This window comes from Pseudomonas sp. JL3, from assembly GCF_031570575.1.
In the GTDB taxonomy this organism is placed as follows: Bacteria; Pseudomonadota; Gammaproteobacteria; order Pseudomonadales; family Pseudomonadaceae; genus Aquipseudomonas; species Aquipseudomonas cucumis.
The window spans coordinates 225,867-456,552 of sequence record NZ_JAKWJK010000003.1 but is presented as its reverse complement, the minus strand read 5'-3'; the positions used below and the strand labels follow the sequence as shown (position 1 = coordinate 456,552).

At 57.9% G+C, this 230,686-nt stretch carries 200 protein-coding genes, 12 tRNA genes, 1 other RNA gene and 2 pseudogenes (2 of these 215 only partly in view); 117 read left to right on the top strand and 98 right to left on the bottom strand.

The features are described 5' to 3' along the window. Window positions 1-233: the beginning of a CmpA/NrtA family ABC transporter substrate-binding protein gene (locus MMG91_RS08445; protein WP_310659324.1), read on the bottom strand. 979 nt of this gene lie to the left of the window's left edge; the window shows 233 of its 1,212 coding nt (coding positions 1-233); its start codon is at window positions 231-233; its stop codon lies beyond the left edge, outside the window. Window positions 234-461: 228 nt separating this feature from the next. Here MMG91_RS08445 and MMG91_RS08440 point away from each other — a divergent pair, with 228 nt between their 5' ends. Continuing rightward, the gene (locus MMG91_RS08440) at window positions 462-1,481 is read left to right on the top strand and encodes a quinone-dependent dihydroorotate dehydrogenase (protein WP_305448933.1); all 1,020 of its coding nucleotides are present in this window, start codon (window positions 462-464) and stop codon (window positions 1,479-1,481) included. 283 nt (window positions 1,482-1,764) lie between these two features. Here MMG91_RS08440 and rmf read toward each other — a convergent pair whose 3' ends face one another. Continuing rightward, window positions 1,765-1,980, bottom strand: coding sequence for a ribosome modulation factor (gene rmf / locus MMG91_RS08435; protein WP_003223300.1), 216 nt, complete (start codon window positions 1,978-1,980; stop codon window positions 1,765-1,767). A gap of 530 nt (window positions 1,981-2,510) precedes the next feature. On the opposite strand from rmf, the gene rlmKL reads away from it, so the two are divergent. Together rlmKL and MMG91_RS08425 are read left to right on the top strand one after the other, a co-directional pair. After that, window positions 2,511-4,781, top strand: coding sequence for a bifunctional 23S rRNA (guanine(2069)-N(7))-methyltransferase RlmK/23S rRNA (guanine(2445)-N(2))-methyltransferase RlmL (rlmKL, locus tag MMG91_RS08430; RefSeq protein ID WP_310659323.1), 2,271 nt, complete (start codon window positions 2,511-2,513; stop codon window positions 4,779-4,781). 144 nt (window positions 4,782-4,925) lie between these two features. Next, window positions 4,926-7,316: a diguanylate cyclase gene (locus MMG91_RS08425; protein ID WP_310659322.1), complete on the top strand. Its 2,391-nt coding sequence runs from the start codon at window positions 4,926-4,928 to the stop codon at window positions 7,314-7,316. 77 nt (window positions 7,317-7,393) lie between these two features. Here MMG91_RS08425 and dacB read toward each other — a convergent pair whose 3' ends face one another. Next, window positions 7,394-8,854, bottom strand: a complete 1,461-nt coding sequence (gene dacB / locus MMG91_RS08420; protein ID WP_310659321.1) for a D-alanyl-D-alanine carboxypeptidase/D-alanyl-D-alanine-endopeptidase — start codon at window positions 8,852-8,854, stop codon at window positions 7,394-7,396. A gap of 234 nt (window positions 8,855-9,088) precedes the next feature. On the opposite strand from dacB, the gene MMG91_RS08415 reads away from it, so the two are divergent. Further along, a complete protein-coding gene (locus MMG91_RS08415; protein ID WP_007896965.1) occupies window positions 9,089-9,433 on the top strand; it encodes a YggL family protein in 345 nt (114 codons plus the stop codon). A gap of 87 nt (window positions 9,434-9,520) precedes the next feature. On the opposite strand, the gene MMG91_RS08410 is transcribed toward MMG91_RS08415, so the two are convergent. Then, window positions 9,521-10,711: a benzoate/H(+) symporter BenE family transporter gene (locus tag MMG91_RS08410; protein WP_310659320.1), complete on the bottom strand. Its 1,191-nt coding sequence runs from the start codon at window positions 10,709-10,711 to the stop codon at window positions 9,521-9,523. Window positions 10,712-10,955: 244 nt separating this feature from the next. Between MMG91_RS08410 and MMG91_RS08405 the strand changes: the two genes are divergently transcribed. Continuing rightward, complete coding sequence (locus MMG91_RS08405) at window positions 10,956-11,720, top strand: GntR family transcriptional regulator (protein WP_305426131.1); 765 nt, start codon at window positions 10,956-10,958, stop codon at window positions 11,718-11,720. A 137-nt stretch (window positions 11,721-11,857) separates the two neighbouring features. Here the strand turns inward: MMG91_RS08405 and guaD are convergent, their stop codons facing one another. The 4 genes from guaD to xdhA form a co-directional block, all read right to left on the bottom strand. Next, the gene (gene guaD / locus MMG91_RS08400) at window positions 11,858-13,162 is read right to left on the bottom strand and encodes a guanine deaminase (protein ID WP_310659319.1); all 1,305 of its coding nucleotides are present in this window, start codon (window positions 13,160-13,162) and stop codon (window positions 11,858-11,860) included. 27 nt (window positions 13,163-13,189) lie between these two features. After that, window positions 13,190-14,035, bottom strand: coding sequence for a xanthine dehydrogenase accessory protein XdhC (gene xdhC, locus MMG91_RS08395; protein WP_123360034.1), 846 nt, complete (start codon window positions 14,033-14,035; stop codon window positions 13,190-13,192). A gap of 125 nt (window positions 14,036-14,160) precedes the next feature. Beyond that, window positions 14,161-16,557 (bottom strand): xanthine dehydrogenase molybdopterin binding subunit, encoded by a 2,397-nt coding sequence (gene xdhB, locus MMG91_RS08390; protein ID WP_310659318.1) that lies wholly within the window; start codon window positions 16,555-16,557, stop codon window positions 14,161-14,163. Beyond that, window positions 16,550-18,004, bottom strand: coding sequence for a xanthine dehydrogenase small subunit (gene xdhA / locus MMG91_RS08385; RefSeq protein ID WP_310659317.1), 1,455 nt, complete (start codon window positions 18,002-18,004; stop codon window positions 16,550-16,552). The genes xdhB and xdhA overlap by 8 nt, the downstream gene beginning before the upstream one ends. A 266-nt stretch (window positions 18,005-18,270) precedes the next feature. Between xdhA and MMG91_RS08380 the strand changes: the two genes are divergently transcribed. From MMG91_RS08380 to ffs, 6 genes are all read left to right on the top strand, one after another. Further along, on the top strand, window positions 18,271-18,930 hold the full coding sequence (locus tag MMG91_RS08380; RefSeq protein WP_052965425.1) for a GntR family transcriptional regulator: 660 nt from the start codon (window positions 18,271-18,273) through the stop codon (window positions 18,928-18,930). Window positions 18,931-18,932: 2 nt separating this feature from the next. After that, on the top strand, window positions 18,933-22,421 hold the full coding sequence (gene smc, locus MMG91_RS08375; protein WP_310659316.1) for a chromosome segregation protein SMC: 3,489 nt from the start codon (window positions 18,933-18,935) through the stop codon (window positions 22,419-22,421). Window positions 22,422-22,680: 259 nt separating this feature from the next. Next, window positions 22,681-23,529, top strand: coding sequence for a cell division protein ZipA (gene zipA / locus MMG91_RS08370; RefSeq protein WP_105339596.1), 849 nt, complete (start codon window positions 22,681-22,683; stop codon window positions 23,527-23,529). A 105-nt stretch (window positions 23,530-23,634) separates the two neighbouring features. Further along, on the top strand, window positions 23,635-25,992 hold the full coding sequence (ligA, locus tag MMG91_RS08365) for an NAD-dependent DNA ligase LigA (RefSeq protein ID WP_310659315.1): 2,358 nt from the start codon (window positions 23,635-23,637) through the stop codon (window positions 25,990-25,992). Between the two features lie 193 nt (window positions 25,993-26,185). Further along, window positions 26,186-27,349 (top strand): putative zinc-binding metallopeptidase, encoded by a 1,164-nt coding sequence (locus MMG91_RS08360; protein ID WP_310659314.1) that lies wholly within the window; start codon window positions 26,186-26,188, stop codon window positions 27,347-27,349. Window positions 27,350-27,635: 286 nt separating this feature from the next. Next, window positions 27,636-27,732: signal recognition particle sRNA small type (ffs, locus tag MMG91_RS08355), an RNA gene on the top strand. 173 nt (window positions 27,733-27,905) lie between these two features. On the opposite strand, the gene MMG91_RS08350 is transcribed toward ffs, so the two are convergent. Continuing rightward, on the bottom strand, window positions 27,906-28,232 hold the full coding sequence (locus tag MMG91_RS08350; protein ID WP_305448945.1) for a helix-turn-helix domain-containing protein: 327 nt from the start codon (window positions 28,230-28,232) through the stop codon (window positions 27,906-27,908). A 399-nt stretch (window positions 28,233-28,631) separates the two neighbouring features. Here MMG91_RS08350 and MMG91_RS08345 point away from each other — a divergent pair, with 399 nt between their 5' ends. Then, the gene (locus MMG91_RS08345) at window positions 28,632-30,332 is read left to right on the top strand and encodes an EAL domain-containing protein (protein WP_310659313.1); all 1,701 of its coding nucleotides are present in this window, start codon (window positions 28,632-28,634) and stop codon (window positions 30,330-30,332) included. A gap of 15 nt (window positions 30,333-30,347) precedes the next feature. Here the strand turns inward: MMG91_RS08345 and MMG91_RS08340 are convergent, their stop codons facing one another. Next, the gene (locus MMG91_RS08340; RefSeq protein ID WP_305448947.1) at window positions 30,348-31,097 is read right to left on the bottom strand and encodes an ABC transporter substrate-binding protein; all 750 of its coding nucleotides are present in this window, start codon (window positions 31,095-31,097) and stop codon (window positions 30,348-30,350) included. Window positions 31,098-31,240: 143 nt separating this feature from the next. On the opposite strand from MMG91_RS08340, the gene dnaX reads away from it, so the two are divergent. The 5 genes from dnaX to MMG91_RS08315 all read left to right on the top strand — a co-directional run bounded on the left by dnaX (window position 31,241) and on the right by MMG91_RS08315 (window position 36,984). Further along, window positions 31,241-33,340 carry a DNA polymerase III subunit gamma/tau gene (gene dnaX, locus MMG91_RS08335; RefSeq protein ID WP_310659312.1) on the top strand — a complete coding sequence of 700 codons (2,100 nt, stop codon included), beginning with the start codon at window positions 31,241-31,243 and terminating at the stop codon, window positions 33,338-33,340. Window positions 33,341-33,407: 67 nt separating this feature from the next. Further along, window positions 33,408-33,746, top strand: a complete 339-nt coding sequence (locus MMG91_RS08330; protein ID WP_007905413.1) for a YbaB/EbfC family nucleoid-associated protein — start codon at window positions 33,408-33,410, stop codon at window positions 33,744-33,746. Between the two features lie 262 nt (window positions 33,747-34,008). Continuing rightward, window positions 34,009-35,046, top strand: coding sequence for an NADP-dependent oxidoreductase (locus MMG91_RS08325; RefSeq protein ID WP_310659311.1), 1,038 nt, complete (start codon window positions 34,009-34,011; stop codon window positions 35,044-35,046). A 73-nt stretch (window positions 35,047-35,119) separates the two neighbouring features. Next, complete coding sequence (gene recR, locus MMG91_RS08320) at window positions 35,120-35,722, top strand: recombination mediator RecR (protein WP_305505567.1); 603 nt, start codon at window positions 35,120-35,122, stop codon at window positions 35,720-35,722. Between the two features lie 113 nt (window positions 35,723-35,835). Next, the gene (locus MMG91_RS08315) at window positions 35,836-36,984 is read left to right on the top strand and encodes an acyl-CoA dehydrogenase family protein (RefSeq protein WP_310659310.1); all 1,149 of its coding nucleotides are present in this window, start codon (window positions 35,836-35,838) and stop codon (window positions 36,982-36,984) included. Between the two features lie 66 nt (window positions 36,985-37,050). Here the strand turns inward: MMG91_RS08315 and MMG91_RS08310 are convergent, their stop codons facing one another. The 8 genes from MMG91_RS08310 to ccoG all read right to left on the bottom strand — a co-directional run bounded on the left by MMG91_RS08310 (window position 37,051) and on the right by ccoG (window position 45,566). Continuing rightward, window positions 37,051-37,599: an adenine phosphoribosyltransferase gene (locus tag MMG91_RS08310; protein WP_310659309.1), complete on the bottom strand. Its 549-nt coding sequence runs from the start codon at window positions 37,597-37,599 to the stop codon at window positions 37,051-37,053. Window positions 37,600-37,678: 79 nt separating this feature from the next. Beyond that, entirely contained in the window at window positions 37,679-38,413 is a 735-nt protein-coding gene (gene fnr / locus MMG91_RS08305) for a fumarate/nitrate reduction transcriptional regulator Fnr (RefSeq protein ID WP_052965436.1), read from the bottom strand. A 128-nt stretch (window positions 38,414-38,541) separates the two neighbouring features. Next, entirely contained in the window at window positions 38,542-39,924 is a 1,383-nt protein-coding gene (gene hemN / locus MMG91_RS08300) for an oxygen-independent coproporphyrinogen III oxidase (protein ID WP_310659308.1), read from the bottom strand. A 172-nt stretch (window positions 39,925-40,096) separates the two neighbouring features. After that, the gene (locus tag MMG91_RS08295; protein WP_305448954.1) at window positions 40,097-40,780 is read right to left on the bottom strand and encodes a sulfite exporter TauE/SafE family protein; all 684 of its coding nucleotides are present in this window, start codon (window positions 40,778-40,780) and stop codon (window positions 40,097-40,099) included. Next, window positions 40,773-40,991, bottom strand: a complete 219-nt coding sequence (gene ccoS, locus MMG91_RS08290; RefSeq protein WP_102616084.1) for a cbb3-type cytochrome oxidase assembly protein CcoS — start codon at window positions 40,989-40,991, stop codon at window positions 40,773-40,775. The genes MMG91_RS08295 and ccoS overlap by 8 nt, the downstream gene beginning before the upstream one ends. 22 nt (window positions 40,992-41,013) lie before the next feature. Next, window positions 41,014-43,464, bottom strand: coding sequence for a heavy metal translocating P-type ATPase (locus MMG91_RS08285; RefSeq protein WP_310659307.1), 2,451 nt, complete (start codon window positions 43,462-43,464; stop codon window positions 41,014-41,016). A gap of 135 nt (window positions 43,465-43,599) precedes the next feature. After that, window positions 43,600-44,139: a FixH family protein gene (locus tag MMG91_RS08280; protein WP_310659306.1), complete on the bottom strand. Its 540-nt coding sequence runs from the start codon at window positions 44,137-44,139 to the stop codon at window positions 43,600-43,602. Window positions 44,140-44,150: 11 nt separating this feature from the next. Then, complete coding sequence (gene ccoG, locus MMG91_RS08275) at window positions 44,151-45,566, bottom strand: cytochrome c oxidase accessory protein CcoG (protein WP_305505575.1); 1,416 nt, start codon at window positions 45,564-45,566, stop codon at window positions 44,151-44,153. 531 nt (window positions 45,567-46,097) lie between these two features. Between ccoG and MMG91_RS08270 the strand changes: the two genes are divergently transcribed. Further along, window positions 46,098-47,099 carry a metallophosphoesterase gene (locus tag MMG91_RS08270; RefSeq protein WP_310659305.1) on the top strand — a complete coding sequence of 334 codons (1,002 nt, stop codon included), beginning with the start codon at window positions 46,098-46,100 and terminating at the stop codon, window positions 47,097-47,099. 55 nt (window positions 47,100-47,154) lie between these two features. On the opposite strand, the gene ccoP (MMG91_RS08265) is transcribed toward MMG91_RS08270, so the two are convergent. The 8 genes from ccoP (MMG91_RS08265) to ccoN (MMG91_RS08230) all read right to left on the bottom strand — a co-directional run bounded on the left by ccoP (MMG91_RS08265) (window position 47,155) and on the right by ccoN (MMG91_RS08230) (window position 54,078). Beyond that, window positions 47,155-48,138, bottom strand: coding sequence for a cytochrome-c oxidase, cbb3-type subunit III (gene ccoP, locus MMG91_RS08265; RefSeq protein ID WP_305448958.1), 984 nt, complete (start codon window positions 48,136-48,138; stop codon window positions 47,155-47,157). Then, window positions 48,135-48,320 carry a CcoQ/FixQ family Cbb3-type cytochrome c oxidase assembly chaperone gene (locus MMG91_RS08260; RefSeq protein WP_003175465.1) on the bottom strand — a complete coding sequence of 62 codons (186 nt, stop codon included), beginning with the start codon at window positions 48,318-48,320 and terminating at the stop codon, window positions 48,135-48,137. Before MMG91_RS08260 ends, ccoP (MMG91_RS08265) begins: the two co-directional genes overlap by 4 nt. 5 nt (window positions 48,321-48,325) lie before the next feature. Next, on the bottom strand, window positions 48,326-48,934 hold the full coding sequence (ccoO, locus tag MMG91_RS08255) for a cytochrome-c oxidase, cbb3-type subunit II (RefSeq protein WP_007905434.1): 609 nt from the start codon (window positions 48,932-48,934) through the stop codon (window positions 48,326-48,328). Continuing rightward, complete coding sequence (ccoN, locus tag MMG91_RS08250; RefSeq protein ID WP_305505581.1) at window positions 48,934-50,376, bottom strand: cytochrome-c oxidase, cbb3-type subunit I; 1,443 nt, start codon at window positions 50,374-50,376, stop codon at window positions 48,934-48,936. Before ccoN (MMG91_RS08250) ends, ccoO (MMG91_RS08255) begins: the two co-directional genes overlap by 1 nt. Window positions 50,377-50,859: 483 nt before the next feature. Then, the gene (gene ccoP / locus MMG91_RS08245) at window positions 50,860-51,813 is read right to left on the bottom strand and encodes a cytochrome-c oxidase, cbb3-type subunit III (RefSeq protein WP_310659304.1); all 954 of its coding nucleotides are present in this window, start codon (window positions 51,811-51,813) and stop codon (window positions 50,860-50,862) included. Beyond that, window positions 51,810-52,013 carry a CcoQ/FixQ family Cbb3-type cytochrome c oxidase assembly chaperone gene (locus MMG91_RS08240; RefSeq protein WP_305449769.1) on the bottom strand — a complete coding sequence of 68 codons (204 nt, stop codon included), beginning with the start codon at window positions 52,011-52,013 and terminating at the stop codon, window positions 51,810-51,812. Before MMG91_RS08240 ends, ccoP (MMG91_RS08245) begins: the two co-directional genes overlap by 4 nt. A gap of 21 nt (window positions 52,014-52,034) precedes the next feature. Beyond that, on the bottom strand, window positions 52,035-52,643 hold the full coding sequence (gene ccoO / locus MMG91_RS08235; RefSeq protein WP_305505585.1) for a cytochrome-c oxidase, cbb3-type subunit II: 609 nt from the start codon (window positions 52,641-52,643) through the stop codon (window positions 52,035-52,037). A gap of 10 nt (window positions 52,644-52,653) precedes the next feature. Then, complete coding sequence (ccoN, locus tag MMG91_RS08230) at window positions 52,654-54,078, bottom strand: cytochrome-c oxidase, cbb3-type subunit I (RefSeq protein WP_305448961.1); 1,425 nt, start codon at window positions 54,076-54,078, stop codon at window positions 52,654-52,656. A 109-nt stretch (window positions 54,079-54,187) separates the two neighbouring features. Here ccoN (MMG91_RS08230) and MMG91_RS08225 point away from each other — a divergent pair, with 109 nt between their 5' ends. After that, window positions 54,188-54,868: an alpha/beta family hydrolase gene (locus MMG91_RS08225; RefSeq protein ID WP_310659303.1), complete on the top strand. Its 681-nt coding sequence runs from the start codon at window positions 54,188-54,190 to the stop codon at window positions 54,866-54,868. 45 nt (window positions 54,869-54,913) lie between these two features. On the opposite strand, the gene MMG91_RS08220 is transcribed toward MMG91_RS08225, so the two are convergent. The 3 genes from MMG91_RS08220 to acnA form a co-directional block, all read right to left on the bottom strand. Continuing rightward, window positions 54,914-56,479 carry a PAS domain-containing methyl-accepting chemotaxis protein gene (locus MMG91_RS08220; RefSeq protein WP_310659302.1) on the bottom strand — a complete coding sequence of 522 codons (1,566 nt, stop codon included), beginning with the start codon at window positions 56,477-56,479 and terminating at the stop codon, window positions 54,914-54,916. A gap of 107 nt (window positions 56,480-56,586) precedes the next feature. Continuing rightward, window positions 56,587-57,378 (bottom strand): CPBP family intramembrane glutamic endopeptidase, encoded by a 792-nt coding sequence (locus MMG91_RS08215; RefSeq protein ID WP_310659301.1) that lies wholly within the window; start codon window positions 57,376-57,378, stop codon window positions 56,587-56,589. Between the two features lie 162 nt (window positions 57,379-57,540). Next, window positions 57,541-60,282, bottom strand: coding sequence for an aconitate hydratase AcnA (gene acnA / locus MMG91_RS08210; protein WP_310659300.1), 2,742 nt, complete (start codon window positions 60,280-60,282; stop codon window positions 57,541-57,543). Window positions 60,283-60,504: 222 nt separating this feature from the next. Between acnA and rlmM the strand changes: the two genes are divergently transcribed. Further along, window positions 60,505-61,578 (top strand): 23S rRNA (cytidine(2498)-2'-O)-methyltransferase RlmM, encoded by a 1,074-nt coding sequence (rlmM, locus tag MMG91_RS08205; RefSeq protein WP_305505595.1) that lies wholly within the window; start codon window positions 60,505-60,507, stop codon window positions 61,576-61,578. Window positions 61,579-61,763: 185 nt separating this feature from the next. After that, on the top strand, window positions 61,764-62,015 hold the full coding sequence (tusA, locus tag MMG91_RS08200; RefSeq protein WP_007907805.1) for a sulfurtransferase TusA: 252 nt from the start codon (window positions 61,764-61,766) through the stop codon (window positions 62,013-62,015). On the opposite strand, the gene MMG91_RS08195 is transcribed toward tusA, so the two are convergent. After that, entirely contained in the window at window positions 62,012-63,421 is a 1,410-nt protein-coding gene (locus tag MMG91_RS08195; RefSeq protein ID WP_310659299.1) for an MATE family efflux transporter, read from the bottom strand. The genes tusA and MMG91_RS08195 overlap by 4 nt on opposite strands. Before the next feature lie 180 nt (window positions 63,422-63,601). Here MMG91_RS08195 and pdxB point away from each other — a divergent pair, with 180 nt between their 5' ends. Beyond that, window positions 63,602-64,744: a 4-phosphoerythronate dehydrogenase PdxB gene (gene pdxB / locus MMG91_RS08190; RefSeq protein ID WP_310659298.1), complete on the top strand. Its 1,143-nt coding sequence runs from the start codon at window positions 63,602-63,604 to the stop codon at window positions 64,742-64,744. 189 nt (window positions 64,745-64,933) lie between these two features. Here the strand turns inward: pdxB and MMG91_RS08185 are convergent, their stop codons facing one another. Further along, the gene (locus tag MMG91_RS08185; protein WP_305505601.1) at window positions 64,934-65,113 is read right to left on the bottom strand and encodes a PA1571 family protein; all 180 of its coding nucleotides are present in this window, start codon (window positions 65,111-65,113) and stop codon (window positions 64,934-64,936) included. A 258-nt stretch (window positions 65,114-65,371) separates the two neighbouring features. Between MMG91_RS08185 and MMG91_RS08180 the strand changes: the two genes are divergently transcribed. Then, entirely contained in the window at window positions 65,372-67,165 is a 1,794-nt protein-coding gene (locus MMG91_RS08180; protein WP_310659297.1) for an ABC transporter transmembrane domain-containing protein, read from the top strand. A 79-nt stretch (window positions 67,166-67,244) separates the two neighbouring features. Here MMG91_RS08180 and MMG91_RS08175 read toward each other — a convergent pair whose 3' ends face one another. Next, entirely contained in the window at window positions 67,245-69,173 is a 1,929-nt protein-coding gene (locus tag MMG91_RS08175; RefSeq protein WP_310659296.1) for a transglycosylase SLT domain-containing protein, read from the bottom strand. 212 nt (window positions 69,174-69,385) lie between these two features. Between MMG91_RS08175 and MMG91_RS08170 the strand changes: the two genes are divergently transcribed. Beyond that, window positions 69,386-71,305: an ATP-binding cassette domain-containing protein gene (locus MMG91_RS08170; protein ID WP_305448971.1), complete on the top strand. Its 1,920-nt coding sequence runs from the start codon at window positions 69,386-69,388 to the stop codon at window positions 71,303-71,305. A gap of 190 nt (window positions 71,306-71,495) precedes the next feature. Here MMG91_RS08170 and MMG91_RS08165 read toward each other — a convergent pair whose 3' ends face one another. Beyond that, window positions 71,496-71,933, bottom strand: coding sequence for a universal stress protein (locus MMG91_RS08165; RefSeq protein WP_310659295.1), 438 nt, complete (start codon window positions 71,931-71,933; stop codon window positions 71,496-71,498). A 104-nt stretch (window positions 71,934-72,037) separates the two neighbouring features. Here MMG91_RS08165 and MMG91_RS08160 point away from each other — a divergent pair, with 104 nt between their 5' ends. The 7 genes from MMG91_RS08160 (at window position 72,038) to MMG91_RS08130 (ending at window position 80,483) form a co-directional block, all read left to right on the top strand. Further along, window positions 72,038-72,475, top strand: a complete 438-nt coding sequence (locus MMG91_RS08160) for a hypothetical protein (protein WP_305448972.1) — start codon at window positions 72,038-72,040, stop codon at window positions 72,473-72,475. Window positions 72,476-73,014: 539 nt separating this feature from the next. Next, entirely contained in the window at window positions 73,015-75,162 is a 2,148-nt protein-coding gene (fadB, locus tag MMG91_RS08155; protein WP_305505606.1) for a fatty acid oxidation complex subunit alpha FadB, read from the top strand. A gap of 30 nt (window positions 75,163-75,192) precedes the next feature. Then, window positions 75,193-76,368 carry an acetyl-CoA C-acyltransferase FadA gene (gene fadA / locus MMG91_RS08150; protein WP_305448974.1) on the top strand — a complete coding sequence of 392 codons (1,176 nt, stop codon included), beginning with the start codon at window positions 75,193-75,195 and terminating at the stop codon, window positions 76,366-76,368. A 98-nt stretch (window positions 76,369-76,466) separates the two neighbouring features. Further along, window positions 76,467-76,703 carry a DUF1653 domain-containing protein gene (locus MMG91_RS08145; protein ID WP_007907781.1) on the top strand — a complete coding sequence of 79 codons (237 nt, stop codon included), beginning with the start codon at window positions 76,467-76,469 and terminating at the stop codon, window positions 76,701-76,703. Between the two features lie 114 nt (window positions 76,704-76,817). Next, window positions 76,818-79,445, top strand: a complete 2,628-nt coding sequence (gene topA, locus MMG91_RS08140; RefSeq protein ID WP_305505608.1) for a type I DNA topoisomerase — start codon at window positions 76,818-76,820, stop codon at window positions 79,443-79,445. A 138-nt stretch (window positions 79,446-79,583) separates the two neighbouring features. Continuing rightward, entirely contained in the window at window positions 79,584-80,108 is a 525-nt protein-coding gene (locus MMG91_RS08135; RefSeq protein ID WP_310659294.1) for a DUF6586 family protein, read from the top strand. Window positions 80,109-80,249: 141 nt separating this feature from the next. Beyond that, window positions 80,250-80,483, top strand: a complete 234-nt coding sequence (locus MMG91_RS08130) for a hypothetical protein (protein ID WP_007907774.1) — start codon at window positions 80,250-80,252, stop codon at window positions 80,481-80,483. A 93-nt stretch (window positions 80,484-80,576) separates the two neighbouring features. Here MMG91_RS08130 and sulA read toward each other — a convergent pair whose 3' ends face one another. Beyond that, window positions 80,577-81,050, bottom strand: a complete 474-nt coding sequence (gene sulA / locus MMG91_RS08125; RefSeq protein WP_310659293.1) for an SOS-induced cell division inhibitor SulA — start codon at window positions 81,048-81,050, stop codon at window positions 80,577-80,579. Between the two features lie 10 nt (window positions 81,051-81,060). Continuing rightward, complete coding sequence (gene lexA / locus MMG91_RS08120) at window positions 81,061-81,669, bottom strand: transcriptional repressor LexA (protein WP_007907770.1); 609 nt, start codon at window positions 81,667-81,669, stop codon at window positions 81,061-81,063. 229 nt (window positions 81,670-81,898) lie between these two features. Between lexA and MMG91_RS08115 the strand changes: the two genes are divergently transcribed. The 3 genes from MMG91_RS08115 to MMG91_RS08105 all read left to right on the top strand — a co-directional run bounded on the left by MMG91_RS08115 (window position 81,899) and on the right by MMG91_RS08105 (window position 84,525). Further along, a complete protein-coding gene (locus MMG91_RS08115; protein ID WP_095052051.1) occupies window positions 81,899-82,606 on the top strand; it encodes a TetR/AcrR family transcriptional regulator in 708 nt (235 codons plus the stop codon). 170 nt (window positions 82,607-82,776) lie between these two features. Beyond that, complete coding sequence (gene nagZ, locus MMG91_RS08110; RefSeq protein WP_310659408.1) at window positions 82,777-83,775, top strand: beta-N-acetylhexosaminidase; 999 nt, start codon at window positions 82,777-82,779, stop codon at window positions 83,773-83,775. A gap of 12 nt (window positions 83,776-83,787) precedes the next feature. Further along, a complete protein-coding gene (locus MMG91_RS08105; protein ID WP_310659292.1) occupies window positions 83,788-84,525 on the top strand; it encodes an S-methyl-5'-thioinosine phosphorylase in 738 nt (245 codons plus the stop codon). 116 nt (window positions 84,526-84,641) lie between these two features. Here MMG91_RS08105 and MMG91_RS08100 read toward each other — a convergent pair whose 3' ends face one another. The 3 genes from MMG91_RS08100 to mfd are packed head-to-tail and all read right to left on the bottom strand — an operon-like array spanning window position 84,642 to window position 91,385. Continuing rightward, window positions 84,642-87,335, bottom strand: coding sequence for a DEAD/DEAH box helicase (locus tag MMG91_RS08100; protein ID WP_310659291.1), 2,694 nt, complete (start codon window positions 87,333-87,335; stop codon window positions 84,642-84,644). An 11-nt stretch (window positions 87,336-87,346) separates the two neighbouring features. Beyond that, window positions 87,347-87,925, bottom strand: a complete 579-nt coding sequence (locus tag MMG91_RS08095; RefSeq protein WP_305448978.1) for a CsiV family protein — start codon at window positions 87,923-87,925, stop codon at window positions 87,347-87,349. Window positions 87,926-87,935: 10 nt separating this feature from the next. Beyond that, window positions 87,936-91,385, bottom strand: a complete 3,450-nt coding sequence (gene mfd / locus MMG91_RS08090; RefSeq protein ID WP_310659290.1) for a transcription-repair coupling factor — start codon at window positions 91,383-91,385, stop codon at window positions 87,936-87,938. Window positions 91,386-91,739: 354 nt separating this feature from the next. On the opposite strand from mfd, the gene MMG91_RS08085 reads away from it, so the two are divergent. After that, window positions 91,740-93,203 carry a glyceraldehyde-3-phosphate dehydrogenase gene (locus MMG91_RS08085; protein WP_310659289.1) on the top strand — a complete coding sequence of 488 codons (1,464 nt, stop codon included), beginning with the start codon at window positions 91,740-91,742 and terminating at the stop codon, window positions 93,201-93,203. Between the two features lie 130 nt (window positions 93,204-93,333). Here the strand turns inward: MMG91_RS08085 and MMG91_RS08080 are convergent, their stop codons facing one another. Beyond that, window positions 93,334-94,632, bottom strand: a complete 1,299-nt coding sequence (locus MMG91_RS08080) for an MFS transporter (protein ID WP_310659288.1) — start codon at window positions 94,630-94,632, stop codon at window positions 93,334-93,336. Between the two features lie 159 nt (window positions 94,633-94,791). Between MMG91_RS08080 and MMG91_RS08075 the strand changes: the two genes are divergently transcribed. Together MMG91_RS08075 and sthA are read left to right on the top strand one after the other, a co-directional pair. Beyond that, window positions 94,792-95,841, top strand: a complete 1,050-nt coding sequence (locus tag MMG91_RS08075; RefSeq protein ID WP_405046522.1) for an FAD:protein FMN transferase — start codon at window positions 94,792-94,794, stop codon at window positions 95,839-95,841. Window positions 95,842-96,048: 207 nt separating this feature from the next. Beyond that, window positions 96,049-97,443 carry a Si-specific NAD(P)(+) transhydrogenase gene (gene sthA / locus MMG91_RS08070; protein WP_008073074.1) on the top strand — a complete coding sequence of 465 codons (1,395 nt, stop codon included), beginning with the start codon at window positions 96,049-96,051 and terminating at the stop codon, window positions 97,441-97,443. 42 nt (window positions 97,444-97,485) lie between these two features. Here sthA and MMG91_RS08065 read toward each other — a convergent pair whose 3' ends face one another. After that, window positions 97,486-98,208, bottom strand: a complete 723-nt coding sequence (locus MMG91_RS08065; RefSeq protein ID WP_305448983.1) for a glycerophosphodiester phosphodiesterase — start codon at window positions 98,206-98,208, stop codon at window positions 97,486-97,488. Window positions 98,209-98,222: 14 nt separating this feature from the next. Next, window positions 98,223-98,804, bottom strand: coding sequence for a PilZ domain-containing protein (locus tag MMG91_RS08060; protein ID WP_305505620.1), 582 nt, complete (start codon window positions 98,802-98,804; stop codon window positions 98,223-98,225). A gap of 94 nt (window positions 98,805-98,898) precedes the next feature. Between MMG91_RS08060 and MMG91_RS08055 the strand changes: the two genes are divergently transcribed. The 3 genes from MMG91_RS08055 to MMG91_RS08045 all read left to right on the top strand — a co-directional run bounded on the left by MMG91_RS08055 (window position 98,899) and on the right by MMG91_RS08045 (window position 102,150). Continuing rightward, complete coding sequence (locus tag MMG91_RS08055) at window positions 98,899-100,149, top strand: lipoprotein-releasing ABC transporter permease subunit (RefSeq protein ID WP_305448985.1); 1,251 nt, start codon at window positions 98,899-98,901, stop codon at window positions 100,147-100,149. A gap of 7 nt (window positions 100,150-100,156) precedes the next feature. Beyond that, window positions 100,157-100,840 (top strand): lipoprotein-releasing ABC transporter ATP-binding protein LolD, encoded by a 684-nt coding sequence (gene lolD, locus MMG91_RS08050; RefSeq protein ID WP_020700644.1) that lies wholly within the window; start codon window positions 100,157-100,159, stop codon window positions 100,838-100,840. A 65-nt stretch (window positions 100,841-100,905) separates the two neighbouring features. Further along, a complete protein-coding gene (locus MMG91_RS08045; RefSeq protein WP_305448986.1) occupies window positions 100,906-102,150 on the top strand; it encodes a lipoprotein-releasing ABC transporter permease subunit in 1,245 nt (414 codons plus the stop codon). Window positions 102,151-102,268: 118 nt separating this feature from the next. On the opposite strand, the gene MMG91_RS08040 is transcribed toward MMG91_RS08045, so the two are convergent. Next, a complete protein-coding gene (locus MMG91_RS08040; protein WP_310659286.1) occupies window positions 102,269-103,615 on the bottom strand; it encodes a heavy metal sensor histidine kinase in 1,347 nt (448 codons plus the stop codon). Then, window positions 103,615-104,295: a heavy metal response regulator transcription factor gene (locus MMG91_RS08035; RefSeq protein ID WP_030128399.1), complete on the bottom strand. Its 681-nt coding sequence runs from the start codon at window positions 104,293-104,295 to the stop codon at window positions 103,615-103,617. The genes MMG91_RS08040 and MMG91_RS08035 overlap by 1 nt, the downstream gene beginning before the upstream one ends. Before the next feature lie 154 nt (window positions 104,296-104,449). On the opposite strand from MMG91_RS08035, the gene MMG91_RS08030 reads away from it, so the two are divergent. Further along, the gene (locus tag MMG91_RS08030) at window positions 104,450-104,977 is read left to right on the top strand and encodes a cupredoxin family protein (RefSeq protein ID WP_310659285.1); all 528 of its coding nucleotides are present in this window, start codon (window positions 104,450-104,452) and stop codon (window positions 104,975-104,977) included. Window positions 104,978-105,038: 61 nt separating this feature from the next. Continuing rightward, window positions 105,039-105,869, top strand: coding sequence for an NADPH-dependent 7-cyano-7-deazaguanine reductase QueF (gene queF, locus MMG91_RS08025; protein WP_310659284.1), 831 nt, complete (start codon window positions 105,039-105,041; stop codon window positions 105,867-105,869). Window positions 105,870-105,952: 83 nt separating this feature from the next. Here queF and MMG91_RS08020 read toward each other — a convergent pair whose 3' ends face one another. Then, complete coding sequence (locus MMG91_RS08020; RefSeq protein WP_310659283.1) at window positions 105,953-106,216, bottom strand: DUF4404 family protein; 264 nt, start codon at window positions 106,214-106,216, stop codon at window positions 105,953-105,955. A 109-nt stretch (window positions 106,217-106,325) separates the two neighbouring features. Then, on the bottom strand, window positions 106,326-106,946 hold the full coding sequence (locus tag MMG91_RS08015; protein ID WP_310659282.1) for an HAD family phosphatase: 621 nt from the start codon (window positions 106,944-106,946) through the stop codon (window positions 106,326-106,328). A gap of 200 nt (window positions 106,947-107,146) precedes the next feature. Between MMG91_RS08015 and MMG91_RS08010 the strand changes: the two genes are divergently transcribed. Further along, window positions 107,147-107,836, top strand: coding sequence for a VacJ family lipoprotein (locus MMG91_RS08010; RefSeq protein ID WP_305505633.1), 690 nt, complete (start codon window positions 107,147-107,149; stop codon window positions 107,834-107,836). Between the two features lie 71 nt (window positions 107,837-107,907). Here MMG91_RS08010 and MMG91_RS08005 read toward each other — a convergent pair whose 3' ends face one another. Then, on the bottom strand, window positions 107,908-108,207 hold the full coding sequence (locus MMG91_RS08005; RefSeq protein ID WP_305448992.1) for a PilZ domain-containing protein: 300 nt from the start codon (window positions 108,205-108,207) through the stop codon (window positions 107,908-107,910). 277 nt (window positions 108,208-108,484) lie between these two features. Here MMG91_RS08005 and rssB point away from each other — a divergent pair, with 277 nt between their 5' ends. Next, window positions 108,485-109,666 carry a two-component system response regulator RssB gene (rssB, locus tag MMG91_RS08000; RefSeq protein ID WP_305448993.1) on the top strand — a complete coding sequence of 394 codons (1,182 nt, stop codon included), beginning with the start codon at window positions 108,485-108,487 and terminating at the stop codon, window positions 109,664-109,666. Beyond that, window positions 109,666-110,148: an anti-sigma factor antagonist RssC gene (gene rssC, locus MMG91_RS07995; RefSeq protein ID WP_305448994.1), complete on the top strand. Its 483-nt coding sequence runs from the start codon at window positions 109,666-109,668 to the stop codon at window positions 110,146-110,148. Before rssB ends, rssC begins: the two co-directional genes overlap by 1 nt. A gap of 179 nt (window positions 110,149-110,327) precedes the next feature. Here rssC and tal read toward each other — a convergent pair whose 3' ends face one another. Beyond that, window positions 110,328-111,254 (bottom strand): transaldolase, encoded by a 927-nt coding sequence (tal, locus tag MMG91_RS07990; RefSeq protein WP_310659281.1) that lies wholly within the window; start codon window positions 111,252-111,254, stop codon window positions 110,328-110,330. A 178-nt stretch (window positions 111,255-111,432) separates the two neighbouring features. Then, window positions 111,433-112,452: a tRNA dihydrouridine(20/20a) synthase DusA gene (gene dusA / locus MMG91_RS07985; RefSeq protein ID WP_310659280.1), complete on the bottom strand. Its 1,020-nt coding sequence runs from the start codon at window positions 112,450-112,452 to the stop codon at window positions 111,433-111,435. Window positions 112,453-112,554: 102 nt separating this feature from the next. Here dusA and MMG91_RS07980 point away from each other — a divergent pair. The 3 genes and pseudogenes from MMG91_RS07980 to MMG91_RS07970 form a co-directional block, all read left to right on the top strand. Further along, window positions 112,555-112,757: pseudogene (locus MMG91_RS07980) on the top strand (site-specific integrase); the annotation flags it as partial. A 322-nt stretch (window positions 112,758-113,079) separates the two neighbouring features. Beyond that, window positions 113,080-113,631: a hypothetical protein gene (locus MMG91_RS07975; protein WP_310659279.1), complete on the top strand. Its 552-nt coding sequence runs from the start codon at window positions 113,080-113,082 to the stop codon at window positions 113,629-113,631. Window positions 113,632-113,946: 315 nt separating this feature from the next. Beyond that, window positions 113,947-114,504 carry a hypothetical protein gene (locus MMG91_RS07970; protein WP_310659278.1) on the top strand — a complete coding sequence of 186 codons (558 nt, stop codon included), beginning with the start codon at window positions 113,947-113,949 and terminating at the stop codon, window positions 114,502-114,504. An 836-nt stretch (window positions 114,505-115,340) separates the two neighbouring features. Here the strand turns inward: MMG91_RS07970 and MMG91_RS07965 are convergent. Continuing rightward, on the bottom strand, window positions 115,341-115,799 hold the full coding sequence (locus MMG91_RS07965) for a hemerythrin domain-containing protein (protein WP_305448997.1): 459 nt from the start codon (window positions 115,797-115,799) through the stop codon (window positions 115,341-115,343). 999 nt (window positions 115,800-116,798) lie between these two features. Here MMG91_RS07965 and MMG91_RS07955 point away from each other — a divergent pair. After that, window positions 116,799-116,996: a hypothetical protein gene (locus tag MMG91_RS07955; protein WP_019582096.1), complete on the top strand. Its 198-nt coding sequence runs from the start codon at window positions 116,799-116,801 to the stop codon at window positions 116,994-116,996. Between the two features lie 131 nt (window positions 116,997-117,127). Here the strand turns inward: MMG91_RS07955 and MMG91_RS07950 are convergent, their stop codons facing one another. The 9 genes from MMG91_RS07950 to MMG91_RS07910 all read right to left on the bottom strand — a co-directional run bounded on the left by MMG91_RS07950 (window position 117,128) and on the right by MMG91_RS07910 (window position 124,469). Continuing rightward, window positions 117,128-117,919, bottom strand: a complete 792-nt coding sequence (locus MMG91_RS07950) for a transporter substrate-binding domain-containing protein (RefSeq protein WP_310659277.1) — start codon at window positions 117,917-117,919, stop codon at window positions 117,128-117,130. Window positions 117,920-118,007: 88 nt separating this feature from the next. After that, the gene (locus MMG91_RS07945) at window positions 118,008-118,214 is read right to left on the bottom strand and encodes a DUF2933 domain-containing protein (RefSeq protein ID WP_310659276.1); all 207 of its coding nucleotides are present in this window, start codon (window positions 118,212-118,214) and stop codon (window positions 118,008-118,010) included. 83 nt (window positions 118,215-118,297) lie between these two features. Beyond that, window positions 118,298-118,714: a hypothetical protein gene (locus MMG91_RS07940; protein ID WP_052965488.1), complete on the bottom strand. Its 417-nt coding sequence runs from the start codon at window positions 118,712-118,714 to the stop codon at window positions 118,298-118,300. 367 nt (window positions 118,715-119,081) lie between these two features. Next, entirely contained in the window at window positions 119,082-119,423 is a 342-nt protein-coding gene (locus MMG91_RS07935; RefSeq protein WP_018928125.1) for a hypothetical protein, read from the bottom strand. Between the two features lie 153 nt (window positions 119,424-119,576). Beyond that, window positions 119,577-120,500: a copper homeostasis membrane protein CopD gene (gene copD, locus MMG91_RS07930; RefSeq protein WP_310659275.1), complete on the bottom strand. Its 924-nt coding sequence runs from the start codon at window positions 120,498-120,500 to the stop codon at window positions 119,577-119,579. Window positions 120,501-120,503: 3 nt separating this feature from the next. After that, window positions 120,504-120,887, bottom strand: a complete 384-nt coding sequence (gene copC, locus MMG91_RS07925; protein WP_052965491.1) for a copper homeostasis periplasmic binding protein CopC — start codon at window positions 120,885-120,887, stop codon at window positions 120,504-120,506. Between the two features lie 54 nt (window positions 120,888-120,941). Then, window positions 120,942-121,829, bottom strand: a complete 888-nt coding sequence (locus tag MMG91_RS07920) for a copper resistance protein B (RefSeq protein ID WP_310659274.1) — start codon at window positions 121,827-121,829, stop codon at window positions 120,942-120,944. A 10-nt stretch (window positions 121,830-121,839) separates the two neighbouring features. After that, window positions 121,840-123,618, bottom strand: coding sequence for a copper resistance system multicopper oxidase (locus tag MMG91_RS07915; protein ID WP_310659273.1), 1,779 nt, complete (start codon window positions 123,616-123,618; stop codon window positions 121,840-121,842). A 134-nt stretch (window positions 123,619-123,752) separates the two neighbouring features. Continuing rightward, window positions 123,753-124,469, bottom strand: coding sequence for a murein L,D-transpeptidase catalytic domain family protein (locus tag MMG91_RS07910; protein ID WP_305449009.1), 717 nt, complete (start codon window positions 124,467-124,469; stop codon window positions 123,753-123,755). A gap of 81 nt (window positions 124,470-124,550) precedes the next feature. Here MMG91_RS07910 and MMG91_RS07905 point away from each other — a divergent pair, with 81 nt between their 5' ends. Next, window positions 124,551-126,302, top strand: coding sequence for a L,D-transpeptidase family protein (locus tag MMG91_RS07905; protein ID WP_310659272.1), 1,752 nt, complete (start codon window positions 124,551-124,553; stop codon window positions 126,300-126,302). A 3-nt stretch (window positions 126,303-126,305) separates the two neighbouring features. Here MMG91_RS07905 and MMG91_RS07900 read toward each other — a convergent pair whose 3' ends face one another. Next, the gene (locus MMG91_RS07900; protein WP_310659271.1) at window positions 126,306-126,788 is read right to left on the bottom strand and encodes a hypothetical protein; all 483 of its coding nucleotides are present in this window, start codon (window positions 126,786-126,788) and stop codon (window positions 126,306-126,308) included. Window positions 126,789-127,352: 564 nt separating this feature from the next. Between MMG91_RS07900 and MMG91_RS07895 the strand changes: the two genes are divergently transcribed. The 5 genes from MMG91_RS07895 (at window position 127,353) to MMG91_RS07875 (ending at window position 135,185) form a co-directional block, all read left to right on the top strand. Beyond that, window positions 127,353-128,924, top strand: a complete 1,572-nt coding sequence (locus MMG91_RS07895) for a sensor domain-containing diguanylate cyclase (protein WP_310659270.1) — start codon at window positions 127,353-127,355, stop codon at window positions 128,922-128,924. Between the two features lie 137 nt (window positions 128,925-129,061). Next, window positions 129,062-131,632 carry an EAL domain-containing protein gene (locus MMG91_RS07890; protein WP_310659269.1) on the top strand — a complete coding sequence of 857 codons (2,571 nt, stop codon included), beginning with the start codon at window positions 129,062-129,064 and terminating at the stop codon, window positions 131,630-131,632. A gap of 99 nt (window positions 131,633-131,731) precedes the next feature. Further along, on the top strand, window positions 131,732-132,526 hold the full coding sequence (xth, locus tag MMG91_RS07885) for an exodeoxyribonuclease III (protein ID WP_052965500.1): 795 nt from the start codon (window positions 131,732-131,734) through the stop codon (window positions 132,524-132,526). Between the two features lie 113 nt (window positions 132,527-132,639). Beyond that, window positions 132,640-133,479 carry an arylamine N-acetyltransferase gene (locus MMG91_RS07880; protein ID WP_310659268.1) on the top strand — a complete coding sequence of 280 codons (840 nt, stop codon included), beginning with the start codon at window positions 132,640-132,642 and terminating at the stop codon, window positions 133,477-133,479. 188 nt (window positions 133,480-133,667) lie between these two features. Then, window positions 133,668-135,185, top strand: a complete 1,518-nt coding sequence (locus MMG91_RS07875; protein ID WP_310659267.1) for a nucleobase:cation symporter-2 family protein — start codon at window positions 133,668-133,670, stop codon at window positions 135,183-135,185. 217 nt (window positions 135,186-135,402) lie between these two features. On the opposite strand, the gene MMG91_RS07870 is transcribed toward MMG91_RS07875, so the two are convergent. Next, window positions 135,403-135,478 (bottom strand) — tRNA-Asn (locus MMG91_RS07870). A 225-nt stretch (window positions 135,479-135,703) separates the two neighbouring features. Here MMG91_RS07870 and MMG91_RS07865 point away from each other — a divergent pair. Next, entirely contained in the window at window positions 135,704-135,934 is a 231-nt protein-coding gene (locus MMG91_RS07865; protein WP_008007186.1) for a hypothetical protein, read from the top strand. Here MMG91_RS07865 and MMG91_RS07860 read toward each other — a convergent pair. Beyond that, window positions 135,931-136,131: a hypothetical protein gene (locus MMG91_RS07860; RefSeq protein WP_310659266.1), complete on the bottom strand. Its 201-nt coding sequence runs from the start codon at window positions 136,129-136,131 to the stop codon at window positions 135,931-135,933. The genes MMG91_RS07865 and MMG91_RS07860 overlap by 4 nt on opposite strands. Before the next feature lie 154 nt (window positions 136,132-136,285). Further along, complete coding sequence (locus tag MMG91_RS07855; protein ID WP_310659265.1) at window positions 136,286-137,482, bottom strand: amino acid aminotransferase; 1,197 nt, start codon at window positions 137,480-137,482, stop codon at window positions 136,286-136,288. Between the two features lie 336 nt (window positions 137,483-137,818). On the opposite strand from MMG91_RS07855, the gene uvrB reads away from it, so the two are divergent. The 13 genes from uvrB to MMG91_RS07790 all read left to right on the top strand — a co-directional run bounded on the left by uvrB (window position 137,819) and on the right by MMG91_RS07790 (window position 149,696). Continuing rightward, window positions 137,819-139,834, top strand: a complete 2,016-nt coding sequence (uvrB, locus tag MMG91_RS07850) for an excinuclease ABC subunit UvrB (RefSeq protein WP_008007189.1) — start codon at window positions 137,819-137,821, stop codon at window positions 139,832-139,834. Between the two features lie 324 nt (window positions 139,835-140,158). Beyond that, on the top strand, window positions 140,159-141,640 hold the full coding sequence (gene gltX / locus MMG91_RS07845) for a glutamate--tRNA ligase (RefSeq protein WP_310659264.1): 1,482 nt from the start codon (window positions 140,159-140,161) through the stop codon (window positions 141,638-141,640). Window positions 141,641-141,829: 189 nt separating this feature from the next. After that, a tRNA-Ala gene (locus MMG91_RS07840) sits at window positions 141,830-141,905 on the top strand. A gap of 79 nt (window positions 141,906-141,984) precedes the next feature. Beyond that, a tRNA-Glu gene (locus tag MMG91_RS07835) sits at window positions 141,985-142,060 on the top strand. A gap of 53 nt (window positions 142,061-142,113) precedes the next feature. Continuing rightward, window positions 142,114-142,189: transfer RNA gene (locus MMG91_RS07830), tRNA-Ala, on the top strand. 80 nt (window positions 142,190-142,269) lie between these two features. Then, a tRNA-Glu gene (locus MMG91_RS07825) sits at window positions 142,270-142,345 on the top strand. Between the two features lie 182 nt (window positions 142,346-142,527). Continuing rightward, window positions 142,528-143,067, top strand: a complete 540-nt coding sequence (locus MMG91_RS07820; RefSeq protein ID WP_038980068.1) for a TetR/AcrR family transcriptional regulator — start codon at window positions 142,528-142,530, stop codon at window positions 143,065-143,067. 30 nt (window positions 143,068-143,097) lie between these two features. Next, window positions 143,098-143,931, top strand: a complete 834-nt coding sequence (locus MMG91_RS07815; RefSeq protein WP_305426219.1) for an alpha/beta fold hydrolase — start codon at window positions 143,098-143,100, stop codon at window positions 143,929-143,931. Window positions 143,932-143,979: 48 nt separating this feature from the next. After that, on the top strand, window positions 143,980-144,429 hold the full coding sequence (locus MMG91_RS07810; protein WP_310659263.1) for a thioesterase family protein: 450 nt from the start codon (window positions 143,980-143,982) through the stop codon (window positions 144,427-144,429). Between the two features lie 164 nt (window positions 144,430-144,593). Next, the gene (locus MMG91_RS07805) at window positions 144,594-145,553 is read left to right on the top strand and encodes a tRNA-dihydrouridine synthase (RefSeq protein WP_310659262.1); all 960 of its coding nucleotides are present in this window, start codon (window positions 144,594-144,596) and stop codon (window positions 145,551-145,553) included. A gap of 131 nt (window positions 145,554-145,684) precedes the next feature. After that, the gene (locus MMG91_RS07800; RefSeq protein ID WP_305449023.1) at window positions 145,685-146,131 is read left to right on the top strand and encodes an Hsp20 family protein; all 447 of its coding nucleotides are present in this window, start codon (window positions 145,685-145,687) and stop codon (window positions 146,129-146,131) included. A gap of 188 nt (window positions 146,132-146,319) precedes the next feature. After that, window positions 146,320-147,018, top strand: coding sequence for a DUF1266 domain-containing protein (locus MMG91_RS07795; RefSeq protein ID WP_305449024.1), 699 nt, complete (start codon window positions 146,320-146,322; stop codon window positions 147,016-147,018). Further along, window positions 147,015-149,696 (top strand): DUF805 domain-containing protein, encoded by a 2,682-nt coding sequence (locus MMG91_RS07790; protein WP_310659261.1) that lies wholly within the window; start codon window positions 147,015-147,017, stop codon window positions 149,694-149,696. Before MMG91_RS07795 ends, MMG91_RS07790 begins: the two co-directional genes overlap by 4 nt. Here the strand turns inward: MMG91_RS07790 and MMG91_RS07785 are convergent. The 3 genes from MMG91_RS07785 to MMG91_RS07775 form a co-directional block, all read right to left on the bottom strand. Next, window positions 149,693-151,384 (bottom strand): molecular chaperone HscC, encoded by a 1,692-nt coding sequence (locus tag MMG91_RS07785; RefSeq protein ID WP_310659260.1) that lies wholly within the window; start codon window positions 151,382-151,384, stop codon window positions 149,693-149,695. The genes MMG91_RS07790 and MMG91_RS07785 overlap by 4 nt on opposite strands. Window positions 151,385-151,498: 114 nt before the next feature. Next, a complete protein-coding gene (locus MMG91_RS07780) occupies window positions 151,499-154,777 on the bottom strand; it encodes a PAS domain S-box protein (protein ID WP_310659259.1) in 3,279 nt (1,092 codons plus the stop codon). An 84-nt stretch (window positions 154,778-154,861) separates the two neighbouring features. Beyond that, the gene (locus MMG91_RS07775; RefSeq protein WP_310659258.1) at window positions 154,862-155,752 is read right to left on the bottom strand and encodes a LysR family transcriptional regulator; all 891 of its coding nucleotides are present in this window, start codon (window positions 155,750-155,752) and stop codon (window positions 154,862-154,864) included. Between the two features lie 160 nt (window positions 155,753-155,912). Here MMG91_RS07775 and leuC point away from each other — a divergent pair, with 160 nt between their 5' ends. The 25 genes from leuC (at window position 155,913) to MMG91_RS07650 (ending at window position 180,001) form a co-directional block, all read left to right on the top strand. Further along, window positions 155,913-157,331, top strand: coding sequence for a 3-isopropylmalate dehydratase large subunit (gene leuC / locus MMG91_RS07770; RefSeq protein WP_305505690.1), 1,419 nt, complete (start codon window positions 155,913-155,915; stop codon window positions 157,329-157,331). Window positions 157,332-157,342: 11 nt separating this feature from the next. Then, entirely contained in the window at window positions 157,343-157,987 is a 645-nt protein-coding gene (gene leuD, locus MMG91_RS07765; protein WP_253554045.1) for a 3-isopropylmalate dehydratase small subunit, read from the top strand. A gap of 154 nt (window positions 157,988-158,141) precedes the next feature. Further along, window positions 158,142-158,909, top strand: coding sequence for a class I SAM-dependent methyltransferase (locus MMG91_RS07760; RefSeq protein ID WP_310659257.1), 768 nt, complete (start codon window positions 158,142-158,144; stop codon window positions 158,907-158,909). 67 nt (window positions 158,910-158,976) lie between these two features. Beyond that, complete coding sequence (leuB, locus tag MMG91_RS07755; protein ID WP_008007203.1) at window positions 158,977-160,059, top strand: 3-isopropylmalate dehydrogenase; 1,083 nt, start codon at window positions 158,977-158,979, stop codon at window positions 160,057-160,059. Between the two features lie 67 nt (window positions 160,060-160,126). After that, the gene (asd, locus tag MMG91_RS07750) at window positions 160,127-161,239 is read left to right on the top strand and encodes an aspartate-semialdehyde dehydrogenase (protein ID WP_038980075.1); all 1,113 of its coding nucleotides are present in this window, start codon (window positions 160,127-160,129) and stop codon (window positions 161,237-161,239) included. 248 nt (window positions 161,240-161,487) lie between these two features. After that, window positions 161,488-162,498 (top strand): aspartate-semialdehyde dehydrogenase, encoded by a 1,011-nt coding sequence (locus MMG91_RS07745; RefSeq protein ID WP_305449030.1) that lies wholly within the window; start codon window positions 161,488-161,490, stop codon window positions 162,496-162,498. 208 nt (window positions 162,499-162,706) lie between these two features. Continuing rightward, a complete protein-coding gene (locus MMG91_RS07740) occupies window positions 162,707-165,361 on the top strand; it encodes a FimV/HubP family polar landmark protein (protein ID WP_310659256.1) in 2,655 nt (884 codons plus the stop codon). A 356-nt stretch (window positions 165,362-165,717) separates the two neighbouring features. Beyond that, complete coding sequence (gene truA / locus MMG91_RS07735) at window positions 165,718-166,542, top strand: tRNA pseudouridine(38-40) synthase TruA (RefSeq protein WP_305506799.1); 825 nt, start codon at window positions 165,718-165,720, stop codon at window positions 166,540-166,542. A gap of 63 nt (window positions 166,543-166,605) precedes the next feature. After that, a complete protein-coding gene (locus tag MMG91_RS07730; protein ID WP_305449032.1) occupies window positions 166,606-167,229 on the top strand; it encodes a phosphoribosylanthranilate isomerase in 624 nt (207 codons plus the stop codon). Between the two features lie 282 nt (window positions 167,230-167,511). Continuing rightward, window positions 167,512-168,432 carry an acetyl-CoA carboxylase, carboxyltransferase subunit beta gene (gene accD, locus MMG91_RS07725; RefSeq protein ID WP_007905946.1) on the top strand — a complete coding sequence of 307 codons (921 nt, stop codon included), beginning with the start codon at window positions 167,512-167,514 and terminating at the stop codon, window positions 168,430-168,432. Continuing rightward, a complete protein-coding gene (gene folC / locus MMG91_RS07720; protein WP_310659255.1) occupies window positions 168,429-169,736 on the top strand; it encodes a bifunctional tetrahydrofolate synthase/dihydrofolate synthase in 1,308 nt (435 codons plus the stop codon). The genes accD and folC overlap by 4 nt, the downstream gene beginning before the upstream one ends. Next, window positions 169,720-170,391, top strand: a complete 672-nt coding sequence (locus tag MMG91_RS07715; protein ID WP_305449034.1) for an SPOR domain-containing protein — start codon at window positions 169,720-169,722, stop codon at window positions 170,389-170,391. Before folC ends, MMG91_RS07715 begins: the two co-directional genes overlap by 17 nt. 98 nt (window positions 170,392-170,489) lie before the next feature. Further along, complete coding sequence (locus MMG91_RS07710; RefSeq protein ID WP_052965529.1) at window positions 170,490-171,050, top strand: CvpA family protein; 561 nt, start codon at window positions 170,490-170,492, stop codon at window positions 171,048-171,050. Between the two features lie 41 nt (window positions 171,051-171,091). Then, window positions 171,092-172,597 carry an amidophosphoribosyltransferase gene (gene purF, locus MMG91_RS07705; RefSeq protein WP_007905939.1) on the top strand — a complete coding sequence of 502 codons (1,506 nt, stop codon included), beginning with the start codon at window positions 171,092-171,094 and terminating at the stop codon, window positions 172,595-172,597. 73 nt (window positions 172,598-172,670) lie between these two features. Continuing rightward, window positions 172,671-173,882 carry an O-succinylhomoserine sulfhydrylase gene (locus tag MMG91_RS07700; RefSeq protein WP_048395135.1) on the top strand — a complete coding sequence of 404 codons (1,212 nt, stop codon included), beginning with the start codon at window positions 172,671-172,673 and terminating at the stop codon, window positions 173,880-173,882. Next, window positions 173,879-174,655 carry an SDR family oxidoreductase gene (locus MMG91_RS07695; protein ID WP_007905933.1) on the top strand — a complete coding sequence of 259 codons (777 nt, stop codon included), beginning with the start codon at window positions 173,879-173,881 and terminating at the stop codon, window positions 174,653-174,655. Before MMG91_RS07700 ends, MMG91_RS07695 begins: the two co-directional genes overlap by 4 nt. A gap of 258 nt (window positions 174,656-174,913) precedes the next feature. Then, window positions 174,914-174,989, top strand: a tRNA-Val gene (locus MMG91_RS07690). A gap of 55 nt (window positions 174,990-175,044) precedes the next feature. Next, window positions 175,045-175,121, top strand: a tRNA-Asp gene (locus MMG91_RS07685). 93 nt (window positions 175,122-175,214) lie between these two features. Beyond that, window positions 175,215-175,291: transfer RNA gene (locus MMG91_RS07680), tRNA-Asp, on the top strand. A 93-nt stretch (window positions 175,292-175,384) separates the two neighbouring features. Then, window positions 175,385-175,461 (top strand) — tRNA-Asp (locus MMG91_RS07675). Between the two features lie 93 nt (window positions 175,462-175,554). Then, window positions 175,555-175,631 (top strand) — tRNA-Asp (locus MMG91_RS07670). Between the two features lie 93 nt (window positions 175,632-175,724). Then, a tRNA-Asp gene (locus MMG91_RS07665) sits at window positions 175,725-175,801 on the top strand. A 258-nt stretch (window positions 175,802-176,059) separates the two neighbouring features. Beyond that, a complete protein-coding gene (locus tag MMG91_RS07660; RefSeq protein WP_305449035.1) occupies window positions 176,060-176,569 on the top strand; it encodes a sigma-70 family RNA polymerase sigma factor in 510 nt (169 codons plus the stop codon). Next, complete coding sequence (locus MMG91_RS07655) at window positions 176,566-177,510, top strand: FecR domain-containing protein (RefSeq protein WP_310659254.1); 945 nt, start codon at window positions 176,566-176,568, stop codon at window positions 177,508-177,510. The genes MMG91_RS07660 and MMG91_RS07655 overlap by 4 nt, the downstream gene beginning before the upstream one ends. 67 nt (window positions 177,511-177,577) lie before the next feature. Continuing rightward, on the top strand, window positions 177,578-180,001 hold the full coding sequence (locus tag MMG91_RS07650) for a TonB-dependent receptor (protein WP_310659253.1): 2,424 nt from the start codon (window positions 177,578-177,580) through the stop codon (window positions 179,999-180,001). A 109-nt stretch (window positions 180,002-180,110) separates the two neighbouring features. On the opposite strand, the gene MMG91_RS07645 is transcribed toward MMG91_RS07650, so the two are convergent. Next, window positions 180,111-181,394 (bottom strand): FAD-binding oxidoreductase, encoded by a 1,284-nt coding sequence (locus tag MMG91_RS07645; RefSeq protein ID WP_310659252.1) that lies wholly within the window; start codon window positions 181,392-181,394, stop codon window positions 180,111-180,113. Window positions 181,395-181,577: 183 nt separating this feature from the next. Between MMG91_RS07645 and MMG91_RS07640 the strand changes: the two genes are divergently transcribed. The 5 genes from MMG91_RS07640 (at window position 181,578) to MMG91_RS07620 (ending at window position 184,139) form a co-directional block, all read left to right on the top strand. Continuing rightward, a tRNA-Val gene (locus MMG91_RS07640) sits at window positions 181,578-181,654 on the top strand. Between the two features lie 167 nt (window positions 181,655-181,821). Continuing rightward, window positions 181,822-182,166, top strand: coding sequence for a hypothetical protein (locus MMG91_RS07635; protein WP_310659251.1), 345 nt, complete (start codon window positions 181,822-181,824; stop codon window positions 182,164-182,166). 185 nt (window positions 182,167-182,351) lie between these two features. Next, a complete protein-coding gene (locus MMG91_RS07630) occupies window positions 182,352-182,819 on the top strand; it encodes an anti-virulence regulator CigR family protein (RefSeq protein WP_310659250.1) in 468 nt (155 codons plus the stop codon). 179 nt (window positions 182,820-182,998) lie between these two features. Then, window positions 182,999-183,475 carry a hypothetical protein gene (locus tag MMG91_RS07625; RefSeq protein WP_310659249.1) on the top strand — a complete coding sequence of 159 codons (477 nt, stop codon included), beginning with the start codon at window positions 182,999-183,001 and terminating at the stop codon, window positions 183,473-183,475. 208 nt (window positions 183,476-183,683) lie between these two features. Further along, entirely contained in the window at window positions 183,684-184,139 is a 456-nt protein-coding gene (locus MMG91_RS07620) for a DUF2214 family protein (protein WP_310659248.1), read from the top strand. A gap of 194 nt (window positions 184,140-184,333) precedes the next feature. Here MMG91_RS07620 and csrA read toward each other — a convergent pair whose 3' ends face one another. Then, on the bottom strand, window positions 184,334-184,528 hold the full coding sequence (gene csrA / locus MMG91_RS07615) for a carbon storage regulator CsrA (protein WP_007905913.1): 195 nt from the start codon (window positions 184,526-184,528) through the stop codon (window positions 184,334-184,336). Window positions 184,529-184,777: 249 nt separating this feature from the next. On the opposite strand from csrA, the gene MMG91_RS07610 reads away from it, so the two are divergent. Next, a complete protein-coding gene (locus tag MMG91_RS07610; protein ID WP_310659247.1) occupies window positions 184,778-185,143 on the top strand; it encodes an SPOR domain-containing protein in 366 nt (121 codons plus the stop codon). A gap of 72 nt (window positions 185,144-185,215) precedes the next feature. Here the strand turns inward: MMG91_RS07610 and MMG91_RS07605 are convergent. Next, window positions 185,216-185,539: pseudogene (locus MMG91_RS07605) on the bottom strand (endonuclease); the annotation flags it as partial. 246 nt (window positions 185,540-185,785) lie between these two features. After that, a complete protein-coding gene (locus tag MMG91_RS07600) occupies window positions 185,786-186,253 on the bottom strand; it encodes a helix-turn-helix domain-containing protein (RefSeq protein WP_310659246.1) in 468 nt (155 codons plus the stop codon). A gap of 157 nt (window positions 186,254-186,410) precedes the next feature. On the opposite strand from MMG91_RS07600, the gene MMG91_RS07595 reads away from it, so the two are divergent. From MMG91_RS07595 to MMG91_RS07580, 4 genes are all read left to right on the top strand, one after another. Then, on the top strand, window positions 186,411-186,809 hold the full coding sequence (locus MMG91_RS07595) for a DUF6957 family protein (RefSeq protein ID WP_310659245.1): 399 nt from the start codon (window positions 186,411-186,413) through the stop codon (window positions 186,807-186,809). Between the two features lie 173 nt (window positions 186,810-186,982). Beyond that, complete coding sequence (locus MMG91_RS07590) at window positions 186,983-187,543, top strand: hypothetical protein (protein WP_310659244.1); 561 nt, start codon at window positions 186,983-186,985, stop codon at window positions 187,541-187,543. A gap of 73 nt (window positions 187,544-187,616) precedes the next feature. Further along, window positions 187,617-188,039 (top strand): hypothetical protein, encoded by a 423-nt coding sequence (locus MMG91_RS07585; RefSeq protein WP_305505727.1) that lies wholly within the window; start codon window positions 187,617-187,619, stop codon window positions 188,037-188,039. Between the two features lie 114 nt (window positions 188,040-188,153). Beyond that, window positions 188,154-188,537: a hypothetical protein gene (locus tag MMG91_RS07580; RefSeq protein ID WP_310659243.1), complete on the top strand. Its 384-nt coding sequence runs from the start codon at window positions 188,154-188,156 to the stop codon at window positions 188,535-188,537. 994 nt (window positions 188,538-189,531) lie between these two features. On the opposite strand, the gene MMG91_RS07575 is transcribed toward MMG91_RS07580, so the two are convergent. The 3 genes from MMG91_RS07575 to MMG91_RS07565 all read right to left on the bottom strand — a co-directional run bounded on the left by MMG91_RS07575 (window position 189,532) and on the right by MMG91_RS07565 (window position 191,437). After that, on the bottom strand, window positions 189,532-190,158 hold the full coding sequence (locus tag MMG91_RS07575; protein ID WP_310659242.1) for a pentapeptide repeat-containing protein: 627 nt from the start codon (window positions 190,156-190,158) through the stop codon (window positions 189,532-189,534). Continuing rightward, window positions 190,089-190,607, bottom strand: coding sequence for a hypothetical protein (locus tag MMG91_RS07570; RefSeq protein WP_310659241.1), 519 nt, complete (start codon window positions 190,605-190,607; stop codon window positions 190,089-190,091). Before MMG91_RS07570 ends, MMG91_RS07575 begins: the two co-directional genes overlap by 70 nt. Window positions 190,608-190,723: 116 nt before the next feature. Continuing rightward, window positions 190,724-191,437: a hypothetical protein gene (locus MMG91_RS07565; protein WP_310659240.1), complete on the bottom strand. Its 714-nt coding sequence runs from the start codon at window positions 191,435-191,437 to the stop codon at window positions 190,724-190,726. A gap of 195 nt (window positions 191,438-191,632) precedes the next feature. Between MMG91_RS07565 and MMG91_RS07560 the strand changes: the two genes are divergently transcribed. After that, on the top strand, window positions 191,633-192,403 hold the full coding sequence (locus MMG91_RS07560) for a hypothetical protein (RefSeq protein ID WP_310659239.1): 771 nt from the start codon (window positions 191,633-191,635) through the stop codon (window positions 192,401-192,403). 94 nt (window positions 192,404-192,497) lie between these two features. On the opposite strand, the gene MMG91_RS07555 is transcribed toward MMG91_RS07560, so the two are convergent. Next, window positions 192,498-192,920, bottom strand: coding sequence for a hypothetical protein (locus MMG91_RS07555; protein WP_310659238.1), 423 nt, complete (start codon window positions 192,918-192,920; stop codon window positions 192,498-192,500). 628 nt (window positions 192,921-193,548) lie between these two features. Between MMG91_RS07555 and MMG91_RS07550 the strand changes: the two genes are divergently transcribed. The 3 genes from MMG91_RS07550 to MMG91_RS07540 are packed head-to-tail and all read left to right on the top strand — an operon-like array spanning window position 193,549 to window position 197,230. Then, entirely contained in the window at window positions 193,549-194,769 is a 1,221-nt protein-coding gene (locus MMG91_RS07550; protein ID WP_310659237.1) for a hypothetical protein, read from the top strand. After that, window positions 194,769-195,230 (top strand): three component ABC system middle component, encoded by a 462-nt coding sequence (locus MMG91_RS07545; protein WP_310659236.1) that lies wholly within the window; start codon window positions 194,769-194,771, stop codon window positions 195,228-195,230. The genes MMG91_RS07550 and MMG91_RS07545 overlap by 1 nt, the downstream gene beginning before the upstream one ends. After that, the gene (locus MMG91_RS07540; RefSeq protein ID WP_288112074.1) at window positions 195,227-197,230 is read left to right on the top strand and encodes a DUF3732 domain-containing protein; all 2,004 of its coding nucleotides are present in this window, start codon (window positions 195,227-195,229) and stop codon (window positions 197,228-197,230) included. Before MMG91_RS07545 ends, MMG91_RS07540 begins: the two co-directional genes overlap by 4 nt. 67 nt (window positions 197,231-197,297) lie before the next feature. Here MMG91_RS07540 and MMG91_RS07535 read toward each other — a convergent pair whose 3' ends face one another. Next, a complete protein-coding gene (locus tag MMG91_RS07535) occupies window positions 197,298-197,630 on the bottom strand; it encodes a hypothetical protein (protein ID WP_310659235.1) in 333 nt (110 codons plus the stop codon). Between the two features lie 558 nt (window positions 197,631-198,188). On the opposite strand from MMG91_RS07535, the gene MMG91_RS07530 reads away from it, so the two are divergent. Next, complete coding sequence (locus tag MMG91_RS07530) at window positions 198,189-198,404, top strand: hypothetical protein (RefSeq protein WP_105348965.1); 216 nt, start codon at window positions 198,189-198,191, stop codon at window positions 198,402-198,404. Window positions 198,405-198,578: 174 nt separating this feature from the next. Here the strand turns inward: MMG91_RS07530 and ycaC are convergent, their stop codons facing one another. Then, window positions 198,579-199,211: an isochorismate family cysteine hydrolase YcaC gene (gene ycaC, locus MMG91_RS07525; protein WP_310659234.1), complete on the bottom strand. Its 633-nt coding sequence runs from the start codon at window positions 199,209-199,211 to the stop codon at window positions 198,579-198,581. 833 nt (window positions 199,212-200,044) lie between these two features. Here ycaC and MMG91_RS07520 point away from each other — a divergent pair. The 3 genes from MMG91_RS07520 (at window position 200,045) to MMG91_RS07510 (ending at window position 202,131) form a co-directional block, all read left to right on the top strand. Then, on the top strand, window positions 200,045-200,410 hold the full coding sequence (locus MMG91_RS07520) for a histone-like nucleoid-structuring protein, MvaT/MvaU family (protein WP_105348958.1): 366 nt from the start codon (window positions 200,045-200,047) through the stop codon (window positions 200,408-200,410). Window positions 200,411-200,802: 392 nt separating this feature from the next. After that, entirely contained in the window at window positions 200,803-201,090 is a 288-nt protein-coding gene (locus tag MMG91_RS07515) for a hypothetical protein (protein WP_105348956.1), read from the top strand. Window positions 201,091-201,153: 63 nt separating this feature from the next. Beyond that, window positions 201,154-202,131 (top strand): hypothetical protein, encoded by a 978-nt coding sequence (locus MMG91_RS07510; protein WP_105348953.1) that lies wholly within the window; start codon window positions 201,154-201,156, stop codon window positions 202,129-202,131. Window positions 202,132-202,481: 350 nt separating this feature from the next. Here the strand turns inward: MMG91_RS07510 and MMG91_RS07505 are convergent, their stop codons facing one another. The 15 genes from MMG91_RS07505 to MMG91_RS07435 all read right to left on the bottom strand — a co-directional run bounded on the left by MMG91_RS07505 (window position 202,482) and on the right by MMG91_RS07435 (window position 217,733). Continuing rightward, entirely contained in the window at window positions 202,482-203,096 is a 615-nt protein-coding gene (locus MMG91_RS07505) for a transcriptional regulator (RefSeq protein ID WP_105348951.1), read from the bottom strand. Between the two features lie 219 nt (window positions 203,097-203,315). After that, entirely contained in the window at window positions 203,316-204,434 is a 1,119-nt protein-coding gene (locus MMG91_RS07500) for an aminotransferase (protein ID WP_310659233.1), read from the bottom strand. 51 nt (window positions 204,435-204,485) lie between these two features. Next, a complete protein-coding gene (locus tag MMG91_RS07495) occupies window positions 204,486-205,232 on the bottom strand; it encodes an ABC transporter substrate-binding protein (RefSeq protein ID WP_244914278.1) in 747 nt (248 codons plus the stop codon). Window positions 205,233-205,383: 151 nt separating this feature from the next. Then, window positions 205,384-206,523 carry a succinylglutamate desuccinylase/aspartoacylase family protein gene (locus tag MMG91_RS07490; protein WP_105348943.1) on the bottom strand — a complete coding sequence of 380 codons (1,140 nt, stop codon included), beginning with the start codon at window positions 206,521-206,523 and terminating at the stop codon, window positions 205,384-205,386. Window positions 206,524-206,761: 238 nt separating this feature from the next. Beyond that, complete coding sequence (locus MMG91_RS07485) at window positions 206,762-207,103, bottom strand: XRE family transcriptional regulator (protein ID WP_310659232.1); 342 nt, start codon at window positions 207,101-207,103, stop codon at window positions 206,762-206,764. 136 nt (window positions 207,104-207,239) lie between these two features. Continuing rightward, complete coding sequence (nudC, locus tag MMG91_RS07480) at window positions 207,240-208,070, bottom strand: NAD(+) diphosphatase (RefSeq protein ID WP_310659231.1); 831 nt, start codon at window positions 208,068-208,070, stop codon at window positions 207,240-207,242. Between the two features lie 65 nt (window positions 208,071-208,135). Beyond that, window positions 208,136-208,528 (bottom strand): ACT domain-containing protein, encoded by a 393-nt coding sequence (locus tag MMG91_RS07475; RefSeq protein WP_105348936.1) that lies wholly within the window; start codon window positions 208,526-208,528, stop codon window positions 208,136-208,138. A gap of 32 nt (window positions 208,529-208,560) precedes the next feature. Beyond that, the gene (locus MMG91_RS07470) at window positions 208,561-209,793 is read right to left on the bottom strand and encodes a M20 aminoacylase family protein (RefSeq protein ID WP_310659230.1); all 1,233 of its coding nucleotides are present in this window, start codon (window positions 209,791-209,793) and stop codon (window positions 208,561-208,563) included. Continuing rightward, window positions 209,793-210,551 carry an ATP-binding cassette domain-containing protein gene (locus tag MMG91_RS07465; protein ID WP_105348931.1) on the bottom strand — a complete coding sequence of 253 codons (759 nt, stop codon included), beginning with the start codon at window positions 210,549-210,551 and terminating at the stop codon, window positions 209,793-209,795. Before MMG91_RS07465 ends, MMG91_RS07470 begins: the two co-directional genes overlap by 1 nt. Beyond that, window positions 210,548-211,312: a histidine ABC transporter permease HisM gene (gene hisM / locus MMG91_RS07460; protein WP_105348929.1), complete on the bottom strand. Its 765-nt coding sequence runs from the start codon at window positions 211,310-211,312 to the stop codon at window positions 210,548-210,550. Before hisM ends, MMG91_RS07465 begins: the two co-directional genes overlap by 4 nt. After that, window positions 211,309-211,998 carry an ABC transporter permease gene (locus MMG91_RS07455; RefSeq protein ID WP_105348926.1) on the bottom strand — a complete coding sequence of 230 codons (690 nt, stop codon included), beginning with the start codon at window positions 211,996-211,998 and terminating at the stop codon, window positions 211,309-211,311. The genes hisM and MMG91_RS07455 overlap by 4 nt, the downstream gene beginning before the upstream one ends. An 80-nt stretch (window positions 211,999-212,078) precedes the next feature. Further along, window positions 212,079-212,864: an ABC transporter substrate-binding protein gene (locus MMG91_RS07450; protein WP_105348924.1), complete on the bottom strand. Its 786-nt coding sequence runs from the start codon at window positions 212,862-212,864 to the stop codon at window positions 212,079-212,081. Between the two features lie 83 nt (window positions 212,865-212,947). Next, window positions 212,948-214,474 (bottom strand): histidine ammonia-lyase, encoded by a 1,527-nt coding sequence (hutH, locus tag MMG91_RS07445; protein ID WP_105348921.1) that lies wholly within the window; start codon window positions 214,472-214,474, stop codon window positions 212,948-212,950. Window positions 214,475-214,509: 35 nt separating this feature from the next. Next, window positions 214,510-216,030 carry an amidohydrolase family protein gene (locus MMG91_RS07440; protein WP_105348919.1) on the bottom strand — a complete coding sequence of 507 codons (1,521 nt, stop codon included), beginning with the start codon at window positions 216,028-216,030 and terminating at the stop codon, window positions 214,510-214,512. A gap of 11 nt (window positions 216,031-216,041) precedes the next feature. Further along, on the bottom strand, window positions 216,042-217,733 hold the full coding sequence (locus MMG91_RS07435; RefSeq protein WP_105348917.1) for a urocanate hydratase: 1,692 nt from the start codon (window positions 217,731-217,733) through the stop codon (window positions 216,042-216,044). Window positions 217,734-217,926: 193 nt separating this feature from the next. On the opposite strand from MMG91_RS07435, the gene MMG91_RS07430 reads away from it, so the two are divergent. The 4 genes from MMG91_RS07430 (at window position 217,927) to MMG91_RS07415 (ending at window position 222,541) form a co-directional block, all read left to right on the top strand. After that, complete coding sequence (locus tag MMG91_RS07430; protein WP_310659229.1) at window positions 217,927-219,306, top strand: amidohydrolase family protein; 1,380 nt, start codon at window positions 217,927-217,929, stop codon at window positions 219,304-219,306. Next, window positions 219,299-220,564 carry a Zn-dependent hydrolase gene (locus tag MMG91_RS07425; RefSeq protein ID WP_105348912.1) on the top strand — a complete coding sequence of 422 codons (1,266 nt, stop codon included), beginning with the start codon at window positions 219,299-219,301 and terminating at the stop codon, window positions 220,562-220,564. Before MMG91_RS07430 ends, MMG91_RS07425 begins: the two co-directional genes overlap by 8 nt. Window positions 220,565-220,650: 86 nt before the next feature. Beyond that, entirely contained in the window at window positions 220,651-221,580 is a 930-nt protein-coding gene (locus tag MMG91_RS07420) for a LysR family transcriptional regulator (RefSeq protein WP_181150742.1), read from the top strand. A gap of 331 nt (window positions 221,581-221,911) precedes the next feature. Then, window positions 221,912-222,541 carry a TetR/AcrR family transcriptional regulator gene (locus tag MMG91_RS07415; protein WP_105348907.1) on the top strand — a complete coding sequence of 210 codons (630 nt, stop codon included), beginning with the start codon at window positions 221,912-221,914 and terminating at the stop codon, window positions 222,539-222,541. A 93-nt stretch (window positions 222,542-222,634) separates the two neighbouring features. On the opposite strand, the gene MMG91_RS07410 is transcribed toward MMG91_RS07415, so the two are convergent. The 6 genes from MMG91_RS07410 to MMG91_RS07385 form a co-directional block, all read right to left on the bottom strand. Beyond that, complete coding sequence (locus MMG91_RS07410; protein WP_105348905.1) at window positions 222,635-223,201, bottom strand: c-type cytochrome; 567 nt, start codon at window positions 223,199-223,201, stop codon at window positions 222,635-222,637. Beyond that, window positions 223,188-224,489, bottom strand: coding sequence for a sulfite dehydrogenase (soxC, locus tag MMG91_RS07405; protein WP_310659228.1), 1,302 nt, complete (start codon window positions 224,487-224,489; stop codon window positions 223,188-223,190). The genes MMG91_RS07410 and soxC overlap by 14 nt, the downstream gene beginning before the upstream one ends. 130 nt (window positions 224,490-224,619) lie before the next feature. Next, window positions 224,620-225,327, bottom strand: a complete 708-nt coding sequence (locus tag MMG91_RS07400) for a DMT family transporter (protein WP_310659407.1) — start codon at window positions 225,325-225,327, stop codon at window positions 224,620-224,622. Window positions 225,328-225,803: 476 nt separating this feature from the next. Continuing rightward, complete coding sequence (locus MMG91_RS07395; RefSeq protein WP_310659227.1) at window positions 225,804-226,643, bottom strand: AraC family transcriptional regulator; 840 nt, start codon at window positions 226,641-226,643, stop codon at window positions 225,804-225,806. Then, a complete protein-coding gene (locus MMG91_RS07390; RefSeq protein ID WP_310659226.1) occupies window positions 226,643-227,191 on the bottom strand; it encodes a YbhB/YbcL family Raf kinase inhibitor-like protein in 549 nt (182 codons plus the stop codon). The genes MMG91_RS07395 and MMG91_RS07390 overlap by 1 nt, the downstream gene beginning before the upstream one ends. Window positions 227,192-227,331: 140 nt before the next feature. Further along, on the bottom strand, window positions 227,332-228,018 hold the full coding sequence (locus tag MMG91_RS07385) for an FCD domain-containing protein (protein WP_310659225.1): 687 nt from the start codon (window positions 228,016-228,018) through the stop codon (window positions 227,332-227,334). Between the two features lie 245 nt (window positions 228,019-228,263). On the opposite strand from MMG91_RS07385, the gene MMG91_RS07380 reads away from it, so the two are divergent. Then, a complete protein-coding gene (locus MMG91_RS07380; protein ID WP_310659224.1) occupies window positions 228,264-229,109 on the top strand; it encodes a fumarylacetoacetate hydrolase family protein in 846 nt (281 codons plus the stop codon). A 67-nt stretch (window positions 229,110-229,176) separates the two neighbouring features. Here MMG91_RS07380 and MMG91_RS07375 read toward each other — a convergent pair whose 3' ends face one another. Together MMG91_RS07375 and MMG91_RS07370 are read right to left on the bottom strand one after the other, a co-directional pair. Then, a complete protein-coding gene (locus tag MMG91_RS07375; protein WP_154909218.1) occupies window positions 229,177-230,007 on the bottom strand; it encodes a sulfite exporter TauE/SafE family protein in 831 nt (276 codons plus the stop codon). A 3-nt stretch (window positions 230,008-230,010) separates the two neighbouring features. Next, window positions 230,011-230,686 carry the 3' portion of a TIGR01244 family sulfur transferase gene (locus tag MMG91_RS07370; RefSeq protein ID WP_310659223.1) on the bottom strand. The gene runs 1,001 nt beyond the window's last position, so only the last 676 of its 1,677 coding nucleotides appear in the window; its start codon lies beyond the right edge, outside the window — the gene reads right to left on this strand; the stop codon is at window positions 230,011-230,013.

Here is a 230,686-nt window from a genome sequence, read left to right as displayed (position 1 = left end):
AGGCTGTGGGCGGCGTCGAGTTCGCCGCTAACCAGTTTGTCTCGCAGGTTGGCCCAGGAGGATTGGCGCTTGAGGTTCAGGGTCAGGCCGTAGGGTTGGGCAAAGCCCTGAGTGGCCGCGACCACCACTGAGGCGCAGTCGCTCAGGGCCATGAAGCCGAGGTTGATTACGGTTTTTTCCGGGGCATCGCTGCCATTGACCCAGGCCAATGGGCCGGCTGATGGTTCGTTCATCGATTTCGCACCTTCCAAAAAAAAGCGTCGCCCCAGGCCTTTGCGTGGGCAAAGCCGGGTGACGACGCCATTGTCCTTCCACTCATCCCGCCGTTGGCATGAGTGCTGATGCCTGTGACGGTGCAAGGCATATGCCATCGCTGGATGATTTTGTCGTGCGCCTCGCCTGTGGACTCGATGCGCGGCTATAATCGCCGCCTCTCATCGCCAACCGAGTCAAGCCTGCCCATGTACACCCTGGCCCGTCAGCTGTTGTTCAAACTTTCCCCGGAAACCTCCCACGATCTGTCCCTGGACCTGATCGGCGCGGGCGGGCGTTTGGGCCTTAACGGCTTGCTGTGCAAGGCACCGGCGAAATTGCCGGTGACGGTCATGGGCCTGGAGTTCCCGAACCCGGTGGGTTTGGCGGCCGGTCTGGACAAAAACGGCGCGGCGATCGATGGGTTTGCCCAATTGGGTTTCGGTTTTGTCGAGATCGGCACCATCACTCCGCGTCCGCAACCGGGCAACCCGAAACCACGGATTTTCCGCTTGCCGGACGCCGAGGCGATCATCAACCGCATGGGCTTCAACAACCTTGGCGTCGATCACTTGCTCGCTCGCGTGGCGGCGGCCAAGTACAAGGGCGTGCTGGGCATCAACATCGGCAAGAATTTCGATACGCCGGTTGAGCGCGCGGTTGACGATTACCTGATCTGCCTGGACAAGGTTTATGCCCACGCCAGCTACGTGACGGTCAACGTCAGTTCGCCGAACACCCCGGGCCTGCGCAGCCTGCAATTCGGCGATTCGCTCAAGCAATTGCTCGCCGACCTGGCCACCCGCCGGGCGGAACTGGCCCTGCGTCATGGCAAGCATGTTCCGCTGGCGATCAAGATCGCGCCAGACATGACAGACGAAGAAACCGCTCAAGTCGCCCAAGCGTTGATCGAAACCGGGATGGATGCGGTCATCGCCACCAACACCACCCTGAGTCGCGTTGGCGTCGAAGGCCTGGAACATGGCGACGAGGCGGGCGGTTTGTCCGGCGCACCGGTTCGCGACAAGAGCACCCACACGGTGAAGGTGCTGGCGGCGGAACTGGCCGGTCGCTTGCCGATCATTGCCGTGGGCGGCATCACCGAAGGCAAGCACGCGGCTGAGAAAATCGCCGCGGGTGCGAGTTTGGTGCAGATCTATTCGGGCTTTATCTATAAAGGCCCGGCGCTGATTCGTGAATCGGTAGATGCCATCGCCGCCCTACGCTGATTTGTAGCAGCTGCCGAGCACCGCGAGGCAGCGTTCGGCGGCGGAGCCGTCGTGAAACCTGAAAGCACGGTGTACCAGTAAGACCGCGGTGTCTGATTCTACGACTGCTGCGCAGCCGAACGCAGCCTCGCAGGCTCGGCAGCTGCTACAGGGGAATGTGTGGGTAGTTGGCATAAAAGGGCTCCTCGAAGGAGCCCCTGGGCCGAAGCCCGCCGTCCGGATGGGACGTGCGTGGTTAAGTCGTTGCGTAATCAGATTGTCGTGTCGGAGTGTGTGCCCTGTATTAGCCGACGGCGTGAAGTTCGTTGAGTCTGTGGATTCCCGCAGTGCCGGTCATACCGTCCCAGTTGTCGCCGCGTCCTTCTCGCCAGCCATTGATCCAGGCTTGGCGTACCGACGGTAGAGTAAAAGGGCAAAGCTCACGGGATTTACCACCAACGCCATATTGATATCCGCGCAAAAATGCTCTTTCCAACGGATCACGCTTAAGTCTTCTCATAGGGTGTTGCCCTCACTTGTTGACTGTATTTATCGCGTCGACCTCAATCGAGGTCAGGCAGAAAAATCCTGCCGTTGGCGGCTCGCTGCCGGCGTCGCGAGCCAAGGTGTTGACGCCGTTGCGACGTCAACCTGAGTTGAGTTCTAACCAATGCGTCACATCGAGGGAATGATCGTTTTGTCATAAGAACGTAACCATAAAGATGCTATGGCCATAAGTAACACGATATTTGTCCCGTGTTTATTGGCCAAAGCCCGGTATGATCGGCCCTGCGCGGGATGAGAGAGGTGAGGCCTTTAACGAGAATGACACCCGTTCACCTGGGGACTATTCGACGAAGGGTCGACTTATGACATTTTGTTGCATCAACTTTTTTATCTGCCCTGGCATCTAAGCTCTTTTAATCCGAGCAGTCAGGGTGGGACGGCACACCTTCGTGCCACGCGGGCGTTCTGTTAGAAAAACGCCTGATTGAAAACCGGATCGGCAATGCGTTGCCGGTTCACTTAGCTAAAGGCTCTGGAATTACCATGTCCGATCGTTTCGAACTCTTCCTCACTTGCCCAAAAGGCCTTGAAGGCCTGCTCATCGAGGAAGCCGTCGGGCTTGGCCTTGAGGAAGCACGTGAGCACACCTCGGCTGTGCGCGGCATGGCCACCATGGAAACCGCTTATCGCCTGTGCCTGTGGTCGCGTCTGGCGAACCGGGTGCTGCTGGTGCTCAAGCGTTTCCCGATGAAAGACGCCGAAGACCTGTACCACGGCGTGCTCGACATCGAGTGGCAAGACCACATGCTCAATGACGGCACCCTGGCGGTCGAATTCAGCGGTCACGGTTCGGGCATCGACAACACCCACTTCGGCGCCTTGAAAGTCAAAGACGCCATCGTCGATAAACTGCGCACCCCGCAGGGCGATCGTCCGTCCATCGACAAGCTCAACCCGGACCTGCGCATTCACCTGCGTCTGGACCGTGGCGAAGCGATTTTGTCCCTCGACCTGTCCGGTCACAGCCTGCACCAGCGCGGTTACCGCTTGCAGCAGGGCGCGGCGCCGCTGAAGGAAAACCTCGCGGCGGCGATTCTGATCCGTGCCGGCTGGCCACGGATTGCCGCCGATGGCGGCGCGCTGGCTGACCCGATGTGCGGTGTCGGTACGTTCCTGGTCGAAGCTGCGATGATCGCTGCCGACATGGCGCCAAACCTGCGTCGCGAGCAATGGGGCTTCACCGCCTGGCTCGGTCATGTGCCGGCGCTGTGGAAAAAGCTCCACGAAGAAGCCACCGAACGCGCCGCAGCCGGCCTGGCCAAGCCACCGCTGTGGATTCGCGGTTACGAAGCTGACCCGCGCCTGATTCAACCGGGCCGCAATAACGTCGAACGTGCCGGCCTGAGCGAGTGGATCAAGATCTACCAGGGCGAAGTCGCGACGTTCGAGCCGCGCCCGGACCAGAACCAGAAAGGCCTGGTGATCTGCAACCCTCCCTATGGCGAGCGTCTGGGCGATGAGGCGAGCCTGCTCTACCTCTACCAGAATCTCGGCGAACGTCTGCGTCAGGCGTGCCTGAACTGGGAAGCGGCGGTGTTTACCGGCGCCCCGGACCTGGGCAAGCGCATGGGCATCCGCAGCCACAAGCAGTATTCGTTCTGGAACGGCGCCTTGCCGTGCAAATTGCTGCTGATCAAGGTCACGCCAGACCAGTTCGTCACCGGCGAGCGTCGGACTCCGGAACAGCGCCAGATCGAGCGTGAACAGGCCGAATCCGATGCTCCGTCGAACATCGAAGCGCCGGGCAAGTACGAGAAGTACAACAAGAACGGCAACCCGATCAAACCGGCCCCGGTGGTGATCGAGCAACCGCGCTTGAGCGAAGGCGGGCAGATGTTTGCCAACCGCCTGCAAAAGAACCTCAAGGCGCTGGGCAAGTGGGTCAAGCGTGAAGGCATCGACTGCTACCGCGTCTACGATGCCGATATGCCGGAATATTCCATGGCCATCGACTTGTACCACGACTGGGTCCACGTTCAGGAATACGCCGCACCAAAATCCATCGACCCGGAAAAAGCCTCGGCGCGGATGTTCGATGCCCTGGCGGCGATCCCGCAGGCGTTGAACATCGACAAGAACCGCGTGGTGGTCAAGCGTCGCGAGCGTCAGAGCGGCACCAAACAGTACGAACGCCAGAGCGCACAGGGCAAGTTCAATGAGGTCAACGAAGGCGGCGTGAAGCTGCTGGTGAACCTCACCGACTACCTCGACACCGGGCTGTTCCTCGACCACCGACCGATGCGCATGCGAATTCAGAAAGAGGCGACCGGCAAGCGCTTCCTCAACCTGTATTGCTATACCGCGACGGCCAGCGTTCATGCGGCCAAGGGTGGCGCGCGCAGCACCACCAGCGTCGACCTGTCGAAAACTTATCTGGATTGGGCACGTCGCAACCTGTCGCTGAACGGTTTTTCCGACAAGAACCGTCTGGAGCAGGGCGATGTAATGGCTTGGCTCGATGCCTGCCGTGACGAGTACGACTTGATCTTCATCGACCCGCCGACCTTCTCCAACTCCAAGCGCATGGAAGGGATCTTCGACGTGCAGCGTGATCAGGTGCAGTTGATCGACCTGGCCATGGCGCGTCTGGCACCGGGCGGGGTGTTGTACTTCTCCAACAACTTCCGCAAGTTCCAGCTCGAGGAAAATCTCACCGAGCGTTATGCCGTTGAAGAAATCACCGCCCAGACCATTGATCCGGATTTCGCCCGTAATGGCAAGATCCACCGTGCCTGGAAGATCACTGCTCGCTGACACTTGAGCCTGATTGGATCCACAGGGCCTTGATTTTTAAAGGCTCTTGGGTTCTTTCAGTGCTGGTCAAATTAGTGGCTAATAGCTATAACTCAACCCATGGCCAATGGGCTTTTCCGGCACCTGGCGTTTTGAGTTGTATCTATGTCGCTGCACGCCGTGCGCCCCAAGATCCTGGGTTTTATCCGCGAAGATGTTTCGGCCTGGCTGGTCGCGCTGCTGGTATTGCTCGTCGGCGGGATTCTCACGGGATTGCTGGCCTGGGCGACGTTCAATCAATTTCATCAGCAATTGCGGCAACGTTTCCAGCTGCTCGCCAGTGAACGTTACAGCCGTATCGAAGAACGTTTCGAAGATCAGGAGCAGCGCCTCGACGGCTTGCGCCGGTTCTTCGTCAATTCCGAATCGGTGTCCCGCGAGGAATTCGACGGTTACGCCAAACCTCTCTTGCGTCGCACCCAGGCCTACTCCTGGGCTCCCCGGGTTTCCCGCGTCGAACGGCCTCTACTTGAGCGCGCGGTGCTTGAACAAGGTTTGAGCAGTTTCATCTTTCGAGAACTCAACGCCGATGGTCAGTTGCAACCAGCCGGCTTGCGAGATGAATACGTACCCGTGCTCTACACCCAAACCCAGAGCCGACTGCCCACGCCGCTGGGTTATGACCTACTGGCCCAGCCCCTGCGTCGCTCGACTCTGGAGCGGGCCGATCGCAATGGTCGCATGGCCGTGTCGCAACCCTTGCATCTGGTAGGCATCGAGCCCGCCTATTCGCGGGGCGTGTTGCTGGTAGCACCCGTCATCCGTCAGAACCTCCCGAACGCCGCGCCCGCCGGGTATGTCATGGCGGTGATCAGCATGCGCCAACTACTGGCGGACGGACTGCCGGAAGAAAATCATGACTCTCTCTCGGTGCGGATCCTCGACTTGTCCACCGATGAGCAGCATGAAGTGTTGTACGAGTCGACCAACACGGCGGGGGCCAGTGACTTGTCCTTCACACGTTTGCTACAACTGGCCGACCATGATTATCAAGTGGATATGCATCCCAGCGCCGCGTTCCTGAAAGCCAACCATTCCTCGGTGACCAGCCTGGTGGTGCTCGGTAGTCTGCTCAGCCTGCTGCTCAGTGTGTTTCTGTATGTATTGGTCAGTCAGCGCCAACGGGCGTTGAAACTGGTCGAACAACAGACCCAGGAACTTCACGACCGTGAGCAAGAGTTGCGCGGCACCCATGGGCAGTTGCGTGGTGTGCTGGATGCTGCGACTCAGGTAGCGATCATCGCCACCGACCTGCGCGGCGTCATCAGCACCTTCAACGCTGGCGCGGAGCAAATGCTCGGTTATGCCAGTGCGCAGGTCATAGGCCATATGACCCTGGAAAGTCTGCACCTGCCCCGGGAGCTCCAAGCGCGCTCGGCCGAGTTGAGCGCGCGCTATGGCAAACCTATCCCGACGTGTCAGGCGATGTTGGTCGAAGGCGGGGAAGAGGGCGGTCACGAAGCCCGGGAGTGGACGCTGCTCCGCTGCGACGGCAGCCATTTGACGGTGAACATGCTGGCCACCCCGGTCCTCGACGAGCAAGGCTTGTGGGTCGGGCACCTGGCGATCTGTATCGACATCACCGAGCGCAAGCGCGTCCACGAAGCCCTGGCGGCACGGGACCTGTTGTTGAAGAAACTCAGCGCCCATGTGCCTGGCGGGATTTATCAGTTCAAGATGGAATTCGATGGGCGCTTCAGCGTGATCTACGCCAGTGACGGTATGCGCGATATCTACGAACTCGAGCCGGACGTGCTGTTGCTCAACGCCGAAGCGGTGTTTGCGCGGATTCATCCTCAGGACACGCGTCGGGTCCGCGCTTCGATCCTGGCCTCGGCGGACACCCTCAGCCCCTGGCGCGAGGAATACCGCGTGCAATTGCCCGAGCGTGGTCTGCGCTGGGTCCGCGGCGAAGCGACGCCGGAGGAACTGCCCGGTGGCGGTGTTCTGTGGCATGGCTACATTTCGGACATCTCCGACCTCAAACGGGTGGAAGAGGAATTACGCGCACTGTCGGTGACCGACTCCCTGACGGGGATCCATAACCGTCGCTACTTCCAGGAGCGCCTGACCACCGAAATGGCCCGGGTCGAGCGCGGCGGTGGCGAGTTGTCGGTGATCATGCTCGATATCGATCATTTCAAGCGCATCAATGATCAGCACGGTCATGCCGTGGGTGATCGGGTATTGCAGGCTGTGTGCGAGCGCATTGGCGGTCGCCTGCGGTGCACCGATGTGTTCTGTCGCCTGGGCGGCGAAGAATTCATGGTGCTCTGTCCGGATATCGACGGCAAACAGGCTCATGTGCTGGCCGTTGAGTTGTGGCAAGGATTGCGCAGCGCGCCGATCGACGAGGTCGGGATCGTCACCGCGAGTTTCGGGATTGCCAGCTGGAAGGTCGGAGAGGGCGCGGATGCGCTGCTGTTGCGGGCTGACTCAGGGGTGTATGCGGCGAAGCAGGCGGGAAGGGATCGGGTTGAGGGGCAGATGAGTTAACCCAGCCAAGATAATCGTTCCCACGCTCTGCGTGGGAACGCCTCAATGGACGCTCCGCGTCCGCTTCAGGTTGGGAGTTACAACACCGAAGCCGTTTCTGGCAGTTTCGGCTGGCGGTACAGATCCAGCAGCACCTGATCCAGCACCGAGGAAGCGCCAAACGGTGCCTTGTCGTTGAGGATCGCCACGACCGCCCAGGTATTGCCATTGACGTCGCGGCTGTAGCCGGAAATGGCGCGCACGGTGTTCAGGGTGCCGGTCTTGACGTGGGCTTCACCGCGCATCGCGGTGGTCTTCAGGCGTTTGCGCATGGTGCCGTCGGTGCCGGCGATTGGCATCGAGCTGATGAACTCGGCGGAATACGGACTGCGCCAGGCGGCTTGCAGCATCGCGGCCATTTCACGAGCACTCACTCGTTCGGCGCGGGACAGACCGGAGCCGTTCTCCATCACCAGGTGCGGCGCGGTAATGCCTTTCCTCGCCAGCCACTGACGCACCACCCGCTGGGCGGCCTTGGCGTCGTCACCGTCGGCGTCGGTGCGGAACTTCTGGCCCAGGCTCAGGAACAACTGCTGAGCCATGGTGTTGTTACTGTATTTGTTGATGTCGCGAATGATCTCCGCCAGGTCTGGCGAGTAGGCCCGGGCCAGCACCTTGGCGTTGCTCGGCGTCGGTGCCAGACGATCCCGGCCCTGGATGCTGCCGCCCAGCTCCTTCCAGATCGCCCGCACAGCGCCGGCGGTATAGGTTGCATGGTCGAGCAGCGACAGATAGGTCTGGGAACTGCAACCTTCGCCCAACTGGCCGCCGACGGTCACGGTGACACTGCCATCAGCCTGGGGCACCGGGTTGTAGCGCACGCCACCGGTGCATTGCTTGGAGTTGAGCGCCTTGACCTGATTGTCGATGCGGATGCTGGCAATCGGCGGCTCGACCGACACCAGGACCTTGCCCGAGTCGTTGCGAGCCACGAAGCGCAGGGCCTTGAGGTTGACCAGCAGCGCGTCGGGTTTGACCAGGAATGGTTTGTTCTCGTCATTGCCGTCGTCGTTGAACTCGGGCAGTTGCGGCTGCACGAAGAAGCCACGGTCCAGCACCAGATCGCCGGTGATTTGCGTCACGCCGTTGGCGCGCAAGTCGCGCATCAGCAGCCAGAGTTTTTCCATGTTCAGCTTCGGATCGCCGCCACCCTTGAGGTAGAGGTTGCCATTGAGGATGCCGCCGCTGAGGGTGCCGTCGGTGTAGAACTCGGTTTTCCACTGGTGGTTCGGGCCAAGCATTTCCAGCGCGGCATAAGTGGTCACCAGCTTCATGGTCGAGGCCGGGTTAACCGAAACGTCAGCGTTATGAATGGTTGGGGTGCCTGGGCCGTTGAGCGGAATCATCACCAGCGACAGGGCACTGTCCTGCAGTTTGCTGGCCTTGAGGGCCTTTTCGACGTTGGGCGACAGGGCGGTGTTGATCGTCGCGGCGGAAACAGGAAGGGCCAGGGGCAGAAGAAGACTGGCCAGCAGCAATGGACGCAAAGATTTGATCATTTGAAATAAAACCCTACAGCCGAGGGGGAAAAAGACGAGGGCATGGAGATAAATTCCCTCGGCGGTCATGAAAGTGTCGGCATTATGCCCCAAGGTGTAGCGGCTTGTGCCGTACCCTGGTCCGCTAAACCGCTATTTTTTTACCGGCGGTAGGTGTGGCGCTGTTCTGAGGCGGGCAATCGGCGCCTTAAACTGCTAAAGTGCGGCCCGTTATTACTTATGAGGATTGTTCCAATGGCGACTAACCGTTCCCAGCGTCTGCGCAAAAAACTGTGCGTCGATGAATTTCAAGAGCTGGGTTTCGAACTGAACCTGGATTTCAAAGAAGATTTGGCTGATGAAGCCATTGATGCTTTCCTCGACGCGTTCCTGAAAGAAGCCATGGAAGCCAACGGTCTGGGCTATGTTGGCGGCGACGACTTCGGTCTGGTGTGCCTGCAGAAGCGTGGCTCGGTTTCCGAAGAGCAGCGTGCCGCTGTTGAAGCCTGGCTCAAAGGCCGCAGCGAACTGACCGAAGCAACCGTCAGCCCGCTGATCGACGTCTGGTACCCGGAAAAGCCGATCAATCCGGTAGCTTGATGTTCTAAAAAAAAACGGCGACCCGAGGGTCGCCGTTTTTTTATGCCTGCTTTTTGTAGGCGTATGGCTTGGCCCGCGAAGGGGCCCTCAGGCCTTGCGCCAGTTCAGAATCACCAGCGTCAACACCCCCGCCACAATCCCCCAGAACGCCGAACCGATGGAAAACAGCGTCAACCCCGACGCCGTCACCATAAAGGTAATCAGCGCCGCTTCCCGTTCCTGCACTTGCGCCATGGCAATGTGCAACCCATTGATGATCGAGCCGAACAGCGCCAGCGCGGCAATCGACAGCACCAGCTCTTTAGGCAGTGCGGCGAACAACGCTGCCAGCGTCGCGCCGAACACCCCGGCAATCCCGTAGAAAATCCCGCACCAGACGGCCGCGGTGTAGCGCTTGTTGCGATCTTCATGGGCGTGCGGCCCGGTGCAGATCGCTGCGCTGATGGCGGCCAGGTTGATCCCATGGGAGCCGAACGGCGCCAACAACAACGAGGCAATGCCGGTGGAGGTGATCAGCGGTGAGGCCGGCACGTTGTAGCCGTCGGCGCGCAATACGGCGATGCCCGGCATGTTCTGCGACGTCATCGCCACCACGAATAGCGGAATGCCGATGCTGATGGTCGCAGCCAGGGAGAAATGCGGCGTGGTCCAGACCGGTGTCGCGACTTCCAGATGGAAGCCACTGAAATCCAGCAACCCCATAAACCCCGACAGTGCAGTGCCAATCAACAGCGCGGCGAGCACGGCGTAGCGCGGCGACAGGCGCTTGACCAGCAGATACGTGAAGAACATCCCCAGGACCAGCGCAGTGCGGTGCTGGGCGGCGACGAAAATCTCGCTGCCGATCTTGAACAGAATCCCCGCCAGCAACGCCGCCGCCAATGAGGGCGGAATCTTTTTCACCAGCCGTTCGAAACTGCCGGTCAGGCCGCAAATGGTCACCAGCACTGCGCAAGTGATGTAGGCGCCGATGGCCTCGCCATAGCTGACCCCGCCCAGGCTGGTGATCAGCAGCGCCGCGCCGGGGGTCGACCAGGCGATGGTGATCGGAGTGCGGTAGCGCAAGGACAAGCCGATCGAGCACACCGCCATGCCGATAGAGATCGCCCAGATCCACGACGAAATCTGCCCGCTCGTCAGCCCCGCTGCTTGCCCGGCCTGGAACATCAGCACCAGTGAGCTGGTGTAGCCGGTCATCATCGCGATGAACCCGGCGACGATGGCCGAGGGTGACGTGTCAGTCAGGGGGCGAAGCTGCGTGTGCGTGGCGTCGGTCATGACAGCGGTGTTCCTTGTTCTGATAAAGATGTCCGTAGCGACGTCTTCCAATTCTGCGTTCAAGCCTAAACTGAAAAGTAACCGGTCGTTGCAATACAGCGAGGGCGTCAAACAGCCGTACAGTCGTGTTGCCACCTTCCATTGTGTACAATCGCGGTGTTTTTTACGCGATACTTGCCAGCGACCCACTGTGCCGTATTACAGTCACGGTCAATTCGCCGCAGTTCTCCCGACTCGAGTGCCCATGAACGAACAGTTGCAACCCCTCAAGAAACAACCGCGAGCAGGCAAAGCCGGCCGTAGCGGTACCCAGGACGATATTGTCTATGCGCATATCTTCGAGGCCATCCTCGAACAGCGTCTGGCGCCCGGCACCAAGTTGAGCGAAGAAGCGCTGGGGGAAATTTTCGGGGTCAGCCGCACCATCATTCGCCGTGCGCTGTCGCGTCTGGCCCATGAAGGCGTGGTATTACTGCGACCGAATCGCGGCGCTGTCGTCGCCAGCCCGAGTGTCGAAGAGGCCCGCCAGGTGTTTCTGGCGCGGCGTCTGGTGGAGCGAGCGATCACTGAATTGGCGGTTCAGCACGCCACCGCCGAACAACTTCTCGAGCTGCGGCAGATGGTCAACGACGAGCGCGACAGTTTTTCCCGTGGCGATCGCGGTGCCGGGATCCGTCTGTCCGGCGAGTTCCATTTGAAACTGGCCGAAGCGGCGAAAAATGCCCCGCTGATCAGCTTTCAGCGCAGCCTGGTGTCCCAGACTTCGTTGATCATCGCCCAGTACGAGAGCGGCAACCGTTCCCACTGTTCGTATGATGAACACACCCAGTTGATCGACGCGATCGAAGCGCGGGACGCGACGCTGGCGGTGGACCTGATGATGCATCACATGGACCACATCGACAGCAAACTCAACCTCGACGAAGAAAGCGCGTCGGATGATTTGCATGCGGTGTTTTCGCATTTGTTGCAGACCAAGAAGCCTGGGCGCTCGACTGCCAAGCTGTAAGTCAGACCGGGATTGATCGTTCCCACGCTCTGCGTGGGAATGCCTCAATGGACGCTCTGCGTCCGCTTCGGCTGGGACGCGGAGCGTCCCGGGCTGCATTCCCACGCGGAGCGTGGGAACGATCAGCCCGAAAGATCTTAGCGCTGATGCACCAGATTCCCCGCCGCATACGTCTGCAACACCGTCCGGTCATCCCCCAGCGTCATCAATACAAACAACGTCTCGGCAATGTTATTGGCCTGTTTCAGGCGATAGCCGAGCAGTGGCGTGGCGTTGTAGTCCAGCACCAGGAAGTCCGCGTCGCTGCCCGGTTGCAAGGTACCGATCTTGTCTTCCAGGCGCAGTGCGCGGGCGCCGCCGAGGGTGGCCAGGTACAGCGACTTGAACGGGCTCAACCGAGCGCCTTGCAGTTGCATGACTTTGTAGGCTTCGTTCAGGGTTTGCAGCAGCGAGAAACTGGTGCCGCCGCCAACGTCGGTACCGAGGCCGACATTGAGTTTGTGCTTCTCGGCCATGGGCAGATTGAACAGGCCGCTGCCGAGGAACAGGTTCGAGGTCGGGCAGAAGGCAATCGCTGAACCCGTCTGCGCCAGTCGCGCACATTCGTCATCGCACAGGTGCACGCCGTGGGCGAACACCGAGCGCTCACCGAGCAGTTGGTAGTGATCGTAGACGTCCAGGTAGCCCTTGCGCTCCGGGAACAGCGCCTTGACCCACTCGACTTCCTTGAGGTTTTCGCTGATGTGGGTCTGCATGTACAGATCCGGGTATTCACTCAGCAATTGGCCGGCGAGGGTCAGTTGTTCCGGGGTGCTGGTCGGGGCGAAGCGTGGGGTGACCGCGTAGTGCAAGCGGCCCTTGCCGTGCCAGCGTTCGATCAGCGCCTTGCTTTCGACATAGCTCGATTCGGCGGTGTCGGTCAGGTAGTCCGGCGCGTTGCGGTCCATCATTACCTTGCCGGCGATCATCCGCAGGTCCAACTGTTCGGCAGCCTCGAAGAACGAGTTCACCGACTGTGGATGCACGCTGCCGAACACCAGCGCCGTGGTGGTGCCGTTGCGCAGCAGTTCCTTGATGAAAATATCCGCGACTTCGTCAGCGTGGCCCTTGTCGGCGAACTGGCTTTCGCACGGGAAGGTGTAGGTATTCAACCAGTCCAGCAGCTGTTCGCCATAGGCACCGACCATGCCGGTTTGCGGCAAGTGGATGTGGGTGTCGATGAAGCCCGGGGTGATCAGGGCGTCCTGATAATGGGTGATCTCGATGTCGGCCGGCAGGGTCGGCAGCAATTCGCTGGCGTGGCCGATGGCGCTGATCTGGCTGTTATCGACCACCAGCAGGCCGTCTTCAAAATACTCGTACGAGGCTTCGATGCCCACTTCGGCGGGGTCGGCGATGCTGTGCAGGAGGGCGGCGCGATAGGCTTTGCGAGTCAGAGGCATGTGAGTTCTCAATTGGTTCGAAGCTTTTCAGTTCAAAGCTTGGCTGCGGCGTGAAGCAGGCAGCAGTTTGGCGATCGATGATCCGGCGCTGGCGGTGTGCTGGCCGAAATTCGCGTTATAGGTGGCGATGATTTCGCCGGCGATGGAGATGGCGATTTCCACAGGCAACTTGCCTTTGACTTCGCCGATGCCCATTGGGCAGCGCATGCGTTGCAGCACGCTGCTGTCGAAGCCGCGGTCACGCAGACGGTGTTCGAACTTCACCCGTTTGGTCTTCGAACCGATCAGGCCGAAATAGGCGAAGTCGTTGCGCTTGAGGATCGCGGCGGTGAGTTCGAGATCGAGCTGGTGGTTGTGGGTCATGACGATGCAGTAGCTGCCAGCGGGCAGGTCGTCGACTTCATCCACCGGTTCTTCGGTGACGATCTTGCGCACGCCGTGGGGGATCTGTTCAGGAAATTCCGCTTCCCGCGAGTCGATCCAGCGCACCCGGCAGGGCAGGCTGGCGAGCAGCGGCACCAGCGCCCGACCGACGTGGCCGGCGCCGAACACCGCAATCTGCGCCTGGACCTGGCCCATCGGTTCGAACAGCAACACGGTCACGCCACCGCAGCACTGGCCCAGGCTGGCGCCGAGGCTGAAGCGCTCCAGATGGGTGTCCTGTCGGCCGCTGGCCAGCATCTCGCGGCCGATCTGCATGGCTTTGTATTCCAGATGCCCGCCACCGATGGTGTCGAACGTTTGCGTGGCGCTGATGACCATTTTCGAGCCGGCATTACGCGGCGTCGAGCCGAGCTCTTCGATGATGGTCACCAATACACAGGGTTCACCCCGGGTTTGCAGGTCGGCGAGGGCGTCGATCCAGTTGTACATGTTTCACCTCTCAAGATCATTCCCACGCTCTGCGTGGGAATGCATCTCTGGACGCTCCGCGTCCGCTGTTCACAATGCGACGCAGAGCGTCGCGGGCTGCATTCCCACGCAGAGCGTGGGAATGATCAAACCACTACCTCGGATTCGGCTTCCACGGTCTTCGCCGCCTTCAACTGGCGCATCTGCTCGCAGCCCCACAACACCCGCTCCGGGGTCGCCGGTGCGTCGATTTTCGGTTGATGCTGGTAGTCGCCCAAACTGGCCACGGCGTCCTTGATCGCACACCACGCGGCGATCCCGAGCATGAACGGCGGCTCACCCACAGCTTTGGAATGGAACACCGTGTCTTCCGGATTCTTGCGGTTTTCCACCAGCTTCACCCGCAGGTCCAATGGCATGTCGGCCACTGCCGGGATCTTGTAGCTGGCCGGGCCGTTGGTCATCAGTTTGCCTTTGTCGTTCCACACCAGTTCTTCCATGGTCAGCCAACCCATGCCCTGGATGAACCCCCCCTCGACCTGGCCGATGTCGATCGCCGGGTTCAGCGAGTCGCCGACGTCGTGAAGAATGTCGGTGCGCAGCATCTTGTACTCGCCGGTCAGCGTGTCGACGATCACCTCGGCGCAGGCCGCACCAAAGGCGTAGTAGTAGAACGGCCGACCACGGGCCTGGCTGCGGTCGTAGTAGATTTTCGGGGTCTTGTAGAAGCCGGTGCTCGACAGCGACACCTGAGCGAAATACGCCTGCTGGATCAGCGATTCGAAGGTGAGGATGTGATCGCGAACCCGCACGTGACCGTTGTGGAATTCCACGTCTTCTTCGCTGACCTTGTATTGTCGCGCCGCGAATTCCACCAGGCGTTTCTTGATGGTTTCAGCCGCGTTTTGCGCCGCTTTACCATTGAGGTCGGCGCCGCTCGAAGCAGCGGTTGGCGAAGTGTTCGGAACCTTGTCGGTGTTGGTCGCGGTGATCTGTACGCGGTCCATTTCCACCTGGAACACTTCAGCCACGACTTGCGCAACCTTGGTGTTCAGGCCCTGGCCCATTTCAGTGCCGCCGTGGTTCAGGTGGATGCTGCCGTCGGTGTAAATGTGGATCAGTGCACCGGCCTGGTTGAGGAAACTGGCGGTGAAGGAAATACCGAATTTCACCGGGGTCAGCGCCAGGCCTTTTTTCAGGATCGGGCTGTTGGCGTTGTAGCGACGGATCGCTTCGCGACGCTCGGCGTACTGGCTGCTTTCCTCCAGTTCGGCGGTCATTTCCTCGAGCATGTTGTGCTCGACGGTCTGGTAGTAATGGGTGATGTTGCGCTCGGTCTTGCCGTAGTAGTTGGCCTTACGCACCGCCAGCGGATCGAGGCCCAAATGCCGGGCAATCGCGTCCATCACTTCTTCGATGGCGACCATGCCTTGCGGGCCGCCGAATCCACGGTAAGCGGTGTTCGACGCAGTGTTGGTCTTGCAGCGATGACCGTTGATGGTCGCGTCGCCCAGGTAGTACGAGTTGTCGGCATGGAACATCGCGCGGTCGACAATCGATGCCGACAAATCCGGTGAGCAACCGCAGTTACCGGCCAGTTCCAGCGCAATGCCATGCAGGCGGCCAGTGCTGTCGAAGCCGACGTCGTACTCGACGTAGAACGGGTGACGCTTGCCAGTCATCAGCATGTCTTCGACACGCGGCAGGCGCATTTTGGTCGGCTGGCCGGTCAGGTGCGCAATCACCGCGCACAGGCACGCCGGGCTCGCGGCCTGGGTTTCCTTGCCGCCGAAACCACCGCCCATGCGGCGCATGTCGACAACGATTTTGTTCATCGACACGTCCAGCACCTCCGCCACCAGCTTCTGCACTTCGGTGGGGTTCTGGGTCGAGCAGTAAACGATCATGCCGCCGTCTTCAGTCGGCATCACCGAAGAGATCTGGGTTTCCAGATAAAAGTGTTCCTGGCCGCCGATGTGCAGCGTGCCTTGGATGCGATGTTCTGCAGTAGAAAGCGCAGTGGCCGAATCGCCGCGCTGATGGGTATGACTGTCGAGCACAAAGTGGCGTTTGCGCAGGGCTTCGACCACGTCCAGGACCGGTTCCAAATCTTCGTATTCGATGATCGCGGCCATGGCCGCTTTGCGCGCGGTTTCCAGGTCTTTCGCCGCCACGGCCAGTACCGGTTGACCGACGAATTGCACGTCATCGATGGCCAGCAATGGGTCGCCCGGCAACAGTGGGCCGATGTCTTTCAGACCCGGCACATCTTCGTGGGTGATGGCGATGCGTACGCCTTCGAAGGCGTAACAAGGCTTGGTGTCGATGCTGATGATTTTCGCGTGGGCGCGGTCCGACAGCCGTGCGTAAACGTGCAGCTGATTCGGGAATTCCAGCCGATCGTCGATGTACTGCGCTTCACCGGACACGTGCTTGTCGGCGCTGTCGTGCTTGACGCTGCGACCGACTCCGGTAGTCAGGTCCTTGGCGAACAATTCAGCCAGTTCAGCTTGGGTCTTCTCTACAGTGTGATGATTAGACATAAGCGGTCACCCGAGTCTCGATGTGCGGTGTTTGCAGTTCGATGAAGTATTTGCGCAGCAGGTTCTGCGCGCTGAGCAGGCGGTATTCCTTGCTGGCGCGGAAGTCCGAGAGCGGTGTGAAATCTTCGGCCAGTGCGGCGCAGGCGCGTTCAATGGTGGCGTTGTTGAACGGTGCGCCAACCAGCGCGGCTTCGCAGTTCTTCGCACGTTTCGGGATCGCCGCCATGCCGCCGAAAGCAACGCGGGCGTCGGCGACTACGCCATGGTCGATGCGCAGGTTGAACGCTGCACAAACGGCGGAAATGTCATCGTCCAGACGCTTGGATACCTTGTAGGCGCGGAACAGTTGTTCAACGCTGGCGCGCGGCACGATGATCTTTTCGATGAACTCGCTTTCCTGACGCGCGGTGACCCGGTAATCGATGAAGTAATCTTCCAGCGCCATGGTGCGGCGGGTTTCGCCTTTGCACAGGACGATCTGCGCGCCGAGGGCGATCAGCAGGGGTGGCGAGTCACCAATCGGCGAGGCGTTGCCGATGTTGCCGCCCAAAGTGCCCTGGTTGCGGATCTGCAAGGAGGCAAAGCGCTGCAGCAATTCACCGAAATCCGGGTATTCGGCCTTCAAGGCGTCGTAGCAGTCGGAGAGGGCAGTGGCGGCGCCGATTTCCAGGCGATCGTCGAAGCGTTCGATGCGTTTCATTTCGGCAACGTTGCCGACGTAGATCATCACCGGCAAGGTGCGGTGGAACTGGGTGACTTCGAGCGCCAGGTCGGTGCCACCGGCCAGCAGGCGAGCCTGTGGATAAGCGTCGTAGAGGTCGGCCAGATCGGCCACGGTCAACGGCACCAGGCAGCGTTTGTCGCCACTGTTGAGTTCGCCGATGTCGGTGGGGGCGATGGCTTTCAGGCGAGCGATGGTATCCGCTTCTCGCGCATCGAACTGGTCCGGTTGTTTGCCGCAGCACGATTGCTCCGCGGCGGCCAGGATCGGCCGATAGCCGGTGCAGCGGCAGAGGTTGCCGGCTAGCGCTTCGTGGGCTTTATGGGCGTCGGGCTCGTCGCTGTTCTTTTGCAGCGCGAACAGCGACATCACGAAGCCCGGCGTGCAGAAGCCGCACTGCGAACCGTGGCACTCGACCATGGCTTTTTGCACGTTGTGCAGTTCGCCTTGGTGCTTGAGGTCTTCGACGCTGATCAGTTGCTTGCCGTGCAGCGACGAAACAAAGGTCAGGCACGAGTTGAGGCTGCGATAGCGGATGTGTTCGCGGCCATCGTCGTCCGTCTGCAACTCGCCGACCACCACGGTGCAGGCGCCACAGTCGCCGCTGGCGCAGCCTTCTTTGGTGCCGGGTTTGCCCACATGTTCGCGCAGGTAATTGAGCACGGTCAGGTTCGGGTCCAGGGCGTGCTCGCTACGGAGTTCCTGGTTTAGTAAAAACTGGATCACGGAAGGCCTCGCAAACTCATTATTGTTGTTAACCGACATGAGCCGAATTTATCAGGTCTGACTTTTCGGTCAATGATTTTCTGACTTAAAGGTCAGGAAATGGCGTTTTGTCGATCAACGACTCGTTCCTTCATTATTGACCCTCACGGGATAGCTTGCCTTTTGCGTGAATCGTGCCAAAAACCGCTGGGTGGGCACTCCGCCATGACCCATCAATTGCGCTACACTGCGCCGCTTGTGCAGATCGAAGAGTTTGAAGGACAACCATGACGTTCAAGGCGCCGGACAGCCTCGCCGAGCAAATTGCTCACCACCTCGCCGAACGTATCATTCGCGGCGAAATGAAGCCGGGGGAGCGCATTCAGGAACAGAAGGTCACGCTGGCGCTCAATGTCAGCCGCGGTTCAGTCCGTGAGGCCTTGCTGATTCTCGAGCGCCGCCACCTGATCGCGATTTTGCCGCGACGAGGCGCCCATGTGACCGAACTCACGGCGCACAAGGTACAGAGCCTGTGCACGCTGATGAGCGAGTTGTACATTCTGCTCGGCAACGCCGTGGCCAGCGGCTGGCAAGTGCAGGCCGACATGGCGCCGTTCGTGCAGATCCAGCAGCGCCTGACCGACAGCTACGAGCGTCAGGACATCCGCACATTCGTCGACGACAGCTTCAGTGTGATGCGCGCTGCTTATCCGTTCGCCAATAACCCGTACTTGCAGGAAACCGTCGAGAATTTGCAGCCGGCCATGAGCCGCGCGTATTTCCTCGCACTGGATCAGCGCAAGGCCTCGATGAGCGAGTTTTTGGAGCTGTTCGAACGCCTGCTCGCTGCCGTGCTGGCCCGTGACTTTGCGCAGATCCGCGTGGTGCTGACGGCGTATGCCCAGCGCAGTTGCGATCTGGTGATTTCTGCCCTGACGGTCGCTTAAGCGTGCGGCTCAAGTGCATCAAACTGGCGGGGTTCAAATCCTTCGTCGATCCGACCACGGTAAACTTCCCCAGTAACATGGCGGCGGTGGTCGGCCCCAATGGTTGCGGCAAGTCGAACATCATCGACGCCGTGCGCTGGGTGATGGGCGAGAGCTCGGCCAAGAACTTGCGCGGTGAGTCGATGACCGACGTCATCTTCAATGGCTCGACCAGCCGTAAACCGGTGAGTCAGGCCAGCATTGAGCTGGTGTTCGATAACTCCGACGGCACCCTGCTCGGCGAATGGGCCGCCTATGCGGAAATTTCCATTCGCCGCAAAGTGACCCGCGACAGTCAGACCACCTACTACCTCAACGGCGCCAAATGCCGTCGCCGCGACATCACCGACATCTTTCTGGGCACCGGCCTCGGCCCGCGCAGCTATTCGATTATCGAGCAGGGGATGATCTCCAAGCTGATCGAGTCCAAGCCCGAAGACCTGCGCAATTTCATCGAAGAAGCGGCCGGTATTTCCAAGTACAAGGAGCGTCGGCGCGAGACTGAAAACCGTATCCGTCGCACCCACGAAAACCTTGCCCGCCTGACCGACCTGCGCGAAGAGCTCGAGCGTCAGCTTGAACGCTTGCACCGCCAGGCCGAGGCCGCCAAGAAGTATCAGGAATACAAAGGCGAAGAGCGTCAGCTCAAGGCCCAGCTGTCGGCCCTGCGCTGGCAGGCGTTGAACGAACAGGTCGGCCAGCGCGAGTCGATCATCGGTACGCAGGAAGTCACCTTCGAAGCCCTGGTGGCCGAGCAACGCAATGCTGACGCGGCCATCGAACGCCTGCGCGACGGTCATCACGATCTGTCCGAACGCTTCAATTTGGTGCAAGGGCGTTTCTATTCGGTCGGCGGTGATATAGCCCGGGTCGAACAGAGCATCCAGCACGGTCAGCAGCGTTTGCGTCAGTTGCAGGACGACCTGAAGGAAGCCGAACGCGCCCGGCTGGAAACCGAGTCGCACTTGGGCCACGACCGCACCTTGCTGCTGACCTTGAGCGAAGAGCTGGACATGCTCACGCCAGAACAGGAAGTCACCAGCGCCGCCGCCGAAGAAGCCGCTGCCGCGCTCGAAGAATCCGAAGCCACCATGCATGCCTGGCAGGAGCAGTGGGACACCTTCAACCTCACCGCCGCCGAGCCACGCCGTCAGTCTGAAGTTCAACAATCACGGATCCAGCAGCTGGAAACCAGCATGGAGCGTTTGGCCGATCGCCAAAAGCGTCTTGGCGAAGAACGTGCGTTGCTGTCGGCGGATCCCGAAGACGCGGCGATCAGAGAGCTCAGCGAGCAGTTGGCCGCGTCCGAGGCCACGCTCGAAGACTTGCAGGCCAGTGAAGAAGCACAAGTCGAACGCCTCGAGCAACTGCGTCAGGAGTTGCAGCAAGCGCTTTCGGCCCAGCAGCAAGCCCAAGGTGATTTGCAGCGGCTCAACGGTCGACTGGCGTCGTTGGAAGCCTTGCAGCAAGCCGCGCTCGATCCCGGTACCGGCACTGCCGAATGGCTGCGCGAACAGCATCTGGCGGATCGCCCGCGTCTGGCCGAAGGCCTGAAGGTCGAGGCCGGTTGGGAACTGGCGGTGGAAACCGTGCTCGGCGCCGACCTGCAAGCGGTGCTGGTGGATGACTTCGGTGATTTCGATCTGGCCGGGTTTGCCCAAGGCGATTTGCGCCTGCTCAGCCCGGCCGCCGATGGCGTGCGCATGCCTGGCAGTTTGCTCGACAAGGTCGAGGCGCAGATTGATTTGTCGCCATGGCTGGGGCAGGTCAAACCGGTCGACAGCCTTGAGCAAGCCTTGGTCTTGCGTGGGCAATTGGCCGCCGGGCAAAGCCTGATCAGTCGCGACGGTTACTGGGTCGGTCGACACTTTTTGCGTGTGCGCCGGGCCAGCGAAGCGGAAAGCGGTGTACTCGCCCGTGGCCAGGAAATCCAGCGTTTGGGCCTTGAGCGCGAAGAGCGCGAAGCCACGGTCGAAACCCTGGAAACCCAACTTCAGAATCTCAGGGCGCAACAGCGCCAGCAGGAAAACGGCCGCGAACATTTGCGCCGTTTGCTGCAAGACGAAGCGCGTCAGCAAGGCGAATTGAAAGCCCAGCTGTCCGCCGGCAAAGCCAAGGTCGAGCAGTTGACTCTGCGCCGTACCCGTCTCGATGAAGAACTTACCGAGTTGACCGAACAGCGCGCCCTGGAACACGAAAACATCGGCGAAGCGCGCCTGCAATTGCAGGAGGCCCTCGACAGCATGGCGCTGGACACCGAGCAGCGCGAGCTGCTGCTGGCCCAGCGCGACAGCTTGCGCGAACGTCTCGATCGGGTGCGTCAGGAAGCCCGACAGCACAAGGATCATGCGCATCAATTGGCGGTGCGCCTCGGTTCGCTGAAGGCGCAACACGATTCCACTCGTCAGGCCCTTGAGCGTTTGGAAATGCAGTCCGAGCGCCTGACCGAAAAGCGCGAACAACTCAGTCTCAATTTGGAAGAGGGCGAGGCACCGCTGGAAGAACTGCGGCTGAAGCTCGAAGAGCTGCTCGACAAGCGCATGACGGTTGACGAAGAACTCAAGACCGCGCAAATCGCCATGGAAGACGCCGACCGCGAACTGCGCGATGCCGAAAAACGCCGGACCCAGGCCGAGCAGCAATCCCACTTGATTCGCAGCCAGCTCGAGCAGCAGCGCATGGAATGGCAAGCGTTGACGGTGCGACGCAAGACCCTGCAGGATCAATTGCTCGAGGACGGCTACGATCTCAACGGCGTGCTCGCCACGCTGCTGGCCGGCGCCAACGAGAAAGACGCCGAAGAAGAACTCGAGCGCATTGCCGCGCGGATTCAGCGCCTCGGCGCGATCAACCTCGCGGCCATCGATGAATACCAGCAACAATCGGAGCGTAAACGTTATCTGGACGCTCAGAATGACGATCTGGTGGAAGCGCTGGATACGCTCGAGAACGTGATTCGCAAGATCGACAAGGAAACCCGAAACCGCTTCAAAGATACCTTTGATCAGATCAATGGCGGTTTACAGGCCCTTTTCCCAAAAGTTTTCGGCGGAGGACGCGCGTATTTGGAACTGACGGGCGAAGATCTACTCGATACAGGGGTAACGATCATGGCGCAGCCGCCAGGAAAGAAGAACAGCACCATCCATTTGCTCTCCGGTGGCGAAAAAGCCCTGACCGCATTGGCCCTGGTATTTGCCATCTTCAAGTTGAACCCGGCGCCGTTCTGCATGCTCGATGAGGTTGACGCGCCATTGGATGACGCTAACGTTGGACGCTACGCACGGCTGGTCAAAGAAATGTCGCAGTCGGTGCAGTTCATCTACATCACCCACAACAAGATCGCCATGGAAATGGCCGATCAATTGATGGGGGTGACGATGCACGAACCCGGTTGCTCGCGTCTGGTGGCAGTGGATGTGGAGGAGGCGATGGCCATGGTGGACGCCTGAGTCATTGCGTGTAGGGCAAGTAATTTTTGAGCTGTAGGGCTTTTTACCTGTCTTGACTTGCTGGCCAATCGACACAATTCGCGCAAGCCACTGTGACAGACGGTGTAAAGTTGCCTTTGGTCGTGCTAGTTTAATGTCAATTTTTCGTATACGTGGGCAAAACGCCTGTCAGAACATAGAGTTGGCGCCACGTTTTAAAGCGGTTTGCACAATGTAAACCCCTTATTTTTCAGCATTTTTTATAGAGGCACGGGATTACATGGAAATCGGTCTGCGCGAGTGGCTGATCGTCATCGGCATTATTGTCATTGCCGGTATTCTTTTCGATGGCTGGCGTCGCATGCGCGGCGGCAAGGGAAAACTGAAATTCCGTCTTGACCGAAGTTTGTCCAATCTGCCGGACGAGGACACCAGCGCCGAGCTGTTGGGCCCGCCCCGCGTGCTGGACACCCAGAAAGAACCGCAATTGGACGAGCACGACCTGCCGTCGGTGAGCATGCCTGCCCGAGAGCCTCGCGAGTCGGGTTCCAAGCGCGGCAAGCGTGGCCATGGCGAGCCGTCGCAAGGCGATATGAACCTCAGCCTGGACCTGGACGGCGGCCCGAGCTTCAGCAGCCGTGACGATTTCCCGGATGACACCAAGTCCGCCAGCCCTGCCGACAAAGAGCAGCCACAAGCCGAAGAAGTGCTGGTAATCAGCGTGATCTGCCGCGACCCGGCCGGCTTCAAGGGCCCGGCGCTGTTGCAGAACATTCTGGAAAGCGGTCTGCGTTTCGGCGAGATGGACATTTTCCACCGCCACGAAAGCATGGCTGGTAACGGCGAAGTGCTGTTCTCGATGGCCAACGCGGTCAAGCCGGGCGTCTTCGATCTGGACGATATCGATCATTTCAGCACTCCGGCGGTGAGCTTCTTCCTCGGTCTGCCAGGCCCGCGTCATCCGAAGCAAGCCTTCGACGTGATGGTGGCGGCGGCGCGTAAACTGTCCCAGGAGCTGAACGGCGAGCTGAAAGACGACCAGCGCAGCGTGCTGACCGCCCAGACGATTGAGCACTACCGTCAGCGTATCGTCGAGTTTGAACGCCGCGCATTGACCCAGAAGCGTTGATCTGTAGGAGCCAGGTTTGCCGTACCGCTGGCTCCTACAATGATTTGTATAGCATCAACAGATTGAGCAGCCTCGGCTGCTCTTTTGCTTTATGAGAGAACACCCATGACTGCCGCCGAAACCCGCATTCTAGAGCTGCGCGCCGAGCTCGATCAGCACAACTATCGCTACCACGTGCTGGATGAACCGAGCATTCCGGACGCCGAATACGATCGCTTGTTCCATGAGCTCAAGGCGCTCGAAGCAGCCCATCCCGAACTGATCACCAGTGACTCGCCGACCCAGCGTGTCGGTAGTGCGGCGCTGTCGGCGTTCACCCAGGTGCGTCATGAAGTGCCGATGCTCAGCCTTGGCAACGCTTTCGAAGAAACCGACATGCGCGAGTTCGATCGCCGGGTGACGGAAGGTCTGGACCTGCCGGTCGGCGACCTGTTCGGCGCCGGCGCAGCGGTGGAATACAGCTGCGAACCCAAGCTCGATGGCCTGGCGGTCAGCCTGCTGTATCAGGACGGTATGCTGGTGCGCGGCGCCACTCGCGGCGATGGCACTACGGGCGAAGACATCAGCGTCAACGTGCGCACCGTGCGCAATATCCCGCTCAAGCTGCATGGAAGCGGCTGGCCGGCGACCCTGGAGGTGCGCGGCGAAGTGTTCATGTCCAAGGCCGGTTTCGAGCGGCTCAACGCCACGCAACTGGAAATGGGCGGCAAGACCTTCGCCAACCCGCGTAACGCAGCGGCAGGTAGCTTGCGGCAGCTGGATTCAAAGATCACCGCCAACCGTCCGCTGGAATTCTGCTGCTACGGCATCGGCCAGGTTTCCGACGATATCGCCGACACGCACATTGGCAATCTGCAGCAACTCAAAGCCTGGGGTATGCCGATCAGTCATGAGTTGAAATCGGCTCGTGGCATCGATGAGTGCCTGGATTACTACCGCGACATCGGCGAACGCCGCAATGCGCTGCCCTATGAAATCGACGGCGTGGTGTTCAAGGTCAACAGCATTGCCTCCCAGCGCGAGTTGGGTTTCCGTGCCCGCGAACCGCGTTGGGCCATCGCGCATAAATTCCCGGCGATGGAAGAACTCACCGAGTTGCTCGATGTGGAGTTTCAGGTCGGTCGCACCGGTGCCGTGACGCCGGTGGCACGCTTGAAACCGGTCAGGGTTGCGGGCGTCACCGTGGCCAATGCGACCTTGCACAACATGGATGAAGTGGCGCGGCTGGGTCTGATGATTGGCGACACTGTGATCATTCGTCGCGCCGGTGACGTGATTCCGCAAGTGGTGCAAGTGGTCACCGAGCGCCGTCCGGAGAATGCCCGGGCGGTGCAGATTCCCCAGCAGTGCCCGGTATGTGGCTCCCATGTCGAGCGCACGCAACTGGTCAAGCGCAGCAAGGGTCGTGAGACCATCAGCGAAGGCGCGGTGTATCGCTGCGTCGGCCGTCTGGCCTGTGGCGCGCAACTCAAGCAAGCAATCATTCACTTCGTATCGCGCCGCGCCATGGACATCGAAGGGCTGGGCGAGAAGAGCGTCGAGCAATTGGTGGATGAAGGCCTGGTGAGTTCGCCGGCCGATCTCTATGCCCTGACGTTCGAGCAGATCGTCGATCTGGAAGGCTTTGCCGAACTGTCGAGCAAGAACCTGCTCGGCGCTATCGAAGACAGCAAGCAGCCGAGCCTGGCGCGGTTCATCTACGCCTTGGGCATTCCCGATGTCGGCGAAGAGACGGCCAAGGTCCTCGCGCGTTCTCTCGGCTCGCTGGAGCGGGTTCAGCAAGCATTGCCGCACGTACTCACGTACTTGCCGGATGTCGGGCTGGAAGTGGCCCATGAGATTCACAGCTTCTTTGAAGATTCGCATAACCGGCAGGTGATCAAGGATCTGCTCAAGCATGGCTTGCAGATTCAGGATCAGGGCGAGCTGGGTGCCGAATTTTCCGCCAGTACCACGCTGGGCGGCTTCCTCGACAAGTTGCACATTCCATCGGTCGGGCCGGGCGGGGCGCAGAAGCTCGCCGACAAATTCGGCTCGCTTGAAGCTGTGATGAATGCAGATTGGCTGGACATGCGTCAGGCGTTGCCGGAGAAACAGGCGACCTCGGTTCGGGAATTCTTTGCAGTGACGCAAAACCGTCAACTCGCCGAGGCGGCCGAAAAGCAGCTGAGCGATTTCGGCATGCATTGGCAGAGCGAGAAGAAAGTCGTCGAAGGATTGCCGCTGGCCGGGCAGACCTGGGTGTTGACCGGATCGCTGGAACTAATGAGTCGCGATATCGCCAAGGACAAGCTTGAAAGCCTCGGGGCCAAGGTGGCCGGTTCGGTGTCGGCCAAGACCCATTGCGTGGTCGCGGGACCGGGTGCGGGTTCGAAGTTGACCAAGGCCAATGAGCTGGGGTTGAAGGTGTTGGATGAAGAGGCGTTTGTCGAGTTTCTGAAGAAGCACGGTATCGACGTTTAAAATCGCCAAGATCGCAGCCTTCAGCAGCGCCTACACCTGTTGATCGTTCCCACGCTCTGCGTGGTAACGCATCCCGTGACGCTCTGCGTCACAACGGACGCGGAGCGTCCGGGGCGGCATTCCCACGCAGAGCGTGGGAACGATCACGGTACAAGAATGATCTAGTCTTCGCAGGCCCCAGGGAGAGATCGCCATGTACCGCTTTTTCGAACAGCTCAGTTCACGCATCGCCGCGCCCTTCATGGGTGAGCGTTCGCGCAACAGCAAGGTCTGGCATTGCCGCTGCGGGCAGTCGCTGTTCTTTCGCAACAGTCAGTGCCTGGCCTGTTCGGCGGCGCTGGGCTATCAGCCGCAGCAGAGTCGCTTGTCTTCGCTGCAACCCGGCCCGCAAGCGGATACCTGGTTGCTCGATGCCGATCCTGACGCCGGTGTGTTCCGCCGCTGCGCCAATCTCGACTCTCCGGCCGCATGCAACTGGCTGCTGCCAGCCAATGATCACGATGCGTTGTGCATCGCCTGTAGCCTGAATCGCACCATCCCCGACCTGTCGATCCCCGAGAACCATGAGCGCTGGCGCAAAGTGGAAACCGCCAAGCGTCGTCTGGTGGGGCAGCTGATCAGTCTGGGCTTGCCAGTCATTCCGAAATCCATGGGCGAAGACATCGGTCTGGCCTTCGATTTCATCGGTATCGACCTCGAAGGCAAGCCGCCGACCACCGGGCATGCCAACGGTCTGATCACCCTCGATATCAAGGAGGCCGACGACGCCCATCGCGAACAGGTTCGCGTGCAGATGCACGAACCTTATCGCACGCTGCTCGGGCATTTTCGTCACGAAGTAGGGCATTACTACTGGGACCGTTTGGTCGCCAACAGTCATTGGCTGGAACCGTTCCGCGGCCTGTTTGGCGACGAGCGTGAAAGTTACGCCGAGGCGCTAGAGCGGCATTATCAGCAAGGCGCTCCGCTCGACTGGCAACAACATTACGTCAGCGCCTACGCCACCATGCACCCTTGGGAGGACTGGGCCGAAACCTGGGCTCACTACCTACATATGATGGATGCGGTGGACACTGCCCTGGGGTTCGGCATGAGTGCCCGGGAAATGGACTTCGATTACCAGCCGTTTCCACCCAGCACGCTATTCGACCCGCAGCACCCCGGCGGCCCGGCGTTCCTGTCGTTCGTCAACGCATGGATCGAACTGGCCGGCATGCTCAACGAATTGTCACGCAGCATGGGCCAGCCGGATTTCTATCCATTCGTCCTGCCGCCGACGGTGATTGCCAAGCTGCACTTCATTCACCTGGTGATCCAGCAGGAAGGCGGAAGGGCGGATGAGGTGTTGGCGCAATAGGATCAAAAAATCGCAGCCTTGTAGCAGCTGGCGCAGCCTGCGTTCGGCTGCGAAGCGGTCGTAAACCGGTGTTCGCGGCTTATGTGAAAACCGGGTTGCCCTGATTTCACGACTGCTGCGCAGCCGAATGCAGCCTTCGGCAGCTGCTACAGGTCGCGGTGTTTCAGGGTCAGCGCATGTCCTTGACCGGGCTCATATTTTTTAATCCGCTCGAACGGTTGTAACTTCGTCTCAGATAGGTACAATGGCGCGGCTCGCCGTCAGGTGAGCGTCGTTATGGTGACCCCATCGGTCCCCCCGCAACGATCAGCCGTGAACCCGGTCAGGCCTGGAAGGGAGCAGCCGCAGCGGTGACATTGTGTGCCGGGGTGTGGCTGGTGGGGTTGCCTCCATAACGCAGCACGAACCCTCTTTCGTGTTTTCTTCTTAAAAATACTGTTTTTGTTTTCCCTGCCATGGAGCTCATCCAGGGCGGTGTTTCGTCGTTTCCGAATTAAAGAACGGGATATAAAAAAGGAGGCCGATCTGTCGCATTCGACAGATCGGCCTCTTTTTTTCATTTACTGGCACTAGGCTTGGACAAGGCCTGGTCAACCGCTGCGATCAGCTTTCCCAGATCCTTCGGGGTGGCTTTGTATACGACGCTGAACAGGTACGCGCGCTGTTCATCTTCGTCTTCCAGATCTGCGAAAAAGGCTTTCAGCTTCACGCCCAGCACGTCGGCAAGCAAAAACAATGCTTCCACGCTGGGGGTATAGGTGCCGGTTTCGAAGCGACTGATGGTTTTGGGGTCAAAACCGGTTTTTTCGCCGAGTTCAGCCTGAGTAAGCCCTGCGACCTTACGGTAGCGTCGGATGGCCGGACCCAAACTTGAAATTTGCATCGCTCAATTCCCATTTAGAATCAAGAACTTAACGATAGATTTTTGCATTAGGCAACTGCATGATCCATCACCTTGCTTTGCAAAATGTGATGCATTTCGTAGAATCGCCGCTTCGAAGGGGTTTTGGATGATCTGCTTTCTGAAGTTTAGGCGATATGAAACAGCCAGCATTGCGTTCCCTGCCGGGTATACGCAAAGGCCGCTGGCGGTCTGAAGCCTTGCGAAATATTACCAGAGTCGGTGTTGTTACTTTGCCCTGGATCTTAGGCGGTCCGGGGGGCCATCAAATGCTGTTCATGGAGTGATAACGTGTCTCTGCACAGTACGTCTCAAAACACCTCTTCCGGGCATCCTGCGCTGGTCGAGCGGTACCACCGCTAGCGACAATGAGCCTGACTCATGGATGAGAAATACCGCAGGGCCGTGGATGCCGCCGCGATTTTTTCCGAGACCGATCTCGACGGCCGGATTACCTACGTCAACGATCAATTCTGCGCCGTGTCCGGCTATAGGCGCGAAGAGCTGTTGGGGCAGAATCATCGCGTGCTGAACTCCGGCTTGCACTCCGCCGATTTTTTCGCCGCCATGTGGCGCACCATCGCCCTGGGCAATATCTGGAAGGGCGAGATCTGTAATCGCGCCAAAGATGGCAGCCTGTATTGGGTCGACAGCACCATGGTGCCGGTGCTCGATGATGCCACCGGGCGCGTTCACCGATACTTGTCGATTCGTTTCGACATCAGCGAAAAACGCCAACTGCTGCAATCCTTGCAATGGCGGGTCGGGCATGACGTGCTGACCGGGCTGCCCAATCGCACGTTCCTCTCGGAGTTGCTGGATCAGGCGCTGGAATTCTCTCGGCATGAAAACATTCCGTTGGCGGTGTGCATGCTTGACCTCGACGGCTTCAAGGCGGTCAACGACGGTTACGGTCACGCCAGTGGCGATATGTTGCTGGTGGAAGTGGCCAAGCGTTTGCGCGACATTGTGCGCGGCGAAGATGTGGTGGCGCGACTGGCCGGTGACGAGTTCGTGCTGGTGCTGCGTTATGTGCGTGATCTGCAGGAGTTGCGCGCGGCGCTGAATCGCGTGCTGGGGGCGATTTCGGCGCCTTACACGCTGCACGGCAAGGACATCAATGTGTTTGCCAGTATCGGCGTCACCCTGTTTCCCCATGACAACGAAGATGCCGAGACCCTGCTGCGTCATGCCGATCAGGCGATGTACGTGGCCAAGCAGAGCGGGAGAAATCGCTTTCATCTATTCGATGTCTCTCGGGATCAGGAGGTCAAGGCCACTCACCAGACCGTCGAACGGGTGCGTCAGGCGCTGGTCGCCGGTGAGTTGCGCCTGCATTTTCAGCCCAAGGTGAACATGCGCCGTGGCGTGGTCGTCGGTTTCGAGGCGTTGTTGCGTTGGGAGCACCCGCAGAATGGCATGGTGCCACCCCGGGAGTTTTTGCCGCTGGTGGAGGATACCGACCTGATCATCGATATTGGTGAATGGGTGATGGACCAGGTTCTGTCGCAGTTGCACCGTTGGCAGCAAGCGGGGCAGGGCTGGCCGGTCAGTATCAACATCGCGGCGCGACATTTTCAGCGCGCTGATTTCGTCGACCGGCTCAGGCATGTACTCGCTCGACATGCCCAGGTCGCCCCCCAGATGCTCGATCTGGAAATCGTCGAGTCGGTGGCGATCGAGAATATCCAGCATGTCAGTGCCTGTTTGCAGGCCTGTCAGGCGTTGGGGGTGCAGTTTTCGCTGGGTGACTTTGGCACCGGTTACTCGTCCCTGAGTTACCTCAAGCGTTTGCGAACCCAAACCATCAAGATCGATAAGTCGTTCGTGCGTGACATTCTGAATGATCGTGACGACCTGGCCCTGACCACGGCGGTGATTGGCCTGGCCCGGGCGTTCGGTCGGCAGGTGATAGCCGAGGGGCTGGAAAGCCTTGAGCACGGCGAATTGCTGTTGAGGCTGGGATGCGAAGTCGCTCAAGGCTACTTCATCGCTCGCCCGATGCCGCCCGGAGAGGTGCCAGACTGGGTGGCGGGTTTTGTCGCCCCGTCGCAATGGCAGATGCTCGGCCAGACAGCCTGAGCCATCATGCAGCTGCTACTGGTTGGCAGCAGGGTTGCCGGTGTAGAGCCGGATAATGTCATCGATCTCCCCGGACATTTTCATTTGCAGCAATGTGTCCAGAATGCGTTGCACAGGCACCTTGGGGTCGTTGCGCATATAGCAACCGACGGTTTGTTCGTGTACCAGCGCTACGCTTTGCAGTTGTCGGTCGGGCAGCAGGCGCTGGTTGAACCAGTCCAGGGTCCATTGGCTGCTTACGGCATAGCGGTAGCGTCCGGCCAGGAGTTTATCCAGCACCTGTTCCTGATTGCGCGCGTCATCGCGGTGCAGGCGGTCGGCGTCGAACAGCGGTTGCAGGGTCGGGTAGCTATAGCCGAATACCGTGCCGATCGACTGTTGCGGCAGCTCTGCCGGGTTGACCGTGTCGGGTGAGTCTCCCCGGCCAATCAGCAAGTCGCGCTGAACCAGCAGCGGAGCGCTCCAGATATAGTTGCCGGACAGATTCGGCAGCCAGGATTTTGAGACATAACAGCGCACATCGACTTCGCCGTGTTCCATGGCGTTTTGCACCCGTGCCCGAGGCAAGACATGAAATTGCGCCGGCACGCCGACCTGTGTCGCCAGGCTGAGCATGATGTCGTGCAGAATGCCCTGGGTCGGTCGACCGCGCTCCATCTGCACCATGGGCATGGCCCAGCTGTCAGATACGACAAAGCGCAACGGCGCCTCGGCGGCTGCGACACTCAGGCTGACCAACAGCAGTGCCCCCAAGGCAAAACGCATAAACGCTCCGGTACGGCTCAAACCTGAGCCAATAAAAGCCCTTAAAGTGCAGCTTAGCCAGAATAGACGAGCGCACCGGATGCAATTTTGGCCTTGCTCCGCTAGCATTAGCCGCTTCTGTTCCTTCGTTGCGACGGTTTTCGATGAGTTATCAGGTTCTTGCACGTAAATGGCGTCCGCGCTCGTTCGGCGAAATGGTCGGCCAGACCCATGTGCTCAAGGCTCTGATCAATGCCTTGGACAGCCAACGGCTGCACCACGCGTACCTGTTTACCGGTACCCGCGGGGTCGGCAAGACCACCATCGCGCGGATCATCGCCAAATGCCTGAACTGTGAAACAGGTATCACTTCGACCCCCTGCGGCGAGTGCTCGGTGTGCCGCGAAATCGATGAAGGCCGCTTCGTCGACCTGATCGAGATCGACGCCGCGAGCCGGACCAAGGTCGAAGATACTCGCGAACTGCTCGACAACGTGCAGTACGCGCCGAGCCGCGGGCGCTTCAAGGTCTACCTGATCGACGAAGTGCACATGCTCTCCAGCCATTCCTTTAATGCGCTGTTGAAAACCCTCGAAGAGCCGCCGCCCTACGTCAAGTTCATCCTGGCGACCACCGATCCGCAGAAACTTCCTGCAACGATTTTGTCGCGGTGCCTGCAGTTCTCCCTGAAGAACATGACCCCGGAACGGGTGGTCGAGCATTTGACCCACGTGTTGAGCGTCGAGAACGTGCCGTTCGAAGACGACGCGCTGTGGCTGCTGGGCCGCGCCGCTGACGGTTCGATGCGCGACGCCATGAGCCTGACCGATCAGGCCATCGCGTTCGGTGAAGGCAAGGTCATGGCCGCCGACGTGCGGGCCATGCTCGGTACTTTGGATCATGGTCAGGTCTACGACGTTTTGCATGCGCTGATTGAAGGCGACGCCAAGGCGTTGCTCGAAGCCGTGCGTCATCTGGCCGAACAAGGCCCGGACTGGAACGGCGTGCTCTCGGAAATTCTCAATGTGCTGCACCGTGTTGCCATCGCCCAGGCCCTGCCTGAAGGCGTCGATAACGGCCATGGCGACCGTGACCGCGTATTGGCCCTGGCCCAGGCATTGCCGGCCGAAGACGTGCAGTTCTATTACCAGATGGGCCTGATCGGGCGCCGGGACTTGCCGCTGGCGCCGGACCCGCGCGGCGGTTTCGAAATGGTCCTGCTGCGAATGCTCGCGTTCCGGCCGGCAGACACCGAGGACGCGCCGAGGCAACCGCTAAAGACAGTGGGGATCAGCCAGGCCACAGTTGATTCCGCAAATTCAGTGGCTGCCGCGCGAGTTATTGCGCCGGTAGTCGCTACGGCCGTTACACCGGCTCCGGTTGCGCCCGTAGTGGCACCGCCCCCTGTTCCGGTAGCTGCGCCTGAGCCGGTCGCGTCTGTGGCTGTGCCCATCGTCGCGCCTGAGCCCGAGCCTGTTGTCGAGCCCGTAGCGGTCGAAGAAGTCGTCGATCTGCCGTGGAACGACCCGGTAGAGCCTGAAGTTGTCCAGCAACCCGCCGTCGAGCCGGTGCTGGAAACGGCTGGCGAACAACCCGAATTACCACCGATGCCTATCCCGACCCCGGACAGTGTGGTGCCGGACGCGCCGGAATGGGCTGCTGCGCCGATCCCGGAACCGTCCGTGGCCGAAGTCGATGCCGCCACGCCCGACATGGACCAGGACGACGAGCCGCCGCTGGACGAGGACTACATCGAGCCGGACATGGATTCGGCCTACAGCTACCTCGACGACCTGGCCAGCGAGCACACCGCCGAACCTGCGCCGGAACCCGAACCTGAACCGGCCGCGATGCCGGCCACCGGCCTGGCCCTGCAATGGCTGGAGTTGTTCCCGAAACTGCCGGTGTCCGGCATGACCGCCAGCATCGCCGCCAACTGCACGCTGATCGCCGTCGATGGCGACAATTGGTTGTTGCACCTGGACCCGGCCCACAGTGCCTTGTTCAACGCGACACAACAACGTCGCCTCAACGATGCACTGAACCAGCTCCACGGGCGCACGTTGACCCTGAGCATGGAGCTGATCAAGCCCGAGCAGGAAACCCCGGCTCAGGCCTCATCCCGCCGTCGTGCCAACCGTCAGCGTGAGGCCGAGGAATCGATCCACGGCGATCCGTTCATCCAGCAAATGATGCAGCAGTTCGGGGCGGTGGTCCGTCACGATACTATTGAACCTGTCGAGGCCCTGGTCAGTCAGGACTAATAACTGAAGGCGCTTGGCCGCATTCGCCGGGCGCTGTTTTTATCCAAGTACTTTTGAGGTGATTCCCATGATGAAAGGTGGCATGGCCGGCCTGATGAAGCAGGCGCAGCAGATGCAGGAAAAAATGGCCAAGATGCAGGAAGAGCTGGCCAACGCCGAAGTCACCGGTAAAGCCGGCGGCGATATGGTCACCGTGGTGATGACCGGTCGTCACGACGTCAAGCGTGTGACTATCGACCCAAGCCTGGTCGAAGGCCTGAGCGAAGATGACAAGGAAATGCTGGAGGCGGTATTCGCCGCAGCCGTTAACGACGCCGTACGCAAGATCGAAGCCAACAGCCAGGACAAAATGTCCGGCGTGACCGCTGGCATGCAATTGCCACCGGGTATGAAACTGCCATTCTGATTCGCCAACGCGCGTTGGATGGGAACAAAAAAATGCCAGGCATCGCGCCTGGCATTTTTGTTTCTGTCTGTTGGAAGTGTGATGCCTGTGAGGCAGCCTTCGCGGGCAAGCCCGCTCCCACAGGGATCACCTGAATCCTGTGGGAGCGTGGCTTGCCCGCGATGAAGTCACCTCGGTACAACTGACGAAACTTCGAACCCGGCAGCGCCACAAAGGTCTGCTGCCTATACCGCTGAAATTTATCGATCAAGGAGACGCTCACATGCCACAAGCATTGACCCTCAACCAGCGTATCGTCCTGGTGTCCCGCCCGGTGGGCGCGCCGACACCGGAGAATTTCCGCCTGGAACGGGTAGCGCTGCCAGACCTGGCCGACGGTCAGGTGTTGCTCAAAACGCTTTATCTGTCGCTCGATCCCTACATGCGCGGTCGTATGAGTGACGCGCCGTCCTACGCTGCGCCGGTAGAAATCGACGAGGTGATGACTGGTGGGGCTGTCAGTCGTGTCGAACGCTCGCTGCATCCGAAATTCCATGAGGGTGATCTGGTGGTCGGCGTCACGGGATGGCAAAGCCACAGCATCAGCGACGGGCGCAACATCATTCCGATCCCGTCCGGGCTGCAGAGTCCGTCGATGGCCCTGGGTGTACTGGGCATGCCCGGCATGACCGCCTACATGGGGTTGATGGACATCGGTCAGCCCAAGGAAGGCGAAACCCTGGTGGTAGCGGCTGCGTCCGGCGCGGTGGGTTCGGTGGTCGGCCAAGTGGCGAAGATCAAGGGCCTGCGAGTGGTCGGTGTGGCCGGTGGCGCGGAAAAGTGTCGCTATGTGGTTGAGGAGCTGGGCTTCGATGCCTGCATCGACCACAAGCGCCCGGACTTCGCCGAAGAGTTGGCGCTGGCCTGCTTCAGAGGCGTCGATATCTACTTTGAAAACGTCGGTGGCAAGGTGTTCGATGCGGTGCTGCCGCTGCTCAACCCCAAGGCGCGGATTCCTCTTTGCGGTCTGATTGCGTCCTACAACACCCATGAAGCGCCGAGCGGGCCGGATCGCTTGCCCCAATTGCAGCGTACGCTGCTGACCAAGCGCATACGGATTCAGGGCTTCATTGTGTTTGACGACTACGGTGACCGTCAGCCGGAGTTCATCAGCGCCATGGCGCCGTGGGTGCGTGATGGCAAGGTGAAATTCCGTGAAGACGTGGTCGATGGCCTGGAGAACGCGCCTCAGGCGTTCATCGGTCTGCTGGAGGGGCGCAACTTCGGCAAACTGGTGGTGCGGGTTGCGCCAACTGAGTAATTGACGGTGCTATTTGACGCTAAACAGAGGCGCGGGTATAAACCGCGTCTCGTTGTTATGTCGGACTTTTCCCATGAGCTTCAGCCCTTTGATCCGCCAACTGATCGATGCCCTGCGAATTTTGCCGGGTGTGGGTCAGAAAACTGCCCAGCGCATGGCGTTGCAACTGCTTGAGCGTGATCGCAGCGGCGGTTCGCGACTGGCCCAGGCGCTGAGCCAGGCCATGGAAGGGGTGGGCCACTGCCGCTTGTGCCGCACGCTGACCGAAGACGATCTGTGCCCGCAATGCGCCGATCCGCGCCGCGACGATACCTTGCTGTGTGTGGTGGAAGGTCCGATGGACGTTTATGCGGTGGAGCAGACCGGTTTCCGTGGTCGCTACTTCGTGCTCAAAGGCCACCTGTCGCCTCTCGACGGGTTGGGTCCGGACGCCATCGGCATTCCACAATTGATGTCGCGGATAGAAGAAGCGGGTACGTTTGCCGAAGTCATCCTCGCCACCAACCCGACGGTGGAAGGTGAAGCCACCGCGCATTACATCGCCCAGTTGCTCAGCAACAAAGGCCTGATCGCCTCACGCATCGCCCATGGCGTGCCGTTGGGTGGCGAGCTGGAACTGGTGGATGGCGGGACGTTGGCGCATTCGTTTGCCGGGCGTAAGCCGATTGCCTTGTAGTGTCTGAACAGGCCCCTTCGCGGGCAAGCCTCGGTCTATCTGATTCACACAACTCTATTGAAAACCAAGCAAGCGCTCGGTTAACTTCGCTGAACCTTCAGTGGAGTTCGCCGATGCCTGCCTTCCAGGAATACTTCGACCCCAGCCACCAATTGGTCCGCGACAGCGTCAGACGTTTCGTCGAGCGCGAGATTCTTCCGGACATCGACCAGTGGGAAGAAGCCGAAAGCTTCCCCCGTGAGCTTTACCTCAAGGCCGGCGAGGCGGGGATTCTGGGCATTGGTTATCCCGAAGCCTTTGGCGGCAGCCATGAAGGCGATGTGTTCGCCAAGATCGCTGCCAGTGAAGAGCTGATGCGCTGCGGTTCCGGTGGTCTGGTCGCGGGGCTGGGCTCGCTGGACATCGGTCTGCCGCCGATCCTCAAATGGGCCAGGCCCGAAGTCCGCGATCGCGTTGTGCCTCAGGTGCTGGCGGGCGAGAAGATCAGTGCCTTGGCCGTCACTGAGCCCAGCGGCGGCTCCGACGTCGCCAACCTGCAAACCCGCGCCGTACGTGACGGCGACTGTTACCGGGTCAGCGGCAGCAAAACCTTCATTACCAGCGGCGTTCGCGCGGATTTCTACACCGTCGCGGTGCGCACCGGCGAGCCGGGTTTTGGTGGCATCAGTTTGCTGCTGATCGAGAAGGGCACACCCGGTTTCACTGTCGGTCGTCAGTTGAAGAAAATGGGCTGGTGGGCGTCGGACACCGCCGAGCTGTTTTTCGATGATTGCCGCGTGCCGGTGAGCCATCTGATCGGTGCCGAGAACATGGGCTTCGCCTGCATCATGGGCAACTTCCAGAGCGAGCGTCTGGCCTTGGCACTGATGGCCAACATGACCGCGCAGTTGGCGCTGGAGGAGAGCCTGAAGTGGGCTCGTCAGCGTGAAGCCTTCGGCAAACCCATCGGCAAGTTCCAGGTGCTCAAGCACCGTCTAGCGGAAATGGCCACGGCGCTGGAGGTATCACGGGAATTCACCTACCGGCAGGCAGCGAAAATGGCCGCCGGGCAGAGCGTGATCAAGGAGATTTCCATGGCCAAGAATTTCGCTACCGACACGGCTGATCGCATTACGAGCGATGCGGTGCAGATTTTGGGTGGTTTGGGTTATATGCGCGAGAGCCTGGTAGAGAGGCTGTATCGGGATAACCGGATTCTGTCGATTGGTGGGGGGACGCGGGAAGTGATGAATGAGATCATCAGCAAGCAAATGGGGCTTTGAGTTTTTGCGGTGTTGCGGCTGACGCCATCGCGGGCTTGCCCGCGATGGCGTCAGCACAGCCGCTGCTTATTTATCAGTAAGGGCAAACTGAGTCAGGCAGAAAGTAGGAATCCCCATGTCTTCCAGCCGCTGCGAGCCACCCAGCTCCGGCAAATCAATGATCGCCGCCGCTTCATGCACCCGCGCGCCCATGCGCCGAATCAGGTTCGCCGCTGCGATCAGCGTGCCGCCAGTGGCGATCAGGTCATCGAACATCACCACCGTATCACCCTCACACAGGCTGTCGGCATGGACTTCGAGAAAGGCTTCGCCGTACTCGGTCTGATAACCCTCGGCCAGCACGTCGGCCGGCAATTTGCCCTGCTTGCGGAACAGCACCAGCGGTTTGTTCAATTGATACGCCAGGATCGAACCGATCAGGAAGCCACGGGCATCCATGGCGCCGATGTGAGTGAAGTCGGCCTCGACGTAACGATGGGCAAAGCTGTCCATCACCAGGCGCAGGGCAGTGGGTGACTGGAACAAGGGGGTGATGTCGCGAAAGATCACGCCCGGCTTGGGGAAGTCGATCACGGGGCGGATCAGGGATTTGATGTCGAAGGAGTCGAAGACCATCGTCGAAGTGTCCTGGCGGGCTGCAAACGTCGCAGTATAGCGGCGGCTGAACCGTTTCGCTCAGCCGCCGTCGCCACGATCAGCCGTCGAGCGAGCCGCCGGCCAGGGCGCAGAGCTGGATCGGGTCGAGGATATGTATTTCCTTTCCCTCGGCGGCAATCAGTTCGTTTTGCTGGAAGCGGGTGAACACCCGGGACACGGTCTCCACCGCCAGGCCCAGGTAATTGCCGATTTCGTTGCGCGACATGCTCAAGCGGAACTGGTTGGCCGAGAAGCCCCGGGCCCGGAAACGTGCTGACAGGTTGACCAGGAAAGTGGCGATGCGCTCGTCGGCGGTTTTCTTCGACAGCAGCAACATCATTTGCTGATCGTCGCGAATCTCGCGGCTCATCACCCGCATCAACTGACGGCGCAGTTGTGGCAGTTGCAGGGCCAGTTCGTCGAGGCGATCGAAAGGAATTTCGCACACCGAGGTAGTTTCCAGGGCTTGCGCCGAGACCGGGTGCTTTTCGGTGTCCATGCCCGACAGGCCGACCAGTTCACTCGGCAAATGGAAGCCGGTGAGCTGCTCTTCGCCGCCATCGCTCAGGCTGAAAGTCTTCAGGGCGCCGGAGCGTACTGCATAAACGGAATCGAACGTGTCGCCCTGGCGAAACAGGAACTCGCCTTTTTTCAGCGGGCGACCACGTTTGACGATATCGTCCAGCGCATCCATGTCTTCCAGATTCAAAGAAAGTGGCAGGCAGAGAGGGGCCAGGCTGCAATCCTTGCAATGGGCCTGGCTATGAGCGCGCAGCTTTACTGGCTCGGACATTTCTTCAATCCTTGTGGGAAAACACACATAAGACGTAAGGGTAACCCACGGGAGGACATTCAGGCACGCGGCGATTTTGTCGCAGGGTCATAAAATCAGCGTTTCGCAGACTGGCCATGGGCTGATGGCTAGATAACCCGTGAAAACCGCTGGCGATTTTGTTGTTCCAGGTACGCGTCGAACACCATGCACACCGAGCGCACCAGCAATCGTCCGGCGGGCAGTACGGTAATCCGTTCGTTATCAAGTTTGATCAGTCCGTCGTCGGCCATTCCCTGCAATTGTGGCCAGAGTTTGCCGAAGTAACCCTGAAAGTCGATGTTGAAGGTTTGTTCGATCTGGGCGAATTCCAGGTTGAAATGGCAGATCAGTTGCTGGATGACCGCACGTCGCAGGTGGTCATCGGTATTGCACAGCAGACCACGACTGGTGGCCAGCTGTGCGCTGGCCAGCGCGTTCTGGTACTGGTTCAGGTCGCTGCTGTTCTGGCAGTACAAATCGCCGATCTGGCTGATGGCCGATACCCCCAAGCCAATCAAATCGCAATGGCCGTGGGTGGTGTAGCCCTGGAAGTTACGTTGCAGGGTCGATTCTTCCTGAGCAATCGCCAATTCATCATCGGGCAGGGCGAAATGGTCCATGCCGATGTAGCGGTAACCGGCGGCCGTCAGTTGTTCGATGGTGCGCTGGAGCATTTCCAGCTTCTGTGCCGGTGCCGGTAAATCATTGCCGTTGATCCGCCGTTGCGGCATGAAGCGTTCCGGCAGATGGGCGTAGTTGAACACCGAGAGCCGGTCCGGTTGCAGGCTGATGACTTCGTCGACGGTGCGGGCGAAGCTTTCGGGTGTCTGTTTCGGCAGGCCGTAGATCAGATCGATGTTGATCGAGCGAAATTGCAGGGTTCGGGCCGCATCGATCACCGCACGGGTTTCTTCCAGGCTTTGCAGGCGGTTGACCGCCCGTTGTACCGCCGGATCGAGGTCTTGAACGCCAATGCTGACCCGGTTGAAGCCCAACTCCCGAAGCAGGCCCATGGTCGACCAGTCGGCCTCGCGAGGGTCTATCTCGATGCCGTAGTCGCCGGAGTCGTCGTCCAGCAGATTGAAATGTTTGCGCAACTGAGCCATCAACTGGCGCAATTCGTCGTGGCTGAGAAAGGTCGGTGTGCCGCCGCCGAAATGCAGTTGCTCGACTTTTTGCGTCGGGTCGAGGTGACAGGCAATCAGCTGGATTTCCTGTTCCAGGCGCTGCAAATAGGGCAGGGCGCGGCCACGGTCCTTGGTGATGACTTTGTTGCAGGCGCAGTAGTAGCAAATGTTCGCGCAGAATGGCACGTGCACATACAGCGACAGCGGCCGCAGGGCCTTGCGGCTGTCGCGAAGGGCATGAAACAGGTCGAAGGTGCTGACCTGGCTGTCGAATTGCACGGCGGTCGGGTACGAGGTATAGCGCGGTCCCGCCAGGTCATAACGGCGGATCAGATCTGTGTCCCAACGAATGGCGTCGAGCATGCGGGCATTCCCCCGGATAAGGCTGGCAGTGTGGGCGAGTCTAGGGAGAAGTGCGCAAAGGCATCTTGATTTGCATCAAGGGTCGGGATTTGTATTGTCAGTGGGGGCCTCTTCGCGGGCAAGCCTCGCCCCAGCAGGAGCGAGGCTTGCCCGCGAAGGCCGCACCACCGATCTAATGCCCCATGAGCCAATGCTGATGCGGCCCCGGCAAGGTCCAGATGCCGAACACCATCACCAGCAAACCACCCGTCATGCGCACACTGCGTTTGCGCAACAACGCGGTAACGCGCTCGGCCGCCAGCCCTGTGGCGAGCAGCACCGGCCAGGTGCCTAGCCCGAATGCCAGCATCAGCAACGCACTGTCCAGCGCATTGCCCTGGCTCGCCGACCACAGCAATGTGCTGTAAACCAGCCCGCACGGCAGCCAGCCCCATAATGCGCCCAGCAGCAGGGCGCGGGGCAGGTTCGATACTGGCAATAGTTTGTTGGCCACCGGCTGGATATGCCGCCACAGGCCACGGCCGAGGCTTTCGATTCGGGTCAAGCCGCTCCACCAGCCGGCCAGGTACAGGCCCATGGCGATCAGCAGCAGTCCGGCGAGGATGCGCATGAACATCGCCGCCGGGCTATTGGCCACGGCCCAGCCGGCCAGGCCGATCAGCAGGCCGGCCGCGGCGTAGCTGAGAATTCGCCCCAGGTTGTAGGCCAGCAATAGTCGAAAGCGTCGGCTGCGTTGTTCCTTGGGGATCGCCAAGGTCAACGCACCCATCAAGCCGCCGCACATGCCCAGGCAATGCCCGCCACCGAGCAGGCCGAGGATCACCGCAGACACCAACAGTGGCGCCAACTCAAGCATGGGGCGGCGCCTTGTCGTCCGGTTTGGCCGGCTGGCCGCTGGCCTCGTCGACCGCTGCCTTGTGGTTCGGGTCCTGATCGTCGAACAGGATGCTGTGGGCCGGGCCGTCGAGGTCATCGTACTGACCGCTGTCGACTGCCCAGAAGAAGATATAGATAGCGATGGCCACGATCAGCAGCGCGGCCGGGATCATCACGTAGAGAGCTGGCATCTGGACTCCATGCCCGCGCGGCTCAGGCCGGCAGCGGGCGGGTTTCTGGCGTGGTGCCGACAGCCGGCGCGCTCGGCAGGCGAGTCAGGCGCAGGGCATTCAGCACCACGGTCAACGAACTGATCGACATGCCGACCGCGGCCCATACCGGAGTGATCCAGCCGAGGGCAGCGAACGGCAACATGAGGCCATTGTACAGCGCCGCCCACAGCAAGTTCTCGATGATGACCCGACGGGTGCGACGGGCCAGGCTGAAGGCTTGCACCAGCGCGTCGAGACGATTCGACAGCAGCACCGCATCGGCACTGGTTTTCGCCAGATCGGTGGCCGACCCCATCGCCACGCTGATGTCAGCGGCGGCCAGCACCGGCACGTCATTGACCCCGTCACCGAGCATCAACACCTTGCGGCCTTCGTTGTGCAGCTGTTGCAGCACCTGCAATTTATCATCCGGGCGCAAACCGCCGCGGGCCTCGTCGATGCCCAATTCGGCAGCGACGCTGGCAACCATGGGCGAGCTGTCGCCGGACAGCAGCAACGTGCGCCAGCCACGAGCCTTGCACGCTGCCAGCAGGGCGGGCGCGTCGGCGCGCAAACGGTCGTCGAGCACGAACCACGCCAGCGGCCCTTGGCTGTCGCCGAGCAGTAGCCATTGGCCGGGCTCATCGGGCATTACTGGCATTTGAGCGCCGCTGAGTTCGCAGACGAACCCCGGCTGACCAATGCGCAGGCGTTGTGCGCCGACCAACCCCTCCAGACCCAGCCCTGGCGTACTGTTAACTTCCTCGGCGGCCAGTGGCGCGCGACCAAAAGCCCGGGCAATCGGGTGCTCGGAGCGGTTTTCCAAAGCGGCGGCGAGACTTAGGCATTGATCGCTGGTCAGTGCCCCAAGCGGCCGGATCGAACGCAAGGCCAGGCGACCTTCAGTGAGGGTTCCAGTCTTGTCGAAAATCACCGTATCGATCTGGTTCAGGCCTTCCAGCACATGGCCGCGCGTCAGCAAAAGCCCCAGTTTGTGCAACGTGCCGGTGGCGGCGGTAAGGGCGGTCGGCGTGGCCAGGGACAAGGCGCACGGGCAGGTGGCAACCAGCATCGCCAAGACAATCCAGAACGCTCGCGATGAATCCAGCTCCCACCAGAGCAGGCCGATGGCAGCCACTGCGATAAGCGTCAGCAGTAAAAACCACTGCGCGGCGCGGTCGGCGATTTCCGCCAGCCGAGGCTTTTCGGCCTGGGCGCGATCCAGCAGGCGGACGATGGCCGACAGGCGCGTGTCCTGACCCAACGCCAGGACTTTCACGGTCAACGCACCCTCGACGTTCAAGGTGCCGGCGGTGACGGTATCGCCCGGGGTTCGTGGTTGGGGCAGGTATTCGCCGGTGAGCAGGGATTCGTCGATGCTCGACTGACCGTCGAGGATCTTGCCGTCGGCCGGCAGGATCGCTCCGGGGTGCACCAGCACCTGATCACCCACGCGCAACTCGCTGAGCAGAATCCGCTCGCTCTGACCGTCAGCGCTCAGCCGCAGGCAGGAGGCGGGCAACAGATTGACCAACTGTGCGGTCGCGGCGGCGGTGCGTTCCCGGGCACGACGCTCCAGATAACGCCCGGCCAGCAGGAACAGTGCAAACATCCCCACCGCATCGAAATAAAGCTCTCCAACCCCGGTGATCGAGGTCCAGATCCCGGCGATATAGGCACTGCCGATCGCCAGCGACACCGAGACGTCCATGGTCAGGTGACGTGTGCGCAGATCGCGCATCGCGCCCTTGAAGAACGGCGCGCAGCTGTAAAACACGATCGGGGTGGTGAGAAACAGCGCGACCCAGCGCAGGATGGTGTGCAGCTCGGGGCTGAGGTCGATGTTGAATTCCGGCCAGGTAGCCATCGTTGCCATCATCGCCTGGAACCACAGCAGCCCGGCAACGCCGAGTTGACGCAGCGCCAGACGGTTTTCGCTGGCCAGTTGTTCGCTGGCGCGGTCGGCCTGATAAGGATGGGCGGCGTAACCGATGTGGCGTAATTCGCTGAGCACTTGGCTCAGCGGCAATTGTGCATCGGCCCAGCGCACATGCAGGCGATGGTTGGACAGGTTCAGGCGTGCTTCGGCCACCGCGGGCAAGGCACGCAGGTGTTTCTCGATCAACCAGCCGCAGGCGGCGCAACTGATGCCTTCCATCAGCAGCGTGGTTTCGGCGAGTTCGCCTTCGTGGCGGACAAAGGGCTGCTGCACGTCGGCGCGATCATACAGCGCCAGCTCATCCACCAACTGCACCGGCAAGGCTTCGGGGTTGGCCGAGGCTTCGCTGCGATGCTGGTAATAACTTTCCAGCCCTCCGGCCACAATGGCCTCGGCCACCGCCTGGCAACCCGGGCAGCAGAACTCGCGGGTATCCCCGAGGACGGCGGCCGTAAAGCGGCTGCCGGCGGGGACGGGCAGTGCGCAGTGGTAGCAGGGGGTTGGACTGGTCATGGGCGTGTTCCGATAATCATTCCCACGCTCTGTGTGGGAATGCCTTCCCGGACGCTCCGCGTCCGCTTCGGCTGGGACGCGGAGCGTCCCTGGCTGCGTTCCCACGCAGAGCGTGGGAAACGATCAGGGTAAGGCTTATTTTTTCAGGTCTTCCGCACCCTGCAGCGGTTCATCACCGAGCAGCAGATCCTTGGCGTGGCTGACCTGTTCTTCTTCGAACATGCGCCAGGTCTTGTCATCCTGCACGCCCAGCAATTCGACAAAGCGACGACCTTCAATCTTGTCGCTCAACTGGCCAATGTAGCGGCCCTGTTCGGTTTCGCTGCGGGCCAGGGTGATCTTGCGATCCTTCTCCGGTTGAGTTGGCGAAATCAGATTCAGTTCAAGGGTTGCAGGCGTGCTGTTGCCGCTCAGGCGCAGGTCGACTTCACCGGTCACGTCATCGAGGTGCACGCTGGCACGCAGTTGCAGGCTCTGGGCCAGCAGTTCGCGGTCCAGCGAACGGTTGATGCCCTTGCCGGCCTCGTAATAGTTGTCGTTGACCAGGTTGTCCGGGTTGTTCACCGCGATGGTCACCATCGACAGGGTCAAGGTCACCGAGCAGGCCAGGATGGCGATGATGATCCACGGCCAAAGGTGCTTGTACCAGGGACTTGCGGCAGTTGCTGCGGACATGTTCACTTCTCTCAACGAATTTGTGGGCCGATGAATCGGCTCTTGGCTTCAACGTGGACGTTGGCGTCATCGGCATCCTTGAGGATGAATGTCACCTCGTTGGTGCTCGACGGCAGTTGTTCCGGTGCGCTGGACAGTTCGACCGGCTGGCTGAAGATCTCCCCTGCAGCGACTTTGATCTCGCGCTTGCCTTGCAGCTTGAGATCCGGCAGGCCGGTGGCTTCGAGCACGTAGGTGTGGTCGCGCTGATCCTTGTTCATGATCTTCAGGCTGTAGACGTTTTCGATCCGGCCTTCGGCGTTCTCGCGGTACAACACGCGGTCTTTACTGACATCGAAGCCGACCAGCGAACGCATGAAGAACGCAGTCATCAGCAACGCGATCATTGTCAGCAACACCAAGGCATAACCGATCAGGCGTGGGCGCAGTTTATGGGTTTTTTGCCCCGACAGGTTGTGCTCGGTGGTGTAGCTGATCAGGCCGCGGGGGTAATCCATCTTGTCCATGATGCTGTCGCAGGCGTCGATGCACGCCGCGCAGCCGATGCATTCGATTTGCAGGCCATCGCGGATGTCGATACCGGTGGGGCAGACCTGGACGCACATGGTGCAGTCGATGCAATCGCCCAGGCCCTGGGCCTTGTAGTCGATACCTTTCTTGCGCGGGCCACGGCTTTCGCCACGGCGCGGATCATAGGAGACGATCAGCGTGTCCTTGTCGAACATTACGCTCTGGAAGCGGGCGTACGGGCACATGTAAATGCACACTTGCTCACGCAACCAGCCAGCGTTGCCGTAAGTGGCGAGGGTGAAGAAGCCGACCCAGAAATACGACCAGCCATCGGCCTGGCCGGTGAAGAAATCGATCACCAGTTCGCGAATCGGCGAGAAGTAACCGACGAAGGTCATGCCGGTCACGAAACCGATCAGCAGCCACATCGTGTGCTTGCTGAATTTGCGCAGGAATTTGTTTGCGCTCATCGGCGCCTTGTCGAGCTTGATGCGCTGGTTGCGGTCGCCTTCGGTGACTTTTTCGCACCACATGAAGATCCAGGTCCAGACGCTCTGTGGGCAGGTGTAGCCGCACCAGACCCGACCGGCATACACGGTGATGAAGAACAGGCCGAAAGCGCTGACGATCAGGATTCCCGAGAGCAGGATGAAGTCCTGAGGCCAGAAGGTCGCGCCGAAAATAAAGAATTTACGTTCCGGCAGGTTCCACCAGACGGCTTGATGGCCGCCCCAGTTCAGCCACACCGTGCCGAAATACAGTAGAAACAGCCCGGCACCGCCGATCATCCGCAGATTGCGGAACAGGCCGGTGAAGGCGCGGGTGTAGATTTTTTCTCGAGAGGCGTAGAGGTCGACGCTGTTGTTCTCGTTCTTGGCAGGTGGAGTGACGTCGTGTACCGGAATCTGATTGCTCATCATTGCATCCCACGGCAGTGGAAAAATGCCCCGGTCAGTACGTGCCGACCGCGGTCAAAAAGAGGTGTTGCAGTGGCGCAATGATACGCCTGTAGCTCTGGTACAAGGGTGCGACCTTTGGTCGCGTTGGGCAAAATCAATTGATGGTGTAGTGACTTGAATCAATTGACTTGTGGATTATGGACGGTTTTTCACGGTGCAGAATCAGAGGTGCTGCAATTCATAGGCGTTGCGTGGCCGAAGAGGCGGAGGCGGCGGGCAGGCCTCAGCCGGCATGCCGATCACGATAGTGCAGGCCATGGCAGCGGCTTCATAGTTTGGCGCACTGCAGTCGGAAACAATCAAAACTCAAAGCAGGCAAAGTTGAAGTCGGGGGTAAGTTGTTTGTCGGCTTTAATCGTGCGCGGAGGAAATATATTTATTTAATTGGTTTTAGTTAGTTGTTTGAGGTTTTTACTCGTTTCGAATAAGTTGGTCGGGCGCGGCCTTCAAGTACGCGCTTGTATTTAATGTTATTGGAAATGGAATTCTATGATTACTAAGAAAGTTAAACGATTCATGCTGGGCTTGTGTCTGCTGTCCGCAGTACCTTTGGCCAATTCAACCGAGGGCACTCCGCGTCATATGGTCTTCGTGTCGGATACACAATACCCCTGGACGGACAAACTCGACCGCAGAGAGCCTGAATCAGATGCGGATTTCAAGGCGCGCTCCAAATGGCTGGTGGAAACCCAGTTTGCGAGTATTGCCGACTTCCGCAAAAATCATCCGCAATCGCAGGTGCCGCTGATGATCAACGGTGACGTCACCGCTTTCGGTCACGGCTGGCAACGTTCCTATATGAATTCAACATTGAAAAAATACTTCGGGAGCGATTATTTATATGGCCTGGGCAATCACGATTATGAGAATAATGTGGACGATTGCTTTAGCAATAATTGTGCGGCCGGTAGTATCGTGGAATTTAAAGAGCATCACATTGGAAAGGTCGACAGTTTTGATTTGAACATTACTGGCGGATTTTTTAATAAGCTGTATTCGGGCAGTCTCGCCTATTCCGTAAACATAGGTGAAGTCCATATGGTGCAACTCAATAATGAGCCGACCTATACGACCAGAATTTCTCATGCGCTAAACCCGACGACGTTCGACATCACCAGTACGCTGGATTGGCTTGAAACCGATTTGAGGCTCGCTCGGACTCAGGGTTACGCCATCATTATCAACATGCACAAACCCGAGGAAATGATGGGTAACATTGAGCAAGCGAGGCGCTTCTACCAAATGATCAGGAAGTATGAGGTCACTGCCATTTTTGCCGGTCATTACCATCAAAGAGGCGGCGCTGCCTTTAAAGATAGTGACGTGCCAATGTACCTCAGCGGCGCCACTTCTCAGCAGACCTACCTGATTGCCAGTTTTACCGAGGATCGCAAGCAGTTGCAGGTCTATCTGGTGGAGAACAATCAATGGCAAAACCGGAGGCTGATCGATACGACTCCTGTGAAATCAATTTTCGCTAATCGTCCATGAAAAAGGCCCCGCCAAATCACTGGCGGGGCCTTTTGTGTTGCATCAAGCGTTTGCCTTACTGGGCGTCCGCCACGGGCGCTTTCTCACCGTGAGACAGGCTGTAAACGTAAGCAGCCAGCAGGTGAACCTTGTCGTTGCCTTGCAGCTGTTCCTGCGCAGGCATCTGGCCCTGACGGCCGTAACGGATGGTCTGCTGCAGTTGAGCGAAGCTCGAACCGTAGATGAACCCGGCAGGGTGGGTCAGGTCAGGGGCGCCCATCGCTGGGGTGCCTTTACCTTGCGGGCCATGGCACGCCACGCAGTTGGCGGCGAACAGTTTCTGGCCGGCAACCGGGTCAGCCTTGGTGCCTTCCGGCAGCTTGCGGCCATCCAGGTTAGTCACCACGAACGCGGCAACGTCAGCAACGCCCTGCTCGCCGATCACTTCAGCCCAGGCCGGCATCACGGCGTGACGACCGCCCATGATGGTGGTCTTGATGGTTTCTGCCTCGCCACCCCAGCGCCAGTCGGCGTCGGTCAGGTTAGGGAAGCCATAGGCGCCTTTGGCGTCGGAACCGTGGCAGACCGAGCAGTTGGAGGCGAACAGGCGGCCACCCATCTTCAGGGCTTGCGGGTCTTTGGCGACTTCTTCGATCGGCATGGAAGCGAACTTGGCGAAGATCGGGCCGAACTTGGCATCCGACCTGAGCATTTCCTTTTCCCACTCGTGAACGCCGGTCCAGCCAGTCTGGCCGTTGGCGAACGCGGTCTGCTTCTCGTTATCGAGGTAGTTGTAACCCGGCAGCAGGCCTTTCCAGTTACCCAGGCCCGGGTACAGCACCAGATAGCCGAGGGCGAAGATGATGGTGCCCACGAACAGCATGAACCACCATTTCGGCAGCGGGTTGTCATACTCCTCGATCCCGTCGAAGGAGTGGCCGACCGTTTCATCGGTGGATTCGCTGCGCTGGCCCTTGCGGGTGGACAGCAGCAGCCAGGTCAGGGCGAAGATGGTGCCGAGACTGAGGACTGTGACGTACAGACTCCAGAACGTAGTCATTCTTTGTTACTCCTAGAAGCTTGCTCGACGTGCTTGATGGCTTCGGGATCATCCGCGAAAGGCAGCAAGGTCGCGTCTTCAAACTCCGACTTGCGCTTGGGGCTGAACACCCACAGCGCCAGACCGATGAAGGCCACCATCACAACAACGGTGCCCAGGCCACGAATCATCCCGATATCCATCTAAATCACCGTTTGCTTTTGATGATGGTGCCCAGGCCTTGCAGATAGGCCACCAGCGCGTCCATTTCGGTTTTGCCCTTCACAGCATCCTTGGCACCGGCGATGTCTTCGTCGGTGTAAGGGACGCCGAGCGTGCGCAAGACTTCCATTTTCTTGGCGGTGTCTTTGCCGTCGAGCTTGTTTTCCACGAGGAACGGGTACGCCGGCATTTTCGACTCAGGCACTACGTTGCGCGGGTTGTACAAGTGCGCACGCTGCCAGTCATCGGAGTAACGACCGCCGACACGGGCCAGGTCCGGACCGGTACGCTTGGAACCCCACAGGAACGGGTGGTCCCAAACGCTTTCACCGGCGACCGAGTAGTGGCCGTAACGTTCGGTTTCAGCACGGAACGGGCGGATCATCTGCGAGTGGCAGCCGACACAACCGTTGGCGATGTATACGTCACGGCCTTCCAGTTCAAGGGCGGTACGCGGCTTCATGCCCTCGACCGGCTTGTTGGTGACGTCCTGGAAAAACAGCGGAACGATTTGAGTCAGGCCGCCGACGCTGACGGCGATAACCATGAAGAAGGCCAGCAGGCCAATATTCTTCTCGACTGCTTCATGCTTCATCAGTGAGCTCCAACTACAGCAATCTGTTCAGCAGCTTTGGCTTCAGCCGGGTTCGAGGCACGTACGGTACGCCATACGTTGTAGGCCATGAACAGCATGCCGCTGGCGAAGAACGCACCGCCCAGGGCGCGAACGATGAAACCAGGATGGCTGGCTTGCAGCGCTTCGACGAACGAGTAGGTGAGGGTGCCGTCGTCGTTGATTGCACGCCACATCAGGCCCTGGGTGATGCCGTTGACCCACATCGATGCGATGTACAGAACGGTACCGATGGTCGCGAGCCAGAAGTGCGTGTTGATCAGGCCGATGCTGTGCATCTGCGTACGACCGAACAGTTTCGGGATCATGTGGTAGATGGCGCCGATCGAAATCATCGCTACCCAGCCAAGAGCGCCGGCGTGTACGTGGCCGATGGTCCAGTCGGTGTAGTGCGACAGCGAGTTGACGGTCTTGATGGCCATCATCGGGCCTTCGAAGGTCGACATGCCGTAGAACGCCAGCGATACCACGAGGAAGCGCAGGATCGGGTCGGTGCGCAGCTTATGCCAGGCGCCCGACAGGGTCATCATCCCGTTGATCATGCCGCCCCAGCTTGGCGCCAGCAGGATGATCGACATCGCCATGCCCAGGGACTGAGCCCAGTCCGGCAGTGCGGTGTAGTGCAGGTGGTGCGGACCGGCCCAGATGTACAGGGTGATCAGCGCCCAGAAGTGCACGATCGACAGACGATAGGAGTAGATCGGACGCTCGGCCTGCTTCGGAACGAAGTAGTACATCATCCCCAGGAAGCCGGTGGTCAGGAAGAAACCGACCGCGTTGTGGCCGTACCACCACTGGATCATCGCGTCAGTCGCACCCGAATAAGCCGAGTAGGACTTGAAGAAACTGACCGGCAGAGAGGCGTGGTTGACGATGTGCAGCATCGCGGTCACGACGATGAAGGCACCGTAGAACCAGTTACCCACATAGATGTGCTTGGTCTTGCGCTTGGTGATGGTGCCGAAGAACACCAGACCGTAGGTGACCCAGACGATGGCCAGCAGAATAGCCAGGGGCCATTCCAGTTCCGCGTATTCCTTGGTGGTGGTGAAACCCATCGGCAAGGTCACGATCGCGCCGACGATCACCGCTTGCCAACCCCAGAAGGTGAAGGCCGCGAGGCTGTCGGAAATCAGTCGCGTTTGGCAGGTTCGCTGCACGACGTAATAGGAAGTGGCAAACAGAGCACAACCACCGAAGGCGAAAATCACCAGGTTGGTGTGCAGCGGGCGCAGGCGTCCAAAGCTCGTCCATGCCAGACCGAAGTTCAACTCCGGCCAGACCAGTTGCGAGGCGATGAAGACACCGAGCCCCATGCCAAGGATCCCCCAGACCACCGTCATGATGGCGAACTGGCGGACTACCTTATAGTTATAAGCAGTCGGACTGATTGCTGTGCTCATTCTAAGGTTCCACGGTTTGGGTGTTTTATTAGGAGTAAAAATCGGCCGCAAGTATGTAGAAAGCGGGGGGTCATTGCAACGCGCCATGACGTGGGTCAATGCTTTCAAAAGCTGATTCTGCGGCCTTTCCATGCGCCGCGTAAGGACAAAATTGCCCCCGGGCAAAATGTCGCGACGAATGAACGAGGCAAGGGGTTCAGGTCAGTTGTAACGGGGTATGTTCAAACACGACGATCGGGTAACAGAGGGCAACGGGGACGATAGCCGGTGTCTACCAGCCTTTGCGGCCTGTCATCGAGCAAATTCGTCGAACACATCGGGTTGAATCGACCTGGAACCGGCGCTGGCCAGTCCGCATCGCTGGGAAGCTTAGACCCGAATCCGGTGAACCGAAAGGAAGACCAAGGGAGGGTGCGACAATGCGTCGCAAAGGGACAGGGAACTGCCGCATCCGGGTGAATGCGGCAGCAGAGCGGACGAGATTTATTTGCCTTTGCCTTCAGCCTGTAAACGCTCGGTGCTCAGCCCGTGAGACAGGCTGTACACGTAAGCGGCCAGCAATTGCACCTTGTCGTTGCCGAGCAGTTCGTTCTGCGCCGGCATATGGCCCTGGCGGCCATGACGGATGGTTTGTTGCAGTTGCGCCAGGCTTGTACCGTAGATAAATCCGGCTGGTTGCGTCAGATTCGGCGCCCCCATGGCTTCAGTGCCCTGGCCGTTTGCCCCATGACAGGCTACGCACATGGCGCTGAACGCTTGCTGTCCGGCGTGCAGATCGGCTGTGCTGTCGGCGGGCAAGGGCAGGCCGGCCAATTCATGACGCACATAGGCGGCGACGTTCTTCACGCCGGCGTCGCCGAGGATTTCACCCCAGGCCGGCATCGCGGCCATGCGACCACCCATGATGGTTGTTTTGATCATGTCGGCATCGCCGCCCCAACGCCAGTTGCTGTCGGCCAGGTTAGGGAAGCCGAACGCGCCCTTGGCATCCGAGCCGTGACACACCGAGCAATTGGACGCAAACAGACGACCGCCCATTTTCAGCGCTAGCGGGTCCTTGGCCACTTCTTCGATGGGCATGGCAGCAAATTTGGCGAAGATCGGTCCGAACTTCGCGTCAGCCTTGTTCATCTCCTTTTCCCATTCATGGACGCCGGTCCAGCCGTCCTCATAGCCGGGCAATAGGCCTTTCCAGTTGCCCAGGCCCGGGTAAAGCACCAGATAACCGACGGCAAACACCAAGGTGGCGGCGAACAGCATGAACCACCACTGCGGCAGCGGGTTGTCGTACTCCTCGATGCCGTCGAAGCTGTGGCCCATGGTCTGGTCGGTGCTGCCCTTGGTTTCCCCTCGGCGCGTACCGATCAGCAGCCAGGTCAGGCCGATCAGGCTGCCGATGGTCAGTACGCAGATCCACGTACTCCAGAAGGTGGTCATGGCCGGGTACTCCTTGCGGCGGATTCTTGTTGGGTGCTGTTTTCGGATGGCGGCTCATCGGCGAACGGCAGCAAGCGCGCTTCGGCGAATTCCGGATTACGCTTGCTGTTGAACACCCACAGCGTCAGGCCGACGAAGGCCACGAATACCACGACCGTGCCCAGTCCGCGGATCATTCCACTGCTCATTTCGCTTAGTATTTCAAAGGGCATGGACATGGCTCACCTCTTGCTCTTGATGGCAGTGCCGAGCACTTGCAGGTAGGCGACCAGCGCGTCCATTTCGGTTTTGCCCTGGAGCGAGGCGACGCTACCGGCGATGTCGTCGTCGGTGTACGGCACGCCGAGGGCGCGCATGGTCTTGAGTTTGGTTTCGGTGTGGCTGTTGTCGACCGCTTGTGTGACCAGCCACGGGTAGGCCGGCATCTTCGACTCCGGCACCACGTTGCGCGGGTTGTACAAGTGCGCGCGGTGCCAGTCATCCGAGTAACGCGCGCCGACCCGGGCCAGATCCGGACCGGTACGCTTGGAGCCCCAAAGGAACGGGTGGTCCCAAACGCTTTCCCCAGCCACCGAGTAGTGGCCATAGCGCTCGGTCTCTGCGCGGAACGGGCGGATCATCTGCGAGTGGCAACCGACGCAGCCTTCGCGGATGTAGATGTCGCGACCTTCCAGTTGCAGTGCGGTGTAGGGCTTCATGCCTTCTACCGGTTTATTGGTCACGTCCTGAAAAAACAGCGGGACGATCTGGGTCAGGCCGCCGATGCTCACGGCGAACACCATCAGCAACATCAGCAGGCCGACGTTTTTTTCGATTGTTTCGTGTTTCATGGCGGACTCCTCAGGCTATCTGCGCGGCAGCGGCGGCTTCGGCAGGCTGCGAGGCCCGCACGGTGCGCCAAGTGTTGTAAGCCATCAGGAACATGCCACTGAGGAAGATCGCACCGCCCACCAGTCGCACGACGAAGCCAGGATGGCTGGCCACCAGGGTTTCGACGAAGGAATAGGTCAGCGTGCCGTCCTCGTTGACTGCGCGCCACATCAGGCCCTGGGCGATGCCGTTGACCCACATGGACGCGATGTACAGCACGGTGCCGATGGTCGCGAGCCAGAAGTGCGCGTTGATCAGGCCGATGCTGTGCATCTGCGTGCGGCCGAAGATTTTCGGAATCATGTGGTACAGCGCCCCGATGGAAATCATCGCCACCCAGCCGAGCGCGCCGGCGTGAACGTGGCCAATGGTCCAGTCGGTGTAGTGAGAGAGGGCGTTGACCGTCTTGATCGCCATCATCGGCCCTTCGAAGGTCGACATGCCGTAGAACGCCAGCGACACCACGAGGAAGCGCAGGATCGGGTCGCTGCGCAACTTATGCCAGGCGCCCGAGAGCGTCATCATGCCGTTGATCATCCCGCCCCAGCTTGGCGCCAGCAGGATCAGTGACATCACCATGCCCAACGACTGTGCCCAGTCCGGCAGCGCGGTGTAGTGCAAGTGGTGAGGACCGGCCCAGATGTACAGGGTGATCAGCGCCCAGAAGTGCACGATCGACAAGCGATAGGAATACACCGGACGCTCGGCCTGTTTCGGCACGAAGTAGTACATCATCCCGAGGAAACCGGCGGTGAGGAAAAAGCCTACGGCGTTGTGTCCATACCACCACTGCACCATGGCATCGGTCGCACCGGCGTACACCGAGTAGGACTTGGTGAAACTCACCGGCAGCTCAAGGTTGTTGACGATGTGCAGGATCGCCACGGTGATGATGAATCCACCGAAGAACCAGTTACCGACATAGATGTGTTTGGTCTTGCGCTGCATGATTGTGCCGAAGAACACGACGGCATAGGCCACCCAGACGATGGTGATCAGGATGTCGATCGGCCATTCCAGTTCGGCGTATTCCTTGGAGCTGGTGTAACCCAGTGGCAGGCTGATGGCCGCCAAGAGAATCACAAGCTGCCAGCCCCAGAAGCAGAACGCGGCGATTTTTGGCGCAAACAGGCGGGTCTGGCAGGTGCGTTGTACCGAGTAGAACGAACTGGCGAACAGGGCGCAACCGCCGAAAGCGAAGATCACCGCGTTAGTATGCAGCGGGCGCAGACGGCCGAAGCTGGTCCACGGCAGGTTGAAGTTGAGTTCAGGCCAGACCAATTGGGCGGCGAGAAAAACCCCGAGCCCCATGCCGACGATGCCCCACACCACCGTCATAATGGCGAATTGGCGGACCACCTTGTAGTTGTAGGCGGTACTGATAGAAGTGTTCATGGTTCCCCATCCACGGTTCAGCCGAAGTGAGGGCCTGTCTTTGCGAGTAAGCCGCAAGGCAGACGCTCCCTTCGCCTGGAGTTATAGGCAGACTAAAAGCGAGGCAAGCATGGACAAAGAGCACAAGGCCAGTATTGACGGGGATCAATGGGCGCAGTGTGTGCGGGATCATGGATGGTTGTGGAATGCCGCCTCAGCGCCGGCCTCGGCCACGCTGATTCTCGCCCACGGTGCCGGTGCGCCGATGGACAGCGGCTGGATGAACGACATGGCTGCGCGTCTTGCTGCGCATGGGGTCAACGTGCTGCGCTTCGAGTTTCCCTACATGGCGCAGCGGCGTATCGATGGCGGTAAACGTCCCCCGAACCCGGCGCCCAGATTGCTGGAGTGCTGGCGTGAGGTGTATGCCGTGGTGCGACGCCATGTCGCTGGGCGCCTGGCCATTGGCGGCAAGTCCATGGGCGGGCGGATGGCGAGTTTGTTGGCTGATGAATTGGGCGCGGATGTGCTGGTGTGCCTGGGATATCCGTTTTATGCGGTGGGCAAACCGGAGAAGCCACGGGTCGAACATTTGGCGGCGCTGAAGACTCGCACGTTGATCGTGCAGGGTGAGCGGGATGCGTTGGGTAATCGGGCGGCGGTCGAGGCTTACACGATGGCGCCGAGTATCGAGGTGTTCTGGCTGGCGGCAGGGGATCATGATTTGAAGCCGTTGAAGGCTTCGGGGTTTACCCATGAGCAGCATTTGGCGGCTGCGGCAGGCAGGGTGGCTACGTTTCTAGGTCAGTGATCTTTCCCACGCGGAGCGTGGGAAAGATCAGGAGGGGCGCAACAATCAGCGATTAAACCGCTCCACCAACGAGTACTGGGTATTCGCTGTCTTCGTCAGTTCTTCACTCAGCAACGCCGAGTGCTGTGCCTGTTCCGAGGTCTGGTCAGCCAGTTGCGAGATGTTGCTGATGTTGCGGCTGATTTCTTCGGCGACGGCGCTTTGCTCTTCCGTGGCGGCAGCGATCTGGGTGGTCATGTCGGTGATGTTGGCCACCGCTTCGCTGATGCCCACCAGCGCCTGATCCGCTTCCAAGACCCGCGCCACGCCCTCTTCGGCCTGGCGATGCCCGGCTTCCATGGTTTGCACCGCGGTGCTGGCGGTTTGCTGCAGCTTGGCGATCAGGGCGTGAATCTGCCCGGTGGATTCGCTGGTGCGTTGCGCCAGTTGGCGCACTTCGTCGGCCACCACCGCAAAACCACGGCCCATCTCACCGGCGCGCGCTGCTTCAATCGCGGCGTTCAAGGCCAGCAGGTTGGTCTGGTCAGCGATGCCTTTGATCACGTCGACCACGCCGCCGATTTCGTCGCTGTCCTTGGCCAGTTGCGTGACCGTCAGGCCGGTTTCACCGACCACCACCGACAGACGCTGAATGGCTTCGCGGGTTTCCCCGGCGATGTCGCGACCGCGACCGGTCAGGCGATTGGCTTCCTGAGTGGCGTCAGCAGTGCGCTGCACGTGGCTGGCGACTTCCTGAGTGGTGGCGGCCATCTGATTCACAGCGGTTGCCACTTGCTCGGTTTCGACGCGTTGACGTTCCAGGCCGGTGGAGCTGTTGTGGGCCAAGGTGTCGGACTGTTTCGCTTGCTCGGTCAGGTGCTCGGCGGTGTCCTGCAGACGGGTCAGGCAGGTTTTCAGACGGGCTTCCTGACTGAGGATCGACATCTCCAGGCGTGCCTGGGCGCCGCGGCTGTCGGTGTACATCTGCGCGATCAGCGGGTCGGACGTGGTCTGTTCGGCCAGGCGCAGCAAACGCTTGATACCGCGCTGTTGCCAGCTCAAACCCATCAAGCCCAACGGCACCGAAAGGCCGGCCGCGAGTGCGAAGCCCCATTGGGACGTCAGGGTGGCGCCGATCATGAAGCTCAACTGGCTGACCAGAATGAACGGCAGCCAGTCCTGAAGCACCGGCAGCCATTTGTCTGTAGAGGGAACCGCAGACTTGCCCTGGTTGATGCGTTGGTAGAGCGCTTCGGCGCGGCGGATCTGTTCGGCGGTGGGTTTGACCCGCACCGATTCGTAACCGATCACCTGATTGGCGTCGAACACCGGTGTGACATAGGCGTTAACCCAGTAGTGGTCACCGGTTTTGCAGCGATTCTTGACAATGCCCATCCATGGCAAGCCTTGTTTCAGTGTGCCCCACATGTGCGCGAACACTGCAGCCGGGACGTCGGGGTGACGGACCAGGTTATGCGGTGCACGGATCAGTTCCTCACGAGTAAACCCGCTGATTTCAACGAAAGCGTCGTTGCAGTAGGTGATCACGCCCTTGGCATCGGTGGTGGAAATCAACCGTTGCTGAGCCGGGAAGGTCCGTTCGCGTTGTGTAATGGGCTGGTTGTTACGCATGGCTTTTTCAATCCGCAAGGCTTTGAAGGGGTATCGGCATCGTCAGGCATTTATTGAAGTTTTTTTTCAATAAATCAGTAACGCGTCGCAAAACGACTGCTGCGTCATCATCCCGCGAGCATCGGATACGTGAACAAGCCGAAATGCAGCAGATTCAAACCAAAGTGGGTGGCGATGGCCGCGCCCAACCCGCCAAAACGATAGGCCAGGCCATAACCGACCCCCGCCAGGCCCGCCAGCAACATCCATTGCCAGCCAGCGCCCAGATGAACGAGGCCGAACAGCATGGAGGCGAGCAACAACGCGAGATTTTCGCCATAAGGCAGGTGTTTGAACTGTCGGCTCAGGCCACCCTGGATGTAGCCGCGAAACAACGCTTCTTCCACCAACGTCACCAGCAACAGATTGTTCAGCACCCACAACCAGGCCTGATCCGGCCACTTCGGTGCCCAACTGATCACGCCCAGCAACAGCGCGCCACCCAAGGCCAGTACGGCGCTTATGGCCAGGGCGAGGGCGGTGGCATAAACAGACAGTCGCAATGAGCGCCGGCCGACAATCCAGGGGCAAACCAACAACAGCCAGAACCCGATCAGCGGTTTGTCCTGATTCAGGTACATGGCAAACGGCACGGCATCGTCGGTGAAGCGCTGGGGATTGATGCCACGACCGTTATAGAAACCGGGAAGCCAGTGCATCGCCAGCGCTACCGCCAGGAAGATGAACAAGCCGTGGCCGAGGTAGCGGCCGATGGGAATCTGTTGTTGGCGAACGGCGAAACCGGCGAACAGCAGCAACGCGAAAGAGATCGCGGCCAGCCAGCCGAGCTGGCCGTAGATCAACGCCAGGCCATAGCCCATGGAGAGGAGCGCCAGATAAGTCCATGGCAGAGCAAGCATGTGAAGTCCTTGTGTCGGTAATTTTTACAGTGTGACACGGTCCCTTGTGGGAGCGGCGGTGCGGCGATCCCACAGTGGATCGGTGGTGCGCAGGGTATTTTTGTTAGGTCCAGGACACAAACAAAAACACCGCCCGAAGGCGGTGTCGTTGTCAGCAGGCTGTTACGAGGCAATCAATTGCCTCAACACATAATGCAAAATCCCGCCGGCCTTGAAGTATTCCACCTCGTTGAGGGTATCGATCCGGCACAACACCTCAATCTTTTCCTTGCTGCTGTCTTCACGGGTGATGACCAGTGTCAGGTTCATCCGCGGAGTCAGTTCGACGCCAGTGAGGCCAAGAATATCAAGGGTCTCCTTGCCGGTGAGGTTCAGGCTCTTGCGGTTCTGATCCAGCTTGAACTGCAACGGCAATACGCCCATGCCCACCAGGTTGGAACGGTGAATCCGCTCGAAGCTTTCGGCGATGACCGCTTTGACCCCCAGCAGATTGGTGCCCTTGGCCGCCCAGTCGCGGCTCGAGCCGGTGCCGTATTCTTGCCCGGCGATCACCACCAGCGGCGTGCCCGATGCCTGGTAACGCATGGCCGCGTCGTAGATCGGCAGCTTTTCTCCGGTCGGAATATAAATCGTGTTGCCGCCTTCTTCGCCGCCGAGCATCTCGTTGCGGATCCGGATGTTGGCGAAGGTGCCGCGCATCATCACTTGATGGTTGCCGCGACGGGAGCCGTAGGAATTGAAGTCCCGCGGTTCCACCCCTTGCTCGCGCAGGTAACGGCCGGCAGGGCTGTCAGCCTTGATGTTGCCGGCCGGGGAAATGTGGTCGGTGGTCACCGAGTCACCGAGCAGCGCGAGGACTTTCGCCCCTTCGACGTCCTTGACCACCGGCGCAGGGCCGCCGATGTCATCGAAGAAGGGCGGATGCTGGATATACGTCGAATCGTTGTTCCAGACATAAGTCGCCGCCTGCGGCACTTCGATCGCCTGCCATTGCTCGTCGCCGGCAAACACTTCGGCGTACTCCTTGTGGAACATGGCGGTGTTCACCTGAGTCACCGCGTCGGCGATTTCTTTGGTGCTCGGCCAAATGTCTCGCAGATAAACCGGCTGGCCGTCCTTGTCGTTACCCAATGACTCGCTGCTGATGTCGATGCGCACCGTGCCAGCCAATGCATAGGCGACGACCAGAGGCGGGGAGGCCAGCCAGTTGGTTTTCACCAGCGGATGCACGCGACCTTCAAAGTTGCGGTTGCCCGAGAGCACCGAGGCGACGGTCAGGTCGGCTTGCTGAATGGCTTTTTCGATCGGCTCCGGCAACGGCCCGGAGTTACCGATGCAGGTGGTGCAGCCATAACCGACTAGCGCAAAACCGAGTTCATCAAGGTAGTGGGTCAGGCCCGCTGCCTTGTAGTAGTCGGTGACCACTTTCGAACCGGGAGCCAGCGAGCTCTTGACCCACGGTTTGCGCTTCAGGCCTTTCTCCACGGCTTTTTTCGCCACCAGCCCGGCCGCCATCATCACGCTGGGGTTGGAAGTGTTGGTGCAGGAAGTGATCGCGGCAATCACCACCGCGCCGTTTTTCAGCCGATATGTGCGGCCTTCGTGATGGTAGTCCGTTTCGCCGACCAGATCGGCGTTGCCCACCGCGACGCCACCGCCACCCTCACTTTCCAGACGACTTTCTTCCTTGCTGGAGGGTTTGAATTGCAGGCCGAGAAAGTCAGTGAACGCTTGCGCGACATTCGGCAACGAGACGCGGTCCTGTGGGCGTTTCGGTCCGGCGAGGCTGGCCTCGACGCTGCCCATGTCCAGGGCCAGGCTGTCAGTGAACACCGGCTCCTTGCCGGGCAGGCGCCACAGCCCCTGGATCTTGCTGTAGGCCTCCACCAGTTTCACGGTTTCCGGTGTACGGCCGGACAGGCGCAAGTACTCCAGTGTCACCTCGTCCACCGGGAAGAAACCGCAGGTGGCGCCATATTCCGGGGCCATGTTGGCGATGGTCGCGCGGTCAGCCAGCGGCAGGTCGGCGAGGCCGTCGCCGTAGAACTCGACGAATTTGCCGACCACACCTTTCTTGCGCAGCATCTGGGTCACCGTCAGCACCAGATCGGTGGCGGTGATGCCTTCCCTGAGCTTGCCGGTGAGCTTGAAACCGATCACTTCGGGAATCAGCATCGACACCGGTTGGCCGAGCATCGCCGCTTCCGCTTCGATCCCGCCCACGCCCCAGCCGAGCACGCCGAGGCCGTTGATCATGGTGGTGTGAGAGTCGGTGCCAACCAAGGTGTCCGGGAAAGCATACGTGCGACCGTCCTCGTCCTTGGTCCAGACCGTGCGGCCCAAGTACTCAAGATTGACCTGGTGGCAGATGCCGGTGCCCGGTGGCACCACGCTGAAATTGGCGAAGGCGCTCTGGCCCCAGCGCAGGAAGGCATAACGCTCGTGGTTGCGCTGCATTTCAATATCGACGTTCTGTTCGAAGGCGCTTGAGCTGGCGTACTTGTCGACCATTACCGAGTGGTCGATCACCAGGTCCACCGGCGACAGGGGATTGATGCGCTGCGGGTCGCCACCGGCCTTGGCCATGGCGGCGCGCATGGCGGCCAGGTCGACCACGGCCGGGACGCCGGTAAAGTCCTGCATCAATACCCGCGCGGGGCGGTATTGGATTTCGCGATCGGAGCGACGCTCCTTGAGCCAGGCGGCAATCGCCTTGAGGTCGGCGCCGGTAACGGTTTTCTCGTCTTCCCAGCGCAGCAGGTTTTCCAGCAACACTTTCAACGACATCGGCAGCTTGTCGAGATCACCCAGGCTTTTGGCGGCTTCGGGCAGGCTGAAATAGTGATAAGTCTTGTCGTCGACTTGTAAGGTTTTAAGGGTTTTCAGGCTATCTAGGGACGGCATTGAAATGACTCCTTTAAATCCGCACGGCTACGGATTGAGGGAACGAACTGAGGCTTAAACCTAGTCCTGTTTGATGCTTAAGGCTAATTACTGGACTCTATGGAGAAGTCCAAGGTTCCGAACTCGGCTATCATGCGCCGGTTTTCGTGACAGGCTTTGCTTCAACGCAAGTCTGGGCATCGCGCAGTGGCTGAATTCTTCGCCAACTGCCCAGGAGTAAGAATGAACACCCTCTTTATGCATTGCCGGCCGGGCTTCGAAAGCGAAGTCTGTTCCGAGATTTCCGAACATGCCGCGCGGCTGAACGTGGCCGGTTATGCCAAGGCCAAGACCGCCAGCGCCTGCGCCGAATTTATCTGCACCGAAGAAGACGGCGCCGAGCGCCTGATGCGTGGTCAGCGTTTTGCTGACCTGATCTTCCCTCGCCAGTGGGCTCGCGGGATCTTCATCGATCTGCCGGAAACCGACCGCATCAGCGTGATCCTCGCGCACATGGCGGACTTCCCGCTGTGCGGCAGCCTGTGGCTGGAAATGGTCGACACCAACGATGGCAAAGAGCTGTCGAACTTCTGCAAGAAATTCGAAGGCCACCTGCGCAAGGCGCTGATGGCGGCCGGCAAACTGGTAGACGACGCCCACAAGCCGCGGCTGTTGCTGACCTTCAAGAGTGGCCGTGAAGTGTTCATGGGCCTGGCGGAATCGAACAATTCGGCGATGTGGCCGATGGGCATTCCGCGCCTGAAATTCCCGCGTGAAGCACCGAGCCGTTCGACCCTCAAGCTGGAAGAAGCCTGGCACCATTTCATCCCCCGCGACCAGTGGGATGAGCGCCTGCACAGCGACATGACAGGTGTCGACCTCGGCGCTGCACCCGGTGGCTGGACCTGGCAACTGGTCAACCGCGGCATGCTGGTGACCGCTATCGACAACGGCCCGATGGCCGAAAGCCTGATGGACACCGGTTTGGTGCAGCACTTGATGGCCGACGGTTTCACCTTCAAACCCAAGCAACCGGTGGACTGGATGGTCTGCGACATCGTCGAGAAACCGGCGCGCAACGCGGCAATGCTGGAAGAATGGATTGGCGAGGGGCACTGCCGGGAAGCGGTGGTTAACCTCAAGCTGCCGATGAAACAGCGTTATGCCGAAGTGAAGCGCTTGCTGGAACGTATTGCCGACGGGTTCAAGGCGCGGGGCATTCGGGTCGAGATCGGCTGCAAGCAGCTGTATCACGACCGTGAGGAAGTGACCTGCCACCTTCGCCGGCTTGACGTAAAGAAACCCAAGTCCCGCTGACTTTGTGTACCGATCATTCCCACGCTCCGCGTGGGAATGCCGCCGGGGATGCTCCGCGCTCCGCCTTTGGATGTGACGCAGAGCGTCACGGGATGCCTTCCCACGCAGAGCGAGGGAACGATCAGCTGCCAGTGACTAGACACCCGGCAATGCGCGACAATGCCGGCAAGTTTCAGGAGTAAATCATGAGTGAAATGATCGATACGCCGGTAGACGGCACCCTCGACGCCACCGGCCTCAATTGCCCGGAACCGGTGATGATGCTGCACCAGCACATCCGTGACCTGGTGCCTGGCGGCCTGCTGAAGGTGATCGCCACCGACCCGTCGACCCGTCGCGACATCCCCAAGTTTTGCGTGTTTCTCGACCACGAACTGGTCGCGCAGCATGAAGAGGCAGGCACCTACCTCTACTGGATCCGCAAAAAACTCGCTTAACCCGCCGAACGACTGATGTGGATCCGCTTGCGTGCACTGCGCGTCAGGCGGATCGACAGCATCAGTGCCGCGCAACTCAAGCCCACGATCAAACCCTGCCACAGCCCGCTCGGGCCGCTCGGCGCGCCGAACCAGTCGGTCAGGCCCAAGGCGTAACCCACCGGCAAACCAATCCCCCAGTACGCGAACAGCGTCAGGATCATCGTCACCCGCGTGTCCTGATAGCCGCGCAGTGCACCCGCCGCCGTTACCTGTATCGCATCGGAAAACTGGAACAGCGCCGAATACACGATCAGCATCGCGGCCACCTGAATCACCGTCGGGTCGGCGGTGTAAATCGCAGCGATAGGTTCACGCAGCAACAGCATCATGCTCGCCGACAGGCACGCATAAGCCAGGGCGGTGCCCATGCCGACACCGGCGGCGAAGCGGGCTTCGCGCGGTTCCTCTCGACCGAGAGCCTGGCCGACTCGCACGGTCACGGCCATGCCGAGGGAGTAGGGGATCATGAACACCAGCGAGCTGAAGTTCAGCGCGATCTGATGCCCGGCGACCACGGTGGCGCCGAGGCTGCCGATCAGCAGGGCAATCACGGCGAAGATGCTCGATTCGGCAAACACCGCAATACCGATCGGCAGGCCGATGCCCAGCAAGCGCTTGATCACCGACCACTGTGGCCAGTCGAAACGGCTGAACAACTCACTCGACTGATAGGCCGGCGCCCAGCGCTCCCAGCCGGCCATGCCCAACGCCATCACCCACATCACAATCGCCGTGGCCCAGCCGCAGCCGACCCCGCCCATGGCCGGCACACCAAAGTGGCCATAGATGAAGATGTAATTGAGCGGAATATTCAGCGCCAACCCACACAGGCCAAGGACCATGGCCGGGCGGGTGCGACCCAGGCCATCACTGAAGCAGCGCAACACGTGATAGAACGCGACGGCAGGCAGGCCGCTGGCGATGCCGTGCAGATACTGCATGCACGGGCCGATCAGCTCGGGATCGACTTTCATGATGTGCAGGATCGGTTCGGCGCTGAACAGCATGCCGGTCGCCATCAAGCCCACCACCAGCGCCAGCCACAAGGCCTGACGCACGATCGGGCCAATCTCGCTGTACGTGCCGGCGCCGAAACGCTGGGCGACTTTCGGGGTGGTGGCCAGCAGTGTGCCGGTCATTAGCAGAAACACCGGCACCCAGATCGAGTTGCCCAGCGCGACGGCCGCCAGATCTCGAGGCCCGACACGACCGGCCATCACCGCATCGACGAAGCCCATGGCGGTGGTCGCCAGTTGCGCGATCATGATCGGCAACGCAAGGCCGAGCAGGTTTTTCAGCTCCAGGCGAACCCGGGCCGGGCGGTTGAGGGAAATAGCGGTGGGGCGGTCTGTCACGGAATCCAAGGCGAAACGTCCAAAAGGGTTTTGATGCGCAGGCGGCGCATTCTACGCCTTGACGCAGTGGTCAGGAAAAATCCTGTGTTACCGATTTGTAATCCCTCAACCCGGCAGCTCACAGAAGATGTGTGCTAGGCGCAGAGTGTCATCTGCGCCTAAACTGCCGGTCCGCCAAAGGAGCCTGCCATGCTGATTGTTGCCGACGAAAATATCCCGCTGCTCGATGCCTTCTTCGCAGGTTTCGGTGAAATCCGCCGGGTGGCGGGACGTGCCATTGACCGCGCCACTGTCGAGCAGGCCGATGTGCTGTTGGTGCGCTCGGTGACCAACGTCAACCGTGCATTGCTCGAAGGCAGCAAGGTGCGCTTTGTCGGCACGTGCACCATCGGCACCGATCACCTGGATCTGGATTACTTTCAACAGGCCGGCATCACCTGGTCCAGCGCGCCAGGCTGCAATGCCCGGGGTGTGGTCGATTACGTGCTGGGCAGCCTGTTGACCCTGGCCGAAATCGAAGGTGCCGACCTGACTCAACGCACCTACGGCGTGGTCGGCGCCGGTGAAGTGGGTGGGCGGCTGGTCAAGGCTCTGCAAGGTCTGGGCTGGAACGTGCTGGTCTGCGACCCACCACGGCAAGCCGCTGAAGGGGGCGATTACGTCAGTCTTGAGCAGATCATCGAGCAATGCGACGTCATCAGTCTGCACACCCCGCTGGACAAACAAGGCCCTCAGGCGACCTGGCATCTGTTCGATAAAACCCGCTTGAACCAGCTCAAGCCTGGCACTTGGCTGATCAACGCCAGTCGTGGCCCGGTCATCGACAACACCGCCCTGCGCCAGGTGCTGTTGCAGCGTGAAGACCTGCAAGCGGTGCTGGATGTCTGGGAGGCTGAGCCCGAGGTCGATGTGGTACTGGCCGAGTTGTGTGTGCTGGCGACGCCGCACATTGCCGGTTACAGCCTGGACGGCAAACAGCGCGGGACGGCGCAGATCTATCAGGCGTTTTGCGAGTTCCTCGGGCAATCGGAACAGGTCCACCTGAGCGACTTGCTGCCAGCACCCTGGTTGTCGGCAGTGACGTTGAACGCCGACAGCGATCCGGCCTGGGCGCTGGCGATGTTGTGCCGTGGCGTGTACGACCCGCGCCGTGACGACGCGGATTTCCGTCGCAGCCTTGTCGGCAACGTGAGCGAGCAGCGTGCGGCGTTCGATGCGCTGCGCAAGCATTACCCGCTACGGCGGGAGATTGATGGGTTGAAGGTGCGGATCGAGGGGGATTCGCCGGCGTTGCAGCAGATTGTGGCGGCGTTGGGTGCTTTGGCTGTCTGAGTACCGCGTTGGCCTTATCGCGGGCAAGCCACGCTCCCACAGGTCATGCGTCAATTTCGAAATCGCGGTAATCCTGTGGGAGCGGCGGTGCGGCGATCCGACTTGCCCGCGATAGCGTGCGCAACACTTTCAAAAGGCACCCATAAAAAACCCGGCTAAAAGAGCCGGGTCAAGAAGACGGTGGCTATATCACTCTTGTTCGGCAGGCTTGACCAATCGCTTCTCCAGTTCGCGGCAAGCGTCCTGGATCATGTTTTCAGTGATCGGTATTTCGCTCCCATCCTTATCAATAATCGAGCAACCCAGAGACTGGTCTGGCTGCGTGCGGATCACTGGAATCTTGTCATCGCTGCTGTTTTGCAAGGACATGGCCTGTCTCCTCATCAGGTTGTGTGCTTACTGTAAAACCGCCAAGTGACCGGGCTGTGACAACTCCCTGCGATCTTTCAGGTCGGCATCCTCAGTCCATCAGAAATACCCGGATGTTTCCACCCGGACTTTAGACCAATAATCTCTAGTCACTAGTCTTCGCGGTCATAATTAACCTGACTCATTATGATTTACAGGGTTCAATTCCGTTGACCGGTGTAGGCTTGGACGGGTCAAAACCATTGGTTGCACCTTCGGATGATCCTCATGCTCTCTTCCCGTCACCGCCGCGCCATTCGTCTGGCCAGCCGTTTCCTCGCACCTTATCGCTGGCCGGCCTTGGGCGCTTTGCTGGCGTTGATTGTTACTGCCGGCATCACCTTGTCCATGGGGCAGGGGATTCGCCTGCTGGTGGATGAGGGTTTCATGACCCGGTCGCCGCATTTGCTCAACCGATCCATCGGCGTGTTTATGCTGTTGGTGGTCGGTCTGGCGATTGGCACCTTTGCACGCTTTTACCTGGTGTCGTGGATCGGCGAGCGCGTTGTCGCCGACATCCGCCGTCGGGTGTTCAACCATCTGGTCTACCTGCATCCGGGGTTCTATGAAGACAACCGCAGCTCCGAAATCCAGTCGCGGCTGACCGCCGACACCACGCTGCTCCAATCGGTGATCGGCTCTTCGCTGTCGCTGTTTCTGCGTAATGGGCTGATGGTGATCGGCGGGATTGTCTTGCTGTTTATCACCAACCCCAAACTCACCAGTATCGTGGTGATCGCGTTGCCGCTGGTGGTCGCGCCGATCCTGATTTTTGGTCGCCGGGTGCGCACCCTGTCGCGTCTTAGCCAGGACCGGATTGCCGATATCGGCAGCTATGTCTCCGAAACCCTGAGTCAGATCAAAACCGTGCAGGCCTACAACCATCAGGTTCAGGACGAGCAGCGTTTTGCCACGACCGTGGAAGAGGCTTTCAACACTGCCCGCAAGCGCATCTTCCAACGGGCCTGGTTGATTACCCTGGTGATCCTGCTGGTGTTGGGCGCGGTCGGGGTGATGCTCTGGGTCGGCGGCATGGATGTCATCGCCGGGCGGATTTCCGCGGGTGAGCTGGCAGCGTTTGTCTTTTACAGCCTGATCGTTGGCGGTGCCTTCGGCACGTTGAGTGAAGTGATTGGCGAACTGCAGCGAGCGGCGGGGGCGGCGGAACGGATTGCCGAGTTGTTGCGTTCGGAAAACATCATTCAGCCACCGACCCATGGTCTGGTGACTTTGCCTGAACGGGTGAAGGGCGATCTGGTGCTACAAGATGTGCGCTTTTCCTACCCGTCGCGTCCGCAAAGCTATGCCGTCGATGGTCTGAATCTGACGATCAATGCCGGCGAAACCCTGGCATTGGTGGGACCATCCGGTGCCGGCAAGTCGACGGTGTATGACCTGTTGTTGCGCTTTTACGACCCCATCGAAGGACGCATCCTGCTAGACGGTGTGCCGCTGACCCAACTCGATCCTCTGGACCTGCGCCGCTGCTTCGCCCTGGTCTCGCAAACCCCGGCGCTGTTCTTCGGCAGCATCGAAGAGAACATTCGCTACGGTCACCCGACCGCGACTTTGGCCCAAGTCCAGGAAGCCGCGAAAATCGCCTACGCCCACGACTTCATCGAGCAACTGCCCAACGGCTACCAGACTCACCTCGGCGACGCTGGTCTCGGTTTGTCCGGCGGGCAACGCCAGCGCCTGGCCATCGCCCGGGCGCTGCTGGTGGACGCGCCGATCCTGCTGCTGGACGAAGCCACCAGCGCCCTCGACGCCCAGAGTGAGCATCTGATCCAGCAAGCCCTGCCCAGCCTGATGAAAAATCGCACCACGCTGGTCATCGCCCACCGATTGGCCACGGTGAAAAACGCCGACAGGATTGCAGTGATGGACCAAGGAAAACTGGTAGCAGTGGGGACGCATCAGGAGTTGATTGCGAGTAATGCACTGTATGCCCGGCTGGCGGCGTTGCAGTTTAGTGATGGGCGCCATGCTCCAACCGACCAAGTAACCGACTAAGTAACCGACCAAGTAGAGCACCCTAAAAAATGCCCGCATCAATCGATGCGGGCATTTTTGTCAGCATTTCAAAGCAGGCTCATTGATCGTCAAAGTAGCGTTCATGCCAATCCACCAACGGTTGTGGTGAGTTGAGCTTCTGGCCGTAGATCACCGAATACGATAGTACGTTCTGCACGTACTGGCGGGTTTCGTCGAACGGGATGCTTTCCACCCACACATCGAAGCTCAGGTGATCGGCGCCACGCAGCCATTGACGTACGCGGCCGGGGCCGGCGTTATAGGCGGCGGAGGCGAGGACGCGGTTGCCGTTGAACTGGCTGTGGACCTGGCTCAGGTAAGCGGCACCTAGCTGAATGTTCTTGTCCGGATCGAACACTTGCTGCGGGGAAGCGAGGGGAATGCTGAACTTGCGCGCGGTTTCCTTGGCGGTGCCGGGCATCAGTTGCATCAGGCCGCTGGCACCGACGCCGGAGCGTGCATCGGCCATGAAGGCGCTTTCCTGACGGGTGATGGCGAATACCCAGCTCGAATGCAGCCCTCGGACCTTGGCTTCACGGACCAGGGTTTTGCGGTGGGCCATCGGGAAGCGGATATCCAGGTCGTCCCAGTACTTCGCCTGACTGATGGTGCGGATCGCCGGGAAATACCATTTCAGGTCGTAAGCCAGTTTCGCCTGGGCGACCATTTCGTCACGGTTGAAGTGCCGGCTGACGTGGTACCACTCGCGACGACCGTCGACGATCTGCCCGCGGGCATGGAACTCCAGGGCTCTTCGTATGCCGGGGGTATTGCGCACTTTGTTGATCAGCGCCTGGCTGAGCACCAGCGGTTTGTTGTTCAGCGAATAGGATGATTGCGAGCGATCGGCTGCCAGGAAACCGTAGAAATCGCGCTCGCGAGCCAGGTTCTTGTAAAGCGTCTGCGCTTCCGGATTTTGCGGCTGCGCCAATTCCAGGCTGCGAGCCTGCCAGTAACGCCAGCGGTTGGTGGTGGCCAGATCCTGAGGTAAACGGCGGGTCAACTGATAGGCATCGTCCCAGCGGGCCAGACGCAATAGCAGGCGCAAGCGCCATTCGGAAACGGTGTTGTCGCGCAGTTCCGGGTCGTATTTGGTCATCACATCCAGCGCGCGACTGTCGAAACGCCGAGCGAGGGTCAGGCCGATTTCCCGGGCAATCGCGACTTTTTCGTCACGTGAGAAGTGCATGCTGTTGGCGTAACCGTCGAGCAGGGCGATGGCCCTGTCCGGATCCTGACGGGCCAGGCGGCGCAGGCCGAGGCTGACGATATCGGACATGGGTTCGTCGGCGGGGATGAAACGCGACGGCTGATTGAGCAGCTCGGGTTTCTGCGCCACATCCACCAGCAGGCGACCGCGTGGGGCGAGGGTCGTCAAGCCATTGATCAGGCTGTTGGCCAGCGCATAGTTGCGCGCCTGGGCGGCGAGCTTGGTGCGCTCCCAGCGTTTCTGTTCAGTCAGTTGACCCTCGGCGGCCCACATGCCGAACAAACCATCGCAAGCTTCGGGCTGGTTTTTGCCGCTCAGCCAAAGCTTGTCGGCGTTGGCATAGCCCTCGACCTTGCGGTTATGGCTGATCTGATATTGCGCGTTAAGGCAGTCAAGTTCGGTGAAATTGAGCTTGGGGTCGTAATACTTGACGAAAGTCGCCCAATCGCCGCGTTCGGCCAGCCAGCGCAACCAGCGCAATTTCATCCAGTTGGCTTGGGGCAGGTCACCGTGTTCGGCGAGGAATTTCTCGATTTCGGCGTTGCTCGCGGTTTTCAGGCGCGCGGTCAGTTCGTCATAGGCCAGGTAGGGTTCCAGCGGGTAATCGCTAAGCGCCTGGCTATAACGGAAATAAGGGCCGGAATCGCCCTTGGCCAGGGCGCGCTTGGCTTCGTCGTAATATTGGCGCTGGGTAGACAGGTCCACCGCCTGAGCGGATTGAGCGGCAGCGGCGGTAAGAAGCAAGCATGAAAAAAAACTGAAAAGGCGACTGCGCATGAGGCATCCGGGCAGAGAAATCGTGACATGTGCCGGCAACGCCCGCACTTAATATATGTAGCTTAGCCTTTTGCCAGCAACCGGCGAAAGCTTTGCCGGGCTGCCGGCACAAGTTCGCAACAATTATTTGTCAGAGTGCTGTCACAGCGAAATTGCCGGCCTTCTGAAGCCTCGTTTCAGGTAGAATGCGCCCCCGGTTTTTGGAGAAGCTCATGACCCTGCTCAAATTCAGCGATGTGTCCCTTGCTTTCGGCGCTACGCCGTTGTTGGACAAGGTGTCCTGGCAGATCGCCCGTGGTGAGCGGGTGTGCATCATCGGCCGCAATGGCACCGGCAAGTCCAGCATGATGAAGCTCGTCAAGGGCGACCAGAAGCCCGATGACGGCTCTGTCTGGCGCGCACCTGGCCTAAAGATTGGCGAATTGCCGCAAGAATTGCCGGTAGCCGACGAGCGGACTGTGTTCGACGTGGTTGCCGAAGGCCTGGACGGTGTCGGCGAGCTGCTTGCGCAGTATCACCACCTGAGCCAGAACATCGTCACCGACGCCGATCTGGACAAACTGATGCATGTCCAGCACGACCTCGAAGCCCGTGACGGCTGGCGTTTGCAGCAATTGGTCGACAGCACCTTGAGCCGCTTGCAACTGCCGGCCGACAAGACCCTCGCCGAATTGTCCGGCGGCTGGCGTCGCCGCGTCCTGCTGGCTCAGGCCCTGGTTTCCGAACCGGATCTGCTGCTGCTCGACGAACCGACCAACCACCTGGACATCGGCGCCATTGCCTGGCTCGAAGAAGCGCTGAAGGATTTCCAGGGCGCCGTGCTGTTCATCACGCACGACCGTTCATTCCTGCAGAACCTCGCGACCCGCATCCTGGAACTGGATCGTGGCGGCCTTATCGACTGGAATGGCGATTACGCCAGTTTCCTCGTGCACAAGGAAGCCACGCTGGCCGCTGAAGAGACCGCCAACGCGTTGTTCGACAAAAAACTGGCCCAGGAAGAAGTCTGGATCCGCCAGGGCATCAAGGCTCGTCGCACCCGTAACGAAGGCCGCGTCCGCGCCCTGAAAGCCTTGCGCGTTGAGCGTAGCGAGCGTCGTGAGCGCACCGGCAAGGCCAACATTCAGTTGGATACCGCCGACAAGTCCGGCAAGCAGGTCATGGTCCTCGAAAACGTGAGTTTCGCGCATCCGGGTGGCCCGTTCCTGATCAAGGATTTCTCGATGGTCCTGCAGCGCGGCGACCGTATCGGTCTGCTCGGTGCCAACGGTACCGGCAAGACCACGCTGCTGAAGCTGATGCTCAGCGGTCTGCAACCGACCAGCGGCAAAGTGGAAGAGGGGACGCGCATCGACGTGGCCTACTTCGACCAGTTGCGCCATCAGCTGGACCTGGAAAAGACCGTGATCGACAACGTGGCCGAAGGTCGCGACTTCATCGATATCGACGGTCAGAGCCGTCACGTGCTGAGCTATCTCGGCGACTTCCTGTTCAGCCCGCAGCGTGCCCGCACGCCGGTCAAGGCGCTGTCCGGTGGTGAGCGTGCCCGTCTGTTACTGGCCAAACTGTTCAGCAAACCGGCGAACCTGCTGGTACTCGACGAACCGACCAACGACCTGGACGTGGAAACCCTCGAATTGCTGGAAGAGGTCTTGCTGACCTTCAACGGCACCGTCCTGATGGTCAGTCACGACCGGGCATTCCTCGACAACGTGGTCACCAGCACCCTGGTCTTCGAAGGCGAAGGGAAGGTTCGCGAATACGTTGGTGGTTATCAGGACTGGCTGCGTCAGGGCGGCTCTCCGCGCCTGTTGGGCGTGACCGAGAGCAAGTCCGGCAAGGCCGACCTGAACTCGGCTGTCGTCACTGCTGAACCAGTGCCAGTCGCTGCGGTAGTAGAGGCGCCGGTGGCAAAGAAGAAGCTCAGCTACAAGCTGCAGCGTGAGCTGGAAATGTTGCCGAGTCAGATCGAAGCCATGGAGCAGCAGATCGTGGTGGTTGAAGCGCAGATGGCGGATGCCGGTTTCTATCAGCGTCCTGCTGTCGAGACAGCTGCGGTGATCGCTCAGCTTGAGCAGTTGCAGGCCGAACTCGACGTGATGGTCGAGCGCTGGGCTGAGCTGGATGCCTGATTGATCCGGCGATAAAAAAGCCCGGCGTTCAGTGATGAACGCCGGGCTTTTCGTATGGAATGCGATCTACTGACCGATATAGATTCACTGTGGAAGCGGGCTTGCTCGCGAAGAGGGACTTGCATTCACATCAATGCTGACTGAATGTTCGTCTTCGCGAGCAAGCCCGCTCCCACATTATTCCGTGTTATCAGCTTTTGATCAGGCGCACCGCCAGCACATCGCAAGGCGCGCCGTGCAGTACGTCATTGGCGGTGGAGCCGAGCAACAGCGCCAGACCGTGTCGACCATGACTGCCCACCACGATCAGGTCGCACGCTTGCTCCTTGGCTAGGTGGTGAATCTCCTGACGCGGCTGGCCGTAGGTCAAGTGACTGTATTCCTTGGAGAGTTCCGGGTATTTCACGATCAATCGCTCAAGGCGCTCTTTGGCCTGATCGAACTGTTGCTGTTGCAGCTGGGAAAGGTCCATCGGAACGTCGCCGCCAAAGGCCATGGCCATCGGTTCGACAATATGCACCAGGGAAAGCTTCGCGCCATTGCTCACTGAGAGTTCGCGAGCTCGGTGGATTACAGGATCGCACTCTTCGGTTAGATCTACAGCGACCAGAATGTGGTGGTAGGGCATGAGGTGCACCTCCTGAGGATTGCAATATTGGTAAGTATGGCTGGTTTCAAGCGCATTGGTTTCAAAGTGACTCAATGGGCTCATCAAGAATCGGGAGTACACATATGACGGTCTGGATAGTGGTGTCAATCCTGCTGGTGGTCTTGAGCCCGCTGGCCTGGTTGCGCCCCTCTCGTGCCCAGAGCGGGCGCATAGCCCTGCGCATGGAGGCGCGGCGCATTGGCCTGGCCATGCAGCTGGCGCCTCAGGAATGGCCGCATTGGCTGAGCCAGGAGCCACCGAGCCCTTGCGCCCAGTACCATCGGCCGCGCCGTGGCACCCGACCGGCGTGCTGGAGTTACTGGCAAAAGGCGCCCGGCGTGTGGGTCAATCAGTGGCAGGAGGTCTGTGAGGATGGAGTGTTGCTGAATCATTTCGAAAAATTGCCTGCCAACGTCTACAAGGTCGAGGCAGACAAGCAAATGATTGCCCTGTATTGGGGCGAGAAGGGCGAGGCCGAGGTTCTGCAACAGATCGATTCCACGCTCAAAGCACTCGCCTGAACCTCAATCTGTAGCAGCCTCGCAGGCTCGGCAGCTGCTACAGAAGGCAATAAAAAGCCCGACATCATCATCGGGCTGAGGTTGGCCAGGCAGGCCGGTAATTCTGTGTGGCATTGATCTTACGCTGGACACTCGTCAAAAGCGTTCAAATTTTTTCTTCAGGGTCCCGCCAGCGTAGCTTGTTAAACACAGGCTGCCGCTAATTAGGGCGACTTTTCTAACTATTGATTCTATGAATGGCCTCACATGCATGAGTGTGTTGCAGGGCTTCGTGGTACGGAAGTGACCGGAAAGTCGCGTTTCAACCAGCATTTTGGGCGATTGACAATTGCCGGAAATTCCGTGAAGGTGGCATACCCGAATCAAACGGGCGTATGAATTGAGCGTTTGTATTACAGAGCGCTCCTACAGAATCCCGACTATCGCGTTGGCGGGTGTGCCGGGTGAATTGGCGTAGCATCGACGATAAACGTCCTTGCCGAGCCAGTCGCCTGCGTCCGACGTGTACTGTTCAGCTTCCATATCGTGGAGATCAGTTGATGATTTACGAAGGTAAAGCCATCACGGTTAAGGCTCTTGAAAGTGGCATCGTCGAATTGAAATTCGACCTCAAGGGTGAGTCCGTCAACAAGTTCAACCGTCTTACCCTGAACGAACTGCGTCAGGCTGTAGACACCATCAAGGCAGATGCTTCGATCAAGGGTGTGATCGTCAGCAGTGGCAAGGACGTATTCATCGTCGGCGCCGACATCACCGAATTCGTCGACAACTTCAAGCTGCCGGATGCAGAGCTTGTCGCTGGTAACCTCGAAGCCAACAAGATTTTCAGCGATTTCGAAGACCTCAACGTCCCGACTGTCGCCGCGATCAATGGCATCGCACTGGGTGGCGGTCTGGAAATGTGCCTGGCGGCAGATTTCCGCGTCATGGCCAATACCGCCAAAATCGGTCTGCCGGAAGTCAAGCTGGGCATCTACCCGGGCTTCGGCGGTACTGTGCGTCTGCCGCGCATCATCGGTGCCGACAACGCCATCGAGTGGATTGCTGCCGGTAAGGAAAACCGCGCTGAAGACGCGCTGAAAGTCGGTGCCGTCGACGCCGTGGTCGCGCCAGAGAAATTGCAGGAAGCGGCTCTGAATCTGGTCAAAGGCGCCATCTCAGGTGAGTTTGACTACAAGGCCAAGCGTCAGCCGAAGCTCGAAAAGCTCAAGCTCAACGCCATTGAACAAATGATGTCGTTTGAAACCGCCAAAGGTTTCGTGGCAGGCCAGGCGGGCCCGAACTACCCGGCACCGGTCGAAGCGATCAAGACCATCCAGAAAGCCGCGAACTTCGGTCGCGACAAGGCGCTGGAAGTCGAAGCCAACGGTTTCGTCAAACTGGCCAAGACCTCTGCCGCGCAGAGTTTGATCGGTCTGTTCCTGAACGATCAGGAGCTGAAGAAAAAGGCCAAGGCCTACGACGAAATCGCCAAGGATGTGAAGCAGGCCGCCGTATTGGGCGCCGGCATCATGGGTGGCGGTATCGCTTATCAGTCGGCCTCCAAAGGTACGCCGATCCTGATGAAAGACATCAACGAGCACGGCATCGAGCAAGGGCTGGCAGAAGCCGCCAAGCTGCTGGTGGGGCGCGTTGATAAAGGTCGCATGACCCCGGCGAAAATGGCCGAAGTGCTCAATGGCATTCGTCCGACCCTGTCCTACGGTGATTTCGGTCATGTCGACCTGGTCGTCGAAGCCGTGGTCGAGAACCCGAAGGTCAAGCAAGCCGTTCTGGCCGAAGTTGAAGACAAGGTCAAAGAGGACACCATCCTCGCGTCCAACACCTCGACCATTTCCATCACCTTGCTGGCCAAAGCCCTCAAGCGTCCGGAAAACTTCGTCGGCATGCACTTCTTCAACCCGGTGCACATGATGCCGCTGGTTGAAGTGATCCGTGGCGAGAAGTCCAGCGAAGTGGCCGTTGCCACCACCGTTGCCTACGCCAAGAAAATGGGCAAGAACCCGATCGTCGTCAACGACTGCCCGGGCTTCCTGGTCAACCGCGTGCTGTTCCCGTACTTCGGCGGTTTCGCCAAACTGGTCAGCGCCGGTGTGGACTTCGTCCGCATCGACAAGGTCATGGAAAAATTCGGCTGGCCAATGGGCCCGGCGTACCTGATGGACGTGGTCGGCATCGACACCGGTCACCACGGTCGCGATGTAATGGCTGAAGGCTTCCCGGATCGCATGAAGGACGATCGCCGTTCGGCCGTCGACGTGCTCTACGAAGCCAAGCGCCTGGGCCAGAAGAATGGCAAGGGCTTCTACGCCTACGAGACCGACAAGCGCGGCAAGCAGAAGAAAGTCGCCGATCCTTCGGTACTGGAAGTGCTCAAGCCAATCGTGTTCGAACAGCGCGAAGTCACTGACGAAGACATCATCAACTGGATGATGATCCCGCTGTGCCTGGAAACCGTGCGTTGCCTGGAAGACGGCATCGTCGAAACCGCCGCCGAAGCCGATATGGGCCTGGTCTACGGTATTGGTTTCCCTCCATTCCGTGGCGGTGCGCTGCGCTACATCGACTCGATCGGTGTTGCAGAGTTCGTTGCCCTGGCTGACCAGTACGCTGATTTGGGCGCGCTGTACCACCCGACCGCGAAGCTGCGTGAAATGGCCAAAAACGGTCAGAGCTTCTTCGGTTAAGCGCCCACACTAGAGCGAGAGTGAACGTATATGAGCTTGAATCCTAGAGACGTCGTGATTGTCGACTTCGGTCGTACGCCGATGGGCCGCTCCAAGGGCGGCATGCACCGCAATACCCGCGCCGAAGACATGTCGGCGCACTTGATCAGCAAATTGCTGGAACGCAACGTCAAGGTCGACCCGAGCGAAGTCGAAGACGTGATCTGGGGCTGTGTGAACCAGACCCTGGAGCAGGGCTGGAACATCGCCCGCATGGCGTCCTTGATGACGCAGATCCCGCACACCTCGGCCGGGCAGACCGTCAGCCGTCTGTGTGGCTCGTCGATGAGTGCTCTGCATACCGCTGCGCAAGCGATCATGACCGGTAACGGTGACGTGTTCGTGGTTGGTGGCGTCGAGCATATGGGTCACGTGAGCATGATGCACGGTGTCGATCCGAACCCGCACATGTCACTGTACGCGGCGAAAGCCTCGGGCATGATGGGCCTGACCGCGGAAATGCTCGGCAAAATGCATGGCATTACTCGCGAACAACAGGACGCCTTTGGCGTGCGCTCCCACCAGCTCGCCCACAAGGCGACTCTGGAAGGCAAGTTCAAAGACGAAATCATCCCGATGCAGGGCTACGACGAGAACGGTTTCCTGAAACTGTTCGACTACGACGAAACCATTCGTCCGGAAACCACCCTGGAAAGCCTGGCGGCTCTGAAGCCAGCGTTTAACCCGAAGGGCGGCACCGTGACAGCCGGTACTTCGTCGCAGATCACCGACGGTGCTTCGTGCATGATCGTGATGTCGGCGCAGCGTGCCCAAGACCTGGGCATCCAGCCGATGGCGGTTATCCGCTCGATGGCCGTGGCGGGTGTGGATCCGGCGATCATGGGCTATGGTCCAGTACCGGCCACGCAGAAAGCACTGAAGCGCGCGGGTCTTGCTATCAACGATATCGACTTCTTCGAGCTAAACGAAGCTTTCGCCGCACAGGCCCTGCCAGTGCTGAAAGATTTGAAAGTGCTCGACAAGATGAACGAGAAGGTTAACCTGCACGGCGGCGCGATCGCCCTGGGTCACCCGTTCGGTTGCTCCGGTGCCCGTATCTCCGGCACTTTGCTGAACGTGATGAAGCAGAATGGCGGCACCTTCGGGGTGGCTACCATGTGCATTGGTCTCGGCCAAGGCATCTCCACCGTCTTCGAACGCGTTTAAGCGTTTCGCTGATGGAAGCCGGGGCCAAGTGCCCCGGTTTTTGTTTTTCCGGATTTATTTTGTTTTTATTTTGAAAAAATTTGAGTGAGGGCCAAAACATGCCGATACAACCTGGGCTCTACGAACATTACAAAGGTCCGCAGTACCGCGTATTCGCGGTTGCGCGGCATTCGGAAACCGAAGAGGAAGTGGTCTTCTACCAAGCCCTGTATGGCGATTACGGCTTTTGGGTGCGCCCCTTGAGCATGTTCCTGGAGTCGGTCGAGGTTGACGGCGAACAGGTGCCACGCTTTGCTTTGGTGCAAGCCGAACCGAGCGTTTTTCCGCAGCCATAAGGGGAGTGCGCGCAGAACCCTGCGCTTGACCTCACCTTGTAGCCACTATATATAGCGGTGCCGCGTCAGGCGCCAACCGCCTTTCACTTCTAGAATTCAGGAATTTTCTGATCCATGGGCAAATCGCTGGTCATTGTGGAATCCCCGGCTAAGGCCAAGACCATCAACAAGTATCTGGGTAACCAATACGTGGTGAAGTCGAGTATCGGCCATATCCGAGACCTGCCCACCAGCGGTTCGGCTAGCGCCAGCAAAGAGCCTGCTGCCAAGCGCGGCAAGGCCGCTGCAGGTGAAGGTCCGGTGCTCACGCCGAAAGAGAAAGCGCGCAAGCAGCTGGTCTCGCGCATGGGTGTCGATCCCGATCATGGCTGGAAAGCCAAGTACGAGATCCTCCCGGGCAAGGAAAAAGTCATCGAAGAGCTGCGCCGGCTCGCCAAAGATGCTGACACCATCTATCTCGCAACCGACTTGGATCGCGAGGGGGAAGCCATTGCCTGGCACCTGCGCGAAGCCATCGGTGGTGACGACAGCCGCTATAAGCGCGTGGTGTTCAACGAAATCACCAAGAAAGCGATCCAGGAAGCCTTTTCCAAACCGGGCGAGCTGGACATCGACCGTGTCAACGCCCAGCAGGCGCGTCGCTTCCTCGACCGCGTGGTGGGTTACATGGTTTCGCCGCTGCTGTGGGCCAAGGTCGCCCGTGGCCTGTCCGCTGGTCGCGTGCAATCGGTTGCCGTGAAGCTGGTGGTGGAGCGCGAGCGTGAAATCCGCGCGTTCAACCCGGAAGAGTACTGGGAAGTTCACGCCGACCTCGGCACCGCCAAGGGCGCGACCGTGCGCTTCGACGTGGCTCGCGAGAAAGGCGAAGCCTTCAAGCCGCTGAACGAAGCCCAGGCCATGGCCGCGCTGGAGAAGCTCAAGGCTTCCAGCTACAGCATCGTCAAGCGCGAAGACAAACCGACCAGCAGCAAGCCGTCGGCACCGTTCATCACCTCCACCCTGCAACAGGCCGCGAGTAACCGCCTGGGCTTCGGTGTGAAGAAAACCATGATGATGGCCCAGCGTTTGTACGAAGCCGGCTACATCACGTATATGCGTACCGACTCCACCAACCTCTCGGCCGATGCCGTGACGATGGCGCGTACTTATATTGAAGGCGAGTTCGGCAAGAAATACCTGCCGGAAAGCCCGAACGTCTACAGCAGCAAGGAAGGCGCACAAGAAGCTCACGAAGCGATTCGTCCGTCCGACGCCAATACCGAGCCAAGCAAGCTGTCGGGCATGGAGCGTGATGCCGAACGGCTTTACGAACTGATCTGGCGCCAATTCCTGGCCTGCCAGATGCTGCCGGCGCAATACCTGTCGACCACAGTCACCGTCGGTGCCGGCGACTTCGAACTGCGTGCCAAGGGCCGCATCCTGAAGTTCGACGGTTACACCCGCGTCATGCCGCAAATTGCCAAACCAGGCGATGATGATGTGCTGCCGGATATGGCCCAGGGCGACGCGATGAAGCTGATCAAGCTTGATCCGACTCAGCACTTCACCAAGCCGCCGGCGCGTTACTCGGAAGCGAGCCTGGTAAAAGAAATGGAAAAACGCGGCATCGGTCGTCCTTCGACCTACGCAGCGATCATTTCGACCATCCAGGACCGCGGCTACGTGGCGTTGCACAACCGTCGTTTCTATTCGGAAAAGATGGGCGACATCGTCACCGAGCGTCTGGCCGAGAGCTTCTCCAATCTCATGGACTACGGCTTCACTGCCGGCATGGAAGAGAACCTCGATGACGTCGCTCAGGGCGAGCGCGACTGGAAAAACGTGCTCGACGAGTTCTACGGCGACTTCAAGAAGAAACTCGAAGTAGCCGAAAGCGCCGAAGGCGGCATGCGCGCCAACCAGCCGGTAATGACTGACATTCCGTGTGTGTTGTGCGGTCGTCCGATGCAGATCCGCACTGCTTCGACGGGCGTATTCCTCGGTTGCTCAGGCTACAGCCTGCCGCCGAAAGAGCGCTGCAAAGCCACTGTCAACCTGGTGCCGGGCGATGAAATCGCCGCGGACGACGAGGGTGAGTCCGAGTCGCTGGTCCTGCGTGGCAAGCACCGCTGCCCGATCTGCAGCACGGCCATGGACGCTTACCTGCTCGACGAGAAGCGCAAGCTGCACATCTGCGGTAACAACCCGGATTGTTCTGGTTACGAAATCGAAGAGGGCACCTACCGCATCAAGGGCTACGAAGGTCCGAGCCTGGAGTGCGACAAGTGCGGCAGCGAGATGCAGCTCAAGACCGGCCGTTTCGGCAAGTTCTTCGGTTGCACCAACGCCACCTGCAAGAACACCCGCAAGCTGCTGAAAAGCGGTGACGCGGCGCCGCCGAAGATGGATCCGGTGAAGATGCCTGAGCTCAAATGCGAAAAGGTCAACGACACTTATATCCTGCGCGACGGTGCTTCCGGCCTGTTCCTGGCGGCCAGCCAGTTCCCGAAAAATCGCGAGACTCGTGCTCCATTGGTCATGGAGATCGTGCCGCACAAGGATGAGATCGATCCGAAGTATCACTTCCTCTGCGAAGCGCCGAAGAAAGATCCAGACGGTCTCCCAGCAGTGATCCGTTACAGCCGCAAGACAAAAGAGCAGTACGTGCAGACAGAGGTCGACGGTAAGCCGACTGGCTGGAAGGCATATTACGACGGCGGTAAGTGGACGGTTGAAGACAAGCGTCCATCAGCCAAGGCTTAAAAGGCTGGACACAAAAGGCCGCATGACAACCCTCGGGTTTTCATGCGGCCTTTTGTTTTGGGCTTGCGGGAAGCTCAGGTGATCCACGACACTGTCTGACCTGCGTGAAGCAATTATTTCGTTGTGGAGGCTGCCGTCATGGCCCACGAACTCTATACCCGTACCAACCAGAAGATTTATTTCGCCGGCCTGTCGCTGGAAGCACTCGCCAAAGCCGAAGAGGGGCGGGCGATGAACTCCCTGGCACTGATTCAGGCCGGGCGCGAATCGGCGTTGTTTCACCTGTACGGTGCGCTGTTGGGGCTGTGCCATGAAATCGCCGGTTTCTATCGGCTGCCTCAGGCCAATGCGTCGCGGGCAGAGATGCTGCTGACCCGCGAGGTGCTCGAAACCATCGCTATTCCGGAAATGGCCGAGATGGTTGAGCTGGCGCAAAACCCTGAAACCTGGCTGGCCAAGCTGCTGTCGGCACATGCCGCACTGTTTCAGCCGCCTCGCGCTCCGCACAAGCCTAAGGGCGATGTGACGCAGCCGCTCATTCTGGCCGTTAATCTGGATGAGGAAGAGGCACCGGAGGAGTTGAGTCGGGAAGAGCTGGAGAGCTGGCGTCAGAACCTTAAAGGTCTGGCGATTCGGTTTCGCGAAGGGTTGAACGAGTGCTGAAAGATTGAGTGTTTAGGGATAGGTCCGCTCAAGGAAGAGTGATGTCAGAAATTTCTCTTCGTGATGGCATTTGGTCAAGATCCCGAGCGAAGCTTGGCTGATGCCTATATAATCCCCGCCTTTCGTGGAGAACAGACCTTTATGCCAACATCCTTTCTAGAAATTGTCGAGTTACCAGACGGCCGAATCGAGCTGCGCAGGGCCGAGGACGAGGGTTCTCTGGTTACTTTGGATTTCTCCGAGGATGCCAAGGTTTTCCTGCAAGGCCAGCATGTGGAAGTCGCCAAGGCGATGTTGAGCGTCGGTGTTCAGATGGCAGGACGCCTGGTTGAAGGCGAATTTGATAAGGAAGAGGGGCCACGGGTTCTTCATTGATCCCGCCCGTCGGATTCTTCGAATACCTCTACAGATTGGCTTCTCTATCCCTGGAGAAGCCCCGCGCTGTTCAGCGCGCACAGTGTTTGTCAGTTAACCCAGTCGAATATTCAGACTTTGCGCATCCCCGATACGGGCGGCGCTGATCAACTGTTGCCGCGACGTTGTGCTCAGCGGGTTAAGCCAGCTGACGACCGTATGGCTGCGACCAAGTCGCAAGGCTTCGCAGGTCAACTGCTGAGCGCTCTGCGTGCCGCGCGGTTGCAGAAGCAGAATGCGCTCACGGTTCAGACCGGCGTCCCGTAACCAGACTTGTGTCAGGCTGGCAGGCGGGGCGATCAGTGTCAGCCAGCGTGCATCCTGATCCTGACTCAGTTCCCTGAGAATCGGTGCCAGAAGGTTCAGGCAGTTCCCGGCCGCGCCGCGCAGTGATAGCTCGCTGAAGACTTCAGGCTCAGCGCTCCAGGGCGATTCGACCACGTCTTTCAGAATCGGCGCCAATGGCTGTGCCATGAAGGCCTCGAACAACGGCAGTTGGGCTTGCTGTGAGGTATGTGGGAACTGCATAAAGCCTCCTTTAGCGGCGAATCACGCCGACACTCAAGCCTTCGATAACCAGTTCCTGATCTTTCAGGTTGACTTCGATAGGGGCGAATTCAGGGTTTTCGGCAATCAACCAAACCTTGCTGCCGTCGCGCTTGAAGCGCTTGACGGTCACTTCGTCGCCGATCCGCGCCACCACGATCTGGCCGTTACGGGCTTCACGGGTGGTGTGGACTGCCAGCAGGTCACCGTCGAAAATGCCGACGTCCTTCATGCTCATGCCATGGACCCGCAGCAGATAGTCAGCGCGAGGATGGAAGAATGAAGGGTTGATGTTGCAGGATTCTTCGATGTGCTGCTGGGCGAGGATCGGCGCACCGGCAGCCACCCGGCCAATGATTGGCAAGCTGGACTCGTCGGCCTTGGCTTCGAAGCCCGGGATGCGGATGCCGCGGGAGGCGCCCGGGGTCATCTCGATCGCCCCCTTGCGGGCCAGCGCCTTGAGGTGTTCTTCCGCCGCATTGGGCGACTTGAAACCCAGTTCCTGAGCGATTTCCGCGCGGGTCGGCGGGTAGCCGTTGTCTTCGAGGCAACGTTTGATGAAGGCCAGAATCTCTGCTTGGCGTGGCGTCAGCTTTAGCATATTGATCGCTCTGTCTTTTTATACAGTGACTGGGATTATATACAGTGAACTGGTCTTGGCAATGCCCCTTTTTTTGTCGGCCGCTGGACGGTCATTTTGCTCGCTGATTGAAGCGGCACTGTTGTATGGTTAAATACCTGACCGACCATTCCCAAAACGAACCGCCAGACTTGACAAGGCCAGGACTGAAACGTATGTTTCAAACAAGTGTTTGTCAGGCGGAGTAGCCATGGCCCAGTCGGAAACCGTTGAACGCATTCTCGATGCTGCCGAGCAGTTGTTCGCGGAAAAAGGTTTTGCTGAAACCTCATTGCGTCTGATCACCAGCAAGGCCGGTGTCAATCTGGCGGCGGTGAATTATCACTTCGGGTCGAAGAAGGCGCTGATTCAGGCGGTCTTCTCGCGTTTTCTCGGGCCGTTCTGCCTCAGTCTCGATAAAGAGCTGGAACGCCGTCAGGCCAGGCCCGAGAACAAACCGACCCTTGAAGAGTTGCTGGAGATTCTTGTCGAGCAAGCTCTGGTGGTACAGCCACGCAGCGGCAACGACCTGTCCATTTTCATGCGTTTGCTGGGGCTGGCCTTCAGTCAGAGCCAAGGGCACTTGCGTCGTTATCTGGAAGACATGTACGGCAAGGTGTTCCGCCGCTACATGATGCTGGTCAACGAGGCCGCTCCGCGCATTCCGCCGATTGAACTGTTCTGGCGCGTGCACTTCATGCTGGGAGCCGCGGCGTTCAGCATGTCGGGGATCAAGGCCTTGCGTGCGATTGCCGAGACCGACTTCGGCGTCAACACCTCCATCGAGCAAGTGATGCGTCTGATGGTGCCGTTCCTGGCCGCTGGCATGCGGGCCGAAACCGGCGTCACCGACACGGCCATGGCCACCGCGCAGTTGCGTCCACGCAGCAAATCGGCCCCGGTCGCCGCCAAGGTTTAGCCGCACACGGGTGGGCGCGGCAGCTGACATCCGCTAAGCTAGCCGCCCATGCCGACTCTCGTTCTGAACCCGCTCCTCATTGATATCGCCGACCTGCCGGGCCCAGCCCATGGCGGCGAATTCGTGCGAGCCGGGTTTTTCGTAATCAAGGAATCTCTATGACTGCTGGCCTGCAAGGCTCGTTGATGGTGGACGTCGCCGGTACCTGGCTGACGGCTGAAGATCGCCAATTGTTGCGCCAGCCCGAAGTGGGTGGCCTGATCATTTTTGCCCGCAACATCGAGCATCCGCGTCAAGTGCGCGAGTTGAGCGCTTCGATCCGTGCCATTCGTCCCGATCTGCTGCTGGCGGTGGATCAAGAGGGCGGTCGGGTTCAGCGGCTGCGTCAAGGCTTCGTGCGGTTGCCAGCCATGCGCGCCATCGCCGATAACCCGAATGCCGAAGAGCTGGCCGAGCAGTGCGGCTGGATCATGGCGACTGAAGTGCTCGCGGTCGGTCTCGACTTGAGCTTCGCCCCGGTGCTGGACCTGGATTACCAGCGCAGCGCGGTGGTCGGCACCCGTTCGTTCGAAGGTGATCCCGAGCGCGCTGCCTTGCTCGCCGGAGCATTCATCCGCGGCATGAACAGTGCCGGAATGGCCGCCACCGGCAAGCATTTCCCGGGTCATGGTTGGGCCGAGGCCGATTCCCACGTCGCGATTCCCAACGACGAGCGCAGCCTCGATGAAATCCGCGCCAACGACCTGGTGCCGTTTGCGCGATTGAGCAAGCAACTGGCCGCCGTCATGCCGGCCCACGTTATTTATCCACAAGTCGATTCCCAACCTGCAGGTTTCTCCCGTCGCTGGTTGCAGGACATCCTGCGCGGCGAACTGCAGTTCGACGGTGTGATCTTCAGCGACGACCTGTCGATGGCCGGCGCCCACGTGGTCGGCGACGCCGCCAGTCGCATCGAAGCGGCATTGACCGCCGGTTGCGACATGGGCCTGGTGTGCAACGATCGCGCAGCTGCCGAGTTGGCCTTGAGCGCCGCCCAGCGTTTGAAGGTCAAGCCTTCGGCGCGTATCGCGCGGATGCGCGGGCAGGCATACGCCAACACCGAATACCGTCAAGACCCGCGCTGGCTGGCGGCCATCGGCGCGCTCAGAGAAGCTCAATTGATTGATTAAGGACTTTTCGCTATGACGGTTTACGCGATTATCGGCGGCACCGGCCTGACTCAACTCGAAGGCTTGAGCATTCGTCAGTCATTGGCGGTGGACACGCCTTACGGTGCGCCTTCGGCCGAGGTGCAGGTCGGTGAGTACGCTGGCAAGGAAGTGCTGTTTCTCGCGCGTCATGGGCACCCACACCGTTTCCCGCCGCATCAGGTGAACTACCGCGCCAATCTGTGGGCCTTGAAGCAGGCCGGTGCCGAAGCGATTCTCGCGGTCAACGCCGTGGGCGGGATTCATGCCGCGATGGGCACCGGGCATTTCTGCGTGCCGCATCAATTGATCGACTACACCAGCGGTCGCGAACACACCTATTTTGCCGATGACCTGGAACAGGTCACGCACATCGACTTCAGCTATCCCTACAACGAACCCCTGCGTCAGCAATTGATCGCGGCGTTGGCGGCTGAAGGGGTTGGTTACAGCAGCCATGGCGTGTACGCCTGCACCCAGGGACCACGTCTGGAAACCGTCGCTGAAATTGCGCGGCTGGAACGTGATGGTTGCGACATTGTCGGCATGACCGGGATGCCTGAAGCGGCATTGGCACGTGAGCTGGAGCTGGACTACGCATGCCTGGCGCTGGTGGTGAATCCGGCGGCGGGCAAGTCGACAGCGGTGATCACCATGGCCGAGATCGAGCAGGCATTGCATGACGGGATGGGCAAGGTTAAATCGACATTGGCGCGGGTGCTGGCTGGTTGAGTATTGCCATTGTATTGAGTTGACCCTTTCGCGAGCAAGCCCGCTCTCACCCCCCAGTCTAATTCCTGCGCAAGACACAAGCGGGCTTGCTCGCGAAAGCGGCCTGTCAGACACCGCTACCTATCAATTTTTTCCGGCAACGGCGCAAACAGCGCCTCGATGTCATCGCTCTGCAATTTCCAATCCCCGGTCTTGCGCCCATCCAGCACCCCTGCGGCAAGATCGGATTTTTCCTTCTGCAGATGCTGAATCTTCTCTTCCACCGTGCCCCTGGCAATCATCTTGTAGACGAATACCGGCTTCTCCTGACCAATGCGATACGCACGATCCGTCGCCTGATTTTCCGTTGCAGGGTTCCACCACGGATCGTAGTGAATCACCGTATCGGCCTCGGTCAGGTTCAGGCCCACACCACCGGCCTTCAGGCTGATCAGAAAGATCTGACGCTTGCCACTCTGAAACTCCTTCACCGGCGTGCGTCGATCCCGGGTCTGACCGGTCAGGATCGCATACGCCACGCCGCGTTTGTTCAGCTCGTCCTCGATCAGCGACAGCATTGAGGTGAACTGCGAGAACAGCAGAATCCGCCGACCTTCCTCGAACAATTCTTCAAGCATTTCCATCAGGCTATCGAGCTTGCCGGAGGTGCTGCCGCGTGCGGGCAGGGCAGCATCGTTGACCAGACGCAAATCACAGCACACCTGACGTAGCTTCAGCAGGGCCTCAAGAATAATGATCTGGCTGCGCGCCACGCCCTTGCGGGTGATTTCATCGCGGACTTTTTTGTCCATGGCCAGGCGCATGGTTTCGTATACGTCGCGCTGGGCTTCGTTGAGTTCGACCCAATGGATGATCTCGGTTTTCGGCGGCAGTTCGGTGGCCACCTGTTCCTTGGTCCGCCGCAGCAGGAACGGTTTGATCCGACTGTTCAGGTGTTGAAGTCGTACTTCACTGGCACGTTTTTCTATAGGCACGCGGTAATCGCGGTTGAAGCTTTTCACGTCACCGAGCCAGCCCGGCAGCAGGAAGTGGAACAGCGACCACAGCTCGCCCAGATGGTTTTCCAGCGGCGTGCCGCTCAGGCACAGGCGCTGGCGAGCATTCAGCTCACGGGCGGCATGGGCGGCTTTGCTGTTGGGGTTCTTGATGTACTGCGCTTCATCCAGCACCAATACGTGCAACGGCTGCGCGGCCAGGCGTTCGACGTCCTTGGGTAACAGCGCATAGGTGGTCAGGATCAGGTCGTAATCGGCCAGATTGTCGAAATGCTTTTTGCGACTGACGCCGTACAGCGCCAGCACTTTGAGCTGCGGCGTGAAGTGCGCGGCTTCGTCGAGCCAGTTGGGGATCAGGCTGGTGGGCATGACCACCATGCACGGCCGATCGAGGCGTCCGGCATTCTTCTCGCTGAGAATGTGCGCCAGGGTTTGTAGGGTTTTGCCCAGGCCCATGTCGTCCGCGAGAATCCCGCCGACTTCCAGTTGCCGCAACGATTGCATCCAGCTCAGGCCTTCCAGCTGATACGGGCGCAAGGTGGCATTCAAGCCTTCGGGTGCCACCGCGGTGTGGTCCTTGATGTCGCGCAGGCGCTGGGCAAAGGTGCGGATCTGCTCGCCACCCTCCCAGAGCAACGGCAGCCCTTCCAGCGGATTCAATCGCGTGGCGTCGGCCTTGCTCAGGCGCAGCGTGGTTTCGCCGGGTTCTTGCAGATAAAACTCGCCGAGGGTGGCCAGCACCGGTTTCAAGCGGCCGAAGGGGAGGGCGACCTGCAACGGGCCTTGGTCGGTGCTGCGGCGCTGCGGGATGTTCACCAGAATCAGTTCGTCGTCGCGACGTCGGGCGAGCCGTTCCGGGTTGAGGATCTCGGTGTGGGAGCGCATCAGGTTCAACAGGATCGGCAGCAGGCTCAGCCGTTCGCCGTTGACGATGATCCCCAGTTCCAGATCAAACCAGTCGCGCTCAGGTGCCTGCTGGACGGTGGCGTACCAGTCGTCCACGGCGGTCAGGTCGAAGCCGAAATCCTCGTCGATCTGCAACTCCCAACCCTGGGTGCGCAGCTTCGGCAGCTCATTGAGGGTGAAAGTCAGCCAGGCGCTGTCGTTGACCATCTCGTAGAGTTCGCCGGCGCTTTCCGGCAGGGCCTTGCTTTGTCGGGTGGCGATCTTGAAACCGAGGATTCGCAGCTGTTCCCTGTAGGCCTGTTCGACTTCCGGGTGACGTTTTATCCGCAACGTCTGCGTCTCTTGGCGAATCAGGATGTCAGTGTTTTTCTGTCCGCTGACGTATTCATCCAGGTAGCTGAAGGACAGCGCCGCCCGATGCTGGATGTACCGCTGCATCTTGCCATTGCGCGGTTCGAAGGCGCTGAACTCGATGCTCGCCAGCCACAGGCGCGGCACCGGTTGCACGTTGTCCACGAGGATTTGCGGCGGCGCTTTCGGGCTACGGTTTTCCAGGACGGCCTGAAGTTTTTCCAGCAGTTCGGCGTCTTTGGCAGCTGCCGGGTAGGCGAGGGTTTCCTGCACTTGCAGCAACACCGCCGCACAATGTTTGCAGTTGCTGTGAACCGGGCAGGTGCAGGTGGCGTCGATCATCAGCAAGGTGCCTTTGGCCGACTCGCGCAGGCGAATGGTCTGACGGTAAACGTTGCCGCCAGAGCCTTCGCAACTGGCGGTGATGGTGGCGTCGCCGGCTTCGACGATCCTGACGCGGTTTTCCAGCGCGTAGCGACGGCCACGCTCCAGGCTCTGTTCCTTGAATCGGCTGACCCAGGATGTTGCCAGGGGTTTGCTCAGGGTCGCGGAGGACATAAGGGCTTCAATCAGTCCGGAATTTCATCGGGGACTGGCCGAGGCGCAGGGGCGGTCAGTGAAGTGATCTTGATCAGCAGGCCCAGATGGCCGTTATCGAGGAAGTTCAGCTGACCGTTCTTGGTGTGGCTTTCCTGCTTCAGGCGTTCGCTGGCGGTAACCAAGCCGTTGGCATCAATCCGGTTGACCCAGAAATCGGCATCAACGTCAGTGAAGCGCCCCAGTTTCAGGCTCAACGTACCCTCGATCGGGTATTGGCCAAACTGCTCCTTGCCCTCGCTGATCGCAACTTTGCTGGCTTCTTCGCCCAGGTTCTGTTGCCACGCTTTATGCAGCAACACGGTGTAGTTGTTGCTGGCGCTGAGCTTTTCCACTTCGGCATTCAGGCTCGGTGTACGAAAACTCTCGGGGCTGATGCGTTGGGCGCCGGCATCCCAGTCTTCCGGCGCGGCGCGGCTGACGATGGCGGGCACGGCGTTTTGCCGTACCAGAATCATTTCAACCTGATACAGATCATCGGCAAACGCCGTCGAGGCTAGCAGCGACATCAACAACGTCATCAACAAGGTCAGTGAGCGAAACAGGCGCATGCGGCGTCCTTCAAGCAGTGGTCGGAATGAGGCGCTCGAATAGCGCCTCTACAGTATTAAAGCGTTCTTCCGGGCGCTCCATCGGCACCTGGAATTTGAACATCGTGGCGCCTTCGAATTTGTAGCGCTTGGGCTGGCTCTGGATCAGTTTGATCAGCGTCAGTGGATCGACCGGTGTCTGTGCGGCGAACTCGATACGACCGCCCTGCGGGCCGCCGTCGACTTTCTTGATGCCCAGCTGTTCGGCCTGCAATTTCAGCGCCGTGATCCGCACCAGGTTCTTGGTCGGTTCCGGCAGCAGGCCGAAACGGTCGATCATCTCCACTTGCAGGTCCTTGAGGCCTTCCTCGTCGGTGGCCGAGGCAATGCGTTTGTAGAGAATCAGTCGAGCATGAACATCCGGCAGATAGTCCTCGGGAATCAACGCCGGTACACGCAGATTGACTTCGGGACCACCGCCCAAAGGTTGATCAAGGTTCGGCTGTTCGCCCTTGCGGATCGACTTTACCGCGCGCTCGAGCATTTCCATGTACAGCGTGAAACCGACGGCCTGGATCTGCCCGCTTTGGCCATCGCCCAGCAGTTCGCCGGCGCCACGGATTTCCAGGTCGTTGGTGGCGAGTACGAAGCCCGCGCCGAGGTCCTGGGTATTGGCAATCGCTTCCAGGCGCTTTTCCGCGTCGGGAGTGATTTGTTGGCGCGGCGGTGTCAGCAGGTAAGCATACGCCTGGTGGTGGCTGCGACCGACGCGGCCACGCAACTGGTGCAACTGTGCCAGGCCGAACTTGTCGGCACGCTCGATGATGATGGTATTGGCGCTCGGCACGTCGATGCCGGTCTCGATGATGGTCGAGGCGATCAGCACGTTGAAGCGCTTGTGATAGAAGTCGCTCATCACCTGTTCGAGTTCACGTTCGCGCATCTGCCCGTGACCGATGCCGATCCGTGCTTCCGGCACCAGTTCGGCGAGGTCGGCGGCGCATTTCTCGATGGTCTTCACGTCGTTGTGCAGGTAGTAGACCTGCCCGCCACGCAGCAACTCACGCAGCAGGGCCTCTTTGACCGTGCTCTTGTTCTGCTCCATGACGAACGTGCGCACCGACAGGCGACGGGCGGGTGGCGTGGCGATGATCGACAGATCACGCATGCCCGACACTGCCATGTTCAGCGTGCGCGGAATGGGCGTGGCGGTCAGCGTCAGGATGTCGACTTCACTGCGCAGTGCTTTGAGCTGTTCTTTCTGACGGACGCCGAAACGGTGCTCTTCGTCGATGATCACCAGCCCGAGGTTTTTGATCTTCACGTCGTCTTGCAGCAGTTTGTGTGTGCCGATGACGATGTCGATTTTACCTTCGGCCAGGTCCGCGACCGCGGCGTTGACTTCCTTGGTCGACTTGAAGCGGCTCATCACTTCCACGCTCACCGGCCAGTCGGCGAAGCGGTCGCGGAAGCTGTTGTAGTGCTGCTGGGCGAGCAGGGTGGTCGGTACCAGAATCGCCACCTGACGACCGCCGTGCACCGCAATGAACGCCGCACGCATCGCCACTTCGGTCTTGCCGAAACCGACGTCGCCGCAAACCAGGCGATCCATCGGTTTCGGTGCGAGCATGTCGGCGCGCACCGCTTCGATGGTGGTCTGCTGGTCTGGGGTTTCTTCAAATGGGAAGCCGGCGCTGAAGGTTGCGTAATCGGCTTTCGGATCGGCGAAGGCATAACCCTCGCGAGCGGCGCGGCGGGCATAGATGTCGAGCAACTCGGCGGCCACGTCGCGCGACTGTTCGGCGGCTTTGCGTTTGGCTTTCTGCCAGGTCTCGGAGCCGAGGCGGTGCAGCGGCGCCAGGGCATCGTCGCTGCCGGTATAGCGGGCGATCAGGTGCAGGTTGGCTACCGGGACGTACAGCTTGGCGTTCTCGGCATATTCAAGGGTCAGAAATTCGGCGGCTTGATTGTCGATTTCCAGGATCGTCAGACCCAGATAACGGCCGACACCATGATCGATGTGCACCACCGGAGCGCCTTCGCGCAGCTCGGTGAGGTTTTTGATCACCGCATCGTTGTTTGCGTCGGCGCGTTTCTCGCGGCGACGGCGCTGCATCACGCGCTGCCCGAACAATGGGCTTTCAGCAACCAGGGCCAGGGCTGGATCGTCCAGCAACAGACCTTCGTCGAGCGGCGCGATGGTGATCGCCAAGCGCTCCTTGCTCGCAACAAAGTCTGGCCAGCTGTCGACGGTTTTCGGTCGCAGCTTCAGGCGTTCCAGCAATTCCAGCAGCACTTCACGACGGCCCGCGGACTCGGCGGTAAACAGCACGCGGCCAGGGAATTGGTCGAGGAAACCGGCCAGCGCCGCCAACGGCTGAGTGGCCTTGGCTTCGATGGCCAGGTTCGGCAGCGGCTGAGCCGGGAAGCGCTCGCGACCGACACCGGTTTCCACGTCCTGTTGACTGGCAACCACGCGGGGCCAGCTCTTCAGGCGGGCAAAGCAATCTTCCACGGGCAGGAACAATTCGGCCGGTGGCAATAAAGGACGGGATGGATCGACGCGGCGCTCTTCGTAACGATTGCGCACGTCGTTCCAGAAGTTTTCCGCCGCCTGTTCGATGCCTGGCAGGGAAAACACTTGAGTGTCCTGGGGCAGATAATCGAACAGCGTGGAGGTTTCGTCGAAGAACAGCGGCAAGTAGTACTCGATACCGGCCGGTGTAATCCCACTGCTCAAATCCTGAAAGATCGGGCAGCGACGGAAATCGACATCGAAACGCTCACGGAAGCGCGCCTTGAAGCGGGTGACCGCGTCCTTTTGCAGCGGGAACTCCCGCGCCGGCAGCAGGCGAACAGTGTCCACCTTGTCGATGGAACGCTGGTTTTCCGGATCGAAGGTACGCAGGGTTTCGATTTCGTCGTCGAACAGGTCGATGCGGAAGGGCAGTTTGCTGCCCATCGGGAACAGGTCGATCAGCGAGCCGCGCACGGTGAATTCGCCGTGCTCATAGACGGTATCGACGTAACGATAGCCGCTGGCTTCAAGACGGCTGCGCATTTGCTCGACATCAAGCTTCTGGCCGACGTCCAGCACCAGGCTGCTGCCGAGCAGGAATTTGGTCGGCGCCAGGCGGTGCAGGGCCGTGGTGATCGGCACGACCAGCACGCCATGCTCCAGCTCCGGCAACCGATACAGGCTGGAGATGCGCTGAGAGATGATGTCCTGGTGTGGCGAGAACAGATCGTAGGGCAGGGTTTCCCAGTCGGGGAAATGCAGAACAGGCAAATCCGGGGCGAAGAAACTCAGCTCCTGTTCCAGCCGTTCGGCACTCTGGCTGTCGGCGGTCAGTAGCAGGGTAAAGCGCTTGGCAGCGCTGGCGGCCTCGGCGATGGCCAGGCTCAGGGCGGCACCGGGCAGGTTGCCCCAGTGCTGTTTACCTGCCGCGGCAGGGAGAAGCGGTAGACGCAGAACGGGCACGGAAGGTTGAGCTCCAAGCGTTGCGACAAAGTCGACAATTGTAACGGCCTGAGGTGCCGGCTGTCAGTTGCAGACTGTGTCTATATGCACAGGTTGGGTGAAATGTAGTGGTAATGACAAAAACTGGCGGTTTGATACTGAAAATGTAGTGCGAAAACCGCTCAGTGTTACGGAGGGTTACGGACACGGCATCGCTAACGTCGGAAAATTGACTGTGCTGAAAGCCCCGGTTTTACTGGGCTGGAGCGGGGCGTAATTTTTTTGAACGGGATTCTGTTACCGCCCGTGCGACAGGCGCGCATTGCTACGGGAGGCAGTCGGCGGCATAATGTAGCCCCTTTTTTCTGCCCCTACATGTGGAAGGTTCCCGTGACTCAGAAGCCCGACCAGTGTCTTGGTGAATGGATCGACCGTGAAGCACTCGCAGAAGCGATGATTCCGCTTATCGGTCAGCTCTACCGCAATAACAACGTGGTGAGCTCGATCTATGGCCGCAGCCTGATCAATCGTTCAGTCATCGCGATTCTCAAAGCTCACCGCTTTGCTCGCCATCGTCAGTCCGATGACAGCGAATTGTCCGTCCACGAAACATTCCCGCTGCTCAAGGCGATGAGCGAGCTCAAGCTCGGTGCCGCTTCGGTGGACCTGGGCAAGCTGGCCGTCAAGTTCAAGACCGAAGGCAATGGCCGTACCGTCGAAGAGTTCGTCCGTGACGAACTGGCCGATGTGGTCGGCAAGCAAAATGGTTCCGGTCGTACCGGCACCGACGTTGTGTTGTATGGCTTCGGTCGTATCGGCCGTCTGCTGGCGCGCATCCTGATCGAGAAAACCGGTGGTGGCGACGGCCTGCGTCTGCGCGCCATCGTTGTCCGCAAGGGCGCCGAGAACGATCTGGTCAAACGTGCCAGCCTGTTGCGTCGTGACTCGGTACATGGTCCATTCGATGGCACCATCATCATTGATGAAGCGAACAACACCATCACCGCCAACGGCAACCTGATCCAGGTTATCTACGCGAAGAACCCAACCGAAGTGGACTACACCCAGTACGGCATCAAAGATGCGCTGCTGGTGGACAACACCGGCGTATGGCGTGACGCCGACGGCCTGGGCCAGCATCTGTCCTGCCCGGGTATTGACCGTGTTGTTCTGACCGCGCCTGGTAAAGGCAAGCTGAAGAACATCGTTCACGGCATCAACCACGGTGAGATCACCGCTGATGACAAGATCGTTTCCGCCGCTTCCTGCACCACCAACGCCATCGTGCCGGTGCTGAAGGCTGTGAATGACAAGTTCGGCATCGTCAACGGTCACGTCGAAACGGTTCACTCGTACACCAACGACCAGAACCTGATCGACAACTTCCACAAAGGCGATCGTCGTGGCCGTAGCGCCGCGTTGAACATGGTAATCACTGAAACCGGTGCTGCCACCGCTGCCGCCAAGGCGCTGCCTGAACTGGCCGGCAAGCTGACCGGTAACGCGATCCGCGTTCCGACGCCAAACGTGTCGATGGCCATCCTCAACCTCAACCTTGAGAAAGCCACCAGCCGCGAAGAGATCAACGAGTACCTGCGCCAGATGGCCATGCACTCCGATCTGCATAAGCAAATCGACTACGTCAGCTCGCAGGAAGTGGTTTCCACCGACTTCGTAGGTTCGCGCCACGCCGGCGTGGTGGACGCTGAAGCGACCATCTGCAACGACAACCGCGTTGTTCTGTATGTTTGGTACGACAACGAGTTCGGTTACAGCTGCCAGGTAGTGCGCGTGATGGAAGACATGGCCGGTGTAAACCCGCCAGCATTCCCGCGCTAAGCCTTAGCTGCACATGAAAACGCCCCGACTTTGGTCGGGGCGTTTTTGTTTGTGGGTGATCGTTCCCACGCAGAGCGTGGGAACGATCCTCTTCTCTGTAGGAACGAGACTTGCCCGCGAAGGCGATGGATCAGGCGCCGCCAGCCACCGCTGCTTGAGCGGTCCGCAGTTCATGCCGATTGCCTTTGAACAGCACCAGCGTCGCAATCAACCCCAACACTGCCGCGCCACTGAGCCAGATCCCCGGCGCCGCCTTGTTGTCCAGCACATGGATCAGATACGTACAGGCCGCCGGTGTGAAACCACCAAAGGTCGCGGTCGCCAGGCTGTAGGCAAGGGAAAAACCGGTCGTGCGAACTTCCACCGGCATGATCTCGGTCAGAGCCACCACCATGGCGCCGTTGTACGAGCCATACAGGAACGACAGCCACAACTCGACGATCAGCAGATGGCTGAAGCTCGGGTTCGCGACCAGCCATGACAGCGCTGGATAAGCCGTGAGGATCGCCAGAATCGTCGCCGCCAACAGCAGGGGTTTGCGCCCGATTCTGTCAGACACAGAACCCATCACCGGCAGCCAGAAGAAATTCGACAGGCCGATGCACACGGTCACCAGCAACGTATCCAGATCCGACAGATGCAGTTCGGCTTTGCCGAAGGTAGGGGTGTAGGCGGTGATCAAGTAGAACGACACCGTGGTCATCACCACCAGCGCCATGCCGGCGAGGACGATACCGAAGTTCTGACCAATCGAGCGGACAATGTCTTGCAGGGTAGGGCGGTGTTTACGCGCCTGGAATTCCGGGGTTTCTTCCAGCGAACGGCGAATCACGAAGATCACCGGCACGATCATGCAGCCAGTCAGGAACGGCACGCGCCAGCCCCAGTCCCCCATTTCTTCGGGGCTGAGCCAGTGGTTCAAGCCCACGCCGAGCAGGCCGGCGAAGACCACCGCGGCTTGCTGACTGGCGGACTGCCAGCTGACGAAGAAGCCTTTGCGACCTGGTGTGGAGATCTCGGCGAGGTACACCGACACCCCACCCAGTTCCACGCCCGCCGAGAAGCCTTGCAACAGGCGACCGAACAATACAATCAGCGGTGCCGCGACACCCAGCGTCGCATAACCCGGCACGCAGGCAATCAATAGTGTGCCGGCGGCCATCATTGCCAATGTGATGATCAGGCCTTTGCGGCGACCGTGACGGTCGATGTAAGCCCCGAGGAAAATCGCCCCCAACGGACGCATCAGGAAGCCGGCCCCGAAAGTGGCCAAAGACAGCATCAGGGAAGCGAAAGCGCTGTCGGCAGGGAAGAAGGTTTTGGCGATGGCCGTGGCGTAGAAGCCGTAGACCATGAAGTCGAACATCTCCAGGAAGTTTCCGCTGACGACGCGAAAAATTGCTTTGCCGTTGCTCGTATTGGAAGACATTTGTAAGTACTCACGCTGGTAAATCTTGTTTGAAAACGCTGCACCTGTGGGAGCGAGCCTGCTCGCGATAGCGGTGACCGGATTTACGATTGCTTCGCAATCGGACGGGGCAAGCCCCCTCGCCACGCAGGCTCGCTCCCATGCGCTCTGAGGCCCATAATGGCGGGCGCGGTTTTGAGGGGAGATGAAGATTTGTTAATTGGACGGTGGAGTGGACTTGTGGTGCTGGCCGGCGTTTTGTCCGGTTGTGGCAGCGGCGACAGCCTGGAACGCTTCGATGGCCCGACCATGGGCAGTCGTTATTCCATTCAATACGTAAGACATTCCTCCACGCCCGGGCCGAAAGCGGTGCAGGCCGAAGTAGAAAATATCCTCGCCGAAGTGGATCGACAATTCTCGACCTATCGCGGCGACTCGGACACCGTACGCTTCAACGCACTGCCGGCCGGTCGCTGTCAGGTCATGCCTGACCCTGTGCTCGAATTGGTCCGTGTGGGCGAGCAGTTGTCATCCCAAAGCGAAGGTTCCTTCGACTTGACGGTGGAGCCGCTGCTCAACCTGTGGGGATTCGGTCCGCAGGCGCGTGAGGAAAAAGTCCCCAGCACCGAAGCGCTTGCCGAGGTGCAGCAACGCGTCGGCTACACCCACTTGCGCATAGATGGCGATCAGTTATGCAAGGACGCTGCGGTTGAGGTCGACTTCAACAGCATCGCTGCCGGTTACGCGGTCGACACGATTGCCGCAAAGCTTGAAGAGCAGGGCATCCACAACTACTTGGCGGAGGTCACCGGTGAGCTCAAGGCCGCAGGCAGAAAACTCGACGGCTCACCCTGGCACATCGCGTTAGAAGAGCCCCGCGACGACCAGCATGTCGCGCAAAAAATCATCGCCGTCGACGGTTACGGCGTGTCCACCTCCGGCGACTACCGCAATTATTTTCAGCAGAATGGCAGGCGCTATTCCCACACCTTCGATGCTCGTGCCGGAGCACCTGTCCTACATACCCTGGCGTCAGTCACAGTGATTCATCCTTCTGCGTTAATGGCCGATGGCCTATCGACGCTGTTGCTGATCCTTGGGCCTGAACGGGGTTGGGACTATGCCGAAACCCATGACATTGGTGCATTCTTTGTGATTCGTGCCGATACAGGTTTCGTTACACGCACCAATCAGGCATTTGAGCGCCTGGCAGGTGATAAAACCAAGTGATTGCGGCACTGAAAAGCGTTTTTGATGGCGTTGTAGTGCAGGCAAAACTAGCCTACGACGCGACCAAGGGTTAATGTGCCCGGCGTTGACGGTTCTATAGACTGTGTCCGGGTTCTGCACTGGCCCAAAATTGTTCCTTCACGCCGCAGATCGGCGTGATTTAGCCGCAGGTGCCGAGGGCGCCGCGGCCTGTTCTGAGGAGTATGCATGGCTGTCTACAACTACGACGTGGTGGTGTTGGGTTCCGGCCCGGCGGGAGAAGGCGCGGCAATGAATGCCGCCAAAGCAGGGCGCAAGGTGGCGATGGTCGATAGTCGTCGCCAGGTCGGCGGCAACTGCACCCACCTGGGCACCATCCCGTCCAAGGCCTTGCGTCACTCGGTCCGGCAGATCATGCAGTTCAACACCAATCCGATGTTCCGGGCCATTGGTGAGCCGCGCTGGTTCTCGTTCCCGGACGTTTTGAAAAGCGCCGAAAAAGTCATCTCCAAACAAGTCGCCTCGCGCACCGGCTACTACGCCCGTAACCGCGTCGACGTGTTCTTCGGCACCGGCAGCTTCGCTGACGAGCAAACCATCGAAGTGGTCTGCGCCAACGGCGTGGTTGAAAAACTGGTGGCCAAGCACATCATCATCGCCACCGGCTCGCGTCCTTATCGCCCGGCGGACATCGATTTCCATCACCCGCGTATCTACGATAGCGACACCATCCTCAGCCTCGGCCACACCCCGCGCAAACTCATCGTTTACGGCGCTGGCGTGATCGGTTGCGAATACGCCTCGATCTTCAGTGGTCTGGGTGTGCTGGTCGAGCTGGTCGATAACCGCGGTCAGTTGCTGAGCTTCCTCGACTCGGAAATTTCCCAGGCGCTGAGCTATCACTTCAGCAACAACAACATCACGGTTCGCCACAACGAAGACTACGACCGCGTCGAAGGCGTGGACAATGGCGTGATCCTGCACCTGAAGTCCGGCAAGAAGATCAAGGCCGATGCCTTGCTCTGGTGCAACGGCCGTACTGGCAACACCGATCAGCTGGGTCTGGAAAATATCGGCGTGAAGGTCAACAGCCGTGGCCAGATCGAAGTCGACGAAAACTACCGCACCTGCGTACCGAATATTTATGGTGCCGGTGACGTGATCGGTTGGCCGAGCCTGGCCAGTGCCGCCCACGACCAGGGTCGTTCGGCCGCTGGCAGCATTGTCGACAACGGCAGCTGGCGCTTCGTTAACGACGTGCCAACCGGCATCTACACCATTCCGGAGATCAGCTCGATCGGCAAGAACGAGCAGGAGCTGACTCAGGCCAAGGTGCCGTACGAAGTGGGCAAGGCGTTCTTCAAGGGCATGGCGCGTGCGCAGATTGCCGGCGAGCCGCAAGGCATGCTCAAGATCCTGTTCCACCGCGATACCCTGGAAGTACTGGGCGTTCACTGCTTCGGTTATCAGGCGTCGGAGATCGTGCACATCGGTCAGGCGATCATGAGCCAGCCGGGCGAACAAAACACCCTGAAGTACTTCGTCAATACTACGTTCAACTACCCGACCATGGCTGAAGCCTATCGGGTAGCGGCGTACGATGGCCTCAACCGGCTTTTTTGAGCGGCTCCGGCCGGTGGCCTGAGCCGGCCGGGGAGACCGATTTCAGCAATTCTCGAGCGTGGCGATGGCCAAACCGGGAAAGTCTGTAATCAGGCTGTCAACGCCGAAGTCGGCGAGTCTGCGCATCAGCGCGGGCTCGTTGACTGTCCACACCGACACATGCAGCCCTTGACGCTGCGCCTTCTGCAGGCGTTCCGGCGTACACAGGGTCCAGTTCAGCGCCAGAATCTCACAGCCATAGTTTTGCGCGACCTTCAGCGGGTCGAGCCAGGCATATTCGGCCACCAAACCGCGAGACACGTCCGGCACCAGGTCCAGCGCGGCTTTCAATACTTCGCGTGAACTCGACGTAATGGTGATCTTGTCCCGCAAACCGAAACGCTGCGCCATTTCGCGAATCGCCAGCACGGTGGTCGCGGCACGGGTGCGTGAAGCGCTTTTGACTTCCAGTTGCCAATGCTCGAAATCGCATTTCTCGAACAACTCTTCCAGTGTTGGAATCGGGCAGGGTTTGATCCAGCCCGGGCCACCCTTGCGCGCGTCGTAGGTCACCAGCTCAGCGGCGGTATGTTCGACTACTTTGCCGCGACGCTCGGTGGTGCGTTTGAGGGTCGGGTCGTGGATCACCATCAACTCGCCATCCTTGGACAGGTGAAGGTCCAGTTCACAGCGCCTAACGCCGTGCTTGAGGCATTCCTGAAAGCTGGTCAGGGTGTTTTCCGGTGCTTCGCCCTTGGCGCCGCGATGGCCGTAGATGAGGGTCACGGTTCTTCCTTAAATTAGATGCCTGATTCGTTTTGTTCGCGGGCCAGGCGTCGTTCTTGTGCCTGTCGCTGCAAGATGTAACGGGCCAGCAATTGCCGCTGGGCATCGGAGACGTATTCGAACTCGGTGCCGACATCGTAGCCGTCGCCCTTGCGGTCGCAGTGGGTGACGCGGGCGCGCAGCAGCAAGCCAAGGGCTTGCGGCATCAGCACCAATTTGACCGACAGATGCGCACCGGTGGCGATGGGCGTCGGATGCTGAAAGTCGATGCCCCCTTCGGAGAGGATCACCGGCTGCGGTTCGCCAATCTGCCCGAGCACGGTCAGGGCGACCACCTGACTCAGCAGGTCGATGCGTTTGTTCTGGGATTTGAGGAACGCGGCGATGGTCCGGTCACGTTCGCTGATCTGTCGCAGCAGGTGTTGCGACTCGAATTCGCTCAGGTGCAGTTCGCTGAGCAGGTTGAATAGAGGGGAAGCATCCTGCAACACTTCCTGGCCTGCGGCTTCGGGAGCAGACAGGGGCCGAATTTCCAGTGCGATCGTGTCCTCGATACGGTAGTATTCGCGGCGATCTTCTTCATCTAATGTCGACATGGCGAACCCATGGTAGCGGCGGTGGTCTGAGTGTAAAGCTGGTTATCGACCCCCGCCACAAGGACGTTCCTTTTCCCTCCGAACAAGCCCCGACATGTTCAGACCTCTCTTCGTATTTATTGGCACGCGTTATACCCGTGCAAAGCGTCGCAATCATTTTGTGTCATTCATTTCCCTGACCTCGATGATCGGACTCGCCCTTGGCGTGGTCGTGATGATCGTCGTTCTGTCGGTGATGAACGGCTTCGATCATGAGATGCGCACCCGCGTGCTGGGCATGGTGCCCCACGCGACCATCGAGTCCGGTGAGCCGATCAGCGACTGGCAAAGCCTGGCCGCCAAGGTCAAGCAGAACCCGCAGGTGACGGCGGTTGCGCCCTTCGTCCAGATGCAGGGCCTGCTGACCAACAACGGCAAGGTCTCCAAAGTGCTGCTCAATGCCATCGACCCTGTGCAGGAACGGCAGGTATCGATCATTGATAACTTCATGCAGCAGGGCAAACTCGATGATCTGGCGCCAGGCAGTTTCGGCATCGTCATCGGCGACAAGGCTGCGGCCAAGCTCGGCGTGGCGGTCGGCGACAAGCTGACGTTTGTCGCGCCGGAAGTCACCGTGACCCCGGCCGGAATGTTCCCGCGCATGAAACGCTTTACCGTGGTCGGCATCTTCCATGTCGGGGCCGGTGAGATCGACGGGTATCTGGGCATTACCAACCTGCAGGATCTGGCGAAGCTGCATCGCTGGAAGCCGGATCAGGTCCAGGGCATCCGCTTGAAGTTTGACGATCTGTTCCAGGCACCACGCGTGGCATGGACCATTGCTCAGCAACTTGGCGAAGATCAGTATTACGCTCGCGACTGGACCCGCACCCACGGCAATCTGTATCAAGCGATTCGCATGGAAAAAGCCATGATCGGCCTGCTGTTGCTGCTGATTGTTGCCGTTGCGGCGTTCAACATCATTTCCACACTGGTGATGGTGGTGAACGACAAGAAGGGCGACATCGCGATCCTGCGCACCCTCGGCTCCACGCCGGGGCAGATCATGGCGATCTTCATGGTTCAGGGTACGGTCATTGGTGTGTTCGGTACGCTGATCGGCGCCGTGGTCGGGATCTTCGCCGCGCTGAACGTCAGCGCCGCGATCTCGGCTCTTGAAGGGCTGATCGGCCACAAATTCCTGAACGCCGACGTGTATTTCATCGATTACCTGCCGTCGCAAGTGCAGAGCCAGGACGTGTTGATGGTCTGCGCCGCCGCGTTGGTTCTGAGTTTCCTCGCCACCCTGTATCCAGCCTGGCGTGCCGCGCGCACCCAGCCTGCGGAGGCGCTACGTTATGAGTGAGTCGGGCATGAGTGATAAAGCAATCTTGAGCTGCCGCAACCTGGGCAAATCCTACGTGGAAGGCCCGGAATCGGTAGAGGTTCTGGCCGGTCTGCAGCTGGAGCTGCACCCGGGTGAGCGCGTGGCTATCGTCGGTACCTCGGGTTCGGGCAAAAGTACCTTGCTCAACCTGTTGGGCGGTCTAGATACGCCGACCAAGGGCAGCGTCTGGCTAGCCGGTGAAGAGCTCTCGGCACTGAACGAAAAGGCCCGTGGCCTGCTGCGCAATCGGTCGCTGGGTTTCGTTTACCAGTTCCACCACTTGCTGCCCGAGTTCACTGCATTGGAAAACGTCTGCATGCCGTTGCTGATCGGTAAAACCGCGATTCCGGAAGCGCGTCAGCGTGCTACGGCGTTGCTGGAGCGAGTAGGGCTGGGCCATCGTCTGGAGCATAAACCGGCGGAATTGTCCGGTGGCGAACGCCAGCGTGTGGCCATCGCCCGTGCCCTGGTGAACAAACCAGGCCTGGTGATGCTCGACGAGCCGACCGGCAACCTCGACTCCCATACTGCCCAAGGCATTCAGGATTTGATGCTGGAGCTCAGCACCTCGATGCGCACCGCGTTCCTGGTGGTGACCCACGACATGAACCTGGCTCGCCAGATGGATCGCGTCCTGCATTTGCAGGAAGGTTACCTGACACCCATCTGATTGACCGAAACCCGGCGTACTGAACAGTGCGTCGGGTCTTTTATTTTTATACGGTGCCCCAGCGAATGTTCAGACCGTTATCGATCTTTATCGGCACGCGCTATACCCGCGCCAAGCGCCGCAATCGCTTTGTTTCCTTCATCTCGATGACCTCGATGATCGGCCTCGCCCTGGGCGTGCTGGCGATGATCGTGGTGCTGTCGGTGATGAATGGCTTCCAGCGCGAAATGAGTTCGCGCATCCTCGGCATGGTGCCCCATGCGACCATCGTCGGCGTGAACCCTATCGAAGATTGGCAGCCGGTGGCCGCCGCGGCGATGAAGAATCCTGAAGTGACGGCAGCGGTGCCGTTCACCGAGATGGAAGGCATGCTGTCCTACAAGGGCACCATGCAGCCGATCCAGGTCAGCGGTGTCGATCCGGCGCTGGAAGGCAAGGTGTCGATTGTTGCCAAACATATTGTTCAGGGGCGTCTCGACGCCTTGAAGCCGGGCGAGTTTGGCGTGGTGATCGGTGAGATCACCGCACGACGCTTTCGCCTGAACGTCGGCGACAAGATCACCCTGATCGTGCCGGAAATCAGCACCGCACCGGGCGGGATTACCCCGCGCATGCAGCGGCTGAACGTGGTGGGCGTGTTCAAGGTCGGCGCCGAGCTGGATGGCTCGATGGCGCTGATCCACCTCGCCGATGCCGCGCAGATGCAACACTGGCAGCCGAATCAGGTGCAGAGCGTACGTTTGGCGGTGAAGGATCTGTACGCCGCGCCGCAAGTGTCGAGCGACATTGCGACCGGCTTGGGCGCTGCCTACAAGGCTGACGACTGGACCCACACCCAAGGCAGCCTGTTCAGCGCGATGAAGATGGAGAAAACCATGATCGGCTTGCTGTTGCTGATGATCGTCGCGGTGGCGGCGTTCAACATCATCGCCACCCTGATCATGGTGGTGAACGACAAGGGCGCGGACATCGCGATCCTGCGCACCATTGGCGCGACACCTCGGCAGATCATGGCGATCTTCATGGTGCAGGGCACGGTGATCGGGGTTGTCGGTACCTTGATTGGCGGCGTGCTGGGCGTGATTGCAGCGTTGAACGTCAGCGAACTCGTGGGCTGGATGGAGCGGGTCAGCGGGCAGCACATCTTCAGTTCCGATGTGTACTTTGTCAGTAACTTGCCGTCGGAACTGCAGGGCGCGGATGTGTTGTTGATCTGTTCCGCCGGTTTCATCATGAGCTTTTTGGCGACGGTGTATCCGGCGTGGCGGGCGGCGAAAGTCGAGCCGGCTACTGCGTTGCGGTATTCGTAAGCTTCCAATGATCGTTCCCACGTTCCGCGTGGGAATGCCTCAGCGGACGCTCTGCGTTCGGCTCTTGATGTGACGCAGAGCGTCACTGGCTGCATTCCCACGCAGAGCGTGGGAACGATCAGGTTCGTGGCAACTCAATCACAAACCGCGTCCACCCCATATCCGATTCGCAACGAATCTGCCCGCCATGGGCGCGGATGATCGACTGGGTAATCGCCAACCCCAAACCCGCATGCTCACTGCTGCCTTCACGACGTGCCGGGTCTGCCCGGTAGAAGCGGTCAAACAAGCGCGGCACCAAGTCTTCAGAAATCCCTTCGCCACTGTTTTCAACGCTCAAGCTCAAGCCAGTCGGCTGCTCGACAATCCTTACCCGCACCTCGCCACCGACCGGCGTAAACCGCAACGCATTGTCCAGCAAATTGGACAGCGCCCGGCGTAACATGCTGCGGTCTCCCTGCATGCGCGCGCTGCCGTCACGACTCAACTTCACCTGAGCGTCCTCGGCCAGCGGCGCAAAAAACTCCAGCAGCACATCGGCTTCTTCCGCCAGTTCCAGCGGTTCGCGCTTGGGCATCAGCAAGCCGTGGTCAGCCTTGGCCAGGTACAACATGTCGTTGACCAGTTGCGCCATCCATTGCAGTTCTTCGAGGTTGCTGTGCAGCGCTTCGCGGTAATCCTCGATTGGGCGAGGGCGGGTGAGGGTGACTTGGGTGTGGGTCAGCAGGTTCGACAGCGGTGTGCGCAGTTCATGGGCGATGTCGGCGGAGAACGCCGAGAGGCGCTGAAAAGAGTCGTCGAGGCGTCCGAGCATGGCGTTGAAGCTGTGAGCCATTTCCGCGAGTTCTGGCGGCATGTCTGCTTCTGGCAGGCGGGCGTTGAGCGATTGCGCCGAAACGCCGCTGGCGACCGCACTCATGCGCCGCAGCGGGCGTAAACCACTGCGCGCCGCCCAGGCACCGAGCAGGGCGGTGGCCAGCGCCGACAAACCGACCGTCAGCCAAATCAGGTGCTGCATGCGTTGCAGAAAATGCTGGTGATGGGTGATGTCCAGTAGCAGGGTCAGTTGCGGTGAATCGGGTTTATCGGGGAACAGCGGCGCATTCAGGACGCGGTAGTCGGTACCGTCATCGCTCACCGTCGACAGGCCCGACTGGCGCGGCAAGTCTTTGGGTAAACGGGCTGAGCTGTCGTACAAGCGTTGGCCGTCGCTGCCAATGATGCGCAACGAAAGATCGGCTTGTCGGCTCAATTCATCGGCCAGTCGGGCGTCGGTTTCGCTGGACTGAATGTCCTCCAGCGCCCGGCGCAAGCCAATCAGTTTGCCGTCGAGTAACTGTTGGTCCAGTTCAACAAAATGCGCCTCGCTGGCGCGGCTGAACAACACCCCGGCAAACAACGACACCACGGCAGTGCAAGCTGCGAACAGCAGCGCCAGGCGATTGCTGAGTGAAAGTCGGCGCATCAGGCAGGGCGCTCTTCAAGGACATAACCCATGCCGCGTACGGTGTGGATCAATTTGTTCGGGAAGTCATCGTCGATCTTCAGGCGCAAACGGCGGATCGCCACTTCGATAACATTGGTGTCGCTGTCGAAATTCATGTCCCACACTTGGGAAGCGATCAGCGACTTTGGCAGCACTTCGCCCTGACGCCGCAGGAGCATTTCCAGCAGAGCGAATTCCTTGGCGGTCAGGTCGATGCGCTGGCCGTTGCGCTCGACCCGGCGGCGGATCAGGTCCAGGCGCAAGTCGGCCAGTTGCAGGCTGGTTTCCTGAGGTGTTGCGCTACCGCGCCGCAGCAGGCTACGAACCCGCGCCAGCAGTTCGGAGAAGGCAAAAGGTTTGACCAGATAGTCGTCGGCACCCAGCTCCAGGCCGTGGACCCTGTCCTCCACCGCGTCGCGGGCTGTAAGAAACAGTACCGGTGTGTCGAGGCCCGCGCCGCGCACCGCTTGCAGAATTTGCCAGCCATCGCGTCCGGGGAGCATCACATCGAGAATCAGCAAGGCGTAATCACCGCTCAACGCCAATTGCTGGCCGGTGTTGCCATCGGCCGCCAGTTCAGTGGTGAACCCGGCCTCGGTCAGGCCCTGACGCAGGTAATGGCCGGTTTTCGGTTGGTCTTCGACAATCAGCAGTTTCATGGGCGACTCGGGCAGTTGGAACAGGTGCGTTATACCGTGGGTGGCGGCGAAGCAGGCCTACCTGACAAAGTTGTAATTTGTCTGTCAGGTGGTTGGCAGTACCCGCGGATTAGAGTTTCCCACAAGCTGAACCTCATCTTGTTGGAGCGCGACTATGTTTTTGCACAATCATCTGGTACTGGCTGCTTGCTTGCTGACTCTGAGCCTGGGGCTTGAGGCTTCCCCCGCGCATTCCTATGACTTCGGTCAACCAGCAACGGCCGCCAAGGCTACCCGCAGCGTTGAAGTGGTGATGGGCGACATGTCCTTCACTTCTAAGGCGATGGATATCAGGGCCGGGGAAACCGTGCGTTTTGTACTGGTGAATAAAGGCCAGTTATTGCACGAATTCAACCTTGGCGACGCGGCGATGCATGCTCGGCACCAGCAGGAAATGCTTCAGATGCAGCAAAGCGGCATGCTTATGCCCACAGGGATGAAGACCATGGACCACGGCTCCATGGGGCATTCTTCCGAAGGGCATGGGATGAAACACGATGACCCGAACAGTGTGCTGGTGGAACCGGGCAAAACCGCCGAGCTGACCTGGACCTTCACCAAGGCCACCCACCTGGAATTTGCCTGCAATATCCCCGGCCACTATCAGGCCGGCATGGTCGGTAAATTGACAGTCAGTCAGTAAGCACTCAAAGGCGGGAGCAAAGGCTGGTAGAATCCGCTGATTCTTCAGTCAGGTTTCCGCCATGCATCCCGCAGCCGAACATTCGCCGCTGGGTAAATCCAGCGAATACATCGCCACCTACACGCCGTCCTTGCTGTTCCCGATCCCGCGTACCGCGAAATGGGCCGAACTGGGCCTGACGGCTGAAACCCTGCCGTACAAGGGCGTGGACTTCTGGAACTGCTTCGAGCTGTCGTGGTTGTTGCCGTCCGGCAAGCCTGTGGTGGCGATTGGCGAATTCAGCATTCCGGCGGATTCGCCGAACATCATCGAATCGAAGTCGTTCAAGCTGTACCTCAACTCGCTGAACCAAACAGCGTTTGCCGATACCGCGAGCCTTGAAGCGACGCTGGCGAAAGACCTCTCGGCCGCTGCCGGCAAACCGGTGGGCGTGCGGATTCGCAGCCTGAAAGAGGTTGAGGCAGAAGGCGTCGTGGCGTTGCCGGGTGTGTGCATCGATGACCTGGACATCAGCGTCAGCAACTATGAGCATCCGCGTCCGGAACTGCTGCGGTGCGATGAGTCGCTCATTATTGAAGAGTGCGTTCACAGCCATTTGCTCAAGTCCAACTGCCCGGTTACCAGTCAGCCGGATTGGGGCAGCGTGGCGGTGGAGTATCGCGGCGCGGCGCTGGATCACGCGAGTTTGCTGGAATACATCGTGAGTTTCCGTCAGCACTCGGACTTTCATGAGCAGTGCGTGGAGCGGATTTTCCTCGACCTGCAACAGTTGCTGAAGCCAGAGAAACTGACGGTGTATGCACGGTATGTGCGTCGCGGCGGGTTGGACATCAACCCGTATCGCAGCACTGAAGACGTACAACTGCCGAACCATCGCCTGGTTCGTCAGTAAAGCTCCCACAAGGGGTTTCATTTCAGGTCGCAGACATTAAAAAGCCCCGCTATCAATAGCGGGGCTTTATGCATCTGGCGGATTCAAATCCCCATGTTGCCCAAGGCTTGTACGATGTTGCGCAAGGTGCCGGCAAGGGTAGGGTGTTCGATTTCGAAACGTTCAACGGCCAGGTTCACATTGTCGGCGAGGCTGGTGTCTTGGGTTTTGGTTTCGAGTTCAAGTTCCAGTTCGATCTGTTGCATCAGCGCGTGCAAGTCTGTGCGTTCGGCTTCCGTCAGCGGTGGATTCTGTTCCAATTGCTCGCGCAGTTTGTTGAGCTGTTCTTGCAGTTCGCGGGCAGGCATGGTGTTCTTCCTTTTATCGATAGGCACTGGCATAGACCGCAGCGGCGCGCCAAAGGTCTATGGCTGATCTTTAGATTAATCCACTCCCGGGCAAACTGCATGATCTCGATCAGGGCTTTTCGCCCTTGAGCCGGCGCAGGCTGATATCGGCCAGGCAAGTGTCGAGTTCGCCCAGATGATCGATCACCGAATGCACGCCCAGGCCGAACAACTGCATTGTCGCTTTGCCGCGCAGATGTTCCCGTTCCTTTTGACTCAAGGCCTGCCATTCGCTGGGGGCCAGCCCGCACAGCGAACCGCAGGACGCCAGGCCAATGGTCCACAGCCCGGCATTCAGGCCCGATTGCAGAAGTCGCGGCTCACCGCTGACCAGCACGCAGCCGTCCAGACGCTCGACATTCAACGCCATCAACGCTTGCCAACAGGCGTTCGGGGCCGGCCATGGATTGATTGTTGTCGGGTGTTGCGAAGGTTTGATCCAGTCCGGGAGTGCCGCGGCCAGAGAGTGGGTGAGGGCGGGGGGCAGTTCATCGAGCCAGGCGCAAGGAATCTGTTGGCGCTGCAAGCTGGACAGGCTATCCATAGCGCCGAACGTGGCTTCGGCATGCTCGGCAGTCAGTGTGCCGGATTGGCGGGTGCGTGCGCCGAAATCCACCAGACATCCACTGAGGCCGAACAGTACAGCGGTCAGGCGGGGTGCGATGAGAGGCGAGGTTTCGGCGCGTGGCATGTCAACATCCTTGAAATAGTAACAAGGCTATTCGTGGACGGTGACAGTTGAGTGACACGGATATGAATGGCGCGCAGTCAAACGAATCATCCGTAGGGCATCGCGTACGATGCTGCCTAAACAGGGTTTTCCGTCATATACTAGCGGCCTTTGCGCCTGGGCCAAGCGCCCGCGCCAGTACGAATCCAAGGAGTTTCTCTATGCGCTGGAGCAATCATCTCGCTCAGCTTTGTATGTGTGCCAGTGTATTGCTGGTTCCGTTCGCGGCCCAGGCTGCCACGGAAGAAGACCCTTGGGAAAGCGTTAACCGCCCGATCTACAAGTTCAACGACTTTGTCGACACCTATGCACTGAAGCCGTTGGCTCAGGGCTACCAGTTCGTCACGCCGCAGTTTCTGGAGGATGGCATCCACAACATGTTCCGCAACGTCGGCGACGTGACCAACCTTGCCAACGATGTGTTGCAGGTCAAGCCCGCCGCGGCAGGCGTCGACACCGCGCGTTTGATCTTCAACACCACCTTCGGCCTGCTGGGCTTCTTCGACGTGGGCACCCAGATGGGCTTGCATCGCAATGATGAAGACTTCGGCCAGACCCTCGGTTACTGGGGCGTGGGCAGCGGCCCATACGTAATGTTGCCGTTTCTGGGCCCAAGCACCTTGCGTGATGCGCCTTCCAAGTATGTCGACGGCTATACCGGCCCATACCGCTACATCCACGACGTGCCGGTGCGTAACTCGATCTTCGGCCTGAATGTCGTCGACGCCCGCGCCAGCCTGTTGTCGGCCGAGAAGTTGATCAGCGGCGACAAATACACCTTCATTCGCAATGCATACCTGCAAAACCGCGAATTCAAGGTCAAGGACGGCCAGGTCGAAGACGATTTTTAATCTCGACCGGTAAAACCAGGAAGGCGGCCATTTGGCTGCCTTCCTTCGTTGGGCTTGTGGATTAAATCGGGTTATTTCATCTTCAGGATTGTAAGCCCGAGTTTCTGACTGCCACCGTCCTGTGCTTTCACCCACACCACCTCGGTGTCGGCCTCAAGGCCTTTGAGCGCCGTGTGATCGGAATCAATCCGCACGCTGAGCCGGTCACCGACCTTGAACACGCGAGGCGCTTCAACCTGCATGCCGCTGCTGGAAAGGTCGATGCAGACGGCTGGCACCTCGTCGCCTTCATGAATCAGCGCCACATCGGCATCGACCCGCATGCGGATGAAATCGCGCTTTTCGCTGTAGTCCCGATCAGTTTGGCTCATGGGCTCGATCCTTCCTTTGGGTTACGGTTTTGCCTGTTCTTATAACTCCCGGTGATTTGACAAGTAAAGACGTCAAGCGACCATCGGCGTGAGCTTGAAACGCCTCGCGGATGGGAGTACCGTCTGCGCCTTAGAAGGGCACCTTTGGTGGACCTGTGAGTAGGGCAAACGCTCGAAAACGGTGCAGTCAGAGAGGCTAGAAAGCGAATCCAGTAGTGTGTGCGGGGGCCAATGCCCAGCCTGCTACGCCAACCTAATTCTGGCGCCGTTTGCCCACATGCCAAAAACCAGTGCCACGCTGCTGATAATCGATGATGACGAAGTAGTGCGCGCGAGCCTCGCGGCCTACTTGGAAGACAGTGGTTTCAGTGTCCTGCAGGCCAGCAACGGCCAGCAGGGACTTCAGGTATTCGAGCAAGACAAGCCCGACTTGGTCATCTGCGATCTGCGCATGCCGCAGATGGGCGGACTCGAACTCATTCGCCAGGTCACTGAGCTGTCGCCGCAAACCCCGGTGATCGTGGTGTCGGGTGCGGGCGTGATGAACGACGCGGTCGAGGCCCTGCGCCTGGGCGCGGCGGACTACCTGATCAAGCCTCTCGAAGATCTGGCCGTGCTCGAGCACTCTGTGCGCCGGGCCTTGGATCGTGCGCGCCTGCTGCTGGAAAACCAGCGCTACCGCGAGAAGCTGGAAAAGGCCAACCGCGAGCTCGAAGCCAGCCTGAACCTGCTCCAGGAAGACCAGAACGCCGGTCGCCAAGTGCAGATGAACATGCTGCCGGTCAGCCCCTGGAGCATCGACGAGTTCCAGTTTGCACACCAGATCATCCCGTCGCTGTACCTGTCGGGTGACTTCGTCGACTACTTTCGGGTCGACGACCGTCGGGTAGCGTTTTACCTGGCGGACGTTTCCGGTCATGGCGCCTCTTCAGCCTTCGTCACCGTATTGCTGAAATTCATGACCACGCGCTTGCTGTTCGAATCCAAGCGCAACGGCACCTTGCCGGAGTTCAAGCCTTCAGAGGTTCTTGGTCATATCAACCGGGGCCTGATCAGTTGTAAGCTGGGTAAACACGTCACAATGGTCGGTGGAGTCATCGACGAGGAGACCGGTTTGTTGACCTATAGCATCGGCGGTCACCTGCCGTTGCCTGTGTTGTACACGCCAGACAGTGTTCGTTACCTGGAAGGGCGCGGTCTGCCGGTGGGCCTCTTCAATGAAGCCACCTACGAAGACCGCGTACTGGAATTGCCGCCGGTGTTCAGCCTGACGCTGATGTCTGATGGCATTTTGGACCTTTTGCCGGAACCCACACTCAAAGATAAAGAAGCTGCTTTACCTCAACGGGTGAAAGCAGCGGGCGGCAGCCTGGATGGTCTGCGCCAGGTTTTTGGATTGGCCACGCTAGGGGAGATGCCGGATGATATCGCCCTGTTGGTGTTGAGCAGGAATCTTTAATGAGTACCGGTAGAATCCAGTTCGCCGAGCAGGACGGCACCTTCGTCCTGAAGTTCGTCGGTGAAGTTCGCCTGACCCTGTGTTCGGCGTTGGATGCGACTATTGAGAAGATCTTCACTGCGTTGAATTTCAACGCCATCGTGATCGACCTGACCGAAACCCGCAGCATCGACAGCACCACCCTGGGCCTGCTGGCCAAGCTGTCGATACTGTCGCGGCAAAAGGTCGGCCTGTTGCCGACCGTCGTCACCACCCACGAAGACATCACCCGTCTGCTGCAGTCCATGGGCTTCGAGCAGGTGTTCAACATCGTTGATCGCCCGATCCCATGCCCTGAATGCCTGACCGACCTGCCAGACCAGGATCAGTCCGAAGAAGTGGTACGCGTCAAAGTCCTCGAGGCGCACAAAATCCTCATGGGCCTGAACGACTCCAACCGTGAGGCGTTCCATGACCTGGTGAATGCGCTGGAGCGGCACTGAGCCTTTGAAGTGATTCGTTAAATACTCGATCTCAGCTGTGGGAGCGGGCTTGCCCTCGAAGACGTGCGCACACCCACCACTGCCACCAGCGCGAAGCCAACCCAATCCCCATTACCAAACGCGCACAAAAAAGGGCGAACCCGCTAAGGTTCGCCCTTTTTGCATCGCTGCGAACTAGATCAAAGCTTGGCCTGCAACAATGCCTCAAGCTTCTCCTGATCCCGAGCAAACTGACGAATCCCCTCAGCCAGCTTCTCGGTCGCCATCGCATCCTCGTTGGACAACCAACGGAACTGCGCTTCATTTAAGCTCAGACGCGCTTCACCGGCATGCCCTGGCGCCAATTTGCGCTCCAGCTTGCCAGTATCCGCCGCCAGCTTCTCCAGCAGATCCGGGCTAATGGTCAGCCGATCACAACCGGCCAACTGCTCGATCTGATTCAGATTACGGAAGCTCGCGCCCATCACCACAGTCTTGTAGTCATTGGCCTTGTAGTAGTTGTAGATGCGCGTCACCGACTGCACGCCCGGATCATCCGCGCCGGTGTAGTCGTTGCCGGTGGCCTTCTTGTACCAGTCGTAGATACGACCCACGAACGGCGAAATCAGAAACACCCCGGCATCGGCACAAGCAGCCGCCTGAGCGAAGGAGAACAGCAGCGTCAGGTTGCACTGAATGCCTTCCTTTTCCAGCTTCTCGGCAGCGCGAATGCCTTCCCAGGTCGAAGCGATCTTGATCAGCACACGGTCACGGCCAACGCCGGCCTTGTCGTACAGGCCGATCAGACGGTGTGCACGCTTCAATACGGCGTCAGTGTCGAACGACAGGCGCGCATCCACCTCAGTGGAAATACGGCCCGGTACAACCTTCAGAATTTCTTGCCCTACCGCAACGCCAAAACGGTCGCTAGCCAGGCCCACATCGCCCTTGCAGTCGTGAACGCAAGCGTTCAGCAACTCGGCATAACCGGGAATGGCCGCGGCTTTGAGCAGCAGGGAAGGGTTGGTGGTAGCGTCCACGGGTTTAACGCGAGCGATTGCTTCGAAGTCGCCGGTGTCGGCAACCACGGTGGTCATTTGTTTGAGTTGTTCCAGCTTGGAAGTCATGGGCGTGCTCTGTCCTATGGGTCTAATGACATTACCCGAGCGCTGACAGCCACTCAAGGGTGCATGTACGTATCGAAGGCCCCAGCGGCAACATCCTGAAAACGGATGTTTGAAAGGCGGGGCGTGGTATCGGTAGATACGATGCTGAAATGGGGGACAGGTTCAACGCAGGTGACCGTTAACGCCCCTCCAACAACTCCGCCGCCTGATCCAGCAAGGCCAAAGGCTCTTTGGCCTTATGAATATCCACCGACAACAACTGCCGAAACTTCCGCGCCCCCGGAAACCCGGTGCCCAGCCCCAGCACATGCCGGGTGATGTGATGCATCGCCCCGCCCGCCAGCAGATGCTCGGCGATATAAGGCCGCAACTGCGCCAGCGCCTCGGCCCGGCTGATCACCGGTGCCTTGCTGCCGAACAGCTGCTGATCCACCTCAGCCATCACATAAGGATTGTGATACGCCTCACGGCCCAGCATCACGCCGTCAAACGTCTGCAAATGCTCGTGACAAGCCTCCAGCGTCTTGATCCCGCCGTTGAGAATAATCTCCAGCTCCGGAAAATCCGTCTTCAACCGTGCCGCCACGTCATAGCGCAGAGGCGGAATGTCGCGGTTCTCCTTCGGCGACAACCCCTCCAGAATCGCAATCCGCGCATGCACGGTAAAACTCGTGCACCCGGCATCCCGAACCGTGCCGACGAAATCACACAACTGCTCGTAACTGTCCCGCCCGTTAATCCCGATCCGATGCTTCACCGTCACCGGAATCGACACCGCATCGCGCATCGCCTTCACGCAATCAGCGACCAACTGCGGATGCCCCATCAGGCACGCGCCGATCATATTGTTCTGCACCCGATCACTCGGGCAGCCGACGTTCAGGTTTACCTCGTCGTAGCCGTGGTCCTGGGCCATGCGTGCGCAGGCGGCCAGATCCAGCGGAACACTGCCGCCGAGTTGCAGGGCGAGTGGGTGCTCGGCTTCATTGTGACGCAGGAAGCGCTCGTGATCGCCGTTGAGGAGTGCGCCGGTGGTGACCATTTCGGTGTAGAGGAGGGCGTGCTTGGAGAGCAGGCGCAGGAAGAAGCGGCAGTGGCGGTCAGTCCAGTCCATCATCGGCGCCACACTGAAGCGGCGAGACGGCTCAGAACGGTTAGGGCTAGTGTTTACGGGCGCTTCAGGTTTTTCGAAGTTCATTGATACTGATCTTTTATACAGCGGTTTTTACCCATTTTTCCTTGTTTCCCGAAGTCGGTTGCTAAAATGTAGCAAGCGTAATCGGCAATGTAGCAACTGGAAATGGGCACGATCACATCACGCAAGCGCAAGGACAACTCGACGGCCTACACGGCGCAGATACGGATCAATCGGGACGGGAAGACAGTTTATCAGGAAGCCAGACCTTCGACCGCAAGCAGGTTGCCCAAGCCTGGATCAAGCGCCGTGAGACGGAGCTGGCGGAGCCTGGTGCGATCGAGCGCGCGAACCGAGATGGCGTGAGTGCGTATATCCCTTGGCAGACTGCGCGGGCGGGCGATTCTGAGCGATTGGCGTGGCTGCCTCACGCAGCTTATCGTGGGGCATAAGTGCCTCGGTGGTGCTGCTGAAAGGAGCAAGTAATGCCTGCTGCACAGCTTGCACCGACATAGAGCCTTACATGTTTTCCAGGGCATGCGTGTCGCAAAAAAGTAGTTGTGAGCGTTTGCAGATTGTGCTTTAAGGGATGACCGCGAGCCGAAGGGTTTGTGGCGTGCTCCTGGAAGGTGCGCTGTTCGAGTGAGGCTGTCTCCAGGTCTTTTCGAAAAAACTAAAAGGATTTTAGAAATGACGTCTCTTCAAGACATAAAACCTGAGCAGATCGATGCGCTCAACAAGCAATCACAGGCTGCCTTTGACGCACAAATCAAGCGCCAGCAAGAGGTTGCCAATGCGAATCCGGCGCTAAAAGAGGTCCTCGATCAGAAGGTGCACCCGCAATCGTTGTGTGGATGCGGATGCCAACAGACCATTTGTGGTTTCTTCACCTTCGAAGGTTGCGGTTGCGGTTGTTATCCTCAATCCGAAACCATCCAGATTAGTTCCTCACTCGGCAATATCGAACCGCAAGGAGTCGGAGTGAAGTTCGTCGGTCAGGTGACAGGTAGTGGTACCAACATTAACATTTCCCCCGGTGTCTACCTGCAGGGCATCGTGCCTGATTCTGAGAACCTCATCGGCATCCCGTTGACGCTGCAATTGTCGATTAATTCAGGTTCGCTCATCCTGTACCTTTTTGAAGGGCCGCGTCTGCTGGCTGCGCTGGTCCCGCAATATGGCGCGAACATTAGCGGGGAGTTCTCCGGCAGTGGGACCGGCATATTCAACCTGGGGTTGTAGTCGACCCGGAGTAATCAGCCCGATGCCGGGCAAGAAAGCCCTAGCCTCAACTGCTAGGGCTTCTTTTTCTTTACGGATTGCCGGGAAAGCCGTTCTTGATCTTCAAGCACACACCGGGCCGTGAGTCTTGTGTCGACCATAGGGCATGACATTTCCAAGGCATGTGCGCCGCCATTAAAGTAGTTGCAAGCGCTTACAGATTGTGTTTTAAGGGATGACCGCGAGCTGAAGGGTTCGTGGTGTGCTCCTGGAAGGTGCGCTGATCGAGTGAGGCTGTCTCCAGGTCTTTTCGAAAAAACAAAAAGGATTTTAAACATGACATCTTTTCAAGATATAAAACCTGAGCAAGTCGATGCGCTCAAAAAGCAATCGCAAGCTGCCTTTGACGCACAAATCAAGCGCATGCAAGAGTTCGTCAGTGCGAAGCCGGCGCTACAAGAGGTCCTCGATCAGAAGGTGCACCCGCAATCGTTGTGTGGATGCGGATGCCAGCAGACCATTTGCGGCGACTTCTGCTTCGAAAGTTGCGGTGGCAGTTGTTTTACTCAGCCCGAAACCCTCCAGATTAGTGCGTCACCTGCCGATATCGGACCAGTTGGTCAGCAAGGAACCACAGTGCGGTTCGTCGGTCAGGCGACAGGTACGGGTACCGGTATCAACATTTCCAATCTCTACCTGCTGGGCACGGTGCCTAATGCTGAGAACCTCATCGGCGTCCCGTTGATGCTTAATTTGTCGATTAATTCAGGTTCACTCTCCCTGTACCTTTATGACGGGTATCACCGCCTGGTGGCCGTACTGGTCCCCCCATATGGCGCGAACATTAGCGGGGAGTTCTCCGGCAGTGGGAACGGCTATTTCCAGCGGGCGTGATGTAGTCGACCAGGAGTAAACAGCCCGACGCCGGGCAAGAAAGCCCTAGCCTCAGATGCTAGGGCTTTTTTTTGGGTGCGCCAGGCATGGTGCGTTACGCGCAAGCGTAACCAGCTTGGCTGTGGTGGCCTCGCTGGTGACTTGGAGGTGAAAGTCCTCTACACACCCGGCAAGGGGAAGTGTTAGCCAGAGGCAAGGGTGTCGCGGGTGACTGCGAATCTGAAGGAAGCCCGAGGCAAAATGCTGGCCTGACGAACAGGAAGCGGATAGAGGCGGCGCAGCGGGGTAAGAAGGCCAACATCTTCAAAGCCCGATACTTGCACGGAACGCTGCGACGTATATCCGACAGGCGTAAGCAGGAAGGTCGCGCGAATTACCCTGGGAGATCTGCCCGTTTGCCACTGTGCTACCGAGCGTCGAGAGGCGGCGGGATGAACGTGCAGAAGTCAGCCGAGGCCGTAGTAAGTGGCAAATAACCCTGTCACCAAGGGCCGAACAGGTTATGCCGCCAGTAGGCGTCGGAGTCTCGTCGAATGTCGAAACGCAGAAATTTCTCCGAGGGAGAACTGTGACCCCAAGTCCCGGACAGAATCCGCGTGCGTGAAAAGGGGACAAATTTATTTTTTGACGGTCGCGTCCGAATGGGAAAATAGATGTGTCCCCATTTTCCGTCCCCATTTTCCAGTGGGCAGGAACGGGAGGGATTGAGCGACTTGCAACGAGGAGCCGCCAATATACGGACACCCCTGTGAGTTAATATATGATGTCCGCGTAATTACATAGTGATGTCAGTACTAAGTAGTAGCTAACTTTTGAAAGTGTACGGTGGCTTCCAATTAATGCCATTGATTCTTGACTTCCTGCCACTGGTCGTCTGACAGCCACTTATCTGCCGCCGGAAAGAAAATATTTTCCTCGGCGTCCATGTGATCATAATATTTTTTGATGAAGTCATCGATAGTGTCAGCAATTACTCTCGTTTCCTTAGTGGTGTCCTCCAACATCTTCAGCTGTCCAGCAATGCGCCCAAATGCCAGATGATCTCGCTCGATATCCTTGACCCGTTGATGGATCGGCGCCTCAGTCTCTAGCAAGGCCAGCCGAATAAGCTCTTCATTTTCATGGTGGTGTCGCTCTGCATCACCGTGCAAGGCTTCCAGCATCGTGAACAACAGCTTGCAGTTATCAGCCCCCTCGGATTCATGTCTCATTTTTCTCAGCAACTCTTTGATCTGAGAAATTTTCATAGCCACTTCATGATGATAGGCCTGAAGTTCTTTCAACAAGACGTTCATATCAAATCCTCGTCGCGATACCAGCAATTCACAAAGATATCCACACTTTTAAATTTCAATAATTTCAATATCTTGTCAAACACACTCGTCAGCACTATTAATCTTTTTAGTATAGGCGAGCGCAAAACACTCGCCGCAGTAAATTTGCCGTCCTTGGAAAAAATTGAAATATCAAGTGTATGTTATATGCACTATTGATCTGCCGGATGTCCTCCAGCGAAAACGGAAGAAAAAAACAGCACCCAAATCGACAACAGCTGGGTGGAAAATCAAAATCCGGAGAAAAGCAGAATGGCGAGGGATTGAGCGACTTGGCACGAGCAAATAAATCCGTCCCTCAGGGGCGGATTTATTTTTGCGTATGAAATAGATCTGTCCAATTTTTACCATCCAAAGGATGGGTTATCTTACCTTTTTTTGCATTCCTCAAGCTCGTTTTGGTTTATCAATGTCGTAGTCACACCTAACCGATATTTGCAGTACTGGATGACCACTGTCGCTCCGTGTCACTTAGCTCACTCAATTTTTTGTCATCTGATTCGTACGCGAAAATATTTTCAAACTTAATCTGAAATGTCGGGGCTTTCTTGATGAAAAATATTTTTTCCGGGTAGGCGTCTTCCATCCTTTCGTAGAAACCGATGTAGAGGAAGGCGACGAGTATGGTCGGAACAATGATAAGTAGGGATTTCATGATGAGGGTGGTGGTAACAGTTTGGTTTTAATTCGAAGGTTTCTTACCAGCTCCATTCCAATGTTGCCGGGACAAATCTTTCCTTCCCCGGCTTGCATGGGAAATTCCCTATCGTCAGGACAACCCGTCACGACCCAAAAAGGATTGACCCTGCACCGCGATTGACAATGAGTAGCCGTAACGATGAAGGCAGCTGAACCAATGCTGTCGCTCAGCAATGTTTCATCAAGTTTGGTATCCGTGTGGCATAGGATGACCACCTAAGCTCGGTGTAGCCATGCCTCCAGCCCACAGGAAACAGAAAAATGATCTCGAACCTCTTCAAAGCCATGCTGATCACCGGTGCTTTGCTCTTGAGCGCCTGTTCGGGTGTGAGCACCAGTTCCTGCTTTTCAGAAGGCTGCCAACAGTTCGACGGCCATAACCCCAACAAGGTGAACTTTGGTGGGAGCGCGATCGGCAACAGCTTTAATGAGTACAGCTCGGGCTTGCTGCACGACTAAGGAATGACGCAACGGCTTGGGTGTTTCCGCCGTTGCGTGATTTGCCTGATGAACCGAGTGCTCTGATTTTGCGACTGCTGCGCAGCCGGACGCAGGCTGCGCCAGCTGCTACAGGGAATGGTGGCTGTAGGCTATTTGGCCTCTGGCACCGCGATCCATTGACCGAGGATTTTCTGGTAGTTCCCCGTCACCTTGGCCAGGTGCAGCCACTGATCGACGTACAGTTTCCAGCTGATGTCATCCCGCGGCAGCAGATATGCCTTCTCCCCATACTGCATGTATTGCGTCGGGTTGACCGCGCACAAACCCGGTTTGAGTTTCTGCTGATACAGCGCCTCCGAAGCATCAGTAATCATCACATCAGCCCTCTTATCCAGTAGCTCCTGGAAGATGGTCACGTTGTCGTGCAACTGCAATTGCGCCTTGGGCAGGAAGGCGTGGACGAAGGCTTCGTTGGTGCCGCCGGCCGGTTCGACCAGGCGAACCGAAGGCTGGTTGATTTGTTCGAGGGTCTGGTATTTCGCCTGATCTTCGCAGCGCACCAACGGGATTTTGCCGTCGACGTCCAGGGTGGTGCTGAAGAAGGCTTTTTTCTGGCGTTCCAGGGTGACGGAGATGCCGCCGACGCCGATGTCACATTTGCCCGCGAGCATGTCGGGCATCAGGGTTTTCCAGGTGGTCTGGACCCACTCGACCTTCACGCTCAGGCTGTCGGCCAGCGAGCGGGCCATGGCGATGTCGATCCCCGAGTATTCGCCGTCTTCACCTTTGACGGTATAGGGTTTGTAGTCGCCGGTCGTGCAAACGCGCAGTTGGCCTTGTTGCAGGACGGTGTCCAGATGGGAAGTGCTTGGCTCTGCCTGAACGCCGCTGGCTAACGCGAGCAGGCCACAGAGCATCATTGTGCTTTTTATGGTTTTCATTGTTATTGGGCTTTTGTGATGGAGTAGGGGCAAGTCGGGATCAGTGTAGTGAAACCCGTTCTTGACTGTCATCCATGCGATGTATGGGTCAGTGCCTGCCGCCGTGGTGATGGCCAAACAGGTGCATCAGCGGGCACAGCAATAGAATCAGGTAGGGCAGGATCGGGGAGATATGGCCGTAATGCTCGCGGACCAGGTAAAACAGACCGATTACTAGCAGCATGCCCAGCGCGATGCCGGGTTTGCTGTGCCAGAAGGAGGGGGCTGGAGGCGTCGAGGGCGGTGAGTGGTTCATGTAGCGAGCTCCATTCTGACGAAAATGTCCTGGGGTTTCGTCCTGCCATCCCGGCCAGTGCGAACCTCAGCGACAATCGAGATTTATTGACCCATCGGCATCTTCATCATGCTGGATTGCTGATCCATCATTTTCATCATCATGTCCATCATCGCTGTACCCGAGCCGTCCTTGCTGCCGGACATGCCTTTGCCTTTGCCCATCCCCATCCCCATGCACTGGTCGTGCATCATGCCCATGCTGTTTTTCATCGTGGTCATGGCTTCCTGCATCGCCGCCTGGCGCTCGGCCGGGGTTTTAGCGGCGATCATTTTGTCGTGGGCCGCCTGCATTTTCTGCATCTGTTCGCTCATGGCCTTGTCTTGCATGGGCGTGGTTTGGGTGGAGTCGGTTGTGGGGGCGGCAGGCGCTGTTTCGGGGTGATGTTCGTCGGTGGCCAGCACTGGCAATGGGCTGCTGATGAGCAGTGCGGCTATGAGCGATTTGACGTAGGTGTGCATGACAATCTCCACAATATTAGGGGGATCGGCAGCGCTAAGCAGCTGCGGATCAGAGCATGTCGTGTTCCCGATAGAAGGGAATAATCCCGAACTTACGCTACGACCGGAGGGCGTTGTTGATCCATATCAAACAACGCCCACAGAGGCTTATTGTGCTGCGCAGGATAGAGCCAGCGGGCCACAGAGCATCACTGTGCTTTTTATGGTTTTCATTGTTATTGGGCTTTTGTGATGGAGTGGGGTTCAAGCGGGAGTAAGTGTAGTGAAAGCGCTTCTCGACTATCATCCACTGTCCCAATACTCCATTCACTCCAGCGCATGGTACGTGTCAGGCAAGGCCCGACACGTATCCCTTCATATGAGTTGTTTATCCACAAGCCACGGACTTCGAACTCTTAAGATGCGCTTCAATCGAGTTGCTGGCGGAGTGGACTCTTACTCCCTTGAGTTTATCGAGTGGCGGATCTTTCCAAAGTTTTGATGCGTCGATGGGAAGGATGACCTGTATAGCAGCCCCTTGGGGCGGATCAGCAACAAAATCGAAGTCTTGAATGCCGTCTGGCGGGAACTGAATATAAACCCGTGGCTCCAGTCTCGGGTTTGTCCATCCACCAGAATTCACCAAGCCAATTGCCGATATGTGTAGCTGCGGTGGGTTTGATTTAAGTATTTTTAAGTCGACATCCACCACTTTCATTACGTCAGCCATTTTCGAACTCCTTTCGATAATTGCGCCGCTTTTTCACCTTGGCGCTTGGGTGTTGAACCCTTTGGCTTGAAATCCAGTGTGGTTAGACGCTAGTAAAAGACCCTCACCCTGTCCACTGACTGCTCTGGCCGGTCATCGGATGCTTTCAATTCCCTACAGGGCGCCCATTTCCGGACTCAACGTCCCCAACCAAGCCACCAACCCCACAATCACCACCGCCGCCACCAATTCCACCACCACACTGCGCCGCAGCGCATTGGCGGCGACCGTGTATTGCCCGTCCCGCAACGACCGCTCCAAAAGCGGCCCAAGGTGAAACCGGTTCAACGCGGCAAGCACGAGCATCCCGGCAAACAGCACCACTTTGATAAACAGCAAAATCCCATAGGTGCTAAGAAAAACCTCATCCAGCTTCGGCCCGACGATGAACAGATAATTCACAACCCCCGTCACCGTGATGACCACCACGATGACCGCGCCAATCACCTCAAATCGACTAACCGCGCGGGCCAGCAACCTGATGCGCGCTTCAGTTTGCAAAGCGGTGATTTTCGCCATCAGTGCAAACGCCACCAACGCACCCAGCCATGCCCCCGCCACCAGCAAGTGCAGGATGTCTACCGTGAAATGCCAATCACGACGACTGCCCTCATCCATCGCACCATGTCCGTTCCAGGCCAGGCTGGAGAGGGCGATACCGCCAGCAAAGGCCGCGATCCACAAGCTGACGCCAGGCGCACGGAGCATCACCGCCAAAGCGGTAGTCAGCAGCGCGACGATGCGAACCACACCGGCCAATCCCACGTCCGTCTCGAACATCATCATCTCGAGGTGCGGGCGCAGTTCGGCGAAGTCCGATTCCCCGCTCATGGCACTCGCCATCATCACGATGCTGGCAATGGACAGCAGCGCACCCAGCACTGCCGTCCCCGCCAACATCGACCGGAACGGCAACACGGCTCCCGATTTCCGTTCTTGCCCTTTAAGGCTGTAGAGCCCAAAAAACGCCACCCCGAACAACAGCATCAAATCCACATACAACGCAAAGCGCAGGGCAATGCTGATCGAGTCGCTCATCCATCACTTCACTTTGAACGTAACGTTGCCGGTGATCGGGTGAGTGTCCGAAGACACGGCGCGCCATTCGACTTTGTAGGTGCCGGTGGGCAGCGGCGAGAGCGGGGTGATGACCATGGTTTTCGGGTCGCTGCCGCCGGAGACTTTGGCCTTCATCGGCATGGGCGAGTGGGCCATGCCGGGCATGGCGGTCATGACCAGTTTGGCGCCGGAGAATTGGGTCACGAGGTTTTCGGAGAAGCGCAGTTCGATAGTGCTCGGTGCTGCGCCTTCCGCGCCTTCAGCCGGGGTAGAGGAGAGCAGTTTCGGATGGGCTTGAGCCAGTGCGCTCATGAGCAGCCCGGTGGAAAGTGCGATGGCAACAGCGATGGTTTTGATTGTGCGCATGCAAGGCCTCTTACCGCTTTAAGCGGTTGGTTTTTAGGTTTTTGAGTTAATACATTAGAACCACAGCCGAACGCCGACGACGAGGCGGGCTTCGCTGCGGTCCTCGCCTTCGTCCCTGGCGTAATCGGCGGTTTTGCCGTAGGTGCGGTTCCAGGTCACGCCGATGTAGGGCGCGAATTCCCGGCGAATTTCATAGCGCAATCGCAGGCCGGCTTCGGTGTTGGACAGCCCGGAGCCGATGCCCCGTTGCGGGTCGTTTTTGCCGTAGACGTTGAGCTCGGCGGTCGGCTGCAAAATCAGCCGGTTGGTGAGCAGAATGTCGTAGTCACCTTCCAGCCGTGCGGCGGTCTGGCCACCTTCGCCGATGAAGGCGGTGGCCTCGGTTTCGAAGTTGTACAGCGCCATGCCTTGCACGCCGAACGCGGCCCAGGTTTGCGGATCGCCGGGTTTGAAATCCTGGCGAACGCCGGTCACCACGTCCCACCATGGGCTGATCGCGTGGCCCCAGAGGGCCTGGACTTCGGCGTCTTCGGTTTTGCCATTGACGCGTTCGCCTTCGGAGCGCAGCCACAGGCGATCGATGTCGCCGCCGATCCAGCCGGACAGATCCCACGCCAACGCGCTGCCGTCGTCGGCGTCCTGCCATTCGAGTTTGTCGGCGAGGAAGTAATAGTTGAGCGCGGTGTCATGCACGGCGTGGCCGGCGGGGCTGACGAAAACGGCGGCGCGGTCGGCGTCGGTCAATGCCGGGATCGGCGTGCGGCTTTGGGTCGGTGCGGCGGGCTGCATTTGCCCGTAATCCTCGCTTTGCATCTGGCTGTGATTCATGCCCGGCATCTGGCTATGGTCCATGCTCTGCATGTTGTCGGTGGCGGCCATGGCCGAAGAGAGCGTCAGGCCCATGGTAACGAGGGCCAAAGAGATCGGAGTGAGTCTGGTCATGGGTAGCGCCTCATTCTTCCACGCGAACTTCACGGAACATGCCCATTTCCATGTGATACAGGAGATGGCAGTGGTAGGCCCAGCGGCCGAGCGCATCGGCGGTGACCCGATAGCTGCGCTTTGATCCCGGTGGCATGTCGATAGTGTGTTTGCGCACCATGAACTGGCCGTTCTCGTCTTCGAGGTCGCTCCACATACCGTGCAAATGAATGGGGTGAGTCATCATCGTGTCGTTGACCAGGACGACCCGGATTCGCTCACCGTATTTGAGTCGCAGCGGTTCGGCATCGGAGAATTTCACGCCGTTGAACGACCAGGCGAATTTCTCCATGTGGCCGGTGAGGTGCAGCTCGATGGTGCGACCGGGCTCGCGGCCGTCCGGATCTTCGAAGGTGCTGCGCAGGTCGGAGTAAGTCAGTACGCGACGGCCGTTGTCGCGCAAGCCAAGGCCCGGGTCGTCGAGTTTCGGCGAGGTGGTCATGGCTTGCATGTCCACCAGCGGGTTGTCTTTTTCCGTGTCGGGATGGGATTGCATACCGGCCATGGTGCTGTGATCCATACCGGCCATGTTGTCCATGCCCTGCATATCTCCGCCGTCCATGCCCGTCATGCCTTGCATTGCACTGTGATCCATCCCCGCCATGTCGCCGCTCATGCTTCCGTGATCCATGCCACCCATGCCCATGTCATCCATGGTCACCAGCGGTCGCGGATCCAGCGGAGGAACCGGTGCCGACAACCCGGCCTTCACCGCAAGGGTGCCGCGGGCATAACCCGTTCGATCCATCGACTGGGCGAACAGGGTGTAGGCGTCCTGGGTTGGCTCGACAATCACATCGAATGTCTCCGCCACCGCGATGCGGAACTCGTCGACGCTCACCGGTTTGACGTGTTGGCCATCGGCCGCGACTACGGTCATTTTCAGGCCGGGGATACGCACGTCGAAGTAGGTCATCGACGAACCGTTGATGAAACGCAGGCGCAGCTTTTCGCCGGGACGGAAGACACCGGTCCAGTTCATGTTCGGCGCTTGGCCGTTCATCAAGTAGGTGTAAGTGGCGCCGCTGACGTCGGCCAGATCGGTGGGGTTCATCTTCATCTCGGCCCACATCTTGCGATCGGCGACTGTCGAGCCCCAGCCTTTTTCGCTGACGTCTTGGATGAAATCGCCCACGGTGCGCTTGTGGTAGTTGTAATAATCCGATTGCTTCTTGAGTTTGCTCATCAGGTCGACGGCGTCTTCGTCGGTCCAGTCGGTCAGCATCACCACGTAATCGCGGTCGTACTGGAACGGCTCCGGTTCCTTGGCGTCGATCACCAATGGCCCGTAAACCCCGGACTGCTCCTGAAAGCCCGAATGGCTGTGATACCAGTAAGTGCCGTTCTGCCGGACCTTGAACTGGTAGACGTACATCCCGTCCGGCTCGATGCCGTGAAAGCTCAGGCCCGGAACGCCGTCCATGTTGGCGGGCAGCAAGATGCCGTGCCAGTGAATGGAGGTGGTGTCCTTGAGTTTGTTCTTCACCCGCAGCGTGACGGTGTCGCCTTCACGCCAGCGCAGCAGGGGGCCGGGAATGCCGCCGTTGATGGTCATCGCCGTGCGAGGGTTGCCGGTGATGTTGACCGCGGTTTCGCCGATGTAGAGGTCGAACTCGGTACCGGCCAGCACGTTCGGTTCGCCAGGGCTGGTGATCGCCCAGACAGGCGTGCGCCACAGCCCGAGGCCCGCGAGGACGCCACCCGCGGCCAGGCCCTTCACGAAGGTGCGTCTTGAGGTGTTGGAATGCATGCCGTTTTTCCCATCCGTCAGCCTGATGAAGCCCTCATGCCCATCCTGAGCGGAGGGAGGAGCACTTAATGAGGTGGAGGCTAACGGGCGGCGCCTTTCAGCAGACTGAGGCCAAGATTACATTTCTGACAGTTTCATTCTGTGTTCAATGATTTTCCCGTCGGCCTGGCCGAGTCCGCCACGGTAGCGTTACCGCAATTGATGTACGAAGAAGACTTCAACCAGCGCTGATCCGGATAATAAGAAAACAACAGCTGCCCATCCTTCATCGAGTCGATCAGTTGATGCGCAATTGCAGGCCTCACCGCCGGGCAGCCCAGGCTTCTGCCGATCCGGCCATTCGCTCGCGCCAGGTCAGGACTGACATACGGCGCGCCATGAATGACGATCGCTCGCTCGAAAGCATTGTCGTTGAAACCCGGCTCCAGACCTTCCATACGCAACGAATAGCCGTTCTGCCCGACATAGCTGGATTGGGTACGATACAGGCCAAGACTGGTAGCGAAGCTGGCATTGCGGTTGGAGAACTGGCGGGCCATGTTCTCGCCGCTGTTGCGACCGTGGGCGACCAGTTCATGGAACAACAATTTGCGTTGTTTAAGGTCGAATACCCAAAGACGTTGCGCGGTCGAGGGCAGGGAGTAATCGATGACTGCCAGTCTTTGAGCCGGGGCCGTGCCTTGGGTCCGGCTGCATTGAGAGGCGCGTACGGCCAGGGCAATCACCTTGGCATTGGCATTGGGGGCCGCTTTGATCAGCGCGGCTTCAAGCGAATCGGCGTAGGCTGCCGGTAAGGTACACGCGGTCAGCAACAGGGCCGTCATTAAAAAGCCGCAGCGGTCTAGGGCCATACGCAAGTCTCATCTGATTGTTTCGAGTCTAGCAGCGCGCACGACGCTAGCCGGTTGAAAACGGGAGATTAAGGATTATCCATGGGGCAGTTAACAAGGTTATTCGTCATAAGCCGCATATTTTTTATGGGCTTTCTGATAAGCGGCATGGCAGTTGCGCAAACTTCGCCGATTGAGCCGGCATCTCCCGTTAGCATGATCGCGGAGGCAGCGCCTGGCGATTACGTTGGTCAGGCGATTCAGGCGGCGCTGGCGCCATTGAGTTCGGCATTTCCTCCGTTGCTCACCTCGCCGCGTCATCAGCGGGTCGACGTTAACCGGGCGGTGATGGATTTTTATAGCCATCGGGGCTATCGCGCTGCCTGGACGGACGATGACGATGTCGTCCAGTTGTTGAAGAGCCTGAGCGATACCGAGGTCGATGGCCTGGATCCTGCGGATTTTCGAATTGCTGAACTGGCCAGTGCCCGAGCGTCGCTGCAAACGGCAGCGTCAACTCCCGGGCAACAGGCTGCCTTCGATATCTCGGCGACCCAGACGTTTATCACGGCGCTGCTGCAGTTGCGGCGCGGCAAGGTCGACCCTTCGCGGCTGGACATCCATTGGAATTTCGATCCGCTCGGCATCGACCCCCGGGAGGACGTCAATCTTTTCTTCGCCGCCCTCGACAGCCATGACGTCGCGCGCGCGTTCGCCCAGGCGCCGCCACAAGAAGCAATTTATGGCACGTTGCGACAGGGCCTGGCGCAACTGCGCAGGGTTCGCGACAGTGGCGGCTGGCCAAAGATTCCGCAAGGGCAGACCCTCAGGCCCGGCATGGACGACGCCTCGGTTGCGCAGTTGCGAGCCCGTTTGGTAGCGGGTGGTTATCTGACCACGAAAAAGAACGCGCGCTCCGACTACGACGACACCGTCATGGCGGCGGTGAAGAAGTATCAAACCGAGCAATACCTCGGGGCGGATGGTGTGGCGGGGCCGGCGACACTGGCGGCGCTGAATGTGCCGGTCGAAGCGCGAATCGACCAGGTTCGCGTGAACATGGAACGGGCGCGGTGGCTGCTGTACAAACTGCAGGGCACCTTTGTCATCGTCGACATTGCCGGGTACAAGGTTTCGTTCTATCGCGATGGCAAGCTGACATGGCGCTCCCGGGTGCAGGTGGGTAAACCGTATCGCAGCACGCCGATTTTTCAATCGGAGATCACCTACGTCACGTTCAACCCGACCTGGACGGTGCCGCCAACCATTCTGGTCAAGGACATGCTGCCGAAGATTCGCAACAATCCCGGTTACCTTGATGCAAACCGGATTCGCGTGATCGATCGAGAAGGCAACGTGCTCGACCCGTTTACCGTGGATTGGGACAACCCGCGCGGCCTGACGCTGCGGCAGGATGCAGGGTCGGATAATTCGTTGGGGCAGGTGGTTATTCGCTTTCCCAATGACTATGCGATTTATCTGCACGACACGCCGCATCGTGAGTTGTTTGCGCAATCCAATCGCGCGACCAGTTCCGGCTGTATTCGGGTAGAAAATCCGCTGCAATTAGTGGAGCTGTTGTTCAACGACCCGGTTCGCTGGAACAGCGAAGGGATTCAAAAGCAGTTAGCCAACGGCAAGACTGAGAACATCAGGCTTCCTGTGAAAGTGCCGGTGCTGTTGGCCTATTGGACGGTGGACCTGAGCCTTGATGGGCGGGTGACGTTCAAGCCCGATGTGTATGGGTACGATAAGCCGGTGTTGCGGGCACTGAATCTGCCGTCGGAACGGCCAACGCTGGACGGGAGGCGAGCGGCGCCTCCCTCGATGGCGGTGGGGCAGAGCAAGCTGTAAGGCTTAAAGCCCCAGCCCTTCTTGTACCGCCAGGAGCAGGTTGTGTTCCGTCAGTGCGATCGCATCTGGTTGTTGGCCGGATTGTTCGATCGCCTGAAGCCACCAGTGCGTCACGCCGTGTTCGTCCGAGGTTCGCAACAGGGCGAGTTCCTTGCCTGTCGAGTGGATCTCGATCCGCCCGGCACCGTCGGCGGTGAAACGAGCGACAGGGTCGAAGGTGACGCTATGGTGGTTGCCTTCGATCAGCAGTTGGTCGATGGCGTAATCGTAACTCGCCCCGTCCGGCGCCCTCTCGAACACGTGAGCGGGATTGCGTCGCAGTTTCAGGCCCACTTCGATCGATGGCTGCAGCCAGGCTTCGATCTGGTGATACAGCTCGTTGACCTGGGCAGGCCAGCTGTCGATGGCCTGATCGGCGATGGTCGCGTCGGCACTGGTTTGCCGGGATTGTTTCAGCTTCTCGGCGAGCTCATCTGCTTTACTCATTTCGATTTCCTGTCGTGGTGTCAGTTAATCGTAGCTCCTTCAAGGTAACGTGGTTTTGCCTTGCGTCATGTGATTTAAGCACCGGCGGTATTGAAGAAAATGGACGGGCCAGCAGGAGCCCGCACCGCTGGCTCCTACGAAAAGCGGCTCATCTCGCCGATTGGCCTTGCTGTACCGGCAACCCAAGCGCTACCAGTTCCTCGCGCAATTGTTGCGGGCTGAAGAACTGAACCGCATGAAATCCCTCCCGGCGTGCCCCTACTATATTCGGCGCATGATCATCGATGAAGACCGCGCGGCGGCTATCAACGTCAAACCGCGGGGTTCCAGCGGATACCTCCTTGGGTAACCGGGCCGGGGGCCGGGCATGGCAGCCGATATCGAAGCGTTCAATAGGCTCCTGAGGTTTTTCATCCTGGCAGAGACGATTTTTGTATTTCACTCACGCGGGCAAATCGATCTCTGTAAATCGGCGCAATTGCCGCGCACAACCCCGTAGACTAAGCTCACAAAAAATAAGGGTTTTGGGCCTCTGCCCATGCCTTACCCTTTCAGGACATGCTTTTGCCTATCCCCATTCCCGATCCGCACCCCGCGCCCGGCGGTGCCTTGAAACGGCTGCCCCTGCTCAAAGCAGCGGTGCTGTTCATTGCGGCCGTGTGCCTGTGCCTCTGTGGGCTGCTTTATCTGCAACTGGAGCAGTCGCGTCGACACGATCTGGCGTTGGCCGAGGTGTCTTCGTCAAACCTGACCCGGGCCATGGCGCAGCAGGCCGAAGACACCTTCATGAAAGCCGATCTGGTGCTGACCAGTCTGGTGGACTGGATTCAGGCGGAGGGTTACGACGCTGTCCAGGCGGCACGTTTGCAGAAAACCTTCGCGCGGCGGGTGCAAACGCTGGATCAATTGCACGGAATATTTCTGTTCGACAAGCGGGGGCAATGGGTCGTGACGTCGTTCGATGATCTGCCTCGTGGCGCAGGTGTGGCGGACCGCGAATATTTCAGGTTTCACCAGCAGAACGTATCGTCCCTGGCGCACATCGGTCCGGCAATTCGCAGTCGGGAAAATGGCGAATGGATCATTCCTGTTTCCAGGCGAGTCAACGACCAGAACGGCAATTTCCAGGGCGTGTTGTTGGCCGGGATCAAGATGTCGTACTTCGATCAGTTCTTCAAAAGCTTCAGCCTCGATAACAACGGCGCGATGTTTTTGGCGTTGACCGATGGGACCTTGCTGGCGCGACGGCCGTTTGTGGAATCGCAGATCGGCACGTCCCTGGCTCAGGGCGCGATTTTTCAAACACACTTGCCCAGCGCAACCTCCGGCAACGCCATGATCGACTCGGTGGTGGATGGCATTGTGCGGTTGTATGGCTACCGTCAGCTCGATGCCTATCCAGTAGTGGTCGCGGCGGCATCTTCCGAAGACGCGATCCTCAAGGACTGGTACGACACGGCGATTCAATCCAGTGTGATCGTCGCTCTGGTTGTCCTCGGCGTGGGGTTGTTCGGTTGGGTATTCATTCATCAGGTGCGCGCGGGCGAACGGATCGAGGCGGATTTGCGCAAGGCGCAGAAAACCCTGGAGTTGATCGCCACCCATGACAGCCTGACCGGGTTGGCCAATCGTCGATTGTTCGAGCGCGCGCTGGAAATCGAGTTCGGGCGCGGTGCCCGGCAGTCGACGCCGCTGAGCCTGATCATGCTCGATATCGATTATTTCAAGCGCTATAACGACACCTACGGTCATGTGGCGGGGGATCATTGCCTGGCCGAAGTGGCGCGGGCGCTGAAGCGTTGCTGTCACCGCAAAGCCGATCTGGCGGTGCGCTACGGTGGTGAAGAGTTTGCGGTGTTGCTGCCGGATACCGACATCCATGGTGCACTGAACATCGCCGAGCAGATCCGCCGAAGCGTCATGGACAAGAACATCATCCACAGCGGTTCACCCACGGGCTACGTGACGGTCAGCCTGGGCTGTTATTCGTTTGTGCCAACGGGGTATGACAGCACCGAAATGTTGATCAAGCGCGCAGATGCGGCGTTGTACCAGGCTAAGCATTCGGGGCGAAATCGTTCGGCGGTGTTGTCGATGGAAGGGGGCGTCGAGGCGCTGATGCGTTCGGACCGCTAATGCTAGCCAGTTAAGTGTATTCAGGGGCGATGACCGAGCATGGCGGCTATGGTCAGTGGAGAGCCTGGCTGTCATGACGACAGACCAGACCCCGCCGGTCTCACCCGATAAGGCGATCGATTGACAGGATCAAGTGCATGGATTTGACTGCTGTTACCACCGTTGCACCTGCGCGTCATACACCGATTACCCGCAACCTGATGTTCGTCATCGGCCTGCTGTTTGTGGTTGGGGTGTTGATCGCTTTGATGGCCCTGTTCAGCATTGCCGCACGGCTCGATGCTCAGGATCTGAGTAAAACCACGTTCTACACGCAACGCGCACTTGAGAACCGCATCACCGCCTCGAAAAACTACATCGCCAGCTACGCCAACTGGACGACTGCCTACGACCACCTGAACGACAAGGTCGATGTGCAGTGGGCCTACGTCGATCAGAACGTGGGCAAAACCCTGTTCACCATCGATCACTACGATGGCGTTTTCGTGATCGATCGTCAGCGAACCAAATACGCCATAGTGCGTGGGCTTCAGGTGCAGGGCGAAGCGACGGCCTATCTGTCGACGTCGATGGCGAGCCTCATAGAGGAGGTTCAGAGCCAGGAGAGCCTCATCGACCCCGTCAGCCGGTACACCTTGTTCGAAGGCAAACCGGCGCTGTTGACGGCGGCCGCGATCGTGCCCAATGACGAACGCCCGGCGGTCGATCCCAAGAGCACCTCGGTACTGATATACGTCGACCAGTTGAACCCTGAAAAGCTTGATACCTTGAGCGCCGATTACGGGTTGAATGATTTGAGCCTGGCGGCCGACGACGCCCTTGTTCCCGGTCAGCCCGCCGTCGCCCTGACCGGCACCGGTTACAGCCTGGTCTCCCGGCTCGAGCAGCCGGGTCACCAATTGCTCTGGTCGCTACTGCCACCACTGGGCGGGGCGCTGTTGATTCTGGGGATGTTGACCGCTTACTTCTTTCGTTATGTCCTGCGCACGTCCGGGCATGTGGACGCCAGTTACACCAGTCTCGATTTGTCGAACCAGGCGCTGGAGGCCAGTGAAGAACGTTTTCGTGCGGTGGCTGAGGCCGCGTCTGACTGGATCTGGGAAACCGACGACCAGCACTGCATCACTTATCTGTCGGGGCGCTTCAGCACCGTCACCGGATTCTCCGATCAGCAATGGCTGGGGCAGAACATCGGGCAGCTGCTCAATTGCGAAACCACGCCCTTGTCGCTGTGGCTGAACAAACTTGATGAAGAGCAAGCTGTCAGTCACTTGCGCTGTTCCTACCGTGATCAATCGGGGCAACAGCGAGTGTGCCGGGTGTCGGCGCGACCGATCCAGCGCAAGGGCGCGGTACTGGGTTTTCGCGGGACGGCCAGCGACATCACCGATGAAGTCGCCGCCCATGCGCAGATCCAGCATCTGTCGATGCACGACGCCCTGACTGGCTTGCCGAACCGCAACAAACTGGCGCGCTACCTCGAAGACGCGCTGGCGCTGAAAGAGCAATCGACGGCGTTGACGTTGTTAATGATCGACCTGGATAACTTCAAGCCGATCAACGATTCCCTCGGCCACCCGGCCGGCGATGCGGTACTGCTGGAGGTTGCCATTCGTTTGCGCGAGTGCACGCGGGACATCGATCTGGTTGCCCGATTGGGTGGCGACGAGTTCGTGCTGGTGCTCCACGGCTTGGACAGCCACGCGGAAATCGACCGGTTTTGCGAGCGCTTGCTCGACAGCCTGCATCAACCCATCCATTACGATCACCACACACTGCACATCGGCGCGAGCATCGGTATCGCCCTGAGCCGGCGCCAGGGGCATCTTCCGCAGGAACTGATTCGCTGCGCCGATATCGCGTTGTATCAGGCCAAGTCCAATGGGAAGAAGACCTGGTGCTACTTTGCTGCGCACATGAACGATCAGATCCAGCACCGCCGACAACTGGAAAGCGACCTGCGTCTGGCGATCAAGAACAACGAATTCGTGATGCATTACCAGCCGCGTTATCACGTCGATGGCAAGCAGATCGTCTCGGTCGAAGCGCTGCTGCGCTGGCAGCATCCGGTGCAAGGCTTGTTGAACCCCGACGCGTTTATTCCATTGGCCGAGCAGACTGATTTGATCGTGCCATTAGGGCGCTGGGTGTTGCGCGAGGCGTGCGAGACGGCCTTGAGCTGGCCCGGTGCGATGATGGTGTCGGTCAACCTGTCACCGGTGCAGTTTGCCCGTAGCGATGTGATCGAGGATGTCCGGGAGGCGTTGATCCAGAGCCGATTGCCCGCCAGTCGACTGGAACTGGAGATCACTGAAAACGTGATGCTCATCGACGTCGATGGTGCCCTGGCGACCATGAATGCGCTCAAGGAGTTGGGCGTACGACTGAACATGGACGATTTCGGCACCGGTTATTCTTCGCTGGGTTACCTGCGCACGTATCCGTTCGACGGGATCAAGATCGACAAGCGCTTCATTGCGTCCATGAGCAGCGGCAGCAATGACCGCGCCGTGGTGCAGGCGATCATCAATCTGGGCAAGGCCATGGGCCTGACCGTCACCGCAGAGGGTGTCGAGACGCTGGAGCAACTGGACTTCCTGATCTCGGACCAGTGCCATGAAGTGCAGGGGTTCTATCTCAGTCGGCCGGTGGGCAAGGAGGCGTTGCTGCCGTTGCTCAAGGCCTCTTGGGATGAACATCGGCTGTAAGCTCGCGCCTTTAGTCGCCTGATTCGTTCGCCGCGGCAACTGCCGTGGCGCACCCCGGTCACAACTGGATACCGCCCAATCCGTTGCGAGCGTCGGATCATGAAGAACCTGAAAATCGCCACCTTCAACGTCAACGGCATGCGCGCCCGCTTGCCGAATCTGCTGGCCTGGCTTGCGCGAGAACAGCCAGATATTGCCTGCTTGCAAGAGCTCAAATCGGTCGACGGCGCATTCCCTGTCGCGGAACTTGAGGCGGCCGGCTATGGCGCCGTGTGGCACGGCCAGGTGTCGTGGAACGGGGTGGCGATTCTGGCGCGTGATGCGCAGCCGCTGGAGAGCCGGCGCGGTTTACCGGGGGATGACAGCGATACCCATAGCCGCTACGTGGAAGCTGCCGTGCACGGGGTTCTGGTGGGCTGTCTGTACCTGCCCAATGGCAATCCGCAGCCAGGGCCGAAGTTTGATTACAAACTGGCGTGGTTCGAGCGGCTGATCTCGCACGCCAAGGACCTGCAGAGCAGCGACCATCCGGTGGTGCTGGCCGGCGATTACAACGTGGTGCCCACCGATCTGGACATCTACAACCCGCGCTCCTGGCTCAAGGATGCGCTGCTGCAACCCGAGAGTCGCGCGTGTTATCAGCGGTTGCTGGATCAGGGTTGGACCGATTCCCTGCGTCATCTGTATCCAGAGGAGCGCATCTACACCTTCTGGGATTATTTCCGGCAGCACTGGCAGAAAAACTCGGGGTTGCGCATCGATCATCTGCTGCTCAACCCGGCACTGAGTCCTTACCTGCAAGAGGCCGGCGTCGATGCCTGGGTTCGCAACGAACCTCATGCCAGTGATCACGCGCCGACATGGATTCGATTGGGTTCGCGCAAGCGGCGATAGTCTTGGCGCGTGCGACGATTGGCTAAATCAATTGTCAGTCCGACCGTGTTTTCCCTTATACATGGTGCCCATCGGCGGAGCGATCCGCGGACCTCTGCATAAAGGATTGAGCGATGAGCGAGACACGACTGACAAATCTTGCGCTGTACCTGCTACGCCTGGGCTTCGATGCGCCTCCGGCGCCGACCCTGGAAACCCTGCGCCAACTGCAACTGCGCCACACCGGTGCCTTCCCGTTCGAAAACCTCAACACGTTATTGGGTGAACCGGTGCTCATCGACCTGCCGTCCATAGAACAGAAAGTCCTGCATGATGGTCGCGGTGGTTACTGCTACGAACTCAACAACCTGTTCCTGGCCTTGCTTCAGACATTGGGCTTCGACGCACGTGGCATCACCGGTCGCGTGGTCATGGGCCAGTCCGAAGGCGCGTGGACTGCGCGTACGCACCGCTTGAGCCTGGTGACTCTGGAGGGCGTGCGCTACATCACCGACGTCGGCTTCGGCGGCATGGTGCCCACCGCACCGCTGATGCTGGATACCGAAGCCGAGCAGTTCACCCCTCACGAACCCTATCGTATCGAACCGCATGCAGACGGCTACACCCTGCGCGCCAACGTCGGTGGTGAATGGCGGGCCATGTACATCTTCGATCTGCAGCGTCAGGAAGACATCGATTACACCCTCGGCAACTGGTACGTCTCGACCCATCCCGAATCGCCCTTCGTCAAACAACTGATGGTGGCGCGGACGGGGGAGGGATGGCGACGCACATTGAATAACGGCAGCTTTGCCATTCATCGCATGGGCAGCGAGAGCGAACGGCGGCAGGTGGCGGATGCTGAGGAATTGATCGGGTTACTGGAGAGTGAATTCGGGATTCGAGTGCCGGCGCGGGAAGTGTTGAAGCGGGTGCTTGAGCGGTTGATTGAGCCTGTGTCGCAGGCAAATTGAGCGACACGTAAAGGGGCGGATTTGAGCAATTCGCCCCTTTTTCTTTTGATTGGGAGGCTCCATGGGCAAAAGGGCGGTATGGCCATATGTCCATAATCTGACTGGTTAGTTGTATACAACTCTATAGACATTTGTCCTGACTATTGAATACAGTGTGCGCACAACAAAAACCAGGGAACCCCCCAACCATGAAAACGCCCCATGTTTCATACCAACGGCCTGAGGATGAGAATCTCGGGATCGGCGCGAATATGGCTTACGGACTGCAACACGTTCTGACCATGTATGGCGGTATCGTCGCGGTGCCTTTGATCATCGGCCAGGCGGCCGGGCTTTCGCCGGCGGACATCGGTTTGTTGATTGCTGCTTCATTGTTTGCCGGGGGGGTGGCGACATTGCTGCAAACCCTGGGTTTACCGTTTTTCGGTTGTCAGTTGCCACTGGTGCAGGGCGTGTCGTTCTCTGGCGTTGCGACCATGGTGGCGATTGTCAGCAGTGGTGGGGAGGGCGGCTTTCAGTCGATTCTCGGGGCGGTGATTGCCGCGTCGCTGATCGGCTTGCTGATCACGCCGGTGTTCTCGCGAATCACCAAGTTCTTTCCGCCGTTGGTGACGGGCATTGTGATCACCACTATCGGCCTCACGCTGATGCCGGTGGCCGCGCGCTGGGCCATGGGCGGCAACAGCCATGCGCCAGACTTCGGCAGCATGGCGAACATTGGCCTGGCGGCGGTGACGCTGGTGTTGGTGCTGCTACTCAGCAAAATCGGCAGTGCGACCATCTCCCGTTTGTCGATTCTCTTGGCCATGGTCATCGGCACAGTTATCGCTGTGTTCCTCGGCATGGCAGATTTCTCGTCCGTCACCCAAGGCCCGATGTTCGGTTTCCCGGCACCGTTCCATTTCGGCATGCCGACGTTCCATTTCGCCGCGATCTTGTCGATGTGCATCGTGATCATGGTGACCTTGGTGGAAACCTCGGCCGACATTCTGGCCGTTGGTGAAATCATCGGCACCAAAGTCGACTCCAAACGCCTGGGCAACGGCCTGCGCGCCGACATGCTGTCGAGCATGGTTGCGCCGATCTTCGGCTCCTTCACCCAGAGCGCCTTCGCCCAGAACGTCGGGCTGGTGGCGGTAACCGGGATCAAGAGCCGTTTCGTGGTGGCCACCGGCGGTGTGTTCCTGGTGGTGCTCGGATTGCTGCCTTTCATGGGCCGGGTCATCGCCGCCGTGCCAACCTCCGTCCTCGGCGGTGCCGGTATCGTGCTGTTCGGCACCGTGGCGGCCAGTGGTATTCGGACGCTGTCCAAGGTCGACTACCGCAACAACGTCAACCTGATCATCGTTGCCACCTCCATCGGTTTTGGCATGATTCCCATCGCCGCACCGAACTTCTACGACCACTTCCCCAGCTGGTTCGCGACGATCTTCCACTCGGGCATCAGCTCTTCGGCGATCATGGCCATCGTGCTGAACCTGACCTTCAACCACCTCACTGCCGGCAACTCGGATCAACAATCGGTGTTTGCAGCCGGTACCGAGCGAGTCTTGCGTTATCAAGATCTGGCGGCATTGCGGGAAGGGGATTACTTCAGCGAAGGCAAGCTGCATGACTGCGACGGGAATGAGATTCCGGTGGTGGAGACGGAGCATGGGCATGCCGAGCCGCGGGCGGTGCATGCGAAAAGCAGTGAGCATGTCTGACGGCGGTACCCGGTAAAAAGGCAGGTAGATCAAAAGATCGCAGCCTGCGGCAGCTCTCTACACGATCCGTTTCGTCGCGTACGAAACGAATTGCATTCGGTCGAAGTAAAACGCGACCGACGTAGGAGCTGCCGCAGGCTGCGATCTTTTGACTTTAATGGCGAGCACAAAAAAAGCCCCTGAACTTTCGATTCAGGGGCTTTTCGATTTTGCTGTCTGGCTCCACGACCTGGACTCGAACCAGGGACCCAGTGATTAACAGTCACTTGCTCTACCAACTGAGCTATCGCGGAATGGCGTCTATGTTACTGATTCAAAAAGAGAAGTCAAGCCTCTGTTGGCAGTTTGATGTTTTCATCGGATCAGAGGGGGTTATCGGCCATTGGCGGTTACCAGAATCGCGGTAGAGGTCTACCATGGTCGCCCGGAAGTGGTGACACGCGCTGCCGGCCCTCAGCCGAAAAGGTACGCGCCATGAATCACCCAAGCCTCACACCTCAAAACAGCGGGGTGTTCGCATGAGCATCGCTCAGATCAGCCTGCCCAAAGGCGTTGGCCCGCACGCCGAGAAACTGTTCGACGCCATCACTCAGGCCAGCACCGCTGACGAATTGAACCGCGCGGGCGGCAAGGCCGAAGGTTTTGTTCTGGGCCTGGAAAGCACCAAGGCAATCAAAAGCCAGGTGGCCGAGTCGCTTTATGTGGCCTACGACGACGCAGCCAGCCAGCGTGCAACCGAACTGGCTTAACCGCCGAAGGTAATGGTGCCGAGCATCAGCTTGGCGTACGCCATCGTAGCGACCAGTTGCACCAGCCACAACGCCAGGCCGCCAAGGAACACGCCCGCAGCCACTTGCAGCACCAGGTTATTACCGCGTTTGGCCGCAGAGCGGGGCACAAAGTGGTCCAGCTCGTCGCGGTCGGCGCGTAGGCCATCGTTTTTCATGTGGGTTCTCGCAAGAATTCTCGGGTGTACTCATAACCTGTGGGAGCCGGGATGATGTGCAGTCTAGAGGGCTTGGCCGTCGGGTCGAGCGATATCTGCGACCCATAAAAAAACGGGAAGCCCTATGGCTTCCCGTTTTCAATCACGCGACGACTCAGATCACCTGAACAATGGCCTTGGTCACGGCGTCGATGTTGCTCTGGTTCAGCGCGGCAACGCAGATGCGGCCGGTGTCCAGGGCGTAGATGCCGAACTCGTTGCGCAGGCGGGTAACCTGCTCAACCGTCAGGCCGGAGTAGGAGAACATGCCGCGCTGGCGACCGACGAAGCTGAAATCGCGCTGTGGAGCGTTTTTCGCCAGCAGGTCGACCATCTGGATGCGCATGCCACGAATCCGCAGGCGCATTTCTGCCAGTTCTTCTTCCCACTGGGCGCGCAGTACCGGGCTGTTCAGCACGGCGGCGACGATGCTTGCACCGTGGGTCGGCGGGTTGGAGTAGTTGGTGCGGATCACGCGTTTGACTTGCGACAGCACGCGCGCGCTTTCTTCTTTCGAATCGCTGACGATCGACAGGGCGCCAACGCGCTCGCCGTACAGCGAGAAGGATTTGGAGAACGAGCTGGAGACGAAGAAGGTCAGGTCCGACTCGGCGAACAGGCGCACGGCCGCGGCGTCTTCATCGATACCGTCGCCAAAGCCCTGGTAGGCCATGTCGAGGAATGGCACGTGACCTTTGGCCTTGACCACTTCCAGCACGTTTTTCCAGTCCTCCGGGCTCAGGTCCACGCCAGTCGGGTTGTGGCAGCAAGCGTGCAGCACAACGATGGAGCCGGACGGCAGGGCGTTCAGGTCTTCCAGCAGGCCGGCGCGGTTAACGTCGTGAGTCGCGGCGTCATAGTAGCGATAGTTCTGCACCGGGAAACCGGCGGTTTCGAACAGCGCGCGGTGGTTTTCCCAGCTTGGGTCACTGATGGCCACGACGGCGTTCGGCAACAATTGCTTGAGGAAGTCGGCGCCGATTTTCAGCGCGCCGGTACCGCCGACGGCTTGGGTGGTGATGACCCGGCCAGCGGCAATCAGCGGCGAATCATTGCCGAACAGCAGTTTCTGCACGGCCTGGTCGTAGGCGGCGATGCCGTCAATCGGCAAGTAACCACGGGAAACGTGTTGAGCGGCGCGAATCGTCTCGGCTTCGACAACGGCGCGCAGGAGTGGAATTCGCCCCTGCTCGTCGCAGTAAACACCGACCCCCAGGTTGACCTTGTTGGTACGGGTATCGGCATTGAATGCTTCGTTGAGGCCCAGGATTGGATCGCGTGGTGCCATTTCGACAGCGGAGAACAGGCTCATTATTGCGGCGGCTCTGAATGGAGTGTGGAGGGACGTGTCGCGCTCCAGCCGAATGCACTAGAGCGGTGCACAAACGGGGAGCTAGTATAGAGGCCATCAGTGATTGATGGCGACAGGCGATTTGGCTTTTACGGTAAGTTTTTCCAATTATTTTTCGATCGTTGGTCGAGTGGCGTCGTCAAAGGTTTTACCCGATGTAGGACGTTTGCCTTGAAAGCAATGGCAAACGGCTCCACATTGAGCACAATCCAGTTTTTTCCTCGGGCGACGTCGGTCGTTTGCGGTCTTTTTCGTTCGTGCCCGGTCAGCCGTGCAGATGCGAACCCAGAGGTAGTTATGTCTGAATTCCAGCTAGTCACCCGCTTCGAGCCCGCCGGCGATCAGCCGGAAGCCATCCGCCTGATGGTCGAGGGCATTGAGGCCGGGCTGGCGCACCAGACATTGCTCGGTGTGACCGGCTCAGGCAAGACCTTCAGCATCGCCAACGTGATCGCCCAGATACAGCGCCCGACGCTGGTGCTGGCGCCCAACAAGACTCTGGCCGCGCAGCTGTATGGCGAATTCAAGGCGTTCTTCCCGAACAACGCCGTTGAATACTTCGTGTCCTATTACGACTACTACCAGCCCGAAGCCTATGTGCCGTCGTCCGATACCTTCATCGAGAAGGATGCCTCGATCAACGACCACATCGAGCAGATGCGATTGTCCGCGACCAAGGCGCTGCTGGAGCGCAAGGACGCGATTATCGTCACCACGGTGTCCTGCATCTACGGTCTGGGCAGTCCGGAAACCTATTTGAAGATGGTGTTGCACGTCGATCGCGGCGACAAGCTCGACCAGCGTGCGCTGCTGCGTCGCCTGGCCGACCTGCAATACACCCGCAACGACATGGACTTCGCCCGGGCGACCTTTCGGGTGCGCGGCGATGTGATTGATATCCACCCGGCGGAATCCGATTTTGAGGCGATCCGCATTGAACTGTTCGATGACGAAGTGGAAAGCCTGTCCGCCTTCGATCCGCTGACCGGTGAAGTCATCCGCAAACTGCCGCGTTTCACTTTCTATCCGAAGAGCCACTATGTGACGCCGCGCGAAACCCTGCTCGAAGCTACCGAAGGGATCAAGGTCGAATTGCAGGAGCGCCTGGAATACCTGCGCTCCAACAATAAACTGGTGGAAGCTCAGCGACTTGAGCAACGCACCCGTTTCGACCTGGAGATGATCCTGGAGCTGGGCTACTGCAACGGCATCGAAAACTACTCGCGCTACCTGTCGGGCCGTGAGTCCGGCCAGGCGCCGCCCACTTTGTTCGACTACTTGCCGGCGGACGCCTTGTTGGTGATCGACGAATCCCACGTCAGCGTGCCGCAAGTCGGCGCCATGTATAAAGGTGACCGTTCCCGGAAAGAAACGCTGGTGGAGTACGGTTTCCGTTTGCCCTCGGCCCTGGATAACCGGCCGATGCGTTTCGACGAGTTCGAAAGCATCAGTCCCCAAACGATTTTTGTCTCGGCCACGCCGGGCAATTACGAAGCGGAGCACGCCGGCCGAGTGGTCGAGCAATTGGTGCGCCCGACTGGCCTGGTGGACCCGCAAATCGAAATCCGTCCGGCGTTGACTCAGGTTGACGATTTGCTCTCGGAAATCACCAAGCGCGTCGCCCTGGAAGAGCGGGTGCTGGTCACCACGCTGACCAAGCGCATGTCCGAAGACTTGACCGATTACCTGGCCGATCACGGCGTGCGCGTGCGCTATCTGCACTCGGACATCGACACTGTGGAGCGGGTCGAAATTATCCGTGACTTGCGTCTGGGCGTTTTCGATGTGCTGGTGGGGATCAACCTGCTGCGTGAAGGTCTGGACATGCCGGAAGTTTCGCTGGTGGCGATTCTTGACGCGGACAAGGAAGGTTTCCTGCGTTCCGAGCGCTCGCTGATCCAGACCATCGGCCGGGCGGCGCGCAACCTCAATGGTCGGGCGATTTTGTATGCGGATCGCATCACCGGTTCCATGGAGCGGGCGATTGGCGAAACCGAGCGTCGTCGCGACAAGCAGATCGCCTTCAACCTGGCCAACGGCATCACGCCGAAGGGGGTGTTCAAAGACGTTGCCGACATCATGGAAGGCGCGGTCGTGCCGGGTTCGCGCAGCAAGAAGCGCAAAGGCATGGCCAAGGCCGCCGAGGAAAGTGCCAAGTACGAGGCCGAACTGCGCTCGCCGAGCGAGATCAGCAAGCGCATTCGTCAGTTGGAAGAAAAGATGTACCAACTCGCCCGCGATCTGGAATTCGAAGCCGCGGCACAGTTGCGCGACGAAATCGGCAAGTTGCGGGAGCGGTTGATCGCGGTTTGAGATGTGCAATGAATGGGCGGACCTCATCGCGGGCAAGCCCGCTCCCACAGGGTCTGTAGGTAGGCACATAGTGTGTGAATACCCTCAATCCTTGTGGGAGCGGGCTTGCCCGCGATGAGGTCCGCCGGAACACTATAAATATCAATTGCGCGCTTCCCAAGCCTTCAGCCCTGCCTGCAACCTCCTGGTAGGCAACACCGCCACCAGCCTGATCCCCCAATGCAATATTGGCTTATATGCCCCGCTGACTGGAGCCGGGCCGCTATCGCCTGTTACCATTCGCCTCTTGTTTGATCTTCGCTTTTATTCTTTTCGAGACATGCCATGACCACCGTCCGCACTCGCATCGCGCCATCGCCTACCGGGGACCCCCACGTAGGTACCGCTTACATCGCTTTGTTCAACTACTGCTTTGCCAAGCAGCATGGCGGTGAGTTCATCCTGCGGATCGAAGACACCGACCAACTGCGTTCGACCCGCGAGTCCGAACAGCAGATTTACGACGCCCTGCGCTGGTTGGGTATCGACTGGAGCGAAGGCCCGGACGTCGGCGGCCCGCACGGTCCTTACCGTCAGAGCGAGCGCGGCGATATCTATCAGAAGTACTGCCAGCAACTGGTCGACATGGGCCATGCCTTCCCGTGCTTCTGCACAGCCGAAGAGCTGGGCCAGATGCGCGCCGAGCAAATGGCCCGCGGTGAAACCCCTCGATACGACGGCCGTGCGCTGTTGCTATCCAAGGAAGAAGTCGCGCGCCGCCTGGCCGCCGGCGAGCCACACGTCATCCGCATGAAAGTGCCGACCGAAGGCGTGTGCGTGGTGCCGGACATGCTGCGTGGCGATGTCGAGATCCCGTGGGATCGCATGGACATGCAAGTGCTGATGAAGACCGACGGCTTGCCAACGTACTTCCTGGCCAACGTGGTCGATGACCACTTGATGGGCATCACCCACGTTTTGCGTGGTGAAGAGTGGCTGCCTTCGGCACCGAAACTGATCCTCTTGTACGAATACTTCGGCTGGGAACAACCGCAGCTGTGCTACATGCCGCTGCTGCGTAACCCGGACAAGAGCAAGCTGTCCAAGCGCAAGAACCCGACCTCGGTAACGTTCTACGAGCGCATGGGCTTCATGCCGGAAGCAATGCTCAACTACCTGGGCCGCATGGGCTGGTCGATGCCGGACGAGCGCGAGAAGTTCTCGCTGCAGGAAATGGTCGACAACTTCGACCTGAGCCGCGTCTCACTTGGCGGGCCGATTTTCGACATCGAGAAGCTGTCGTGGCTCAACGGCCAATGGCTGCGTGACCTGCCGGTGGAAGAGTTCGCCGCTCGTCTGCAAAAGTGGGCGCTGAACCCTGAATACATGATGAAGATCGCACCGCACGTGCAGGGCCGGGTTGAAACCTTCAGCCAGGTCGCACCGCTGGCCGGCTTCTTCTTCGCCGGTGGCGTGAACCCGGACGCCAAGTTGTTCGAATCCAAGAAACTCTCGGGTGATCAGGTTCGTCAGTTGATGCAGTTGATTTTGTGGAAGCTGGAAAGCCTGCGTCAGTGGGAGAAGGACAGCATTACTGCGACGATTCAATCGGTGGTCGAATCTCTGGAATTGAAGCTGCGTGACGCCATGCCGCTGATGTTCGCCGCGATTACAGGCCAGGCCAGCTCGGTGTCGGTGCTCGATGCGATGGAAATCCTCGGTCCGGACCTGACCCGTTTCCGTCTGCGTCAGGCTATCGACCTGCTGGGCGGCGTGTCGAAGAAGGAAAACAAGGAGTGGGAAAAGCTTCTGGGCGCGATTGCCTGACGGCGTTTGACTCTGTAGGAGCTGCCGAAGGCTGCGATCTTTTGATCCTGATCTTCGGCACTTCCCCCGAATTTACGGGGGGAGGGCGGTAAGTGATTGTTATGTGGGCAAAAAATTTTGGAAATTGTTAAAAATAAGTTTGACAGCCTTCCGATGCGCCATTAAGATTCGCCCCGTCCTCAGCGATGAGGGGCTATAGCTCAGCTGGGAGAGCGCTTGCATGGCATGCAAGAGGTCGACGGTTCGATCCCGTCTAGCTCCACCAATTTACACTTCAAGGTCTGGCCACACCGGCCTTGAAGCGATCAACACTCAGCGTTGATCAAGTGTATAGAAGGGTTTGCGTCCCCTTCGTCTAGTGGCCTAGGACACCGCCCTTTCACGGCGGTAACAGGGGTTCGAGTCCCCTAGGGGACGCCAGTTTTACAGAAGCGATGTTGCAAGATGTCGCTCCGCCGCGAGGCGAAAAATCCGGGGCTATAGCTCAGCTGGGAGAGCGCTTGCATGGCATGCAAGAGGTCGACGGTTCGATCCCGTCTAGCTCCACCAATTTTACAGTTCAAGGTCTGGCCACACCGGCCTTGAATCGATCAGCTCTCAGCACTGATCAGTTGTATAGAAGGGTTTGTGTCCCCTTCGTCTAGTGGCCTAGGACACCGCCCTTTCACGGCGGTAACAGGGGTTCGAGTCCCCTAGGGGACGCCACGATTACCCGCTCTGCGGGATTTTTAAGGGTCATTCAATTATTGAATGGCCCTTTTGTTTGTCTGGCATTTGGCCAACTCTCCTTTTTCCTCAAAACTGTTCTTCAGACCAGCGGTCACATCCACGACTTGCGAAAAATTATTATGAGAATAATATTCTAGTCGTAATATTCGGAGGCAACGATGAACGATAAAAAAGCTCAAACCCGCGAGCGCATCCTCAAGGCTGCCAGTGCAGCGCTGATTCAGCGCGGCCCGGCCGAGCCGAGCGTGGGCGAAGTGATGGGTGCGGCCGGCCTGACGGTCGGCGGCTTCTACGCGCACTTCGAAAGCAAGGACGCATTGATGCTGGAAGCGTTCAAGCAGCTGCTCAGCCATCGTCGTGGCTTGATCGCCGATATGGACGCCGAGTTGACCGGCGAAGAGCGTCGCGCCTTGGTCGCAGCGTTCTATCTGTCGCGCAAACACCGTGATTCCACCGAGCATGCGTGTCCGATTCCGGCTTCGGTCGGGGAGCTGGGCCGTCTGCCGGACGAGTTTCGTGTGGCGTTGAATGAACATGTTGAGTTGATGGTCGCGCAGTTGGCGGCCAGCCCGGAAGACACCGACAAAGTCTTGGCCGACATCGCCTTGATGGTCGGTGGTTTGGCTCTGGCGCGGGCGCTGGGGCCAGGAGAGTTGTCTGATCGTTTGCTGCGCGCCGCCAAATCGGCGGTGCTATGACCTAAAGGCGTCAGTTTGAGGAGATGGGCGATGAACACGTTGAGCTGGGTTCGTGGCGTTAATGGCACCTTGGGCTGGTTCGCGCCGAAGCTGATGGCGAGCAAGATGCGCCTGGCATTCATGACCCCGCGCGAATTACCGCCGCGTGACTGGGAATTGCCGCTGCTGGCGAAGTCCGAGCGGATCACCTTGCGCTTCGGCCTTTCGGCGCTGCGTTGGGGGCAGGGGCCGGCGGTGTTGTTGATGCACGGCTGGGAAGGCCGGCCAACCCAGTTTGCTGCCCTGATCACCGCGCTAGTCGATGCCGGCTACACCGTGGTTGCCCTGGACGGCCCGGCTCACGGTCGCTCCCCTGGGCGCGAAGCCAATGTGGTGCTGTTCGCCCGGGCGATGCTCGAAGCGGCCGCTGAATTGCCGCCGTTGCAAGCGGTGATCGGTCACTCCATGGGCGGCGCCAGTGCCATGCTCGCAGTTCAGTTGGGCTTGCGCACCGAAACCCTGGTCTCGATCGCCGCCCCGGCGCGAATTCTAGGGGTACTGCGTGGATTCGCCCGCTATGTGCGCCTGCCGCCCAAAGCGCGTTCGGCGTTTATTCGCCAGGTGGAGAAAGACGTCGGCATGCGCGCCGCTGCGCTGGATGTGGCGCGCTATCAGCTCGACATGCCGGGGCTGATCGTCCATGCCGAGGACGACAACTTTGTTCCAGTCAAAGAATCCCAATTGATCCACGAAGCCTGGTTCGATAGCCGTCTGTTGCGCCTGGAAGAGGGCGGTCATCAACGGGTGCTCGCCGACCCGCGGGTGATCGATGGCGTTCTTTCGCTGCTGGCCGGTCGCAGCCTGCAATCGCGCCAATCGGCCTGAGCTTCCGTTACACTGCCCCGGTCGAAATCATCTGACCGGGAGTGGGGCATGGGCTGGGATCGGGCAACGCCGTTTATCATTGATCTGGAAGTGGGCGCCGAGGACATCGACGGGCTGGGCCACGCGAACAACGCGGTGTACGTGACCTGGCTCGAGCGCTGCGCCTGGCGCCATTCGCAACGGCTTGGGCTGGATCTGGTCGAGTACCGGCGGCTGGATCGGGCGATGGCGGTGGTGCGGCACGAGATCGATTACCTGGCAGCAGCCTATGAGGGCGATGAGTTGCAGTTGGCGACCTGGATCGTCGATTGGGACCAGCGCCTGAAAATGACCCGACACTTTCAATTGAAGCGCCCCAGCGACAACACGACGTTGCTGCGGGCGCAGACCACATTCGTGTGTATCGAATTGTCGACCGGCAAGCCCAAGCGCATGCCGGTGGAATTCATCGAAGGCTATGGTCCCGCGTTGCAGGAGTTGGATTCAGCGAAAACCTAATGTGGGAGGGCTTGCTCGCGAAAGCGGACTGACAGGCAGCACAATTGTTTAATGTTAAACCGCTTTCGCGAGCAAGCCCGCTCCCACCAGGAATCAGCGATGTTCTGCAGATTTCTCGCGCAATCCAGTAAACTGCCGCACGTTTTTCGTTGAGTGTGTTTTTCATGCAAATTGCTTTGGCGCCCATGGAGGGGTTGGTCGACAACATCCTGCGGGACGTGCTGACCCGTGTGGGCGGTATTGATTGGTGCGTGACCGAGTTCATTCGGATCAACGATCAACTGCTCACGCCTGCCTATTACCACAAGTTCGGCCCGGAGCTGCTGACTGGCGCCCGGACCGCCTCCGGCGTGCCGCTGCGGGTGCAACTGCTCGGTTCCGATCCGGTATGCCTGGCGGAAAACGCCGCGCTGGCCTGCGAATTGGGTTCGGAAGTCATCGATCTCAACTTCGGCTGCCCGGCCAAGACCGTCAACAAATCCCGTGGCGGCGCGGTGCTGCTCAAAGAGCCCGAACTGCTCAACCAAATCGTCGAGCATGTCCGTCGTGCCGTCCCTGCGCATATCCCGGTGACCGCCAAGATGCGCCTCGGTTTCGACAGCCCGGACGGCGCGCTGGTTTGCGCTACGGCCCTGGCTGAAGGCGGTGCGGCACACATCGTGGTTCACGCACGGACCAAGACTGATGGCTACAAGCCGCCAGCCCACTGGGAATGGATCCCTCGGGTGCAGGACGTAGTCAAAGTGCCGGTATTTGCCAACGGCGACATCTGGAGCGTCGAGGACTGGCGTCGTTGCCGCGAGATCAGCGGCGTCGAAGACATCATGCTCGGTCGTGGTCTGGTATCGCGCCCGGATCTGGCCCGGCAAATCGCCGCCGCCCGCGCCGGTGAAGACGTCGTCGAGATGACCTGGGCCGAGCTGCTGCCGCTGATTCAGGACTTCTGGCTGCAAGCCAAGGCGCAGATGACGCCACGTCAATCGCCGGGTCGCTTGAAGCAGTGGCTGGCGATGCTGACCCGCAATTATCCCGAAGCGGTAGAGTTGTTCACCGTCCTGCGTCGTGAGACCGAACTGGATAATGTCTCGCGTTTACTGGGTCTGCAGGTGCCTGAAGCGGCCTGAATTTACATAAAAAAATCTGAAAAAAAATCTCTTGAAAAGTAATCAGCGATCCTTATCTAAGGATTACGTGATGCCGAATTCGGGTCGCGGAGACAAAAAAACTTGCTGATTATGTTCAGGAGATTTGAATCATGAGTACTGCATTTTCCCTGGCCCCACTGTTCCGTTCCTCGGTAGGTTTCGACCGTTTCAACGACCTGTTCGAAACCGCCCTGCGCAATGAGCCAGGCACCACCTATCCACCCTACAACGTTGAAAAATACGGTGATGATCAATACCGCATTGTTGTAGCGGCCGCCGGTTTCCAGGAAGAAGACCTGGACCTGCAAGTGGAGAAAGGTGTGCTGACCATCAGTGGCGGCAAACGTGACGCGGACGAAAACGTCACTTATCTGTACCAAGGCATCGCTCAGCGCGCCTTCAAACTGTCGTTCCGTCTGGCGGACCATATTGAAATCAAGGCCGCCGAACTGCGCAACGGTTTGTTGAGTATCGACCTGTTGCGCGTGATTCCGGAAGAAGCGAAAGCCAAACGCATCCCGATCAACGGGACGGAAAAACCGGCGCTGCAGCATTGAGTCATTCGAAGACATACATTCGTTTGAACAGGCTGTAACCCGCTGAATGAAGGCCCCGACTTGTCGGGGCCTTTTTGTTTCCTGGCGAAAACAGCACTGCAAACTTTGCCGCCTTGCGACGGTTTCTCTACAATCCGCGCCAGTTTTGCCGACTCCCATCCTGTCTGGTCGGCCCGGAGTTTTTTTTCATGGAAGAGATACAACAGCGTTGGCTGTGCGGTCTTTCTGCGCCGATGGTGGCCCTCAATCCTCGCGCCCATTATGACGAGCCTGCTTTCTACTCCGATCCGCAATTCATCGACCTGCAATGCAGCTGGGGTATCAGCGACCGGCCGCAGTTATTAAGCATGCTCGAAGGGATGGCGGACGACGGTCATGCCTCTCATCTCGATGGGGCGTATCGGTCGTGGCAGCGTTGCTTGCCGAGCGAATGGCAGGCACTGCTTGAAACGCTGTCACCCCGCGAACGCGACTTGCACGAATTCGCCGGGCGTACCTTCGGTGGATGCGGGCCGGGTGGCATCAGGGCTTGGGATCTCGGGCGCATGGGGTTTCTCTTGCGCTGTGGCTTGCGCAATGAGTGGATCGATTTAACTGAAAGTCTTTGGCTGCATGGCCGACTCGCCGTGAGAGCGCAATACCATTACGGCAGTTGGTTCTCCTATTTCAATGGTTTCCTGGCCGGTCATGCGTTCTGGAGCTGTCTGGGCAACAGTGACGAACAGATGGCTCATGAGCTTGATCGGCAAGGGGAGTTTTCGCGGAGCGCTTTCATAGCGCGTGGTCTTGCGCACGACATCCCTTCTTTCCTGGTAGACCTGCCCTGGCACATGGACCTCAACCCACTGCCACGCCCGGCGTCCCTTGAGGAGTTCGACTGGTCATGAGTTGCTGGATACGCCTGGGTATAGAACCTACCAAAGACCAGACAGTTATTCGAAATGCCTATCGCGCGCGTCTACCGGAACATCATCCGGAGAGTGATCCTGAGGGCTTTCAGGCACTGCGTGAGGCCTATGAAAGTGCCACCCGCTTCGCTCGTCATGAAGAGGACGAAATCGAAGATAAAGGTACTGGTGCCCCTGAGGTTCCGCAGACCTTGGTGGATTTTTACGCGTTGCTCGAAGATCCGGCTCGGCGCTTCAATCCAGAGGCCTGGCAAGCGTTCGTTAAAGCGTTGGATCAGTTGCCTCTGGACGCTCTTGATGACCTCGGTTGGGGGTTGTTCCATGCATTGGCCAATGCCGGGTCGCTGTCTTACCGCTGCGCGAATCTGCTGGCGCAACGGATGGGTTGGGAGCACCAACTGCTGGATCTGGGGTTCGAGCAGGCGAATAAAGTCGAACAGTTCCTGCAACGCATCAAGGCGCCAGACCCGTTCGACACGACACTGATGAGCGGGTGGTCCGAGCCTGCGCAGATGGAAACCCTGTGGTATGCCCGCAGCCTCGACTACCTCTTCGAGCATCGTCCGCTCCATGAATTCGAAGACTTCGCCAACCATCACACCTGTTTGCCGCTGCCGACGGACGAAGTATTCATCAAGCGTTTGCTGGTGCGGTTCACTCAGGCGGGTATCGGTGGTGCAGGTCTGCTGCAGCTGTGTGTCGAACAACAGAGCCAGGCGCCAGACGATATCGATTGGCTTTATTTGTTGGCTTGTCAAAACAGTTTGTTGGGGCTTGAGGATCAGGCGCTGCCCTGCTGGATCCGGCTCTGGCTGGAGTATCGTCACCCGAAGGCTGAAAGTTGCTTGCTGGAGCTTTGCGCCAAACGTCAACCAGACTTTCTCGCGCTGCTGATTCAGGCATTTGACCGTCTGGAAAATTTCCGTGACTGGTCCCATGACCTGGACGATGTCACTCAAGAATATGGCAGCCCTTCACAGCGCCCCGAAACGCTGGCTCGCTGGCTTGGGGTTGGGCAACTCAATCTGCAAGGTTTGGCATCCGCATTTGTCGACTGGCGGATGACAGGGGATGAACTGCCTCTGCTGGCGTTGCTGCTAGGGGAGCATGCGGATTCCCGCTTGCAGCGTCTGTACCGGCATGCATGGGCCTTGCATCGTGGGGATGTGTGGTTGTTGCAACAAATACTGGACGAGCCGCACCCGTTCGATGCCCTTGAGGGGCTGGTGCTGAGCGGGTTCAAGTATCAGGCAGAGCAGCAACTTTGTTGGTTGAATCAGGCGCCGATTCCATTGGCAATGAAGGCCTTTCTCAACAGTCGTTCAGTTGAGCCGCAACTGGCCGAGGAACTGACAAAAGGTGAGCCGCACAAGATTTGCCGCCTGTGGCTGCGCAGACTGCGGGCTTACGACCAGTCTGCCCTGGTGCGGATCGATCAGGCATTTGACTTGCTGGACGCAGAGGCGGACACGAACTTGCGGAGCTTGAGCCTGCTGGTTCAATTGGGGCAGCGAGGCGCAGTCCTGCCGGACATTGCGCAAGGCGAGGCAGCGTGGCAATGGCACGCTCAAACGGTATTCCTGCTGGCATTGCTCGAACAGCCTGAGCGTTGGCTGACGTTGATCGATACGCAATGCCTGGAGCGACTGGAGGTCAACCCGGCTCATCCCCTGAGTCGGCTCCAGCCGTTATTGCGGCGTTTGCAGCGTGAGCAAGGTAACTGCACCGGTTTGCTGGGGTGGCTGCAAGGTACCGATCCGGTCCATGGTTTGCTCGTGCAGCAGCTGTTCAATGTGCAACAGGCCCTCGACAGCGCAGCGCTGCCCGGTAATGCGCAGCTCTATACCTGCATTGAAAGTGATCCTGATGCGTGCGGCGAGGATTTGCTGGGGCTGATGCTGCTCTGGGGGGTGCTGTATCACGATCCGAGCCTTGACGCCGAGCAGCATCGTGCACTGTTGCAATCCATCGCTGCTATCAGTTGTGAAGATGACTGGTTCGAAGCGTTTCGTGATGGTTTGCTCAAAGGGGATCCTGTTTGGCCGCCGCGCAAAGTGCTGACGGATTTCGACGTCGACAAGCTGCTGGTCTATGAAGTCCTCGATACGCTGAGAAGTCTGATTCGTTATGGCGCGGCAGGAGTGCCGAGGACCAAGGTGCTGCAACAGTTGCAGCGTGGCAAGGATGAAGCCGCGAACAGTGTGGGCTTGCGTCTGGCATTGACTGCCTTGCTGTCCTGGAGCGAGCGCCTGCTCCTGGCCAAAAGCGACACTCGCCCGGTGCCGTCGGTTGCGGTCTGGCGCTTGGGCACGCGATTGGGGCGCAAGGCGTTTATCGGGCAAGTGCTGGGGTGTGTGCTGATCACCCCGATCGTGGCGTTGCTAAGCGGCACCGCCGTCTCGGGGATTGTCATGCTGCTGCTGAGCATCGCGTTGTTGCTCAGTGCGATTCTGCGTCGGCTGCATGACATTGGCCGCGGGATTCCCACACTGCTGATTATCGCCTGCCTGACGCCGGTATTGCCGTTCCTGCCTCTGGTGTTGTTCGGCTTTCCCGGCGACAAGCTGCCTAACCGCTATGGTGTGCCGCCGGACAGCGCCGGTGAGGACACGTTGCCCGGTGGTTTGCAGGCGACCCTGCGGCGGCTTAACGGCTAAAGACGCAGTTGATCCAGCGCTTTATTGAGTTGTGACCGATGGCTGGCAATCTCCACCGATTGCTGGCCACCGAGCACGGCGGTAAAGGCATCCAGCCAACCGGCAATTTGTTCGCGCTCATCGCCCAGGCTCTGCGTCCACGCTCGCTCCAGTCGTGCCAGCAGGGTGCGATTGGGCAGCGCGTCCCGTGGATGGATTTTCAGGGCGCTGAGCCGTTCATGGCTGTTTTGCCGTGATTGCGGGTCGAGCCCGGTGGGGCTGCGATCAATGCTGTGGCTGTGGCGTTCGCCGCTGGCCAGCAGGGTTACGTCAACTTCAAGCAAACCGTTGATGTCGTAGCTGAAGCGCACATCCAGCGCCTGTGTCTGGTCGCTGGGTGTCATCGCGACATCGAAGGCATCGATGAAAATATTGTCCCGTACCCACGGCCGTTCACCCTGATAGACCGCGATACGGATTTGGTTTTGCTGCGGATGGGTGGTGTAAAAGCGTTGCACCCGAGAGGTGGGGATCACGGTGTTGCGTTCGATGATCGGTGAGAAGGCGCCGCTGACGTCTTCACCGCGATTGGTCGAGATGCCCAGAGTGTATGGGCAGACGTCGGTCAGGATCAGCTCCTCGATTGCACTGTCGCGGGCCTTGCACGCCGCCTGGGTGGCGGCGCCCAGTGCGACAATCGTGTCCGGGTCGAGGTGGCGATAGGGCAGGCGCCCGAACAGTGTGGCGACCATCTGCTGCACGGCTGGCATCCGCGTAGCACCTCCGACCAGCACCAGGCTGTCGAGGTCCCGGGGTTTGAGCCGTGCATCGCGCAGGGCTTGTTCGATGGGAGCGCGCAACCGGGCCAGCAGCGGCTCCCAGATTTTCAGCGCTGCAGCCTCATCCAGCGACCACTCGCGCAAGACGCCGGCGCCATTCCAGTTCAGATGCTGGGTGCCTTCACTGAGTTTGCATTTGAGTTGCTCCAGAGCATCGCCCAGGCTGGCCAACCCTTGGCCGTCGATCAGCTGCGGGGTGAGTTGCCAGTCTTTCAGGCAGGCCTGTAGCAACGTTGCAGTGAAGTCTTCACCGCCGAGGAAGTTGTCGCCGGTGGAAGCGTGCACTTCAATCAGCGGCACTGCGTATTCCAGTACCGTGACATCGAAGGTGCCGCCGCCCAGGTCGAAAATCAGCGTGCGCTCGAACTTCTGCTCGTGCAGCCCGTATGCCATGGCGGCGGCGGTCGGCTCGTTGATCAGCCGCGACACCGTCAAGCCTGCCAGCTCGGCGGCAAACAGCGTGCGTTTGCGTTGCTCGTCACTGAAGTAGGCCGGCACCGAAATCACCGCCTCATGCACCGGATGGCCCAGCCAGGCTTCGGCATCCTGTTTGAGAGAGCCGATTACCAGTGCTGACAGTTCTTCCGGGCTGAATTGCCGCCCGCCCAGTTCGAACTGTTTGTCGCTGCCCATAAAACGCTTGAACGCCGCCACTGTGCGTTCCGGATGGGTGGTTAGACGGGCGCGAGCCGCATTGCCAACCAGAATGCTGTCGTCCTCATCGAGGCTGACCACGGAAGGGGTGAGGAAATCGCCAAGGGCGTTGGGAATCAACTGTGCCCGACCTTCCTGCCAAACGGCGATCAGGCTATTGGTGGTGCCAAGGTCGATACCCAGCAAGGCCGGGCGGGGGAGGGTTGCATCCTGCATGGTTGATCTCTTTGAGGCGGTGCAAAAAAACGCGACCCTACAGGTTGAGAGAAAAACTGGCAATTGGAGTGCCTGTTACGGAACGTCTCCTGTGCGGTGCAACAGTGACCCCGATTATTTGAGCAGTTTCTGAAACTCCTCAACCGGCAACGGCCGACTGTGCAAATACCCCTGATACAAATGGCAGCCCAACCCTTGCAAAAACGCCAGTTGCTCCAGGTTTTCCACCCCTTCGGCGATGACTTCCAGCTCCAGACTGCGGGCCATGGCGACGATGGCGCGGATGATTTCGGCATCGTTGGGGTCGGTGGTGGCATCGCGGATGAACGATTGATCGATTTTCAGGGTGTCTACCGGCAGGCGCTTGAGGTAGGTCAGTGAGGAATAACCGGTACCGAAGTCGTCCATGGCAAAGCTCACGCCGAGTTTTTTCAGGCGTCGCATTTTGCTGATGGTGTCGTCCAGGTTCTGGATGACGATGCCTTCGGTGATTTCCAGTTTCAACAACGAGTAGGGTAGGCCATGGCTGCCAAGGCTGTGTTCGATGCGTTCGACGAAATCGTTCTGGCGGAACTGCCGGGGGCTGATGTTCACGCACAGGCTAAAGTCGAGCGGATCGATCAGGCCATTGGCGATCAGGTGTTTGAAGGCCGCGCAGGCTTCGTCGAGGATCCACGTGCCGACTTCCAGAATCAGCCCGCTGTCTTCCAGCACCTTGATGAACTCGGTGGGCGATTGCGCGCCCAGTTGCGGATGATGCCAGCGTACCAGGGCTTCGGCGCCGGTTATGCGGTTGTCGCGGGCGTCCACCTGAGGCTGGTATTGCACGTTGAACTCACCCCGGGAAAGGGCCAGGCGCAGATCGGTTTCCATGCGCAGGCGTTCGCTGGCGGCCTTTTGCATGGTGTTGTGATACATCTGCGTGGTATTGCGGCCCGAGTCCTTGGCGCGGTAGAGGGCGATATCGGCACGTTTGAGCAGGTCGGTCGGGGTCGAGCCGTGGTCGGGGATCAGCGCAATGCCAATGCTCGGTGTTACTTGCAGACGCTGTCCGTCGAGGAACATCGGTTCGGACAGCAGTTCACGCAAGGTGTCCGCCAGCTCCCGGACTTGGGCGCTGACATCGCTGCGCGAGCCTTCCAGACCGCTGAGCAGCACCACGAATTCGTCTCCGCCCAGGCGTGCGACGGTGTCCTCCATGCGCACGCTGGCTTCAAGGCGCGCGGTGATGATCTTCAACACCGTATCGCCTACCGGGTGGCCGAGGGAGTCGTTGATGTGCTTGAAGTGGTCGAGATCGAGGAACATCAGCGCGCCGCGCAGGTTGTGGCGTTTGAGCAGGGCGATCTGCTGGCTCAGACGATCCATCAACAGGGCGCGGTTGGGCAGGTTGGTCAATGGGTCGTGGTAGGCCAGGTGACGGATCTGCGCTTCGGCGTTTTTCAGCAAGCTGACGTCCCGCGCGGTCAACAGCAGGCACGCCGTTTCGTTGAGGGTGATCGGTTCCACCGAGACTTCGACGGTCAGCAACTCGCCGCGTTTGTTGCGCCCGAGCATTTCCAGGTGGTGAACCCGGCCCTTGATCTGTAGTTCCGCCAGCAGCGCCGAGCGTTGTTTCTCTTCAGCCCAGATGCCCACCTGATACACCGTACGGCCGATCACTTCATCGGCGCGGTAGCCAGTCAGACGACAGAAACCATCGTTAACTTCCAGGTAGCGTCCGGTGTCGCGCTCGGTAATGGTGATGGCGTCGGGGCTTGAGTGGAAGGCCTTGGCGAACTTCTCCTCGCTGGCCTTGAGCGCCGCTTCCGAGCGTTGCTGCTGGGTGATGTCGCGCAGAGTGGTGACGATGCACGGCTGGTCGCCGACGCTGATCTGCCGGCTGGAGATCACGCAGGTCAGGGACTGCCCGTCCTTGTGCTGCACGACGATCGCTACATTGTTCAGACCCTGTTCGCGGATGACCCGCTCGATTCGTTGCAGGCTTTTTGCCGAAGCGTCCCACAGGCCGATTTCGTCAGCGCTGCGACCAATCACGTCGGTGGTGCTCCAGCCGAATGTCTGAGTAAAACTGGAATTGATTTCGATGAAATGGCCGGTGTCCTTGCGCGTGACGCAAATCGGGTCCGGGCTGACCTGGAACAAAGTGGCGAATTTCTCTTCTGACGCCACCAGTTGCTGTTCGCGCTCTACCTGATCAGTGATGTCCAGCAATGTGCCGGCCATGCGCAGTGGGTTGCCGTGCTCGTCGCGATAAAGTCTGGCGCGGCTTTCCAGATAGCGCGAACTGCCGTCCTGCAGCTGCACCCGGTACGTCAGTTGATAATTACCGGCCGGGCCTTCGCGCAAGCTGCGGTAGGCGTCGCGCATGGTGCCGCGCTCTTCATCAGGCACTCCTTCAAAAAACGCATCGAAGGATTCATGGAAGGGTTTGGGCTCCAGCCCATGCAACTGGGCGGCCCGTGCCGAGCCGTAAAGCATGCCGCTGGGAATGTGCCAGTCCCAGGTGCCGAGTTGCGCCGAATCCAGGGCCAGGTCGAGGCGTTCCTGGCTGTCTTTGAGGGCGTGCTCGGCAATTTTGCGTTCGGTGGTGTCGAGGAACGTGCTCAGCAGATAGGGCTGACCTTCGAGTTCGACCTTTTGCGCACTGAGGATGCCGTCGTGAACCTGCCCATTGCTGGCGCGAAATTGCACCTCCATGTTGATCAGCTCACCTTTGGCCTTGGTGGCCTTGACCAGTTGCGCCCGTTGCTCCGGGTTGACCCAAAGGCCCAGTTCCAGCGTGGTTCGGCCGATGGCGTCTTGCACCGGCCAGCCGAACAGGCTTTCGAAATACTGGTTGGCTTCGCTGATCAGGCCGTCTTCCTGCCGGGTCAGCAAGACCATGTTCGGGCACAGGTGAAACAGCGTGGCGAAGCGTTTTTCCGAGCTGCTCAGCGCCTGTTCGCGCTGGCGCTGATGGGTGATTTCACGAATGACCCCAATCATTCGCGGACGACCGTTTTTGTCCGGCAGCAGGCTGCCGTTGATTTCCAGCCAGTGCAGGCTGCCGTCGGGCCAGCGGATGCGGTGGTGCATGGCCTGTTCCAGCGGGGCGCCGGCGATCACCGCATTGAAGGCGCGGATGGCTTTCGCCCGATCCTCCTGGGGCAGCAGGTCGAGGTATTCCAGGTCCTCGGGCAACGGTTGCCGGGGATCGAAGCCGAACAACGCCTGAGTACCCCGAGACCAACTGATCTGCCCCCGCTCGATGTCCCAATACCAGGCGCCCAGCCGGGCGCCGTTGAGGGCCGCCAGCAACTGCGGGGCGCTTTCCCAGCTCTGCTCGGACCGTTTGGGGTCAAGTGCCTGAATTCGCGGCATCGGCGGCATACGTTCAACAGATTTGGGCATGGATAACAGGCCTTGGGCTGACTTGGGCGTTAGGCACAGGGTTTTGGGGCTCTATAGGCGTAGCACAAAAAGAAGAAGCACAGCTTAGCCGCGAGTCCTTGGCTGATCGATTTGTGCATCCAGCAGAGCCATGAAGGCCCGTGCCGCGTTCGACAGCGTCCGTTCGGTGTGCAGGATATAGCCTAGCTGGCGAGTGAGCTGTATGCCCGGCAAAGGTATGCGCGCCACTTGATCGTCCAGCATGGTGCGCGGCAAAACGCTCCAGGCGAGGCCGATCGAGACCATCATTTTTATGGTTTCCAGGTAATTCGTGCTCATGGCGATGTTCGGCGTCAGGCCCTGGGCCTCGAACAGGCGCTGCACGATGTGGTGGGTAAAGGTGTTGCCGCCGGGAAAAACCGCAGGGTGCAGGGCAATATCCGCCAGGCTGACCGGACCGTTAGCGATCAGCGAATGCTCCGGGGCGACCACGAAATCCAGCGGGTCGTCCCACACGGGCGTGGCCTTGACCAGTGCGTGGGGCTCCGGTGCAAGAGTGATTACCGCCAGTTCGGCGCGGCCATGGAGGATTTCTTCGTAAGCTACTTCCGAATCGAGGAACTGAATATCCAGCGCCACTTGTGGGTAACGTCGAGTGAACTCCCTTAATAAGGGCGGCAAACGGTGCAGGCCAATGTGATGACTGGTGGCCAATGTCAGACGACCGGAGACTTCGCCGGTCAGGTTGGTCAGGGCGCGGCGGGTGTCATCCAGCACATTGAGGATCTGATAGGCCCGTGGCAGCAGGGCGCGACCCGCTTCGGTCAAGCTGACTTCCCGGCCCAGTCGATCGAACAGCCGCACCTTCAATTGCTGCTCCAGGCCGGCGATGCGTTTGCTGATGGCGGGTTGTGTCAGGTGCAGCCGTTCGCCAGCGCCGGAGAAGCTTCCGGTCTCGGCAATCGCGATAAAAGCATTGAGGTTGGCGAGGTCCATGATGATGTCTCGGTTGTATTCCAGTTGGTTATGCAAAGCATAAAAAATATGAATTTGAGTTATTTAATGTAACCCCCTAGGATCGACCTCACAAGCCAAGGGGTTATTGAAGTTGCTCAAGACCCAGGGCATAGAAACAAGCTGATGAGGAAACCGTCTGATGGCCGGCAAAACGCTCTACGACAAGCTCTGGGATTCGCATTTGGTCAAGCAGCGCGACGATGGCTCGGCGCTGATCTACATCGATCGTCACATCATCCACGAAGTGACCTCACCGCAAGCCTTCGAAGGCCTTCGTCTGGCCGGGCGCAAGCCTTGGCGCATCGATGCCAATATCGCGACCCCGGACCACAACGTTCCGACTACCGCGGAGCGCAAGGGCGGCATCGAAGCGATTGTCGACCAGGTCTCGCGTTTGCAGGTTCAGACCCTCGACGATAACTGTGACGAATACGGCATCGTCGAATTCAAGATGAATGATGTCCGCCAAGGCATCGTCCACGTCATCGGCCCGGAGCAGGGCGCAACCTTGCCGGGCATGACCGTGGTTTGCGGCGACTCCCATACCTCGACCCACGGCGCGTTCGGTGCCCTGGCTCACGGTATTGGCACTTCCGAGGTCGAGCACGTGCTCGCCACTCAGTGCCTGGTCGCGAAAAAGATGAAGAACATGCTGGTGTCCGTCGAAGGCCAATTGCCGTTCGGCGTGACCGCCAAGGACATCGTCCTCGCGGTGATCGGCAAAATTGGCACCGCCGGCGGTAACGGCCACGCCATCGAATTCGCCGGTAGCGCGATTCGCGACTTGTCCGTTGAAGGTCGCATGACCATTTGCAACATGGCGATCGAGGCTGGCGCTCGCGTAGGGCTGGTGGCCGCCGACGAAAAAACCGTGGCTTACGTGAAAGGCCGTCCATTTGCTCCGAAAGGCGCGGAATGGGACTTGGCTGTCGAGGCCTGGAAAGACCTGGTTTCCGACGCGGATGCCAAATTCGACACCATCGTCGAACTCGATGCCACTCAGATCAAACCGCAAGTCAGCTGGGGCACCTCGCCTGAGATGGTCTTGGCTGTCGATCAGAACGTTCCCGATCCTGCGAAGGAAATGGACCTGGTCAAGCGCGATTCCATCGAGCGCGCCTTGAAGTACATGGGTTTGACCGCCAATCAGGCGATCACCGACATTCAGCTGGACCGCGTATTCATTGGCTCCTGCACCAACTCGCGGATCGAAGACCTGCGCGCCGCTGCCGTGATCGCCAAGGGCCGTAAAGTGGCTTCGACCATCAAACAGGCCATCGTGGTGCCGGGTTCGGGGCTGGTGAAGGCTCAAGCCGAATCCGAAGGCCTGGACAAGATTTTTCTCGAGGCGGGTTTTGAATGGCGTGAGCCGGGTTGCTCGATGTGCCTGGCGATGAACCCGGACCGTTTGGAGTCGGGCGAGCATTGCGCCTCGACCTCCAACCGTAACTTCGAAGGCCGTCAGGGCGCCGGTGGCCGTACGCACCTCGTCAGCCCGGCCATGGCCGCCGCCGCCGCGGTGAACGGTCGTTTCGTCGACGTCCGTGAATTGATCTAAAGGAGCGCAGCATGAAAGCTTTTACCCAGCACACTGGTCTTGTCGCGCCTTTGGATCGAGCCAATGTCGACACCGACCAGATCATTCCGAAGCAGTTCTTGAAGTCGATCAAGCGCACCGGTTTCGGTCCGAACCTGTTCGATGAATGGCGTTACCTGGATGTCGGGCAGCCGTATCAGGACAACTCCAAGCGCCCGTTGAACAAGGACTTCGTCCTCAACGCCGAGCGTTATCAAGGTGCGAGCGTATTGCTGGCCCGCGAGAACTTCGGTTGCGGCTCCAGCCGCGAGCACGCGCCGTGGGCGCTGGAAGAATACGGTTTCCGCAGCATCATCGCGCCGAGCTACGCCGACATCTTCTTCAACAACAGCTTCAAGAACGGCTTGTTGCCGATCATCCTGAGCGACGCTGAAGTCGATGAACTGTTCCAGCAGGTTGAGGCGACTCCGGGCTATCAGTTGCAGGTTGATCTGCAAGCCCAGACCGTGACCCGTCCGGATGGCAAGGTGTTGAGCTTCGAGATCGATGCCTTTCGCAAGCACTGCCTGCTCAATGGCCTGGACGATATCGGCCTGACCTTGCAGGACCACGAGGCGATTGCCGCGTTTGAAGCCAAGCATCGGGCGAGCCAGCCGTGGTTGTTTCGTGACGCGTGATTGATCCGGGATTTGTAAGGATAGGACCGGCCTCATCGCGGGCAATCCCGCTCCCACAGGTTTTGTGAACACCACAAATCCCTGTTGGAGCGAGGCTTGCCCGCGAAGAGGCCCGCCAGACAACACAAGGCTAAACCCCAAAAAGGAAGTCCCCATGACCAGCACCGCCCAGCACAGTCAGGTAGTACAAAAGCAATTCGGTGAACAGGCCTCAGCCTATCTGAGCAGCGCCGTACACGCTCAAGGCACTGAATTCGCGCTGCTACAGGCTGAACTGGCGGGGCAGGGCGATGCTCGCGTGCTCGACCTCGGTTGCGGCGCCGGTCATGTGAGCTTTCACGTGGCTTCGCTGGTCAAGGAAGTGGTCGCTTACGATCTGTCTCAGCAGATGCTCGACGTGGTGGCCGCTGCTGCCGTCGATCGCGGCTTGAGCAACGTGTCCACGGTACTGGGTGCCGCCGAGCGCCTGCCATTCGCCGATGGCGAGTTCGATTTCGTTTTCAGCCGGTATTCGGCGCACCATTGGAGCGACCTCGGGCTGGCCTTGCGGGAAGTTCGTCGGGTGTTGAAGCCTGGCGGAGTGGCGGCGTTCATTGATGTATTGTCGCCCGGCAGCCCTCTATTCGACACTTACCTGCAAAGCGTCGAAGTGCTGCGCGACACCAGTCACGTGCGCGATTATTCTGCCGGTGAGTGGTTGCGTCAGGTCAGCGAAGCGGGGTTGCATACCCGCAGCACCACGCGCCAACGGCTGCGCCTTGAATACACCTCCTGGGTTGAGCGCATGCGCACGCCGCAGGTGATGCGCGCGGCGATCCGTGAGTTGCAGCGATCGATGGGCAATGAAGTTCGCGAATATTTTGAGATTGAAGCCGATGGTTCGTTCAGTACAGATGTGCTGGTGCTGATGGCTGAACGATAAGCTCTTCGAGCGATAGAATTTTTCCGGGCATGCCCACGGGCGTGCCGACTGATGACATGAGGAACGCATGAGCAAGCAGATTCTGATTCTCCCGGGTGACGGTATTGGCCCGGAAATCATGGCCGAAGCGGTCAAGGTGCTGGAGCTGGCGAACGACAAGTACAGCCTGGGCTTCGAACTGAGTCATGACGTGATTGGTGGCGCCGCCATCGACAAGCACGGCGTGCCGCTGGCCGACGAAACCCTGGCCCGTGCCCGTGCCGCCGATGCAGTATTGCTGGGCGCCGTGGGCGGTCCGAAATGGGACACCATCGAACGTGACATCCGCCCTGAGCGCGGTCTGCTGAAAATCCGTGCGCAACTGGGCCTGTTCGGTAACCTGCGTCCGGCAATCCTGTACCCGCAACTGGCCGAGGCTTCCAGCCTGAAGGCAGAAATCGTTGCCGGCCTGGACATCCTGATCGTCCGTGAACTGACCGGCGGCATCTACTTCGGCGCGCCACGTGGCGTGCGTGAGCTGGAAAATGGCGAGCGTCAGGCCTACGACACCCTGCCGTACAGCGAAACCGAAATCCGCCGTATCGCCCGTGTCGGTTTCGACATGGCCCGCGTACGTGGCAAGAAGCTGTGCTCGGTGGACAAGGCCAACGTGCTGGCGTCCAGCCAACTGTGGCGTGAAGTCGTCGAGCAAGTGGCCAAGGACTACCCGGACGTCGAACTGAGCCACATGTACGTCGACAACGCCGCCATGCAACTGGTGCGTGCACCGAAGCAATTCGACGTGATCGTCACCGACAACCTGTTCGGCGACATTCTTTCCGACGAAGCGTCGATGCTCACCGGCTCCATCGGCATGCTGCCGTCGGCGTCGCTGGATGCCAACAACAAAGGCATGTACGAGCCGTGCCACGGTTCGGCCCCGGACATCGCTGGCAAGGGCATTGCCAACCCGTTGGCGACCATTCTGTCGGTGTCGATGATGCTGCGTTACAGCTTCAATCTGCAGGATGCGGCCGATGCTATCGAGAAGGCCGTGAGCCTGGTATTGGATCAGGGCCTGCGCACAGGCGACATCTGGTCGGCCGGTTGCACCAAGGTCGGTACGCAGGAAATGGGCGATGCAGTAGTCGCCGCGCTGCGGAATCTGTAATCTCTTTGGCCCGCTGCAACTTTCAACCATGAAAGCAGCGGCCCACTTTTAAGAAGGTGTAGTTGCGATGAAACGTGTAGGTCTGATCGGTTGGCGCGGTATGGTCGGTTCCGTGCTCATGCAGCGGATGCTGGAAGAGCAGGATTTCGATCTTATTGAGCCGGTGTTTTTCACCACTTCCAATGTCGGTGGCCAAGGCCCTTCCGTGGGCAAGGACATTGCTCCGCTCAAGGACGCTTACAGCATTGAAGAGCTGAAAACCCTCGACGTGATTCTGACCTGCCAGGGTGGCGACTACACCAGCGAAGTGTTCCCGAAACTGCGCGAAGCCGGTTGGCAGGGTTACTGGATCGACGCCGCTTCCAGCCTGCGCATGCAGGATGACGCGGTGATCGTGCTGGACCCGGTGAACCGCAAGGTCATCGACCAGCAGCTCGATGCGGGCACCAAGAATTATATCGGCGGCAACTGCACCGTCAGCCTGATGCTGATGGGGCTGGGCGGTCTGTTCGAAGCCGGTCTGGTCGAGTGGATGAGCGCCATGACCTATCAGGCGGCCTCTGGTGGCGGCGCGCAGCACATGCGTGAACTGATCAAGCAAATGGGGGTGACCCATGGCGCTGTAGCCGATCAACTGGCCGATCCGGCCAGCGCGATCCTCGACATCGACCGTCGTGTCGCCGAAGCCATGCGCAGCGACGCGTACCCGACCGAAAACTTCGGCGTACCGCTGGCCGGCAGCCTGATCCCGTGGATCGACAAGGAACTGCCGAACGGTCAGAGCCGTGAAGAGTGGAAGGCCCAGGCCGAGACCAACAAGATCCTCGGTCGCTTCAAGAGCCCGATCCCGGTGGACGGCATCTGCGTGCGCGTCGGCGCCATGCGTTGCCACAGCCAGGCGCTGACCATCAAGCTGAACAAAGATGTGCCAATTGCCGACATCGAAGGGCTGATCAGCCAGCACAACCCATGGGTCAAACTGGTGCCGAACAACCGTGAGATCAGCATGCAGGAGCTGAGCCCTACAAAGGTTACCGGTACCCTGAACGTGCCGGTTGGCCGTCTGCGCAAGCTGAACATGGGGTCGCAGTTCGTCGGTGCCTTCACCGTCGGCGACCAACTGCTGTGGGGTGCGGCCGAACCGCTGCGTCGCATGCTGCGGATCCTGCTTGAGCGTTGATCTGTTGAAGTAATGAAAGAGCCCGTGCCTTGAAAGAGGTGCGGGTTTTTTTTTGCCCACCGATCGTTCCCTCGCTCTGCGTGGGAATGCCGTCATGGACGCTCTGCGTCCGCTCTTGAAGCGGTGACGCGGAGCGTCACGGGATGCATTCCCACACGGAGCGTGGGAACGATCAGGATGGCGTGAATTGCCTCACTGCCAACCACCCGGTAAAGTGCCGCACCCCCCGTTTCGCCAGAGGTAGAACCATGAGCCAGTCCTTTGATATTGCCGTGATCGGCGCCACCGGTACTGTCGGCGAAACACTCGTCCAGATTCTCGAAGAGCGGGATTTTCCGGTCGGTAACCTGCACCTGCTGGCGAGCAGTGAATCAGCCGGGCATTCGGTACCGTTTCGCGGCAAGAACGTGCGGGTACGGGAAGTCGATGAATTCGATTTCAGCAAAGTCCAGTTGGTGTTCTTTGCCGCCGGCCCGGCGGTGACCCTCAGTTTCGCTCCGCGTGCCACGGCCGCCGGTTGCTCGCTGATTGACCTGTCCGGCGCCTTGCCGGCCGATCAGGCGCCGCAGGTGGTGCCTGAGGCCAACGCTGAAATTCTGGCCGGTCTGAAAAAGCCCTTCCAGGTCAGTAGCCCAAGCCCTTCGGCCGCGACGCTGGCGGTGGTGCTGGCGCCATTGCTCGGTTTGCTCGACCTGCAACGCGTCAGCCTGACAGCGTGCCTGGCGGTTTCTGCCCAAGGCCGCGAAGCCGTCACCGAGCTGGCTCGACAAACCGCCGAGCTGCTCAATGTGCGCCCGCTGGAGCCGAAGTTCTTCGACCGGCAGATGGCTTTCAACCTGTTGGCGCAAGTCGGTAAACCTGATGATCAGGGCCATACGCTGCTGGAAAAACGTCTGGTGCGCGAGCTGCGTCAGGTCATGGTGCTACCTTCATTAAAGATTTCCGTCACTTGCATTCAAGCTCCGGTGTTTTTCGGCGATAGCTTTAGCGTGACCTTGCAGTCATCGAGCGCTGTGGATCTGGCGAAAGTCAACGCGGCACTGGACGCGGCACCCGGCATCGAACTGGTCGAGGCGGGCGATTACCCGACCCCGGTAGGCGATGCGGTAGGGCAGGACGTGGTTTACGTTGGTCGGGTTCGCGGCGGGATCGACGACCCGGCGGAACTTAATATGTGGCTGACGTCAGATAACGTACGCAAAGGGGCTGCGCTCAATGCTGTGCAGGTGGCTGAATTGTTGATAAAAGACCTGCTGTAAAAGATACTTGGCAACAATTTATCGAATGATTCCCGCCGAGCGTCATGCTTGGCCGGAATGCTTAAGGTGAGCCACCCCGCAGGGCTTCCCATTGCATGAATGAAATGATCGCGCGCGACGACCCTTCGTCGCCGCGCGCAATGCCTTACGGCAGCGGCAATCAACACCTTCTCGCTGGCCGAGGAATGTTCAAACAAAGGAAGAGGTTATGGTTCAAGTTCGCAAACTGGTGTTAGCAATAGCGGCCGCCTCGGCGCTGTCCTCCGGTATGGCGCATGCCCTCGGGCTCGGGGAACTGACCCTGAAATCGACGCTGAACCAGCCTCTGGTCGCAGAAATCGAGTTGCTCGACGTCAAGGACCTCACGTCTGCCGAAGTGGTGCCGAGCCTGGCCTCGCCCGAAGATTTCGCCAAGGCCGGTGTCGATCGCCAGGCGTTTCTCAATGACCTGACCTTCACCCCGGTGCTTAACGCCAGCGGCAAAAGCATCCTGCGCGTCACGTCCAGCAAACCGCTGTCCGAACCGATGGTGAAATTCCTGGTTCAGGTGATGTGGCCCAACGGTCGTCTGCTGCGCGATTACAGTGTGCTGCTTGACCCGTCCAAATTCTCGCCGCAGACCGCTGATGCCGCCGCGCAACCGGCGCCAGCCCAAACGGTGACCGCGCCGGTTACCGGTGCGACCAAATCGTCGCAATACACCACCACAGCGCGCGATACCCTGTGGGAAATCGCCGCGAAGGCGCGTAACGGCGGTTCGATTCAGCAGACCATGCTGGCCATCCAGGCGCTGAACCCGGATGCGTTCATCGACGGCAACATCAACCGACTGAAAACCGGTCAGGTGTTGCGTCTGCCTGATCAGGTGCAGAGCACCAACCTGCCACAACCCAAGGCCATTGCTGAGGTCGCCGCGCAGAACACCGCGTGGCGTCAGGGCCGCCGCTACGTGGCGAAACCGGGAACCGGTCAGCAGCAACTCGACGCCACCAAGCGTGCTCGCGGTGAAGATGCTTCGTCGCAAGCCGCCACAGACAAACTGAGCCTGGTTTCTGCCGATACCGGCAAGGGGGGCAAAGGTGCTGCTGGTGATGCGAAAGCGTTGAGTAACAAACTGGCCGTCACCCAGGAAAGCCTCGACACCACTCGTCGTGACAACGCTGAACTGAAAAGCCGCATGAGCGATCTGCAGAGTCAGCTGGATAAGCTGCAACGCCTGATCGAACTGAAGAACAACCAATTGGCCAAGTTGCAGGCCGAAGGCGGCGCGGACGCACCGGCGACAGCTCCGACCGCTCCGGCGATGTCAGCCGAGCTGGCGGCCAACCCTGCGGCAACGCCTGCGGACGCAGCTCCGGCACCTGCGCCAGAGACTGCTGCACCAGAAGCTGTTCCGGCACCAGCCGTCGAGCCAGCGCCTGCAACATCCGATGATCAGAAATTCAACGAGCTGCTGACCAACCCGATCCTGCTGGGGTTGGTGGGTGGCGGTGCGGTGGTTCTGCTGCTCTTGTTGCTGTTGTTGGCCCGTCGCCGCAAAGCCCAGCAAGAGGCCGAGAAGCATCTGCGCATGGCCCGTGCCTTGGAGGAGGAGCAAGAGTTCTCCGTCGACCAAGACCTGCCAGAAAGCAGCTTCGAAGGCCTGGAAGTTCCGCCGCCGAGCGTGAAACTCGCGACCGCGCCAACACCTGCGCCCACACCGGCCCCGGTGATTGCTCCAGTTGTGGTGACGCCGCCGATCGCTGCGCCACTGGTATCGCCTGCCGCCGAGCGTTCCGAGCGTTCCGACGACGTACTGGCTCAGGCGCAGTCGCACATTGCAGGCGGTCGTCTGAATCAGGCCGCCGCCTTGCTGGAAAACGCTATCAAGCAAGAGCCGCAACGCAGTGACCTGCGTCTGAAGCTGATGGAAGTCTACGGTCAGCAGGGCGACCGCGATGCGTTCGTCGCCCAGGAGCGTCAACTGGTGGCCAACGGCGATAACTTCGCCCGGGTCGAAGAGTTGAAAAGCCGCTTCCCGGCCATGGCTGTTGTGGCGGCCAGCGGTCTGGCTGCCGCCGCCATCGCCGCCGAACTGGACGCGCAATACGTCAAGGATCTGCTGCTGGACGAGCCGCAAGCCCCGGAACCGGCATTGTCCGACTTCGACAGCGCCTTCGATTTGAGCCTGGACGATCTGGAGGCGGCTACTCCGATCGCGCCTGCCGTTGCGGCGGAACCAGAGCCAGCACCAGAGCCGGAGCCAACACCGGCACCAGAAGCTCTGGCTGAGCTGGACGAATTTCCGCTGGACGACGATCTGAGCTTTGAGTCGGTGTTGCAGCAACAGACTGAAATCAAGGAAAACCTCGACGATCTGTCGGACTTCGATCTGGACATGGATCTGGGCGGCAATGCCTCCCCGGCAACCTTGGCCGAAGACGACTTCCTGCTGAGTCTGGATGAAGACCTCAAGGACTTGCCTGCTGCCGAAGCGCCACCCGTGACCGAGCCAACGCTCGATGATTTGGAGCTGCCTGCGGATTTCGACCTGTCACTGGCCGATGAAATGGACGCCGCCCCGGATCAGCCTGACGCCTTTGAAAGCGAACTCAACGACGTCAACGCCGAGTTGGATCGTTTGTCCCAGAGCCTCGGTGAGCCAAGCTTCACCGCCGAAGACGCTTTGGCCTCCGCGGCCGATGAGCCGGACTTCGACTTCCTCTCCGGCACCGATGAAGTCGCCACCAAACTCGACCTGGCCCAGGCCTACATCGACATGGGCGACAACGACGGCGCTCGGGACATCCTCAATGAGGTAGTGACCGAAGGCGATGCTGGCCAGAAGAGCGAAGCCAAGGAAATGCTCTCGCGTCTGGCATGAGTCATCGGTAAGGCATAAACAAAAACGGCAGCCCATCGAGGCTGCCGTTTTTGTTTGAGTAGTGATGTGAGGCGAACCGTCAGATTCGACATCAATGTCGACAGTTACGCCGTCATCGCGGGCAAGCCCGCTCCCACAAGGAATTGGTGTCGGATACAAACAATGCGAATAGCCCCGATCCTGTGGGGGCGGGCTTGCCCGCGATGGGGGTCTCAGTCCCAGTACAAATCCCGACCCGACAATTCACAATAAACACGCAGCTCTGACATCCCGGCCAAGCGGCCTTATAATGCCTGCCTTCGCGTAAATCAGCAGGCTGTCACCCCTTGGCAAATATAGATAATCCGGCCGCCGAAATGGCGGCCGACGGCTTTTTCCGGATCGCGTTGGGCGTTGAGTACAAAGGTTCGCGCTATCGCGGCTGGCAGCGTCAGGCCTCCGGTGTGGCCACAGTGCAGGAAACCCTCGAAAAGGCCTTGTCCAAAGTCGCCGACTCACCGGTGTCGCTGCATTGCGCAGGGCGTACCGACGCCGGTGTGCATGCTTGCGGGCAAGTGGTGCATTTCGATACCCAGGTCGAGCGTTCGATGAAGGCCTGGGTCATGGGTGCCAATATCAATTTGCCGCATGACATCAGTGTCAGTTGGGCCAAGGTCATGCCGGCGGATTTTCATGCGCGATTCAAGGCCATCGCCCGTCGTTATCGTTATGTGATCTACAACGATCAGATCCGCCCGGCACACCTGAACGATGAAATCACCTGGAACCATCGCCCGCTGGACGTCGAGCGCATGTCCGAGGCCGCGCAATACCTGGTCGGCACCCACGACTTCAGCGCATTTCGCGCCGGTCAGTGCCAGGCCAAGTCGCCGATCAAGGAGCTGCATCACCTGCGCGTCACCCGCCACGGCAAAATGATTGTGCTGGATATCCGCGCCAGCGCGTTCCTGCACCACATGGTGCGTAACATCGCAGGCGTGCTGATGACCATCGGTGCCGGCGAGCGTCCCGTGGAGTGGATGAAGGAAGTCCTGGAAAGTCGTGTGCGTCGTTCCGGCGGGGTGACGGCCCATCCGTTTGGCCTGTATCTGGTACAGGTCGAGTATCGCGATGAGTTTGAATTGCCCGAGCGTTACATAGGCCCACACTTCCTGACAGGCTTCTCGGAACTTGACGGCTGACGCCTTCGAACGGTTTTGTTACCATCCGGGACTTTCCCGGATTTGTCCTGAGGTTCTATCGACATGTCAGCCGTTCGCAGCAAAATTTGTGGGATTACCCGCATAGAGGATGCGTTGGCGGCGGTCGAGGCCGGGGCCGATGCCATCGGATTTGTGTTCTACGCCAAAAGCCCGCGGGCTGTGACGTTCCAGCAGGCGAGGGCGATCATCAAGGCCTTGCCGCCGTTCGTGACCACCGTGGGGTTGTTCGTCAATGCCAGCCGCTGCGAGTTGGGGGAAATCCTCGATGCCGTGCCGCTGGACCTGCTGCAGTTCCATGGTGACGAGACCGCGGCCGACTGTGAAGGCTGGCACCGGCCCTACATCAAGGCGTTGCGGGTCAAGGCAGGCGACGACATCGCAGCAGCTTGCGATGCCTACGCCAGTGCCAGCGGAATCCTGCTCGACACTTACGTTGAAGGCATTCCCGGCGGAACCGGTGAAGCGTTCGACTGGTCTCTGATACCGCAAGGCCTGAGCAAGCCGATCATCCTGGCGGGCGGCTTGACACCGGACAACGTCGCCGAAGCGATTGCCCGGGTTCGGCCTTACGCGGTGGACGTCAGCGGTGGAGTAGAGGCGAGCAAGGGCATCAAGGATCACGCAAAGATTCAGGCATTCATCAAAGCGGTACATCGGAGCTCGTAGGAGCTGTCGAGTGAAACGAGGCTGCGATCTTTGACTTTGTTTTTTACATGCAAGATCAAAAGATCGCAGCCTCGCTTCACTCGACAGCTCCCACGTTGATGTGACGGCTGGCACACTGCCGCCGTCCACAGGCATGGCTGAGGATATTTGGGGTTGTACGCAGGTCACATCTCGCTGACCCGGCAAGCCATCGATCATCGCCACACATATGAATTTAGCTCAAGGGCATACGCGGGGCTGCGAACCAGAGCGTTCGGGCCGCCGGTACTGGAGAAAGAAAGCATGAGCAACTGGTTAGTAGACAAACTGATCCCTTCGATCATGCGTTCCGAGGTCAAGAAGAGCTCGGTGCCTGAAGGTCTGTGGCACAAATGCCCGTCTTGCGAGGCGGTGCTGTATCGTCCAGAGCTGGAAAAGACCCTGGATGTTTGCCCCAAGTGCAACCACCACATGCGTATCGGCGCGCGCGCGCGCATCGACATCTTCCTCGACGCTGATGGTCGTGCCGAACTGGGCGCGGACCTGGAGCCGGTTGACCGTCTGAAATTCCGTGACGGCAAGAAGTACAAGGATCGCCTGACCGCTGCGCAAAAGCAGACCGGCGAAAAAGATGCACTGATCTCCATGAGCGGTACCTTGCTGGGCATGCCGGTCGTGGTATCGGCCTTCGAATTCTCCTTCATGGGCGGCTCGATGGGCGCCATCGTCGGTGAGCGCTTCGTGCGCGCTGCCAACTACGCCCTGGAAAACCGCTGCCCGATGATCTGCTTTGCCGCCTCCGGTGGTGCGCGGATGCAGGAAGCACTGATCTCCCTGATGCAAATGGCCAAGACCTCAGCGGTGCTGGCGCGTCTGCGTGAAGAAGGCATTCCGTTTATCTCGGTACTGACCGACCCGGTCTACGGCGGTGTTTCCGCCAGTCTGGCGATGCTCGGCGACGTAATCGTTGGTGAGCCAAAAGCCCTGATCGGTTTCGCCGGCCCGCGCGTTATCGAACAAACCGTTCGCGAAAAACTGCCGGAAGGCTTCCAGCGCAGTGAGTTCCTGCTGGAGCACGGCGCGATCGACATGATCATTCACCGTCAGGAACTGCGCCCGCGTCTGGGCAACCTGCTGGCACAAATGATGGGCTTGCCGACGCCAAAATTCGTCGCCGCGCCGATTGAGCCGATCGTTGTTCCGCCGGTGCCTGCCAACATATGACCCAACGCACCCTTGGCGAGTGGCTCGCCTACCTTGAACAGTTGCATCCTTCGGCGATCGACATGGGGCTGGAGCGTTCGCAACAGGTAGCGTCCCGCATGGGACTGGGCAAACCGGCGCCTCGGGTGATCACGGTTACTGGCACCAACGGCAAGGGTTCTACCTGCGCATTCGTGGCTTCATTGCTGCGGGCGCAGGGCCTGAACGTCGGTGTCTACAATTCTCCGCACCTGCTGCGTTACAACGAGCGGGTGCAGGTCAATGGTGTCGAAGCCACCGACGCCGAGCTGTGCGAAGCCTTCGCTGCGGTCGAGGCCGGTCGTGGCGACACTTCCCTGACTTACTTCGAAATGGGCACCCTGGCGGCGTTCTGGCTGTTTCAACAGGCAGGGCTTGATGCGGTGGTGCTGGAAGTGGGTCTGGGTGGTCGTCTGGACACGGTCAATGTGGTCGATGCGGACATGGCGCTGGTCACCAGCATCGGCGTCGATCATGCGGATTACCTGGGTGATACCCGTGAGTCCGTGGCTTACGAAAAAGCCGGCATTTTTCGCCAAGGCGCGCCTGCGCTCTGTGGCGATCTGAATCCCCCCCAACCTTTACTGGATAAAGCGCGCGAGCTCAATTGCCCGTTTTTTCTGCGTGGGCGCGATTTCGACCTGAGTATCACCGATCACAACTGGCAATGGCGCGGCCTTGATGCTCAAGGGCGTGCAGTCGAGTTGCATGATCTGCCATTGCTCGATCTGCCGATGGAGAATGCCGCATTGGCACTGCAGGCTTACCTGCTGCTCGGTATGCCTTGGGTAGATGCACAGATTATTGAAGCCCTGAAAGCGACACGCGTGGTCGGTCGTCTCGATCGCCGTCAGTTCGACTGGCAGGGCAAGCGTCTGAATGTGTTGCTGGACGTGGGGCACAACCCCCATGCGGCAGAATACCTGGCCCGTCGTCTGGCCAGTCGACCGCCGGCCGGCAAGCGTCTGGCGGTGTTCGGGTTGTTGGCGGACAAGGATCTGGATGGTGTTGTCGGTGAATTGAATGCTAGTGTCCAGCATTGGGCTGTCGCCCCGCTGGATTCGCCGAGGGCGCGGCCCGTTGAGCAGTTGCACGCGGCGTTGCAGAATCTTGGCGCCTCGGTAACGTCTTATGACAGTGTGGCCGCCGCCTTGGAAGGGCAGTGCGCGCAGGCGACGAACGACGACGAAATTCTGTTGTTCGGATCATTTTATTGTGTCGCCGAGGCCCTTGAATGGCTGGCCCGGCACTCCACGGAGGAAGCGGCAAATGGCTTTGCTGGATAAGGCGTACAAGCAGCGCATGGTCGGTGCCCTGGTGCTGGTGGCGCTGGCGGTGATTTTCCTGCCAATGCTGTTTTCCCGTCAGGACGAACAGCGCCAGGTGAGGGTCGATGCGCCGGCCGCACCGCAAGCGCCGGCTCTGCCGCAAGTGCAGGTCGAGCCGGTGGTGGTGCCTGAACCGCAGGCATTGCCGCAGGAACCTGTGCCAAGCGATGACGAAATTGCCGCGCAGCAAGTACCGTCAACACCGATTGCCCCAAGTGCTCCTGTGGCACCAGCGCCGCCAGCCCCGTCGGCTCCCAAACCGGTCACGCCACCTCCGGCGCCAGTCGCCAAGCCTGTACCGGCACCTGCCCAGCCAATTACTGCCGCACCGAGCAAGCCGGCTACCACCCCGAGCCGCGTCGATGCCAATGGCCTGTCGGTCAGTTGGTCGGTGCAACTGGCGAGCCTGACGAGTCGAGAAAGCGCTGAAAGTTTGCAGAAAACCCTGCGCAGCCAAGGCTATAACGCCTATATCCGCTCCGCCGATGGCAAGAATCGGGTATTCGTCGGGCCGCTGATCGAGCGCGCGGAAGCCGATCGTCTGCGTGACTTGTTGAGTCGCCAACAGAACCTCAAGGGCTTTGTGGTACGTTTTCAGCCTGAGCGTGGTTAAAACTATCGCCCCGATTTGAAAAGCACTGATAATCTCAGCTTACCGACAGCCATGGGCTCTGCTAAAATGCGCCGCCTTATCTGTCTGTAGGCTGCACTGTGCCATTTACCTGGGTTGATTGGGCGATCGTTGCAATCGTCGCCATCTCCGCTTTGATCAGTCTTAGCCGCGGCTTCGTCAAAGAAGCACTCTCGCTGCTGACCTGGATCATCGCAGGAGGCGTTGCCTGGATGTTCGGTGGCTCATTGTCCGAGTACCTCGGCGGATACATCGAAACGCCGTCGGCTCGCGTGATCGCGGGCTGTGCCATCATGTTTGTCGCCACTTTAATCGTAGGCGCAATGATCAATTATCTTATCGGCGAATTGGTTCGCGTCACCGGGCTATCCGGGACCGATCGATTCCTCGGCATGGCCTTCGGCGCAGCGCGTGGCGTGTTGCTGGTGGTTGTGGCGGTCGGGCTGTTGAGCCTGGGGCCGGTACAGCAGGACGGGTGGTGGCAAGAGTCACAGCTCGTGCCAAAATTTCTATTGGTTGCAGACTGGTCCAAAAACCTGATCCTGGGGTGGAGTAGTCAGTGGCTTGCCAGCGGAATCAGCGTACCCGCTGATATACCGTTCAAGGAGCATCTCTTGCCGACGGCCAAAACGCCTCAGTGAGTTGTGTTCAGTTCAGATCCATTAAGTAGGGGTTGCGTCGCATGTGTGGCATCGTCGGTATCGTCGGTAAGTCGAACGTCAATCAGGCGCTGTATGACGCGCTAACCGTCCTCCAGCACCGCGGCCAGGACGCTGCCGGTATCGTGACCAGCCATGATGGCCGGTTATTCCTGCGCAAGGACAATGGCCTGGTGCGTGACGTGTTCCATCAGCGTCACATGCAGCGCCTGGTCGGCCACATGGGCATTGGCCATGTGCGTTACCCGACCGCGGGCAGCTCGACCTCGGCCGAAGCTCAACCGTTTTACGTCAACTCGCCGTATGGCATCACTCTGGCGCATAACGGTAACCTGACCAACGTTGAACAGCTGGCGAAGGAGATTTACGAATCTGACCTGCGCCACGTCAACACCAACTCCGATTCGGAAGTGCTGCTCAACGTGTTCGCACACGAGTTGGCCCAGCGCGGCAAGTTGCAGCCGACCGAAGAAGACGTGTTCGCTGCCGTCACCGACGTGCACAACCGTTGCGTCGGTGGCTACGCGGTCGTGGCGATGGTGACCGGTTACGGCATCGTCGGTTTCCGTGATCCGCACGGCATCCGTCCGATCGTCTTCGGCCAGCGTCACACTGACGAAGGCGTCGAGTACATGATCGCCTCCGAAAGTGTTTCGCTGGACGTGCTCGGTTTCACCCTGATTCGCGACCTGGCACCGGGCGAAGCGGTCTACATCACTGAAGACGGCAAGCTGCACACCCGTCAGTGCGCGACCAATCCGTCCCTGACTCCGTGCATTTTCGAACACGTCTACCTGGCGCGTCCGGACTCGATTATCGACGGCGTCTCGGTCTACAAGGCCCGCCTTCGCATGGGCGAGAAGCTCGCCGAGAAGATCCTGCGCGAGCGTCCGGATCACGACATCGACGTGGTCATCCCGATTCCGGACACCAGTCGCACCGCGGCCCTGGAGCTGGCGAACCACTTGGGCGTCAAGTTTCGCGAAGGCTTCGTGAAGAACCGCTACATCGGCCGGACCTTCATCATGCCGGGTCAGGCAGCACGGAAAAAATCCGTACGCCAGAAGCTCAACGCCATCGAGCTGGAATTCCGCGGCAAGAACGTGATGCTGGTGGACGACTCCATCGTTCGCGGCACCACCTGCAAGCAGATCATCCAGATGGCTCGCGAAGCCGGCGCCAAAAACGTCTATTTCTGCTCCGCGGCACCGGCTGTGCGTTACCCGAACGTCTACGGCATCGACATGCCGAGCGCTCACGAGCTTATCGCTCACAACCGTTCGACCCAGGACGTTGCCGACCTGATCGGCGCTGACTGGTTGATCTATCAGGACCTGCCTGACTTGATCGAAGCGGTCGGTGGCGGCAAGATCAAGATCGAGAAGTTCGATTGCGCGGTGTTCGACGGCCAGTACGTCACCGGTGATGTCGACGAGGCTTACCTGAACAAGATCGAGCAGGCGCGCAACGATGCCTCCAAGGTCAAGACCCAGGCAGTCAGTGCGATCATCGATCTGTACAACAACTGAGTAACTACCGGCCCTGAGGGGCCGGTTTTGTATCTGGCTTTTAATTTACGAGAATAAGGAAAGGAGTGACAGCATGAGTCAGGATTGGGATGCCGGTCGGCTGGACAGCGACCTCGAAGGCGTAGCGTTCGATACCCTGGCCGTACGCGCCGGTCAGCACCGCACGCCGGAAGGCGAACACGGTGATCCGATGTTCTTCACTTCCAGCTACGTATTCCGTACCGCTGCCGACGCGGCCGCGCGCTTTGCCGGCGAAGTACCGGGCAACGTCTACTCGCGCTACACCAACCCGACCGTGCGCGCGTTCGAAGAACGCATTGCCGCGCTGGAAAGCGCCGAACAAGCCGTGGCTACCGCGACCGGCATGGCCGCGATCATGGCAGTGGTGATGAGCCTGTGCAGCGCCGGCGACCATGTTCTGGTGTCGCGTAGTGTATTCGGCTCGACCATCAGCCTGTTCGAAAAGTACTTCAAGCGCTTCGGCATCGAAGTCGATTACGTGCCCCTGGCGGACTTGTCCGGCTGGGATGCGGCGATCAAGGCCAACACTAAATTGCTGTTCGTCGAGTCGCCGTCCAACCCGCTGGCCGAGCTGGTAGATATCAAAGCGCTGTCGGAAATTGCTCATGCCAAGGGCACGATGCTGGTGGTCGACAATTGCTTCTGCACCCCTGCGTTGCAGCAGCCGTTGAAGCTGGGCGCGGACATTGTCGTGCACTCGGCGACCAAGTTCATCGACGGCCAGGGCCGTTGCATGGGCGGCGTTGTGGCTGGTCGTAGCGAGCAGATGAAAGAAGTCGTCGGTTTCCTGCGTACTGCCGGGCCGACCCTGAGCCCGTTCAACGCCTGGATCTTCCTCAAGGGGCTGGAAACGCTGAGCCTGCGCATGAAGGCACACTGCGCCAATGCCCAGCAACTGGCCGAATGGCTGGAGCAGCAGGACGGTATCGAGAAAGTCCATTACGCCGGTCTCAAGAGCCACCCGCAGCACGAACTGGCCCAGCGTCAGCAGAAGGGTTTCGGTGCGGTCGTGAGTTTCGAAGTCAAGGGTGGCAAAGAGGGCGCCTGGCGCTTTATCGATGCGACTCGCCTGATCTCCATCACCGCCAACCTGGGCGACAGCAAAACCACTATCACTCACCCGAGCACCACCTCTCACGGCCGTCTCGCGCCGCAAGAGCGTGAAGCGGCAGGGATCCGTGACAGCTTGATCCGTGTAGCGGTCGGTCTGGAAGACGTGGCAGACCTGCAGGCCGATCTGGCGCGCGGGTTGGCTGCCTTGTGATCGAGCTGTCGACGCCGACCACGGGCACCCATGGCCGCGTCGCGCTCGTCACCGGTGCTGCGCGCGGTATCGGTCTGGGGATCGCGGCCTGGCTGATCAGCGAAGGCTGGCAGGTGGTGCTGACCGATCTGGATCGGGAGCGCGGTTCGAAAGTGGCGAAGGTGCTTGGCGAAAACGCCTGGTTCATCGCCATGGACGTCGCGAATGAGGCGCAGGTAGCACTGGGCGTGGCCGAGGTGCTGGGACAGTTCGGGCGTCTGGATGCGCTGGTGTGCAATGCGGCGGTGGCCGACCCGCACAACATTACCCTGGAAAGCCTCGATCTGGCCTACTGGAACCGGGTGCTGGCGGTGAACCTCAGCGGGCCGATGCTGTTGGCCAAGCACTGTGCGCCGTACCTGCGCGCTCACAGCGGCGCCATCGTCAATCTGGCCTCGACCCGTGCCGGCCAGTCAGAACCCGACACAGAGGCTTATGCGGCGAGCAAGGGCGGTCTGTTGGCCCTGACTCACGCCTTGGCCATCAGTTTAGGGCCGGAGATTCGCGTCAATGCGGTCAGTCCGGGCTGGATCGACGCGCGAGACCCTGCGGCACGGCGTGCCGAACCGCTGACCGACGCCGATCATGCGCAGCATCCGGCGGGCAGGGTAGGGACGGTCGAGGACGTGGCGGCGATGGTGGCGTGGTTGCTGTCGAAGAACGCCGGGTTCGTCACGGGCCAGGAATTCGTGGTCGATGGTGGCATGACCAAGAAGATGATTTACAGCGAGTAAATCCAGGCGTGGCTGCGATGGATGTAGCCAGCATTGATGTTGAATGTGCCGCCGTCTTCGCGAGCAGGCCCGCTCCCAACCTGAATTTATGTCGATCACAAACCTGTGGTCCGCCGCAGATCCAGTGTGGGAGCGGGCTTGCTCGCGAAAGCGGCTTGACTGTTAAGACACAATTTTGTCTTTTTCAGAAAAACTTCAAGCAGGGTATTGACTTAGCTTCGGTACCTGCGTAAATTTCGCGGCCTCGGAGATGCAAACGGGTGATTAGCTCAGCTGGGAGAGCGTCTGCCTTACAAGCAGAATGTCGGCGGTTCGATCCCGTCATCACCCACCACTTCCGAGAGTCTTGCGAAAGCAAGATGGAAGCTTTTAAAAGCCTCCACCGACGCGCAGCGGTAGTTCAGTCGGTTAGAATACCGGCCTGTCACGCCGGGGGTCGCGGGTTCGAGTCCCGTCCGCTGCGCCATATTTTCCGAGTCAGGTTTACCTGTCTCGAGATTGAAAAGCCTCGAAGCTTTCCAGTCAGACGAGTTACTTGGGCGAAAGTCCAAAGCGACGCGCAGCGGTAGTTCAGTCGGTTAGAATACCGGCCTGTCACGCCGGGGGTCGCGGGTTCGAGTCCCGTCCGCTGCGCCATATTTTCCGAGTCAGGTTTACCTGTCTCGAGATTGAAAAGCCTCGAAGCTTTCCAGTCAGACGAGTTACTTGGGCGAAAGTCCAAAGCGACGCGCAGCGGTAGTTCAGTCGGTTAGAATACCGGCCTGTCACGCCGGGGGTCGCGGGTTCGAGTCCCGTCCGCTGCGCCATATTTTCCGAGTCAGGTTTACCTGTCTCGAGATTGAAAAGCCTCGAAGCTTTCCAGTCAGACGAGTTACTTGGGCGAAAGTCCAAAGCGACGCGCAGCGGTAGTTCAGTCGGTTAGAATACCGGCCTGTCACGCCGGGGGTCGCGGGTTCGAGTCCCGTCCGCTGCGCCATATTTTCCGAGTCAGGTTTACCTGTCTCGAGATTGAAAAGCCTCGAAGCTTTCCAGTCAGACGAGTTACTTGGGCGAAAGTCCAAAGCGATACGCAGCGGTAGTTCAGTCGGTTAGAATACCGGCCTGTCACGCCGGGGGTCGCGGGTTCGAGTCCCGTCCGCTGCGCCATATCTGCTTCAAGGCCCACTGAACGCCTTGGAGCTACGAAGCAAGCCACTGGTAAAGCCAGTGTCTGTTTCGAGTCGATAGCAAAGACCCTGGTCGAAAGACCGGGGTTTTTTGTGTCCGCGATTTGGCTTTTCCTCTCTCATGTCCTTCCCGCCAAGTTTTTCTGCGCACCAACTGCATAAAGGGCTTGGTTCGCAGTCCTGGCATTAATTAGAATCACTCTCATTTACGATAACTCCTGGCACAGGGCTTCTTGAGATGAGTGATGCAGCGATGCCGAAGGAGCAAACCTTCCACGACCTGTACCGCGATCACCGTGGCTGGCTTGAAGGCTGGTTGAGAAGACGCATGGGCAATGGCTGTGATGCGGCGGATCTGAGCCAGGATACGTTCCTGCGTCTACTCGCCAGCTCTCAACGAATTGCCGATCTGCAAGAGCCCCGTGCCTATCTGGTGACCGTGGGCAAACGCCTGCTGAGTAATTTCTATAAACGTCGAAGCCTCGAGCAGGCTTATCTGACGGCACTGGCGGCGTTGCCGGAAGACTGTGTGCCGTCGCCCGAGCAGCGCTGGTTGTTGCTCGAAACCCTGCAAGCTCTGGATGAATTGCTCGATGGATTGCCGGCGGCAGTGCGTAGGGCGTTTCTCTGGAGTCAGTTGGAAGGCTTGAACTATCAGCAAATCGCCAAGCGCCTGCGGGTGTCGGAACGCACGATCAAACGCTACATGGCGCAAGCCTATGAGCATTGCCTGTTGGTGGAGCTGTGAGCAGTCCGGTACCTGATGCCCGTCAGGCAGTGCGTGCTGCCGCGCAGTGGCTCGCCTTGCTGGAATCTGGAAGTGCCAGCGAGCAGGATCGGGCGAATCTGCAGCGTTGGCGCGACAGTTGCGTCAGTCACGAGCAGGCTTGGCAGAAGGCTCAAGCCTTGCGTCAGCGGTTTGCCGATCTGCCTTCAGCGTTGGCGCTCAAAAGTCTGGATCGCCCCGAGCCGGGTCGGCGTGTGGTGCTAAAGCGTGCATTGGGTGTGGTGGCGTTGGTGCCGGCCGCTTGGCTGATCAGCCGACAGTTGCCACTGGAGATTTGGCAAGCCGATCTGCATACGGCCACCGGGGAGCGCAAACAGGTGCGACTTGCTGATGGCAGTTCCCTGCAGCTCAACACGGCCAGTGCCATCGATGTGGATTTGCAGAGCCGGCGCTTGAAGCTGATTGAGGGCGAACTGTCGCTGAAGGTGCCGAGCGCGTCGCCGCTGACGATCCACACGAAGTTTGGACAGATCATCGTCAGCCAGAGTGAAGTCTGTGTTCGTCAGGAAGCGCGCGGTTGCCGCGTGTCGGTGTACAGCGGCGCCGTGCAATTGCAGCCATTGCAGGGGCCGGCGCTGGCTTTACGCAGTGGTCAACAGGTCAGTCTTCAGGCAGTCGGTGTCGGACCGATCAGCCCATTCGACGTGCTTGCGCCAGGGTGGCGAGAAGGCGTGCTGATGGCAAAAAACCAGCCGTTGGGGGATTTCCTGCGCGAACTCGGCACTTATCGACCAGGTGTGCTGCGTTGGGAGCCGGAGCTTGAAGCGTTGCGTGTCACCGGCAGTTTCCGCCTGGACGACACCGATCGCGTCCTCGCGTTGCTCGCGGCCAGCCTGCCGCTGGAGGTGCATTCACGTACCCGTTATTGGGTGACGTTGCTGCCGCGCAAAAATAGTGTGTGAAGCCTGTCCCCTTTTTTCGACTCGCTTGTCATTCAAGGCATGTGAACGAATCAAGAGAATTCTATCAATGCCCGCAGTAATACCTTGCTGTCCGCGCCCGGCTTCTTCCCGCCTGCGTCCGTTGTTGCATCTGAGCCTGTTGCTGGGCCTGAGTGCCAGTCCGTTATTCATCACTGCCAGTTGGGCCGAAGACAGTGCCCGGCGCAATTACCAGGTGCCTGCCGGCAGCCTGAGCGATGCGCTGACCCGGTTTGCCGGTCTGTCTGGCGTCAATCTCTCGGTCGACCCGGCGCTGGTGGGCAGTCGCACCAGTTCCGGTCTTTCCGGCGAGTTCGCGGTCGAGGAGGGCTTTGCCCGGCTGTTGCAGGGTTCCGGTCTGCAACTGCAACCGGTGGGCGAGCAGGCGTACATCCTGACCCCGGCGCCAGAAGGCAGCAGCTTGCAACTGGCCCCCACCTCGATTCTCGGTGCCACGGGCGGGGCGGACGGCGAGGTGTATGCCGGCGGCCAGGTCGCGCGCCGCGGTTCGCAAGGCTTACTGGGCTCGAAAGATTTCATGGAAACGCCGTTCAGCATGACCACCTACACCGGTGAGGCGGTCAAAAACCTGCAGGCTCGTACCTTGGGTGACCTGATCGCCAGTGATCCTTCGGTTCGCGCCACTAATCCGGCGGGTGGGCGTTATGAGCAGTTCACCATTCGCGGGTTCAGCCTGTTCAACAGTGATGTCGCCTACAACGGTCTCTACGGCATTCTGCCGACGTATACGATCGATATGGAGATGGCCGACCGCGTCGACATCATCAAAGGCCCGAGCCAGCTCATCAATGGCATCTCGCCGCGGGGCAGCGTGGGTGGGGGGATCAACGTGGTGCCCAAGCGCGCGACCGACAAGCCCATCACTTCGTTTACCGGTAGCTACGCTTCCGACAGCCAGGTCGGCGGTGCGGTGGATGTCGGCCGGCGCTTTGGTGAAGACAACAAATTCGGTATTCGCTTCAACGGCGTGAAGCAGTCTGGCGACACCGAATGGGATCACCAGAGTGTCGACCGCGAGATGGCTGTGCTGGGCCTGGATTTTCGCGGTGAACGCCTGCGACTCTCGACGGACCTCGGGCGCACCGAGCGTGATACCGACGCCCCGCAGGAGCGCGTACAGGTCGGCGCCAATGCCAAGGTGCCGAATGCGAATGATGTTCGCGACAACTATGCGCAGCCCTGGAGCAAGGCGAGTACCAACGACACGTTCGGGGCGGTGAACGGCGAATTCGATGTCAGCGATTCCGTCATGCTGTACGGCGGTGTGGGCGCGCGTAAAAGCAACCATGACTTTCTCCGGCATGCGGTTGCAGTCACCAATGACGCCGGCGATTTCAGCGTTCAGCCGCGCGACTTCACCCGTGACGAAAATGTCCAGACGGCCACGGCAGGGGTGCGCAACTGGTTTCATACCGGCCCGGTGAGTCATGAAGTCAACCTGGCCGCCAGCTATTTCTACATGGACTTCGAGAATGGCGGCGCCCGTTATGCCGCGGCCCGCAGCAACCTCTACGATCCCGTGGAAACACCAACACCCGGCAGACCCGCTCGACTCGATTCGAAGGTCTACACCGAGAACCGCTTCAGCGGCGTGGCGTTGTCCGACACGCTGGGTTTCTTCGATGACCGGCTGCTGCTGACCCTCGGCGCCCGCTGGCAGCGCGTGAAGGTTGACGACTGGACGGATGAGGTCAAAGGCGACACGGCTTACGGTGAGGAAAAGGTTTCGCCGTCGGGCGGCATCCTGTTTAAGGCAACCGATAAGCTGTCGCTGTATGCCAACTACATGGAAGGCCTGAGCCAAGGCAAGATCGCGCCATCGACCTCGGTGAACGAGGATGAGATATTCCCGCCGTTCATCAGTCGACAGGTCGAGGTCGGCGGCAAGTATGACGCGGGTGCGTTCGCCGTGACCGCCGCAGTGTTCCGGATCAAGCAGCCGGCCTATGAGACCAACGCCACGACCCGGGTTTTCGGCCCGAACGGCAAGCGTGAGAACACGGGCGTGGAACTGAGTGTGTTCGGTGAACCGCTCAAAGGTTTTCGTCTGCTCGGCGGTGTCATGTACATCGACAGCGAGTTGACCAACACCACCAATGGCACCTTCGACGGCAACCGGGCACCGGCCACGCCGAAATACAACGTCAACCTGGGCGCCGAGTGGGATGTACCGACCGTACAGGGCCTGAGCCTGACCAGCCGCGGCCTCTATTCCAGCTCGCAGTATCTGGACCAGTCCAACAACAAGGAAATCGACTCTTGGGAGCGTTTCGATGTGGGGGCGCGCTACGCGTTCAAGGTCGACGAAAAGAACATCACCCTGCGTGCCAATGTCGAGAACGTGGCGGACAAACGCTACTGGAGTTCGGCCGGAGCCTCGGATGACAGCGAGCCTGGCTTGACGCTGGCGACCCCGCGCACCTACCTTCTTTCGGCGACGGTCGACTTCTGAAGACTGTCTATTTCTGAAAATAGATCAGAAGGTGTAAGCCTTAATCAGGGCGAGATATGCTGATGCAAAAAGGGGCAACTATTCAGTTGCCCCTTTTTTCGTCTGTCAGTCAGAACCCCAGTTTGTCCCGCAATCCGTAATACCAGGCGCCCAACGCAGCGAACGGTGTACGCAGCAATTGTCCGCCGGGGAACGGGTAGTGGGGCAGGTCGGCAAAGGCGTCGAAGCGCTCGGCCTGACCGCGCAATGCTTCGGCCAGCACTTTGCCCGCCAGGTGCGTATACGTCACGCCGTGGCCGCTGCAACCCTGGGAATAGTAGATGTTGTTGCCTAGTCGTCCGACCTGGGGAAGTCGCGACAGGGTCAGCAGGAAATTGCCGGTCCAGGCGTAATCGATTTTCACGTCCTTGAGCTGCGGGAAGGTCTTGAGCATCTTCGGCCGAATGATCGCTTCGATGTTCGCCGGATCGCGCGCGCCATAGACCACGCCGCCGCCGAAAATCAGGCGTTTGTCAGCACTCAGGCGGTAGTAGTCGAGCAAGTAGTTACAGTCTTCGACGCAGTAGTCCTGGGGTAACAGGCGTTTGGCCAATTCATCACCCAAGGGTTCAGTGGCGATCACTTGGGTCCCACAGGGCATCGACTTGGCTGCCAGCTCCGGCACCAGGTTACCAATATAAGCGTTGCCAGCGACGATGATGAATCTGGCCCTGACCTTGCCCTGAGGCGTATGCACCACCGGATTGGCGCCGCGCTCGATGCGCACCGCTGGCGACTGCTCGTAAATAGTGCCGCCCAGCGACTCCACGGCTGCTGCCTCGCCCAAGACAAGGTTGAGCGGATGAATATGCCCGCCGCTCATGTCGAGCATGCCGCCGACGTATTGATCGCAAGCCACCACTTCACGGATGCGTCGCTGATCCAATAACTCCAGTTGCGTGTGACCGAAGCGCTCCCACAGGCGCTTCTGGGACTCCAGATGGTCCATCTGCTTGGCGGTAATGGCGGCGAACACACCGCCATCCTTCAGGTCGCACTGGATGTTGTATTTGGCCACCCGCTCACGAATGATCCGTCCACCCTCGAACGCCATTAGCCCCAGCAGCTGAGCTTGCTTGGGACCGACACTGCGCTCGATCACATCGATATCACGGCTGTAGCTGTTAACGATCTGGCCACCGTTGCGCCCCGATGCGCCAAAACCCACTTTGGCGGCTTCCAGGACCGTTACCCGAAAACCGTTTTCCAGCAGAAACAGGGCAGAGGACAGGCCGGTATAGCCGGCGCCGATCACACAGACATCAGTCTCTACATCATCCTGCAAGGCCGGGCGCGGCGGCGCCGTATTCGCCGACGCGGCGTAATAGGATTCTGGGTAGGGAGTGTTCGCCATCCTGCAGCCTCTGTTTAATATATTTTACGAGTGCATCGATCCTACCCGAGTTAAAAAATGACCGCCAGCCACCGGAAAATCTTCTTCGCCATAGCAAAATTAAATATTTTGCATATTCATAGGGTTAGGTGAAAAAAAGGTGTTGACACCCCTCCGGAATTCCGTAGAATGCCGCCTCACAGCAGGCACGTAGCTCAGTTGGTTAGAGCACCACCTTGACATGGTGGGGGTCGTTGGTTCGAGTCCAATCGCGCCTACCAAACAAAATCCGCTCTGCTGGGCGGTCTAGAAGGGCTCACCGAAAGGTGGGCCCTTTTTTGTTGTCTGTGATTTGCAAAACTCCCATTCAAAACACCGCTCGTTACCGTTGGGCGCGGAGAGGGGCATGCGGGTGGTGTCTGACGATTGAAGATGGCGGGGTAAAAAAGTGCAGGTGGATACCGTGCCGGGCCGATCAGACACTAGCGCCCTACGGCACCTAAGCACCTTAGAGCCAGTCGATCTCGCAAATGGTGCAGGCTTCAGCGCCGCTCTCGAGTTTGGCCTGCGACGCCTTGTTTTGCCTGCATTGATCTTTGAGTTGTCCAAAACTTTGGAAATTGCACAACTCTTATACGGTAGACAGCAGCAGGCTCTGATCCTCTTACCTGTATACGCCAAATGGTCATTTGATTTAGGTTGGCGAAACGCCGTCTGCATGCTGCGCAAGATCGACGATGACCTTGAATCGGGTCGAGGCGGCATCGATATTGATCAGGAGTTGGGGCTATGAAGGGATTCGCAGAAGTCTACTGCAGTTGGCCCAGCTATCAACTAACTGGGCCAGCTCTGCTCTCCATTCATTCAATTTCCCCCGTCTGGCCCTGTCGCCACCTCCAGTGAACACAGTTCCTGAACTAACACAGCCATAACCGTCTACATTGCAGGGGGGGGCATCCCCTTTCTGAGAGAACGGATATGTTTAGATCTCGCTCGTTGATTGCCGCTATGACGTGTCTTGCCTTGGCGTCCGGTTCAATGACTGTACTGGCCGACCCGGGAAACGGGAAGGGCCAGGGAAGCGGCAAGGGAAATCCACAAAACATTCAGGGCCATGGCAACTCCAGCCAAGGAAACAAAGGGAAAGGTTCAGGGGGGGACGATTGGAGCCACGGTCCGAGCATCAACCACGGTAGTGTCCTTGGAATCGTGGGTGGTTATCGCGATTACTGGAGCCCCGGGCCCGCCTTGCCACCCGGCATTCAAAAAAACCTCGCCCGCGGAAAACCGCTACCGCCGGGGATCGCCAAAAAACTCGATGGCCGATTGCTCGGCAGGCTTCCGCACTACGATGGCTACGAGTGGCGCCAGGCTGGTACTGACTTGATATTGGTGGCGATCGCTACCGGGATCATCTACGAGGTTCTCAATGGCGCATTCGATTGATGTGAAAGCAACACATTCCAATCGCATTTTTGCAGCGTAACGGCCGGGCAAAACACGGGAAGCAATGTGCAATTGTTCGATCACAGCAAATTGCCTGCCCGCTGGTCGTCGACCTTTGAACTGTATGGGAGGTGAACGGGTCAATTACTTCGTGCAATTTCAACCTCACGGAATCCCCCATGTTATTTAAAAACAAGAGTTTTGCAGCTGTCATGTCATGCGTGATGATGCTTGCAGCCACCCCATTATTGCCCGCTGACCTGTCCATCATGAGTTCCGCCTACGCGAAGGGTGGTGGTGGTGGTGGTGGTGGTGGTAACGGCGGCGGCAATGGTGGTGGCAATGGCGGCGGTAACGGCGGTGGCCACGGTGGGGCTGGCCATTCTGGCGGCGCCAGCAATGGCCACGGCAATGGCTTGAGCAGTGATCACGCAGGCAAAGCTGTCCGCGATCGTGGTGTCAGTGGCAACCACTATGGTAACGATCGTAATGATCGTGATGATAGCGGCCATGGTGCAGTGACTTCGGGCATTGCGAAGTCCAAGGACACGCGAGGAGTAACGAAGGCCTCTGCCATTTCGACCTCTACGCCAGGTGATCACAATGCAAAAGGATTAAGTAACGCTCGCACTTCGACTTCAAAAAGAACGGATTAAGTCCAACGTTCTCAAAAAGCCGGGTATCCATCAGGAACCCGGCTTTTTTGCGCCCGCTATTTGCCAATTGAGGCTGACGTTTGAAACAACCGGCGTATGGGTCGCCCTGATGTGCGGGTAATCAGCGGAGCTACGTGCACGGGCAAATCCCCCTCCGATGGACTACTACTGTAGGGCTGTTTCAACTTTGTCTATAGGGAGTATGTCGATGCTGTCTCACTGGTTTCTGGCGGCGATTCACCTCTTGGCCTTTGCGCTGGGCTTCTGGGCAGTACTGACCCGCGGCACGGCTTTACGTCGTCTGATAGCTGGGGTGGGGGAGGCTCGTAGCGTTTTGGTTGCGGATAATCTGTGGGGGATCTCTGCAGTCATTCTCTTGGTCACGGGTGGGTTGCGAGCTTTTGGTGGGTACGAAAAAGGCACTGATTACTATCTTCACCAACCGCTGTTTCATCTCAAAATGACCCTCTTCGTCCTCATCCTGCTGCTTGAAATTATGCCGATGGTGGCGCTGATCAAATGGCGGATTGCGCTGGGACGTGGGGCGGCTATCAATACCGGGCGCGCAACGCTGTTTGCCCGTATCAGTCATATCGAAGCGCTGCTGTTGCTGCTAATGGTCGTGGCCGCCGTGGGCATGGCGCGTGGGGTAACGTTTGGTTAGCCGGGAAGGAGGAAGCCCTTTCTCGCAGCAAATCCGAAACGTCTGACAGTCAGGTATGAGGCGAGGGCGGTAGTATCGATTCCACATTGCGAAGGCATAGCAAAGAGAGGCTGGGCGGAGAGCGATGCGGTGCTTGAATCTTGAGCCAGCCGTTATTCGAGGCTGAATAGGCTGGCTACTGACCACTGCAGGATTCAGGGTGTTTGCGGCTTGTCTGGGGCGGTCAGGCCAGCCTGAATACGTTGATAGATCTCTTCGCGATGCACCGCAACGTCTTTCGGGGCGTTGATGCCAATCCTGACTTGCTGGCCGCTAACGCCCAGAATGGTGATCGTTATGTTGTCACCGATGTTTATGCTTTCACCGACTTTGCGGGTGAGTATCAGCATGGTTTTCTCCTTGATTGCTTGTGGGGGCACCTGATTCGGACAGTGCAGAGGTCGGTATAGGTATAGATTAGTGCGAAGTCTCGCTGTTTGGGTGCCTCTTTCTGACGCGCAGATGCTGCATTAATTCCCAAGGCGTAACTATACAGAGGCCGCAACCATCATTCTCGTTGTTTTGCGCCCATTTTGCGGCGCTCGAACAGGATCCATGAGTGTTAAAATCGCCGCTTTCAGCATCCAGAGGGAAGCGTTGTGCGCAAAATGGCCTTGGTAATCGCAGTATTGACGTTGGCCGGGTGCAATGACGGTAAGGGGGTTGACGCGCAAAAGCCGCAACCGACAGTCACTTCCGCACCCGCGGCGACAACCGGTCCGCAATGGGACGTCGAGGTGCGCGGCGAAACGCCCCAGGCGGTCAGCGACCTGAGCGGCTGGTTGATTGAGCATAGCTTCGTTTCCAGTGTCATCAGGGAGAATGGAAAGGTTCGTATCCTGATAGGGCCATTCAATTCGAAAACCGAGGCAGAAGCCAAACAAGCGGAAGTGACGGCAGCGCTTACTCGGGCGAAAAAAAGGAACATCGAGTCGCTGGTCGTTGAGCACCCGACGGCCCAATAACCAAAAGCGGCGGTTAAAATCGAAAAAGGCCTGGGGTGTGATGCCCCAGGCCTTTGTGTTTTCAGCGGCCGGTCAGCCGCAGGTTTTCATGTCTACCGGGCCGACAAACTCGTTGCCGCGCCCCATCACACACGCCACGCTCTGATTGCGTTGACGTTCCCAGGCTTGTACCGGGTAGGTCTTGTTCCAGGCTTCATACAGTTGCCGATCCTGTTTTGACAGGCGCAAGCCGTACTGCTTGCTCATGTAGAAATAAGTCCGGGCGATCATGCCGCGAATGGAAGGGCGGGGCATGACCTTCTTCGCCTTGAAGTCGACCTGTGTCAGGCACGAGCCGTATTGACCCGATTGTACGGGCAACCAGCCGAAGCTGAAGTTGCTGCGATCGCCATTCATATACTTATCCGGTAGCCCCCTGCGTTGACATTTTTCGTTGTCATCGATAAAACCCAGTAAATTCAACGACTTTTACGGTTTATCGGCTCGAAAAAATAACGCAAAATCGTGTCAACATTGACATTTCAGGCCTTCTGAAATGCCATGCATTACCGACGAACGGTAGCCTTGCCTAGTCCTCTACATCGATCAAAAATCTCGAAAGACTCACCTTTTTCAAACTCAGAAAAACCAATCTCACCCCAATCAAGATTTCCAATATCGATGGACAGTGGATTTCGCCAGCCCCAATTTTTCGGCCGCCTCTGCCTGAGAGGATCCAGCGTCTCTGAGCTTCCTGACGGCGTCTAAATTTTTGGTGTTTTTTGGCTTGCCTGGCGGGCGCTTGACCAGCTCATTTCCAGAGAGCTGCTCGCGAAGCAATTCCTCGCCGCCCTCAGCCAAAAACGAATCCAGTTGTACCTTTGCGCGAGCGAGGGTGGCGCTAACAGATTCTTCGTTGCGCAATGCAACGCAGATGGTCAGGAGAGCGACAAGGTCGAAACCCAAAGCAGCAGAAAGATCATCCAACTTCTTCAGCGTGATGTTGGACTTGCCTTGCTCTAACGCCCCTATGTTCGCTTTTACGCTCACATGTGCGAGATCGCCGTAATCCAACCCCTGGTGCGTCCGGATTGCCCTAATCGTAGCCGCGATCTCTTTCTTGAGAGACATGATCTGTCCTGAAAAACGAGGATAGAGCCATAACACGACAGTTCCGATAAACATTATGTGGTGGTACTATTGGTATATCGAAGCGTTTACCCCATCCTCCGAGGCCCGACGTGTTAGAAGCCCGGACATTTCAGAAGTATTGCCGAGGACTAGAAAATTGGCCGTAGGTGTAATGAGAGATGGCTCGGTGCTGGATGACGCCGGGGTACCACTTAAAGGCTCATCGGAAGACGTTGATGCACTCAAAAATCACCTCCTTGAAAAATACCCTCAAAAGTCGTTTTGCTTAGTTGAGGAGTGGACGATCTTTCGTGTTGATGCCACCTGCGCCGATCTCGAGAAAATCGAGAAAGCTGGCCATGAACCGCTTTTCGTTTTTGCCCACAAGGTCGTCCATGACAGTCGAGCCCGATTCCAACCCGGCGACTGGGTAAGAAGCAGCATGGCGATCTCATTTGATGGCGTGATGTTTGAAACCAAGAACACCGTTTACGCGCTCATGGGGGGCGGCCAGGAGAGGGTGGCAAACTTAAAAACAATCTTCTCTTTTTTCTAATCGAGGCAATGAGCTGAGAACCCACTACGCATATTAGTACCACCAGCAATCACCGTATTTGATATAGGCAAGGCTCGCAGTCACGCAAGCTTAATGGCATCTCTTTGTCTAAATTTTAAGATCTTTTCCGGTCTAGAGCTTGGACGCCCATAACGAAAATCAGGAATTTTTTTGTGCTCAATTTTGATTGTGTAAAAGTAGCGGGAAAGGTCGACTACGTAAAAGTCAGCTCGGATCACGGAGATAGCTATAAAGCCATCGTCAGTATTGATGGCCAAGTTCTTCCGAACCTTACATTACCTAAGAAAATGTACGAAGAAATCGATGCAGGGGAGACCGTCACTCTCTACGGGTTTTTCAAGAACTCTTCGAATAAAGAGAAGAACACTGGAATCGTCTACGGACTGCTGAAAGAAAACGGTGCAAAGACATTTGCAACTAGCATTAGATTCACTGTCCCGCTCCTGATGGTTTTTTATGCAGTGCTTGCCTTTTGCATAGTTTTTCCTGTGGGATGGCTAGTATCTATAGTTCCGATGATGACGTTTATCGGTGGTCAGCATCCAATGATAATGGAATATACAAGCATCGTAGCGCTCGTTGAAGCTGCCTTGGCCGCTTTGTTTTTTCTATGGGCCGGGTGGAATGTGCTTAACAAGACCTCTGACCCGGAAGGGTGGAGAGCAGTAGCTGCACAAGAGTTATCAAACCGTTTTAGCAAACTTCATAAGTAGCGTAGGAAGCGTGGCATTCAGTTTGCGACCAGTAAGCTTCCCCAGAAAAAGATTGCACTAATCAGAGGCAAATATGTTCAGAACTCAAGATGTTGATCTAGCTGGGCTGCCAGGGATGTTCGGGGAAGGGCTAACCCACTGGCACGCGGTGTCTCGGAGCTTGGCGACGCACTGGTATCACGTCGGCATTAAGCTGCGTCACGAGGATCGATTTATCTCACAAGTGGAAATGCTTAATGACGAGACTAAATTGTTCGAACTCATCTCGACGCAAGGCCCTGACCTCGTCATAGATGAGCTCCAGGTCGTCACGCCGCCCTGGATCAATAAAATCGGCAGCTGGCGAATGGAAAGGCTCACGTCGGTTTCCGTAGGCTATGACAAAAACGAGATACCTGTGTGCCTGATGGAGGTTGAGAGCGGCGCTGTGTACGTCGACGTTCACGATCCAACCTTCGATGCCAGCACTCTGACAAATCTTCGGAAGATTTACTGAAAAAAATGCAAGGTTTCCCAGCGGTGTAACACGATTTTCTCACTGTAACATTGTCATTGTTACATTCTAAAAATCGAGTTACACCCCAATGAATATGCACCTGGGAGCGGATAAATGCTGAATACGATCAACGTAGAGCTGCATAGTAAACGCCTTACAGATTTTCATCTGAAACGTATAGTCCAAGCAGATGCTCAGCCGTTCGAGGAGCCAATCACAGCTTATCTAAGCGATGTATTTATCTCTTCATGTTCAGCCATTGGTGTCGTCTTTGGCCACAGGCGGCGCGACGAGCTTGGGCGGTTTGCGGACGGCCATTTTGTGCGGACGTCTGAGATATGCTTTGCAAAAAAAGAGGGAAAATTTTGGGTGCTCACGACGCTGAATTCTCGTTACGTTGTCGCGACCTTTAAGCGAGGAATTGGCAGGACGAGTCTCAAGGTATTCCTGCGAGCTAGGCAGGGCCGTTACGTCTTCACACCGCCTGTGCTGCAGTAGGTGGCGGTGCGTCTGATGGGAGAATTGATACCGTGACTTGTTGACGTTGGGATGTGAGTCGTGACGAGGGCTTGATCTGGAAAGATTTATGAATAAATCGGGACAGGATCGATTCGAAGGACTTTAAACTTGGCGTGCGGCGACTCCACGACGTCATCACTGGTTCGGTAATTGCGATATCGCTCAAACGTTGCTTCGAGCTCACGAATATTATTGCAATGCTTATAGAGCGGATCATCTGAAGTGCTGACGGTTTCCACGAGCAGTATGTTCTTGTCTCGCCGGTCGTTCAGAGAATAAGCATCAACTGTGGTATCAATAATTAAAAACCAAATGTCGTATCTCATGCGTGTCTTTGCTCTCGAAGAATTGATTGGGTCACAACCTCAATTCGTCAATTGTTAGCAGATGAAGTGGGGAAATCAAGGCGCAGAGTGGAAGATAAATCTATTGAAATGCAGGCGTTAAAAATGCCTGTCCAAAAAATTACTGTATATATGTGCGGTAACTTCAATACAACTGTGGCCTGCAGAGCGGCGAGTTGACAAAAAGTCAATTTCGCACAGACAAAAAATAGTCAAAAAAATTATAGAACCAGGCAAGGGTTGCTGATCAATTCGTGGTTTTTTTATGCAAAGTGCCTTGTGCGTATTGTGATTCGTACTCAATCGAGTCTTTGACCTGGCGCTAAGTCAGAGTAAGCAGCGGAGCCCAATCGTGGGCATCAAGCTTCCTTGTCTGCAGACTTGCTTGGGAGCGATGGGACGAAGTGAACATTCGGGAGGAAGAGGAGGCCTTCTAGGGGGGCTTCAGGATCAGGGTAGAGGCCCCTTCGCTGGGGCTTTTTTATGTCTGAACATTGGAGGCCAGCATACTCTCCGCAGATACAAGCGTCTTGGCGTTGATAGCGTGGCGAAAACTTGATCTAGCTAGCATCCTATCGATCTCGAACTGTTCAGACCTAATTCATTTACCTTAGCAGAGGAACGGGATGTTATAAGGACGGACTACGCGAACCATTGTCGGGCTGTGTTTTTAGGTGCTTGTCCACATCGAATCCCGCAGGAAACTTTGCTCCCTCAACTTTTGCACCATACAAAATCATTTTTGTTAGTTGACAATCGTTAAAACTGCAGTCAATGAGAATGCTCTTGCGCATGTCCATATGGTTTAAAGAACTGTCACTGAAGTTAGCCGCCAGCAGTAGCGCGCCAGACAAATTGCAGTTTTCAAACCTAGAATGATCTGCAACCACCTGTACCAAGTCAGCTTTAATAAGCTTGGTTGACTTGAAACTTGCATGCGAAAGCTTCGAGCCTTGGAGGCGTGCGCTATTCATGGAGCATTTTTCAAATATGCTGTAGCTGAGATCCACGAAAGTCAGAGAAACGTTGTCTAGATTCTCTCCGGTAAACGCAATTCCACGCAGGTCATCGAGAACCTCAGGATGCGGGGCTGCAACCTTGACCTTTGGTATCTGGCTCAGCATCTCAACCCATTCATATGAGTTTTTTTTAAGCCCTTCTAGTAATGCTCGGCGAATGCGCTCGCCTATTGGGCCTTTCCACCTATTGCGCAACTCTTCAATTTCGACTGTTGATAATTCTTGTTTTCTATCCATTCACCTAGCTCCAGAAACCGTCTACTTTTGAAAACCCTATTCGCACCCTGAATCAGTTGCGGGCTAATTCTCGAATCGATAGCACACTCTAGCTCTCCGAGGTGGGGTGATCCGGTGAAACCGCCTGCGGTCGGAACCAATCCGTCCAGCAATCGTTCTACATCCCAACCCTGCATCAATCCTAGCGTATATACCCAGCCTTCGTGACCGGCCCAATAGATCGCGCCTTGTTCCTGATGATGCGAAATTATTGGACGCTCTGTGGTGCCTCGAAAAGCACTGTCTGGATTGCCTAAAACATGTCCATAAAGATCATTGCATCCTCCTTTTAGAGGAATGCCATACTTAAATGCAAGATCAGGGTGAATCTTGTCAGTTCCGTAATATCTTATTCCAATTGAAGCAGGATCAACTAATTTTCCATTGGGGAGTTTAGCTTTCAGTTCCATCTTGTAACTGCTCTCGGCTTTGATGCAAGTGTTATTTGGTTTTTTACAGCGGTGTATTGTGTAATAGCGCGGTGCGCGATGTTGTTGGTCTTCATGAGTGACAAAAAACAGAAGTCTTAGGAAGGAGTGTTATCATCAGCTTTTAGACCTATGATTCCTTTCTCCAGCATCTCTTCGATGGCGGAAGATGGAATCAGAAGCTCTTCTTTCTCAACCTCATTAGCGAGACCTAGAAACCAATCGTACTTTGAACTATGTTGAGGCCACAGGGACTTCATCTGTTCTACTCGGTTTCGCGCGGACACAAACCAAAATTTGTTGAACGGGTTGACTACGTTTTGGCCGTCATGATGGAACAGGGGCATATCAAACAGTCCATGTTTGAATCGCGCGAACCAAATGGAAAGCGGTATGTCGATTTCAGGCGAGAGGGCTACGCAGGGGTGTTTGATGGTTGACTCAAGGCGCACAGCCCGTACCAGCGCGTCACTGACCACGAATAGGTTGCCATTGCTCCTGTCTTCCCAATATTTGCCATAGGCTATCCCGCCCCGGATGAGCCAATCATTGTGAAGGGTCGCGAACCAGAGGCTTTGGACTGCATAAAGCAGCGGTGCAAGCTCATCGCAAACCAGCAAAATTGAGTCCGAGTACACGGAGACGTCGACTTTCTCCGGAAATGGCCAATCGGTGAGACGTGCCTGGTACGTCTTGTAGAGCGAGATGGTTGCGTCAAACTCGGTCTCTACTGCTTGAGAAAAGCCAAGTACATCGCAGAAAGCTACGTACTTCAGCGGGACAGCATGCGTCTCGTCGATTTCGGGTGTCATTCTGCACTCACTGAACGATCAATATTGAATGGGCCTGACGGCAGCCAACGTAGCGGGAGGCTCTAGCATAGGCTTTGATCACGGAGCGGGCTAGATAGATCACCGAAGTGACAGCTCCGTGCGGACTCTGAAGGACAGCTGAACTCGCAGCCGCTATAGTTCCCGCTTTCGGAAAATCTCGGGCTGGAGCAGGGAATGGTAGCAAAAGGCAGTAATACGGGCAGGACGTATCAGGAAAGCGAAATCTTGGATAACAACGCATATCCAGCGATGCGAGCAGAGACACTGCTCAATGAAGATGATGAGCTTGTGATTCCTGTTAGAAACAAAGAACGTCCACATTTTCGAAGGATTGGTGCCTTATCTTTTGGTACTCGCGTTGGCCAAAGCGAAGCCGACCCCGCGCATAATCAATGTGTTGATGAAATACTTGGAAGGCTTACGGCAACAAATGATGTTGAACTATGTGTGTATGTATTTGATGAAGATAGTGTTCGGCATACACAGGTAATTTTTTCTACCCTAACAGGTAGTGATTACCGCTGGGTGAAAGAGGGGGACGCCAGAGTTGCTTTCAGTGACGGACGCTACATTCAGCCCGATATCGCCGGCAGGGATGCAAATAAATTTTTCCCCAGGTCTAGCTGCCCAAATATCATCATTGAGGTAATCCGCACTCACGAGCCGGATTTGGAAACGTTCAAGAGGCTATACGAGCTTTCCAAGACCAGTACGATCGTGATTTTTTACTTCATCAATGAAAACACATGGAAAACCAAACTGAATCATGTGCTGCTCGACGCCAATCCGTTTCGGCTGCGTATCTCACGATATATGATCAACGGCTCAGTCTATATCGGAGACACTGAAAGCTACGTTCGTAGGAAGGATGAGGGGCTGGACAACTGGCACTTACGCCTCGCAAACTCATATTTTAAGTTGGCCAAAGAGGCTGTGAAGGTTTAGCCCAAACCTCAATGAGTTATAGGCTAATCTAGAGGCCTATCTTGTTACATATGACCAATTAAGTTTGGTCGTAGTAAACGTAGGAGCCTCTATCCTATTCTCTATAGGGCTCCAACATCGACATGATACGGTCGGCGAGATAAGTAGTTTTTTTACGTGTGTCGGCTAACCCACGCCAGTATCCGCGTCCCTCGGCGAGGGATATTGCAATCTTGAAGTCATTGGCCTGTAGCGCTGATTCGAGGGCCGCCTGAGCGAAATCTCCATGCTCGCTGAACAGCGCGTGCTCAGCTGCGGTTATTGCCTCACTTTCAGTCTGATAGCTACCACGTCCAACGATACCGTCGATGGCGTAGCACCATTCATTGGTGTGGATTAAATCGTTGATTTCTTCGTGGTCTGACAGACTCTTGCCATGCTCCCAAGCGGTAGGTGAGTCGAAGCTTGGCAAACGTATTTCTCCCTCAGAATATTTTCTTAGCGTGATTTGAGGAAATATAGGGTGAATGTTTTTCATAAGTGTTGGAAATCTCGTAGTTGCTAATCCTACTCTAGATTTAAAATATCAGTAGGAGGGCGTTTCTATACTTTGAAGGGGGAGAGTCCTTTTATACAATATCTAATCTACTAACTTGTTCACAACGAAGTTGCACTGATAATAAGTATCTTCGATGCGGCAGTGAATGTTGCGCGGGTATTTAATTGCTTGTTAGGAGGCCAAGGCGTGCCCCTCCGGGGACGGCTGTCGTTGAACCAAGCCCCTACGTGTCTTGGCCCTGGCGGGCTTCCATCCTCACGTCTTCGGCCGGGCGGCCTGCGCGCTCCGCTTGCCTAAAGCACAGGACGACGTTTCGATTTTCCATCGCAGCTTCGAATGGCTGCGTCGGAAGCTGTGGGCCGCGAAGGTCGACAAGTACCTGTAATGGCTTTGCGCGACTACGAGCTGAACTGCTGGTAGCATATGTCCAAATGTCGAACAAATACTGTATTTATATACAGTATTGGAATAACGGTTATCTACCCAACACCGACGCCGGGCCAATGCCCTGCGTTGATTTGCTGACGCGTATCAAGAAGCGATGCGTGTGCTCGGTCTGCTAAGCGAGTCGCTGGTCAGGGAAGCCATGCCCAACATTGGATTATGTATGGATACGACTCAACACCCGAATACGACGCTACCCGGTCACGCACCCTTGCCGTTCGATGCGACGCTCCTGTTCAAGGCGCTTCAGTACCAGCTGCTCGTTGCCGTGGAGCATTGCTATGACCTGGCACCTGACGAGTGCCTGTGGCTCGAAGTCCTAGGAGATGTCACGGTTCCTGGAAAAAGCCAGACAGAGGTCAAGCATTACACCGATAACCTCACGGATAGCCATGCCAATTTCTGGAACACCCTGAAAAACTGGCTACATGAAAACTTTGATCGCACCTCCTTCAAGAGCCTGGTGCTGCTGACGACGCAGGAGTTCGGAGCGCAAACCCTGCTCAAGGGATGGAACACGGCCACTCCCGCCGAGCGGCTTTCGATCATGGAGAGTATCGTTGCATCCTCTCAAGCCAGTGCCGGCAACAAGGCGAAGAAGGAGTCCGAGGCCGGGGAGGTCATTTCCAAGCCCTCGAAGTCCCAGTCGCTTCAACAGTACGTGATGACTCTTGACCGCCGTGGCGCATTGATGGAAGTGCTGGAGCGGATGCACATCACAACAGGCGCCGAGTCACTGGAGCAACGCCTCAAGACCTACGAGACTCGTCATCTCAAGCCCATTCGACCGTCCAAATACCAGCAGTTCATCTATGAGCTGTTGGGCTTCATGTGCAGCCCAGAGCTAGTGATCGAGGGGTGGAAGATCACCCATCAAGCTTTTACTGACAAATTGTCAGAGCTTACGCATCGGTACATGAAGCATCCGAAAACTTTTCCCCCAGTGGATATGGCGGCGCTCAAGAAGAGCGTCGATGTCGAAGAAATTCGGCCCATGCCGTTTGCTCAGAAAATCACAGAAATTGGCGGAGAGCAGTACCTGAAGCGGGCAGCTCTGCATCGAGTGGTTGCCCAGACGACGATCTCCGATCTGTACACGGATGGCGTGCTCTTCAAACCAATGGTGGATCTCTACCTCAGCAATCACCTTACACAGCACCAATACGGGCGTGATGCGGCGATGCTCGGCTGCACGGGGGTTACCTGTTCAACCCAGCTGAGTACCCAATCCATGATGTTCTTTCTTGAGCGTAATGGTTTGCCCCCTGAACCGTTCTGCGGTTTGGAACACACGATGCCCGAATTTCGCAATGGCATCTATCACATGCTCGCAGGAGAGAAACCCGAGGATGAGGATGACGAATTTCACTGGAGGCTGTGGTGATGACCACTCAAGTCTCTGATCACCTGTATACGTTGCATAGAACTCCTTTTGCGCTGGCACCTGTTATCCAGAGCTTCTATCAGCACTGGGAACCGGTCGAAAAGGATGTACTGCTCAGCTACCTGATCCTTCCCCTCGTCACCTACAAACCGATGCATGCCTTCCTGCACAGGGCGCGACGGGACAGTTCACTGCGGACGATGGCCTCCGACGCGGAAAGGCTCATTGGGCTGGCCCTTCGTGTTGAGGAGTTCAAGCCGATCACCAACGCTTCCTTGCTTATCCTGGCCGCTGAAAAAAGTCTGGAAATCACGCCCGAGCTGTCCGTTCGATCGCTCCAGAAGCCGCAGTCGGTCAACTCGGATAAGTCGTTGCTGAGGTACAGCCAGAAACTGGCCATGGTGCTGTCTGGCGAAAACGTTGTTTCAATTTACAGGATGTTGGGGCTCAAATCGCTATGAAGTGTTACGTACAATACATCGGTGTCGTGGACAGTGATCATAACGTCCACCACGTCCCCTTTGAGCCTGGTCTCAATATTGTGACCGGCAAATCCTCCAAAGGTAAAAGTGCGATCCTCGACATTTTCGATTACTGCCTGGGGAGCTCCGAAGACACGATCCCGGAGGGCATTATCACGGATCGTGCGAAGACATTTTTTACCGTACTGCGATTCCCGAGCATGGCAGTTGTCGTAGGGAGAGCGGCGGCCAGCAACCGGTGTTTTTTACGCGAGATTTCCGGGCAAGCAGTGGACAACGTGCTCCAGCTCATCGAAGACGTGGATACGTTCTTCACTTCTAATTTCTACCAACCCAAGGCCGACTTCCTTAAGAGCCTAGGGCGCTACTTCGGTGTCACGCTGGAGAACATCGACACAGATCCTCTGCAGCAGGAGATGACCGGCAAGTGGAGCGCCACACCTTCGGTGCGCAGTTTCCCGTCGTTTATGCTGCAGCATCAGAACCTGGTGGCCAACCGGCATGCGATTTTCTATCGGTTCGAAGAGAAGCGTAAACGTGACCAGGCCACCGATCACTTCAAGATCTTCATGGATATTGTTGGAGAGGATTACTTCGATCTTGCGAAGCTCCGTACTGAGGCTCTGTATGAGCTCAAGCGTGCTAAGGCTCAGATACCAAAGCAGGACAAGATCAAGGAAGATTACCTTTCTGAATTCGCAACCCTGTTGAAGGAGTACGAAGCGTTCGCCGGTGTGCCGTTAACAGAGCTCACGCCTGAGGAAATATTGGCAAAGCCCAAGCCAGCGTTGGAGCGCCTTACAGGTCTCTCAGTCAGAGTTGATGGCCAATCCAGTGCTTTTGAAACCAGACGGACTGAACTGCGCGAGCAGAAAGCCGTACTGATGGCCAGCATTCAGAAGGCGCTCAATACTCGCTATCTGCTGAAAGTATCTACCCAGCAGGCGTCGGGTTTCGCGGAATCTGTGACCGCGTTACCCATCCCTACGACGACCAACCTTGAACACGCGGCCTGCCCCGTTTGCGCATCGCAATCGGATGTGGCTGAGGACGAAGCCAACAAATTATCGGCAGCGATCAACTGGCTGAATGATGAACTCAAGGTCTCGTCCTACGCGCGGGAAGGATTCGGTGAGGAGAGCCGGGCGATTGAGGAAGAGCTCAAAAAGCTTCGCAAGGAGCTCGCGCTCGTAGAGAAGGCTCTGAAGCCCCTAGACGATGAAGCGGATCGGCTGGAGAAATCAAAGTCCGCCGATGGCGCGGCTCAGAAGGCCAAAATCAAACTCGAGCTCGCCATTGAAAAGCGCATCGCGAATCCCCCATCCGAGGCAACGGGTATGGCGGATTTCTGGCAAAAAGAAGTTGATAGATTTGATGGGCTTATGTCCCAGTACGACGTTGAGTCAAAGCTGTGGGCGCTTCAGAACGATATCAACAAAAAAATGAAAACCTTCGGAAAGGACTTCGACTTCGAGGAAACCTATAAAACGGGCTCTTTAAAATTTGACGTAGAAACCTTCGATCTTTGGCATGAGCGGCCCATCGCTGGTGGCCACTTCAAAAAGGTATTCCTGCGCTCGATGGGCAGCGGAGCCAACTGGTTGTATTCGCATTTGACACTGTTCATGGCGCTGCACTATCAGTTTGCGGCTTATCCCAAATGTAAGGTGCCGCCGATCCTATTCCTTGATCAGCCGACACAGGTCTATTTTCCCTCAACAGATGATTCTGATGCATTCAAAGCAGATGATCTGCGTGGGGATAGAAAGACTGCCAAGACTGTCGACGAGGATGTAGACGCTGTTTCGAAGATGTTCACCAACCTGGCCAGATTCTGCGATGTGACGTTCGAAGAAACCGGCGTCATGCCGCAGATTATCGTGTGCGACCACGCCGATAAGTTGCCGCTGCAGGGCAACTATGTCTTTGAGAATTTCGTTCGCGCTCGGTGGAGAACCAGGGGTCTGATCGCGGAGTAACCCGAGACGTTGCCAGGGGAGGTCGCTCCCTTGGCCGGTATCGTGCGAATTGTAGCTAGGGCTGCGGTCAACTCGCTGGAGGGTTTGCGTCACTCAATGAGAGATACCAGTCAGCATAGGGGGTATTGGCGACCTGATACCTATTGAAGTCAGGGCTTCCATCGTTCCACCAAACCGGCCCGCGCTCCCCGAGTGCTACCTTAGCCTTCTGCACCTTTGCCCTTACCGCCGACAACTGCCCAGGATCGCCAGAAGCTTTCGCTGCCTTTACCTCACGACGCGCCGCCATCAAGTCGTTGACCAATTGCTGCCGCACATCCTCACTCAGCGATGGGTGACTGCAACGCCATAGCTGTCCTTTGATTACAAAGTAGCGACCGTCAGGTGTCGTGAGATTCATTTCGGAAGCTCCGTGCCGACTCAGTGCAGCGCCTAGCCCAAAATGCACCGCAACCAATGCACGTCCGACGTGAGCTTTCTGACCTGGTATTAGAATAACGCTCAGCTAGATGCTGGCTCTGGGCATCGGTGAGTCTCTCTGCCAAGAAACCTCATCGGGAGTTCTCTGGATGGTTTGCGGTTGGTGTCGACGTGCGATTCGCAATACTCCTCACAGCATGGCAATAGCTACCGCCACCCAAGCAGCGAACATACTGAGGATGGTTATTGCAAGGCTCATATATTTCTCCTTTGCGCTGTCGTCATCCTGCTCTCCTTGTCGATGATCATCTGCCACTAGCACATTCAGCAATTTTATGAGGCTATGGTTTTGAACCCCGGAACGCAATGTGGAAACCTTCTTTAGGCTGCAGATTGTTTGAAACCGGTAGCTCGATCCAATAGTTTAGGCTTTCCAACGACGACTCAGCCGGTGCCTGCGAGCCAGCCCTCGTAGTTGAAACACTGGCGAAATAATCTGGCCGTATGATTCGCGTCATTGGAATCCTGGGTACTAGAGATGAATCGGCCATCAAGAAGCATGCGCAAACTGCTCGACTCCGTCGCTACCAACAATGAGCGCGCTGCGCTGGATGTTATGCGTGCAACTGAGCAGCTCACGGACGAGGTGTTGCGGCAACGGTTGCTCAACCTGGTTCACCGGCTCAATCAGGACGCCGATGACCTGCGATTGGCGCGCGACGACTTCCAGGGCGGCGCCATCAAATTCGCGTGACTGACCGCCCGCGATTTAGCGGACTGGTTGAACTCACCGTATGTTTGGCGCAGGTACGCATGGCAGCTCCGTCAATGTCGAGCCTCGGCTGTCCATGTGATTTCCTTTTGAGTACAAACAAAGGGCCCTTCGAGGGCCCTTTGTTGTATGCGCTTTCGCAATTGCCAGGCCGACTTAAGCTCGGCGCGCTGCTAATGCCGAGTAGCTGTTCATCAGATTGCGATAGTTCGGAATGCGCTGGGACAGCAGGTTGCCTAGGCCTTCGATGTCGTTGCGCCAGTCACCCTGCAACTCGCAGGCTACCGAGAACCAGTTCATCATTTGCGCACCGGCTTGCGTCATGCGGTTCCACGCCGCCTGTTGCACAGTGGTGTTGAAGGTGCCGGAAGAGTCCGTGACCACGAACACTTCAAACCCTTCAGCCAGGGCCGACAGCGTCGGGAAGGTCACGCAAACGTCGGTCACGACGCCGGCGATGATCAGCTGTTTACGACCGGTCGCCTTGATCGCCTTTACGAAGTCTTCGTTGTCCCAAGCGTTGATCTGGCCAGGACGGGCAATGTAAGGCGCGTCCGGAAACATTTCCTTGAGCTCCGGTACCAGTGGGCCGTTAGGGCCTTGTTCGAAGCTGGTGGTCAGGACGGTGGGCAGTTCGAAGAACTTGGCCACGTCAGCCAGGGCCAGCACGTTGTTCTTGAACTCGTTGGGCGAGAAGTCCTGTACCAGCGAGATCAGACCGGTCTGGTGGTCGATCATCAGGACTACGGCGTCGTCTTTGTTCAGGCGGTTGTAAGTGGCGTTGCTCATGATGAAATCCTTTATCGAGAGGGGTAAGTGGCTTCGTTCAACATGGGCTCAGATTAATGATCTACAGGTAGGGGAAAAAGAGGGTGAAAACGGTTTGACTGTCAACTCAGGAGGGACAATACCTCAGAGCCTTGAATGTGATCTGCCGGGCATTAGTAGAGTGAAGAAGGGGGGAGGGGTAACGGCAGTTAACGTCTCCCGGGCTCGGCTAGCCTTTAACTGCCCTAGATATCTAGATGCTCTGGGTGCCTACCTCACGACGTGCTTCCATCAAGTTGATGACCAGGCGCTGTCGAACATCCTGTATCAGAGAGGGGGAGTGTGCAACGTCACAGCTGTCCTTTTTACGACAAAGTAACGACCGTCGAGAGTCGTCAGGTACATGTCAGGATGACTTGTTATTCCAAGTGCCGTGGCTTGGTTTGTACTAAGCCGCATCCGGTCACCAAAACGTTTTTCAGCTGACAGGCTATACAAGGCCTACAAACGAAAGGATAACTAGGACGATCACCACTGCCCCAACGATGTAGATGATATTGTTCATGAAAACCACCTCTCTAATCTGAACGGGATTTCGACACCAAGGTGTCTAATACAAACGACACTTCCGCTCGTAATTCCGTTCCGCAAACGTTCAGATGCTGCGGCATCACACCAATGTTCCTTTGCGATTTTACGAACCGTCTCTCGTCGCCAGATGTTGATTAATGGACGTTTGCTCCAGTGCGAATTCCGTCACGAATACGACCTAATCAGAAAAGTAATCGCGCTTACATCATGCAACTCGGAGTTTTTGGTGTACGTTGAGGATACTAATCAGATAGAGATTTCCCATGTCCAAGCTCGCTGAATTCCGCCAACTCGAAAAACACCTAGCTGAACAGCTCCAAGCGCTCGAAGCCCTTAAGGGGGATGCGGGTTTGAAGGCTGAAATCGAATTCGAAACGAAGCTCCGTGCCTTGCTTGCCAAGTACGGTTACAGCCTCAAAGACGTGATCAATTTGCTTGATCCTCATACCAGTCGCCGTGCCCCTGCAGTCGAATCTAAAGCCGGCACTCGTAAGCCTCGCCAAGTGAAAATCTACAAAAATCCTCACACTGGCGAAGTCGTCGAAACCAAAGGCGGCAATCACAAAACTCTGAAAGAGTGGAAAGCTGAGCACGGCTCCGACACCGTTGAGTCCTGGCTGACCAAGTGAGCTTGGGTTGAGTACAAACAAAGGGCCCTTCGAGGGCCCTTTTTTTTGGAAGCTCTGAGGTGATAAGGACTTATAGGTTGTCTCGAATAGATGCCTTGGCGGGACGGATACTTAATGTGCCGTTTCGGGAGCATTACACAAGTTCTCCGGTATGCCGGATTCTTCCTTCCGATCTACCGACTCTCCACTGCTGCCTCTACGATACTGACGGCTGCCATGGGAACAGAACCAAGATGTCATAGCAAATGGCTATACATTCTCGTGACACGGCATCAGAGGTGAGGCACGATTACACCGCCCCGAGCACCATCGTGTTTGCCTTTAGAGGTGGAGCCTTGTGACGCACGGTGCGCTCATTTCCTGATTAGCTGTACCACGTACATGGAGTTCACATGGTTGTAAAACTTAAACGCTCAGACCTTCAAACGGACAAGCACAAATACACCTGGAGCCGAGACGAAGGCGACTCCGCCTACACCGGGGCATTGGATCGTCAGCAGGTGGACAAAGACGAGGGCTATGAAGTCCTTTACTTCCTAGAGAAGCTTCTCAACAAGCATGACAAGTCCAAGGTTGCAGACCTGCACGCTGCGGAAAATGCGTTCCATACCAAAGAGCTGAGCCAGATCACTGACCGGGCCACGCTCATCTCGCGGATCGAAAAAATTCTCAGCTGGTGACAAAATCTGCCCCGGTAATCACCGGGGCAGACAAAACTTACAGATTCGATAGAACCCATAATCGTGAAAATTCCGGAATTCCTTAACACCATCATCCAACCACTTAAGAATGCAGCGCTATTGTTTATAATTGGCGGCTTCCTTCTGGTGGTCTTTGGATCACTCTTCGCTACAAAAATAGACGGATTTTGGCTCTTCCCTAAAGGCATGGCTGAAATCTTTGTAAAAACAGGCGGCGCCGTGCTGGGAGCAGGGGTATTTGCGGCGATCATGAAGTCAGCCCAGTTCACAGAGGTTTTTCAGCGCAACATCCACGAGGTGTTCTTCGCCCCAGAACTGGCTGTAGGCATAGAAGAAAACAAGCGGAAATGGCGCACCTTAACAGACTCGATTTTTAAGAAGTGCCTCACTAGGGTTCACGGCCAGGCTACACAAAAAATCAGCGACACCTACTTCAGCGCCGAGTTAGACTACCACTTCGAAGATGTGAAAATGGTCTATCGCTTCAAGCTTGATCATACGAAACGCTATCTAACTGTCAAAACAACTACCACCAGTAAGGTGGTAATCTCACCAGATGCGGAGCCCAATATCTGGCAACGTATTACTGGAAGTTATACACCGCCGAGCATGACCTCGCTTGTTGTCGATCAAAAATCATACGAACCTAAAGATTTCTTCAAAGCTGCACCCGACAACCCTGAAGAGATGCGTTTCGAACTACCTTATGAAGTTTATTCGAAGAGCGAAAATTTCAGCAAAACCAGATCTATCTTGCTGCAACGAACCGTAGAATATAAACAAGATATTTTCGAAGATCCTTACCTTGCTGCAGGCCTTACCCGATTTGTTGTTGGGCTTGAAGTGGCAATAAAGTGCGACAATTGTAAATTCCACTTCACAAATACCGGCAGTCGTGTGATGGATGAGCCTTCATCCTATCCAGATGGAAGTGGATACGATACTCGGGTGCTTGCCAAAAAGGGTGACTTGCTTTTACCGGGGATGGGGTTTATAATCATCATCACCTCTAAATCTTAATAGGATATCTGCAATGGCTAATTCGAAAGAAACTATCTAATTCATAGTTGTTGAAAACCTAGCAGTATCTTGAAGCCCGTGGGCCAATCCCCACGGGCTTTTTCATGCCTCAATGATTACTTGGATGCGTTAAGCTGCCATCGGCTTTGCAGCTATAGGACTTGGAGCCGTTCCCCGAACGCGTACCAATCCAAGCTACGATTCGTCTATTAAATTCCTCGAAGCAAGTTACCCATCCACAGACATCAGGGGTGTCACATTTCGAACGGTTGGTAAAAAATCCACACATCATCGGGTTTGGTTGGGTTTGGGTACCCACCATGCGCCCCTACCTCGATCTTCAAATCGAATTACGCTGCTTCACGCAGGCGCTTCACGTACTTGTACACGGTAGCCCTTCCCATCGACAGAACGTTAGCGATGTAGTCTGAAGCACTTCGGCCTTCAAAAGCGCCTTCGGCGAATAGAGCTTCAACCAGCCGTTGTTTGTCATTTCGCGTCAGTCCAGGAAGTGACAGATTATGTTCTCTGAGCCAAGCGTGCAGAAAGGTATTGATGCGTTCTTGCCAGTCATCCCGAAACAATGCGTCAGGTTGTGGAAGCAACCGGCTGGGCTCGAAGAAATTGTTCAGCGCTTCACGTGCCATCTCCAGCACGGTGAAATTCATGTTGATACACAAAAGCGCCTCGGGCTCATCGTCGTCGTTTCTCAGCACGCTGGTAATGGAGCGAATTTTCTGTCCGTTCCAGTTAAGTTTCTCGTAAGGGCCCAGGTTGCTGACGATCTCGAAATCTCCCGGTAACTGATCGAGGGCTGAATCATCTCCCAGTTTTCGTTTTGAAATATTGTTGGCTATGTGGACGATGGTTTGCGTTTTTACGTCGTGAATGATGACTTCCGCATGAGGGAAATACAGCAGCGCGATGCCGTCGGCGATGGCCTTGTAATTATTAAGTTTTTTCATGCTGGAGCAGGTCGCAAGAGATTCCATTAGGTGGACAAATGTATCAGCTGCGGTGTTTGACTACGAGCCGAGGTTTTGTAGGGCTAGTAACGACCGCCTATGGGAGCGTCCAACATCATGCGAATGTTGTAATCGAGTAATGAAAATGCCGACGGCATCGCTGTCGGCATCATTCATCAGACCATGCCAGGCGGCTTGGCGAAGGCATGGAGGAGAAGATCAAAACTCCGCGAGAAATTCCGAAACCTTTTCCAGGCCTTCTTTCAGGACTGATAGGTTGTTGGCATAACCAATGCGCACATAACCTTCGATGTCCAAAGCACTGCCTGGCGTGAACATAACGCCTTTGTTTTCCAGGAGCTTGACGCACAAGTCACGGGAGGACAGGTCGACATCGATCTTCAGAAGGGCCGTGGTGCCGGATTTCGGTTTGACGAACGAGACCTTGGGCTCATTCGCGATCCACTGATCGAGGTATTCGAGGTTGGTGCGAGTAATGGATTTGTTGCGGGCAAGAATCTTGTCCTTGTTTTCCAACGCGATACACGCGAAATGATCATCTAGCATCCCGACGCTGATGGTGTTGTAGTCGCGGTGAATGGTGACCCGATGAATCAGGTCGGTTGGCGCGACGATCCAGCCCAAACGAAGACCGGCCAGCGAGAACGCCTTGGACATACTGGCGGTGCTGATACCTTTTTCGTACAGATCTGCCACCGAGACGGTGAAGCCGTCGCCGTCTTGGTCAATGCCCCGGTAGACCTCGTCACTGAGCAGGTAGGCACCGGCCGAACGGGCAATCGCTACGATCTGCTCAAGCATGGCTTGATCCATCAAAGACCCGGTGGGGTTGTTCGGGTTGTTGATGGCAATTACTTTGGTGTTCGACCTGACCAGCGCGTTCAGCTCTTCCAAATCAGGCAGGAAAGCGTTCTCCTCACGCAGTTTGAGAATCGAAACGTCGGCGCCGTAACTCTCGGGAATCGAGTAGTGCTGCTGGTAAGTCGGAGCCACGGAAATAACGTGGTCACCTGGTTCAACTAGGGTTTCATAAACCAAGGCGTTAGCACCGATCGCACCGTGGGTGATGATCACGTTGTCCTTGCTCTGCTTCGAGTACAAAGCCGCCACATTGTTGCGCAAGCGATCAGAACCTTCGATGGCGCCATACGTCATTTTCAACGGCAGCAGCTCATCGAGAATGCTGTCTTTTTTACCGGCCATTTCCAGTAGTTGTTCGATGGTCAAAGACTCGACGCAAGTTTCGGCCAGGTTGTATTTGCACTCGTTTTCATAGGCGTTCATCCAGATTTCAACGCCGAATTCTTTGATCTTCATGTGGGTACCTTTTGTTTTGATAGTTTGTTAGCAAACGGTGCTCAACAGCGGTTACTTACCATATACGTCGAAGTCGAAATATTTCGCGTTGATGGCTTGGTAGATACCCTTGGCCCTCAATGCCTTGATGGCGTCATTGAAACTTTGTACATGCGGGGCATCGCCTTTGCGTAGGGCTATGCCGATGCCGTCACCGAAGTATTTTGGATCAGTCAACTGCGGGCCAACGAAGGCGAATCCTTGACCGGTAGGCAATTTTAGAAATGACTCGCTGAGAATGATTTGATCAGCGACAGTTCCATCCAGCCGGCCGGAATTCATATCCAGGTAGATCTCATTTTGCGAGGTATAGCGCACGATCTCCGCACCCTTAGGCGTCAGGACTTCGGTCGCAAAGCGATCATGGATACTGGAGCGCTGCACACCGATGCGCTTGCCTTTCAGGCCGGAGAGGTCTTCACCAATTTGTGTTCCACTTTTCATCGCCAGTCGAGCGGGGCTCTGATAATACTTGTCAGTAAAGTCGACAGATTTCTTGCGCTCTTCTGTGATCGACATCGACGATAGAATCGCGTCAACCTTTTTGACTTTTAGAGCGGGGATCAGGCCGTCGTATTCCTGCTCGACCCATTGGCACTTGATCTGCATTTCTGCACAGAGCGCATTGCCAATATCGTAATCGAAACCGGTGATTTCTCCGTTGGGTGACTTGGAGGCGAAGGGAGGATAAGCCGCTTCTATGCCGATTTTTAGCGGTTGGTCTGCCGCGTGGGCCATGGACATAGAGAGCGCGAGCATAAGACCGCTGAATACTGCGTGGATTTTCATTTTTAGGTGCCTCAGATTGATTGTCGGTTTTGTTGGTGAAGCCGCAAAAAGCAGCTTGCCAAGGCAGTTTAAAAATTGAGTCTTCGTAGCTTATTGATAGGTTTGGTACCTACTCTGGTTGTTAGAAAGCGTGCATCAATTGGCCTGTAATACGTCCTGGCAGCGGTTCGGTTCCCGCTGCCATACCAATGCGTTGACCCGCTCGAGCCAGCCTGATGTGATGTCGGGCAATGAGAGCGCCGTCGACTGGGCTTAGTACCGGAATACGCGAAGTTCCGAGCTGCATATCAAGTGGCAAAATTTCGGCAATAATTTCTCCGCGCTGCACGGCGGAGCCGAGCGCTTTTTTCCAGGCAATAATGCCTGTGCCGGTTGCTTCTAGATGGGCAACCCCCTCCAGTGGATAGATAGTCACCTGCTCCGGTCTGATGGGGTGTTCGGTGTCATCGTCCAAGCGAATCAAGCCTTCGGCACAGAGAAAACGCAGTAGTCCCATCGCATCTTGTTCGGCGATATCGTCTTCCACATCGGCTTGGCCGCGAAGCTCGACGGTAGCGGAGAAACCAAGGTGTTCTTTGTCCACGAACTCTTTCACATACAACGTTTTCCAGGCCTTGGCATATGCCTCGTCAAGTGGGAATCCACCGGCTTCCTCTTCGAGAAACACCGCCGTTACACCCATGCATGTGGCGAGACGTGTTGCCCGTTCCTGCTGATTGAGGTTGGCGTAAATGTGCAAAATGCTTGAGGTGTCACAGTGCAGGTCGATAAACAGGTCGTGCTGTAGCGCCTCGTGTAATAACAGGTACTTATTCGCGGCGACAGTTTCCGTAGGAATCGAATCGCCAAGTACAGACAGCATCAATGCCTTCATTGCTGAAGTGTCGTTATGGGCTGGTCGTGTCGTTGTCAGCACGGTCTCCAGCTTGTCGACGATATTTGGAAAGTTACGGTTGAAATTCTCACCATTGGCGAGATTAAAGCGTCCAGTTAGTTGGCCAAAAACCTGCTGACCCATGCCAACAGGATTAGCGAATGGCCTGATCACAATTCGACCGAAAATCCGCCCTTGCTGCTCCAGCTTTTGCAGATGAACGAGAAGATGTTGAATCACAAGAAGCCCTGGGTGTTCGTCGGCATGCAACCCGGCCTGTATGTAGGCACTTCGTTGACCCAAGCTACCACCGAAGGTGTGCTTGCAGAGCTTGTGCACCACGCCCGGGGTTTGCGAAGGAAGGGTGGTTTCTACGGTTTGAGCCATGCCAGCGACACCTGTTCGTGTGATATTTGTCTATCCTGGACTTTTTGTCTCCGCTGTTCAAGTGGTCATTGGTCGTTTGAGCGATCGGAAAACGAGGTCTGGGAGAGCTAAGCGCGCGTTGACGCGGATCAGCGTGGTGACTGACAGATCGAACAGATCGAGGGACGGGCTGGATAAGGATGGAACAGAGAGGGGGTATTAAACTTCAGTTAGGCAGTTCTAATAATCGATAAAATCGTTATATTTTTGATGGGGCTTTGGCTAGTGATTGAGCAATGATCATCAACGACTCTTTCTCTTGTCGGTCAAGGTTTCGATAAATTTTCAGCAGGTTTGCCTCTGTTTCGGAAAGTAGCTGTTGTTCAGCAGTTATGGCGTTTCCAGAGATGATGTAATAAATATCTAAACCTTTGGCTTGGGCTTTACTCAAATATAATAAGCCCGCATTTTTGTCACGGGTCTCATAACTAACTTGAGTTCGACGAGAGACACCCATGAGCAGGGAGAAGCCTTCCTGGCTGTACCCGAGTCGCTTCCGCTCCTCCTGCAAGCGCATCCCCATAGTCAAATTTATATTCATGTGTGACCTTCTCCTTATTGCGAATATCTGTTTTTGGTGTGCCATTAGAAAGCTAGAAAGATTAAGTTTCCATGTCTGAGCTCACTGAATTCGGGTAGTTCGAAAAACATCTAGTCGAACAGCTCCAAACTTATCCTCACTGAGGCGGAGCAGGAGAGGGCATGCCCTTCATTTCGGCAATATGTAGCTCTATAAGATAACGAGATATCGAGCGGTGGGAAGATAGAGTTGGTAGTTCATGCAAGTTGAACCAGCGCGCATCTTCGATCTCCCCCGGCTGCGGCACAATTTCGCCTCCGTCGTAGTCGGCATGGTAGCCGAACATCATTGAGTGCGGATAAGGCCATGACTGACTGGCTTTATAGCGAAGGTTGCATATCTCGATTCCCACCTCCTCGCGGACTTCTCTGATTACGCATCCTTCCATGGACTCCCCTGGCTCCGCAAACCCGGCAAGGGTGCTGTAAAGCCCTGGTGCGAAAGCGGGTGAGCGGGCCAACAACACCTCTTCGCCTCGCGTGATCAGGACGATCATGCAGGGAGAGATCCTGGGATAAAAGCGCAGGCGGCAGTCTTCGCAGCATAACGCTCGTTCTGCTTTCGACGTGACAGTAGGCGCGCCACAGGCACCGCAGAACCGATGTTGCTGTGCCCAGGTTCCCACTTGAGCTGCGTAGGCCAACATTTTGTAAGTTGCAAGGTCACGTTCAAGCATCAGATGCCTAAGTGGCATCCAGGCACAGCTTGGTAGCTCTTGGGTAGAAGCGGTTTGAATCATATGTATGGGCGAACCGTTCAGGTAACCCACGCCATGTACGCTGCCGACATGCAGATCAAGGGTCGACACCCACGCCTCTTTAAACAGTACGGTATCGGAAGTCGCTAAAAAACCTCTCGGCCCCAGCACTAACAGCCGATCGGCAAGTTGGGCAGTATCGACCATTGCTGGCGTCCAGATCGTCGACATCACTAGGCGCTCCATGTGTTCTGTAAAGCTGCGCCGCTAATAAAAGTTAGGCGCAGCCTGCTGAGTTAGCGGTGAATTTTGTGGCCAGCTTCAGTTAGTACCGACAGTCCCTTCTCGAAGTCGGTCTCTTTGAGCAGCATGTAATCGCCATCGAAGGTTGACACCACGAACACGCCAAAACTGCTTTCGGTAAGAGGGCGGATGACAGAGAGGATGATGCCTGTTTCATCGAAGGCGAATGGGCCCACGAACTGAACGCACCTCCAGTCGCGGTCAACTTTAACGCCTTCAGGTACACGTGATTGCAAGCAGACGATCGACAGTTCTTCAGGCGAACGTGAGATGCTGACGAATCCTGTGCCATCTGCCCAGGACGGAAGCTTTTCGTCCCCGTGCAGTCGGGAAATGCTGTAGACGTCGGGCAATACTTTCAGATTGATACTTTTTGCGAGTTGCATGATTGCTCCTTGAAAATTGATGAGGCGACCGTTTACCGCAGGTGATTGTCCGCATGGTCAGTGTGCGGAAGGTAAGTCTCCACTAGCCGCACCCAGTAGGTGGCGCCTAGGGCCAGAATGTCGTCATTGAAGTCAAAGCTGGCACTGTGAAGCACGCATGGCCCGTCGCCGTGACCGAGACCGCGCTGGTCACTGGCGCCGTTGCCAATGAAAACGTAACACCCAGGCGTATGCTCGAGCATGTGCGCAAAGTCCTCGGAGGCCATTGTCGGCTCCGCGTCGGTGACCACTTGGCCGGGCCCGACGAGTTTACGTAGGACATCAACACACAGCTCCGTCTCCTGCGCATGGTTGATCAGAGGGGGATAGTCGGACTTGCACTGCACTTGAACATCACAATGAAATGCTTGCGACACATGCAATGCCAAGTGACGTATCCGCGTTTCAATGGTTGTCATGGAGTTTCTTGAAAACGCCCTAAAGATTCCTCCGAGCTGGGCCTGGTCTGGAATGACCGTCAACGTGTCATCGGTGCCTGTATGAATATGGGTAATCGATAGCACGACCGGATCTAAAGGCGATAGGCTCCTCGTTGTAATGATCGGGATCGCTTGGACAAGGTGCGCAAGGGCCGGTATTGGATCGGTGCATTGCTGTGGCAACGCTGCGTGTCCGCCTTTACCAGAGACGGTAATGCGGAATTCGGTGTCCGAGGCCATCATGGCCCCAGGGCGCAACGAGAATTGGCCGACCGGTAATCCCGGCCAGTTGTGCATACCGAAGATTGCGTCCATGGGAAAGCGCTCGAACAGCCCGTCCTTGATCATTTGTAGGGCGCCTGCATCACGCTCTTCGGCGGGTTGGAATATGAAATAGACCGTTCCGTCAAAGCTGCGGGTGCGTGACAACTCTTGCGCCGCAGCCAGCAGCATGGCGGAGTGGCCGTCATGACCGCACGCGTGCATTTTGCCGGCATGCACAGACGCATGTGAAAATTGATTCTTTTCCTGTATCGGCAATGCGTCCATGTCGGCGCGTAGTCCGATGGATCGCGTGCCTACTTGGCTTCGCAATACCCCGACGACACCTGTTCCTGCCAGCCCCCGGTGCACCTCTAGTCCCCAGCTCTGCAATGACTCAGCAATAAGGTTCGCGGTTGAATGTTCTTCAAAAGCCAATTCGGGATGTTTGTGGAGCTCGTGCCGTATGGCGTAAATGGTTTCAGGGACATTGATCAAGCTGCCGGAGCCGTGCTCACTGCTCATCACTTCAGCCCCATGGCAAGAAACTGGCGAAGGCGCTCACTTTTAGGATTGTCGAATAATTCCTCTGGCGTACCTTGCTCTTCGATTTTGCCACCGTGCAAGAAGATGACCTTGCTTGAGGCCGTTCGCGCAAAACCCATCTCGTGCGTGACCACGATCATCGTGCGTCCCTCTTGGGCAAGCTGCTGCATGATCTTGAGCACTTCCCCTACCAGTTCTGGATCAAGCGCCGAGGTGGGCTCGTCAAAAAGCATTACCTCGGGTTCGACTGCTAGCGCTCGGGCGATAGCGACGCGCTGCTGCTGGCCGCCGGACAGATGGGCCGGATAAGTATTGTGGAAGCGCTCGTCCAAACCGACTTTCTTGAGGTAAGCGACCGCACGGGCACGCGCCTCTTCCTTGGTGACTTGCAATGTTTGCATCGGCACCATGCTGACGTTCTCCAGCACGGTCATATGCGCCCACAGGTTGAAATGCTGAAACACCATGGCCAGCCGCGTGCGCAGTCCACGAAGCTTCTGTTTGTCAGGTTTAGGCGATTTTTTGGGATCAATATCGATGCACAGGCCATCCAGGCTGACCTTGCCGCAATCCGGTTGCTCAAGAAAGTTAACGCATCTAAGAAATGTGCTTTTGCCAGAACCGCTGGAGCCGATGATGCTGATCACCTCCCCACGCTGGGCACTCAACGACACGCCATGTAGAACTTTGTGGCTACCGTAGCTTTTATGGATGTTGTCAACGGTCAGGGCATTCATACGAAACTACCTTCTTTTAGAGTAGGAGCGGAAGGTTTGGCGGCTTTGGTGGCCTTTCTGGGTTTGAGATGCTTGAGCCAGCGTTTTTCCGCAGCATGGAAGCTGGCGATAATGCAAAGAGAGATCATTAGGTAAAGGAGTGAGGCCAGCCCATAGGTGGTAAACGTCAGGTAGGTTTCTGCGTTCACATCCCTTGCCACTTTGAGAATGTCGGGCACGGTGGCGGTGAACGCCAAGGTCGTGCCGTGCAGCATGAAAATGACCTCGTTGCTGTATGCCGGCAGGGCGCGGCGCAAAGCACTTGGCAAGATCACCTTGAAGTTGATGGTGGTGTCGCTCAACCCGAAGGCTTTCGCGGCCTCAATCTCTCCTCGCTGACTGGCCCGGATCGAACCCACGAGGATTTCGGTCATATAGGCGCACTCGTTGAGGATGAATGCCAGCAAAGTGCAGCAATATGCGTCGCGGAAAAAGTCGCTTACTAGCGGCGTATCCCGGATGAATGACAAGCTGTATAGCCCGCTGTAGATAATCAACAGTTGTACATACAGAGGCGTGGTGCGGAACGTGTATGTGTACAGCCATATGGCTGCGCTCAGCATTCGGGACGAGGAGACCCGGCCCACTGCGAGCGGAATCGAAAGAACGAAGCCACCCACTGTTGAGGCGATCAATAGCATGAGGGTAACTGCGACACCGCTCCATTGCTGCCCATCCGACCACAGAAAGCTTTGCCAATAAGTAGTGAAGAGTTCGATCATAATTCCACCTCCCGGGCCCACGCCGCTGAGCGACACTTCACCCAGTGCAGCAACAGGCTAGAGATCCCGGAAAGGCAGAAGTACACGGCTCCCGCTATTAGCATGAACAGCAAAGTATTGTGAGTGCTGCGGCCTGCTTCCTGGGCGGCTAATACCAAATCGCTCAGACCGATGATTGAAACCAGTGCGGTGGCCTTCACCAGAACCTGCCAGTTGTTGCTAATGCCGGGCAGGGCATACCTGACTAGCTGCGGCATCAGCACCTTTCTGAACGTTTGTAGCCCTGACAGACCATAGGCATTTGCAGCCTCAGTCTGACCACGATCAATGGCTAGGAATGCCCCTCGGAACGTTTCGGAGAAGTAGGCTCCGTAGATAAAACCGAGGGTCATGACGCCGGCGGCGAAGGGGTTTATTTCCACTCGGCCAGCGCCGAGTTTGTCTGTGATGTGATTCACTCCAATTTGGATCGTGTAAAAGATCAGCAGCATGAGCGCTAGATCAGGCACACCTCGGATCAAGGTTGTGTAGCACTGCGCTGGAATAACTAGCCAGGCTCGGCCCGACAACTTAGCCAAGGAACTGAGCAGCCCCAAAAACAGCGCCAGTACCAGCGCTACCAGCGCCAACTGAACGGTGCTTAAAGCGCCTTTAGCAATCAGCGGTAAGTATTCAAGCCATTGCATGGCACATTACTCGCAAACGGTGGACAGAGAGGGAGATTGCGAAGCCGGCCCGGCGCATCGGCGTGGCCGGCGTTCTGCGTTTACCCGCCGTAGATGTCGAAGTCGAAGTATTTGCTCGCGATCTTTTTGTAAGTGCCGTCGGCAAGCATGGATGCAATGGCTTTGTTGATCCGCTGTTTGAGATCGGTGTCATCTTTGCGCACGCCGATCGCTGTGCCGCTGCCCAAGACTTTCTCATCCTCGATCACAGGCCCGGCGAATGCGTAGCCTTTTCCCTGATCGGTTTTGAGGAAGGCATAAGTGGCCTGCACCTCATCCTGGAGCGCGGCGTCGATACGACCGTTCACCAGATCCGAGTAAACCTGATCTTGGTTGGCGTAGGCCTGTAGTCGGATGCCGGGCCGTTTCCAGTAGGTGCGGGCGTAGGACTCCTGGATGGTGCCTTGTTGGTACCCAACGGTTTTGCCTTTAAGACCCTCCTCGGTAGGCAATATGCCGGCGGCCTCCTTTGCAACCAAACGGGTAGAGGGATTAGAGAGCTTGTCGGTGAAGTCAATTTGCTTGAGGCGCTGCTCTGTGATGGACAGGCTGGAAAGGACACCATCAAACTTGCGAGCCAGCAAACCTGGAATCAAACCATCAAAACTGCTGTTCACGTACTCGCATTTCATTTCGATGCGTTTGCAAATTTCATTACCCAAGTCGATGTCGAAGCCGACGAATTTGCCCTGAGGATCGCGGTATTCCAGTGGCGGATAAGTAGGATCAACGCCCAGGCGTAGCATCTCTTCGGCTTCGGCTTTGAGCATGACTGAGCCGGCGAACAGAGTGGCGGCTACGCAAGCTACAACGAGATTCTTGTTCATGATTTTTTCTCTGTGCAGTAGTTGGCAGGTGACAGGCTGTGTATCTGAGCTTGGCCACCGGCAGGAGCCGGTGGCGGCGTTGGTTAGAACAGTTCGTCTAGACTTGGTGTTGCTGCGGATAAGGCCCCGCTCCTGATCAGTTCAGCGACGGTCGCCATGTCCGGCGCGATCGGTCGATCTTCATTCATAGCGGGCACTTGGTCGCGAATGCAGTAAATGCTCGTCGAAAGCGCTTTGCTGTAGGGATTGCCACCGCGTAGATCCATGCCTTGAACTGCGCAAAGCGCTTCGACCGAGAGGATCCCGCGCAGCGTGGAGGTCATCTCCAGCAGTCGGCGCGCACCATGCGTGGCCATAGACACGTGATCTTCTTGGTTCCCGGCAGTCGGAATGGTGTCGATAGAGGCTGGGGTGGCACGCTGCTTGTTCTCCGAAGCCATGGCTGCGGCGGAAATATGTGCCGTCATGTATCCAGAGTGCAGGCCTGCATCTACAGTTAGCATCGGTGGCAAACCCGAAAAGGATGGGTCAAGCAACAGGTTGCATCGGCGCTCGGAAAGGTTGCCGATTTCCGCGATAGCGATGGCGAGCATGTCCGCAGCGAAGGCGACAGGTTCAGCGTGGAAATTGCCGCCCGATATCACGTCGCCGGTATCGACGAAAATCAACGGGTTGTCAGATGCCGCATTGCTTTCAATCTCTAGCATGTTGCTGGCGAAACGGATCATGTCCAGGCAAGCGCCGAGCACTTGCGGCTGGCATCGGATACTGTAGGGATCTTGCACCTTGCCCGACGCTTCGGAAATGGCGCGCATCGGGCTGCCATCGAGCAGACGTTTGAAGGCTGCGCCGACCGTAATTTGCCCAGCGTGGCCCCGAACTTCGTGGATGCGGGGGTCGAAGGGACTCGCAATACCCGCGAGTGCTTCAGTGGTAATGCAGCCGATGGTCAGTGCGGCCTTGAAGGCATTCTCCAAAGCAAACAATCCGGTAAGCGCCAGCGCAGTGGATACTTGGGTGCCGTTCATCAACGCCAAGCCTTCCTTAGGCGCCAATACGATGGGCTCCAGACCGGCGCGACCCAGCGCCTCGGCGCCGTCGAGCAGTTCGCCGTCATACCAGGCTTGACCCATGCCTATCATTACAGCGGTCATGTGTGCCAATGGGGCGAGGTCGCCGCTTGCACCGACCGAACCTTGGGCGGGGATGTAAGGAATCACGCCACGTTCGCGCATGTCTTCCAACAACTGGACTGTTCGGTATTGAGCACCGGAAACACCACGCCCAAGGCTTGCTACTTTGAGTGCCATCACCAACCGCACGACATCACCGCCTAAGGCCGGCCCATACCCCGTCATGTGCGACATCACTAGGTTCTTCTGCAACTGACGCAGATCCGCGTCGCTGATGCGCACGTTGGCGAGCTTTCCAAAGCCGGTATTGAGGCCGTAAACAGCGCGACCACTCTCGACCAGGGTATCCACCGCTGTGGCGGAGGCCTCGATGCCTGCGCGTGCACTTTCACAAAGGCATGCAGGCGCGCCGTTGTAGATCGCGCGCCAGGTCGCGAGGCGGGTTTTGCCGGGAACGATTTTTTGTTCTTTAGTCATTTTTGTGCTCACAGGTCGTCAAAATGTTGATCGCTCTAAAACGCTTTTGGCGCTTTGCGGGGTTGGTTGAAGTAATTGATTGAGTGGCGAAGTTCTTCCATTTGCGGGTCGCGCAGGCAGTCCTCGTAGGCCCCTTCAAGATACGGCCGAAGGATTTCGCGAGCTTTTTGACCGCTGCCAATTCTTCCTTGCAACGTCAGCATGCGTTCAGCAACTTCGAGTAGGAGTGCCTCTTCATCCAGGCGGGTGATGCGACCCTTGTCGACAACCTTCTGGCCTCCCACATAAACGTCCCGCACCGAATTGCCTTGCTCGCAGAACACCAGTTGGGTAAGCGCGTCATTGAGTGGGGTGAAGGCAGAGGTCTTTAAGTCGATCAGGCAAAAGTCTGCCTGCTTGCCGATTTCAATTGAGCCGATTTGGCGTCCACGGCCTATGGCTTTGGCACCGCCCGTAGTAGCCATCGTGAACACTTGAAGAGCATCCACCGGACTGGAAGACGATTGATCCAGTAGTGCATTGGAGAGGGCGGCAAGGCGCATGGCATCGAACATGGAGTTCAAGTCGTTGCCATTGTTATTGTCAGTCCCCAAGCCAACCGGAATACCACGCTTGAGCATCTCGGCCACCGGCGCCACTCCGCTGCCCAACTTCATGTTGCAGGCAGGGTTGTGCACCACGCTCGACCCTTTGCTGGCGATCAGGTCGAGTTCATCGGCCGTGAGCCATACCCCATGGGCGAGAACGCTGCGCGAGTTCATCAGGCCGAGCTCGTCCATGTACTTGGCCATGGGCATGCCGTAGAACTTTGCCGCCGTGAGTGCCTGGATCCGGGTCTCCAGCAGATGGATGAGTACGGGACGGTCATACTGCTCGGCCAGCTCCCAGGTTTTCTGCAAAAAAGAAGCGGTGCAGCGCTGAGGGCCAGAGGGCGAGAAAACGAAGCGCACTCTGCCGTTCCAGCGCTGCGCCATCTCCTGCCAGTATGCAAGCACCTGTGGAGCCGCTTTTTCGGTTACTGCTCCTTTGAGCTCCGATGGCAGACGCTCGGCGAGATAGGGAATTCCTTCCTGATAGGGTCGGTCGCACCAAGCTACGCTGACGTCGGCCCGGATGCCTAGGATCGAATATGCCTCAAATGCCGCGTGCACCACCTCAGGTTCCAAGTGGCCACCGAAGTGCACGTCATCGACTACAGTGGTGATGCCATTGCGCAGCATCTCGATTCCGTTTACCAGGGTGCGCAGGTAAACCTCTCGCGGCGTCCAGCCTCGGCGGTGGGTTGGTGGACTGTAGAGCCCCATCCAGATTTCCAACGGTATGCCGGAAAAACGGCCCTTATCAAAACGGTCGTGCGAGTGATGGTGTGCGTTGATCAGACCAGGTATCAGCAGCTTGCCGCGCCCATCAGTACGCTCGTCGAGATTGACCGTCGAATGATCGATTCGTGGTGCAAGACCAACGAAACGGTCGCCGTCGATCAGCACGTCGATAACACGGGCTGTGCCGTCCGTGCCTATAACGTTGACTTGCTCAATCAAATGAAGAAGGGCCATGACTTAGTCCTTTATGGGCGATGCAGGGTGGCTTGCGGGCTCCACCACAGCGGGACTTGAATCTCTTGGTCAGTCAGCGGGCCGAGGCCTTGGGCTACCAATTTCGCCATCGGATAGCCCGCTTGGGCGTGGCGCACTACGCCAATGCCGGCATCGGTGGTGAGACAAGCATCCAGACGTAGGTCTGCCTCTTCGGATCCATCGGCGATCATGGTGACGCCGGTATGGGCGGAAATGCCCATCGTGCCGTTGGATTGAATCGCCACGAGGTCTGCCATGGCCGAGACGTTGAGCAGAGCGTTCAGGTACGGCCAATCGGAGATCGCATCCGAACCGTCAAGCATGTTCTCGGTTTCAAATGCGGGGTTGGCAATGGAACCGGTATCGAGGTTGTCCCGCGAGAAAGCGACCGGGCCTTTGAGTTCGCCTGAACGCACCAAGGCGTTGACGGCCAAACCGAAATCGCGACGCTGACCAAATCCGAGGAAGCAGATTCGGGCTGGCAGGCCTTCTATCGGCAAGCGATCGCGGCAGCGGCTGATCCAGCGAGTTACAAGTGGATCGTCCTTGAACATCTCCAGTGCCAAGTCGTCGAGTCGACGTTGATCCGATACTTCGCCGGACACGCAAGTCCAACGGAAGGGGCCACGCCCGATGAAGAAGAGCGGGCGGACGTATTCAGCAATGCAGCCTGGATAGGCGAAGGCCTCTTCGCGGGACATGCCAGCGTCAACCGCCTCTTTGCGCACGAACGTGCCGTATTCAAAAACCACCGCACCCTCATTCTTGAAGCGGTTCATAGCCTTGACGATGCGTTTCATCGATTCACGGGATTTCGCCATGTAGGCGTCACGGTCGCGCTCAAGCAATTCGGCGGCTTCCGCTAAGGACAGTCCGGCCGGAATCAATGCGAACGGGTCATGGCATGGGCACATCTCTGTAACGATGTCGGGTTTCCATCCATAGTTCAGAGCCTGCTCCAATGCTTCAACCATATTGCCGAGCACTACTATGGAAAGAGCACGGCCTTCTTTCTGGGCAGAGTCGGCCATTCCGATCGCTTCTTCGAGCGAGGCGGCCTGAATGTCTGCGTAGCCATTGGCCAGGCGTTCGTCGATGCTCTTTTGGCGTACTTCCACTGTCACACTGACGCCACCATGCATGGTCATTGCAAGTGGCTGCGAGCGCCCCATGCCGCCTAAGCCGGCGGTGAAGAACACACGGCCTTTGAGCTCGCCGCCGAAGTGGCGGTCAGCGACCAGGGCCAAGGTTTCAAAAGTCCCTTCGATTACGCCTTGGCTGCCGATGTACTGCCAAGGCCCAGCAGTGTAGGAGGCGAATGCGGTGAGGTTCTGGGCGCTTAGGTCGTAGAATTTTGGCCAGTCGGCCTTGATAACGTTACTGTTGGCCATTACTACACGTGGGGCCAGACGGTGTGTTTTGAAAATGGCCACCGGCATGCCCGATTGAATGGCCAAGGTCTCATCGTTCTCCAGATTCTTTAGTGACTCAACGATCGCGTCGTAACTTTCCCAGTTACGTGCAGCCTTGCCGATCCCGCCGTAGACCGTCAGTCGTGACGCGTCCTCCGCGTTTTCTAAGTTGTTTTCGAGCATTCGCAAGATCGTCTCCTGCTTCCAGCCCTTACACCGCAAGGTACTTCCACGCGCAGCTTTTATCTGTTGAGGTTTTTGTTGGGTCATATCAAGCCACTCTCAGGTTTTTTTACGGAAGCACAGTTGGCAGGCTTCCCCTCGGGTGACTCGATTATTTAAGCCGGCACCTCGGCGAACCATGCAAAAAGCTGCAACCGAAGTTTCCATATGCGTCATGGTTCATGCCGCAGGCACAGTTCGATACTCACTCGTAAAAAGAAACACCTCAGGAGGTGGAGCGATGAGTGATTTCGATCTCGTAGTGCGTGGCAGAATCGTCGATCACGAACAGATAGTTGAAGATGGATGGCTTGCCATCCGCGACGGAAAAATTGCCGCTCGTGGAGCAGGTCAGCCGCCGGCCGCCAAGTGCACGCTCGACGAACGCAGGCATTGGGTGCTGCCAGGTGTTATCGACGGTCAGGTGCATTCTGGTAGTCAGGCGAACCAGGAAGGCTTGGGGTGGGCCAGCCGTGCAGCAGCAGCCGGGGGCATCACTGTGATGGTCGATATGCCATATGACGATCCTGAGCCTGTAGCTTGTGCGGCACAGCTACTGCGCAAGGCGGCCGAAGTCGAGCGGGACTGCCATATCGATGTGGGGCTTTTCGCTACCGTGGATGAGAAGCATGGGGTGGGCGCCATTCCCGGACTAATCGAGGCCGGTGCTTGTGCCTTCAAATTCTCAACGTTCGAGGCAGCCCCTGGCCGTTTCCCTCGCATCGAGGAGGACTTACTGAACGAGCTGTTCAGTCTCATAGCTCCTTCTGGACTGGTGTGTGGAGTGCATAACCAGATGCAGGAACTGACCCGCAAAAACATCAAACGTCAAATCGAAGTGGGTGATACGGGTTGGGACGCCTTTCTTCGAGCTCACCCGCCGTTGATCGAAGATCTGGCTACGGCACTGATCTATGAGATCGGAGCGCAGACAGGGGCTCGTGCACATCCAGTTCACGTGTCCACCGGGCGCGGTTTTGAGCTTTGCGAGATGTACCGCAAGGCCGGTCATACAGCGACTATTGAAACCTGTATCCAATATCTGATGCTTAACCATGAAGAGCACACACGACGGCTCGGAGCCAAGACCAAGCATTACCCACCGATCAGACCCAAGACAGAAACTGAAAAAGTGTGGGGCCACATAGCTGCTGGCCATTGCACATTCGTTTCTTCCGACCATGTCAGCTGGGGGCTGGAGCGCAAAAATAACCCAAATGTGTTCCGCAACTCTTCCGGCGGCCCCGGTTTGGAAACGCTGCTGCCAGCGCTTTGGACAGGGGCGACCACCCGTAGCCTTTCACCCACGCTGGTCTCGAAACTGCTTAGCCATAACCCTGCTGCACATTCCTTATTGGACGATCGCAAGGGCGGGTTTGAAATCGGTAAAGACGCAGATTTCGTGATTCTCGCTGAAGAGCGCTACCGCTTCGATCCTTCCGGAAGCCTCAGCGCCGTGAAGTGGAGCTCGTTCGAAGGAATGGAGTTTTCCGCGCGGGTCAAGAAAACATTCTGTCGCGGCCAAGGCGTATTTGACCAAGGAACAATACTCAACAGCCCAGGTTACGGTCGTTTCCTGCGCCCCCACAATCAAAACAAGAGCACCGACCGAAATGAGTGATTCCCAAGTGAAATTGAACCGCGACCGGCTGTGGGGCCGGGTTGAAATGCTCTCCAGTTTTATTGTTCCTGGCGTGCCGTGGACGCGCCGTGCTTTTTCCCCTCAGTTCGAAGAAGCACGACGCTGGCTCAAAGGCGAGTTCGAGTCCGCAGGTCTTTGCGTAACCTTGGATGCAGGTGGCAATTTAATCGGTGAGATGAAAGGCAGCGAGCCTGGCCGCAAGCCTTTAATCAGCGGTTCGCATTGCGATACCGTGGTCGCGGGAGGGCGCTTCGATGGAATCATCGGCGTATTGGCAGCGTTAGAGGTTGCCCATGCGTTTAAGGACGCAGGACGGTGCCTGCGCCATCCGTTCCAGGTGATTGATTTTCTCTCAGAGGAGCCCAGCGACTACGGCATATCCTGTGTAGGAAGTCGCGCGTTTGCTGGGCTATTAAGCACCGATATGCTCGCTTCCAAGAATCGGGTTGGCGAGAGCCTTGCGCAGGCTTTAACACGTATCGGCGGCGATCCAAATGGTTTGAACCAGGCGTTGAGGGCACCCGAGAGCACCGCCGCGTTCGTCGAGTTGCACATAGAACAAGGGCCCGTGTTGGAGAGCCAGGGCGTGCAGATCGGCTCAGTTACCAACATCGTCGGCATCCGGCGGGTAAGCATCACGGTGTGTGGCTTACCTGATCATGCCGGTACGACACCCATGGATCTTCGCCGAGACGCGTTGGTCGGTGCTGCGCACATGATCGTAAAGGCCCGCGATATGGCCGCTGCGCTGTCCGGAAACCCCAACTATGTCGTTGCGACCGTCGGCCGTCTTGATGTGACCCCAAATGTACCAAACGCAGTGCCGGGGAAGGTTGAGATGGTGCTTGAAGTGCGCAGTGACTCCAAAGATGTGTTGCTGAAATTTCCAGAGGATCTGTTGAACCAATGTGAGCCGGTGCTCAGAGATCTGCGCTTGAGCGCAGTATCGGTGGCATTGACGTATGCCGACCCAACCGATTGCTCCATGCTGGTAATCGAAGCTGTGAGCGCAGCCGCCCAAAGTCTGGGCTACACCAACATAACCATGCCCAGCGGGGCGGGACATGACGCTGTCTACGTGGGCGCTACCGGGCCAATCGGCATGGTGTTTGTTCCATGCCTCAATGGCCGAAGCCATTGCCCCGAAGAGTGGCTTGAGCCTGAGCAACTCATGCACGGGACAGAGGTGCTGGCTGCAACACTTATGCGGCTGGACGCTCAACTGGCCCCAGATTAATCTGCTCCACACGATTCCAATAACAAGGACGAGTGCGCAGGTATGCCGATACCAGCGCTTTACTCACCAATCCTGGAGTACAAGAAGTGAACAGCCCAGCGGTTCCCCCTCTACACGACATTGACCTCAAACACTGGCGGCTTTTCAAGGCTGTTGTGGAGTGTGGCGGGCTGTCCGCCGCCGAGGAGGCTACTGGTATGGGCATATCAGCGATCAGTCGACAACTGTCCGATCTGGAAGGGCGCTTCGGTAGCCAGCTGTGCCAGCGAGGGCGCAGCGGGTTTCAGTTAACTCAGGAAGGGCAGGTCGCGTACACAGCTGTTCTACGGTTGCTAGATTCCATAGATGAGTTTCGCGAAACGCTTGCCCACTCCAAAGGCGAGGTCAAAGGTGACCTTAGTTTGTGGTTAATTGACCACAGCACATTCACCCCCGCCAATCCCATCGCCACTGCCCTTGCAAGATTTTCTAACATGTATCCGTTGGTGAACCTGAGTATCAGCGTTGCCCCGCCGGACGCGGTCGAACGCGCGGTAGCCGAGAAGAAGGCTGGAGTGGGCATCACAATCTGTAAGTCGGATTTGCCGTCGCTCACCTATCAAGTGATCAGCAACGAGACCTCTGCTTTGTACTGCGGGCGAGGTCATCAAGCTTATGGCAAAGACGAAGATGAGACGCGGTATATCATCGAGCAGGGAGCGCGATATGTGCGTCGCGGCTACCTGATCCAAGATTCAGCCCCAACTTCCTTCCTTCAGCATTCCTCACCCCTGGCCCACCATGTCGAAGCAACTGTGCAGTTGCTACTCAGCGGCGGTTTCGTCGGGATTGTGCCCGATCACATTGCTCAACCTTGGGTCTCTAGTGGAGAGCTATATCGCTTGCCTCTTCCCGAGTTCATAGTCGACCGTCCAGTGTTTGCTGTCGCTCGCGAGTCAGAGCACCGCACGCGCACCGCAATGCTCATGCAGGACGCGTTAATTGAAGCTTTCGGAAGTGGCCGTCACGGGGTATAGCAGGTGGTGCGGGGAGCAGCTCCTAAAGCCACCATGAGTCGAATACAGCGGGTTTTCAATCAGGCGTTATTTCTAAGCCTACGACTCGGCTATTCGCTATTCCCGCCGATGTCGGACGTGTTCAAAAAATGGTGTAGGTGCTGACGCTGTTTCCTCTGGCTAATACCATCCCTAAAGGTCAAAAACACGTTACCTGTGATATAAATTGTGTGCTGACCGGTCGAGACGCTGGTCGTATCAGCATTAGATCCTCGTACAACTGGCCTCAGTGTATCGCCCGCTGAATAGGTCATGATCTAGTGAAAAATTTGTATCAGAAGGAAGGACGCGCATGGCAAAGGCTGAAATGGCTGGCCAGTTGCCCATTGCCGAAGGTGGCACTAAAGAGCGCATTCTGCGTATCGCAGCGGAGCTATTTTCCACCCGAGGCTACCATGCGACCGGAATGGCCGAGCTTGAAAAGGCAACCGGGTTGGGTCGAGGGGCGCTTTACCACCACATAGGTAGTAAAGAGGAGCTGTTGTTCGAAATCACGAGCCGCTACCTGAGGGTGCTGATCGCGAAAGGCGTTCCTTTAATCGAAACCGATCTCCCCGCAGAGGAGAAGTTTAGGCATTTCTCGTCGGTGGTTATGCGCGCAATTGTCGATCATCTTGCTGAAATGACAGTTTGTTTCCGAGAGGTCTATTCAGTAATTGGCGAACGCAAAATAGAGTTGCTCGACCTTCACCGTCAGTACGAGCAAATCTGGTCGGCAATACTGAAGTCGGGCGTTGAGGAGGGAGTATTCGTTACAGCGGACTCCTTAGCTGTCAAAGGGATACTCGGAATCCACCACTACAGCTACCTATGGATTAAACCTGGTGGCCGGCGCTCGCCAGAGGCAATCTCTGATTTTTTCTGCCATATGTTACTCCCTGGGTTGAAGACTCCTACCCTTGCGCCTGAGGTTAGAGCTTAAGCTTCTGAATTAGAAAAGGGGGCAAGCATCGGGAGTGATCTCTTGAAAGAGGTCAGCCTCTAGGCCTAAGAAGCTGACGCTCCAGCTCTCGGACTATTGACAGTCCTTGTAGCAAGGCTTCACTTTGACATCGGGCCTATCGTCGACGTAGAACGCGTCGCGATTTGGCATTTTGACCTTTATAAGGGTCTCTGCATTAACCGTAGCGTTCGCTTCCAGCAGCTCGTTTTTGTTCAGAATATAACCAACCACTGAGTACACCTGATCATTGCTCAACGATTGAGGTTGTTGGAACGGCATAGCGCGCCTGACGTAGTCGTATAGTGTGGTCGCGTAAGGCCAATAACTACCGACTGTTTTCACCGGTTTTTGAGAGGTTAAGGTGCCTTTTCCACCCATTAGTGCTGGCCCCATGCCGCCCTCGAGGTTGGCGCCATGACAGGCAAGACAGGATGTCTGATAAATCTTCTCTCCGTCCATGACTGTACCTTGACCGACGGGCAGGTTCTTACCATCGGGGGCAACGTCAATATTCCAACTTGCGATTTGTTCCTCTGTCACTGCATGTCCCAAGCCATGCTTTTGGTCAGCCGCTACGCTCGCAACAGTACAAATACTTAATACCCCCAGCGTCACGACTATCATTTTATGCACGGCCATTTGTCACCTCCCCATTGGAGTTGATTCGCCAAGGCTGGGTAGCATTATTGTGGTAGAAAGAGACCTCTCCGCGCACTTCCTTCAATTGTTCGAGGCTTGGTTGAACGTACCCTGTCTCATCAATAGCGCGGCTCATAATGACCATTTCCGTTCCCAACCATTCGAATGGGGCGCGGAATGCCGTCAGAGATTTATTGAGTACAGGTTCTTGGAGCTTCGCTTCATACCAGTTACGGCCGCCGTCGACGGACACATCCACTCGTGTAATTTTGCCGTTTCCGCTCCAAGCGATGCCACGCATTTCATGGAGGCCTTTGCGTGTGAGTTTATGCGTACCGGAAGGGGAGGTGATGAGCGACTTGCATTCCATCACAAATGAGAATTTTCTTGATCGCCCATCGGCCATGAGATCGGTGTATTTAGCCGTTTCTTCACGGCTATAAGCAGGAGCATCGGTCACATGTAAACGACGCAACCACTTGATGTGGGTGTTGCCTTCATAACCAGGTACTAGCAGGCGTATTGGGTACCCTTGCTCGGGGCGTAGCCTTTCACCGTTCTGGCTGTACACGACCATTACGTCATCCAGACACTTCTCGATCGGTATGCTTCGAGTCATAGCTGCACCATCTGCCCCTTCAGCGATAACCCATTTCGCCTCAGGCTTGAGACCTGCTTCTTCCAATAGTGTTTTCAATGGCACACCAGTCCATTCGGCGCAACTTACCAAGCCAGCTACTTCAGCTGCCGTTTTGCCCCAGGGCGGTAAAAAGGAGGGGTTTCCTGAGCATTCGATGAAGTGAATGCGTGAGACGGCTGGAAACTGCCTTATCTCATCCACAGTAAATAGAAGTGCTGCTTTCGTCAGCCCATGAATCACCAGCTGGTGATTAGCAGGATCGATCTCTGGCACCCCTGCGTGATTGCGTTCATAGAACAGCCCATTGGGCGTGATGATTCCATCCAATTCTTGGAGTGGGGAAGTGCTATAGGCTGACATTGGCTCCTTCAGCCCAGGGTACAAGTTGCGTACTGCATTAGTCTCAAACTTAGAAGGTTTACCGTAGGGTACAGCTGTGGGGCCGCCTAAGGTTTTTGTCCAGGTCGGCACCTCTAGCTGCTTGCCTCCAACTGCACTACTAACTGAGGATTCTGCAGCTCGTACAAGAGGTGCAAATGTTGCACCAAGTGCCGCTGTGCCGACGATCATGCCTGTTCTGCTTAGGAAGTCTCGGCGAGCGAAGGTTGTGGCAATCTCAGTTTTGTCATCTGTTGAGTCATTCTTCATTTTTGTTCTCCTGATCAACAAGTATGGCGGCCCATCGGCACCTCACTCTGTACCGATCGGTCGGTATTCAGTGTTTCAATGGCCAACCTAAAAATCAACCTTCAAAGTGCCGAACGGACAGGAGTCGAACTCAGCTAGCACCATTTGCTAAGCGCTTGTCGCTGAGCACCAACCCAATTCCTCCTAGCACTGCCAACGATGTCAGTGCTAAGCGAACGGTGAGGTGCTCACCAAGGATGAGTATCCCAGCGAGAGACGCTAAGACAGGAACACTCAATTGGATGGTTGCTGCTCGGAACGATGAAAGCGAACGTATCGCCGCGTACCAGATTGCATAACCAACACCTGAGGCAATCGTCCCAGAAGCAATGGCGCAAAGAGTCCCCCAAAAATCGATCGAAAAGTCACTAATGAAGGGGACTGAAGCCAAAAGCATCATAGGGACGGCTCGCAAGAAATTTCCTGTAGTCGATGCGAGTGGGTCGTTCGATTGCTTGCCGATTAAGGAGTATCCGGCCCATGCAATGCCTGACAACAGCATAATTCCAGCGCTACCAAGCGCAGGCGCACTTGTCCCGGGTAATAACAAGGCCACAAGACCTCCAATAGCAAGGAGTAACCCTGCAATGGCAACCCCTTGCATCCTCTCACCTTTGCAATACCCGTAACCAAGCATGGTGAGTTGTACTGCGCCGAACAACAGTAGGGCGCCTGTCCCAGTTTCCAGGTTCAAATATGCGTATGAAAAAGCAAATGCGTAGGCGAACAGAGTCAAAGCACCAAACCAGGTTCCTGAGGGGCGTGTCGCACCTTTAATCGCCAGGAGCACCCAAAGCATGATAGCTCCGCTCACCAGACGTATAAGTGTAAAGGAAGTAGGGTCAATTTCTGTATGACGAAGTGCGAGCCGGCAAAGCACCGAGTTAGCTGCAAAAGCTAGCATCGCTAAGGCGGTGAGCAGGACAACTTTTTTGGAGCCTTTGAGTTGCGGTACATCAAGTATGTGCTGTGACACTAGCTGTTCCCCACAGTGCGTATAGGTTACTACAGACTTGTAAAGTTACCTCGCGCTTGGAGTTTCAGCTGCTGCGAACCAGTAGCAGTTACTCAAGACCAAGCGAAATCATAAAATGCCTGGTTGGTTGCTATGATGAAGGCTACCGTTCAGTTGGTAGGCTTGCAACAGAATTATCTGTGATTGTGCGGTGGACTCCCAGAGAGTTCTTTTTTGCTCTGCTCTGGGGGCATGAGGCAAGCAAAAAACTCTGGCATATTGCCGGGGCTAGGAGAGGGGGGGCGGGGAGCTCGATCAAATCAAGGATCTGCGCGTCGATGTCCCCTGATTGCACTCGGTGGAAAGCCAAATCTATCTCGAAATCTGACGGCGAATTGAGACGGCGTCTGGTAGCCCACAGAAAGTGCTATCTGCATTACAGGCTGAGTTGTCGATTGGAGTAGCTGCAGCGCAAATGACATGCGAGCATCGATCAGCAGGTTGCTTAGGTTAGTCCCTTCCTCAGCCAATCTACGGCGCATAGTGGCCTCGCTCATCGCAAATGCCGACGCTACGGCTCCAGCGCTCCATTCGTTAGCCAGATCTCTTCCTATGAGTCGTCTGACCTTGACCGCCATTGTCAGCACTCGTGACTGCTCAAGTCGTCCTCCGTTTATGCTGATCCACACCAAAAGCTCCTGCAAGCGATGGCGAGCAATCATGGTCGGGACTGTGCTGTCCTCCACCGCCTTAATTGAACGGTGAAGCGATACCGCAAAATCTGCGGTATCGCTGCTTATGGGAAGGGCATGTTTAATGACTGGCAAATCCGGATTGGATTCGGCGTATAAGGCGATCAGCGTTTCATCCCACGCCAGCCAGTGCGCTCGGTAGCTACCGTCTTCCGCTAATTTGTTGGTGATGTCGAGCGATTGACCCCCAGCTACAACGATCGCTTCACCTGCGCGGATCAAATACTCTCCTCCGGGCCACCGAACCGCTTTTATGCCTTTCTCGACGTATATCAGCACAGGGCTTTCAATATACAAACGCTTGAACTCCAGATTCTGTTGCTGGAGAACGACTCCTGCTGTCCCGACTCCGGGTCGAGTAATGATGTGCAGAGCCCGGTAGGAGTCGTAAGCGTTCGTCATCGACATTAGCGGTTGCCTTGTACCGTGAGTGTTGCTTTGCCAAGCGAGCTGCCTAGCACCATAAACCCGAGCATCGCCGGTGTGGCAGTAGGTGGTAATTCGAGCTTGTCGACTTTCAGGGCATTAACCGTGATGAGGAAATTGTGTGTCTGTCCCTCAGGCGGACAGGCTCCAAGGTAGCCAGGCATACCGCTATCGCCCCTAACCTCAAGCGTACCGGCTGGAAGTTTGCCTCCAGAGCTGCCCGCGCCTTCCTTTAGCTCATTTACATTTCCAGGTACGTTCGCCAGTACCCAGTGCCACCAGCCTGATCCGGTAGGTGCGTCGGGATCATACATAGTCACCACATAGCTTTTCGTACCTTGCGGAGCGCCGCTCCAGGATATTTGAGGGGAAAGATTTTTGCCGTTGCAGCCGAACGCATTGGCGAACTGGGCCTGTTGAAGATGTCCGTTCAATGGGCTGCTGCTTTGCACCTTGAACTCTTGGGCTTGAGTAATACCTGCGGCCAACGAAAGCGCCAAGATGCTAGCGACTAAAATTGATTTTTTCATACCGACTCCGATGTGGTTGGAGTCGATATTCTGCGGCGCCAGCCACTCCTTGCCCGTTTGCCTCCGCTCGAATTTGATTGCGATCCAGTCAATTTGGGCGAACCGCAATATTATTAAAGAGGCGATGCACTAACTCAGCGCTATTGCTCCTTCATTGCTTGGATACTCGCCAGCCCCTTTATCAGAGCTGCGGAAGTCGTCTGAATGTGATGAATCAACAGCTCACTGGCCTTGGTCGCATCTTTTGCTAAGGCTGCATCGAGGAGCCTCCTGTGTTCATCACCGATATCCCTATTCTTGGCAGTCATTGCTATCGACATCGCCCGATAGCGCGCCGTTTGTTCGAATAGCATTGCTCGCATTCGCAACAACCAGGTGTTTGGGCATGCGCTGACCAGTGCTTCGTGAAACGCCTCATGCGCTGTATTCCAGGCGTCAGCTTCGTATTGGTCGATGGTGTCAGGCCCCGCAATCCTCGAAAGACAGTGGTAGGCCGAAACCAATCCTGACTCCCAAGTGACATTGCCGTTTTCGATGGAGTGGCGAAGGCAGCTCGCTTCTATCTCAATTCGGGCCTGCGTGAGGTCGTTCAGATCCGCCAGCGAAACAGCTGAGATTCGAAATCCTTTTTGAGGTTCGGCTATGACAAGCCCCTCGGCAGTCATCCTGGACAGGGCCTCTCGTACTGCGCCTGCGCTGGCTTTGTACTGTCCAGCTAGCTCCTTCACATTGACTCTACTTCCAGGCGGCAACACACAGGACAAAACGTCTCTGCGTAGCCGTTCGTATGTCGCCTGAGTGAGACTTTTGGCCGCGCTTTCTACCATTACCTTCTCTCTCGAAGCTAAAATATTGTTTGTTGCGAAAAATATATTTTATGTCATAAGATGGATTTGCTCAATTACCAAAAGAGTCGCTGATTGCTGACACTGCTCCCCACAGGCCTTCATCGGACTGGAGCGCTCAGCGGGCTGACAGAGCACAGATCCCACTTCGATCGAGGCTGCGCTTTTTTCAACGGCCTCCATTGATGTTCGTTGATCCACTTTGTAAGAAGGCAGCGGAGGTAGTAATGAAGTTTTGTCGTTTTGGCCCGCCAGGCAAAGAGCGTCCAGGTTTGGTGGACGCCGAAGGTCGGATCCGCGATCTCTCTGCGCATATCACCGATATCGATCCTTCGGTACTGGCCCCTGCAGCTCTTGCTGAACTATCGAAGCTAGATCTCGCTGAATTGCCGGTGGTAGAGGAGGGTGTTCGTTACGGAGTCCCCGTGGCCCAAGTGCGTAAATTTATCGCCATTGGACTCAACTACCGAGATCATGCTGAAGAAGCTGGCATGGCGATTCCCACCGAACCCATCATCTTTCATAAAGCCATCAGCTGCCTCTCCGGGCCGAATGACGACATCGTTCAGCCTCCGCATTCTACAAAGCTTGATTGGGAGCTTGAGCTGGGGGTAGTGATTGGAAGTGAAGCTAAATACGTGTCCGAAACCAATGCTCTGGATTACGTAGCTGGTTATTGCGTGGTGAACGATGTTTCTGAGCGGGCTTTCCAGATGCAAAGTTCGCAATGGGATAAAGGCAAGGGATGTGACACTTTCGGCCCGATTGGGCCTTGGCTGGTGACTCGAGATGAGATCGCGGATCCGCAGAACCTCGATATGTGGCTGGACATAAACGGTGAACGGCGCCAAACAGGTAACTCGAAAACGATGATCTTTTCTGTTGCGCAGATTGTGTCTTACTGCAGTCGGTACATGACGCTGCATCCCGGTGACGTAATTTGTACAGGCACTCCTCCAGGGGTAGGCATGGGGATGAAACCGGAGCCTCTTTGGCTACACCCCGGCGATCAGATCCATTTATGGATTGACGGCTTAGGAGAGCAGCGGCAGAAGGTTGTGCCAGCCAGGTAATCCGTAACTCGGCAAATGAGCGTCTCCAAGTGGAGACGCTTGCTGATATTAGAATTTGTCTGGCATGTCATGATCCCAGACCTAAATCGAATACGCTGGCTCCCAGCATGATGGCTGCGACGATTCCGACGATCGAGAACGCCTGTTGTAAACGAGGAATGGCCAGCTTGTGAGCTAGCTGCCTTCCCGCGATCAACCCTAAAACCGCACCGACGGCAAACGGTACCGCTGCTTGCCAATACATAACGCCGCTGATCGCGGCTGCAATCACTCCGCCGATTGAAACCGACGCGATCACCGCAAGAGAAGTTGCGACAATACTTTTCATTTCCAGATTGGTGTATCGCGTCAGGGCCGGAATGATGACGAAACCTCCTCCGACACCCAGCAAGCCTGACAGTAAACCCGACGTGAAACCGGTTAACGCCAATACTCGAGCACAGGGCAGCGTCCAGCGTAACCGGCCCTTTGCCGGATTAAGTACGCAGGGCAACACCTCGCGTCGTGGAGCGGCACCGCCATTACGGATTTCCCGACTTGCATTGCGCAACATGCGCACGCTTGCGTACACCAGCACCAACGAAAATACGAGTGCGAGAGGCTTGTTGGGAATGCGTTGAGCCAGGTGTAAGCCTAGCGGCGCAGCCACGATTCCAATCGATGATATGAAGGCAGCTGCTTTATATCGAACGACGCCTTGCTTCAATCCGAGCACAGCTCCGACGCCGGAAGCTAACGCCACTGCTAGCAGTCCGACAGGGGCCGCTTGGGTCATTGATAAACCTAGACCGAAAACCAATACAGGAATGGCGAGGATTCCCCCGCCTGCACCAGTCATGGCTAGAACACCTCCAATGACCGCGCCAAGAACGACGGCCAGCATGCTGTGCTCATCCATATGTTAATGCTCCGCCTGACTTACTTCCGTGTCAGCGAACCATTCGCGTCCTTTCAGCATGCAGTGCCAGTAGAACGGCGGGAGAATTCTCTCTTTAAGAAACCAACTCAAACGAGAGGGTTTGCGCCCATCCAGAAACCAGGTGGCAAACGTCGGCGCTAGCTTTCCGCCATAGAGAAACTCGGCCAAGACAACTTTTCCACGCTCAACCGTCAGAGGGCAGGAGCCATAGCCGTTATACGCAGCTTGATGCTGTTTCATCCCTAGGTTAACCAGGACATTGTTCGCTACGACCGGCGCTTGTTTACGTGCAGCCGCCATGGTTTTCGCATTTGTGGTATTCACCACATCTCCTAGCGCCCAAACATTGGAAAATTTGCGATGAGCCAAGGTCGCTGGATCTACGTCGACCCAGCCCGCATCATCCACGAGCGGGCTTGAGCGAATAAAATCTGGAGCAACCTGCGGGGGCACGACGTGAAGGAGGTCAAACGACTCAATCACGGTCTGGGTGTTTCCTTCTTTATCGGTACGTTCGAAAGTCGCCTGTTTGTTGGGGCCATCCACGGCCACTAGCTTGTGGCTGAATTTCAAGTCGACCGCATATTTTTCCATGTACGCCATGAGGGCAGGGACGTAGTCGGCGACGCCGAATAGCACACCGCCGGAATTAAAAAAT

Coding starts and splice junctions, on each gene's coding strand:
- fnr (WP_052965436.1), bottom strand. CDS start 38,413: ATGTCCGAGCCAGTAAAGCTGCGCGCTCATAGCCAGGCCCATTGCAAG.
- MMG91_RS08045 (WP_305448986.1), top strand. CDS start 100,906: ATGTTCAGACCGTTATCGATCTTTATCGGCACGCGCTATACCCGCGCC.
- MMG91_RS07625 (WP_310659249.1), top strand. CDS start 182,999: ATGTTATTTAAAAACAAGAGTTTTGCAGCTGTCATGTCATGCGTGATG.
- ccoN (WP_305505581.1), bottom strand. CDS start 50,376: ATGAGCACAGCAATCAGTCCGACTGCTTATAACTATAAGGTAGTCCGC.
- MMG91_RS08075 (WP_405046522.1), top strand. CDS start 94,792: ATGGCGGGCGCGGTTTTGAGGGGAGATGAAGATTTGTTAATTGGACGG.
- MMG91_RS08130 (WP_007907774.1), top strand. CDS start 80,250: ATGCCAACATCCTTTCTAGAAATTGTCGAGTTACCAGACGGCCGAATC.
- MMG91_RS07795 (WP_305449024.1), top strand. CDS start 146,320: ATGGAAGAGATACAACAGCGTTGGCTGTGCGGTCTTTCTGCGCCGATG.
- MMG91_RS08280 (WP_310659306.1), bottom strand. CDS start 44,139: ATGTCCGCAGCAACTGCCGCAAGTCCCTGGTACAAGCACCTTTGGCCG.
- accD (WP_007905946.1), top strand. CDS start 167,512: ATGAGCAACTGGTTAGTAGACAAACTGATCCCTTCGATCATGCGTTCC.
- MMG91_RS08340 (WP_305448947.1), bottom strand. CDS start 31,097: ATGCGTTTTGCCTTGGGGGCACTGCTGTTGGTCAGCCTGAGTGTCGCA.
- MMG91_RS07560 (WP_310659239.1), top strand. CDS start 191,633: ATGGTAGCAAAAGGCAGTAATACGGGCAGGACGTATCAGGAAAGCGAA.
- MMG91_RS07385 (WP_310659225.1), bottom strand. CDS start 228,018: ATGGTAGAAAGCGCGGCCAAAAGTCTCACTCAGGCGACATACGAACGG.
- MMG91_RS08030 (WP_310659285.1), top strand. CDS start 104,450: ATGTTTTTGCACAATCATCTGGTACTGGCTGCTTGCTTGCTGACTCTG.
- MMG91_RS07910 (WP_305449009.1), bottom strand. CDS start 124,469: ATGGCCCTAGACCGCTGCGGCTTTTTAATGACGGCCCTGTTGCTGACC.
- MMG91_RS07920 (WP_310659274.1), bottom strand. CDS start 121,829: ATGACCAGACTCACTCCGATCTCTTTGGCCCTCGTTACCATGGGCCTG.
- MMG91_RS08080 (WP_310659288.1), bottom strand. CDS start 94,632: ATGTCTTCCAATACGAGCAACGGCAAAGCAATTTTTCGCGTCGTCAGC.
- MMG91_RS07485 (WP_310659232.1), bottom strand. CDS start 207,103: ATGAATATAAATTTGACTATGGGGATGCGCTTGCAGGAGGAGCGGAAG.
- truA (WP_305506799.1), top strand. CDS start 165,718: ATGGCGGCCGACGGCTTTTTCCGGATCGCGTTGGGCGTTGAGTACAAA.
- MMG91_RS07395 (WP_310659227.1), bottom strand. CDS start 226,643: ATGTCGATGACGAACGCTTACGACTCCTACCGGGCTCTGCACATCATT.
- MMG91_RS07880 (WP_310659268.1), top strand. CDS start 132,640: ATGAGCGAGACACGACTGACAAATCTTGCGCTGTACCTGCTACGCCTG.
- acnA (WP_310659300.1), bottom strand. CDS start 60,282: ATGCCGTCCCTAGATAGCCTGAAAACCCTTAAAACCTTACAAGTCGAC.
- MMG91_RS08405 (WP_305426131.1), top strand. CDS start 10,956: ATGAACGAACAGTTGCAACCCCTCAAGAAACAACCGCGAGCAGGCAAA.
- MMG91_RS08145 (WP_007907781.1), top strand. CDS start 76,467: ATGCCGATACAACCTGGGCTCTACGAACATTACAAAGGTCCGCAGTAC.
- MMG91_RS08380 (WP_052965425.1), top strand. CDS start 18,271: ATGACGTTCAAGGCGCCGGACAGCCTCGCCGAGCAAATTGCTCACCAC.
- MMG91_RS07660 (WP_305449035.1), top strand. CDS start 176,060: ATGAGTGATGCAGCGATGCCGAAGGAGCAAACCTTCCACGACCTGTAC.
- MMG91_RS08350 (WP_305448945.1), bottom strand. CDS start 28,232: ATGCAAATTTCAAGTTTGGGTCCGGCCATCCGACGCTACCGTAAGGTC.
- hutH (WP_105348921.1), bottom strand. CDS start 214,474: ATGACTAAAGAACAAAAAATCGTTCCCGGCAAAACCCGCCTCGCGACC.
- rlmKL (WP_310659323.1), top strand. CDS start 2,511: ATGTCCGATCGTTTCGAACTCTTCCTCACTTGCCCAAAAGGCCTTGAA.
- xdhB (WP_310659318.1), bottom strand. CDS start 16,557: ATGTCTAATCATCACACTGTAGAGAAGACCCAAGCTGAACTGGCTGAA.
- MMG91_RS07500 (WP_310659233.1), bottom strand. CDS start 204,434: ATGAAGATCAAAGAATTCGGCGTTGAAATCTGGATGAACGCCTATGAA.
- hisM (WP_105348929.1), bottom strand. CDS start 211,312: ATGATCGAACTCTTCACTACTTATTGGCAAAGCTTTCTGTGGTCGGAT.
- MMG91_RS07915 (WP_310659273.1), bottom strand. CDS start 123,618: ATGCATTCCAACACCTCAAGACGCACCTTCGTGAAGGGCCTGGCCGCG.
- MMG91_RS07565 (WP_310659240.1), bottom strand. CDS start 191,437: ATGACACCCGAAATCGACGAGACGCATGCTGTCCCGCTGAAGTACGTA.
- MMG91_RS08005 (WP_305448992.1), bottom strand. CDS start 108,207: ATGAGCCAAACTGATCGGGACTACAGCGAAAAGCGCGATTTCATCCGC.
- MMG91_RS07620 (WP_310659248.1), top strand. CDS start 183,684: ATGCTGTCTCACTGGTTTCTGGCGGCGATTCACCTCTTGGCCTTTGCG.
- uvrB (WP_008007189.1), top strand. CDS start 137,819: ATGTCTGAATTCCAGCTAGTCACCCGCTTCGAGCCCGCCGGCGATCAG.
- MMG91_RS07505 (WP_105348951.1), bottom strand. CDS start 203,096: ATGAAAAAACTTAATAATTACAAGGCCATCGCCGACGGCATCGCGCTG.
- MMG91_RS07715 (WP_305449034.1), top strand. CDS start 169,720: ATGGCTTTGCTGGATAAGGCGTACAAGCAGCGCATGGTCGGTGCCCTG.
- MMG91_RS07585 (WP_305505727.1), top strand. CDS start 187,617: ATGTTCAGAACTCAAGATGTTGATCTAGCTGGGCTGCCAGGGATGTTC.
- MMG91_RS07650 (WP_310659253.1), top strand. CDS start 177,578: ATGCCCGCAGTAATACCTTGCTGTCCGCGCCCGGCTTCTTCCCGCCTG.
- MMG91_RS08215 (WP_310659301.1), bottom strand. CDS start 57,378: ATGCTTGCTCTGCCATGGACTTATCTGGCGCTCCTCTCCATGGGCTAT.
- MMG91_RS07810 (WP_310659263.1), top strand. CDS start 143,980: ATGGGCTGGGATCGGGCAACGCCGTTTATCATTGATCTGGAAGTGGGC.
- MMG91_RS08225 (WP_310659303.1), top strand. CDS start 54,188: ATGGACAAAGAGCACAAGGCCAGTATTGACGGGGATCAATGGGCGCAG.
- MMG91_RS07450 (WP_105348924.1), bottom strand. CDS start 212,864: ATGAACAAGAATCTCGTTGTAGCTTGCGTAGCCGCCACTCTGTTCGCC.
- MMG91_RS07415 (WP_105348907.1), top strand. CDS start 221,912: ATGGCAAAGGCTGAAATGGCTGGCCAGTTGCCCATTGCCGAAGGTGGC.
- MMG91_RS07875 (WP_310659267.1), top strand. CDS start 133,668: ATGAAAACGCCCCATGTTTCATACCAACGGCCTGAGGATGAGAATCTC.
- gltX (WP_310659264.1), top strand. CDS start 140,159: ATGACCACCGTCCGCACTCGCATCGCGCCATCGCCTACCGGGGACCCC.
- MMG91_RS07785 (WP_310659260.1), bottom strand. CDS start 151,384: ATGCAGGATGCAACCCTCCCCCGCCCGGCCTTGCTGGGTATCGACCTT.
- MMG91_RS08425 (WP_310659322.1), top strand. CDS start 4,926: ATGTCGCTGCACGCCGTGCGCCCCAAGATCCTGGGTTTTATCCGCGAA.
- dacB (WP_310659321.1), bottom strand. CDS start 8,854: ATGATCAAATCTTTGCGTCCATTGCTGCTGGCCAGTCTTCTTCTGCCC.
- MMG91_RS08410 (WP_310659320.1), bottom strand. CDS start 10,711: ATGACCGACGCCACGCACACGCAGCTTCGCCCCCTGACTGACACGTCA.
- MMG91_RS08095 (WP_305448978.1), bottom strand. CDS start 87,925: ATGCGCCTGTTTCGCTCACTGACCTTGTTGATGACGTTGTTGATGTCG.
- MMG91_RS07935 (WP_018928125.1), bottom strand. CDS start 119,423: ATGGCTGACGTAATGAAAGTGGTGGATGTCGACTTAAAAATACTTAAA.
- leuD (WP_253554045.1), top strand. CDS start 157,343: ATGAAAGCTTTTACCCAGCACACTGGTCTTGTCGCGCCTTTGGATCGA.
- MMG91_RS07760 (WP_310659257.1), top strand. CDS start 158,142: ATGACCAGCACCGCCCAGCACAGTCAGGTAGTACAAAAGCAATTCGGT.
- MMG91_RS07555 (WP_310659238.1), bottom strand. CDS start 192,920: ATGAAAAACATTCACCCTATATTTCCTCAAATCACGCTAAGAAAATAT.
- MMG91_RS07390 (WP_310659226.1), bottom strand. CDS start 227,191: ATGAAAAAATCAATTTTAGTCGCTAGCATCTTGGCGCTTTCGTTGGCC.
- hemN (WP_310659308.1), bottom strand. CDS start 39,924: ATGCTCGACGCCATTCGTTGGGACACAGATCTGATCCGCCGTTATGAC.
- MMG91_RS07600 (WP_310659246.1), bottom strand. CDS start 186,253: ATGTCTCTCAAGAAAGAGATCGCGGCTACGATTAGGGCAATCCGGACG.
- MMG91_RS07970 (WP_310659278.1), top strand. CDS start 113,947: ATGACATCTTTTCAAGATATAAAACCTGAGCAAGTCGATGCGCTCAAA.
- ccoP (WP_310659304.1), bottom strand. CDS start 51,813: ATGACCACCTTCTGGAGTACGTGGATCTGCGTACTGACCATCGGCAGC.
- leuB (WP_008007203.1), top strand. CDS start 158,977: ATGAGCAAGCAGATTCTGATTCTCCCGGGTGACGGTATTGGCCCGGAA.
- MMG91_RS08220 (WP_310659302.1), bottom strand. CDS start 56,479: ATGCGTAACAACCAGCCCATTACACAACGCGAACGGACCTTCCCGGCT.
- MMG91_RS07375 (WP_154909218.1), bottom strand. CDS start 230,007: ATGGATGAGCACAGCATGCTGGCCGTCGTTCTTGGCGCGGTCATTGGA.
- MMG91_RS08345 (WP_310659313.1), top strand. CDS start 28,632: ATGGATGAGAAATACCGCAGGGCCGTGGATGCCGCCGCGATTTTTTCC.
- MMG91_RS07470 (WP_310659230.1), bottom strand. CDS start 209,793: ATGAGCAGTGAGCACGGCTCCGGCAGCTTGATCAATGTCCCTGAAACC.
- tal (WP_310659281.1), bottom strand. CDS start 111,254: ATGACTTCCAAGCTGGAACAACTCAAACAAATGACCACCGTGGTTGCC.
- MMG91_RS08330 (WP_007905413.1), top strand. CDS start 33,408: ATGATGAAAGGTGGCATGGCCGGCCTGATGAAGCAGGCGCAGCAGATG.
- fadB (WP_305505606.1), top strand. CDS start 73,015: ATGATTTACGAAGGTAAAGCCATCACGGTTAAGGCTCTTGAAAGTGGC.
- topA (WP_305505608.1), top strand. CDS start 76,818: ATGGGCAAATCGCTGGTCATTGTGGAATCCCCGGCTAAGGCCAAGACC.
- ccoO (WP_305505585.1), bottom strand. CDS start 52,643: ATGAAACACGAAACAATCGAAAAAAACGTCGGCCTGCTGATGTTGCTG.
- MMG91_RS07820 (WP_038980068.1), top strand. CDS start 142,528: ATGAACGATAAAAAAGCTCAAACCCGCGAGCGCATCCTCAAGGCTGCC.
- MMG91_RS07535 (WP_310659235.1), bottom strand. CDS start 197,630: ATGAATCTCACGACACCTGACGGTCGCTACTTTGTAATCAAAGGACAG.
- MMG91_RS08185 (WP_305505601.1), bottom strand. CDS start 65,113: ATGTCCTTGCAAAACAGCAGCGATGACAAGATTCCAGTGATCCGCACG.
- lolD (WP_020700644.1), top strand. CDS start 100,157: ATGAGTGATAAAGCAATCTTGAGCTGCCGCAACCTGGGCAAATCCTAC.
- MMG91_RS07530 (WP_105348965.1), top strand. CDS start 198,189: ATGAATCGGCCATCAAGAAGCATGCGCAAACTGCTCGACTCCGTCGCT.
- MMG91_RS08285 (WP_310659307.1), bottom strand. CDS start 43,464: ATGACCAGTCCAACCCCCTGCTACCACTGCGCACTGCCCGTCCCCGCC.
- fadA (WP_305448974.1), top strand. CDS start 75,193: ATGAGCTTGAATCCTAGAGACGTCGTGATTGTCGACTTCGGTCGTACG.
- soxC (WP_310659228.1), bottom strand. CDS start 224,489: ATGAAGAATGACTCAACAGATGACAAAACTGAGATTGCCACAACCTTC.
- MMG91_RS07380 (WP_310659224.1), top strand. CDS start 228,264: ATGAAGTTTTGTCGTTTTGGCCCGCCAGGCAAAGAGCGTCCAGGTTTG.
- xth (WP_052965500.1), top strand. CDS start 131,732: ATGAAGAACCTGAAAATCGCCACCTTCAACGTCAACGGCATGCGCGCC.
- MMG91_RS07495 (WP_244914278.1), bottom strand. CDS start 205,232: ATGCTCGCGCTCTCTATGTCCATGGCCCACGCGGCAGACCAACCGCTA.
- rlmM (WP_305505595.1), top strand. CDS start 60,505: ATGAACACCCTCTTTATGCATTGCCGGCCGGGCTTCGAAAGCGAAGTC.
- MMG91_RS07545 (WP_310659236.1), top strand. CDS start 194,769: ATGACCACTCAAGTCTCTGATCACCTGTATACGTTGCATAGAACTCCT.
- MMG91_RS07790 (WP_310659261.1), top strand. CDS start 147,015: ATGAGTTGCTGGATACGCCTGGGTATAGAACCTACCAAAGACCAGACA.
- MMG91_RS08315 (WP_310659310.1), top strand. CDS start 35,836: ATGCCTGCCTTCCAGGAATACTTCGACCCCAGCCACCAATTGGTCCGC.
- MMG91_RS07430 (WP_310659229.1), top strand. CDS start 217,927: ATGAGTGATTTCGATCTCGTAGTGCGTGGCAGAATCGTCGATCACGAA.
- folC (WP_310659255.1), top strand. CDS start 168,429: ATGACCCAACGCACCCTTGGCGAGTGGCTCGCCTACCTTGAACAGTTG.
- MMG91_RS07860 (WP_310659266.1), bottom strand. CDS start 136,131: ATGAAAAACGATGGCCTACGCGCCGACCGCGACGAGCTGGACCACTTT.
- MMG91_RS07645 (WP_310659252.1), bottom strand. CDS start 181,394: ATGGCGAACACTCCCTACCCAGAATCCTATTACGCCGCGTCGGCGAAT.
- MMG91_RS07740 (WP_310659256.1), top strand. CDS start 162,707: ATGGTTCAAGTTCGCAAACTGGTGTTAGCAATAGCGGCCGCCTCGGCG.
- MMG91_RS08115 (WP_095052051.1), top strand. CDS start 81,899: ATGGCCCAGTCGGAAACCGTTGAACGCATTCTCGATGCTGCCGAGCAG.
- MMG91_RS07865 (WP_008007186.1), top strand. CDS start 135,704: ATGAGCATCGCTCAGATCAGCCTGCCCAAAGGCGTTGGCCCGCACGCC.
- MMG91_RS08040 (WP_310659286.1), bottom strand. CDS start 103,615: ATGCGCCGACTTTCACTCAGCAATCGCCTGGCGCTGCTGTTCGCAGCT.
- MMG91_RS07490 (WP_105348943.1), bottom strand. CDS start 206,523: ATGGCTCAAACCGTAGAAACCACCCTTCCTTCGCAAACCCCGGGCGTG.
- MMG91_RS07940 (WP_052965488.1), bottom strand. CDS start 118,714: ATGCACACCTACGTCAAATCGCTCATAGCCGCACTGCTCATCAGCAGC.
- recR (WP_305505567.1), top strand. CDS start 35,120: ATGAGCTTCAGCCCTTTGATCCGCCAACTGATCGATGCCCTGCGAATT.
- MMG91_RS08135 (WP_310659294.1), top strand. CDS start 79,584: ATGGCCCACGAACTCTATACCCGTACCAACCAGAAGATTTATTTCGCC.
- MMG91_RS07975 (WP_310659279.1), top strand. CDS start 113,080: ATGACGTCTCTTCAAGACATAAAACCTGAGCAGATCGATGCGCTCAAC.
- nudC (WP_310659231.1), bottom strand. CDS start 208,070: ATGTCGACGATCTGGACGCCAGCAATGGTCGATACTGCCCAACTTGCC.
- MMG91_RS07465 (WP_105348931.1), bottom strand. CDS start 210,551: ATGAATGCCCTGACCGTTGACAACATCCATAAAAGCTACGGTAGCCAC.
- MMG91_RS07455 (WP_105348926.1), bottom strand. CDS start 211,998: ATGCAATGGCTTGAATACTTACCGCTGATTGCTAAAGGCGCTTTAAGC.
- MMG91_RS08010 (WP_305505633.1), top strand. CDS start 107,147: ATGCGCTGGAGCAATCATCTCGCTCAGCTTTGTATGTGTGCCAGTGTA.
- MMG91_RS07730 (WP_305449032.1), top strand. CDS start 166,606: ATGTCAGCCGTTCGCAGCAAAATTTGTGGGATTACCCGCATAGAGGAT.
- MMG91_RS07945 (WP_310659276.1), bottom strand. CDS start 118,214: ATGAACCACTCACCGCCCTCGACGCCTCCAGCCCCCTCCTTCTGGCAC.
- MMG91_RS08260 (WP_003175465.1), bottom strand. CDS start 48,320: ATGGATATCGGGATGATTCGTGGCCTGGGCACCGTTGTTGTGATGGTG.
- MMG91_RS07965 (WP_305448997.1), bottom strand. CDS start 115,799: ATGAACGTCTTGTTGAAAGAACTTCAGGCCTATCATCATGAAGTGGCT.
- MMG91_RS07580 (WP_310659243.1), top strand. CDS start 188,154: ATGCTGAATACGATCAACGTAGAGCTGCATAGTAAACGCCTTACAGAT.
- MMG91_RS08035 (WP_030128399.1), bottom strand. CDS start 104,295: ATGAAACTGCTGATTGTCGAAGACCAACCGAAAACCGGCCATTACCTG.
- zipA (WP_105339596.1), top strand. CDS start 22,681: ATGGAAATCGGTCTGCGCGAGTGGCTGATCGTCATCGGCATTATTGTC.
- MMG91_RS07515 (WP_105348956.1), top strand. CDS start 200,803: ATGGTTGTAAAACTTAAACGCTCAGACCTTCAAACGGACAAGCACAAA.
- copD (WP_310659275.1), bottom strand. CDS start 120,500: ATGAGCGACTCGATCAGCATTGCCCTGCGCTTTGCGTTGTATGTGGAT.
- ccoG (WP_305505575.1), bottom strand. CDS start 45,566: ATGAGCAATCAGATTCCGGTACACGACGTCACTCCACCTGCCAAGAAC.
- MMG91_RS07630 (WP_310659250.1), top strand. CDS start 182,352: ATGTTTAGATCTCGCTCGTTGATTGCCGCTATGACGTGTCTTGCCTTG.
- queF (WP_310659284.1), top strand. CDS start 105,039: ATGCATCCCGCAGCCGAACATTCGCCGCTGGGTAAATCCAGCGAATAC.
- MMG91_RS08100 (WP_310659291.1), bottom strand. CDS start 87,335: ATGTCCTCCGCGACCCTGAGCAAACCCCTGGCAACATCCTGGGTCAGC.
- MMG91_RS07570 (WP_310659241.1), bottom strand. CDS start 190,607: ATGGAACTGAAAGCTAAACTCCCCAATGGAAAATTAGTTGATCCTGCT.
- MMG91_RS08310 (WP_310659309.1), bottom strand. CDS start 37,599: ATGGTCTTCGACTCCTTCGACATCAAATCCCTGATCCGCCCCGTGATC.
- MMG91_RS08180 (WP_310659297.1), top strand. CDS start 65,372: ATGATCCTCATGCTCTCTTCCCGTCACCGCCGCGCCATTCGTCTGGCC.
- MMG91_RS08165 (WP_310659295.1), bottom strand. CDS start 71,933: ATGCCCTACCACCACATTCTGGTCGCTGTAGATCTAACCGAAGAGTGC.
- MMG91_RS07410 (WP_105348905.1), bottom strand. CDS start 223,201: ATGGCCGTGCATAAAATGATAGTCGTGACGCTGGGGGTATTAAGTATT.
- MMG91_RS07575 (WP_310659242.1), bottom strand. CDS start 190,158: ATGGATAGAAAACAAGAATTATCAACAGTCGAAATTGAAGAGTTGCGC.
- ccoN (WP_305448961.1), bottom strand. CDS start 54,078: ATGAACACTTCTATCAGTACCGCCTACAACTACAAGGTGGTCCGCCAA.
- purF (WP_007905939.1), top strand. CDS start 171,092: ATGTGTGGCATCGTCGGTATCGTCGGTAAGTCGAACGTCAATCAGGCG.
- MMG91_RS07550 (WP_310659237.1), top strand. CDS start 193,549: ATGGATACGACTCAACACCCGAATACGACGCTACCCGGTCACGCACCC.
- rssB (WP_305448993.1), top strand. CDS start 108,485: ATGCCAAAAACCAGTGCCACGCTGCTGATAATCGATGATGACGAAGTA.
- rssC (WP_305448994.1), top strand. CDS start 109,666: ATGAGTACCGGTAGAATCCAGTTCGCCGAGCAGGACGGCACCTTCGTC.
- MMG91_RS08440 (WP_305448933.1), top strand. CDS start 462: ATGTACACCCTGGCCCGTCAGCTGTTGTTCAAACTTTCCCCGGAAACC.
- MMG91_RS07425 (WP_105348912.1), top strand. CDS start 219,299: ATGAGTGATTCCCAAGTGAAATTGAACCGCGACCGGCTGTGGGGCCGG.
- lexA (WP_007907770.1), bottom strand. CDS start 81,669: ATGCTAAAGCTGACGCCACGCCAAGCAGAGATTCTGGCCTTCATCAAA.
- MMG91_RS08160 (WP_305448972.1), top strand. CDS start 72,038: ATGACGGTCTGGATAGTGGTGTCAATCCTGCTGGTGGTCTTGAGCCCG.
- asd (WP_038980075.1), top strand. CDS start 160,127: ATGAAACGTGTAGGTCTGATCGGTTGGCGCGGTATGGTCGGTTCCGTG.
- MMG91_RS07905 (WP_310659272.1), top strand. CDS start 124,551: ATGGGGCAGTTAACAAGGTTATTCGTCATAAGCCGCATATTTTTTATG.
- MMG91_RS08170 (WP_305448971.1), top strand. CDS start 69,386: ATGACCCTGCTCAAATTCAGCGATGTGTCCCTTGCTTTCGGCGCTACG.
- MMG91_RS08175 (WP_310659296.1), bottom strand. CDS start 69,173: ATGCGCAGTCGCCTTTTCAGTTTTTTTTCATGCTTGCTTCTTACCGCC.
- MMG91_RS07815 (WP_305426219.1), top strand. CDS start 143,098: ATGAACACGTTGAGCTGGGTTCGTGGCGTTAATGGCACCTTGGGCTGG.
- MMG91_RS08015 (WP_310659282.1), bottom strand. CDS start 106,946: ATGCCACGCGCCGAAACCTCGCCTCTCATCGCACCCCGCCTGACCGCT.
- MMG91_RS08060 (WP_305505620.1), bottom strand. CDS start 98,804: ATGTCGACATTAGATGAAGAAGATCGCCGCGAATACTACCGTATCGAG.
- MMG91_RS07400 (WP_310659407.1), bottom strand. CDS start 225,327: ATGCTTTGGGTGCTCCTGGCGATTAAAGGTGCGACACGCCCCTCAGGA.
- leuC (WP_305505690.1), top strand. CDS start 155,913: ATGGCCGGCAAAACGCTCTACGACAAGCTCTGGGATTCGCATTTGGTC.
- MMG91_RS07540 (WP_288112074.1), top strand. CDS start 195,227: ATGAAGTGTTACGTACAATACATCGGTGTCGTGGACAGTGATCATAAC.
- pdxB (WP_310659298.1), top strand. CDS start 63,602: ATGCTGATTGTTGCCGACGAAAATATCCCGCTGCTCGATGCCTTCTTC.
- csrA (WP_007905913.1), bottom strand. CDS start 184,528: ATGCTGATACTCACCCGCAAAGTCGGTGAAAGCATAAACATCGGTGAC.
- MMG91_RS07440 (WP_105348919.1), bottom strand. CDS start 216,030: ATGGCCCTTCTTCATTTGATTGAGCAAGTCAACGTTATAGGCACGGAC.
- MMG91_RS08020 (WP_310659283.1), bottom strand. CDS start 106,216: ATGCCTGCCCGCGAACTGCAAGAACAGCTCAACAAACTGCGCGAGCAA.
- MMG91_RS07950 (WP_310659277.1), bottom strand. CDS start 117,919: ATGAAAACCATAAAAAGCACAATGATGCTCTGTGGCCTGCTCGCGTTA.
- MMG91_RS07700 (WP_048395135.1), top strand. CDS start 172,671: ATGAGTCAGGATTGGGATGCCGGTCGGCTGGACAGCGACCTCGAAGGC.
- ycaC (WP_310659234.1), bottom strand. CDS start 199,211: ATGAGCAACGCCACTTACAACCGCCTGAACAAAGACGACGCCGTAGTC.
- MMG91_RS07955 (WP_019582096.1), top strand. CDS start 116,799: ATGATCTCGAACCTCTTCAAAGCCATGCTGATCACCGGTGCTTTGCTC.
- sulA (WP_310659293.1), bottom strand. CDS start 81,050: ATGCAGTTCCCACATACCTCACAGCAAGCCCAACTGCCGTTGTTCGAG.
- guaD (WP_310659319.1), bottom strand. CDS start 13,162: ATGCCTCTGACTCGCAAAGCCTATCGCGCCGCCCTCCTGCACAGCATC.
- MMG91_RS07900 (WP_310659271.1), bottom strand. CDS start 126,788: ATGAGTAAAGCAGATGAGCTCGCCGAGAAGCTGAAACAATCCCGGCAA.
- MMG91_RS08270 (WP_310659305.1), top strand. CDS start 46,098: ATGATTACTAAGAAAGTTAAACGATTCATGCTGGGCTTGTGTCTGCTG.
- MMG91_RS07890 (WP_310659269.1), top strand. CDS start 129,062: ATGGATTTGACTGCTGTTACCACCGTTGCACCTGCGCGTCATACACCG.
- MMG91_RS07855 (WP_310659265.1), bottom strand. CDS start 137,482: ATGAGCCTGTTCTCCGCTGTCGAAATGGCACCACGCGATCCAATCCTG.
- MMG91_RS07775 (WP_310659258.1), bottom strand. CDS start 155,752: ATGGACCTCGCCAACCTCAATGCTTTTATCGCGATTGCCGAGACCGGA.
- MMG91_RS07780 (WP_310659259.1), bottom strand. CDS start 154,777: ATGCCCAAATCTGTTGAACGTATGCCGCCGATGCCGCGAATTCAGGCA.
- MMG91_RS07435 (WP_105348917.1), bottom strand. CDS start 217,733: ATGACCCAACAAAAACCTCAACAGATAAAAGCTGCGCGTGGAAGTACC.
- MMG91_RS07475 (WP_105348936.1), bottom strand. CDS start 208,528: ATGCAACTCGCAAAAAGTATCAATCTGAAAGTATTGCCCGACGTCTAC.
- MMG91_RS08085 (WP_310659289.1), top strand. CDS start 91,740: ATGTGGAAGGTTCCCGTGACTCAGAAGCCCGACCAGTGTCTTGGTGAA.
- MMG91_RS08415 (WP_007896965.1), top strand. CDS start 9,089: ATGGCGACTAACCGTTCCCAGCGTCTGCGCAAAAAACTGTGCGTCGAT.
- ccoP (WP_305448958.1), bottom strand. CDS start 48,138: ATGACTACGTTCTGGAGTCTGTACGTCACAGTCCTCAGTCTCGGCACC.
- MMG91_RS08055 (WP_305448985.1), top strand. CDS start 98,899: ATGTTCAGACCTCTCTTCGTATTTATTGGCACGCGTTATACCCGTGCA.
- MMG91_RS08105 (WP_310659292.1), top strand. CDS start 83,788: ATGACGGTTTACGCGATTATCGGCGGCACCGGCCTGACTCAACTCGAA.
- copC (WP_052965491.1), bottom strand. CDS start 120,887: ATGCGCACAATCAAAACCATCGCTGTTGCCATCGCACTTTCCACCGGG.
- MMG91_RS07805 (WP_310659262.1), top strand. CDS start 144,594: ATGCAAATTGCTTTGGCGCCCATGGAGGGGTTGGTCGACAACATCCTG.
- xdhC (WP_123360034.1), bottom strand. CDS start 14,035: ATGTACAACTGGATCGACGCCCTCGCCGACCTGCAAACCCGGGGTGAA.
- dnaX (WP_310659312.1), top strand. CDS start 31,241: ATGAGTTATCAGGTTCTTGCACGTAAATGGCGTCCGCGCTCGTTCGGC.
- ccoO (WP_007905434.1), bottom strand. CDS start 48,934: ATGAAGCATGAAGCAGTCGAGAAGAATATTGGCCTGCTGGCCTTCTTC.
- MMG91_RS07520 (WP_105348958.1), top strand. CDS start 200,045: ATGTCCAAGCTCGCTGAATTCCGCCAACTCGAAAAACACCTAGCTGAA.
- ligA (WP_310659315.1), top strand. CDS start 23,635: ATGACTGCCGCCGAAACCCGCATTCTAGAGCTGCGCGCCGAGCTCGAT.
- MMG91_RS08325 (WP_310659311.1), top strand. CDS start 34,009: ATGCCACAAGCATTGACCCTCAACCAGCGTATCGTCCTGGTGTCCCGC.
- sthA (WP_008073074.1), top strand. CDS start 96,049: ATGGCTGTCTACAACTACGACGTGGTGGTGTTGGGTTCCGGCCCGGCG.
- MMG91_RS07800 (WP_305449023.1), top strand. CDS start 145,685: ATGAGTACTGCATTTTCCCTGGCCCCACTGTTCCGTTCCTCGGTAGGT.
- ccoS (WP_102616084.1), bottom strand. CDS start 40,991: ATGCCAGCTCTCTACGTGATGATCCCGGCCGCGCTGCTGATCGTGGCC.
- MMG91_RS08360 (WP_310659314.1), top strand. CDS start 26,186: ATGTACCGCTTTTTCGAACAGCTCAGTTCACGCATCGCCGCGCCCTTC.
- dusA (WP_310659280.1), bottom strand. CDS start 112,452: ATGAACTTCGAAAAACCTGAAGCGCCCGTAAACACTAGCCCTAACCGT.
- rmf (WP_003223300.1), bottom strand. CDS start 1,980: ATGAGAAGACTTAAGCGTGATCCGTTGGAAAGAGCATTTTTGCGCGGA.
- tusA (WP_007907805.1), top strand. CDS start 61,764: ATGAGTGAAATGATCGATACGCCGGTAGACGGCACCCTCGACGCCACC.
- MMG91_RS07745 (WP_305449030.1), top strand. CDS start 161,488: ATGAGCCAGTCCTTTGATATTGCCGTGATCGGCGCCACCGGTACTGTC.
- MMG91_RS08295 (WP_305448954.1), bottom strand. CDS start 40,780: ATGCTTGAGTTGGCGCCACTGTTGGTGTCTGCGGTGATCCTCGGCCTG.